146 protein-coding genes, 6 tRNA genes, 1 rRNA gene, 2 pseudogenes and 1 riboswitch (1 of these 156 only partly in view) are annotated in these 162,220 nt (G+C 73.2%); of the genes and pseudogenes, 69 read left to right on the top strand and 86 right to left on the bottom strand.

Features of this window, described 5'->3' with window-relative positions:
• From ACIP37_RS03865 to ACIP37_RS03855, 3 genes and pseudogenes are all read right to left on the bottom strand, one after another.
• Positions 1–92: ribosomal RNA gene (locus ACIP37_RS03865) — 16S ribosomal RNA — on the bottom strand; the annotation flags it as partial.
• A gap of 630 nt (positions 93–722) precedes the next feature.
• Positions 723–2,009 (bottom strand): annotated as a pseudogene (locus tag ACIP37_RS03860) (PP2C family protein-serine/threonine phosphatase); the annotation flags it as partial.
• Positions 2,010–2,177: 168 nt separating this feature from the next.
• A complete protein-coding gene (locus ACIP37_RS03855; protein WP_380380867.1) occupies positions 2,178–3,515 on the bottom strand; it encodes an NAD(P)/FAD-dependent oxidoreductase in 1,338 nt (445 codons plus the stop codon).
• A gap of 573 nt (positions 3,516–4,088) precedes the next feature.
• Here ACIP37_RS03855 and ACIP37_RS03850 point away from each other — a divergent pair.
• On the top strand, positions 4,089–4,952 hold the full coding sequence (locus ACIP37_RS03850) for a TetR/AcrR family transcriptional regulator (RefSeq protein WP_400804564.1): 864 nt from the start codon (positions 4,089–4,091) through the stop codon (positions 4,950–4,952).
• A 338-nt stretch (positions 4,953–5,290) separates the two neighbouring features.
• Entirely contained in the window at positions 5,291–7,594 is a 2,304-nt protein-coding gene (locus ACIP37_RS03845; protein ID WP_363581315.1) for a sigma-70 family RNA polymerase sigma factor, read from the top strand.
• Positions 7,595–7,669: 75 nt separating this feature from the next.
• Here the strand turns inward: ACIP37_RS03845 and ACIP37_RS03840 are convergent, their stop codons facing one another.
• The 3 genes from ACIP37_RS03840 to ACIP37_RS03830 form a co-directional block, all read right to left on the bottom strand.
• Positions 7,670–8,374 (bottom strand): DsbA family oxidoreductase, encoded by a 705-nt coding sequence (locus ACIP37_RS03840; RefSeq protein WP_363581317.1) that lies wholly within the window; start codon positions 8,372–8,374, stop codon positions 7,670–7,672.
• A 144-nt stretch (positions 8,375–8,518) separates the two neighbouring features.
• Positions 8,519–9,043, bottom strand: coding sequence for a universal stress protein (locus ACIP37_RS03835; RefSeq protein WP_400804560.1), 525 nt, complete (start codon positions 9,041–9,043; stop codon positions 8,519–8,521).
• 93 nt (positions 9,044–9,136) lie between these two features.
• Positions 9,137–11,287, bottom strand: coding sequence for an asparagine synthase-related protein (locus ACIP37_RS03830; RefSeq protein WP_400804557.1), 2,151 nt, complete (start codon positions 11,285–11,287; stop codon positions 9,137–9,139).
• Between the two features lie 741 nt (positions 11,288–12,028).
• On the opposite strand from ACIP37_RS03830, the gene ACIP37_RS03825 reads away from it, so the two are divergent.
• From ACIP37_RS03825 to ACIP37_RS03800, 6 genes are all read left to right on the top strand, one after another.
• Positions 12,029–13,456 carry a hypothetical protein gene (locus tag ACIP37_RS03825; RefSeq protein WP_063348294.1) on the top strand — a complete coding sequence of 476 codons (1,428 nt, stop codon included), beginning with the start codon at positions 12,029–12,031 and terminating at the stop codon, positions 13,454–13,456.
• A 157-nt stretch (positions 13,457–13,613) separates the two neighbouring features.
• Complete coding sequence (lhgO, locus tag ACIP37_RS03820; RefSeq protein ID WP_400804554.1) at positions 13,614–14,849, top strand: L-2-hydroxyglutarate oxidase; 1,236 nt, start codon at positions 13,614–13,616, stop codon at positions 14,847–14,849.
• Between the two features lie 55 nt (positions 14,850–14,904).
• Entirely contained in the window at positions 14,905–15,735 is an 831-nt protein-coding gene (gene trmB, locus ACIP37_RS03815; RefSeq protein WP_363581325.1) for a tRNA (guanosine(46)-N7)-methyltransferase TrmB, read from the top strand.
• A gap of 116 nt (positions 15,736–15,851) precedes the next feature.
• Positions 15,852–17,141 (top strand): PrsW family intramembrane metalloprotease, encoded by a 1,290-nt coding sequence (locus ACIP37_RS03810; RefSeq protein ID WP_400804550.1) that lies wholly within the window; start codon positions 15,852–15,854, stop codon positions 17,139–17,141.
• Between the two features lie 50 nt (positions 17,142–17,191).
• A tRNA-Met gene (locus ACIP37_RS03805) sits at positions 17,192–17,265 on the top strand.
• A gap of 586 nt (positions 17,266–17,851) precedes the next feature.
• Positions 17,852–19,030 carry a hypothetical protein gene (locus tag ACIP37_RS03800; protein ID WP_400804547.1) on the top strand — a complete coding sequence of 393 codons (1,179 nt, stop codon included), beginning with the start codon at positions 17,852–17,854 and terminating at the stop codon, positions 19,028–19,030.
• Here the strand turns inward: ACIP37_RS03800 and ACIP37_RS03795 are convergent.
• The 4 genes from ACIP37_RS03795 to ACIP37_RS03780 form a co-directional block, all read right to left on the bottom strand.
• Positions 19,027–19,488 (bottom strand): GNAT family N-acetyltransferase, encoded by a 462-nt coding sequence (locus ACIP37_RS03795; RefSeq protein ID WP_400804544.1) that lies wholly within the window; start codon positions 19,486–19,488, stop codon positions 19,027–19,029. The genes ACIP37_RS03800 and ACIP37_RS03795 overlap by 4 nt on opposite strands.
• Positions 19,489–19,524: 36 nt before the next feature.
• Positions 19,525–20,277 carry a hypothetical protein gene (locus ACIP37_RS03790; RefSeq protein ID WP_400804541.1) on the bottom strand — a complete coding sequence of 251 codons (753 nt, stop codon included), beginning with the start codon at positions 20,275–20,277 and terminating at the stop codon, positions 19,525–19,527.
• A 102-nt stretch (positions 20,278–20,379) separates the two neighbouring features.
• The gene (locus tag ACIP37_RS03785; protein WP_363581335.1) at positions 20,380–21,120 is read right to left on the bottom strand and encodes a sensor domain-containing protein; all 741 of its coding nucleotides are present in this window, start codon (positions 21,118–21,120) and stop codon (positions 20,380–20,382) included.
• 178 nt (positions 21,121–21,298) lie between these two features.
• On the bottom strand, positions 21,299–21,871 hold the full coding sequence (locus ACIP37_RS03780) for a GNAT family N-acetyltransferase (protein ID WP_400804538.1): 573 nt from the start codon (positions 21,869–21,871) through the stop codon (positions 21,299–21,301).
• A 42-nt stretch (positions 21,872–21,913) separates the two neighbouring features.
• On the opposite strand from ACIP37_RS03780, the gene ACIP37_RS03775 reads away from it, so the two are divergent.
• Positions 21,914–22,876: a hypothetical protein gene (locus tag ACIP37_RS03775; protein ID WP_400804535.1), complete on the top strand. Its 963-nt coding sequence runs from the start codon at positions 21,914–21,916 to the stop codon at positions 22,874–22,876.
• 113 nt (positions 22,877–22,989) lie between these two features.
• On the opposite strand, the gene ACIP37_RS03770 is transcribed toward ACIP37_RS03775, so the two are convergent.
• Entirely contained in the window at positions 22,990–23,823 is an 834-nt protein-coding gene (locus ACIP37_RS03770) for a M23 family metallopeptidase (protein ID WP_400804532.1), read from the bottom strand.
• Between the two features lie 12 nt (positions 23,824–23,835).
• Positions 23,836–23,994, bottom strand: a riboswitch (cyclic di-AMP (ydaO/yuaA leader).
• A 345-nt stretch (positions 23,995–24,339) separates the two neighbouring features.
• Between ACIP37_RS03770 and ACIP37_RS03765 the strand changes: the two genes are divergently transcribed.
• From ACIP37_RS03765 to ACIP37_RS03715, 11 genes are all read left to right on the top strand, one after another.
• Entirely contained in the window at positions 24,340–25,167 is an 828-nt protein-coding gene (locus tag ACIP37_RS03765; RefSeq protein WP_400804529.1) for an alpha/beta fold hydrolase, read from the top strand.
• Positions 25,168–25,242: 75 nt separating this feature from the next.
• Positions 25,243–25,812, top strand: coding sequence for a TetR-like C-terminal domain-containing protein (locus ACIP37_RS03760; protein ID WP_363581345.1), 570 nt, complete (start codon positions 25,243–25,245; stop codon positions 25,810–25,812).
• A 184-nt stretch (positions 25,813–25,996) separates the two neighbouring features.
• Complete coding sequence (locus ACIP37_RS03755) at positions 25,997–27,163, top strand: PP2C family protein-serine/threonine phosphatase (RefSeq protein WP_400804525.1); 1,167 nt, start codon at positions 25,997–25,999, stop codon at positions 27,161–27,163.
• 82 nt (positions 27,164–27,245) lie between these two features.
• Positions 27,246–29,519: a SpoIIE family protein phosphatase gene (locus ACIP37_RS03750; RefSeq protein WP_400804522.1), complete on the top strand. Its 2,274-nt coding sequence runs from the start codon at positions 27,246–27,248 to the stop codon at positions 29,517–29,519.
• A 233-nt stretch (positions 29,520–29,752) separates the two neighbouring features.
• Positions 29,753–31,021: a sensor histidine kinase gene (locus ACIP37_RS03745; protein WP_400327519.1), complete on the top strand. Its 1,269-nt coding sequence runs from the start codon at positions 29,753–29,755 to the stop codon at positions 31,019–31,021.
• On the top strand, positions 31,005–31,418 hold the full coding sequence (locus tag ACIP37_RS03740) for a roadblock/LC7 domain-containing protein (RefSeq protein ID WP_363581351.1): 414 nt from the start codon (positions 31,005–31,007) through the stop codon (positions 31,416–31,418). Before ACIP37_RS03745 ends, ACIP37_RS03740 begins: the two co-directional genes overlap by 17 nt.
• The gene (locus ACIP37_RS03735) at positions 31,415–31,762 is read left to right on the top strand and encodes a DUF742 domain-containing protein (protein WP_350880532.1); all 348 of its coding nucleotides are present in this window, start codon (positions 31,415–31,417) and stop codon (positions 31,760–31,762) included. Before ACIP37_RS03740 ends, ACIP37_RS03735 begins: the two co-directional genes overlap by 4 nt.
• Entirely contained in the window at positions 31,740–32,375 is a 636-nt protein-coding gene (locus ACIP37_RS03730) for a GTP-binding protein (RefSeq protein WP_400327462.1), read from the top strand. Before ACIP37_RS03735 ends, ACIP37_RS03730 begins: the two co-directional genes overlap by 23 nt.
• Positions 32,372–33,820, top strand: coding sequence for a cytochrome P450 (locus tag ACIP37_RS03725; RefSeq protein WP_363581353.1), 1,449 nt, complete (start codon positions 32,372–32,374; stop codon positions 33,818–33,820). The genes ACIP37_RS03730 and ACIP37_RS03725 overlap by 4 nt, the downstream gene beginning before the upstream one ends.
• Positions 33,784–34,890 (top strand): cytochrome P450, encoded by a 1,107-nt coding sequence (locus ACIP37_RS03720; protein WP_363581355.1) that lies wholly within the window; start codon positions 33,784–33,786, stop codon positions 34,888–34,890. The genes ACIP37_RS03725 and ACIP37_RS03720 overlap by 37 nt, the downstream gene beginning before the upstream one ends.
• A 43-nt stretch (positions 34,891–34,933) precedes the next feature.
• A complete protein-coding gene (locus ACIP37_RS03715) occupies positions 34,934–35,191 on the top strand; it encodes a hypothetical protein (RefSeq protein WP_400804517.1) in 258 nt (85 codons plus the stop codon).
• A 155-nt stretch (positions 35,192–35,346) separates the two neighbouring features.
• On the opposite strand, the gene ACIP37_RS03710 is transcribed toward ACIP37_RS03715, so the two are convergent.
• Both ACIP37_RS03710 and ACIP37_RS03705 read right to left on the bottom strand, forming a co-directional pair.
• Positions 35,347–36,171, bottom strand: a complete 825-nt coding sequence (locus tag ACIP37_RS03710) for an isocitrate lyase/phosphoenolpyruvate mutase family protein (protein WP_400804515.1) — start codon at positions 36,169–36,171, stop codon at positions 35,347–35,349.
• Positions 36,172–36,191: 20 nt separating this feature from the next.
• The gene (locus ACIP37_RS03705; protein WP_363621266.1) at positions 36,192–36,677 is read right to left on the bottom strand and encodes a carboxymuconolactone decarboxylase family protein; all 486 of its coding nucleotides are present in this window, start codon (positions 36,675–36,677) and stop codon (positions 36,192–36,194) included.
• Between the two features lie 242 nt (positions 36,678–36,919).
• On the opposite strand from ACIP37_RS03705, the gene ACIP37_RS03700 reads away from it, so the two are divergent.
• From ACIP37_RS03700 to ACIP37_RS03690, 3 genes are all read left to right on the top strand, one after another.
• Positions 36,920–37,732: an NRDE family protein gene (locus ACIP37_RS03700; RefSeq protein ID WP_400804511.1), complete on the top strand. Its 813-nt coding sequence runs from the start codon at positions 36,920–36,922 to the stop codon at positions 37,730–37,732.
• Between the two features lie 145 nt (positions 37,733–37,877).
• Complete coding sequence (locus ACIP37_RS03695) at positions 37,878–38,798, top strand: undecaprenyl-diphosphate phosphatase (protein WP_363581363.1); 921 nt, start codon at positions 37,878–37,880, stop codon at positions 38,796–38,798.
• Between the two features lie 51 nt (positions 38,799–38,849).
• Entirely contained in the window at positions 38,850–40,277 is a 1,428-nt protein-coding gene (locus ACIP37_RS03690; protein WP_363581365.1) for a PLP-dependent aminotransferase family protein, read from the top strand.
• Between the two features lie 22 nt (positions 40,278–40,299).
• On the opposite strand, the gene ACIP37_RS03685 is transcribed toward ACIP37_RS03690, so the two are convergent.
• The 8 genes from ACIP37_RS03685 to ACIP37_RS03650 form a co-directional block, all read right to left on the bottom strand.
• Positions 40,300–40,497: a DUF6126 family protein gene (locus tag ACIP37_RS03685; RefSeq protein ID WP_363581367.1), complete on the bottom strand. Its 198-nt coding sequence runs from the start codon at positions 40,495–40,497 to the stop codon at positions 40,300–40,302.
• Positions 40,498–40,529: 32 nt separating this feature from the next.
• Positions 40,530–41,162: an XRE family transcriptional regulator gene (locus tag ACIP37_RS03680; protein WP_363581369.1), complete on the bottom strand. Its 633-nt coding sequence runs from the start codon at positions 41,160–41,162 to the stop codon at positions 40,530–40,532.
• Between the two features lie 83 nt (positions 41,163–41,245).
• Entirely contained in the window at positions 41,246–42,979 is a 1,734-nt protein-coding gene (locus tag ACIP37_RS03675) for a pyruvate dehydrogenase (protein ID WP_363581371.1), read from the bottom strand.
• A gap of 110 nt (positions 42,980–43,089) precedes the next feature.
• Complete coding sequence (locus ACIP37_RS03670) at positions 43,090–45,495, bottom strand: glycosyl hydrolase family 65 protein (protein WP_363628074.1); 2,406 nt, start codon at positions 45,493–45,495, stop codon at positions 43,090–43,092.
• Between the two features lie 22 nt (positions 45,496–45,517).
• Positions 45,518–46,264, bottom strand: a complete 747-nt coding sequence (locus ACIP37_RS03665) for a beta-phosphoglucomutase family hydrolase (RefSeq protein WP_363628073.1) — start codon at positions 46,262–46,264, stop codon at positions 45,518–45,520.
• 151 nt (positions 46,265–46,415) lie between these two features.
• Complete coding sequence (locus ACIP37_RS03660; protein WP_363581377.1) at positions 46,416–47,216, bottom strand: VOC family protein; 801 nt, start codon at positions 47,214–47,216, stop codon at positions 46,416–46,418.
• 237 nt (positions 47,217–47,453) lie between these two features.
• Positions 47,454–47,903: an SRPBCC domain-containing protein gene (locus ACIP37_RS03655; RefSeq protein WP_363581379.1), complete on the bottom strand. Its 450-nt coding sequence runs from the start codon at positions 47,901–47,903 to the stop codon at positions 47,454–47,456.
• 198 nt (positions 47,904–48,101) lie between these two features.
• Positions 48,102–49,850: an LCP family protein gene (locus tag ACIP37_RS03650; RefSeq protein WP_363628072.1), complete on the bottom strand. Its 1,749-nt coding sequence runs from the start codon at positions 49,848–49,850 to the stop codon at positions 48,102–48,104.
• A gap of 465 nt (positions 49,851–50,315) precedes the next feature.
• Between ACIP37_RS03650 and ACIP37_RS03645 the strand changes: the two genes are divergently transcribed.
• Entirely contained in the window at positions 50,316–51,398 is a 1,083-nt protein-coding gene (locus ACIP37_RS03645; RefSeq protein ID WP_400804504.1) for a fatty acid desaturase family protein, read from the top strand.
• A gap of 129 nt (positions 51,399–51,527) precedes the next feature.
• Here the strand turns inward: ACIP37_RS03645 and ACIP37_RS03640 are convergent.
• Together ACIP37_RS03640 and ACIP37_RS03635 are read right to left on the bottom strand one after the other, a co-directional pair.
• Positions 51,528–51,600, bottom strand: a tRNA-Lys gene (locus ACIP37_RS03640).
• Between the two features lie 37 nt (positions 51,601–51,637).
• Positions 51,638–52,399 carry a DNA polymerase beta superfamily protein gene (locus ACIP37_RS03635; RefSeq protein WP_400804502.1) on the bottom strand — a complete coding sequence of 254 codons (762 nt, stop codon included), beginning with the start codon at positions 52,397–52,399 and terminating at the stop codon, positions 51,638–51,640.
• A 163-nt stretch (positions 52,400–52,562) separates the two neighbouring features.
• On the opposite strand from ACIP37_RS03635, the gene ACIP37_RS03630 reads away from it, so the two are divergent.
• Both ACIP37_RS03630 and ACIP37_RS03625 read left to right on the top strand, forming a co-directional pair.
• Positions 52,563–53,327, top strand: coding sequence for an SDR family oxidoreductase (locus ACIP37_RS03630; RefSeq protein ID WP_400804499.1), 765 nt, complete (start codon positions 52,563–52,565; stop codon positions 53,325–53,327).
• 55 nt (positions 53,328–53,382) lie between these two features.
• Complete coding sequence (locus ACIP37_RS03625; protein ID WP_400804497.1) at positions 53,383–54,078, top strand: tyrosine-protein phosphatase; 696 nt, start codon at positions 53,383–53,385, stop codon at positions 54,076–54,078.
• Between the two features lie 17 nt (positions 54,079–54,095).
• Here the strand turns inward: ACIP37_RS03625 and ACIP37_RS03620 are convergent, their stop codons facing one another.
• A complete protein-coding gene (locus ACIP37_RS03620; RefSeq protein ID WP_400804588.1) occupies positions 54,096–54,620 on the bottom strand; it encodes an RICIN domain-containing protein in 525 nt (174 codons plus the stop codon).
• A gap of 125 nt (positions 54,621–54,745) precedes the next feature.
• On the opposite strand from ACIP37_RS03620, the gene ACIP37_RS03615 reads away from it, so the two are divergent.
• A complete protein-coding gene (locus ACIP37_RS03615) occupies positions 54,746–55,081 on the top strand; it encodes a hypothetical protein (RefSeq protein WP_063348325.1) in 336 nt (111 codons plus the stop codon).
• A gap of 79 nt (positions 55,082–55,160) precedes the next feature.
• Here ACIP37_RS03615 and ACIP37_RS03610 read toward each other — a convergent pair whose 3' ends face one another.
• The 6 genes from ACIP37_RS03610 to crcB (ACIP37_RS03585) all read right to left on the bottom strand — a co-directional run bounded on the left by ACIP37_RS03610 (position 55,161) and on the right by crcB (ACIP37_RS03585) (position 60,831).
• Positions 55,161–56,027 carry a TIGR02452 family protein gene (locus tag ACIP37_RS03610; RefSeq protein WP_400804494.1) on the bottom strand — a complete coding sequence of 289 codons (867 nt, stop codon included), beginning with the start codon at positions 56,025–56,027 and terminating at the stop codon, positions 55,161–55,163.
• Between the two features lie 203 nt (positions 56,028–56,230).
• Positions 56,231–58,573, bottom strand: coding sequence for a DEAD/DEAH box helicase (locus ACIP37_RS03605; RefSeq protein WP_400804492.1), 2,343 nt, complete (start codon positions 58,571–58,573; stop codon positions 56,231–56,233).
• A gap of 196 nt (positions 58,574–58,769) precedes the next feature.
• Positions 58,770–59,201, bottom strand: coding sequence for a hypothetical protein (locus ACIP37_RS03600; RefSeq protein WP_400804490.1), 432 nt, complete (start codon positions 59,199–59,201; stop codon positions 58,770–58,772).
• Between the two features lie 420 nt (positions 59,202–59,621).
• Positions 59,622–59,996: a fluoride efflux transporter CrcB gene (gene crcB, locus ACIP37_RS03595; protein WP_400804488.1), complete on the bottom strand. Its 375-nt coding sequence runs from the start codon at positions 59,994–59,996 to the stop codon at positions 59,622–59,624.
• Positions 59,993–60,343: a DUF190 domain-containing protein gene (locus tag ACIP37_RS03590; protein WP_363581399.1), complete on the bottom strand. Its 351-nt coding sequence runs from the start codon at positions 60,341–60,343 to the stop codon at positions 59,993–59,995. Before ACIP37_RS03590 ends, crcB (ACIP37_RS03595) begins: the two co-directional genes overlap by 4 nt.
• The gene (gene crcB, locus ACIP37_RS03585) at positions 60,340–60,831 is read right to left on the bottom strand and encodes a fluoride efflux transporter CrcB (RefSeq protein WP_400804486.1); all 492 of its coding nucleotides are present in this window, start codon (positions 60,829–60,831) and stop codon (positions 60,340–60,342) included. Before crcB (ACIP37_RS03585) ends, ACIP37_RS03590 begins: the two co-directional genes overlap by 4 nt.
• A 70-nt stretch (positions 60,832–60,901) precedes the next feature.
• Here crcB (ACIP37_RS03585) and ACIP37_RS03580 point away from each other — a divergent pair, with 70 nt between their 5' ends.
• From ACIP37_RS03580 to ACIP37_RS03560, 5 genes are all read left to right on the top strand, one after another.
• Positions 60,902–61,243: a metallopeptidase family protein gene (locus ACIP37_RS03580; protein WP_350880588.1), complete on the top strand. Its 342-nt coding sequence runs from the start codon at positions 60,902–60,904 to the stop codon at positions 61,241–61,243.
• A 126-nt stretch (positions 61,244–61,369) separates the two neighbouring features.
• Positions 61,370–61,442: transfer RNA gene (locus ACIP37_RS03575), tRNA-Glu, on the top strand.
• A gap of 55 nt (positions 61,443–61,497) precedes the next feature.
• Positions 61,498–61,571, top strand: a tRNA-Asp gene (locus tag ACIP37_RS03570).
• Positions 61,572–61,598: 27 nt separating this feature from the next.
• A tRNA-Phe gene (locus ACIP37_RS03565) sits at positions 61,599–61,672 on the top strand.
• Positions 61,673–61,787: 115 nt separating this feature from the next.
• Positions 61,788–62,333, top strand: a complete 546-nt coding sequence (locus tag ACIP37_RS03560; protein ID WP_400804484.1) for a Uma2 family endonuclease — start codon at positions 61,788–61,790, stop codon at positions 62,331–62,333.
• A gap of 91 nt (positions 62,334–62,424) precedes the next feature.
• On the opposite strand, the gene ACIP37_RS03555 is transcribed toward ACIP37_RS03560, so the two are convergent.
• Positions 62,425–63,405 (bottom strand): hypothetical protein, encoded by a 981-nt coding sequence (locus ACIP37_RS03555; protein WP_400804481.1) that lies wholly within the window; start codon positions 63,403–63,405, stop codon positions 62,425–62,427.
• The gene (locus ACIP37_RS03550; protein WP_363376868.1) at positions 63,402–63,932 is read right to left on the bottom strand and encodes a SigE family RNA polymerase sigma factor; all 531 of its coding nucleotides are present in this window, start codon (positions 63,930–63,932) and stop codon (positions 63,402–63,404) included. Before ACIP37_RS03550 ends, ACIP37_RS03555 begins: the two co-directional genes overlap by 4 nt.
• 187 nt (positions 63,933–64,119) lie before the next feature.
• On the opposite strand from ACIP37_RS03550, the gene hrpA reads away from it, so the two are divergent.
• On the top strand, positions 64,120–68,106 hold the full coding sequence (hrpA, locus tag ACIP37_RS03545) for an ATP-dependent RNA helicase HrpA (RefSeq protein WP_363581407.1): 3,987 nt from the start codon (positions 64,120–64,122) through the stop codon (positions 68,104–68,106).
• 118 nt (positions 68,107–68,224) lie between these two features.
• Positions 68,225–68,298: transfer RNA gene (locus ACIP37_RS03540), tRNA-Asp, on the top strand.
• Between the two features lie 358 nt (positions 68,299–68,656).
• Here the strand turns inward: ACIP37_RS03540 and bldC are convergent.
• Both bldC and ACIP37_RS03530 read right to left on the bottom strand, forming a co-directional pair.
• On the bottom strand, positions 68,657–68,863 hold the full coding sequence (gene bldC / locus ACIP37_RS03535; RefSeq protein ID WP_014137253.1) for a developmental transcriptional regulator BldC: 207 nt from the start codon (positions 68,861–68,863) through the stop codon (positions 68,657–68,659).
• A 485-nt stretch (positions 68,864–69,348) separates the two neighbouring features.
• Entirely contained in the window at positions 69,349–70,245 is an 897-nt protein-coding gene (locus ACIP37_RS03530) for a hypothetical protein (protein WP_400843181.1), read from the bottom strand.
• 199 nt (positions 70,246–70,444) lie between these two features.
• Between ACIP37_RS03530 and ACIP37_RS03525 the strand changes: the two genes are divergently transcribed.
• A complete protein-coding gene (locus ACIP37_RS03525; RefSeq protein WP_363581411.1) occupies positions 70,445–71,602 on the top strand; it encodes a Glu/Leu/Phe/Val dehydrogenase dimerization domain-containing protein in 1,158 nt (385 codons plus the stop codon).
• Between the two features lie 416 nt (positions 71,603–72,018).
• Positions 72,019–72,276 carry a DUF3073 domain-containing protein gene (locus tag ACIP37_RS03520; protein ID WP_063348338.1) on the top strand — a complete coding sequence of 86 codons (258 nt, stop codon included), beginning with the start codon at positions 72,019–72,021 and terminating at the stop codon, positions 72,274–72,276.
• Between the two features lie 162 nt (positions 72,277–72,438).
• On the opposite strand, the gene purM is transcribed toward ACIP37_RS03520, so the two are convergent.
• The 3 genes from purM to ACIP37_RS03505 all read right to left on the bottom strand — a co-directional run bounded on the left by purM (position 72,439) and on the right by ACIP37_RS03505 (position 76,284).
• Positions 72,439–73,524: a phosphoribosylformylglycinamidine cyclo-ligase gene (gene purM / locus ACIP37_RS03515; protein ID WP_400804477.1), complete on the bottom strand. Its 1,086-nt coding sequence runs from the start codon at positions 73,522–73,524 to the stop codon at positions 72,439–72,441.
• 79 nt (positions 73,525–73,603) lie between these two features.
• The gene (purF, locus tag ACIP37_RS03510) at positions 73,604–75,187 is read right to left on the bottom strand and encodes an amidophosphoribosyltransferase (protein ID WP_350880611.1); all 1,584 of its coding nucleotides are present in this window, start codon (positions 75,185–75,187) and stop codon (positions 73,604–73,606) included.
• Positions 75,188–75,429: 242 nt separating this feature from the next.
• Positions 75,430–76,284: a diacylglycerol kinase gene (locus tag ACIP37_RS03505; RefSeq protein WP_363581415.1), complete on the bottom strand. Its 855-nt coding sequence runs from the start codon at positions 76,282–76,284 to the stop codon at positions 75,430–75,432.
• 126 nt (positions 76,285–76,410) lie between these two features.
• Here ACIP37_RS03505 and ACIP37_RS03500 point away from each other — a divergent pair, with 126 nt between their 5' ends.
• From ACIP37_RS03500 to ACIP37_RS03490, 3 genes are all read left to right on the top strand, one after another.
• A complete protein-coding gene (locus ACIP37_RS03500; RefSeq protein ID WP_363581417.1) occupies positions 76,411–77,694 on the top strand; it encodes an adenylosuccinate synthase in 1,284 nt (427 codons plus the stop codon).
• Between the two features lie 123 nt (positions 77,695–77,817).
• A complete protein-coding gene (locus ACIP37_RS03495) occupies positions 77,818–78,447 on the top strand; it encodes a GNAT family N-acetyltransferase (protein WP_400804473.1) in 630 nt (209 codons plus the stop codon).
• A gap of 60 nt (positions 78,448–78,507) precedes the next feature.
• Positions 78,508–78,708, top strand: coding sequence for a DUF397 domain-containing protein (locus ACIP37_RS03490; protein ID WP_350880617.1), 201 nt, complete (start codon positions 78,508–78,510; stop codon positions 78,706–78,708).
• 50 nt (positions 78,709–78,758) lie between these two features.
• Here ACIP37_RS03490 and ACIP37_RS03485 read toward each other — a convergent pair whose 3' ends face one another.
• On the bottom strand, positions 78,759–78,917 hold the full coding sequence (locus tag ACIP37_RS03485; RefSeq protein ID WP_350880619.1) for a hypothetical protein: 159 nt from the start codon (positions 78,915–78,917) through the stop codon (positions 78,759–78,761).
• A 309-nt stretch (positions 78,918–79,226) separates the two neighbouring features.
• Here ACIP37_RS03485 and ACIP37_RS03480 point away from each other — a divergent pair, with 309 nt between their 5' ends.
• From ACIP37_RS03480 to ACIP37_RS03465, 4 genes are all read left to right on the top strand, one after another.
• Positions 79,227–80,078 carry a helix-turn-helix transcriptional regulator gene (locus ACIP37_RS03480; RefSeq protein ID WP_363628065.1) on the top strand — a complete coding sequence of 284 codons (852 nt, stop codon included), beginning with the start codon at positions 79,227–79,229 and terminating at the stop codon, positions 80,076–80,078.
• Positions 80,075–80,275 (top strand): DUF397 domain-containing protein, encoded by a 201-nt coding sequence (locus ACIP37_RS03475; RefSeq protein ID WP_063348346.1) that lies wholly within the window; start codon positions 80,075–80,077, stop codon positions 80,273–80,275. The genes ACIP37_RS03480 and ACIP37_RS03475 overlap by 4 nt, the downstream gene beginning before the upstream one ends.
• Before the next feature lie 207 nt (positions 80,276–80,482).
• The gene (gene metG / locus ACIP37_RS03470; RefSeq protein WP_400804469.1) at positions 80,483–82,216 is read left to right on the top strand and encodes a methionine--tRNA ligase; all 1,734 of its coding nucleotides are present in this window, start codon (positions 80,483–80,485) and stop codon (positions 82,214–82,216) included.
• A gap of 183 nt (positions 82,217–82,399) precedes the next feature.
• Positions 82,400–82,711, top strand: a complete 312-nt coding sequence (locus ACIP37_RS03465; RefSeq protein WP_063348348.1) for a helix-turn-helix transcriptional regulator — start codon at positions 82,400–82,402, stop codon at positions 82,709–82,711.
• Positions 82,712–82,770: 59 nt separating this feature from the next.
• On the opposite strand, the gene ACIP37_RS03460 is transcribed toward ACIP37_RS03465, so the two are convergent.
• Together ACIP37_RS03460 and ACIP37_RS03455 are read right to left on the bottom strand one after the other, a co-directional pair.
• A complete protein-coding gene (locus ACIP37_RS03460) occupies positions 82,771–83,679 on the bottom strand; it encodes a class I SAM-dependent methyltransferase (protein WP_363581425.1) in 909 nt (302 codons plus the stop codon).
• Positions 83,680–83,863: 184 nt separating this feature from the next.
• On the bottom strand, positions 83,864–84,862 hold the full coding sequence (locus tag ACIP37_RS03455; RefSeq protein ID WP_400804466.1) for an NAD(P)/FAD-dependent oxidoreductase: 999 nt from the start codon (positions 84,860–84,862) through the stop codon (positions 83,864–83,866).
• 225 nt (positions 84,863–85,087) lie between these two features.
• On the opposite strand from ACIP37_RS03455, the gene ACIP37_RS03450 reads away from it, so the two are divergent.
• The 3 genes from ACIP37_RS03450 to ACIP37_RS03440 are packed head-to-tail and all read left to right on the top strand — an operon-like array spanning position 85,088 to position 86,879.
• Entirely contained in the window at positions 85,088–86,143 is a 1,056-nt protein-coding gene (locus ACIP37_RS03450; RefSeq protein ID WP_363621211.1) for an aldo/keto reductase, read from the top strand.
• A 59-nt stretch (positions 86,144–86,202) separates the two neighbouring features.
• On the top strand, positions 86,203–86,478 hold the full coding sequence (locus tag ACIP37_RS03445; protein ID WP_350880629.1) for a PhdYeFM domain-containing protein: 276 nt from the start codon (positions 86,203–86,205) through the stop codon (positions 86,476–86,478).
• Entirely contained in the window at positions 86,475–86,879 is a 405-nt protein-coding gene (locus ACIP37_RS03440; protein ID WP_363581432.1) for a PIN domain-containing protein, read from the top strand. The genes ACIP37_RS03445 and ACIP37_RS03440 overlap by 4 nt, the downstream gene beginning before the upstream one ends.
• 75 nt (positions 86,880–86,954) lie before the next feature.
• Here the strand turns inward: ACIP37_RS03440 and ACIP37_RS03435 are convergent, their stop codons facing one another.
• The 3 genes from ACIP37_RS03435 to ACIP37_RS03425 all read right to left on the bottom strand — a co-directional run bounded on the left by ACIP37_RS03435 (position 86,955) and on the right by ACIP37_RS03425 (position 88,696).
• A complete protein-coding gene (locus tag ACIP37_RS03435; protein ID WP_363581434.1) occupies positions 86,955–87,524 on the bottom strand; it encodes a GNAT family N-acetyltransferase in 570 nt (189 codons plus the stop codon).
• Between the two features lie 138 nt (positions 87,525–87,662).
• Entirely contained in the window at positions 87,663–88,085 is a 423-nt protein-coding gene (locus ACIP37_RS03430) for a DUF350 domain-containing protein (RefSeq protein WP_400327416.1), read from the bottom strand.
• Between the two features lie 122 nt (positions 88,086–88,207).
• The gene (locus tag ACIP37_RS03425; protein WP_363581438.1) at positions 88,208–88,696 is read right to left on the bottom strand and encodes an LURP-one-related family protein; all 489 of its coding nucleotides are present in this window, start codon (positions 88,694–88,696) and stop codon (positions 88,208–88,210) included.
• 91 nt (positions 88,697–88,787) lie between these two features.
• Here ACIP37_RS03425 and ACIP37_RS03420 point away from each other — a divergent pair, with 91 nt between their 5' ends.
• Entirely contained in the window at positions 88,788–89,297 is a 510-nt protein-coding gene (locus tag ACIP37_RS03420; RefSeq protein WP_400843177.1) for a GNAT family N-acetyltransferase, read from the top strand.
• Between the two features lie 22 nt (positions 89,298–89,319).
• Here ACIP37_RS03420 and ACIP37_RS03415 read toward each other — a convergent pair whose 3' ends face one another.
• Positions 89,320–89,577 (bottom strand): hypothetical protein, encoded by a 258-nt coding sequence (locus ACIP37_RS03415; RefSeq protein WP_363621201.1) that lies wholly within the window; start codon positions 89,575–89,577, stop codon positions 89,320–89,322.
• Between the two features lie 123 nt (positions 89,578–89,700).
• Between ACIP37_RS03415 and ACIP37_RS03410 the strand changes: the two genes are divergently transcribed.
• Complete coding sequence (locus ACIP37_RS03410; RefSeq protein WP_400804461.1) at positions 89,701–91,530, top strand: NHL domain-containing thioredoxin family protein; 1,830 nt, start codon at positions 89,701–89,703, stop codon at positions 91,528–91,530.
• A gap of 66 nt (positions 91,531–91,596) precedes the next feature.
• Here the strand turns inward: ACIP37_RS03410 and ACIP37_RS03405 are convergent, their stop codons facing one another.
• Together ACIP37_RS03405 and ACIP37_RS03400 are read right to left on the bottom strand one after the other, a co-directional pair.
• On the bottom strand, positions 91,597–92,907 hold the full coding sequence (locus ACIP37_RS03405; protein WP_363581446.1) for a M18 family aminopeptidase: 1,311 nt from the start codon (positions 92,905–92,907) through the stop codon (positions 91,597–91,599).
• Between the two features lie 399 nt (positions 92,908–93,306).
• Positions 93,307–95,136 (bottom strand): acyl-CoA dehydrogenase, encoded by a 1,830-nt coding sequence (locus tag ACIP37_RS03400; protein WP_363581448.1) that lies wholly within the window; start codon positions 95,134–95,136, stop codon positions 93,307–93,309.
• Positions 95,137–95,350: 214 nt separating this feature from the next.
• Here ACIP37_RS03400 and ACIP37_RS03395 point away from each other — a divergent pair, with 214 nt between their 5' ends.
• Together ACIP37_RS03395 and ACIP37_RS03390 are read left to right on the top strand one after the other, a co-directional pair.
• Positions 95,351–95,854 carry an SseB family protein gene (locus ACIP37_RS03395; protein ID WP_063348360.1) on the top strand — a complete coding sequence of 168 codons (504 nt, stop codon included), beginning with the start codon at positions 95,351–95,353 and terminating at the stop codon, positions 95,852–95,854.
• Positions 95,855–95,980: 126 nt separating this feature from the next.
• On the top strand, positions 95,981–96,931 hold the full coding sequence (locus ACIP37_RS03390) for a pirin family protein (RefSeq protein ID WP_400327410.1): 951 nt from the start codon (positions 95,981–95,983) through the stop codon (positions 96,929–96,931).
• A 104-nt stretch (positions 96,932–97,035) separates the two neighbouring features.
• Here ACIP37_RS03390 and ACIP37_RS03385 read toward each other — a convergent pair whose 3' ends face one another.
• From ACIP37_RS03385 to ACIP37_RS03375, 3 genes are all read right to left on the bottom strand, one after another.
• Positions 97,036–97,857, bottom strand: coding sequence for an integrase (locus ACIP37_RS03385; RefSeq protein WP_363581452.1), 822 nt, complete (start codon positions 97,855–97,857; stop codon positions 97,036–97,038).
• Positions 97,858–98,213: 356 nt separating this feature from the next.
• A complete protein-coding gene (locus ACIP37_RS03380) occupies positions 98,214–98,834 on the bottom strand; it encodes a TIGR03086 family metal-binding protein (RefSeq protein WP_363581454.1) in 621 nt (206 codons plus the stop codon).
• Entirely contained in the window at positions 98,831–99,697 is an 867-nt protein-coding gene (locus ACIP37_RS03375) for an alpha/beta hydrolase (RefSeq protein WP_400804456.1), read from the bottom strand. The genes ACIP37_RS03380 and ACIP37_RS03375 overlap by 4 nt, the downstream gene beginning before the upstream one ends.
• A 174-nt stretch (positions 99,698–99,871) precedes the next feature.
• Here ACIP37_RS03375 and ACIP37_RS03370 point away from each other — a divergent pair, with 174 nt between their 5' ends.
• Positions 99,872–100,513: a TetR/AcrR family transcriptional regulator gene (locus ACIP37_RS03370; protein ID WP_363581458.1), complete on the top strand. Its 642-nt coding sequence runs from the start codon at positions 99,872–99,874 to the stop codon at positions 100,511–100,513.
• A gap of 7 nt (positions 100,514–100,520) precedes the next feature.
• Here ACIP37_RS03370 and ACIP37_RS03365 read toward each other — a convergent pair whose 3' ends face one another.
• Positions 100,521–101,849 (bottom strand): amidase, encoded by a 1,329-nt coding sequence (locus ACIP37_RS03365; protein WP_363628060.1) that lies wholly within the window; start codon positions 101,847–101,849, stop codon positions 100,521–100,523.
• A gap of 30 nt (positions 101,850–101,879) precedes the next feature.
• Positions 101,880–102,110: a hypothetical protein gene (locus ACIP37_RS03360; RefSeq protein ID WP_350880659.1), complete on the bottom strand. Its 231-nt coding sequence runs from the start codon at positions 102,108–102,110 to the stop codon at positions 101,880–101,882.
• Positions 102,111–102,318: 208 nt separating this feature from the next.
• Here ACIP37_RS03360 and ACIP37_RS03355 point away from each other — a divergent pair, with 208 nt between their 5' ends.
• Positions 102,319–103,302, top strand: coding sequence for an LAETG motif-containing sortase-dependent surface protein (locus ACIP37_RS03355; RefSeq protein ID WP_363628059.1), 984 nt, complete (start codon positions 102,319–102,321; stop codon positions 103,300–103,302).
• A 90-nt stretch (positions 103,303–103,392) separates the two neighbouring features.
• On the opposite strand, the gene ACIP37_RS03350 is transcribed toward ACIP37_RS03355, so the two are convergent.
• Positions 103,393–104,031, bottom strand: coding sequence for an ATP-binding protein (locus ACIP37_RS03350; RefSeq protein WP_400804451.1), 639 nt, complete (start codon positions 104,029–104,031; stop codon positions 103,393–103,395).
• Between the two features lie 229 nt (positions 104,032–104,260).
• Here ACIP37_RS03350 and ACIP37_RS03345 point away from each other — a divergent pair, with 229 nt between their 5' ends.
• From ACIP37_RS03345 to ACIP37_RS03295, 11 genes are all read left to right on the top strand, one after another.
• Complete coding sequence (locus ACIP37_RS03345) at positions 104,261–105,091, top strand: hypothetical protein (protein WP_363581468.1); 831 nt, start codon at positions 104,261–104,263, stop codon at positions 105,089–105,091.
• A gap of 206 nt (positions 105,092–105,297) precedes the next feature.
• Positions 105,298–106,053: a YcnI family protein gene (locus ACIP37_RS03340; protein ID WP_400804448.1), complete on the top strand. Its 756-nt coding sequence runs from the start codon at positions 105,298–105,300 to the stop codon at positions 106,051–106,053.
• 79 nt (positions 106,054–106,132) lie between these two features.
• On the top strand, positions 106,133–106,801 hold the full coding sequence (locus tag ACIP37_RS03335) for an SCO family protein (protein ID WP_363581472.1): 669 nt from the start codon (positions 106,133–106,135) through the stop codon (positions 106,799–106,801).
• Complete coding sequence (locus ACIP37_RS03330) at positions 106,798–107,319, top strand: copper chaperone PCu(A)C (RefSeq protein WP_363581474.1); 522 nt, start codon at positions 106,798–106,800, stop codon at positions 107,317–107,319. The genes ACIP37_RS03335 and ACIP37_RS03330 overlap by 4 nt, the downstream gene beginning before the upstream one ends.
• 13 nt (positions 107,320–107,332) lie before the next feature.
• Positions 107,333–109,357, top strand: a complete 2,025-nt coding sequence (locus ACIP37_RS03325; protein WP_363581476.1) for a FixH family protein — start codon at positions 107,333–107,335, stop codon at positions 109,355–109,357.
• A 5-nt stretch (positions 109,358–109,362) separates the two neighbouring features.
• The gene (gene efeB, locus ACIP37_RS03320) at positions 109,363–110,700 is read left to right on the top strand and encodes an iron uptake transporter deferrochelatase/peroxidase subunit (RefSeq protein ID WP_363628056.1); all 1,338 of its coding nucleotides are present in this window, start codon (positions 109,363–109,365) and stop codon (positions 110,698–110,700) included.
• 125 nt (positions 110,701–110,825) lie between these two features.
• On the top strand, positions 110,826–111,761 hold the full coding sequence (pheA, locus tag ACIP37_RS03315) for a prephenate dehydratase (RefSeq protein ID WP_363581480.1): 936 nt from the start codon (positions 110,826–110,828) through the stop codon (positions 111,759–111,761).
• A 537-nt stretch (positions 111,762–112,298) separates the two neighbouring features.
• The gene (gene serS, locus ACIP37_RS03310) at positions 112,299–113,573 is read left to right on the top strand and encodes a serine--tRNA ligase (protein ID WP_363581482.1); all 1,275 of its coding nucleotides are present in this window, start codon (positions 112,299–112,301) and stop codon (positions 113,571–113,573) included.
• 47 nt (positions 113,574–113,620) lie between these two features.
• A complete protein-coding gene (locus ACIP37_RS03305; protein ID WP_363581484.1) occupies positions 113,621–114,496 on the top strand; it encodes an HAD family hydrolase in 876 nt (291 codons plus the stop codon).
• Between the two features lie 143 nt (positions 114,497–114,639).
• The gene (locus ACIP37_RS03300; protein WP_063351236.1) at positions 114,640–115,371 is read left to right on the top strand and encodes a FadR/GntR family transcriptional regulator; all 732 of its coding nucleotides are present in this window, start codon (positions 114,640–114,642) and stop codon (positions 115,369–115,371) included.
• 66 nt (positions 115,372–115,437) lie between these two features.
• On the top strand, positions 115,438–116,733 hold the full coding sequence (locus ACIP37_RS03295; protein ID WP_400804442.1) for a CynX/NimT family MFS transporter: 1,296 nt from the start codon (positions 115,438–115,440) through the stop codon (positions 116,731–116,733).
• A 48-nt stretch (positions 116,734–116,781) separates the two neighbouring features.
• On the opposite strand, the gene ACIP37_RS03290 is transcribed toward ACIP37_RS03295, so the two are convergent.
• The 4 genes from ACIP37_RS03290 to ACIP37_RS03275 all read right to left on the bottom strand — a co-directional run bounded on the left by ACIP37_RS03290 (position 116,782) and on the right by ACIP37_RS03275 (position 120,441).
• The gene (locus ACIP37_RS03290) at positions 116,782–117,501 is read right to left on the bottom strand and encodes an ABC transporter permease (protein WP_063348377.1); all 720 of its coding nucleotides are present in this window, start codon (positions 117,499–117,501) and stop codon (positions 116,782–116,784) included.
• A 148-nt stretch (positions 117,502–117,649) separates the two neighbouring features.
• A complete protein-coding gene (locus ACIP37_RS03285; RefSeq protein WP_363621121.1) occupies positions 117,650–118,567 on the bottom strand; it encodes an ABC transporter ATP-binding protein in 918 nt (305 codons plus the stop codon).
• Between the two features lie 25 nt (positions 118,568–118,592).
• Positions 118,593–119,495: an ABC transporter permease gene (locus ACIP37_RS03280; RefSeq protein WP_400804438.1), complete on the bottom strand. Its 903-nt coding sequence runs from the start codon at positions 119,493–119,495 to the stop codon at positions 118,593–118,595.
• Positions 119,479–120,441 carry an ABC transporter ATP-binding protein gene (locus tag ACIP37_RS03275; RefSeq protein WP_363581494.1) on the bottom strand — a complete coding sequence of 321 codons (963 nt, stop codon included), beginning with the start codon at positions 120,439–120,441 and terminating at the stop codon, positions 119,479–119,481. Before ACIP37_RS03275 ends, ACIP37_RS03280 begins: the two co-directional genes overlap by 17 nt.
• 355 nt (positions 120,442–120,796) lie before the next feature.
• Between ACIP37_RS03275 and ACIP37_RS03270 the strand changes: the two are divergent.
• Positions 120,797–121,000: pseudogene (locus ACIP37_RS03270) on the top strand (LLM class flavin-dependent oxidoreductase); the annotation flags it as partial.
• A gap of 76 nt (positions 121,001–121,076) precedes the next feature.
• Here the strand turns inward: ACIP37_RS03270 and ACIP37_RS03265 are convergent.
• Genes ACIP37_RS03265 through ACIP37_RS03250 form a run of 4 tightly spaced genes read right to left on the bottom strand, consistent with a single transcriptional unit; the run spans position 121,077 to position 122,830 of the window.
• Positions 121,077–121,538, bottom strand: coding sequence for a DUF5615 family PIN-like protein (locus tag ACIP37_RS03265; RefSeq protein ID WP_363581496.1), 462 nt, complete (start codon positions 121,536–121,538; stop codon positions 121,077–121,079).
• Positions 121,535–122,182, bottom strand: a complete 648-nt coding sequence (locus ACIP37_RS03260) for a DUF433 domain-containing protein (RefSeq protein ID WP_363581498.1) — start codon at positions 122,180–122,182, stop codon at positions 121,535–121,537. The genes ACIP37_RS03265 and ACIP37_RS03260 overlap by 4 nt, the downstream gene beginning before the upstream one ends.
• A gap of 59 nt (positions 122,183–122,241) precedes the next feature.
• Positions 122,242–122,466: a hypothetical protein gene (locus ACIP37_RS03255; RefSeq protein ID WP_363581500.1), complete on the bottom strand. Its 225-nt coding sequence runs from the start codon at positions 122,464–122,466 to the stop codon at positions 122,242–122,244.
• Between the two features lie 52 nt (positions 122,467–122,518).
• Positions 122,519–122,830: a hypothetical protein gene (locus ACIP37_RS03250; RefSeq protein WP_363581502.1), complete on the bottom strand. Its 312-nt coding sequence runs from the start codon at positions 122,828–122,830 to the stop codon at positions 122,519–122,521.
• Between the two features lie 86 nt (positions 122,831–122,916).
• On the opposite strand from ACIP37_RS03250, the gene ACIP37_RS03245 reads away from it, so the two are divergent.
• Positions 122,917–123,804 (top strand): LLM class flavin-dependent oxidoreductase, encoded by an 888-nt coding sequence (locus tag ACIP37_RS03245; RefSeq protein ID WP_400804433.1) that lies wholly within the window; start codon positions 122,917–122,919, stop codon positions 123,802–123,804.
• Positions 123,805–124,232: 428 nt separating this feature from the next.
• A complete protein-coding gene (locus ACIP37_RS03240; RefSeq protein WP_363581506.1) occupies positions 124,233–125,483 on the top strand; it encodes a hypothetical protein in 1,251 nt (416 codons plus the stop codon).
• 70 nt (positions 125,484–125,553) lie between these two features.
• Here ACIP37_RS03240 and ACIP37_RS03235 read toward each other — a convergent pair whose 3' ends face one another.
• The 3 genes from ACIP37_RS03235 to ACIP37_RS03225 all read right to left on the bottom strand — a co-directional run bounded on the left by ACIP37_RS03235 (position 125,554) and on the right by ACIP37_RS03225 (position 128,556).
• Positions 125,554–126,579, bottom strand: coding sequence for a hypothetical protein (locus ACIP37_RS03235; RefSeq protein WP_363581508.1), 1,026 nt, complete (start codon positions 126,577–126,579; stop codon positions 125,554–125,556).
• Positions 126,576–128,045: a phenylacetate--CoA ligase family protein gene (locus ACIP37_RS03230; RefSeq protein ID WP_400804428.1), complete on the bottom strand. Its 1,470-nt coding sequence runs from the start codon at positions 128,043–128,045 to the stop codon at positions 126,576–126,578. Before ACIP37_RS03230 ends, ACIP37_RS03235 begins: the two co-directional genes overlap by 4 nt.
• Positions 128,046–128,331: 286 nt before the next feature.
• The gene (locus ACIP37_RS03225; RefSeq protein WP_363581512.1) at positions 128,332–128,556 is read right to left on the bottom strand and encodes a hypothetical protein; all 225 of its coding nucleotides are present in this window, start codon (positions 128,554–128,556) and stop codon (positions 128,332–128,334) included.
• A gap of 199 nt (positions 128,557–128,755) precedes the next feature.
• On the opposite strand from ACIP37_RS03225, the gene ACIP37_RS03220 reads away from it, so the two are divergent.
• Complete coding sequence (locus tag ACIP37_RS03220; RefSeq protein ID WP_363581514.1) at positions 128,756–129,601, top strand: HAD family hydrolase; 846 nt, start codon at positions 128,756–128,758, stop codon at positions 129,599–129,601.
• 32 nt (positions 129,602–129,633) lie between these two features.
• On the opposite strand, the gene ACIP37_RS03215 is transcribed toward ACIP37_RS03220, so the two are convergent.
• The 20 genes from ACIP37_RS03215 to ACIP37_RS03120 form a co-directional block, all read right to left on the bottom strand.
• A complete protein-coding gene (locus tag ACIP37_RS03215; RefSeq protein WP_363581516.1) occupies positions 129,634–130,524 on the bottom strand; it encodes a phosphate ABC transporter ATP-binding protein in 891 nt (296 codons plus the stop codon).
• 38 nt (positions 130,525–130,562) lie between these two features.
• A complete protein-coding gene (locus tag ACIP37_RS03210) occupies positions 130,563–131,474 on the bottom strand; it encodes a sortase domain-bontaining protein (RefSeq protein ID WP_363581518.1) in 912 nt (303 codons plus the stop codon).
• Complete coding sequence (locus ACIP37_RS03205; protein ID WP_363581520.1) at positions 131,471–133,336, bottom strand: substrate-binding domain-containing protein; 1,866 nt, start codon at positions 133,334–133,336, stop codon at positions 131,471–131,473. The genes ACIP37_RS03210 and ACIP37_RS03205 overlap by 4 nt, the downstream gene beginning before the upstream one ends.
• 38 nt (positions 133,337–133,374) lie before the next feature.
• Positions 133,375–134,670, bottom strand: a complete 1,296-nt coding sequence (gene pstA, locus ACIP37_RS03200) for a phosphate ABC transporter permease PstA (protein WP_363581522.1) — start codon at positions 134,668–134,670, stop codon at positions 133,375–133,377.
• Between the two features lie 43 nt (positions 134,671–134,713).
• On the bottom strand, positions 134,714–135,745 hold the full coding sequence (gene pstC / locus ACIP37_RS03195; RefSeq protein WP_350876910.1) for a phosphate ABC transporter permease subunit PstC: 1,032 nt from the start codon (positions 135,743–135,745) through the stop codon (positions 134,714–134,716).
• Positions 135,746–136,120: 375 nt separating this feature from the next.
• Positions 136,121–138,700: a hypothetical protein gene (locus ACIP37_RS03190; RefSeq protein ID WP_400804420.1), complete on the bottom strand. Its 2,580-nt coding sequence runs from the start codon at positions 138,698–138,700 to the stop codon at positions 136,121–136,123.
• A 312-nt stretch (positions 138,701–139,012) separates the two neighbouring features.
• Positions 139,013–139,597: a hypothetical protein gene (locus tag ACIP37_RS03185; protein ID WP_363628043.1), complete on the bottom strand. Its 585-nt coding sequence runs from the start codon at positions 139,595–139,597 to the stop codon at positions 139,013–139,015.
• Positions 139,598–139,823: 226 nt separating this feature from the next.
• Positions 139,824–140,864, bottom strand: coding sequence for a PstS family phosphate ABC transporter substrate-binding protein (locus tag ACIP37_RS03180; protein ID WP_400804416.1), 1,041 nt, complete (start codon positions 140,862–140,864; stop codon positions 139,824–139,826).
• Between the two features lie 321 nt (positions 140,865–141,185).
• The gene (locus tag ACIP37_RS03175; protein WP_363581528.1) at positions 141,186–141,590 is read right to left on the bottom strand and encodes a hypothetical protein; all 405 of its coding nucleotides are present in this window, start codon (positions 141,588–141,590) and stop codon (positions 141,186–141,188) included.
• Entirely contained in the window at positions 141,580–142,011 is a 432-nt protein-coding gene (locus ACIP37_RS03170) for a hypothetical protein (RefSeq protein ID WP_400804413.1), read from the bottom strand. Before ACIP37_RS03170 ends, ACIP37_RS03175 begins: the two co-directional genes overlap by 11 nt.
• 276 nt (positions 142,012–142,287) lie before the next feature.
• A complete protein-coding gene (locus ACIP37_RS03165; protein WP_400804410.1) occupies positions 142,288–144,096 on the bottom strand; it encodes a GAF domain-containing protein in 1,809 nt (602 codons plus the stop codon).
• Positions 144,097–144,212: 116 nt separating this feature from the next.
• Positions 144,213–147,734: a thiol reductant ABC exporter subunit CydD gene (gene cydD / locus ACIP37_RS03160; protein ID WP_400804407.1), complete on the bottom strand. Its 3,522-nt coding sequence runs from the start codon at positions 147,732–147,734 to the stop codon at positions 144,213–144,215.
• Between the two features lie 4 nt (positions 147,735–147,738).
• Entirely contained in the window at positions 147,739–148,764 is a 1,026-nt protein-coding gene (gene cydB / locus ACIP37_RS03155; protein ID WP_363581534.1) for a cytochrome d ubiquinol oxidase subunit II, read from the bottom strand.
• Between the two features lie 19 nt (positions 148,765–148,783).
• A complete protein-coding gene (locus tag ACIP37_RS03150; protein ID WP_363581536.1) occupies positions 148,784–150,328 on the bottom strand; it encodes a cytochrome ubiquinol oxidase subunit I in 1,545 nt (514 codons plus the stop codon).
• Positions 150,329–150,783: 455 nt separating this feature from the next.
• Positions 150,784–152,160, bottom strand: coding sequence for an oxygenase MpaB family protein (locus ACIP37_RS03145; RefSeq protein ID WP_400804402.1), 1,377 nt, complete (start codon positions 152,158–152,160; stop codon positions 150,784–150,786).
• Positions 152,153–152,731 carry a Uma2 family endonuclease gene (locus ACIP37_RS03140; RefSeq protein ID WP_363581540.1) on the bottom strand — a complete coding sequence of 193 codons (579 nt, stop codon included), beginning with the start codon at positions 152,729–152,731 and terminating at the stop codon, positions 152,153–152,155. Before ACIP37_RS03140 ends, ACIP37_RS03145 begins: the two co-directional genes overlap by 8 nt.
• Before the next feature lie 207 nt (positions 152,732–152,938).
• Positions 152,939–153,916, bottom strand: coding sequence for an LAETG motif-containing sortase-dependent surface protein (locus tag ACIP37_RS03135; RefSeq protein WP_400804399.1), 978 nt, complete (start codon positions 153,914–153,916; stop codon positions 152,939–152,941).
• A 174-nt stretch (positions 153,917–154,090) separates the two neighbouring features.
• Complete coding sequence (locus tag ACIP37_RS03130) at positions 154,091–155,701, bottom strand: HAMP domain-containing sensor histidine kinase (protein WP_363628039.1); 1,611 nt, start codon at positions 155,699–155,701, stop codon at positions 154,091–154,093.
• A gap of 12 nt (positions 155,702–155,713) precedes the next feature.
• The gene (locus ACIP37_RS03125; protein WP_244293403.1) at positions 155,714–156,502 is read right to left on the bottom strand and encodes a response regulator transcription factor; all 789 of its coding nucleotides are present in this window, start codon (positions 156,500–156,502) and stop codon (positions 155,714–155,716) included.
• Positions 156,503–156,752: 250 nt separating this feature from the next.
• Positions 156,753–157,226 (bottom strand): carboxymuconolactone decarboxylase family protein, encoded by a 474-nt coding sequence (locus ACIP37_RS03120; protein ID WP_363581546.1) that lies wholly within the window; start codon positions 157,224–157,226, stop codon positions 156,753–156,755.
• Positions 157,227–157,368: 142 nt separating this feature from the next.
• On the opposite strand from ACIP37_RS03120, the gene ACIP37_RS03115 reads away from it, so the two are divergent.
• The gene (locus tag ACIP37_RS03115; RefSeq protein WP_400804393.1) at positions 157,369–158,292 is read left to right on the top strand and encodes an RNA polymerase sigma-70 factor; all 924 of its coding nucleotides are present in this window, start codon (positions 157,369–157,371) and stop codon (positions 158,290–158,292) included.
• A 120-nt stretch (positions 158,293–158,412) separates the two neighbouring features.
• On the opposite strand, the gene ACIP37_RS03110 is transcribed toward ACIP37_RS03115, so the two are convergent.
• The 3 genes from ACIP37_RS03110 to ACIP37_RS03100 all read right to left on the bottom strand — a co-directional run bounded on the left by ACIP37_RS03110 (position 158,413) and on the right by ACIP37_RS03100 (position 160,150).
• Positions 158,413–158,865, bottom strand: a complete 453-nt coding sequence (locus tag ACIP37_RS03110) for an NUDIX domain-containing protein (RefSeq protein WP_363581550.1) — start codon at positions 158,863–158,865, stop codon at positions 158,413–158,415.
• Positions 158,866–159,047: 182 nt separating this feature from the next.
• Positions 159,048–159,881: a helix-turn-helix transcriptional regulator gene (locus ACIP37_RS03105; RefSeq protein WP_363581552.1), complete on the bottom strand. Its 834-nt coding sequence runs from the start codon at positions 159,879–159,881 to the stop codon at positions 159,048–159,050.
• On the bottom strand, positions 159,878–160,150 hold the full coding sequence (locus tag ACIP37_RS03100) for a DUF6879 family protein (RefSeq protein WP_363581554.1): 273 nt from the start codon (positions 160,148–160,150) through the stop codon (positions 159,878–159,880). The genes ACIP37_RS03105 and ACIP37_RS03100 overlap by 4 nt, the downstream gene beginning before the upstream one ends.
• A 654-nt stretch (positions 160,151–160,804) precedes the next feature.
• On the opposite strand from ACIP37_RS03100, the gene ACIP37_RS03095 reads away from it, so the two are divergent.
• Positions 160,805–162,220 carry the 5' portion of a transglycosylase domain-containing protein gene (locus ACIP37_RS03095; RefSeq protein ID WP_363581556.1) on the top strand. The gene runs 744 nt beyond the window's last position, so 1,416 of the gene's 2,160 nt are visible here — the first part of the coding sequence; it begins with the start codon at positions 160,805–160,807; its stop codon lies beyond the right edge, outside the window.

The raw sequence follows: 162,220 nt of genomic DNA, 5'->3' as shown, positions 1-162,220 counted from the left end.
CTGATCCACCCCGAAGGGCTTCACCGTTCGACTTGCATGTGTTAAGCACGCCGCCAGCGTTCGTCCTGAGCCAGGATCAAACTCTCCGTGAATGTCTACCCGCAATCGGGCGGCACCCGCGTTGAGCGGCACGGCAACCACCGGAATAGGGTGATCCCGCGCACTGCGTCCTCGCTAGTGTTTTACTTCAAAAGGAATCTCCAACCCCAGAAGATTCTGAGGCCGGGGATGTCAACATATCTGGCGTTGACTTTTGGCACGCTGTTGAGTTCTCAAGGAACGGACACTTCCTTCGGACCGCCTTCCAGCGGGCCCTCCGGGCGCTTCGTTCTTTCGTGTTCCCAGCTTACCAGATGTTTTCCGCTCCGTTTCCGGCGCTTCGTTCATCCAACTCGCTGGTGTCTTCTGCGGCTTGACGCCCCGTCCGACGTTTCAAACTCTAGCCGATCCCTGCTCCGAAAAGCGAATCGACCGCAATCCAATAAAACGAACAAGCCGAATAGGAACCAAGCCGCGACAAGACGCGACCCAGCCCGAACCGGGAAGTGGTGTTTCGAAAGGATTGGCTACGGCGGGACCGTCCGCGCAAATGCGTGTCCGGTGCTCCCTGCCAGGCAGCTCGAAGAACACTAGACCTCGGGCAAGGCCGAGTCAAGCGCCGGTTCCGCCTCGGTGGCGCTCTCTTCGGCCACCTCTTCCTCCGCCTTCTCCTCCGCCTCCTCCGCCGGCAGGTGGAAGGCCAGGACGGCGACGTCGTCGTCGTGCTCGGAGGTCACGCCCATCGCCCGCAGGAGGCGGGCGCAGATCACCTCCGGGGCCCCGACCGCGCCGGTGAGGGTGCGGGCGAGGAGGTCGAGACCCTCGTCGATGTCCTCGTCGCGGCGTTCGACCAGGCCGTCCGTATAGAGGACGCCGGTGGTCCCGGGCAGCAGGCGCAGGGTGTGCGAGACGTGGAGGCCGTCGCCGGTACCGAGCGGCGGGCCGTTCTGCTCCTCGCTGCGCAGGACCGTCCCGTCGGGGCAGCGCAGCAGCATGGGGAGGTGCCCGGCGGAGGCGTAGGAGAGGGTGCGGCGCTGCGGATCCCAGACGGCGTACGTGCAGGTGGCGATCTGGTTGGCGTCGATCTCCATGGCGAGGCCGTCGAGCAGGCGCATCACCTCGTGCGGGGGCAGGTCGAGCCGGGCGTAGGCGCGGACGGCGGTGCGCAGCTGGCCCATGACGGCGGCGGCGCGCAGGCCGCGCCCCATCACGTCGCCGATGACCAGGGCGGTTCGGCCGCCGTCGATGGCGATGACGTCGTACCAGTCGCCGCCGACGGCGGCCTCGGCGCCGCCGGGCTGGTAGGTGGCGGCGACCCTCAGGTCGGCCGGCTGGTCGAGCTTCTGCGGGAGGAGGCTGCGCTGGAGGGTGACGGCGGCCTCGCGCTGGCGGCGTTCGGCTTCGCGGAGCCGGGCGGCGGCGAGGACCTGGTCGGTGACCTCGGCGGCGAAGATCAGGACGCCGGCGGGCGGTCCCTCGGTGGGGGTGTCCCCGGTGTCCCCGGTGTCGCCGGGGCCGAGCGGGACGCAGGAGACGTTGTAGTAGCGGTTGCCGGTGAGGCCGAGGATGCAGCGGGCCTTGACGCTGCGCGGGCGGCCGCCGCGGATGACCTGGTCCATCAGGGCCAGGACGCCCATGGTGCCGAGTTCGGGGAGGGCTTCTCCGGCGGGCAGGCCGGTGGTGCGGTCTCCGAAGAGTTCGCGGTAGGCGCGGTTCGCGTAGCCGAGCTGGTGGAGCGGGCCGTAGGTGACGGCCACCGGGGCGGGGATCCGGTTGAGGACCTCGCGCAGGTTCTGGGGTTTGTGCAGGTCGAGGAGTTCGGCGGCGGTGGCCAGGTTGGTGGGGTCGCGGGGGCCGGGGACGACGACGCCGTCGGCGGAGGGCGCGCCCTCGTCGGTGCCGGCCCCGGTCGGCGGGGCGGCACGCCAAGGGACTCCGGTGAGCCGGGCGCTCCAGCGCATGAGGTTCAAACGACGGCCGCTTCCTCGATTTCCAGGCATATCATCACTTTTTGTGTGCGCATCAGCACACGGGGTAATGACTAGGTTGGGCTGATCCTGTCAGGCAAGGGCCCGATTCCGGAAGTCGCCCGCCCGGCGTGGCCGCCCGTTCCGCCCCGGCGCGGGGCACCGGGGCGCTCACCGCGGGGCGTCCGGACCGCCGTCGGGCCGCGGCCCGGACCCGGCCTCGAACTCCGGACGCGGATGCTCCGCCGCCCCCAGCGAGACCACCTCGCGGGAGAACAGCCCGCCCAGCACCCAGTCCATCAGCACCCGCACCCGGCGCTCCGCGCTCGGCAGGCGCCGCAGGTGCCGGGCCCGGTGCAGCCACCAGGCCCGCCGCCCGGTGATCCGGCGGCCGCGCCGGGTGTGGGCGACGGCCCGGCGCAGGCCCAGCGAGGTCGAGCAGGCGGCGTGGCCCGGCCGGTACTCGGCGAGGCCCGGGGCGTGCGGTCCGGCGTCCAGGGCGACCGCGATGTTCCGGGCGAGCAGCTCGGCCTGGGCGAAGGCGTGCTGGGCGTTGGGCGCGCAGGGCGCCCCGTCCGCGTCGGGGTCCGGTACGGCGGCGCAGTCTCCGGCCGCCCAGACGCCGGGCAGCGCGCGTCCGTCCGGGCCGACGGCTTGCAGGGTGGCGAGGCAGCGGACCCGGCCGAGGGTGTCCAGCGGCAGGTCGGTGTCGCGCAGCAGCGGGGCCGGCCGCACCCCGGCCGTCCAGACCAGGGTGCGGGCACCGAAGCGGCTGCCGTCGGACAGGGCGACGACCCGGTCCGCGGCGGACGCCAGGGTGGTGCGCAACCGGATGTCGACGCCGCGTTCGCGGAGCTGGCCGAGGGTGTGCTCGGCCAGCTCCGGCGACTCCTCGGCCAGGATCCGGTCGGTGGCCTCGACCAGGACCCAGCGCAGGTCCTCGGGGCGGACGTTGTGGTAGCCGCGCACCGCGGTCCGGGCCATGTCCTCCAGTTCGGCGAGCGCGCCGACGCCCGCGTACCCGGCGCCGACGAAGACGAAGGTGAGCGCGGCCTGGCGCAGGGCCGGGTCGCGGGTGGCGGAGGCGAGGTCGAGCTGTTCCAGGACGTGGTTGCGCAGGCCCACGGCCTCGCCGACGGTGGAGAAGCCGCGGCCGTGTTCGGCCAGGCCGGGCACCGGCGCCGTCCGGGAGACCGAGCCGGGCGCCACCACCAGGACGTCGTAGGGGAGTTCGATCGGCGCGGCGGCCTCTCCGGGTCCCGCGGCGTCGGCGAAGGCGCGGCGGGCGGCGTGTTCGATCCGGGTGATCCGGGCGGTCAGCACCCGGCAGTCCGGCAGGGCCCGGCGGAGCGGGACGACCACGTGCCGGGGGTCGATCGAGCCAGCCGCGACCTCGGCCAGCAGCGGGTGGTAGGTGAAGTAGGCCTGGGGCTCGACGACGGTGATCTCGACCTCGCCGCGTCGCAGCCGTTCCCGCAGGCCGCGCTGGAGGTGCAGCGCGGTGGCCATCCCGGCGCAGCCTCCGCCGGCGATCAGGATTCTGATGGTGCACCTCCTGCCGATTGGCGCTTCCTCCCGGCCCCGCGGCCGGGGGTGTCCCCCCTCGCGCCCCCCTATGAAGGACCGGCAGGGGCGGTCTTGTCCACAGTCCGTACCGCGCCGGATGTGACGGGAGTCGACGGGTGGGGCCAGTTGTGCTGCCCGGGCGACTTTCTGACGGACTTTCGGCCGCGAACGGGCGTGAACTATGGTCGGATTGTGTGCCGGAGCGGTTACCGCCATGACAATCGGCGGCGACGCACCGTGGAGCGGCCACTACGGCCAGTTCCAGCGTTGGCTCGAGAACCCGACTGCGGGACAGTCATCCGGGGAAGGGTAGTTCCCGGACAAGGCCCCGGACGGTGCCGACGCGCCGAGCCGGACGCGAGCCGGCCCGGAGGCACGAACCGTGGTCACGAAACGGGACGGGCGGCAACGAGCGATGGGTCATCAGGTCATTTCTGACGGGCTGAGCTGCACCGGGGGGTGCAGGGGCGGGCGACGACAGGGTCCGGGTTCGGGCGCCTGCGGGGGAGAGTTGGGATGATGGAGCAGGAGCAGGTGTTGGGGCGAACGGGAACACCGCACGCCGGCCAGGGCATGGTGCCGGAACAGCGCGGCCCGGTGGACCTGCCACCGGAGGTCGGGGCCGCCTATCCGGGCGTCCCCTACCGGGTGGAGCCACCACCGGCCACCGTGCACGTCCCCGGGGCCCGACTACGGGTGGACGCCCGGCGGAATCTGGAGAGCGTGCTGCGGGCCGCCCGCGAGGTGTTCGGCGAGTTCGGCTACGGCGCGCCGATGGAGGAGGTCGCACGCCGGGCCGGGGTCGGCGTCGGGACGGTCTACCGGCGCTTCCCGAGCAAGGAGGTGCTGGTCCAGCGGATCGCCGCCGAGGAGGTGGCCTGGCTGACCGCGCAGGCGCGGGAGTCGCTGTACGGCGGCGGCGGCGCCTGGGAGTCGCTGGCCGGTTACCTGGCCCGGGCGGTCAGCACCGGCGCCGGGCGGCTGCTGCCGCCGGAGGCGTTCCGGTACGCGGAGGAGCTGGGCCGGGTGCCCGAGCAGCGGGTGCCCGAGCCGGCCGCCGTCCGGTTCGACCTGCGCGGCGAGGACGCGCAGAACGGTGCGGCCGTCGAGCCGTCGGCGGCCGACGCCGATCCCCGGCTGCTGCTGCAACTGCTGGCCGCCCTGGTCGCCCGGGTCGGCGCGGCCGGCGAACTGCGGCCGGGCGTCACGGTGTCGGACGTCGTGCTGGTGCTGACCGCCTCGGTGCCGGTGCACGCGGCCCGCACCGCGCCGACCACGGCCGGCTTCTCGGCCGGGGTGCAGCAGGCGGAGGGGCAGCCGACCGCCGGCCCCTCGGACCGGCTGCTGGAGATCCTGCTGGACGGCCTGCGGGCACGCTGACGCGCCACCACGGGTGCGGCCCCCGCAGGTGGCGGGGACGGGAGTTGGACGGGAGACCGGCGCGCGGACCAGTCACGCGCGCCGGGTGCGGGCGGTACGCAACCACCCGCCCTGTGCTGGCCGAACACATCCGCGACGGCTCCTCGGAAGAGTGGGTCCCGGCCGGTCCGGCTACCGCCCATCTCTGCGCTATGCCATCCTTTGCCCGTGGTTGGAGCCAATGTCCCGATGCGCGCCCTTCGCGCGCCCTCGGCGCCGTACAGCGCGGAACCGTGCGCCCACGCGCTCCCGCGCGCCCTGCCACACTGCGGGGGCTGTCGTGGAATCTGGGGTCCGTTGTGAGCGCCGAGGAACAGAACGACTACGGGTACGGCCTCGACTTCGGCCCGTCCGGAGGCTTGACCGGGGGACTGGCCGACGGCTCGTCCGGCAGCACGTCCAGCACGTCCAGTACGTCCGAAGGCCCCGCCACGGCCTCCGGCGGCCCGGCCCAAGTACCCGGCGCCGCACCGGGTTCGGCCACCGGCCCGACCACCGGACACGTGCCCGACCAGGCGGGCATGCCCAGCCGCGAGTCCCTCTCCGCCTCCGCCGCCGCGCTGCCACCCGGACGGGTGCCCGGCCAGGCCCCGGCCGGCCGGGGCGGCGTCGCCCCCGAGGCGTTCGTCGGCGCCGGCCGCCCCGCCCGCCCCACCGTGCCCGCCCCCGCCGACCCGGTCGACGGCGAGCGCCCGGCCTCCGACGCCGAGTTGACCGCCCGGGTCCGGGCCGGCGACGACACCGCGTACGAGGAGATCTACCGCCGGCACGCCGACTCGGTGCGCCGCTACGCCCGCACCTGCTGCCGGGACAGCTTCACCGCGGAAGACCTCGCCGGCGAGGTCTTCGCCCGCACCCTGCAAGCCCTGAGGGCGGGCAAGGGCCCGGAGTTCGCCGTCCGCGCCTACCTGCTGACCGCCGTCCGGAACGTCGCCGCCGCCTGGACCCGCAGCGAGCGGCGCGAGCAACTCGTCGACGACTTCAGCGTGTTCGCCCAGACCTCGGCCGCCGTCGTCGACCTCGACCTGGCCGACCCCGGCGCCGATGCCTGGGCGATGGCCATGGCCGACCAGCGCATGGTCATGCAGGCCTACGCCGAACTGCCCGAGGACGACCGGGTGGTGCTCTGGCACACCGAGGTCGAGCGGGAGTCCCCGAAGACCGTCGCCGTGATGCTCGGCAAGACCGCCAACGCCACCGCCGTCCAGGCCCACCGGGCCCGCGACCGGCTCGCCGCCGCCTTCCTCCAGGCGCACGTCTCCGGCAGCCAGGACCGCACCTGCGAGGCGTACGCCAACCGGCTCGGCGCGTACGCGCGCGGATCGCTGCGCAAGCGGGCCTCGGCGGAGGTCGGACGGCACCTCCAGGGGTGCGACCGCTGCACGGCCGCCTGCCTCGAACTCACCGAGATCAACACCGGCCTGCGCGCGCTGCTGCCCGGCGGCGTGCTCGTCTGGATCGGGGTCGGCGGGTTCGGCGCCGCCGCGGCGGCCGTCGGCGGAGCCGCCGCGGTCGGCGGTGCGGCTGCGGGCACCGCGGCGGCCACCTCCGGAACCGCGGGAGCCGGTTCGGGTGCGGGTGCAGCGGGTGCGGGCGCCGGTGCGGCCTCCGGCGGAGGCGGGGCCGGAGCCGGCGCCGCGGCCGGCGAGGGCCTGGGCACCGCTGCCAAGGCCGGGATCGCCGCCGCCGTCGCGGTGGCCGCAGCCGCCGTCGCCGCGTACGCGCTCACCGGCTCGCCCGAACCCAAGCCCCCCACGGCCGCGCCTCCCGCCGCCGGCGCCCCCGCCACCCCCCGGCCGCAGGCCCCCGCACCCGGGCCGCCCGCGCCCGCCGACCCGGCGCCCAGCAGCACCGCGGCCGCCCCGGCACCGTCCGAGCCGAGCCCGAGCCCGAGCGCGACGCCGGTCACCCGGTCGACGCCCGCCCCGGCAGCCGCCCAGACCACGACGAAGGCCGCGTCGCCGGTCACGCCGAGCTCGACGACGCCCAAGCGGACCCCCACGCCGCCGCCGGCCCCGGACGTCCCCGCCGTGCCGACGCCCAGCGTGCCGCCGCTGCCCACGCCCGAGCCGCCGGTCATCCCCGTCGTGCCCACGCCCACCGTGCCGCCGCTGCCCACCCCGACGGTCACCCCGCCCTCGCCGCCCGCGCCCACCGACTTCTGGGCCGACTCACTGCCCGTGGTCAAGCCCGGCAACAACCGGGTGCCGCCGCCCGGCCCCAGCATCCGGCAGAAGGGCAGCGACTGGTTCTGGCAGCACGACAGCGCCTGGATCGGCGGCGAACGCCACGGGCACGCCATCACCGTGCACGCCCCGGCGACCACCCTGATCGACCTCAACCGCAGCTGCACGTCCTTCGACGCGGTCGCCGGAGTCGACGACGCCACGCTCTCGCCGGGCGGCGTGGTCTTCTCCGTCCAGGGCGGCGACGGCGGCACCCTGTGGCGCTCCCTCCCGCTCGCCGCGGGGGACGACGCGGTACCGGTGCACGTGCCGCTGGCCGGGCAGAAGTCGATCCGGCTGGTGGTCACCCCGGTGCACGGGATCTGGTCGGCGCTCAACGTGGCGGACTGGGCCGAGGCCCGCTTCAGGTGTTCCTGAAACGGGCCTCGGCGGGGGCTGCGTGGGGTGGGACCCACACGGGGTGGGGCTTGTACGGGGTGGGCCTGTGCGGGGTCAGATCGCGCAGGAGCCGTCCGCGCAGGCCTCCCCCGCCGGGGCGACCTGCACCGGCGCCGGGCGGGTCTCGCCGATCTCGGCGGCGACCTGCTCCAGCACCTTGCGGAAGGTCTCGGCGTCCTGGCCGCCCTGCACCGCCCACTTGCCCTCGAACACGAAGGTCGGCACGGCGGTGATGCCCAGCTCCCGGGCCTCGGCCAGCTGCGCGCTCACCTCGGTGGCGCCCTCGTCGCCCGCCAGGTAGGCGGTCACCCGCGCCCGGTCCAGGCCGGCTGCCACGGCGACGTCGGTCAGCGCGGCGCGGTCGCCGACGTCGACACCGTCGGTGAAGTGCGCCTTCAGCAGCTCCTCCTTCAGCCGCCCCTGGACGGCCGCGCCGTACTCGGTCTCGGCGAGGTGCAGCAGGCGGTGGCCCAGGAAGGTGTTGGCGTGCAGCGCGGCGTCGAAGTCGTACGTGATGCCCTCGGCGCGGCCCAGCTCGGCCACCCGTGCGTCCATCGCCACCGACTGCGGGCCGTAGCGCTCGGCCAGCCACGCGCGGTGCGGGCTCGCCGTCGCCGGCGCGTCCGGGACCAGCTGGTACGGCCGGTAGACCACCTCGACGCCCTCCTTGCCGGCGAAGCCCTCCAGGGCCTGCTCGAAACGGCGCTTACCGATGTAGCACCACGGGCAGGCGATGTCGGACCAGATCTCGACCTTCATGAGGGGACTCCAGGGGTGGGGCGGGGACGGGTATCGGGATAGGTGAACGATGAACCATCTCGGTACATTCCCGGCACCCCGGTCAGCTTCCCTGGTCAGCGACGCCCTGACCCGGGCTGGTCAGCACCCCGACCCCGCCCCGGATCAGCCTTCCGCGGGCGCCGGAACCACCAGCACCGGGCACGCCGCGTGGTGCACCGCCGCCGAACTCACCGAACCCAGTAGCAACCGCGCGAACCCCCCGTTCCCCCGCGTGCCGAGCACCAGCGTGTGCTGCCGGGTCGAGGCCTCCAGCAGCACCTCGATCACGTTCCCCAGCACCACGTGCAGCGACATCTCCCCCGCGTACGGCCGGGAACGCTGCCCCTGCACGGCCACCACCGCCCGGCGCAGCCCGTCCGCCATGCTCTCCACCAGCGTCTCGACGCTCTCCTGCACCAGCTCCGCCATCCCCGGCGGGTAGCCGGCCGGCGCCGGGTTCACCACGGCCAGCACGTACAGCGGTAGCCCGAACGACTCCGCCTCGGTCATCGCCCGGTCCAGCGCCCACAGCGACCCGTCCGACCCGTCGCAGGCCGCCAGTACCCCCGGCGGGCGCCCCGTCGGCGGCCGTCCCGACACCGACAGCACAACGGGAACGGACTGCTCCGGGCTCACGCTGGCCACCATGGCTCTCCTCACCGACGGACTCATTGCCCGCCATCATCACCTGCCCCGGCTCCCGGACCCCGCCGCCCGGCCGGGCGCGGCGCCCGGAGGGGGTCAGGAGGGCCGGACGGGGCCGAGGGCCGGGGGTTGGGCCAGGGGAAGGCCGGTCCAGCAGGCTCCGTGGCGGCGGGCGCGGACGCGGCGGAGCCAGAGTTCGGTGGAGACCAGGTCGGCGAGGCCCGCCAGGGCGGCCGGGGAGAGGGGGGTAGCGGGGTCGGCGAGGCCGGCGCGGACGGCGGGGAGGTCGATGAGGCCGGCTTCGGCGAGGAGGGGGGCGTCGAAGAGTTCGGCGAGGCCGTCGGCGGCGAGGCGCAGGCCGGCCCGGGCGGGGGCGGTGCGGTCGGGGCGGGGGCCGCGGCCCCAGTCGGGGGGCAGGTCGGTGCGGCCGGCGCCGGTGAGGACGGCGTGCAGGAGGGCGTGCCGGGCTCCGGGTTGGAGGCGGACGTCGTCGGGGAGCAGGCGGGCGGCGCGGACCACCTGGTTGTCGAGGAACGGCGCGTGCAGCCGCTGGCCGGGCTGTTCGGCGGCGTGGACGAGGGTGCGGTAGGAGCGCGCGTGCCGGTAGAGGGCGTGCCGGGCACGGTGTGCGCCCGGGCGTTCGTCGGGCGCCGGTCTGCGCGCTGCCACTCGCAGCCGGAGGGCGACGGAGGAGAGCGCCTCGTCGGAGAGCCAGCGGGCGGCCGGGCCGGGGACGCACCAGGCGAGGTCGCCGACCGAACGGTCGCCCGCCGTACGGCCGCCGCCCGGGAGGTGGCGGGCCGTCAACTTGGCGGCGGCGTCGTCCAGCGCCTCGGCGTACCGGACCCGGGAGAGCCGGTGGGCGGCCCGGACCACGGTGAGCGGGGTGCGCAGCGCACCGGCCAGGACGCCGACGACGGCCCGGTCGGCACCGGCCAGCGCGGCGACCGGGGGCAGCAGTTCGCGCGGGCGGCCGGCCCGGATGAGGTCGGCGAGCCGGGCCGGGTGGCCGTCGAGGACCTGGCGGGCACCGTAGCCGGTGAGGTGGTCGGTGCCGCCGGCGTCGAAGCGGGCCTCGGCACGGGCGGCGGCGACGAGTTCGGGCCCGGGCTCGTCGGTGAGCCGGCCGGGCGGTGCGTCGGCGTGCAGTCCGGCGTACGGGAGGGTGTCGGGGCCGGGGTGGAGCACGGTGTGCCGCAGCCGGGGGGTGTCGGGGGCGAGCGCGAGGGTGGTGGGGGGTTCGGTCTCGCCGAGCGTGACGGCGGCCAACTGTTCCGGGGTGGAGGGTTCTTGGGCGGCGACGCGGGCCCAGGAGCCCTTGACCGCGCCGTTCCTGGCCCCGGCGCCGACGGCCGGCAGGCGCTCCGGGCCCGTGCTCGCGGGCACCGGCGGCAGCGGTACGGCGGCGGCGAGCAGGGCGACGGTGGCGGAGGCGGTGCCGTAGGAGAGGTCGACGCCGAGCCGGGCGCGGCCGGCCGGGCCCCGCGCGGTGGCGGGCGCGGTGGTGCGGACCCGGGAGCGGACGGACTCCAGCAGCGCGCGGGTGAGTTCGCGGACGGCGGGCGCCTCGTCGCGCGGCTGCTCCCGGACGGCGGGGTCGTCGTAGGCGGAGAGGTAGGGGTGGCCACTGCGGATGGCGAGCACGTGGCCGGGCGGCACCCGCTGGACGCCCAGGTACGGGGTTCCGGCGCCGAGGGCCTCGGGCGATTCGGGGCAGGCGAGCCGGGCGGCGAGGTGTCCGGTGTCCAGCGGGGCGCCGACCAGGTCGGCGAGCGGGAGTGCGGCGGTGGCGTACGCGGTGCCGCCGGCCCAGGGGGTGTGGAAGACCGGCTGGGCGCCGGCCAGGTCGGTGAGCAGCAGGGTGGAGCGGGTGCCGGTGCGCAGGACGGCGGTGTAGCTGCCGGGCCAGGCGGTGAGGTGGCGGACGGCGCCGCCGCGGGCGGCGGCGAGGCCGGCTGCGAGTTCCGCGTCGGTGGCGCCGCAGTGGCCGAGGACGGCGAGGCGCAGGGTGGCGGGGGTGTCCTCGACGGGGTCGGGGGCGGTGGGGCCGGTGGTGACCGTGGCGGGGGCGCCGGGGCGGAGGGTGGCGAGGCGGATCTCCTCGGGGCGCCAGTCCCCGACGGCCCAGAGCGGGTTGGGTCCGGTCCACAGGGGGCGCGCGGCGATCGGTGCGACCGTACCGAGTGCCTCGTGCGCTGGTGCGCCCGCCCGGGGCGTGCCCGTGCTCCAGCCCGTCAGCCACCGCATCGCGCCTCCACCGGACGAGGACCTGCACCCGTACGGCGCTTCCGCCGCCGGGCGGCTCCTCGCCGGTCCGCGGTGTGCCGTGGCGGCCGCCCCGGGTACCGGCGCGCCGTCAGGAGACATCGTGCCACCGGTTGGCGCTCCCGTGGCCCGTGTTGCCGGTTCCGGTTCCGCCGGTGGTCCCGGTGCGGGGCGGTTCCGGCCCCGGCGGCGATCCCGTTGCGGGCAACGGGTGTTGACGTGTTCGCGTGGTCCGCGGGGCGGGCCGGGCCTTCCCCTCCCCGGCCCGGACCGCCCCCCGTGCCGCCTTTGGCATGGGCATCGCGAGATGGCCGAAAGGCGTCGCCCAGCCCGGGAGGGCATCCGCATGCCCTCCCGGACTCAGCCGCCGCCCGCGGGGATTGAGGCGGCGGCATCCCCCGGCCCGCCGGGTCCTCGACGGCGGGCCGACCCACGACCACCAGCGAATCGCCGACCAGCCGGTCGAGCCAGGGGGCACGGCCGGGCGCACGTGAACACAGGACCGGAGCACGACGCTCCGGCGCGCGGCACCCCCGGCCCGATCCGAGTGGTCCGGACCAACCCCGGCGAGGAGCCGGCGCCGCACCGCCGGGTGCACGATCCCGCCATCCGGAATGCGGCCTCTTAACCGTCGGAACGCGTCCGACTACTCTAGGTACAGCAGCTACGGCCCGGTGCCGCCCGGGCCCCGAGCACAAGGCCGCAGGAGGTGCCGCCGCCACCATGACCGTCAGCCCACGAGGACCGAACGAACGGCTCGGCACGCTCCTGACCCTCGCCCAGATCAGCAACGCCGGACTGGCCCGCCGGGTCAACGACCTGGGCGCCCAGCGCGGGCTGACCCTGCGGTACGACAAGACCTCGGTGGCCCGCTGGGTCAGCAAGGGCATGGTCCCGCAGGGTCCCGTCCCGCACCTGATCGCCACCGCGATCGGCGGCAAGCTCGGCCGCCCGGTGCCGCTGGAGGAGATCGGCCTCGGCGACACCGACCCGGCCCCCGAACTCGGCCTGGCCTTCCCCCGCGACGTCGCCGAGGCGGTCCGCTCCGCCACCGACCTGTGGCGGGTCGACCTCGACCTGCGCCGCGGCCCCGGCGGCGGCCGCTGGAGCGACAGCCTGGCCGGCACCTTCTCGGTCGCCGCCTACGCGACGCCGGTGTCCCGCTGGCTGATCACCCCGGCGGACGGTTCGGTCGCCCGGGAGGCGCCGCGCGCGCCCAGTGAGGCGTCCTCCTACCGGGTCGGCCACTCGGACGCCGCCAAGCTCCGCGAGGCCGCCCAGGAGGCCCGCCGCTGGGACTCCAAGTACGGCGGCGGGGACTGGCGCTCGTCGATGGTGCCGGAGTGCCTGCGGGTGGAGGCGGCCCCGCTGCTGCTGGCCTCGTACAGCGACACCGTCGGCCGGGCGCTGTTCGGCGCGACCGCCGAACTGACCAGGCTGGCCGGGTGGATGGCCTTCGACACCGGGCAGCACGAGGCCGCCCAGCGCTACTACATCCAGGCCCTGCGGCTCGCCCGGGCCGCCGCCGACGTGCCGCTCGGCGGCTACGTGCTCGCCTCGATGAGCCTCCAGGCCGGCTACCGGGGCTTCGCCGAGGAGGCGGTGGACCTCGCCCAGGCCGCCCTGGAGCGCAACCGGGGCCTGGCCACCGCCCGGACGATGAGCTTCTTCCACCTGGTGGAGGCCCGGGCCCAGGCCAAGGCCCGCAACGCGGCGGCGTGCGCGACGGCGCTCGGCGCGGCGGAGAGCGCACTCGAACGGGCCCGCGCCGGGGATCCCGATCCGGCGTGGATCGACTTCTACGCCTACGACCGGCTCGCCGCCGACGCCGCCGAGTGCTTCCGCGACCTCGGAGTACCCTCCAAGGTCCGCCAGTTCACCCGCGAGGCACTGGCCAAGCCCACCGAGGGCTTCGTCCGCTCGCACGGACTGCGACTGGTGGTCTCGGCGATGGCCGAGGCCGAGGCCGGCAACCTGGACGCCGCGGTCGCCGCCGGCGAGCGCGCCGTCGAGGTGGCCGGCCGGATCTCCTCCCAGCGCAGCCGGGAGTACGTGGTGGAGATGCTGCGCCGCCTGGAGCCCTTCCAGGGCGAGCGCCGTGTCCGGGAGCTGACCGAACGGGCCCGCGCGGTCCTGGTCGCCCCGGCGTGACCGGGGGCGTGCCCGGCGGCAGTTGAGGTGCACCGGCGGGAGGGGCCCGGGCGCCCAGGTACGGCACCGCCACCTGGGCCCGGGCGCCCTCGACCGGTCCCGCCCGGCGTGGCAGCATCGGCGGCGGGGGAGCCGGGCGGACTGCGAGGAGCGGGCGGTGGCGTACGACTTCGACGTGCTGGTGGTGGGCGGCGGGATCGTCGGCCTCGCCACCGCGTACGCGCTGACCCGGGCCCGGCCGGGGCTGCGGCTCGCGGTGCTGGAGAAGGAGCCCGGCTTCGCCGCCCACCAGACCGGGCGCAACAGCGGGGTGATCCACAGCGGCGTCTACTACCGGCCGGGCTCGTACAAGGCCCGGTACGCGGTGGCGGGCGCCGCCGAGCTGGTGGCGTTCTGCCGCGAGCAGGGCGTCCCGCACGAGGTCACCGGCAAGCTGATCGTGGCCACCGGCACGGAGGAGCTGCCCCGGCTGGCGGCGCTGGCCGAGCGCGGGCGGGCGAACGGCATCCCCGTCACCGAGGTGGACCGGGCCGGGATCGCCCGGTACGAGCCGCAGGTCACCGGGGTGGCGGGGCTGCACGTCGGCACGACCGGCGTCTGCGACTTCCCGGCCGTCGCCACCGCCTACGCCCGGCTGGCCCGGGAGGCGGGTGCGGAGCTCCGGCTCGGCTGCGAGCTGCGGGCGGTGGCCCGACGGGCGGACGGCGTGACGGTGCAGACCTCCACCGGGGAGCTGCGCTGCCAGGTGCTGGTGAACTGCGCCGGGCTGCACAGCGACCGGATCGCCCGGCTGGCCGGGGACGAGCCCGGGGTGCGGATCGTGCCGTTCCGCGGCGAGTACTACGAACTGGCCGAGGGGCGACGGGACTTGGTGCGTGGCCTGGTCTACCCGGTGCCCGACCCGGCCTTCCCGTTCCTCGGCGTGCACCTCACCCGGGGCGTCCACGGGGACGTGCACGTCGGCCCGAACGCGGTGCCCGCGCTGGCCCGCGAGGGCTACGACTGGCGCACCGTGCGCCCGCGCGACCTGGCCGGAACACTGGCCTTCCCCGGCGCCTGGCGGATCGCCCGGCGGCACTGGCGCCAGGAGGTGGGCGAGTTGCACCGCTCGCTGTCGAAGCGGACGTTCACCGCCGCCGTGCGGCGGCTGCTGCCCGCCGTCGCCCCCGAGGACCTGGTACCGGCCGGCGCCGGGGTCCGGGCCCAGGCCGTGGCCCGGGACGGCTCGCTGCTGGACGACTTCGCCTTCGCCGGTTTCGACCCGGCCGACCCGCGCTCCCCGCGCCGCGCGGTGCACGTGCTGAACGCCCCCTCCCCCGCCGCCACGGCCTCGCTGCCGATCGGCCGCGAGGTGGCCCGCCGGGCGCTGGCGGCACTGGAGGCCGGCGGATGAGCCCGGTCACAGCACCTTCGGGAGGGGCCCGGGGGCCCCGTAGACTCGGGGAACTGTGACTGCCACCGCCCCGATCCCCCAGCCCTCGCCGTCCGCCCGGTTGTCCGCCGCACCGGCCGGCTACCCCGCGCCGATGTACCCGCACAAGGCCACCGAGGCCCAGCACCGCGAGCGGCGCATCCGCAGCTTCCAGCCGCGCCGGGGCCGGATGACCAACGCCCAGGCGGGCGCCCTGGACCGGGGCTGGGAGGCGTACGGCATACCGATCGACGGCAGCCCGCTCGACCTGCGGGAGCTGTTCGGCGAGCTGCCGGTCACCCTGGAGATCGGCTTCGGCATGGGCGAGACCACGGCCGCCATGGCCGCCGCCGACCCGGCCATGGGCATCCTCGCCGCCGACGTCCACACCCCCGGCCACGGCAACCTGCTCGGCCTGCTGGAGCGCGACGGCTCGCGGAACGTGCGGCCGGCCGCCGGCGACGCCGTGATCCTGCTGCGCGACATGCTGGCGGACGCCTCGCTGGCCGGCCTGCGGGTCTACTTCGCCGACCCGTGGCCCAAGCCCAAGCACCACAAGCGCCGGCTGGTCCAGCCGTCCTTCCTGGAGCTCGTGCTGCCCCGGCTCGCCCCCGGCGCCCTGGTGCACTGCGCGACCGACTGGGAGCCGTACGCGGAGCAGATGCTGGCCGTGCTGTCCGCCTCGCCGGAGCTGGAGAACCTGCACCCCGAGGGTGACGGCAGCGGCTGGCTGGAGCCCGCGGACCACCCGGACGGCAGCATCCCCGGCTACGCGCCGAGGCCGGACTGGCGCCCGGTCACCAAGTTCGAACGGGCCGGGCTGGCCAAGGGGCACGTCGTCCACGACCTGCTGTTCCGCCGCCGCTGAGCCGCCGTCGGCCGTTCGAACAGGCCACCGCGCGATGACCGGGGGGCCGTTCCCCGGACGGACGGTTCGTCCCGAGTCCTCCCGACGGGCGGGTGCGGTGGCCTACCCTGTGCCGCATGGGCAGCCCGGCCGGCGGCGGGTCCCGGGCCACCGTCCAGGCCGCCGCTGACGCACCGGAGACGGTCCCGCGCACCGGCGACACCCGGACCATCCCGGGGCCCCGGAGGCGCCGGGCCCACCGCCTCGCGCCCTGGGCCGGCGCCGCGTCACCGCCGCCGGCCGGAGCCGTCGCACCGCCCCGGCGCGGCCGCTCGGTGGCGGTCTCCTCCGTCACCGCCACCGCCGTACTGACCCTGGCCGGCTGCGGGGTGCTGATCCTGCACCTGGTCCAGCGGCAGACCGGCACCGTCGGGCTGCTGGTCGGCGTCGGCCTGGCGATGGTGCCGCTGCCGTTCGTGCTCGGCGCCCTGGCCTGGCTCAACCTGACCGCCCGGGTGCCGCTGCGGCACACCGTGTTCTGCCTCGCCTGGGGCGCCTGCGCGGCCACCACCGTCGCCATCGTGGCCAACAACTGGACCGCCAGCTACCTGACCTCGCACCAGGGACCGCTCGGCGAACTGCTGGGCGCCGGCATCGCCACCCCGCTGATCGAGGAGACCGCCAAGGCCACCGCCCTGCTGGTGCTGCTGCTGCCGCTCGGCCAGCGGCTGCGCTGCCACGGCCGCCGCACCGGCCGCCCCTGCGCGCCACTGCTGCACCGGCTGCCGGCCCCCCGGCTCCCCCGGACGTACGCCCGCCGCCCGGCCGGTCCGCACGCCCGGGGCCGGCTGCGGCTGCGCCCGTACCTGCGCCCGCTGCCGTACCTGCGCCCGGCCCCGCCCTCCGGCGGCGGCCCGCACCGCCGCTCCCGGCCCCGCACCCTGGCGGCCGGGGTGGTGCTCGGCGGGATGACCGCCTGCGGCTTCGCCTTCACCGAGAACGCCCTCTACCTGGGCCGGGCGTTCACCACCGACCAGCGGCAGCGGCTGGACAGCATCGGCCTCGGCGATCCGCCCAGCCTGCGCGACTTCGACGGCACCGTGCAGACCTTCGTGCTGCGCGCCCTGCTCTCCCCCTTCGCGCACCCGCTGTTCACCGCGCTCACCGGGATCGGCCTGGCCGTCGCCCTGACCACCGGGCGGCGCTGGCTGGCCCGGCTGGCCGCGCCGACCGGGCTGCTGCTGGCGATGGCGCTGCACGGCACCTGGAACGCCGCCGCCGACCTCGGCACGGACGGCTTCCTGGCGGTGTACGGGGCACTGATGGTGCCCTGCTTCGCCGCGCTGGTCTGCTTCGCGGCCTGGGCCAGGTCCCGGGCGTCCCGGCACGCCGCCCGGCGCGGCAGGCGCTCTGCCGGGGTGGTCTGAAGAACCGATTTCCCATCTCGGCGACTTCCCCGTATTGTTGTGTTCACCGACGCGGGGTGGAGCAGCTCGGTAGCTCGCTGGGCTCATAACCCAGAGGTCGCAGGTTCAAATCCTGTCCCCGCTACTCAGTAGCAACGAAGGGCCCGGAGGATTCGTCCTCCGGGCCCTTCGCGTTCCCCGGCACGGCGAAGGAACGTTCTGCCGCGAAGCCGCAACGGACCTGGGCCCCCGTCAGCGGAGACCGCCCGAACGACGGCCGCCGGGCGGGCCGCCCGCCGGGCCGCCGATAAATCCGTTGCCCTCCGGCCGGTGGGCTGCCTATCGTGGCGGCACACTGAAGGGAGGTGATCCTGAATTGAGTTCCATCAGGATGCGTGAGGTGGCTGCTCGCTAGAGCCGCCCCTGCCTGCGCGGGGTGAGGCCTGAGGCCTCCGGCAGGCGAAATCCATAGCAGTCACCCGGCCCGCAGGCCCACCGGTACATCCCCGGTGCCTCGGCGCCAGGCCAGTGCACGGGCCGGCGCGGAGGAGCAGCCTGCGGGCTGTCTGCGTTCTCCACCGCTCTCCGGTGTCTTCCGCCGCTCTTCGCCGTCACCCGCGCCCCGTCCGGGGCGCCCCCGCGTCGTACCCGGGTCGTTCCCGTGGTGGGGCCGCGGCGCTAGAGTCGGCGCGGGTTCCGGAGCGGAGCGGCGCAGGCACAGGGGGTAGGCGATGGCGAAGGCCCGGCGGCGGAGCGGCACGACGACCCTGCGGACGGCCCGGTGGGCCGCGACCGGGGTGCTGGCCGGGACGGGCCTGCTCGGGCTGCTGCTCTTCTCGCTCGGCCGGGAGCAGGCCTGGCAGGCGTTCGGCGGCGGGCTGGTGGTGGCCGGGGCCTCGACGGTGCTCGGCGGCGCGCTCGGCTTCCTGTTCGGGGTGCCCCGGGTACGCAGCGGCAGCGGCGAGCCGCAGGGCTCGTACGCCCCGAACACCAACCTGGAGCAGGTGTCCGACTGGCTGACCAAGGTGCTGCTGGGCGTCGGGCTGACCCAGCTCGGCTCGCTCGGCGAGCGGCTGCACCAGCTCGGCACCGCGCTGGCCCCCGCACTGGGCGGGGAGGACGCCGCGGTGCCGTTCGCGGCGGCACTGGTGCTGTACTTCGTGGTCTTCGGCTTCCTGGCCGGCTGGCTGGTGACCAGGCTCGCGCTGCCGCAGGTGCTGACCGACGCCGACCAGGCCCTGGACCTCTTCCTCGCCGGGCAGGACCGCGACCGGCGGGGCGACAAGGTGGGTGCCGACGACCTGCGGGTCCGGGCGATGCAGCAGCTCGGGCTGCTGGGGGGCAGCGCGGAGCAGTCGGCCGCGCTCGCCGCGCAGCTGCCGCCCGCCTCCTCGCCCTCGTCCGGGCCGGAGGGCGTGGTGGCCGAGGTCCGCTCGACGGCGCGGCGCTCGGCGCTGACCGCCGACCAGGTGCGGGCCCTGTACGCGGACGGCTCCGAGGGCCGCCGGATCCAGGCGCTCGCGCTGATGCAGGGCGACCCGTCGCTGGCCGACCTGCCGAGCCTGCTGGACGCGATCGAGCGTCCACGCTCCGGCTTCGAGCAGTACCACGCGCTGCTGGCCGCCCGGGGCCTGCTCTCCCGGCTGCCCGGCGCCGAGGCGCAGCGGCTGCGGGACGCGGTGGCCGGGCAGTTGGTGCTGCCGGAGGGGATCCCGTACGGGTCGGACCGCAGCTGGCTGGCGGAGAAGATACTGTCCCGGCTGGAGGCGACGGCCTTCGTCCCGACGCAGCCGGCCCGACCCGCCGAGCCTGACCACCCGGGACAGCCGGGACAGCCGGTCCCACCCGCTCAGCCCGCTCAGCCAGCTCGGCCCGTCCAGTCGGCTCCGTCGGCGGGCGACCCCAGCTAGCTGCCGAACTCCTTGACGGTGAAGCGCAGTTCGGGCTGCTCCCAGGGCGTCTTGACCTGCGGCGGGCGGGTGCCCGTGCGCTCGGCGCCCACCTGGAGGTAGAAGCCCTCGGCGGGCGGGTGGGACACCACCTTGACCGAGGCGATCCCGGCGGCCCGGGCGCGCTCCAGCATGTCCGCGATCAGCTTCCGCCCGATGCCGAGCCCCTGGGCCTCGTCGGCGACGAACATGAGGTCCAGTTCGGCCGGTTCGCGGATCAGGCCGTAGAAGCCGAGCAGCCGGTCGGTGGTCGGGTCCGAGGCCAGGAACACCTCGTGCCGGGCGATGTACTCGGGGGTGACCCGGTAGCCGTCGATCATCGCCGAGTAGTGGCCGCGGTAGGCGGTGGAGGCCTGTATCAGCTCGGTGAGCCGGTCGGCGTCGGCCGCCCCGGCACGCCTGACGGTCGTCTCGTTCATGCGGGCGAGTATAGGGGCGCTGACCAGGAGAGACCATTACTTTTCGGCAGCAGACCGGCGGCGGCGGTCGGCGGCCCGCAGGACCAGGACCCGGCGGGTGCGGCCGTCCGCGGCGCGGGGGAAGCGGCGGATCTCGCTGGCGACATGGCGCTCGCCGAGCGCGTACCGCAGCGGGTCGAGGTGGGCGCAGCGGAGGCCGTGGCCGTCGTGCAGCGGCTGGACGCGGACCTCGCCGTCCGGGGAGGTCACCCGGACGAGTTCCACCAGGGCGTCCAACTGCCTTTCGGGGCCGAACAGTTCGGGGTAGGCGAAGAGCAGGTAGCCGCTCAGGGTGAGCGCGAAGGCGCCGTCCGCGAACGGCAGTCGGGGCAGCGCGGCGGCCACGTACTGCTGCGGGTGCGCGGCCGAGTCGGCGGCGAACAGGCGGCGGGCGCGGTCCCAGCTGCGCAGGTAGCGGTCCGGTCGGCAGGAGCGCGGTGACGGGTACAGGTGCGGACGGGCGGCCATCGCGGTGGCCATCGACGCCCGGGCCGCCAGCGCGTGGGCCGCGACCTCGGGTGCGGGGAGCGCGTACGCCGGGTCGGCGGCGATCACCCGGCAGCCGAGCCGACGCGCCTCGGCGGCCAGGCCGGCCGCACCGCCCGGACAGTCCAGCACCGGGCCCGGCAGCGCGGCGAGCTGGGCCCGGGTGAGGTCGAACAGGTCGCAGTACTCGTCCAGCGGGCGGGAGGTGACCAGGATGTCCCGGCCCAGGGCGCCCGGGTCGGCGGGGGTGTGTGCGGCGGCCACCCGGCCATCCCAACACGGGCCGGCCCCACCCGCATCCGGAGCACGTCCGGGTGTGGGCGGGGCCGGGGAGGCGGGCGGGGCAGGCGGGGAGGGCCGCGGGGTTCAGCGGCCGAGCAGGCCCTGGGCGGCGGCCCGGTTCACGTTGGTCAGGCCGCGGACCAGCTGGGCGGTGAGGATGATGAGCAGCACCCCGACCAGCGAGAGGCCGGCGATCTGCCAGGCCCCCTCGATGTAGTAGACGTGCTGGACGTTGTCGCTGTCGTAGAAGTCGAAGATCCGGTACCCGCGCCAGGAGGTGAAGGCCGGAAAGACCCAGTGGTAGAGCGGGTACAGCGCCATCGCCCAGCCGAGCAGCAGGAACACCAGCGACAGGACGAAGCTGAGGACCGCCCACGGGAACATCACCACCTGGTAGAACGCGGCCTTCCACCCGGCCGGGTCCGCCAGCCGCGCGGTGATCGCCCCCCAGGTGCCCGGGCGGGTCTGGCGCACCGGCGCCGGGGCGGGCACGTCCAGGGCCAGCATGCCGCGCACCCGGGCCCGCTCCATCCGGCCCATGCCGCGGGCGACGGTGGTCAGGAGGGCGAGGACGGGTAGGCCGAGGACGGTGACGAAGGTGCCGATCCCCATGCAGAACAGCACGATCGAGACGGAGAAGCCGATGACCGACAGCGGCAGGCCGGTGAGCGTGTAGCCGATCTCGCGGTAGTAGTGCCCGGAGAACGGCGCCCGCCAGACGGCCGGCGGCTCCTCGGTCCGGTGGGCCCGAGCGGGACGCGGGTCGTCGCCGTAACCACCGAGGACGTCCCACTCGCGGTCCTGCGTGCTTCGGCTGATGCTCATGTCCCGGCCCCGGTCCCTCGTTCTCGACTGCTGATGGCATCAGTCTGGTCGAACGGCGGGCCGGGGAGGATCCGGAGGCCTGGCGGATCGGGGGTGGGGTTAACCCCCCGGGCCTGACCCGGCAGGCCTGCCCCCAGGTCCGCGTCGGACGTCCACGTCGGACGTCCACGCCGGGCCGTCAGCCGGTCGCGCCGCTCCACTCGTCGGCGAGCAGCGAGTACAGGTACGAGTCGGACCAGGCGCCACCCTTGTAGAGGTCGTGCCGGACCCGCCCCTCCAACTGGAACCCGAGCCGGAGGAGCACCTTGGCCGAGGCGCCGTTGTCCACGTCGACCCGGGCCGCCAGCCGGTGCACGCCGAGGGCCTCGAAGGAGAGCTCGCAGAGCAGGCCGGCGATCTCGCCCGCGTAGCCGCGGCCCCAGACGTCGCGGCCCAGCACGTAGCCGAGGTGGGCGGAGCGGTGCTTGCCGAGGGTGAGGGAGGCGTGGGCGATCGGCACGGCGTCCACCGGGTCCTCGGCGTCGTCGCGCCGGGTGACGGCCAGCCGGTAGGTGTCCCGTTCCGGCGCCATCGCCTCCTCCAGGTAGAGCTCGATCTGGTCGGCGCAGGTTTCACGGTCGCGCGGCTCGAAGGGGAGGTAGCGGGTGACCTCCGGGTCGCTGAACAGCCCGTACAGCGCGTCCACGTCGCCGGCGGTGTGGTGATACTCGCGGATGGCCAGCCGGGGGCCGGTGAGTCGTACGGGGACCATGGCAGCCGACCCTACCCCCGGCCAGCGGTTACCGTTCGAGCTATGAACGACGAAGACCTGCGGCTCGCCCCGCGCACCAGGGCCTCCGACCTGCTCGCCTGGGCGGCGGAAGAGGACCGCGCCCCGGTGGCCGAAGCGCCGCTGCGCGCGGTGCTGGCCCTGCTGGAGCTGGGCGAGGGCAGGATGCACGACGGCTGGCCCGAACTGACCTCGAACGCGGTGGAGCACCTGCTGTACGAGCGGCTCTACCTGTACGTCCAACCCGAACCGGAGGCGGACCCGCTGGCGTACGGCGCCGCCGTCCGGCTGCTGACCGACCACCAGCGGGCCGCCAAGCGGCTCAACGCCAAGCGCCAGGAGCGGCTGCACGCCGAGGCCGAGTGGCAGGGCGAGGTCGCGGCCGGGCTGCTGCGCCGCGCCGACCTGGTGACCTGGCCCCGGCTGTACGCGCTGCTGCTGCACGCGTACGGGGCGGACGTCGCGGATCCGGAGGCGGTGCGGGAGTGGCTGACCGGCTTCCGGGAGCTGGCGCAGGAGGAGCGGCTGGCCGTGTTCGCCGCACTGGCGCAGACCGGCTGGCTGGACGAGGTGGACGAGCAGGGCTGGAGCCCGACCCGGGTGATCTCGGTCGGCATGGCCACCGACGGCGCGCGCCGGCTGCTGGAGCAGGGCCTGATGCGGCGCAGCTACCGCAACCTGGCCGAGCTGACCGCGCTGGGCCGGCCGATGCCGGACGAACTGGCCGGGGACTTCGGGGCGTTCGAGGAGGCGGCGGTGGAGGCCGCGCTCGACCTGTACGGGGAGTGGACGGTGCCCGGGCTGCCGCGACTGCTGGTGGAGGAGTTCCCGGACCTCGCGCCGGAGCCGGGGCAGGAGGAGATCGACGCGTACCTGGCCGGGCTGGCGCAGGAGGAGTTCGACGCCCGCCTGGAGGGGCTGGCGGGGCCGGCGCAGGAGGAGTTCGACGCGCACCCGGCGGAGCCGGCAGACCCGGCGCAGGAGTGACGCGGCGAAGCCCCGGCCGCGGTGCCTTCTGGTTCCGGCGGCCGGGGCTTCGCGGGTGCGTCAGGGGTTGAGGCCGCGCTTCTGGTTCCGGCGGCCGGGGCTTCGCGGGTGCGTCAGGGGTTGAGGCCGCGCTGCTGGAACCAGGTCTCCGGGTCGACGGGGGCGCCGCCACCGGGGCGGACCTCCACGTGCAGGTGCGCGCCGGTGACGTTGCCGGTGGCGCCGACCTTGCCGATCTGCTGGCCGGAGCCGACCTTGCCGGAGCCCTTGATGATCGAGGAGAGGTGGCAGTACCAGATCTCGGTGCCGTCGGGCAGGGTCTCGACGATCCGGTAGCCGTACGAGCCGGACCAGCCGGCCGAGGTGATGGTGCCCTGGCCGACCGCGTAGACGGGGGTCCCGGTGTCCGCGGCGAAGTCCAGGCCGGTGTGCAGGTGGGCCCAGTAGCGGGCGCTCTGGCCGTAGTGGGCGGTGAGGTGGTAGTCGCGCACCGGCAGGGTGAGGGCGGCGGCCTTGGCCCGCTCGGCCTCCTCGGCGGCCCGCTTGGCCTCGGCCTCCTTCGCGGCGGCCTTGGCCTCCGCCTCCTTCGCGGCCTGGACGCGGGCGTCCTCCTCGGCGGCGGTGCGCTGGCTGTCGGCCTGCAGCTGGATGCGGGCGGCGAGCGCGAGGCCGGGGTCGGCGGAGAGGGCGACCGGGGTCTCGTCCGGGGTCTCGATGGCGGGGGCGGCGGCCGGGGTGGCGGAGGCGAAGCCGGTGGCGCCCAGGGTGGCGGCGACGGCGGTGACGCCGAGCAGCGGGGAGGCCCCACGGACCTGACGCGGCATCCGGTGCCGGTTGGTCTCGGCCTCCGGGCCCGCGTACTCGGGGCCGTCCGGGCCGGGGTGGTCGAGGAGCCGGGTACCTGCTGCGAGGCCGGCCGGGTGTGCCGGAGTGTGCGTCGACGCCACGGAGGCGCGCTCCTTTCCTTCCTTCGCGCCTACCGGGTTAGCTGACGGGTTCGGAGCAGGAAGGTCTCCTACGGCCGGGCCGGAGCCCCGCCGATTCACCCCAAGGAACGTGGTTCCCCGGCTCCCTGACCTGCCCGGAGGCCGGTCGGCGGGATTAGGCGACGGCGCACGGTGCCGTCTGGGTACGGCGTTGACGACCGCGCTGCGTTATCAAACGTTAATCCTAGGAGGCCCTGATTCCAAGCCGTTCGCCCGGGACGACCGGAGACAGGCGGGGCACTCCGGGGCACGACGGGCGTTTTGTTCCCCTTGGACACCCCTGCACCCCCTTGAGCACCGTTGACGCCACCTCACGTGATCGGACGTCAACGAACGACCCTTCATCCGCGCACCCCCCGCCGGCCTCCCCCGCTCCGCAGGGCGCGAGGGCTTGACGGCTAAGGCTATTAGCCTTAGCTTTATGGCTATCGGCGGCAGCACCGAAGCCCCGCACCGGCAACCCTCCGGAGGCCCACCATGAACGCCACCAGCGCCCCCACCACCCAGTACCTCGACGTCACCGGCGGCCGCCTCGCCTACGACGACACCCGACAGGGCGACGGCGCCCCCGTCGTGCTGCTCCCCGGAATGCTCGACACCCGCGCCGCCTACCGGCACCTCCGCCCGCTGCTGGCCGCCGCCGGCCGCCGGGTCATCACCATGGACCTGCGCGGCTTCGGGGAATCCTCGATCATCTGGGACGACTACTCCCCCGCCGCCATCGCCACCGACGTCCTCGCCCTGCTCGACCACCTCGGCATCGACCGCGCCGTCCTGGTCGGCAACTCCTACACCGGCGCGACGGTCGTCAAGGCCGCCGGCGACGCCCCCGAGCGGGTCGCCGGCATCGCCCTGATCGACGCCTTCATCGAGAACCCCCCGCCCGGCGCCCTCATGCGCGGCGCCCTCCGCGTCATGGGCTTCCTGACCGTCCACTCGCCCGCCTTCTGGGGCCTCTACCACCGCAAGCTGGCCTACCCGGGCGCCAAGCCCGCCGACTTCGACCCGTACGTGGCCGGACTCGTCGCCGCCATGCGCACCCCCGGCCGCAAGACCGCCACCCGCGGACACGTCAGCGGGGACTCCGCGCCCGTCGGCTGGACCGCGGCCGTGCGCTGCCCCTCGCTCGTCATCATGGGCAGCAAGGACCCCGACTTCCCCGAGCCGGAAGCCGTCGCCGACCGGCAGGCCATCGCGCTCAACGCGCGGAAGGTCATGATCGACGGATCCGGGCACTACCCGATGGCCGACAACCCGCAGGCCACCGCCGACGCCCTGCTGCCCTTCCTCGCCGAACTCGCCTGAGCCCCGCCCGCCCACGTCAGCCCCGCCACGCCACGCCACGCCACGTACGCCTTCCACCGACGGAGAGCCCACACCATGCCCCGAGTAGGACTCACCCCCGAGCAGGTCGTCGACCACGCCATCGCCCTCATCGACGAGCAGGGCGCCGACGCCCTCACCCTGGCCGCCGTCGCCGCCCGGGCCGGGGTCGCCACCCCGTCGCTGTACAAGCACGTCAGCGGCGGCCTCGCCGAACTGCGGCGGCTCATCGCCGTCCGGGTCACCGAGGAACTCGCCGACCGGCTCGCCGAGGCCGCCGTCGGCCGCAGCGGCGACGACGCCGTCGACACCGTCCTGCGCGCCTACCACGCGTACGCCACCGAGTACCCGCACCGCTACAACGCCCTCCCGCAGGCCCCGCAGCCGGACGACGACCTCACCCGCGCGGCCGGACGGCTCGTCGGGGTGATCATCGCCGTCCTGCGGGAGTACGGCCTCGACGGCGCGGAGGCGATCCACGCCGCCCGCACCGTCCGCTCCGTCGCCCACGGCTTCGCCTCCCTCTCCATCGGCGGCGGCTTCCAGCTCGCCGAAGACCTGGCCACCACCCAGAGCCGCCTCATCACCCTCCTCACCACCGGGCTCCGCACCTGGCCCACCCCCTGAGACGCCGACCACCGCACCGGCCGCGGCACGACCCACCCGGTCTCCCACGACGACGGAACGGCCGGCGCACCGGGTGAGGCGTGCGCGAGAAGTCGGACCCGCCGACTTCCCGTGCGGCGGGCAGGCAGCGGGCCTGGGGGTGGTAGGGCCGGACGGGTTAGTGTGGCCGGGCTGACTGGTGGTCATGACAGGGACCGCCGACCCCTTGGCGGAGGTCCACGTGCCCGCACCGATAGCGAGGGCGCGGCGGTGGTACCTGCGGCTGCTGGACGGGAACGCCCGGGCCGCGCGGTACGCGCTGGGGGTGCTGCTCGGGGTGACCGCGGTGCTGAGCGTGCTGCCGATCGTGCTGCCGTACAGCTGGCCGCCGTCGGCGCTGGTGCTGCCGCTGGTGGTCGGCGGGCTGCTGTTGCGACGCGGGCAGCTGCTGGTGCTGGTGTGCGCGGCGCTGGCCGGCGGGGTGCTGGGGGCGGTGGTGCGGGATCCGCTCGGGGTGCGGATCGGGGTGACGCTGGTACTGGCCGCGACCGCGGTGACGGTGCTGGCCGCGAACCGGTTCCGGCACCGGCTGGGTCTGCGCGGGACCCAGGGCGATTCGATGCTGCTGGAGCTGGCCGAGCACACCCGGACGCTGGCCCGGCTTCCGGAGCGGCTGCTCGACTGGCACTTCGACAGTGCGCTGGCGCCGGCCGGCGACACCTCGTTCTCGGGTGACTTCCTGCTGTGCGCACACCGCCCCGAGGAGGATCTGCTGGAGCTGCTGCTGGTGGACGTGTCGGGCAAGGGCAGCCGGGCGGCGGCCCGCTCGACGCACCTGTCGGGCGCGTTCGCGATGCTGCTGGGGCGGGTGCCGCCGGAGGCGTTCCTGCCGGCGGCCAACGACCACCTGGTGCGGATGGGCTGGGAGGACGACTTCGCGACGGCGGTGCACCTCGCGCTGCGCCCGGCGACGGGCGACTACCTGCTGTTCAACGCAGGCCATCCGGCGCCCGCGCAGTTCCGCCGGGCGGACGGCGGCGGCTGGGCGCGGTCGGGGCACGGCGGCCCGGCGCTGGGGCTGGTGTCGGGCGCGCTGTATCCGGCGGTGTCGGGGCGGCTGCGGCGGGGCGATTCGCTGCTGCTGTTCAGTGACGGCCTGGTGGAGGTGCCGGGTCGGGATCTGGACGAGGGGGTGGGTCGGCTGCTGGCGGCGGCCGAGCCCGTGGTGCGGCCGTGGCGGACGCAGCAGCAGCTCACCCGGGGTGCGGCGGAGCGGCTGGTCCGGACGGTGGCACGGGACGCGGCGGACGACCGGACGCTGGTGCTGGTGCGCCGTCTGGGTCACCATTCACCCGCTTCAGCACCCGCTTGAGAAATAAGGTATTAAGAATTAAGTGCCCGTTCGGGCACCCAGAGGGCACCCACCCCCCGAGAGCGGAAAGGCCGGGTATCCGATGGACCTGAGCTCTCCGTGGGTTCCCCCCTCCGAGGACGAGAGCCGGACGCCGCGCAGCAGTCCCACCGCCCGCAGCCCCATGCGCTGCGTGCGCTTACTGCTCGGCTGCACCAGCGCCACCGAACTGCTCGGCACCGTCCTCGCCGAGGGGCCGGGGTGGATCACCGGCGAGGGTTCCGCGCTCTACCTGCTGGATTCCGCCGGGATGCTCCGACTGACCGCCTCGCACGGGCTGCCGGACTGGGCCCACGAGCGCTACAGCACCGTCGATCCGGCCAGTGACCTCCCCGCCGCGATGGCCCTGCGGTTACGCCGCCCCTACCTGCTCAGTCCCGAGCACACCAGCGTCGACTACCCGAACAAGAACGTCGGCATGGGCACCGGCATGGTCGCCGTGATCGCCCTGCCGATGGTCGTCGACGAGCGGCCGGTCGGCGTCCTCGCCCTCGCGCTGGCCCACCGGGGCACCGTCCCCCGCCGCGACCTGGACGTCCTGGAGACCATCGGCGAGGCCTGCGCCCACCGGCTGTCCCACCTGCTCGACCACGCGGACGCCCGGATACCCCAGGATCCGGCCGGGGCACCGCCGGACGGGGCCGGGAGCCTCCCCGCCGGGCTGGCCCACCCGATGCTGTCGCTCGCCGTCCGGGCGGCCGGGCACGGTGCCTTCGAGCGCGATCTGGTCACCGGCGAGAGCTACTGGGACGCCGCGGCGTTCCGGGTCACCGGCCAGCCCGCCACCGCCGACGGCTCCGCTCCGGAGCTGGACCGGATCGTCCACCCGGAGGACCTGCCGGACGTGCAGGCCGCGCTCGCCGAGTCGCTCACCACCGGCGGGTGGTACCGGATCGGGTACCGGGTGCTGCGCGGGGGCGGCAAGGTGGCGCGGATCGAGGAGACCGGCGAGGTGATGCTGGACGTCCACGGCCGGCCGGTCCGGGTCGCCGGGCTGCTGTCCGACCGGGACCAGGGCCGGGCCCAGGGCCAGGACCGGGACCAGCGCCGGGAACACCCCCGGGAGCAGGCCGAGGAGCAGGCCACCCCAGGCGGGGCCCGGACGGCACTGCTGCTCGCGCTCACCCGGTCGCTGTCGCGGGCGGTGACCGTCCGGGACGTCACCACCGCCGTCACCGACGTCGCCCGCCCGGCGTTCGGCGCCGCCAGCATCGTCCTGGATCTGGTGGACGAGGGCCGGCTGCTGCCCGTCTCGCACACCGTGTACGGCGGGCCGAGGCGCACCGAGCTGACCCGGCTGGCGGACCTCTCCGAGAACGTGATGCAGCACGCGCTGACCCGCTCGGCCCCGCTGTTCAGCGAGCCCGACGCGGGCCGGGGCCGGCACGGCCCGCTCACCCCGGCCTCCTGGGCGGTACTGCCGCTGGTCGCCTCCGGGCGGCAGGTGGGCTCCTGCCTGATCACGTTCTCCGCCGAGCGGGCGTTCGGCCGGGAGGACCGCACCCTGTACTCGGCCTTCGCCGGGATCCTGGCGCAGTCCCTGGAGCGGGCCCGGCTGTACGACACCCACCACCACCGCGCCACCGAGCTGCAGCGCGCGATGCTGCCGCGCACCCTGCCCCGGCTGCCCGGGATCGCCAGCGCCGCCCGCTACCTGCCGAGCACCGAGGGCATGCAGATCGGCGGCGACTGGTACGACCTGCTGAGGCTGCCGGACGGCCGGATCGGGCTGGTGATCGGCGACGTCCAGGGCCACAACGCGGAGGCGACGGCGGTGATGGGCCAGCTGCGCAGCGGCCTGCGGGCGTACGCGACGGACGGGCACGATCCGGCCGCCACGCTGGCCCGGACCAGCCGGCTGCTGACCGAGCTGGACACCGACCTGTTCGCGACCTGCCTCTTCCTGGCCCTGGACCCGGCCGACGGCGCGCTGACCGCGGCCCGGGCCGGGCATCCCGCGCCGGTGCGGATCGCGGACGCCGGGGCCGTCGAGCTCGACCTGCCGGGCGGGCCGCCGCTGGGCGTGGACCCGGGGCAGCCGTACCCGCTGACGGCCGGTCGGCTGGCGGTCGGCGAGACGCTGCTGGTGTACACCGACGGGCTGGTCGAGGACCGCGAGGAGGACTACGACGAGTCGGTGCAGCGGATGCTCGGCGGGCTGGAGCTGTGGGCCCGGCAGACCGGCCCGACCCGGGCCGGCGCGGCGCCCGCGCTGGAGCGGCTGGCCGACCTGCTCACGCTGAACGTGACCGAGCGGCGGTCCCGGCCGGACGACGTGGCGCTGTTGCTCCTGCACCGGACGTCGCCCCTTCCGTAACACCGTGCGCACGTTCCCCACACATCCCAGGACGTGACTCGGCCATCTCCCGCCCGGCCCGGACGACGCGCCGCAGGCGCCCCACCGGGGACGAACCTCCTCGGGCCGCCCGGATCGCGTTCGAACGGCGCCGGTTTGACGCCGTATTGACTGGATATTGACGAGATCTGGTCACTTGGCGAGATCCGTTCACACCTTCGTAGGATCATCACCCTAGAATTCGCGGCGTGACGATGACTCAGTGGTGCGCAACGGCAACCGGCGTACTCGCCGCCCTCGCCCTCGTGGCCACCGCCCGGTACCGCGCCGTGTCCGTCACCCAGCGCCGCCGCGCCGACCGGCTGCGGCGCGACCTCGCCCGGCTCCAGGAGCAGCTCGGCGCCGAACTCTCCCGCCGCGGCGCCGACCTGGCCGCCGTCCAGCAGGAGCAGGAACTCACCGCCTCCACCCAGCGGGCCTTCCTCAGCGTCGCCCGCCGCATCCTCGTCATGGCCCACGACCAGCAGGCCCTGCTCGACGAGATGGAACGCACCCACGACGACCCGGCGCTGCTGGAGGGCCTGCTCAAGGCCGACCACGCCGCCGCCCAACAGGCCAGGCTGGCCCAGACCCTGGCCGTGCTGTGCGGCGCGCGGGCCGGCCGCCACTGGCCCGAGCCGGTCTCGCTGGAGGACGTCGTGCGCGGCGCCCAGTCCCGCATCCTGCCGTTCCAGCGGGTGGTGGTCCGCAGCCGGATCGAGACCGCGGTGGTCGGCGCCGCCGCCGAGGCGCTGATCCACGCCGTCGCCGAGCTGCTGGACAACGCCACCCGCTACTCCCCGCCCAGCACCCAGGTGTTCGTCACCCTGATGCCGGTGCACAACGGAGCCGTCATCGAGATCGACGACGGTGGCGTCGGCATGCCGGAACAGGCCGTCGCCAAGGCCGCCGCCGCCCTCGCCGGCGGCACCAGCCTGGAGGTCTCCCGGCTCGGCGAGGTGCCGCAACTGGGCCTCGCCGCGGTCGGCCGGCTGGCCGAGCAGTACGGCTTCCGGGTCACCCTCAGCTCGGCGCCCTCGCCGTACGGCGGCGTCCGCGTCGTCGTGATGCTGCCGAACGCCCTGCTCACCGAACCGCTGCCGCCCACCGTCCCCGGCCTCGGACCGGACGACCGGGCGTTCAGCACCGACCTCCGGCCGACCGGACACCCCGCCGGACACCCCCTGGTGGAGACCCCGCCGGCCGGCCGACCCCCCGCGGCCGCCGACACCCCGCCGCCGCTGCCCCGCCGGAGCCACCGACGCGACCGCGCCGCCCGCCCCGCCCAGCACGCCTCTCCCGCGCCGCCGCCCGCCCCGCCGTACCGCTCGGCCCGGGACGCGCAGGCGTTCATGGCGATGTTCCAGGCCGGCACCGCCAGCGGCCGATCGGCCGCCCGGGCCCAGGCCCAGCCCGACCCTTCCCTGCCCGCTTCCCCCCGACTTCCCCAGCGCTCCGGAGAGTTCCATGACCACCACCCCTGATCTCGGCTGGATGCTCGCCGACATCGTCAACGTCCCGCAGGTCCAGCACGCCGTCGTCGTCTCCAACGACGGCCTGGAGATCGGCCGCAGCGCGAACATCGCGCGCGAGGACGCCGAACGGCTCGCCGCCGCCTGCTCCGGACTCCAGTCGCTGGCCCGCGGCGTCGCGACCGGGTTCGGCGGACCGGGCAGCGCCACCCGCCAGATCATCATCGAGTACGGCGGCGGCTACCTGTTCATCGTCGCCGCCGGGGTCGGCGCGCACCTGGCCGTGGTGACCAGCGACGCCGTGGACGCCGGCCTGGTCGCCTACCAGATGCAGGTCCTGGTCGAACGGATCGGCAGCCACCTCACCAGCCCGCCGCGGGTCGACCACGCGGCGGGGGGACACCGGTGAGCGGGCCGGTCCGGCCCTACGTCATCACCGGTGGCCGCAGCCGGTCCACCCGGGCCGAGCTGGCCATCGAGAGCCTGGTCAGCGCGTTACCCGAGCCGCCGGAGCTCCCCGACCACGCCCTGCTCAACCGCGAGCACCGGCGCATCCTCGCGCTCTGCCACAGCCTGCTGTCGATCGCCGAGGTGGCGGCCCACCTGGGGCTGCCGCTCGGCGTCGTCAAGGTGCTGGTCGGCGACCTCTGGGACCTCGGCGCCGTCCAGGTCCTCCCGCCCGTCCCGCAGGCCGAACGCCTGCCCGCAACCCTTCTGGAAGAGGTGCTCGTTGGCCTCCGCCAACTCCGCTGAAGCCCCCGGGGCCACCGCCGACCTGCCCGCCGAGCCGCGGTACCTGCCGTCCTCGGTCCAGGGCGCGGTGAAGATCCTGGTCACCGGCCCGTTCGGGGTCGGCAAGACCACGCTGGTCGGCTCGCTCAGCGAGATCACTCCGCTGCGCACCGAGGAGACGATGACCGCCGCCAGCAGCGGCATCGACGACCTCACCGGGCGCGGCGACAAGACCACCACCACGGTCGCACTCGACTTCGGCCGGATCACGCTCAACCCGCGGCTCGCGCTGTACCTGTTCGGCACGCCCGGGCAGCGGCGGTTCTGGCCGCTCTGGGACGACCTGTCACGCGGCGCGCTCGGCGCCATCGCCATGGTCGACCTGCGCCGCCCGGACGAGAGCTTCGACGTGCTCGGCCGCCTGGAGGAGCAGCGCATCCCGTTCGCCGTGGCGGTCAACACCTTCTCGGACACGCCGAGTTACCCCGAGGAGGAGCTGCGCTCCGCCCTCGACCTGCTGCCGGAGGTACCGATCCTGCACTGCGACGCCCGCGACCGGCGGCAGTCCTACGACCTGCTGATCGACTTCGTCGACCACCTGCACCGCAGCTCGATCCTGGAGCTCCAGGGATGACCGCGCCCGAACCCGGCACCGCCTCCCCCGGCTGCCCGGTCCCGCACGGCGGCAGCCTGCCCACCGGCATCCCGCTGACCCCGCTGTACGGCCACGCCGTCGCCGAGGACCCGCACGGCCTGTACGCCCGGCTGCGCCAGCGCTACGGCCCGGTGGCGCCGATCGAGCTGGAGCCCGGGGTCGAGGCCTGGCTCGTCCTCGGCTACGCCGAACTGCTCGAACTCACCCGCAACGAGGCACTGTTCTCCAAGGACTCGCGCCGCTGGCGGGTGCCCGCCGAGGGCCGGCTGTCCCCCGACTCCCGGCTGCTGCCGATGACCTCCTGGCGGCCCACCCTGCTCAACCTGGACGGCGCCGAGCACCAGCGGCTGCGCTCCGCCGTGTCGGACACCCTCTCCCAGATCGACCACCGCCAGCTGCGCGAGACCACCGAGGCCTGCGCCAACGACCTCATCGACAGCTGGGGCCCGGACGGCACCGCCGACCTGATCGCCCAGTACGCCCGCCCGCTGCCGCTGCTGGTCTTCACCCAGCTGGTCGGCCTGCCCCGCGAGGCCGGGCCCCACCTGGTCGAGCTGATCAGCCACTTCGTGGACAGCGGCCCCAAGTCGGTGCGCGCCAACGCCGAGTTCCAGGCGATCCTGGTCGACCTGGTCCGGCGGCGCCGCACCGCCCCCAGCGCCGACCTCACCTCCTGGCTGCTCGCCCACCCGGCCGCGCTCACCGACGAGGAGGCCGTGCACCACCTGGTGGTGATGCTGGTCGCGGGCAACGAGACCAGCATCAACTGGACCGGCAACACGCTGCGGCTGCTGCTCACCGACCGCCGGTTCCGGGCCACCCTCACCGGCGGGCGGCTCACCGTCTCCGACGCGCTGGAGGAGGTGCTCTGGCGCGACCCGCCGACGCAGAACTTCCCCGGCCGCTGGGCCACCGGCGACACCGTCCTCGGCGGCCAGTACATCAGCGCCGGCGACATGCTCGTCCTCGGCCTGGCCGCGGCCAACGCCGACCCGGCCGCCCAGGGCGTCGCCTCCGCCGCCCAGGGCTCGCTCGGCGGCAACCGGGCCCACCTCGCCTGGGGCGCCGGACGGCACGTCTGCCCGGCCCAGCACCCGGCCCGGATCATCGTCGAGACCGCCGTCGAGACCCTGCTGCACCGCCTGCCCGATCTCCAACTCGCCGTGCCGTCCGGCGACCTGGGATGGCGCCCGTCCCCGTGGTCACGGGCCCTGCTCGGCCTGCCGGTGCTGTACAGCGCCTTCACCCCGCCCCGCCCGCCAGCCCCCGAGAGGCCCGCATGGACACCGCCGTCGACCCCCGACCCGAGCCCGTCAGACTCGACCCCTTCGGACGCGACCAGCACCAGGAGAACGCCCGCCTCCGGGCGGCCGGCCCCGCGGTCCTGGTGGAGCTCCCTGGCGGGGTGGTGGTCTGGGCGATAACCCACCACGACACCCTCCAGGCGCTGCTCGCCGACCACCGGGTGGGCAAGAACGCCCAGCTGTGGACGACCTTCCGGGAGGGCCGGCTGCCCCAGGGCTGGCCACTGCTCAACTTCGTCACCGTGCCCGGCATGGTCACCGCCGACGGCGACGACCACCGACGGCTGCGCGGCCTGGTCAGCCAGGCCTTCACCCCGCGCCGAATAGCCGACCTGGCGCCCGCGATCGAGGCCCGCACCGTCTCGCTGCTCGACCGGGTCGCCGAGCTGGACGGCGCGTTCGACCTGCGCGAGCACTTCGCCTACCCGCTGCCGATGCAGGTGATCGGCGAACTGCTCGGACTGGCGCTGGACGAGCAGGACAGGCTGCACGAGCTCTCCGACACCCTGGTCTCCAGCTCGGCCACCCCGGCGGCGGCCGCCGCCGCGCAGCAGGCCCTGTACGCGCTGCTGGGCTCCGTGGTGGCGGCCAAGCGGGCCGCGCCCGGCGACGACCTCACCACCGACCTGATCGCCGCCCGCGAGGCCGGGGACCGGCTCAGCGAGGCCGAGCTGGTCGGCACCCTGCTGCTGATGCTGGTCGCCGGGCACGAGACCACGCTCAACCTGATCACCAACGCCGTCCGGGCCCTGCTCGCCCACCCCGACCAGCTGCGGCTGGTGCTCTCCGGCGAGCAGCCGTGGTCGGCGGTCATCGAGGAGACGCTGCGCTACGACTCGCCGGTCGGCCAGTTCCCGCTGCGCTACGCGACCGAGGACATCGAGGTCGGTGACGTGGTGATCCGGCGCGGCGAGGCGCTGCTCGCCTCCTACGCGGCGGCCGGCCGCGACGCCGGGCACCACCCGGACGCCGACCGCTTCGACGTCACCCGCCGGCCCAACCGGCACCTGTCGCTCGGCCACGGCCCGCACTTCTGCCTCGGTTCCGGGCTGGCCCGGCTGGAGGCCGAGACCGCGCTGCGGCACCTGTTCGAGCGGTTCCCCGGGCTGGCCCTCGCCGAGGGCGACGCGCCGGAGCCGATCGGCTCCTTCATCAGCAACAGCGTGCGAACCCTGCGGGTGACGGTCTGAGCCGTCCGGTTACCTGAAGGCGGCCCGGGTCGTTCGGCAGTGCATGAAGAAACTCGCCACCCTGGCCGCCCTCACCATGGCGGGCCTCGCGCTCGCCGCCCCGGCGGCGTCCGCCACCACCCAGACCGCGAGCTCCCCGGACGCCACCGGGGGCCTCACCGACGGTCTCAACCTCTCCCCGGCCGACCTCGCCATCCACGCCGCCGGCCGGCTGCCGGTGGTCGGCCACGCCGCCCAGGAGGTGGAGGCCGTCGGCACCAACCAGATGACCCACCCGGGGCTCAGCGGTCAGATCGGCTGACCCGGATCGGCTGACCACGCCCACCGGGCACCGCCCCGGTTGCCGCCGCCCCCCGTCGGCGGCAGCCGGGGCTTCGCCGTACCCGGGCCCGCCCGGCGCCGTCCAGCCCGCGCCGCCGGGCCCGCTCAGCGCTGGACGGACCGCGAGAAGCCCGCTCAGAAGAGGCCGTTCAGCTCCTGGTAGGTCAGCCCGCCCTCCAGGGCGGTGTAGGTGCCGCTCGCGTACACCTCCGCGGCGGCCCGGCGCACCGCCGCGTACGCCACCTCGGCCAGCCCGGGGCCGAGGCTGACCCGGGCCACGCCCAGCTTCGCCAGCTCCGGGACGGACGGCGCGCCCGGCCCCGCCAGCACGTTCAGCGGCACCGGGACGGCCGCGGCCAGCGCGGCGATCGTCTCCCGGTCCGCGACACCGGGCACGAACACGCCGTCCGCGCCCGCCTCGACGTAGGCCCGCAGCCGGCGCACCGCGTCGTCCAGCCGGCCCTCCGGCGCGCCGATCCCGTGCAGGAACACGTCGGTGCGCGCGTTGACGAAGGCGGGCACGCCCGCCGCGTCCGCCGCCGCCCGGGCCGCCGCGATCCGCTCGGCGGCCTCGGCCGCCGGCCGGCCCTCGTCCTCCAGGTTGACGCCGACCGCGCCGGTGGCCAGCAGCGCGGCGACGGACTCGCCGACGCCGGCGGCGGTCCGCGCGAAGCCGCTCTCCAGGTCGGCGGTGACCGGCAGGTCCACCGCGCGGACCACCTGCGCCGTCCGTACGAGGACCTGTTCGAGGTCGGCGCCGCCGCCGTCCCGGCTGCCGAGCGACCAGGAGACGCTCGCACTGGCCGTCGCCACCGCCCGCGCTCCGGCGGCGGCGACCAGACGGGCGCTCGCCGCGTCCCACACGTTGGCGAGCACCAGCGGCTCGCCCGGCCGGTGCAGCTCCCGGAGCAGCCGGGCCTTCTCCTGCTGGACGTCCACCATGTCCGCCATATCCGTCATGTCCGCCATGTTCCCGGGCCTCACTTGGCGGCCGGGCTGAGCCGGGAGGCCACCCCGATCCGGTTCCAGGCGTTGATGGTGACGATCAGCGCGATCAACTGGGCCAGCTCGGTCTCGTCGAACCGGGCGGCGGCCTCGGCGTAGACCGCGTCCGGGACGTGTCCCTGGGTCAGCAGGGTGATCGACTCGGTGAGGGCCAGCGCGGCCCGCTCCCGGGCGGTGAACCAGGGGGTCTCGCGCCAGGCCGGGAGGGAGAGCAGCCGGTGGTCCTGCTCGCCGCCCTTCAGGGCGTCGGTGCTGTGCATGTCGATGCAGAAGGCGCAGCCGTTGATCATCGAGGCGTGCACCTTGACCAGCTCGGCGAGCGTGTGGTCGATGCCCTTCCGGGCAGCGCGGTCCACCGCGATCATGGCCTGGTAGAAGTCGGGGGCCAGGCTGTGCAGCGCGAGGCGCTGGGCGGGGGCCGGGACGGGCGCTTCGGTCGGCTGGTGCTCGTTCGTCGTCATGACCGCCAGCCTAGGGACCTGGTGGACCCGTTTCCTGGTGCATTCGAACCACAGAATCCTGGGCCACTTCGCGTGCGCCCGGCCGTGGGGCGAGTGTGGCACGGCGGCGGCCGAAAGGGGAGGGCCCGGGGGAACCTCCGGGCGCGGACGCGCACTCCCGGCGCGCGAACGGGAGTGCGAGGATCGACCGCGGGGGCGCCACCACGCGTGCCCCCGCCGGGCGAGGTCAGGGGGCCGCGATCGTGTGTACGGCGTTCGTCAGCATCGAACCGGGGGCGGCCGTGCCGGTGCTGCTCCTCTCCGTCCGGGACGAGTACCTCGGGCGCGACTGGCTGCCGCCGGACCACCACTGGCCGGACCGGCCGGCCCTGGTCGGCGGACTCGACCTCGCCGCCGGCGGCACCTGGCTGGCCGTCGACCCCGGGCGGCGGACCGCCGCCTGCCTACTGAACGGCTTCGGGCCGCTCGCCCCCACCGACACCCGGCTCTCCCGTGGCGAACTGCCGCTCACCGCCGTCCGGGACGGCGGGATCGGCCACCTCGACCTCGCCCCGTACGACCCGTTCCACCTCGTCCTGGTCCGGCCCGACGGCGCCCGGGTCGCCAGCTGGGGCGGCGGCCGGCTGGAGGAGCGCGAACTGCCGGTCGGCCTCAGCGTGGTGCTCAACGACGGGCTGGAGGGCACGGCCGCCAACCGGACCGCCTCCGAGCGGATCCGCGCGCTGATGGCCGCCCGCGCCGACCGCTTCCGGGTCCGCCTCGCCGCCGCGCCCCGGCCGGAGCCGACCGGCGACGGGCCCGCCGAACGGGCCTGGGGCGACTGGCTGCCGATCGTCGCGGGCGACGGCCTGCCGCTGGACGACGACGCGGCGCTGATCCAGCGGCGGGACTTCGGCGACGGGCGGATCTGGGGGTCCTCCTCGATCTCGCTGCTCGCGCTCGGGCCGGACGGGCCGCGCTACGACTTCGCCCCCGCGCCGGTGCCCGCCGGCGGCGGGGCGTGGCGGCGGGTGCCGCTCGGCGGAGGCGGGTCGGCGGCGCGGTCCGGCGACTGACCGGCGTGACCGGCGGCTGACCGGCGGCGGTGGCGCCCAGACGTCCGCTCGATGAACTTCTGGCGGCGGGGCTGCCGGGCGTCTACATGCCCGTAGTAGCTTCGCGGGGCTCCCCCGGATCCAGACCCCCGAGCGAAGGTGCGCGATGTCCACCCTGACCTACCCGGAAGCGATAGGCGTCGGCCTGCTGCAGGGTGTGACGGAACTCTTCCCGGTCTCCAGCCTGGGCCACAGCATCCTGCTCCCCGCCCTGATCGGCGGGAAGATCCAGCGGGACCTCGACATGACCGCCGAGGGCTCCTCCTACCTCGCCGTCCTGGTCGGCCTGCACCTGGCCACCGCGTTCGCGCTGGTGGTGTTCTTCCGCAAGGACTGGGTCCGGGTGATCGGCGGCTTCTTCAGCTCGATCCGCCGCCGCCGGGTCGAGAGCCGGGACGAGAAGCTCGCCTGGCTGCTGATCATCTCCACCATCCCGGTCGGGGTGGCGGGCCTCGCCCTGGAGAAGGCGCTGCGCAACGCGCTCGGCAAGCCCGTCCCGGCCGCCGTCTTCCTGGCCCTCAACGGGCTGGTGCTGCTCGGTGCCGAACGGCTCAAGCGCGGCGGCACCGGCCGCCGGCGGGCCGGGCACGCCGCCCCGCCCACCGAGGAACCGGGCCTCGACCCGGCGATCGCCTCAGACCACCGCCTCGCCCGGCTCGGCTTCGTCCAGGGCGCCTGGATCGGCGCCGCCCAGATCCTCGCGCTCTTCCCCGGTATCAGCCGCTCCGGTGTCACCATGAGCGCCGGCATCCTGCGCGGCCTGCACCACGAGGACGCCGCCCGCTTCTCCTTCCTGCTCGCGACCCCGGTCATCCTGGCCGCCTCCGTGCTGAAGGTGCCGGAGCTGTTCAAGCCGGAGAACTCCGCCGTCCTCGGCCCGGTCGTCGCCGGCAGCATCGCCGCCTTCGTCGCCGGCTACGTCTCGGTGCGCTTCCTCACCAAGTACTTCGAGACCCGCAGCCTGACGCCGTTCGCGCTCTACTGCTTCCTCGCCGGCGTCGGCAGCGCGGTCTACCTGTCGGTCTGATCCGCCACCGACTCGCGGTCGAGGATGCCGGGCCGCGCGATAATCGGGCCCGTGAGCAGCTCCTGGACCTCCTTCGGCGGCGACTTGCACCTGGACCTCACCGAGCGGCGCGCCGCCGGGGCCGGGCTGCGGGCCGCTCTGGAGGACGCGCTGCGCGAGGCCGTCCAGGACGGGCGGCTCGTGCCCGGCACCCGGCTGCCGTCCTCGCGGGCCCTCGGCGAGGACCTCGGGATCGCCCGGAACACCGTGGTCGAGGCGTACGGGCAGCTCACCGCGGAGGGCTGGCTCACCTCCCGGCAGGGCTCCGGCACCACCGTCGCCCGGCGGGCCGCGCCCGGCCGGAGCCGGCGGGTGGCCCGGCCCGCGGCGGGGCGGCGGGCCGTCCGGCACGACCTGATGGCCGGGCGGCCCGACCTCTCGCTCTTCCCCCGCACCGCCTGGCTCGCCGCCGCCCGCCGGGCCCTCGCCACCGCGCCGCACGAGGCCTTCGGCTACGGCAGCCCGTTCGGCCGGATCGAGCTGCGACGGGCGCTCACCGACTACCTGGCGCGGGTCCGCGGCGTCCGCACCGACCCCGACCACCTGCTGATCTGCACCGGTGTCTCCCAGGGCCTGGGCCTGCTCTGCGCCGCCCTGCGGGAGCGCGGGGACCGCGCCCTCGCGGTCGAGGAGTACGGGCTGCCGCCGCAGCACGCCGTCGCCCGGGCGGCGGGGCTGGCCACCGTCCCGGTGCCGCTGGACGGGGCGGGCGCCCGGGTCGAGCGGCTGGACGGCCGGTGCGGGGCCGTCCTGCTCACCCCCGCGCACCAGTTCCCCACCGGTGCGCCGCTGGCCGCCGACCGGCGGGCCGCCGCGGTGCGCTGGGCGCGCGAGCGGGACGGGTACGTCGTCGAGGACGACTACGACGGCGAGTTCCGCTACGACCGGCAGCCGGTCGGCGCGATGCAGGCGCTCGACCCGGAGCGGGTGGTGTACGCCGGGACGGCCGCCAAGAGCCTCGCGCCGGGCCTGCGGCTGGCCTGGCTGGCCCTGCCCGACGCGCTGGTCGAGCCGGTGGCCCGGTTGAAGACGCTGGCCGACACGATGTCCCCGGTGCTCGACCAGCTGACCCTCGCCGAGCTGATCACCTCCGGGACGTACGACCGGCACGTCCGCCGCTGCCGGCTGCACTACCGGCGCCGGCGGGACCGGCTGGTCGCCGCGCTCGCCGAGCACGCCCCGCGCGTGCGGGTCACCGGGATCGCCGCCGGGCTGCACGCCGTTCTCCAACTGCCGCCCGGTTCCGCGTCCGAGGCTGAGCTGCTGGCCCGGGCCGAGGCCGCCGGCCTGGCCCTCGAAGGGCTGTCCTGGCACCTCGCCGACCGGTCGGCCGCCGCCCCGGACGCCGCTCCCGCTCTGGTGATCGGCTACGCGTCCCCGCCCGAGCACGCCTTCCCGGCCGCGCTGGACGCCCTCTGCGAACTGCTGCGCGAGCGGTGAGGGCCGCGACCACCCCGGTGAACTACTTGTTGCGGTTGCCCAGTTCGAACAGCAGCATGATGAAGCCGGCGAAGGCGTGGATGCCGGCGGTGTAGATCACCAGGCGGATCCCGACCCGGCGGTTGGCCGAGATGCCGGCGTCGACGGTCAGCGGGGCGGGGGTCGGAGCGGCCGGGGCGGTGGCCGCGGCGGCCTTCTCGGGGCTGGTGGGATCGGCCATGAGGGATCTCCTCCAAGGGTTCTGACGTTGGGTCAGTGGGTTGCCGCGGGGCCGCCGAGGCAGAGTTCGCCGCCGGGGCTCTGCAGCAGGGTGTGGACGAAGAGCAGTTCGACGCCGTCCGGTGCGTCGGCGGCGATGCAGTGCGGGGTGAGCGAGTCGAAGTGGGCGGAGTCGCCGACGTCGAGGCGGTGGACGCGGTCGCCGAGGGTCAGCTTGAGCCGGCCCTGCAGGACGTACAGCCACTCCTCGCCGGGGTGGACCCGGACCACCGTGTCCTGCACGCCCGGGGGCACGTGGACGCGCAGCGCCTGCATCGCCCGGCCGGGGGCGCCGGCCCGGCGGTAGCCCCAGCCCCCGGCGCGGCCGGGTTCGATGGCGCCGCCGCGCACGACCGGGTCGGGTTCGGCCATGGTCTCGCCGAGCAGGCCGGAGACGGAGGTGCCGTAGGCGCGGGCGAGGCCGAGCAGGACGGGGAGGGAGGGCTGGCGGCGGCCGGTCTCCAGCCGGGACAGATAGGCTGGGGAGAGCCCGACCCGGGCGGAGGCCACTTCGAGGGTCAGGCGGCTGCTGAGCCGGTGTTCCCGGAGGCGGGCGGCGAGGCCGGCCACTTCCTGGTCGTCGAGCCGGTCTCCCGGGGCGGCGTCCCCGGTCGGGCTGGTGGTCATGTGACCAGTGGACACCCGCCGTGCCGCTCGGGCAAGATTTTTGCCTCAGAGGCAAGAGGCCCGGATCGGATCCCCGTTCTCGGCTAGGGCCGCGGGATGTTGCGCAGGTTGCTGCGGGCCAGGTCGATCATGCGTCCGACCCCGCCGGAGAGCACCGTCCGCCCGGCCGCCAGCGCGAAGCCCTTCAGCTGGGCGGCCGTGATGTACGGCGGGATGGACAGCGCGTTGGGGTCGGTGACCACGTCCACCAGGGCGGGGCCGGGCCGTTCCAGCGCCTCCGCCAGCACCTCCCGGACCCTCGCCGGCTCGGTGACCCGCTTGGCCGGGATGCCCGTCGCCCGCGCGATCCCCGCGTAGTCGACGTCCCCGTTGTCGATCTCGTACTCCGGGTAGCCCGAGACCAGCATCTCCAGCTTGATCATGCCGAGCGCCCCGTTGTTGAAGACGACGGTCTTCACCGGCAGCCGGTGCTTGGCCACCGTCAGCAGTTCGCCGAGCAGCATGCCGATCCCGCCGTCGCCGGCCATCGCGATCACCTGGCGCCCGGGGCAGGCCAGTTGGGCGCCGATGGCGTGCGGCAGGGCGTTGGCCATCGAGCCGTGCAGGAAGGAGCCGATCACCCGGCGGCGGCCGTTCGGCTGGAGGTAGCGGGCGGCCCAGACGTTGTTCATGCCGGTGTCCACAGTGAACACCGCGTCGTCGGCGGCCACCTCGTCGAGCACCGAGGCGACGTACTCGGGGTGGATCGGCAGGTGCTTCTCGATGTCCCGGGTGTAGGCGCCGACCACGTCCTCCAGCGAGCGGCAGTGCTTGCGCAGCATCTCGTCGAGGAAGGCGCGGTCGCGCTTGGCGTCCAACAGCGGCAGGACGGCCCGCAGGGTGGCGGCGACATCGCCGTGGACGGCCAGTTCGAGCGCGGTGCGGCGGCCCAGCCGGGTGGCGTCGTGGTCGACCTGGACGGTGTGCGCCTGCGGCAGGAAGGAGTCGTACGGGAAGTCGGTGCCGAGCAGCAGCACCAGGTCGGCGGAGTGCAGCGCCTCGTGGCAGGCGCCGTAGCCGAGCAGGCCGCTCATGCCGACGTCGTACGGATTGTCGTACTGGATCCACTCCTTGCCGCGCAGGGAGTGCCCGACCGGCGCGTTCAGGGCCCGGGCCGCCTCCATCACCTCGCCGTGCGCCCCGCGCACCCCCGCGCCGCAGAACAGGGCGACCTTGCGGGCCGCGTTGAGCAGCCGGGCCAGCTCCTGCACCTGGGACCACGGCGGCGCGGCGACGGCCTGCTCGGTGAGGAAGTGGCTGGTCCCGGTGGGTCCGGCGGCGGGGAGCGCGGCGACGTCCCCGGGGAAGGCCAGCACCGAGACGCCGTGCGAGCCGAGCGCGTGCTGGATGGCGATCCGCATCAGCCGGGGCAGCTGCGCGGGGGTGGAGAGCATCTCGCACCAGGTGCTGCAGTCGGTGAACACCCGCTCGGGGTGGGTCTCCTGGAAGAAGCCGGTGCCGATCTGCCCGGACGGGATGTGCGAGGCGAGCGCCAGCACCGGCAGGCCGCTGCGCTGGGCGTCGTACAGGCCCTGGACGAGGTGGGTGTTGCCGGGCCCGCAGGAGCCTGCGCAGACCGCGAGCCGACCGCTGAGCTCGGCCTCGGCGGCCGCCGCGAAGGCGCCCGCCTCCTCGTTGCGCACGTGCACCCAGCTGATGCCGTCGGTCCGCCGGATCGCGTCCACGACCGGGTTGAGGCTGTCTCCGACCACGCCGTAGACCCGCTCGACCCCGGCCTGCCGGAGCACCTCCACCATCTGTTCGGCCACGCTCGCCACGGGTGCTCTCCAATCACCGGCCGCCGGCTGCCGCAGGACACCTGCACCCTCCGACGGCCGGGCCCGCCCCGCACCCGGAGCGGGCCCGAACAGGTGACCGGTCGGCGCGGCTACTCCGCCGCCAAGTGGTCCTGCTGCCCGAGCTTGCCGCTGACCAGGCCCGCCTGCGCCTGCCGCCGGGCGGGCTCGCGGCCGGGCGGCTGGCCGCACCGCTCCTGGGCCGGCGGCGCGGTGGTCGGCAGGGTGACCGGCTCCCCGGCCTTCACCTGCACCGGCTCGCCGTCGTGCCACAGGTGCAGCACCTCGCCGCGGCGCAGCGCGTACGTCGTCCCCTCGTGGGTGATCTGGACGCCCAGCAACTGCCCGCGGACCATCAGCGAGAACCCGAGCCTCATCAGCCCGCCCGGCAGCCGGGGCCGGAAGGACAGCGACTCGCTGTGGTCGCGCAGCCCCCCGAAGCCCGCCACCAAGGCGATGCAGGCACCCGCGAGCGAGGCCATGTGCAGGCCGTCGCGGGTGTTGCCGCCGAGGTCGTGCAGGTCCATCAGCGCCGCCTCGGCCGTGTAGTCGTACGCGAGGTCGAGCTGGCCGACCTCGGCGGCGATCACCGCCTGGGTGCACGCGGAGAGCGAGGAGTCGCGGACGGTGAGCCGCTCGTAGTAGGCGAAGTTGCGGACCTTCTGCTCGTCGGTGAACGCGTCGCCGCGGACCTGCATGGCGAGCACCAGGTCGGCCTGCTTGACCACCTGCTTGCGGTACAGGTCGAAGTACGGGTAGTGCAGCAGCAGCGGGTACTTCTCGGGCGGGGTGTGCTCGAAGTCCCAGACCTGGTGGTGGGTGAAGCCGTCGGCCTGCGGGTGCACGCCGAGGTCCTCGTCGTACGGGATGTACATCGCGGCCGCGGCGTCCCGCCAGGCGGCGGTCTCCTCGGTGTCGACGCCGAGTTCGGCGGCCTCGTGCGGGTGGCGGGCGGCGGCCTCGGCGGCGGCGCGCAGGTTCGTCTGCGCCATCAGGTTGGTGAACACGTTGTTGTCGGCGACGGCGCTGTACTCGTCCGGGCCGGTGACGCCTTCGATGCGGAACTTCCCCGAGACGTCGTGGTGGCCGAGCGAGCGCCACATCCGGGCGGTCTCCACCAGCAGTTCGAGCCCGTACGCGCGCTCGAACTCGGCGTCCCCGGTGGCCCGGACGTAGCGGGCGACGGCGGCGGCGATGTCGGCGCCGATGTGGAAGGCGGCGGTACCGGCCGGCCAGTACCCGGAGCACTCCTCGCCGCGGATGGTCCGCCAGGGGAACACCGCTCCGGCCAGGCCGAGTTGGGCGGCCCGTTCGCGGGCCAGCGGCAGCGTGGTGTGCCGCCAGCGCAGGGCCTGGTTGACGGCCCCGGGCAGGCAGTAGGTGAGCACCGGGAGGACGAAGGTCTCGGTGTCCCAGAAGCTGTGCCCGTCGTAGCCGGGGCCAGTCAACCCCTTGGCGGGGATGGCCCGTTCCTCGCTGCGGGCGCCGGCCTGGAGGACGTGGAAGACGGCGAACCGGACGGCCTGCTGGAGTTCGACGTCGCCTTCGATCTCGACGTCACTGGTCTCCCAGAACTCCTTGAGGTAGGCGGCCTGTTCGGCGGCCAGACCGTCCCAGCCGGTGTACCGGGCGGCGGTCAGCGCGGCCTCCACCTGGTCCCGGACGGCGGGCTGCGAGCGCGTCCCCGACCAGCCGTAGGCCATCAACTTGACCAGCCGCAGCCGCTGTCCGGGCCGGAGCACGGTGGTGACGCTGATCCGGCAGTGGTCGGCCTCGGCCTCGGCGACGGTTTCGAGCTCCTCCGGGCCCTCGATCACGTGGTCCATCCCGGCGGCGACCCGGATCGCGCTGTAGCGGGTGCGGTGCACCAGGACGGCCTTGGTGTCGCTCGCGTGGTGCACCTCGGGCTGCAGCGGCGCCTCCAGGACGGCGGAGGCCCGAGGATCGCCCTCGGGGCCGCCGGGCAGCTGCTCGTTGGCGACCAGCTCGGACTGGAGCACGATCCGCACCGGTCCGTCCACCGCCTCGACGCTGTAGTCGACCGCGGCGATCGCGCGCTGGGTGAGCGAGACCAGCCGGGAGGAGCGCACCCGGATGGTCCGGCCGGCCGGGGAGGTCCACTCGGCCTCGCGGTGCAGTATCCCCTCCCGGAAGTCCAACCAGCGCTTGTGGCGGACGAGTTCGCCGTAGCGCAGGTCGAAGGGCTCGTCGTCGACCAGCAGCCGGATGATCTTGCCGTTGGTCACGTTGATGACGCTCTGGCTGGACTCCGGGTAGCCGTAGCCGCCCTCGCCGTACGGCAGCGGGCGGAGCTCGAAGACACCGTTCAGGTAGGTGCCGGGGAGGCCGTGCGGCTCGCCCTCGTCCAGGTTGGCGCGCAGGCCGATGTGGCCGTTGGAGAGCGCGAACAGCGACTCGGCGCGGGCCATCGCGGTCAGGTCCAGGCCCTGCTCGGCGATCAGCCAGGGGTCGACGGAGAAGTTGTCCAAGCCACTCATGCGACTGCCTCACTCCGCTCACTCATGCCCGCTCCTCCAGCAGTTCGGCGAGGTCGTCGACGACCACGGTCGCGCCGTCCCGGCGCAGTTCGGCGGCCTGCCCGGTGCGGTTGACCCCGACCACGGCCCCGAAGCCGCCCGCACGGCCGGAGGCCACCCCGGCGAGCGCGTCCTCGAAGACGGCGGCGTGCGCGGGCTCGACGCCCAGCGTGCGGGCGGCGTACAGGTAGGTGTCGGGGGCGGGTTTGCCGGGCAGGCCCTCGCGCTGGGCGACGACGCCGTCCACGATCACGTCGAACAGCCCCTCGATGCCCGCCGCCCGCAGCACGTCCCGGCAGTTGGCGCTGGAGGACACCACGGCGCTGGGCAGCCCGAGCGCGCGCAACCGGTGCACGTACGCGACCGAGCCGTCGTACGGCTGGACGCCCTGCTCGCGGATCAACCGCAGGACGGTGTCGTTCTTGGCCCGGCTGATCCCGTGCACGGTACGGGTGTTGGGCGGATCGGCGTCGGTGCCCTCGGGCAGGTCGACGCCCCGGCTGCGCAGGAACGCCCGGGTGCCGTCCAGTCTCGGACGGCCGTCCACGTAGGTGTCGTAGTCGGTGACGGCGCCGAAGGGGACGAACTGCCCGCCGGTGCGGGCGGCTTCGGCGCGCAGGAAGGAGTCGAAGGTGTCCTTCCAGGCCGCGGCGTGCACCTTGGCGGTCTGGGTGAGGACCCCGTCGAGGTCGAAGAGGAAAGCGCGGATGTCGTCCGGTAGCCCCAGCATGGGTGCAGTCTTACCCGGGAACGCGGGGAAGCCGCCCATTTCCCGGCGGCGCGTCGCGGGAAGGGCGGCTTCCGGTTGCCCGGGTGCTCGTGGGTGGCCAGGTGGGCTCGTGGGTGCCCGGCGCTGTCACGGCGAGGGGTGCCCGGCGCTGTTACGGCGAGTCGGGCATCTGCGCCTCGGCGGCCTCCGCCACCGCGAACACCGCGCCCTGCGGGTCCTGGACGACCGCCATCCGGCCGGACTGCATGTCGAACGGCGGCTGGATCACCGAGCCGCCCGCCTTGACCAGGGCGTCCACGGTGGAGTCGGTGTCGTCCACCGAGAAGTAGGCCATCCAGTGCGAGGGCGTGCCCGCCCCCAGGTACCCGGGGATCGGCTGCATGCCGCCCACCGTACGGTCGCCGGCGTTGAGCGAGAAGTACCCCTCCATGCCCTGGATGGTCGCCGGGCGCAGCCCGAGCGCCGGGAGGTAGAAGCGGCCGGCCGCTTCGGTGTCGGCGGTGTTGAGCTCGTTCCAGACCAGTGCGCCGGGCTCGTTGACCACGCCCGCGCCGATGAAGTCCATCGCCTGCCAGACGCCGAACACCGCGCCGGTCGGGTCGGCGGCGACCAGCATCCGGCCGATCACGCCGACGTCCATCGCCGGGTAGAGGATCGTGCCGCCGTGCTCGGCGATGGCAGCCCCGCTCACGTCGGCGTCGTCCGAGGCCAGGTAGGTGGTCCAGGCGACGGGCGGCAGCGGCTGGCCCTCGGGCGCGGACCGCGCCATGATCCCGGCGACCGGTCGGTCGTTGAGCATGCACACGGCGTAGCCGCCGAACTCGGCCGGGCCGACCTCGCCCTGCCAGCCGAACAGGTCGCGGTAGAAGTCGAGCGCGGCCTGCTGGTCGCTCGCCATCAGGTCGATCCAGCACGGGGTGCCGGGCTTGTACGGAGCGGTGACTACGGGCATTGCTGGGCCTCCCGAAGGCAGTGGTCGTCGGGGCGGGCGGGTCCCGGCCGCCCGGTGCCGGGCTGCCGGTGCCGGCCGTCGGCGCGAACGGCGGGTACACCGCCCACCATCGGCCCGGCGCCGCGATCCCGCCACCGGACGGCGCCCTGGCGGGCGATCGGACGGGCCCGGGGCCCGTTCAGCCGCCGGCGGGCCGTTCACGCGGCGTCGTGGCGCTCATGCCGTCGCGGGGGCCGTTCACGCGGCGTCGTGCCGCTGGGCCGTGACGAAGTACGGCTGCACCTTGCCGCTCTGCACGTAGTCCTTGAGCCGGACCAGCAGTTCGGCCCAGGTGCCGGCGACCAGCGGGACGCCGTCCTCGCTGCCCGGCTGCCAGCCGCCGTGCCGGAACAGCAACCGGGTGCGGCCGGGCTCGTCGGGCTGGTCGGCGAGGTCCCAGCTGATCCAGGTGCCGGCCCAGTGCGGCGGGAAGGCCCCGGCGTTGGCCCACACCACCCGGTCCAGGTCGGCCCGCTCGCGGCGCAGCCGGAACGGCTCGGGGACGCCGGGGAAGTCGAACAGCAGGACGTCGCCCTCCCGGTCCACGCCGGTGGTCCACCAGCTGGTCAGCCCGCCGTGCGTGTTGAGCGCGGCGAGGACGACGGCCCGGGGTGCGGCGATGTCGAACTGGAGGGCGATCTCGGGCATGGGGTCCGCCTTTCGGTGCGCGCCCCCCTCGTCCGTGGGCCGGGTCCGGTGTGCCCGGGTCCGGTGCGTCGGGCCCCCGTCCCTCAGGTCGCCCGTGCCGGGCGCCCCCCGGTTTCTCCGGCCACCATGGCACGACCCCCGGGCCCGCGCGCCCTGGACGGCGCCGGCCCGGGGGTCGCCCCCACGGCTCGGGTGCGGTCAGCCGCCGCTGCCGTAGGAGGTGTTCGCGCAGATGTCGTCGTCCGCCGAGCGGGCGTCGTTGGTGACGGTGGTGGGCAGCGGCGCCGGGGGCGCCGGGGTGCCGTTCGCGGCCGCGCCGCCCGTCCCGGTGGCCGGGCCGGTGGGCCCGCCGCCGTTGGCCGCGGAGAAGTCCTTGCCGACGATCAGGGTCACGCCCGCCGAGTTGCCGGCCTCGACGCTGGCGCCCGGGAACAGCGCGGCGACCTTGTCGGCGTTCGCCTTCTGCCCGGAGCCGTACTCGATCATGGTGGTCTTGTACTTGGTGCTCGCCGCCTGGCCCGCCGTGGTGGCGGCGAACTTGGCGGCCTTCAGCTGCGCGGTCGCCTTGCCGGCCAGGCCGTTCTCGGTCGTCCCGTTGTAGACCGCCACCTTGATCGACGAGTTGCCGGCGTCCGCGACCGGCGCGGCGGGCGCGCTGGGCGCGGCCGACTGCGGCGCGGCCGGTGCGCTCGGGCTGGCGGCGGCGTCCGGCTGCTGGCCGGTGGCGTTCTGCCCGTCGATGGTCTGGTCGGCCTTGAGGGTCTCCCAGAGCTTGTTGGCGTCCGGCTGGACCAGGTCGAGGTCCTTGTCCTGGGTGCGGTAACGCCAGGGCGCCGTCACGAACTTGAGGTCGTGCATGTCGATGTTCTTGAGCGACAGCCCGAAGGAGAGCAGCTTGTCCGCGGAGGCCAGCCCCGGGTCGACCACCAGCGACTTGGTCGCGGCGTCGGCCAGCGGCAGCAGGTTGGTGGGGCTCAGCCCGTCCTTCTTGACCTTGCTCGCGAGCGAGCTGAGGAAGGCCTGCTGGCGCTTCATCCGGCCGATGTCGGAGCCGTCGCCGATGCCGTGCCGCAGCCGCACGTAGTCCAGCGCCTGCTGGCCCTGCACGGTCTGCTTGCCCTGCGGCAGGACGAGGTCGCCCTTCCTGTGCAGGTTGGGGTTGACGTCGCCCTCGTAGATGGCCTTCGGCAGGCAGACGTCGACGCCGTTCACGGCCTTGGTCATCGCGGAGAAGCCGTTGAAGTCGACCACGATGGTGTGGTCGACCCGGATCCCGGTGAGCTTCTCCACCGTGTTCTGGGCGCAGGCCGGGTTGCCGCCGTCGCTGCCGCCGACCGAGAAGGCCGCGTTGAACAGGTCGCTGGACGACCCCTTGGTCCACTTGCCGTTGGGCAGTTTGCAGGGCGGGATCGGGACCTTCGCGTTGCGCGGGATCGAGATGCCCACGGCGTGCTTGTGGTCGGCGTAGACGTGCAGCAGGATCGTGGTGTCCGAGCGGGCGCCGCCGTCCGCGCTACCGCCGCCGAGGTCGGAGTTGTTGCTGCCGCGGCTGTCCGAGCCGATCAGCAGCACGTTGACCGGCTTGTTGCCGTCCGCGTCGGCCTGCGCCTCCGGCGGGCGGTCGGTTGCTATCGCGTCGCCGTCGAAGGACTTGATGTTGGCGTTCAGCTTGAAGTAGATCGCCCCGCCGGCGCCCGCGATCAGCACCAGCACGCCGGCCGCCGACCAGGCGACGATCTTCTTCACGTTCTTCTTGGGCTTGCGGCTGTTGCGCGCCGCCGCCCGGCCGCCGCCGGCCGCCGCCTCCGGCCTGCCGCCGTCCTTGCCCGCGCCCCGACCGCCGTCCTTGCCCGCGTCCTTGCCGCCGTCCTTGCCACCGCGGCCACCGCCCTTGCCCTGGGCGGCGCGCCGGGCCTCCGCCCGGCCCCCGGTACGCGGCGGAGGCACGGACCCATCGCTCCCCGTCGTGAGCGCGCCGGGTGCGTTCTCGCCCCGAGCCGGGCCCTCGCCCCACTGACCTGACATGCGCGTACCTTTCACCGACGGAAGCGACGCCCCGGACGATCTGGCGCACCGCACACAGGGAGACGGTCGGGACCGTTCCCAGGTTGCACATACGAACATCGGTACAAACCGATGAACGTGGCTTCCGATCATATTTAGGCCCGACGCGATCACCGACCTCCGGTCCACCACCAACCCCGGCCACCACGGCGCAAGCTCGCCACAGAACGCCCGAAACCAGCCGATTACGACGTGACCTACGCCACCTCTCCCCGCCCCTGCGGCACCATCAGGCACCACGCGCCGCACGTCCGCGGCCACCCAGGACGGTCCGGGGGTTTTCCTCACCCCGCCCCAGGGGGATGCCCCCGTTTCTCAAGGCCCGTTCGCTAGACCAGACTCAGCACCATGACCACCGACACCGCGGGGACGCCGACCGCGAAAACCCGGCCGCAGCCGCCCGCCGGACCACCGGACACCGCCCCGCCCGGAACCGGCGGGAGCGACTTCGCCCAACTGAGCCGCCGGATCACCGCCGAGGGCCTGCTCGACCGACGCCCGGTCTACTACACCGTCCGCGCGGGCCTCGTCCTCGCCGCGTTCCTCGGCGGCTGGTGGGCCATGTTCGCCCTCGGCGACACCTGGCTCCAGCTCGGACTGGCCGCCGCCATGTCCATCATCTTCGCCCAACTGGGATTAATGGCACATGACCTGGCGCACCGTCAGGTGTTCACCGGGCGCCGCGCCGGCGAGATCGGCGGCCGCATCGTCGCCAACCTCCTGATGGGCATGAGCTACGGCTGGTGGATGAACAAGCACACCCGCCACCACGCCAACCCCAACCACGAGGAGCGGGACCCGGACGTCTCCCCCGACCTCGTCGTCTGGTCCCAGGACCAGGCCAGGAGGGCCAGCGGAATCGCCCGCTTCATCGGCCGCCGCCAGGCGTTCCTCTTCTTCCCGCTGCTCCTGCTCGAAGGCCTCAACCTCAGCTACAACAGCTTCCGCGCGCTGCGCAGCCCGATCATGAAGCGCCCCTACCTGGAGGGCTTCCTGCTGGTCGCCCACTTCGCCGCCTACCTCGGGCTGGTCTTCGCCGCCCTCCCGGTCGGCAAGGCCTTCGCCTTCCTCGCCGTCCACCAGGCCCTGCTCGGCGTCTACTTGGGCTGCGTCTTCGCCCCCAACCACAAGGGCATGCTGATGGTGACGCCCGGCATGCGGCTCGACTTCCTCCGCCGCCAGGTCCTCACCTCCCGCAACGTCCGCGGCGGCTACTTCATCGACGCCCTGATGGGCGGCCTCAACTACCAGGTCGAGCACCACCTCTTCCCCAGCATGCCCACCCCGGCCCTGCGCCGCGCCGCCGTCCTCACCCGCGACTTCTGCGCCGAGAAGGAGATCACCTACTACGAGACCGGCCTCTTCCGCTCGTACCGCGAGATCCTCACCCACCTCCACCAGACCGGCGCCCCGATCCGCGCCGCGGCCTGATCCGCCCCACGACCCACACCGCACCGCGGCACCCCGGCTACTCGACCAGCCGGGGTGCCGCAGTGCGTTCACCGGCGGCGGACATGCAAAAGGCCAGGTCAGAGGGTGTCTGACCTGGCCTCAGTTCGGTGGGCCACCAGGGGCTCGAACCCTGAACCTACGGATTAAAAGTCCGCAGCTCTGCCAATTGAGCTAGTGGCCCGCGGCCCTCGTCCCGGTTGGGGAGGGCCACCGTGATCCTACCCGGTGGGGCGCAGGGCTCCGCCAGTGGATTGCGCGGGCGCGCCGGGGGCGGGGGGCGGAGCGTAGTGGGCGGCACGGACGCGGCGGAGCCAGGATTCGGCGGGGCGCGGGTCGGGGGCGGCGGGGAGGACGCCGGGGCGGGCGAGGCGGTCGGCGGCGTCGGCGAGCAGGGATTCGGCGACGGCGGGGCGGTCGGCGATGCGTTCGCCGAGGTCGCGGACGTGTCCGGGGTCGGTGAGGCGGACCAGGTTGTGGCCGGTCTTGTGCAGCCGGACGGCCTGTTCGACCAGCCGGACCAGATGCCGGGCGTGCTTGGCGGCCCGGCGGCGGGTGGCCGGGTCGGTCGTGTCGCGGGTCAGCAGTTTGCGGAACTGCTGCTCTGCGTAACCGAGATAGGCCTTCCGGACGCCCGATTCACTGAGGAAGCTCGAGCGGATCTCGACCAGTTCGGCACCGAGCGGAGTGCGGATCTCGTACAGGTCGTCCGGCAGCCAGACGAGCTCGGAGGCGGTCGGATTGCAGGACAGCGCCAGGCGGCACCACTTGGCGGCCTCGTGCAGGGTGACGTCGGGCCCGGTGGTGACGTGCGACTCGGCCGGGCGGTGCAGGCCGTGCAGTTCCTCGGTGGGGGCGGCGTACAGGCCGAGCCGGTCGACGTCGGAGCCGGCGTGGGCGAAGCCGTACGCGGTGGAGCCGACCACCCCGGCGAGCAGGACGGTGCCGGGGACGGCAGGTGCGGGTGCGGGTGCGTCGGACATCGCCGGTCTCCTCTCTCGACTCTCTCGACGCCTCACGACCTGGCAGTCGGCAGGGCTGCGGTGGCGGCGCCGCTACCGCATCCTCGCCGGTCCGGGCCGCGCCGGGCGAACGATTTCCGCTCCGGGGCCCGCCCCGGCCGGTCCGCCGGGTAGCGTACCGAGCATGTCGACCACCACCTCCGACGACGGCGTCCTGATCGTCACCGGCGCCGGCCGCGGCATCGGCGCCGCCACCGCCCTGCTCGCCGCCCGGCGCGGCTACCGGGTCTGCGTCAACTACCGCACGGACGAGGCCTCGGCCACCGCCGTGGTGGACGCCGTCCGGGCCGAGGGCGGCACCGCGCTCGCCGTCCGGGCCGACGTCACCCGCACCGCCGAGGTGGAGCGGCTGTTCACCACCGTGGACGCCGAACTCGGGCTGCTCACCGGCCTGGTGAACAACGCCGGCACGCTGGAGAAGCAGTGCCGGCTGGAGGACATCGACGAGGACCGGCTGAACCGGATCTGGGCCGCCAACATCACCGGCCCGTTCCTGTGCGCGGCCCAGGCCGTGCACCGGATGTCCACCCGGCACGGCGGCCGCGGCGGTGCCATCGTCAACGTGTCCTCGGCCGCCTCGCGGCTCGGCTCGCCCAACGAGTACGTCGACTACGCGGCCGCCAAGGGCGCCGTCGACTCGATGACCCGCGGCCTCGCCCTGGAGGTCGCCGCCGAGGGGATCCGGGTCAACGCCGTCCGCCCCGGCCTGATCCACACCGACATCCACGCCCTCGGCGGCGAGCCCGGCCGGGTCGACCGGGTCGCCCCCGGGCTGCCGATGCGGCGCGGCGGACGGGCGGAGGAGGTCGCCGAGGCGATCCTCTTCCTGCTCTCCCCCGCCGCCTCGTACACCACCAACGCCTTCCTGGACGTCTCCGGCGGGCGCTGAAAGGTTCCCTCCGGTTTCCTTCCGCCGGCCCGCCCCCCGCCCGTACCGTGGGGCCATGACCGATGCCTTCATCGACATCCCCGGTGTGCGCAACTTCCGTGACGCGGGCGGGATCGGCGCCCTGCGGCGGGGCGTGCTCTACCGCTCCGGCTCCTTCCACACCCTCACCGAAGAGGGCGCCCGGCGCCTCAAGGCCCTCGGCCTGCGCACCGTCCTCGACCTGCGCAGTCCGGTCGAGCTGGAGGTCTGGCCCGACCTGCGGCACGGCCTCGACCACGAGGCCCTCAACCTCCCGACCCTGCCCGCCAACCGTGAGGACATCGACCAGCCCTGGCCCGAGGACCAGGCGGCGCTCTACCCCTTCATGGCCCGGACCGCCGGCCCGTCCCTCGCCGCCGTCGTCCGCCGCCTCGCCGCCCCCGGCGCGCTGCCCGCCCTCGTGCACTGCGCCGTCGGCAAGGACCGCACCGGCCTGACCATCGCCGTCCTGCAGTCCCTGCTCGGCGCCTCGGAGGCCGACGTCACCGCCGACTTCCTGCTCTCCAACGTCGGCCTCGGCCTCGACCGGGGTCCCACCCCCTACGTCGACGAGACCGGCACCGAACGCGTCTCCCGCCCCGTCACCGCCGAACTCCTCGCCTCCGCCCTGGGCTGGATCCACACCCAGTACTCCTCCGTCCCCGCCTACCTCCGCGCCCACGGCGTCACCGACGAGGAACTGACCGCCCTGCGCGCCAACCTGTCGGCCTGACCGGCCCGGGGACGCACCTACTCCTGGCGTTCGAAGCGCCACCACTGGGCGGGCGAGTCGGTGTCCTCCCACTGGTGGACGGTGGGGTCGGGGGGTGCGGCGGCGGTGAGGGGCTTGCCGCTGATGAAGCTGGTGATGGTGTAGGTGCCGGGGGCGTCCACGTGGGCTTCGAGGAGCCATTCCTGGGCGCCGAAGGCGTTGGCGGACCACTGCTGGATGGGGACGCCGTCGTCGGTGGAGGCGCCGGTGACGTCGAGGCGCTTGCCGCTGGCGGCGTTCTCCAGGTGGCAGAGGGCGCCGCCCGGGTGGACGGCGGTGAGCTGCCAGAGCTGGGCGTCGGAACCGTCGTCCGCGCCCTGGCGGACGCGGGCGCCGCTGCGCCGGCTGCCGTCGGCGACTTCGAGCAGCAGGCCGCTGTCGACGTTGCGGATCCGGTAGCGGCCGTCGGTGATCGCGGTGTCAGTCACGCTCGCAGTCTGCCACCGGGGGCTGACAGGCCTCGGAGTCGAGGACGGCGGGGAGGACGGCGGAGCGGACGGCAGGGAAGACGGCAGGGAGGACGGCGGCCTGCTGGAGGCCGGAGGCCCGGACCGGCGCGCGGGGCGGGCGGGCTATGGTCGGAAGCCGGAACAGGAAGTCAGGACAACCTCTACGAGTGGAGTCGACGATGGCGAAGGTCCCCAACGTGCTCTCGGCCGCCGCGCCCGCCGCGCTGACCGCGGCGAGCGGCCTGGTGGGCGGTTACGGCGTCGCCCGCTGGAGCGGCCGGCGCGAACTGGGCGGCGCCGTGCTGGCGGTGGCCGGTGCCGGGGCGGCCGCGCAGTGGCACCGCAGCTCGGGCGCGGCCACCGCGGCGGCGCTGACCGGTCTGTACGTGGCGGCGTTCGGCGGTTCGCATCCGCTGGCGAAGAAGATCGGCGCCTGGCCGTCGGTCTTCGCCGTCACCGGTGTGGTCGCGGCGGCCTCTACGGCCGCGACGGCGCTGGCCGCCCGCAAGCGGTAGCAGCACCCGGCGCGAGCCGCGCGCCGGCCCGCTCACCGGCCTCGGCAGCGACACTCGGCAGCGACACCCGGCGGCGGCCTCAGCGCACCGCCGCGCCGGGCTGCGCCGCCCCGCCGAACCGCGCCTCGAACGCGGCCCGGTTCGCCGAGACCGGTGAGCGGTCCCAGACCGCGAACACCACCCGTTCGAAGGCCGCCCCGTACCGGGAGAGCGCGCCCTCGAAGGCCTCGGCGACCTGGGCCGGGTCGTTGCGGAACACCCCGCAGCCCCAGGCCCCGAGCACCAGCGTGCGGACCTCGTGCCGGGCCGCCGCCGCGAGCACCCGGACGGCCCGCTCGGCGAGCACGCCCCGGACGTCCACGTCGGCCGAACGCCGTTCCAGCTGGCCCGCGTTGGGCGCGGGCGAGGTCAGGAAGGTGACCGGGTACGGCCGCGCCAGCAGGTCCCCGCCCCGGCCGCGAATCACCGGAACGTCGGGCGAGACGATCACCCGGTGGCTGTACCGGAGGTCGGTGGAGGCGCGGTGCGCCTCGTAGTAGTCCGGCGCCTCCAGCAGGCAGGTGTAGAGCAGCGCGCTGCGGCACAGGTCCTCCTCCTGGGCGCGGGCGCCGCGCAGGTAGCCGCCGCCGGGGTTGCGCGCGGAGGCGAAGTTGAGCACCCCGACCGGGCCCGCCCCGCCCTCGACCAGGCGCCGGGCGGCCTCGATGCTGCCTTCGGCCGTCACCTCCACCGCCCCGACGGGCCCACCGGGCCCACCCGGCCCGGGCCCCGGGCCCCCGCCCCTCAGCAGCGCGTCCAGCGCCGGCGGCGCGTACGACACCGTGCCGGCCCTGGCAGCCGCCAACTGCTCCCCCACCGTGACGAGTTCGCCACCGGCCGCCCGGTAGCTCCCCCGCTCGGCGATCTCCTCGTTCACCCGGGCCACGTCGTGCAGTCTGCTGCTCATGTCCGGGACGCTACGGGACTTCCGCCGGGCCGCGCCACAGGTTATTCTCAGCCGCAGAACAACGCCTCGGGGGCGCGAGGGGTACCGGGGGAGGTACCGGGGGCATCGGGGGAACGCGACGGGCCCGCTCCAGTGCATGGAGCGGGCCCGTCGTGTGTGTTCAGGTGTTCAGCTACCGGTGGTCAACCACCGGCCGTACGGCGTCAGTTCTTCCAGCGCGGCTTGCGGTCGTCGCGGTTGAAGCCACCGGAACGGTCGCGGTCGAAGCCACCCGAGCGGGCGCCGCCACGGTCGTCACGGTCACGGCCGAAGCCACCACCGGAGGCCTGCGGACGGCCGCCGGAGCGGTGGTCGTCACGACGCGCGAACGGACGGTTGTTGCTGCCGGCGCGCTCGTCGCGGTCCCGGCCGAAGGACGGGCGGTCACCGAAGGTGCGGGCCGGGCGGTCGCCGAAGGAACGGCCGCCGCGGTCGTCGCGGTCACGGTTGAAGCCACCGGAACGGTCGCGGTCGAAGCCACCACCGGTGCGGGCCGGACGGTCACCGAAGGAACGGCCACCACGGTCGTCACGGTCACGGTTGAAACCGCCCGAGCGGGCGCCGCGGTCGTCGCGGTCACCGAAGGAACGGCCACCACGGTCGTCACGGTCACGGTTGAAGCCACCGGAACGGGCGCCGCGGTCGTCGCGGTCACCGAAGGAACGGCCACCACGGTCGTCACGGTCACGGTTGAAGCCACCGGAACGGCCACCACGGTCATCGCGGTTGAAGCCACCGGAACGGGCGCCGCGGTCGTCACGGTCACCGAAGGAACGGCCACCACGGTCGTCACGGTCACGGTTGAAGCCACCGGAACGGCCACCACGGTCATCGCGGTCACGGTCACGGCCGAAGGCCGGACGCTCGGTGCGCGCCTCGCGGTACGACGGCGTGCGCTCCTCGGCCTGCGGCGCGGCGGCCGGAGCCGGCGCCTCGGTGGCCGGGGTCTCCGCAGCGGCCTCGTCGCCCGCCTCGGCGGCCGGGGCCTCGTCCTCGATGCCCAGCTCGGCCCGCTCGCGGGCGGCCCGCGCGGCCAGGCGGTCGGCCTCCTCGCGCAGCTCGGTGGTGCGGCGCTGCGCGCGCTCCAGCTGGCGGGTCATGTCGGCAAGCTCGCGCTCGGCGGCACCGGCGATGCCGGCCGCGCTCTCGGCCTGGACCTCGATCAGCGAACGGGCGCCGGTGATCTTGGCGACCTCGGCGTCGAAGGCGTGGTCGAGGATGTGGCGCGAGGCGTCGACGCCCGCGTCCTCCATCAGGCGGAAGACGCCGCGGCGCTGGTGCGGCAGCACCAGGGTGACGACGGCGCCGGAGCGCCCGGCCCGGGCGGTGCGGCCGGAGCGGTGCAGGTAGTCCTTGTGGTCGCCGGCCGGGTCCACGTTGAGGACCAGGTCGATGCCGTCGACGTGGATGCCGCGGGCGGCGACGTCGGTGGCGACGACGACGTTGACGTAGCCGTCCTTGAAGTCGCCGAGGACGCGGGTACGGGCGCCCTGGGTCATCCCGCCGTGCAGCGCGTCGGCCTTCACGCCGGCCTCGATGAGCTGCTCGGCGACGCGGTCGGCGCCCATCTGGGTGCGGACGAAGATGATCGTGCGGCCCTTGCGGGCGGCGATCGCGTTGGTGATCGGCGCCTTGTCCTTGGGCTTCACCACGAGGATGTGGTGGGTCATGGTGGTGACCGCGCCGGCCGACGGGTCGACCTCGTGGGTGACCGGGTTCTTCAGGTAGCGCTTGACCAGAGTGTCGATCTCGTTCTCCAGGGTGGCGGAGAACAGCAGGCGCTGGCCACCGGCCGGCACCTGGTCGAGGATCTCGGTGACCTCGGGCAGGAAGCCCATGTCGGCCATCTGGTCGGCCTCGTCGAGCACGACGGTCCGGACGTCGGCCAGCTTGGCGCTGCCGCGGTTCAGCAGGTCGCGCAGACGGCCGGGGGTGGCGACCAGGACGTCGACGCCGCGCTCCAGCGCGTAGATCTGGTTCGACATCGAGGTGCCGCCGCAGACGACCTTGAGCTTGAGGCCGAGCACCGAGCCGAACGGCTCCAGGGCGTCGGCCACCTGCATGGCCAGCTCGCGGGTCGGGACGAGGATCAGGCCGCGCGGGTGCTTGGGCTTGGTGCGCTCGCCGTCGGCGAGGCGGGTCAGCAGCGGCAGGCCGAAGCTGAGGGTCTTGCCGGAGCCGGTGCGGCCACGGCCCAGCACGTCCTTGCCGGCCAGGGCGTCCGGGATGGTCGCGGCCTGGATCGGGAACGGGGTGGTGACACCGCGCTTGGCGAGGGCGCGCACGACGTCGTCGTGCAGGCCCAGGTCGCCGAAGGTGATGGTGGGCTCGGCGGCCTCGACGGCCTCCTCGGCCTCGACGGCGTCGGCGTTCAGCTCGACGTCGGCGTCGGCGTCGGTGGGCTCGACGGCCTCGACGGCGTCGGTGAGGGTGTCGGCGGTGTCGGTGACATCGGCGGCGGCCTCGCTCGCGGGCATGGCGAAGCGGGCGTCGTCAACGAGAGACATGTAAAACCTTCCGGAAGTGGCACGCGCCAAAGTCCGGGGGTTCTGTTTCACAACCGCCTCTATGCGGTCAGCCACGGATCGCCGGAACGCGCCAAGGGCGCCAGATGGGAATAGGGCGCCAGTCAAATGAATCAAACGAACGATCTACCACCATAGACGAACCTCGGGATCAGAGGCAAATGCCCTGGCCAGACCGCTAATGCCCACCCGCATGCGGGCTCGGGGCCGAGGAACCGGAGTTGCCGGCCGAGGGCTCCGTGGTCGGTGGGACGGTCGCGGCGGGTGAGCTGTGCTCGGGCTCGGGGGACGTCGAGGGGTGGCTGCTCGGCGTGGCCGACGGCGTGCCCGCCGTGCCGCCGGAGCGGCCCTCACCGGTGCCGCCCGCCCCGCCCGCGCCCCCGGTGCCCGCCGCACCACCGGTACCGGCCGACGCACCGCCGCCCGGCCGGGGCGCGGGGCTGGCACTCACGCCCCCCGCCGAACCGTTCGCGCCGGTGCCGGCCGGCGCGGCGTCCACGGCGGGCGCCCCCGGCACCGGGACCACGCCGGCGGCCGCGCCGTTCGCGCCGGGTGCCACCTCGCCCGCCGCCGCAGCCGTCACCCCGGCCGGCGCGTTCTCGCTCTGCAAGCCCCCCGAACGCTCCGGGCGCCCGGACGCACTCCCCGGATGCGCGCCGCTCGGCGAGGCCGACGGCCCGCTCGTCACCCCCGGCTTGCCCGCCGGACCGGCCTGCCCGACCGGCGCCACCCCGTGCTTCACCTCCGCCTCAGGACCGACCGACATGCACCCCGTCAACCCCAGCCCGGCCACCGCCAGCACCGAAGCCGTACGCACCACCGCCCGAACCGCCCGCACCGAAGCCACCGAGCTCCCTCTCCACCGCCCCACCCGGGCCGCCCACTGCTCGCGCGGCCGCTTTTCGGTGCCCAACGCGCGCCCGCCCCGACGGGACACGGGCAGCGCGCCAGGAAGCGTCCGGGCCGCATCCGCCACAGCCCGCCGAACCGGCAGGCGAGCAGACCGGCAGACGGGCAGGCCGGCAGACGCTCAGCCCCAGAACGCCGAGGCCAGCCCCGCCCCCGCGTACACCGCGGCCAGCCCCGCCACCACGCTGCCCGCCACGTTCGCCAGCGCGTACCGCCCCGCCCCGGCCTCGACCAGCCGCAGCGTCTCGTACGAGAAGGTCGAGTACGTGGTCAGCGCCCCGCACAGCCCCGTCCCCAGCAGCACCTGGACGTGCGGGGACGCGGCCCCCGCCGCCACCGCCCCGGTCACCAGGCCGAGCACCAGGCAGCCGGCCACGTTCACCGCGAACGTCCCCCAGGGGAACACCGAGTCGTGCCGGGCCTGCACGGCCCGGTCGGTCAGGTACCGCAGCGGCGCGCCGACCACCGCGCCCGCCACCACCAGCAGCCAGTTCACCCCGAAGCCTCTTCCCGCCCCACGTACCTGACCACTTCGCAGCGGTCCAGCAGCACCAGACCCTCCGCCACCAGCCCGTCCAACTGCGGCAGGAACGCCCGCACCCGCTCCTCCTCGTCCACGATCACCACCGCCACCGGCAGGTCCTCGCTCAGCGACAGCAGCCGCGCCGTGTGCACCAGCGACGACGCCCCGAACCCCTCGATCCCCCGGAACACGCTCGCCCCGGCCAGCCCCGCCGCCCGCGCCCGGTGCACGATCTCGCTGTACAGCGGCCGGTGGTGCCAGCGGTCGTTCTCCCCCACCAGCACGGTCAGCCGCAGCGCCGGCCCGCTCAACCTGCTCACTGCACGCCCCCGCGGGCGATCAGACGGCGCGTCAGCGCGGCCGCCGCCCACACCGCGCCGAGCGCGCCCAGCAGCGTCAGCCCCAGGTACGCCAGCCCGAGCCCGAGCCGCCCCTCCTCCACCAGCCGCCGGATGTCCACCGCGTACGTCGAGAAGGTGGTGAAGCCGCCCAGCACCCCGGTGCCGAAGAACGGCCGCAGCAACGGGTGCGCCGGACGCCCCTCGGTGATCACCACCAGGAACACCCCGATCACCGCGCACCCGACCACGTTGATCAGCAGCGTCGTCCACGGGAACGCCGCCGGCCCGTTCGCCCAGGCCAGCCCGGCGCCGTACCGGGCCACCGCCCCGATCGCCCCGCCCACCGCGATCACCGCCACGGCCGGCCCCTGCCCGCGCCACACCGGCGGCCGTCTCCGGGTGGCCGTCCCGTCGCCCACCGGCCGGGTCCGCGCCGGGCCGTCCACCGTGCCGTCCGAGGTCGCCATAACCCCATCAAACACCGGCTTCCGCCGTCTGGCACAGCGTCACTCCAGACCCGACAATGAACCGGTGGAGATGACCCGGGAAGAGTTCGAGACGCTGGTCAGCGACGCCCTCGACCAGATTCCCCCGCAGCTCGCGGCCATGATGGACAACGTCGCCGTCTTCGTCGAGGACGAGCCCGACCCCGCCGACCCGGAACTCCTCGGCCTCTACGAGGGCACCCCGCTCACCGAACGCGGCGAGTGGTACGCGGGCGTCCTGCCCGACCGGATCCTCATCTACCGCGGCCCCACCCTCCGGCACTGCGAGACCCACGACCAGGTCGTCGCCGAAGTCCGCACCACGGTCATCCACGAGGTCGCCCACCACTTCGGCTTCGACGACCACGAACTCGACGAACTCGGCTGGTCCTGACCCCCGCCCCGGGCGGCCCTCGGACGGCCCCCACCCACCCGGCCGAAACCCGTTTTGGCGATCCGCCCTGCATCCCATATGCTTCTCGACGTCCCCGAACGCTGGAAACAGCGGGACAGGCCGCAAGCCCTCATCGTCTAGTGGCCCAGGACGCCGCCCTTTCAAGGCGGTAGCACGGGTTCGAATCCCGTTGGGGGCACGCAGTACCGTAGTAAAAAGCAGTGCCGCAAGACCTTAGTGGGAAACCACTACAAGGTCCCGTGGAGCAGTTGGTTAGCTCGCCACCCTGTCAAGGTGGAGGTCGCGGGTTCAAGTCCCGTCGGGATCGCTCGTCTCGCAAGAGACGGTGTAGTACGGCCAGGTAGCTCAGTTGGTACGAGCGTCCGCCTGAAAAGCGGAAGGTCGCCGGTTCGACCCCGGCCCTGGCCACAGATCGGAAGCCCCGCAGCGTGATCGCTGCGGGGCTTCCGCCGTCCCGGGGGTCGGACGCCGACTACGCTGGCTGCCGGATACCGGTGGATTCGGTTCGGGAGGCGTCGCACTCATGGCCCCGGAACACTTCGAGCTCCTGGAAGAAGCCCGCAGGAGCCTGCCCGACGGCTTCAAGGTGGAGCTCTCCGGCGACACCATCACCATGATGGTGAGCCCCTCGGGGATCCACCAGCGCAACCTGCTGGTGGTGCGCCGGCAGTTCGACGCCCACACCCCGGCCGGGCTGCTGCCGAGCGAGAACACCGATCTGGTCTCGCCCAACGTCGGCAAGAGCCGCAATCCCGACCTGACGTACCTTCCGGACGACGCGCTGGCCACCACCGACAACCAGGTGCCCGCCGAGCTGGCCGCGATCGCGGTCGAGCTGGTCTCGCCCTCCAACCCCGAGAACGACTGGGTCGGGAAGGTGCGGGACTACCCGCTGATGGGGATCCCGCTGTACCTCCTGGTCGACGCGCGGGAGAAGACCGTCACCCTCTTCAGCAGGCCGGACGGCACCCGGTACCACCGGCGCGAGGACATCGCGTTCGGCGAGACGCTGCGCGTTCCGGAGCCCTTCGGGTTCGAGCTGGTCACTGGCGACCTGCTGCCCTACTGATCCCGGGCGGCTCCCCCTCGGGCGGGCTGACCCGAGGGGGAGGTGGGCCGGTCGCGCGGGCGGCGCCGAGGCCGCACAGCGCCGGGCGGGTTCAGTAGGAGCGGAACCAGCTGGCGTCGGTGCCCAGCACGGAGCCGTCCGCCGCGTAGTACGTGAACGTGCGGGCCTGGGCGCCCGGCTTCTTGGCGATCGCGTACCAGTGCGTCGGGGAGTCGCCGAGGGCGACCGGCACCGACGCGCTGACGCCGCCGGTGTCCCAGGTGACCACGACCTTCGCGACCTGGGGCCGGACCCCGGCGATCACCACCGGTGAGGCGCCCAGCTCCCCGCCCTTGAGCCCGAGCATCGTCCCCCCTCCGGAGGTGGCCCGGTCGATGATCGCCCCGTCCGGCGTCCCCGGGGCGGGGGTGTCGTGCATCGCGTCGTCGACCTGGCGCTGCCCGTCCACGGTGGCGTAGAGGTTCACCAGGTCCACGTCCGGGTGCCAGCTCCGGTCGATGTCCGCCCGGGTGGTCTCCGGCAGTTGCGGGATGGCCGCGTGCCGGTCCGCCCAGATCAGCCGGGCCTGGCGGAGGGCGTCCTCCTTGGTGGCGGCCGCCGGCCAGAACGCGGCCCACGCCTGCCACTGCCTGCCGTTCGTGGTGCCCTGGCCGACCACGACCCGGACCGGGGTGAACGGATCCCGCGCGGGAGCGGTCGGTGTCGTGGCGGTGCCCGCGGTGCCTACGGTGCCTGCGGCGGCCTCGGCGGTGGTGACGGTCCGGGCGTCCGCCACCACCGCCCCCGCGTCGGCCGCGTCTCCCGGCCCCCGCCCGAGCCCGAGCCCGCCGAGTGCCGTCCCCCCGACGACGGCCGCCGCGACCAGCGCCGCCACCGCCCCGCTGGTCAGCAGCCGCCGGCGCCGCAGCCGGCGCCGCCCCCCGGCAACCAGCCGGTCGTACGGGACGGCCCCGATCTCGACGCTTCCGGCCAGCTCGCCCAGGACCCGCGCCGCCGAGGCCTCGGACCCCGCCCCGGCCCTGTCCTCGCCGTCCACGTTCCCCATGGCCCCCACGTTGCCCTCGTTGCTCATCTTCCGCCTCCGATGCTCGCCAGCCCGTTGAGTGAGGAGGCCTCCCGCAGCTTGGCCAGGCCCCTGGCCGCCTGGCTCTTCACCGTCCCGACCGAGCAGCCCATCGCCGCGGCGGTCTGGGTCTCGGTGAGGTCCTCCCAGTACCGCAGCACGACGGCCTGCCGCTGCCGGGGCGGCAGCGTGCCGAGGGCCGTGAGCAGCGCCGCCCGTTCGTCCAGCCGCGCGTAGCCGTCGGGGCCCTCGGGTGCGGCCCGGTCGGGGACGGCGGTGACCAGTTCCTCGGCCGCTCGGCGGCGGAACCGGCGGGCGTGCTCGTTGATCAGGATCCGGCGCACGTAGGCGTGCGGGTCGTCGGCCGCCCGGACCCGGCTCCAGGCGACGTACGCCCGCTCCAGGGCCTGCTGGACCAGGTCCTCGGCGGTGTGCCGGTCCCCCGCGAGCAGGTACGCCGTCCTGAGCAGCCGCGTCCACGCGCTGCCGGTGAACGCGCGGAACTCCTCGTCCCTCGCGGTCTTCTGGGCTCCCATGAGCACCTCCTCAACCCCCAGAGCCCGAAACCGCCGCGAATCGTTGCCTGGCCCGGCCCGAAGCCGCCCGGCCCGACGTCACCGGCACCCGGACCCGCCGTTCGCGCTCGGCCGCCGGGGGCTGTGACACTGGAGAGGCTCGAAAACCGAGGTGCGCGCCGCCGTGCCTCCTTGCGAACCTAGAGGGATGCCCGCAGTGAGTTCTCCCGCAGTCCAGTCCGCCCCCGCACCCGCCGAGGGTTCCGGTATCGGTGAGCTGGCCGCCCGCCTGCCCGAGCTGACCCTGCGCGACCAGGTGCGGATCGGGCGCCGACTGGAGGGGGCCCGTCGGGTCCGCAAGCCCGAGGCCCGGCAGAAGGTCGCCGCCCAGATCGCCGCCGACATCGACCGCGCCGAGCTGCTGGTCGAGCAGCGCCGCGGTGCCGTCCCGCCGATCAGCTATCCCGCCGAGCTGCCGGTCAGCCAGAAGAAGGACGAGATCCTGGCGGCCATCCGGGACCACCAGGTGGTGATCGTCGCGGGTGAGACCGGCTCCGGCAAGACCACCCAGATCCCGAAGATCTGTCTGGAGCTGGGCCGCGGCGTGCGCGGTCTGGTCGGCCACACCCAGCCGCGCCGGATCGCCGCCCGTACGGTCGCCGAGCGGGTCGCGGAGGAGCTGCGCAGCCCGCTGGGCGAGGCGGTCGGCTGGAAGGTCCGGTTCACCGACCAGGTCGGCCAGGACACCCTGGTCAAGCTGATGACGGACGGCATCCTGCTCGCGGAGATCCAGACCGACCGCGAACTGCTCCAGTACGACACCCTGATCATCGACGAGGCGCACGAACGCAGCCTCAACATCGACTTCATCCTCGGCTACGTCAAGCAGCTGCTCCCGCGCCGCCCGGACCTCAAGGTCGTGATCACCTCCGCGACCATCGACCCGCAGCGCTTCGCCCGGCACTTCGACGACGCCCCGATCATCGAGGTCTCCGGCCGCACCTACCCGGTGGAGGTCCGCTACCGCCCGCTCGTCGACGACCTGGACGAGGACGACGACGCGACGGACGCCGACCGCGACCGGGACCAGATCCAGGCGATCTGCGAAGCGGCCCAGGAGCTCCAGGCCGAGGGCCCGGGCGACATCCTGGTCTTCCTCTCCGGCGAGCGCGAGATCCGCGACACCGCCGATGCCCTGGACAAGCTGAAACTCAAGTCCACCGAGGTCCTGCCGCTGTACGCCCGGCTGAGCTCGGCCGAGCAGCACCGGGTGTTCCAGCGCTCCGGCAGCCGCCGGATCGTCCTCGCCACCAACGTCGCCGAGACCAGCCTCACCGTCCCCGGCATCAAGTACGTGATCGACCCGGGCACCGCCCGGATCTCCCGCTACAGCCACCGCACCAAGGTGCAGCGGCTGCCGATCGAGGCGATCAGCCAGGCCAGCGCCAACCAGCGCAAGGGCCGCTGCGGCCGCACCTCCGACGGCATCTGCATCCGGCTGTACTCGGAGGAGGACTTCCTCTCCCGCCCCGAGTTCACCGACGCCGAGATCCTGCGCACCAACCTGGCCTCGGTGATCCTGCAGATGACGGCGGCGGGCCTCGGCGACATCGCCGCCTTCCCGTTCCTGGACCCGCCGGACTCCCGCAACATCAAGGACGGCGTGCACCTGCTGCACGAGCTGGGCGCGCTGGACCCGGACGAGAAGGACCCGCGCAAGCGCCTCACCGCGCTCGGCCGCCAGCTGGCCCAGCTCCCGGTGGACCCGCGGATGGCCCGGATGGTGCTGGAGGCCGACAAGAACGGCTGCGTGCGCGACGTGATGGTGATCGCCGCCGCGCTGTCCATCCAGGACCCGCGCGAGCGCCCCGCCGAGAAGCGCCAGGCCGCCGACGAGCGGCACCGCCGGTTCAACTCGGAGACCTCCGACTTCCTGTCCTACCTGGCGATGTGGCGCTACGTCCGGGAGCAGCAGCGCGAGCTGTCCTCCTCGGCCTTCCGCCGGATGTGCAAGGCGGAGTTCCTCAACTACCTGCGGATACGGGAGTGGCAGGACATCTACACCCAGCTGCGCACGGTCGCCAAGCAGTTGGGCGTCACCATCGAGGAGCCGCACGAGGACGCCGAGCCGGACGCCGACCGGATCCACCAGTCGCTGCTGGCCGGCCTGCTCTCCCACATCGGCCTGTTCGACGTGGAGAAGCGCGAGTACGGCGGCGCGCGCGGCGCCCGGTTCGCGGTGTTCCCGGGCTCGGGCCTGTTCAAGAAGCCGCCGCGCTGGGTGATGTCGGCCGAGCTGGTGGAGACGTCCCGGCTGTGGGCGCGGATCAACGCCAAGATCGAGCCGGAGTGGGTGGAGCCGCTGGCCGGCCACCTGATCAAGCGGACGTACAGCGAGCCGCACTGGGAGAAGAAGGCCGGAGCCGTCCTGGCGTACGAGCGGGTGACGCTCTACGGGATGCCGGTCGTCGCCCAGCGCAAGGTCAACTACGGCCGGATCGACCCGGAGCTGTGCCGCGAGCTGTTCATCCGCAACGCGCTGGTCGAGGGCGACTGGGAGACCCACCACCGGTTCTTCGCCGAGAACCGCAAGCTGCTCGGCGAGGTCGAGGAGCTGGAGAACCGGGCCCGGCGCCGGGACATCATGGTCGACGACCAGACCCTGTTCGAGTTCTACGACGCCCGGCTGCCGGAGGACGTGGTCTCCACCCGGCACTTCGACTCCTGGTGGAAGAAGGCCCGGCACGAGCAGCCGGACCTGCTCAACTTCGAGAAGTCGATGCTGATCAACGACTCCGCGGACGGCGTCACGGAGGCCGACTACCCGGACCACTGGCAGCAGGGCAAGCTGCGCTTCCAGCTGACCTACCAGTTCGAACCGGGCAGCGACGCGGACGGCGTGACCGTCCACATCCCGCTGCCGGTGCTCAACCAGGTCACCGCGGAGGGCTTCGACTGGCAGATCCCGGGCCTGCGGACGGAGCTGGTCACCGCGTACATCAAGTCGCTGCCGAAGGCGATCCGGCGCAACTTCGTGCCGGCGCCGGACTTCGCGAAGGCGGCGCTGCGCGCGGTGGAGGACCGCCAGGAGCCGCTGCTGCCGTCCCTGGAGCACGCCCTCAAGCGCCTGACGGCCATCACCGTGCCGCCGGAGGCCTGGGACGACGAGCGGGTGCCGGACCACCTCAAGGTGACCTTCCGGGTGGTGGACGGCCGCCGCAAGCTCGCCGAGTCCAAGGACCTGGAGGAGCTGCGGCTGCGACTCAAGCCGAAGCTCAAGGAGACGCTGTCCTCGGCGGCCTCCGGCCAGGGCATCGAGCAGGGCGGGCTGACCGCCTGGCCGGGCGGCCTGCCCGTGCTCCAGCGCACCTTCGAGCAGCGCTCGCGCGGCCACTCGCTGCGCGCCTACCCGGCCCTGGTGGACGAGGGGGCGTCGGTCGGCGTGAAGCTGTTCGACACCCCGCAGGCGCAGACGCGGTCGATGTGGGAGGGCACCCGCCGGCTGCTGATGCTGACCACCACCTCCCCGGCCAAGTCGATCCAGGGCCGGCTGGGCAACCAGGCGAAGCTGGCGCTCTCGCACAACCCGCACGGCTCGGTGAACGCCCTCTTCGAGGACGTGGTGGCCTGTGCGACGGACCGGCTGATGACCCTGGCCGGCGGACCGGCCTGGGACGAGGCGGCCTTCGGCACGCTGCACGACAAGGTGCGGGCGGACCTGTACGACCTGTCCGCGGACACCACGCTGAAGACGGCCACCGCACTGATCGCCTTCCACAAGGCCTCGACCCGGCTGAAGTCGGTGAGCAGCCCGGTGCTGCTGAACGCGGTGAACGACATCCGGCTGCACCTGGCCTCCCTGGTGCACCCGGGCTTCGTCACGGACACCGGCTGGCAGCGGCTGCCGGACCTCAAGCGCTACCTGCTGGCGGTGGACCGCCGGCTGGAGGCGCTGCCCAACCACCCGCAGCGGGACGCCCAGCAGTTGCTGAAGGTCCAGCAGGTGCAGCGGGAGTACGGGGAGCTGCTGGCGGCGGTGCCGGCCGGTCGGCAGCCGTCCGCGGAGGTGCTGGCGATCCGCTGGATGATCGAGGAGTTGCGGGTCAGCTTCTTCGCCCAGTCGCTGGGCACGCCGAGCCCGGTGTCGGAGAAGCGGATCACCAAGGCGATGGAGGCCGCCAGGGCCACGCTCTGAGCTGGGCGGCGGCCTCCTCGGGGGCCCTCAGGTGCCAGTTCGACCTGGGGGCCCACCATGGGCTACGATCTGTCTTGTTCGCAGCGCGGCAAGCGAGTGAACGAGATCAGAAAACTCTGGTCCCGTGGAGCAGTTGGTTAGCTCGCCACCCTGTCAAGGTGGAGGTCGCGGGTTCAAGTCCCGTCGGGATCGCCGCAGTGCGAGAGGCCCGGAACCGTCAGGTTCCGGGCCTCTCGCTTTTGGGCGTCCGGTGTCTATCCCGGACCAGGTCCAGACCACAAGTGACAGACGGTGTGACGGTCGTCACTTATCTTTTCCCGAGAACACCCCCGCACCACCCCCACCAAGACCTCACTAATTTAATATGTAAAATTGTACAGCCATTAACTGTAAATCCCCCCCGCATCATGCGCATCGAATCGTTATCCGGAGTTCAGCATTCCGTACGTTGTGCCGAGTACCCGGGCACCGCGAGCGGGCATGGCAAAGGGGCCGCTTACCGGACCCGGCGGAGTCCGGTAAGCGGCCCCTTTAAAGAGCCTTCGGCCTATCAGGCCTCAGTGCGCTGAGCGGGAATCCCGGCCAGCAGAGCGCGCACCTCCGCCTCGCGGTAACGGCGGTGACCGCCGAGCGTGCGAATGGACGTCAGCTTGCCCGCCTTGGCCCAACGAGTGACCGTCTTCGGGTCCACGCGGAACATGGTGGCGACCTCTGCCGGCGTCAGCAGGGGCTCAGCATCAGGGGTACGAGCGGTCATGAGCGGCCTCCTCGGGAGAACCGAACCAGGGCGGTTCTATCCTTCAAATTCTGCACCTTGGCCCGCGATGCCCGAAATGGCATAGACGGGCCGAGTCGGTTATAGGACGAACGGCTTGTCCTGGTGTCTACAACTACACCATCCGTCCAGCCCTATCGACCAAACCGCCAAAATTGACCCCTCACGGGTTCAAGAGCGACGGATGGCGATGGACCACCCCATAACGGGCAGTCACGCGGCCGTGACGCCTGGTTACGAGGGGACCAGACCCCCTGTTTCCCCGCAAAGCACGCATCGACTCCAGAACCACCCAAAAGCGGGCATGCCCGCGTGAAGTTGGGCTGGTTGTCCCATTTTTGCACATAGGGGTAAGTTCGCGTCAACGGTGAGTAGTGTCACGTTCGACAGCTATTGACCCGAACCAGGACCTTGGTCATCCAGCTCGGGCCATAGGACTCTTACAGTCATACACGGGTGGTCGGACGTCAGTTCGCGTACCGCAGCGCCAGCACCCTCCGCCAGCGCGCCGTCAGTTCCCCGTACGCGCGCAGCGCCTCCGCGGTGTCCCCCGCCCGCAGCGCGCGGAGCCCCTCCTCCAGCTCCCCCGCCGAACGGTCCGCCAACAGCCGCTCCGGCCCCAGCAAATGCACCAGCCCCCCGTAGTCCAGCTCCACCAGCGAGCGCGGATGGAATTCCTCCAGCCACCGCCCGATCTGTTCCGCCCCCCGGACCAGTTCCCCGTCCGGCACCTCTTCACGCAGCGCCCGGAAGGCCCGGGCCACCCGGCGGCGCGCCTGCGCCATCGGCACCAGGTAGAACAGCGCCGCCGCCCGCCCCGGCTTGCCCCGCTCCTGCGCCGGCACGAAACAGCGGTCCTCGTCCCCGAACGGCAGGAACCAGCGCACCGGCACCTCCCACCGGCTGGTCAGGATCCACGGCCGGGCGTCCGGATGGCCGGCCCGCCAGCGCTCCCGGTCCGCCTCCGCCGCCGCCCGGGCCACCGGCGGCACCGCGGTGTCCAGCAGCGCCACCGGCGCGGCCGCCCGCAGCTCCTCCAGCGCCTGCCAGCTGCGCAGCCTGGTCGCCCACGGGCAGACGTACAGCACGCCGTCCACCACCCGCAGGTAGGCCCGCCCGCTCTCCCGCTCGGGCAGCGCCCGGGGCGTCCGGGCGGCCAGCTCCGCCAGCGCCTCCCGCTGCTCCTCCAGGACGGCCGCGGCCACCGGCTGCGCCGCCTCGACGGCGTCCGGACCGCGCTCCGCCGCGTAGGCCTGCCAGCGCGCCCGCTCGGACTCCGAGTAGGCGGCCAGCGGCTCGTAGACCCGCAGGTGGGCGGCGTAGGGCGGCAGTACCGAGGTGCGCACGACGGTCACGTCCTGCATGGTCGCACGCGCCGACCGGCCCCGGGAGGGCGCGCCCCCGAACCCCTTCGCGCCCGCACCGCGCACCCCCGGCGTCCCATTCCCCGGACCGCGGGGACAAGCTCGGACAAGAGGGCGGATCGGCGACGCTCCCGCGACTACGCTTCGCCCTAGGCGCCCGCACCACAGCAGGCGGGCCTTCGATACTGGAGTCACCACAGTGACCGACGTACAGACATCCGCCACGCACCCCGCACCCGGAGTGCTCAGCAGGATCTTCCGCACCGAGCAGGACGGCGCCCCCGGCGACGGCCACGAGCAGGTCGTCCTCTGCCACGACCGCAGCTCCGGGCTCAAGGCGATCATCGCCATCCACTCCACCGCGCTGGGCCCGGCCCTCGGCGGCACCCGCTTCTTCCCGTACGCCTCCGAGGAGGCGGCCCTGGAGGACGCGCTCAACCTGTCCCGCGGCATGTCCTACAAGAACGCGCTGGCCGGGCTCGACCTCGGCGGCGGCAAGGCCGTCATCATCGGCGACCCCACCAAGGACAAGAACGAGGCGATGCTCCGCGCCTACGGCCGCTTCGTGGAGTCCCTGCGCGGCCGCTACATCACCGCCTGCGACGTGGGCACCTACGTGCAGGACATGGACGTCATCGCGCGCGAGACGCAGTTCGTGACGGGCCGCTCGCCCGAGCACGGCGGCGCCGGCGACTCGTCCATCCTGACCGCCTTCGGCGTCTTCCAGGGCATGCGCGCCACCGCCCAGGCCCGCTGGGGCCAGCCGACCCTGCGCGGGAAGCGGGTCGGCGTCGCGGGCGTCGGCAAGGTCGGCCACTACCTGGTCGGCCACCTCGTCGCGGACGGCGCCACCGTCGTCATCACCGACGTCTCCGAGACCGCCGTGAACCGCGTCCGCGCGGCCCACCCGGAGGTGGAGGTCGTCGCCGACACCGCCGCCCTGCTGCAGGCCCGGCTGGACGTCTACGCCCCCTGCGCCCTGGGCGGCGCGCTGACCGACGACACGGTGGCCGCGCTCGGCGAGTCCGGCACCACGGTCGTCTGCGGCGCGGCCAACAACCAGCTGGCCCACCCGGGCGTCGAGAAGGACCTCGCGGACCGCGGCATCCTCTACGCGCCGGACTACCTGGTGAACTCCGGCGGCGTGATCCAGGTCGCCGACGAGATCGAGGGCTTCAACTTCGACCGGGCCAAGAACAAGGCCACCAGGATCTTCGACACCACCCTGGAGATCTTCACCCGGGCCGCCTCCGACGGCGTCCCGCCGGCGGTCGCCGCCGACCGCCTGGCCGAGAAGCGGATGCGCGAGATCAGCGCGCTGCGCACGGTCCTGCTGCCGGGCGCCCGCCGGGCCTGATCCGGCGCCCCCGGAACCTCGGACGCGCGGGGGGCGGCCGCACCCCCGTGACCCGCCCCCGGGCGGGAGGGGCCCAGCCGTCCCCCGCGCATCACGATGTGGAACCGGATTCTCACTTCTGCGCCCGATCGGGTGATCCAAGGTCCCCCTTGGGGGGATAATCGGTCCTGGAACGACGGACCTCAGACACCTCCGGACAGCGCGCAAACCGCCGCAAAACCTCCCCTGACCTGGGAAGACCTGGTCTCGGGTGCGGTCGGTGCGCGCCACGTCACACCGACGACGTACCGTCCAGCGGCGGAAACAGGTACCGTTAATGCTCCAAGGGACGGTCCTCCCATTCGGGCAGGCCGGTCCTGATCATGAACACGTGTCAGACTCGGGGCCGTGAGCCCCATCGTTGAGGGGGTCGACCCATGGGGCGCGGCCGGGCCAAGGCCAAGCAGACGAAGGTCGCCCGCGAGCTGAAGTACAACAGCGGCGGGTTTGACGCTAACCGTCTGTCCAACGAGCTGGGCGCATCGCCGTCCACCGCTCCGATCGACCCGGAGCCGATCGAGGAGGAGGAGGACGACGACCCGTATGCCGAGTACGCCGCCCGCTATGCCGACCTCGACGACGAGGACGACACCGAGCCGGGCACCGGGCCGTCGCAGGCCTCTCGCCGCTCGTAGCCAGTAGTTTCGCCGACCGGCCCAGGCGCCCAGCGCGCCAGGCCGGTCTTCGGCGTTCCCGCGTACCGGATGGTTACCGGGTGGTCGCCGCCCCCCGGGTGGCTGGACGACGAGAGGGCCCCTCCGGTGCGCCGGAGGGGCCCTCTCGTCGTCCAGCCGGGCTCAGCCCGCGGTGAAGCCCTCGTAGGCGTTGTAGAGCGCCGCGCCGGCCTCGTGCTCGCCGGTGCGCTCGACGATGTCGCCGAGCAGCCAGGCCTCGACGCCGCGGTCCTCCAGGATCGCCAGCACGGCGTCCACCGAGGACGGCGGGACGACCGCGACCATGCCGACGCCCATGTTGAGCGTCTTCTCGATCTCCAGGGTGGCCACCTTGCCGACCTGGGCGACGGTCTGGAAGACCGGCAGCGGGGTCCAGGTGCCGCGGTCCAGGCGGGCGTGCAGGCCCTCCGGGACGACCCGGGCCAGGTTGGCCGCCAGGCCGCCGCCGGTGACGTGCGAGAAGGCGTGGATCTCGGTGGCGCGGGTGAGCGCCAGGCAGTCCAGCGAGTAGATCCGGGTCGGCTCCAGCAGCTCCTCGCCGAGCGTGCGGCCGAACTCCTCGACCTTGCGGTCCAGCCTCCAGCCGGCCTCGTTCAGCAGCACGTGGCGCACCAGCGAGTAGCCGTTGGAGTGCAGGCCCGAGGCCGCCATCGCGATCACCACGTCGCCGGCCCGCACGCGGTCGGCGCCGAGCAGCGCGTCGGCCTCGACCACGCCGGTGCCGGCGCCCGCGACGTCGTACTCGTCCGGGCCGAGCAGGCCCGGGTGCTCGGCGGTCTCGCCGCCGACCAGGGCGCAGCCGGCCAGCGCGCAGCCCTCGGCGATGCCCTTGACGATCGCGGCGACCCGCTCCGGCACGACCTTGCCGACGCAGATGTAGTCGGTCATGAACAGCGGCTCGGCGCCGCACACGACCAGGTCGTCGACGACCATGCCGACCAGGTCGTGGCCGATGGTGTCGTGCTTGTCCATGGCGGCCGCGATGGCCACCTTGGTCCCCACGCCGTCGGTGGCCGAAGCCAGCAGCGGCCGCTCGTAGCGCTTGAAGGCGGACGCGTCGAAGAGGCCGGCGAAGCCGCCGAGACCGCCGACCACCTCGGGGCGGTTCGCCTTCTTCACCCACTGCTTCATGAGCTCGACGGCGCGGTCGCCCGCCTCGATGTCGACGCCGGCTGCGGCGTAGGTGGCGCCGTTCTGGTTGCTGGTCACTACGGTGCGGCCCTCTCGGGTCTGGTGGGGGCTGGAACAGCGGTGGGGCCCCGTTTCGCGGGACCCCACCGTGGATTCGTTACGGGCGGCGCAGCGCGTCGGCCGCGCCCGCCCCGCCGAGCAGCGACTGGACGCCGTCCAGGTCGCTGCCGCTGGTCGGCTTGCCGCGCACGGCCGGCGGCTGCTGGCTGCCCTTGATCTCGGCCTCCAGCAGGAGCTTGCCGAGCAGTGCCGGGTCCGGCAGCTCCATCGGGTACTCGCCGTCGAAGCAGGCCCGGCAGAGCCTGTCCTTGGGCTGCTTGGTGGCCTCGATCATGCCGTCGATCGAGATGTAGGAGAGCGAGTCCGCGCCGAGCGTGCGGCCGATCTCCTCGACGGTCATCCCGTTGGCGATCAGCTCCGCCCGGGTGGCGAAGTCGATGCCGAAGAAGCACGGCCACTTCACCGGCGGCGAGGAGATCCGGATGTGCACCTCGGCGGCGCCGGCCTCGCGCAGCATCCGCACCAGCGCGCGCTGGGTGTTGCCGCGGACGATCGAGTCGTCGACGACCACCAGGCGCTTGCCCGCGATGACCTCGCGCAGCGGGTTGAGCTTGAGCCGGATGCCGAGCTGACGGATGGTCTGGCTGGGCTGGATGAAGGTGCGGCCCACGTAGGCGTTCTTCACCAGGCCGGAGCCGTACGGGATGCCGCTGGCCTCGGCGTAGCCGATCGCGGCGGGGGTGCCGGACTCCGGCGTCGCTATCACCAGGTCGGCCTCGACGGGCGCCTCCTTCGCCAGGCGGCGGCCCATCTCCACGCGGGAGAGGTGCACGTTGCGCCCGGCGATGCTGGTGTCGGGGCGGGCCAGGTAGACGTACTCGAACACGCAGCCCTTGGGCTTCGCCTCGGCGAAGCGGGAGCTGCGCATGCCGTTCTCGTCGACGGCGATCAGCTCGCCGGGCTCGACCTCGCGGATGAACGAGGCGCCGCAGATGTCCAGCGCCGCCGTCTCGGAGGCGACCACCCAGCCGCGCTCCAGCCGACCGAGCACCAGCGGGCGGATGCCCTGCGGGTCGCGGGCGGCGTAGAGGGTGTGCTCGTCCATGAAGACGAGCGAGAACGCGCCCTTGACCTTGGGCAGCACGACCTTGGCCGTCTCCTCGATGGAGAGGTCCGGGTGGCCGGCGAGCAGCGCGGTCACCAGGTCGGTGTCGTTGGTCGCGGCGCTCCGCCCGGAGCGGGAGACGTGCTCCTCACCGGGCAGTTCGGCGACCATCGCCGCCAGTTCGGCGGTGTTCACCAGGTTTCCGTTGTGCCCGAGGGCCAGCGAACCGTGTACGGTCGCGCGGAAGGTCGGCTGGGCGTTCTCCCAGACCGAGGACCCGGTGGTCGAGTAGCGGGCGTGTCCGACGGCGATATGCCCGTGCAACGACCCCAGGGAGGCCTCGTCGAAGACCTGGGACACGAGCCCCATGTCCTTGAAGACGAGAATCTGGGAGCCGTTGCTCACTGCGATGCCCGCGGATTCCTGACCGCGGTGCTGCAGGGCGTAAAGGCCGAAGAACGTGAGCTTGGCGACCTCCTCGCCGGGAGCCCAGACACCGAAGACGCCGCAAGCGTCCTGGGGGCCTTTCTCACCGGGAAGAAGATCGTGGTTGAGTCTTCCGTCACCACGTGGCACGTCTTCGAGTCTAGGGCAGCGGGCACGGGCTTCCGGAACCCGGGCGGCCGGGATTGTCTGACGATCGGCCGGTAACGCGCGTAGACAAAACCCCTTACCGGGTGGGGATTTCGGGTGGGGGGAATTCCGGCCGGAGGCGGTTGGCCTTGTGGTTCGCGCCTGTTGGGGCGTTCCGTGTGCGGAGGGCCGGGAGTCGGGGCGACGGCGAAAGTGAGCCTGCTCACCCGGGGTTCACCCCGGCGTCACGCGGCGGGCAGCAACAGGCCCCAGGCGCCCGGGTGGACCGTCCAGGTGCGGGCGCGGACCGGACCGACGGGGTGGCCGTCCGCCTCGTAGCCGAAGCCGCGCCCGACCACCGAGACGCTCTCCGCCCGGGCGCGCACCAGGGCGCCGGGCGCGCGGATCACCACCTCCAGCACGCCGGCGGCGTCCGCCTCGACGCCCGGCAGGGTCAGCTGGACCAGCCGCACCGGCCGGTGCACGTCGGCGAGCAGCCGGCCGTCGGCCTCGACCCGGACCCGGGGGTTGTGCTCGGCGGAGGACCGGCCGTCCGCCGCGAGTGCGTTCGCCTGCTCGGCCGCAGCCAGTTTCGCCCATAGCGAACGCCAACCACCCGTACGGCCGGCCGGACGCCGCGTCCCGGCACCGGTGATCCGCACCCCTCCCAGCGCCACCCCGCCGCCGTCGTCCACCAGCAGGTCGAGCTTGCGCGCCGCACCCGACAGCACCGCTCGCGCGGCCCGGACCGGCTCGCCCGGCACCCCGAGCGCGCGGGCCGCGACCAGCTCCTCCGACCGGCCGACCGGAACCATGCCCACCGGATCCGCGCCCAGCTCACGCTGGCGGTACAGGGCTTGGAGCACCCGCTGCAACGCCAGGTCGGAACCGATCACGACCGGGCGTCGACGACCCCGGTGCGAAAGCACCCGGTCGAGTTCGGACGGGCTCTCCGGATAGACCACCTTGACGTCCGCGCCTCCGCAGAGCACGTCCTTCGCGATCCGCACCGACTCGCCGTCGGTCTGCCGGGCCGCCGGGTCGAGGAGCAGCAGGAGCGGCTCGGGGCCGCCGGTTGCGGGCGTGGACAGGGACGACACGACCGGTCCTTCCTCAGGTAATCTCTCGGTGCAAGAGCCCCTTGCGCTACTGCGCCAGGGGCTTCGTCTATCTCGGGGCAGACTGCGGCCTACGCAGGATGCCCCAACCGGAAGGGGTGTACGCCTGTGCCGGCACTCGTGCTCGTTGGCGCTCAGTGGGGGGACGAGGGCAAGGGGAAGGCCACCGACCTCCTCGGCGGCTCCGTCGACTACGTCGTCCGCTACCAGGGCGGCAACAACGCCGGTCACACGGTGGTCATCGGCGACCAGAAGTACGCCCTGCACCTGCTCCCCTCCGGCATCCTCAGCCCTAACGTGACGCCGGTCATCGGCAACGGCGTCGTCATCGACCCGGGCGTGCTGCTCTCCGAGCTGAGCGGCCTCAACGACCGTGGCATCGACACCTCCAAGCTGCTGATCTCGGGCAACGCCCACCTGATCACGCCGTACCACCGCACCCTGGACAAGGTCACCGAGCGCTTCCTCGGCAAGCGCCGGATCGGCACCACCGGCCGCGGCATCGGCCCGACCTACGCGGACAAGATCAACCGCGTCGGCATCCGGGTCCAGGACCTGTTCGACGAGTCGATCCTGCGCCAGAAGATCGAGGCGGCGCTGCACGACAAGAACCAGATCCTGGTCAAGCTGTACAACCGCCGCGCCATCCCGGCCGAGCTGGTCGTCGAGGAGTACCTCGGCTACGCGGACAAGATCAAGCCCTTCCTCGCCGACACCACCCTCGTCCTGGACCAGGCGCTCAAGGCGAACAAGGTCGTCCTGCTGGAGGGCGGCCAGGGCACCCTGCTCGACGTCGACCACGGCACGTACCCCTTCGTGACCTCGTCGAACCCGACCTCGGGTGGCGCCTGCACCGGCGCCGGCATCGGCCCGACCAAGATCGACCGGGTCATCGGCATCCTCAAGGCCTACACCACCCGCGTCGGCTCCGGCCCGTTCCCGACCGAGCTGCTGGACGAGGACGGCGAGGCGCTGCGCCGCATCGGCGGCGAGCGCGGTGTCACCACCGGCCGTGACCGTCGCTGCGGCTGGTTCGACGCGGTCATCGCGCGCTACGCGACCCGGGTCAACGGCCTCACCGACTTCTTCCTCACCAAGCTCGACGTGCTCACCGGCTGGGAGCAGATCCCGGTCTGCGTCGCGTACGAGATCGACGGCAAGCGGGTCGAGGAACTCCCGTACAACCAGTCCGACTTCCACCACGCCAAGCCGATCTACGAGACGCTGCCGGGCTGGACCGAGGACATCAGCAAGGCCAAGACCTTCGCCGAGCTGCCGAAGAACGCGCAGGCGTACGTGAAGGCGCTGGAGGAGATGTCCGGCGCGCCGATCTCCGCCATCGGCGTCGGCCCGGGCCGCGACGAGACGATCCAGATCAACTCGTTCATCTGAGCCTGATCCGGTCGAGGGCCCCGCGGGACGTCCCGCGGGGCCCTTCTCTTTGCCCGCTCCGCCAATTTTGCACTAGTGCAGAAGTTCATTGCATCTAGTGCAGCATGGCGCTACCTTTCCGGCATGACCGCACAGCCGCCCACGCCCGTGACCCTCACCGGCCGCCACGTCCGCCTGGAGCCCCTCGGCCGCCACCACCTGCCCGACCTGTGGGCCGGCGTCGGCCCCGACCCGGAGGTCTGGCGCTGGATCCCCTCCCTCCCGCCCGCGACCGAGGAGGAACTGGGCACGATCCTCGACGCCCGGCTCGCCGAGGTGGCGGCCGGGTCGGCGGTGAAGTTCGCCGTGATCGACCTCCCCAGCGGCCGGGCCGTCGGCATCACCGGCTACTACGACGTCAGGCTCGTCGACGAGGTCGTCGAGATCGGCGGCACCTGGTACGCCCGCTCGGTCTGGCGCACGCCCGTCAACACCGAGGCCAAGCTGCTGCTGCTCTCGCACGCCTTCGACGACCTGGGCATGGGCCGGGTCTACTGGAAGACGGACGCGCTCAACGAGCGCTCCCGCAAGGCGATCCTCCGCCTCGGCGCCCGGTACGAGGGCGTCCACCGCCGCGAGAAGCGGCGCGCCACCGGCGTGTGGCGCGACACCGCCTACTTCTCGATGCTCGCCGACGAGTGGCCCGCCGCCCGGATCCGCCTCGTCGAGCGCCTTTCGCGCGGTGCCCAACCCTCCGTGCGCCCCCGTTCCTGAACGGCCCCCCGGGAGTTGTCCAGGGTGCCAGGCAGGAACCGCGATGGGAGTAGGAAACCGATGACCCAGCAGTGGCAGAAGTCCACCAGCAGCACCCGGGACGGCGGCGACTCCGTGGAGGTGTCCGTCAACGAACGGGGACTGATCGAGGTCCGCGAATCCGAGAGCCCCGACGCGATCATCGTCACCACCCCGCAGAAGTTCGCGCTCTGGATCGAGGGCGTGAAGCGCGGCGAATTCGACCACTTCGGCGACGGCTGACCGCACCCTCCGGTGGCCCCCTCCCGGCGGGGGGCCACCGCTGCCGCGCGCTATTTCTTCTCGACGGCGGCGGAGGAATGGCGGACGACGAACTCGCGTTTTACGGAACGCGGTTCGCGGGGTTGGGCGTTGACCAGCCAGACCAGCCAGCCGACGAATAGCACGGCGAGCAGGAGGGCGGACAAACCGGCGACGAGCAGGCCGTTCACCGGGTGGCGGGAATGCGGTGGGCGGGGGTGAGAAGCAGCGGAAGCGGCATGACAGTCTCCGGTCGGTGATGTCGAGCGTGCCGACCATGCATCTGGTGTGTATTTACGGCTGATTGGCGGCTGTTTAGGCCACAACAAGTCAGTGACTGACGCGGGAACGACCATAGGGTCGAGGTGCAAGACTTGCTACCGAGCGGGAGAACGTTCACTCCATCGTGGGGTATCCCCCATTTCAGTAGCTAGGGCCGGGTGAGCACGGCACACTTCACCGGAAGCATCGACCCGAGCCGCGATCCGGAGAAGAGAGTCATGCCACCCCGCTTGTCGCCGACCGTGCGTCAGCAGCGCCTTGGCATCGAGCTGCGCAAGATGCGCGAACGCGTGGGCGTGACGCCCAAGAGCCTGGCCGCCACCCTGGGCACCGACCTGCCCAAGATCTCGCAGATGGAGAACGGGAAGTCCGGCATCAGCGCCGAACGGCTCCGGCTCTGGGCCCGCACCTGCCACTGCGCCGACGGCCCCTACCTCGACGCGCTGCTCGCGATGACGCAGGACCGGCGCAAGTACTGGTGGGACGGCTACCGCGGCCGGCTGCCCGGCGGGCTCATCGACATCGCGGAGATGGAGCACCACGCCGAGTCGCTGGCCATCCTGCACACCACCTTCATCCCCGGACTGCTGCAGACCTCGGCGTACGCCTCCGCGGTGTTCGCCCGGGTCCGGCCGCCGATGCCCCAGCCGGACGCCGACGCCCGCACCGCGTTCCGGATCCAGCGCCAGCGGCTGTTCACCGAACGTCCGAAGCCGTACGCCGCGTACATCCACGAATCCGCGCTGCGCATGCAGTTCGGCGGGGCGGTGGTGCTGCGCGACCAGCTGCTCGGCGTGCTGGAGGATTCCGAGCGGCCCGGGGTGGAGATCCGGACCATCCCGTTCAGCGTCGACACCTTTCCCGGGTCCGGAGAGAGCCTCTACCTCGCCCGCGGGCCCGTTCCCGAGCTCGACACCGTGCAGATCGACCTCTCGAACGGGCCGAAGTTCGTGCACACCGACACCGAACTGCAGACGTACCGACAGATCAAGGAGGAGACCGCCGCGGTCGCCCTCGGGCCGGCCGAGTCCCGGGACTTCATCCGGGCCTTACTGAAAGACTTCTCATGACTGAGTGGCGGAAGTCCTCGTCCAGCGGCGAGAGCAACGAGTGCGTCGAGATCAGAGCCGCCGACGGTCTGGTGGAGATCCGCGAGTCGGACCGCCCCGAGATCGTCGTCCGGACCACGCCGCGCAAGTGGGCCGCGTTCGTCCGCGGGGTGAAGGCCGGGGAGTTCGACCGGTACAGCGACTCCGTCGGGCCCTGAGCCACACCCGCCCCCGAGCAGCACCCGCCCCTGAGCAGCACCGCCCTTGAACCGCACCCACCCCTGAGCCCACCCCTGAGCCCGCCCCTGAGCCGCACCGTCCTCCCGGCCCGGCGGCGGTAGGCTTGGCAGCCCACAGTGGACCCCTGCGCCTGGCACAGCACTCCGGGTGGGGTGCGCGTGCGGGAGAAATCGGAGCATCCGAGGATGGCTCGGCACCTGGTCACCAGCGCCCTTCCGTACATCAACGGGATCAAGCACCTGGGCAACATGGTCGGGTCGATGCTCCCGGCGGACGTCTACTCCCGCTACCTGCGCCAGCGCGGCCACGAGGTGCTCTACATCTGCGCGACCGACGAGCACGGCACGCCCGCCGAACTGGCCGCGCAGGAGGCCGGGCTGCCCGTCGCCGAGTTCTGCGCCCAGGCGCACGACGCGCAGAAGGCGGTGTACGACGGCTTCGGGCTGTCCTTCGACCACTTCGGCCGCAGCTCCTCCCCGCAGAACCGCGAGATCACCCAGGAGATCGCCCGCGAACTCCAGCGCAACGGCTTCATCGAGGAGCGCGCGATCCGGCAGGTGTACTCCAACGCCGACGGCCGCTTCCTGCCGGACCGCTACATCGTCGGCACCTGCCCGCACTGCGGCTACGACAAGGCGCGCGGCGACCAGTGCGAGAACTGCACCCGGGTACTGGACCCGACCGACCTGCTGGAGCCGCGTTCGGCGATCAGCGGCAGCTCCGACCTGGAGGTCCGGGAGACCAGGCACCTGTTCCTGCTCCAGTCGGAGCTGACCGACGAGGTCGAGCAGTGGATCGCCGCCCACGGCGACGACTGGCCGGTGCTGGCCTCCTCGATCGCCCGCAAGTGGCTCACCGAGGGCCTCCAGGACCGCGCGATCACCCGCGACCTGGAGTGGGGCGTCCCGGTGCCGGCCGACGTCTGGCCGGGGCTGGCGGCCGAGGGCAAGGTGTTCTACGTCTGGTTCGACGCCCCGATCGAGTACATCGGCGCCACCAAGGAGTGGGCGGACGCGGCCCCGGCCGGGCAGGCCCGGGACTGGAAGTCCTGGTGGTACGAGGCCGACCACAGCGTCCGGTACACCGAGTTCATGGCCAAGGACAACGTCCCGTTCCACACCGTGATGTTCCCGGCCACGATCCTCGGCTCGCGCCGACCGTGGAAGAAGGTCGACTACGTCAAGGCCTTCAACTGGCTGACGTACTACGGCGGGAAGTTCTCCACCAGCCAGAAGCGCGGCATCTTCACCGACGTCGCCCTGGAACTGCTGCCGGCCGACTACTGGCGCTACTTCCTGATGGCGCACGCCCCCGAGTCGGACGACTCCAGCTTCACCTGGGACCTCTTCGCTTCCGTCGTCAACAAGGACCTCGCCGACACCCTCGGCAACTTCGTCAACCGGGTGCTCACCTTCAGCCGCAAGCGCTTCGGCGACGCCGTCCCGGCCGGCCACGCGCCCGGCGAGGCCGAACAGCGCCTCGGCGAGCAGATCGCCGCCCTGCTGGCCGAGTACGAGGCCCAGCTGGACGGGCTCAACTTCCGCAAGGCCGCGCAGGCTCTGCGCGCGCTGTGGAGCGCTGGCAACGCGTACCTGGACGAGAAGGCGCCCTGGCTCCAGGTGAAGACCGACCCGGACGCGGCGGCGCTGACCCTGCGCACCGCGATGAACCTGATCCAGCTGTACGCGGTGGTCTCCGAGCCGTTCATCCCGACCGCGGCGGCGGCGATGCGCGGCGCCTTCGCCCTGCCCGAGGACGCTCCGGCGGCCGGCCTGTCCTGGGTCGGCCCGGAGCAGGCGCGGGCACTGGACCTGGTGCCGGCCGGGACGGCGTTCACCGTGCCGCCGGTGCTGTTCGCCAAGATCACCGACGAGGACCTGACCGCCTGGACCACCCGCTTCGGCGGCCAGGAGGGCTGAGCCCCGGCGGGCGGCCCGGGGCCCGGGCCGCCCGCCACCCGGCTTACACCGAGGGAAATCTGACGCGCCATCACCGATGGTTCGTCCAGGTCATCGGCACCCCACCGGGCGGCACCGCACTGCCCCACTGACCGGCGTCGGCTCGCCGAGGCCCTGCTGTCACACGCCGGTACGCTTCCAGCCATGGATGTTGACCTGGTCACCGCCCTGCGGGCGATCGCCAACCCGACGCGCCTGCAACTGCTGGCATGGTTGCGCGAACCCGAACGCCACTTCCCCCTGGAGGAAGCGGTCGCCGACCCGCGCGAGGTCGGCGTCTGCGTCAGCCACATCCAGGCCAAGGCCGGCCTCGCCCAGTCCACCGTCTCCGCCTACCTCGCCGAACTCCAGCGCGCCGGCCTCGTCCGCGCCACCCGCATCGGCAAGTGGACCCACTACCGCCGCGACGAGGCCCGCATCGCCGCCCTCATCACCGCTCTCGGCCACACCCTGTAGGCCCCTGCCTGCAGGCCCCTGCCTGTAGGCCTCTGCTGCGGCCGGGGCGGTTGCGGCCGTCAGCCGGCCTTGCGGGCGGTGTGGACGGTCATGGCCGAGAGGAAGAAGGCGTCCGGGCGGTTCAGGATGCCGGTGGGGGTGTCCTCGGCGAGGAGGGCGTCGAGGGTGGTGCGGTCCTCCGGGGCGAGGTTGTCGGCGAGCTGGTCGCGCAGACGGGCGAGTTGGGTGTGGAGGTGCTCGCGGGCGGGGCGGGCGAGCGGGGCCGGGTGGTCGATCAGGAAGGTGCGGGTGCCGCTGGGGGTCAGGCCGGAGCGGGTGAGCATGGCCGGCCAGTCCTCCACCTCTTCGATGGCGCCGGGCAGTTCGGCGCGCATGGTGCTGAAGCCGTCCTCGTGCACGGCGTCGAGCCGGGCCTGGAAGCCGGGCCGGCCGAGGCCGAAGTCGCGCGGCAGGTAGCGCAGCGGCAGGCCGCGTTCGGCGACGGCCAGCAGGCCGCCGGGCCGGAGCGTCGCGGCGAGGGAGGTCAGGGCGGCCTGCTGGTCGCCGAGGTGGTGGATCGCGTTGCCGGACCAGATCAGGTCGGCCTCGCCGAGCTTGCCGAACTCGGCGGGCAGGTCGGCCTGCTGGGTGCTCAGACGGCCGCCGGAGCGGGCTCGGGCGCGCTCCAGCAGGGCGGCCGACTGGTCGACGGCGACCGTCTCGGCCTCGGGGAAGGCGTCCGCGAGCAGTCCGGCGATCACCCCGGGCCCGCTGCCGACGTCGAGGACCCGCCGCACCCCGCCGGGCTCGGCGTGCAGGGACCGCAGCCACTGCGCGGCCCCGGTGATGGCGGGGGCGCGCAGTTCGGCCTCCCGCTCCAGGTGGGCGGCGAGGGCGTCCCAGTCGAAGTCGGCGGCGGGGACGTCGCCGTGGTGGTGCCCGTGCTGGTGGCCCTGGCCGTGCTGGTGCTGGTGCTGGTGTTCGGACATCATGGGTTCTCCGATCGCGGATGACGGAAGGTCGGACGGGTGACGCCGGTCGAACGGGTGACGCCGGTCGAACGGGTGACGCCGGTCGAACGGGTGACGCCGGTCGAACGGGTGACGCCGGTCGAACGGGTGACGCGGGCGGATGGGTGACGCCGGACGAAGGTGCCGGGGGAGCTTCCCCCGTTCAGGCGGGAACGGCGGCGCCGGACGCGCGGTGTTCGGCGACCGCCTGTCCGATCTCCTCCGCGACGAGGTCGTGGTCGAGGTCGAACGCCGCCGCAGCGCCCATCCCGGCGGCGACGACGGCCTGCGCCCGCGGGTCGGCGACGTTGCCGACCGCCCAGACGCCGGGGACGCTGGTGCGGCCGGCCCGGTCGGTGGTGACCCAGCCGTTCTCGTCCCGGGCGCATTCCAGGCCGAACAGCAGCGCGTCCCGGGGCACCGGCTGCGGGAAGACGAACACGGCCTCGCGCGGCACCACCCGGCCGTCGGCGAGTTCCACGCCGCGCAGCCGGTCGGCGTCCGTCACCAGCTGGGTGATCCGGCCTTCGACGACCCGGACGCCGCGGGCGGCGAGCCGCTCCCGCTCGGCCCCGGTCGGCGTGAGGGTGTGCGTGATCAGGACGACGTCCGCGGACCACTGCCGGAGCAGCAGCGTCTGGTCGACCGCGCCCGGGCCGGTACCGAGCACGCCGAGCGGGCGGTCGCGGACCTCGTAGCCGTGGCAGTACGGGCAGTGCAGCACGTCGCGGCCCCAGCGTTCGAGCAGGCCCGGGAGCTCCGGGAGCCCGTCGCGCAGACCCGTGGCGACGACCACCCGGCGTGCGTGCAGCACGGGGCCGCCCGCCAGGTGGACGGCGAAGCCCGTCCCCGCGCCTTCGGCGTCCGCGACGCCCTCGACGTGGTCGGCCCGGGCGTCGATCAGGTCGACCCCGTAGCCGGCGACCTCCGCCCGGCCGACCTCCAGCAGCACCGCCGGGGGCATGCCGTCCCGGCTCAGGTACCCGTGCATGTGGGCGGCGGGGGCGTTGCGCGGCTGGCCCGCGTCCACCACCGCCACCCGGCGCCGGGCCCGGCCCAGCACCAGCGCGGCGCTCAGCCCGGCCACACCCGCGCCGACCACCACCGCGTCGTAGTCGTCCCGGGGGGCCGTCGGCCCTGCCGTCCTCATCGTGTCGCCCATGGCGCTCACCTCCACCGCCAGGCTGCGACCGGACCGGCCGTATCGGCAAGCTTTGTTGCCGTTTCCGCAAACGACGCACCCCGACCGGCCACCGCCCGCCCGCTCCGCGCCACGGGCCCGGACTCCCCCCGGTGGACGGGGATCCGGACCGACCCTTGCCATGGAGTGCACTCCAACTCCTAGCCTCTGACGCACCACCGACCCACCACCAGGGGGAGCAGCACCATGCGATACCGCGTCCTCGGCGGCACCGGCATCGAAGTGAGCACCTACTGCCTCGGCACGATGATGCTCGGCTCCGTCGGCAACCCCGACCACGACGACTGCGCCCGGATCATCAACACCGCGCTCGACCGGGGCATCAACTTCGTGGACACCGCCGACATGTACTCGGCCGGCGAGTCCGAGGAGATCGTCGGCAGGACGCTGGCCGCCCGCGGCGACCGCGACGAGATCGTGCTCGCCACCAAGGGGCACTTCCCGATGGGCGAGGGCCGCGGCCGCGGCGGCAACTCCCGGCGCTGGATCCTCCGGGCGGTCGAGGACAGCCTGCGCCGGCTGCGCACCGACCGGATCGACCTCTACCAGATCCACCGGCCGGACCACACCACCGACGTCGAGGAGACCCTGTCCGTCCTCGGCGACCTCGTCCGGTCCGGCAAGATCCGCGCCTTCGGCTGCTCCACCTTCCCCGCCGAACAGATCGTCGACGCGCACCACGTCGCCGAACGCCGCGCCCTGCCGCGCTTCCGCACCGAGCAGCCGCCGTACTCGCTGCTCGCCCGCGGCGTGGAGCGCGACGTGCTGCCCGTCGTCCAGCGGCTCGGCATGGGCGCACTGACCTGGGGCCCGCTCGCCTCCGGCTTCCTCACCGGCCGCTACCGCAAGGACCGCCCGGCCGACCTGACCACCGGCCGCCCGACCATCAACCCGGGCCGCTTCGACCCGACGCTGCCCACCACCGCGGCCAAGCTGGAGGCCGTCGAGGCCTTCACCGCCCTCGCCGGGGATCTCGGCCGCACCCTCCCCGAACTGGCCGTGGCCTTCCCGCTGGCGCACCCCGCTGTCACCTCGGTGATCCTCGGCCCGCGCACCCACGACCAGCTGGAGGCTGCCCTCAAGGGCGCCGACCTGGTCCTCGACGACGCCACCCTGGACCGCATCGACGCCATCGTCCCGCCCGGCACCGACGTCTACCACCCCGACGGCGTCTGGCAGCCCCCGTCCGTCACCACCCCCGCCCTCCGCCGCCGCCCCACCGCGGACCGACCGGCCGGATAGCCGAACCGGTCTCCCCCGCCAGTGCGACACGGTGCATTACGGCGCGATACACTTGCCCCATGAAGACCATCACGCAGCGCGAACTCGCAGCGCGGTCCAAGGCCGTGCTCGACGATGTCGAAGCCGGCGAGATCTACCACATCACTCGCAACGGCACCGAGATCGCCGAAGTCCGGCCGATCAGCAGTCGCCGCCGATTCGTCCCCGTCGAGGAACTCCAGCGAAAGTGGCGGAACGCGCCGACGGTCGACGCGACGCAGATGCGCGCGGAAGCCGACGCCTTCTACGGCGATGAGGACCGGATCGGCGGCGACGACCCGTGGGAGCGGAAGTGACCGAGCGACGCCGACGCGGACTGCTCGACACCTGCGTCGTGATCGATCTGCCGCAGATCGATCCACAGCTCCTGCCGGCCGATGCCGCGCTGTCGTCCATCGTGCTGGCCGAACTCGCCCAGGGCGTCGCCATGGCCAAGGACCCGGTGCAGATGATGGCCAGGGCCCAGCGACTCGCGGACGTGGAGGCGGAGTTCGCCGCCCTCCCCTTCGACCGCGAGGCAGCTCGGCGGTTCGGCACCCTGGTCGCCCTCACGATCCAGGCCAGGCGGGACCCCCGCCCTCGCCGCATGGACCTGATGATCGCGGCGACCGCGGCCGCCCACGGCCTGCCGCTCTACACGCGGAACGCGGGCGACTTCGTCGGCCTGGAGCAGGGCGTCGACGTCATCCCCGTGTGACGAACGGCCCCGCTCCAGTGGTGCCGTCGCCACTTCCGGACGGGTCGCCGCCACCGGCCGCCCGCGGGGAGCCGGCTACTCCCTCGGGGCGGCGAAGCAGTGGACCACGACCGTGCGGTCGGCGGCCCACTGCTGTTCGCCGCTGCCGAGCCAGGTCCAGCCGAGGCGGCGGTAGCAGGCGTTCGCCGGGGCCGCGGTGGCGAGGACGTCGAGGACGGGGTGGAGGCCGAGCGCCCGCGCGTGCGCCACGGCGGACGCCACCAGCTGTGCGCCGATCCGGTGGCCGCGCGCCGTGGGGGCGACGTAGAGCCGGCCGATCACGGCGGTGAGTTCCGGGCGGCCACCGGTGCGGCGGCTCCACAGGCCGGGGGCGACGTCCCCGGGGGCACTGCGGGAGAGGCCCACGTGGCCGGCCGGGCGGCCGTCCAGTTCGGCGACCCAGGCGGCGAGCAGGCCCCCGGGGGTGAGCCAGGCGGCGGGGCGGTCGGGCCAGTCGGCGGGGTAGCCGTCGGTGGCGTGGACGTCGCCGAGCACCCGGACGCAGTCGGCGAGGTCGGTGACGCGGCGCCGTCGGACGGACACCCCTGCCCCGGCCTGCCGCGAGCCGGACGCGACGACGTTGGCGCGTTCTTCAAGGTCAGCCATGCCGGTACGTTACCGGCCGGGCCCCACCGCCGCAGCAGGTCGGCGACCCCGGCCGGATCCTCGCCGCCACCGCCGGCCGTCGGCCGACGCTCCATCAGCCGAACGCGGCCGGGCGCGCCCAGGCGCTCGGGCGGGCCGTCAGGCGATCGCGGCCGACACCACCGCCGCGACCGCGATGTTGCAGCTGGCCGAGACCCAGACCGCCGGGTGCGGCTCCGGCTCGACCAGGATCGCGCCGAGCCTGCCGGGCGTCAGCAGGTCCACCGCCCAGAAGGCGACGGCCATCAGCACCAGCCCGAGCAGGCCGTAGCAGGCGGTCGAGACCAGGCCCTTGGCGAAGTCCGCGTAGGTGTACATGATCGCGGTGAAGACGATGCCGCCGATGCCGAGCAGCGCGGAGCTGAGCAGCACGGCGGCGTTGCGGTTGCGCTCGACCCAGATCTGGTGGCCGAGCCTGCCGGGCGTCAACAGGTCCACCAGGCCGACGCCGAGGAGCAGCAGCACCACCCCGAGGGCCCCGTAGGCCGCTGCCGCGCCGAGCCCGTGCAGGATGTCGTCCATCGTGGTCCCAGCCCCCGGTCCGCTCGCCGATCCCCGACCGGCCTGGTCAAGGGTTGGCAAAAGATACCCCACCGGGGCGGGCGGCGGACCGGGGAAGCAGGACCCCTGACGTCAGTGGGGGATCAGTGCTCCTCGTGCACCAGGTGGTCGACGCAGGCGGCGATCGCGAGCAGCAGGCCGGTGTCGGCGCCGTCGGCGATCTCCACGCCGTAGGTGTCCCGGATCCGGAACCACTTGCGGGAGATCCGGGCGAGGTCGTCGCCGTGGTGGTTCTCGATCCGGTAGTCCTTGTCGATCAGGTTGCCGTGGATCTTCAGCTCGCCGCCGGACGCCAGCTCCACCAGGTACTTGTCGCGGAACGGGGTGAACAGCTTCTCCCGGACGGTCGCGATCACCTCGCCGTCGGCGTCCTCGATCTTCATCGCGTCGCGGACGGTGAACGCCTTCTCCTTCACCACCGCGACCACCCGCCCGTGCGCGTCCTTCAGCTCGAAGGTGTGCCGCAGCCGCAACACCTTGCCGTCCACCAGGTACGCCTTGTGGCCCCGGTCGTCCTCGATCCAGTAGTCGTCTCCGACCGCGAACAGCTTCTCCCTGACCAGGTACCGCACAGCGGCCTCCTCCGTGTCGACGTGACCCCCATTCGACCCGATCCCCCCACCCGCCGGGAAGCACCGCCACACACGGGCGTTCAATGGCGGCATGCGTCCCCACCCCGCCGCCCCGCTGCACAGCGAGCGCCTCGACCTCCTCCCGATCGGCCCCGAGCACGCCGAGGAGCTGGCCGCCGCCCTCGCCGACCCCGCCCTGCACGCCTTCACCGGCGGCTCCCCGGCCACCGCCGACGACCTGCGCGTCCGCTACGCCCGGCTCGCCGCCGGCTCCCCCGACCCCGCCGAGACCTGGGGCAACTGGGCGCTGCGGCTGCGCGCCGACGGCCGCCTCACCGGCTACGTCCAGACCACCGTCCGCCCCGGGGCCGCCGAGCTCGCCTGGGTGGTCGGCACCCCCTGGCAGGGCCGCGGCCTGGCCACCGAGGCCGCCCGCGCCCTGCTCTCCCACCTCGCCGCCACCGGCGTCAGCACCGTCACCGCCCACATCCACCCCGACCACCACGCCTCCGCCGCCGTCGCCCGGGCCCTCGGCCTCACCCCCACCGGCAAGCAGCAGGACGGCGAGACCCGCTGGCAGGCGGAGCTCCCCCGGCCCTGACCCGGACCCGGCCCTGGCGCCCTCAGTCCTCCTCGCCCGGCGCCGGATGCGGGTTGATGGCCTGCCCGTCGATCGGCTGCCCCCAGTCGTCGTCGCCCTCGGCCCCCACGCAGTACCCGGAGCCCTCCACCCACCCCCCGGCGTCCTGGCACTGCTCCGCGGTGACGTCACGCGGACCGGGCCGGGCGGCCGCCGCCGCCGAGGCGGCGCCGGCACCGGTGGCGAGCAGGACAGCGGTCGCGACCGTCAGGGCCGACCGGAGCAGGGGTGAGGTGATCATGCGGCCAACGACAGCACGACCCCCGGCCCCCACCCCGCCGACACGCCCACCACCCCCGACCGCGCCCCCACCACGACCGCCGCCCCGGAATGCCGCCCGACCACGATGCGGTTGGATACAGGCATGGCATCTCGTGCACGTGTACGCGCCCCCGAGCTGGTCGGGGCAGGCGGTTGGCTGAACACCGGTGGCAAGGAGCTGACGCTCGCCGACTTCCGGGGCAAGATCACCGTCCTGGACTTCTGGACGTTCTGCTGCATCAACTGTCTGCACGTCCTGGACGAGCTTCGGGAGTTGGAGGAGAAGCACCGGGACACCGTGGTGATCGTCGGGGTGCACTCGCCGAAGTTCGTGCACGAGGCGGACCACCAGGCCGTGGTGGACGCGGTCGCCCGGTACGAGGTGCACCACCCGGTGCTGGACGATCCGGCGCTGGCGACGTGGAAGCAGTACGCCGTGCGGGCCTGGCCGACGCTGGTGGTGATCGACCCGGAGGGGTACGTGGTCGCCCAGCACGCGGGCGAGGGCCACGCGCACGCGATCGCGCGGCTGGTGGAGGAGTTGGAGGCCGAGCACGCGGCGAAGGGCACGCTGCGCCGCGGCGACGGCCCGTACGTGGCGCCGGAGCCGACCGCGGGGGACCTCAAGTTCCCGGGCAAGGCGGTCCGGCTGCCCGACGGGCACTTCCTGGTCGCCGACTCCGGCCACCACTCGCTGGTGGAGCTGGCCGAGGACGGCGAGACGGTGATCCGCCGGATCGGCGACGGGCAGCGCGGCCTGGTGGACGGCACCAGCCCCCGGTTCAGCGAGCCGCAGGGGCTGGCACTGCTGCCGGAGGGCTCGGACTACGACGTGATCGTGGCCGACACCGTCAACCACGCGCTGCGCGGGGTGCGGCTGGCGGACGGCTCCGTGACCACGCTGGCGGGCACCGGCCGCCAGTGGTGGCAGGGTTCGGCGACCGAGGGCCCGGCCCGCGAGGTGGACCTCTCCTCGCCCTGGGACGTCGCCTGGTTCGACGGCCGGGTGTGGATCGCGATGGCCGGCGTGCACCAGCTGTGGGCGTACGACCCGGCCGCCGACACGGTCGGCGTCGCGGCCGGCACCACCAACGAGGGCCTGGTGGACGGGCCCGTCGGTGAGGCCTGGTTCGCCCAGCCGTCCGGTCTGGCGGTCTCGGCGGACGGCGAGCGGCTGTGGGTGGCCGACTCGGAGACCTCCTCGATCCGTTGGCTCAGCCGATCGGAGGGGGCACGTGGAACCGGGACGGTCCACACCGCCGTCGGCACCGGCCTCTTCGACTTCGGCCACCGGGACGGCCCGGCCGCGCAGGCGCTGCTCCAGCACCCGCTGGGCGTCACCGTGCTGCCGGACGGCTCGGTGGCGGTCAGCGACACCTACAACCACGCGCTGCGCCGCTTCGACCCGGCGAGCGGCGAGGTCACCACGCTGGCCACCGACCTGCGCGAGCCGTCCGGCGCGGTCCTGGTGGACGGGGACATCGTGGTCGTCGAGTCGGCCCGGCACCGGCTGACCAGGCTGCGGCTGCCGGAGGAGGCGGTGCGGGTCGAGTCGGTCGCGCACCGCACCCGGCGGGCGGCCACCGAGGTCGCGCCGGGCGCGCTCCGGCTGGACGTGGTGTTCTCGGCGCCGAGCGGCCAGAAGCTGGACGAGCGGTACGGCCCGTCCACCCGACTGCTGGTCAGCGCGACCCCGCCCGAGCTGCTGGTCTCCGGAGCGGGCGCGGACAGCGACCTGTCGCGCGAGCTGGTCCTCTCCGAGGAGGTCGCCGAGGGCGTGCTGCACGTCTCGGCGATGGCCGCGTCCTGCGACGACGATCCGGAGATCGAGTTCCCGGCCTGCCACGTGCACCAGCAGGACTGGGGCGTGCCGGTGAAGCTGGTCGCCGACGGCGCGCGCCGGCTGCCGCTGGTGCTCGCCGGCCTGGAGTAGCCCGTCCGGCGTGGAAGGGGCCCGGCGGAGCGTACTCCGCCGGGCCCCTTCGCCGTTGAGGGGGGATCAGCCCTCCAGGAACGCCTTGATCGCGCTGGCCAGCAGGTACGGGTCCTCGGCGCCGCACAGTTCGCGCGCCGAGTGCATGGACAGCGCCGCGATGCCGCAGTCCACCGTCTTGATGCCGAGGCGCGCCGCGGTGATCGGGCCGATGGTGGTGCCGCAGGGCATCGCGTTGTTGGACACGAAGGACTGCCACGGCACGCCGGCCTTCTCGCAGGCGGCCGCGAACACCGCCCGGCCGACGCCGTCGGTCGCGTAGCGGTTGTTGACGTTGACCTTGAGGATCGGCCCGCCGTTCGGCAGCGGGTGGTGGCCCGGCTCGTGCCGCTCGGCGTAGTTCGGGTGGACGGCGTGACCCATGTCCGAGGAGAGGCAGATCGTCCCGGCCAGCGCCCGGGCGCGGTCCTCCGGGGTGCCGCCGCGCGCGTGGACGGTGCGGTCGAGGACGTTGCCGAGCAGCGGGCTCTGCGCGCCGGTGTCCGACTCGCTGCCGGTCTCCTCGTGGTCGAAGGCGGCCAGCACCGGGATGTACGGCAGGTCGGCGGCGTCCTCGGCGGAGGCGACGGCGGCCAGCGCGGCGGTGGCGGCGTGGACGGACAGCAGGTTGTCCAGGCGCGGGCCGGCCAGCAGCTCGCGGTCGCGGCCCAGGTAGGCGGCCGGCTGGACATCGTGCGTCATCAGGTCCCAGCCGGCCACGTCGGCGGCGTCCACGCCCGCGCGCTCGGCGACGTACGAGATCAGCGAGCCCTCGTCGACCGGGCCGAGGCCCCAGATCGGGGTGAGGTGGCGCTGCTTGTCGAGCTTCATGCCGTCGTTGACCTGGCGGTCCAGGTGGATCGCGAGCTGCGGCACCCGCAGCAGCGGCTCGTCCAGCTGGACGAGCCGCGAGCTGCCGTCCTTCAGCGCGAGGCGGCCGGAGAGCCCGAGGTCACGGTCCAGCCAGGTGTTCAGCGGGACACCGCCGTAGATCTCCACGGCGACCTGGCGCCAGCCGGCCGAGCCGGTGTCCGGCACCGGCTTGACCCGCAGGTTCGGCGAGTCGGTGTGGGTACCGACCACCCGGAACGGGGTCTCGGGGCGGGCGCTCTCCGGCAGGTACCAGGCGATCAGGGCGCCGCCCCGGATCAGGTAACGGCCGCCGGCGGCGCCGTCCCAGACGTCGGTCTCGGCGACCTGCCGGAAGCCTGCCTTCTCCAGCCGCTCGGCGGCGCTCGCGACCGCGTGGTACGGGGACGGCGAGGTGCCGAGGAACGCGATCAGATCGTCGCTGTGCGTCCGGTCGAAGAATGCCTGGCGGGCGGCGGCGGTCGACATACTGCTCCTGAGTCGAGGGAGGGCTGAAGCCGGATGGGGAGTCGGCTTCGCACCTTGAGCATATGCCCGTACACGGACAGGGAATTCGGAACCTCCCAACGGATGCAGAACGAGGACACAACCGTGAAGTGACGCCGCGCCGAACTCCGTACACCCAGAGATCCGCGCCGGTCGCGGACGGTCATCGCCATGCCGGGCCCGGCGCCTGAGGCCCCCGAACAACGGGTGCGAAACGGGCGAACTCGGCGACGGGTGCGGGGCGGACGGGCCGCAACGTCGAAGGGCCCGGCGGGAGCCGGGCCCTTCGACGTGAGGGTGCTGTCAGGCGGTCGGAGAGGTGTCACGCCCCTCGCGGCGCCCCTGGGGGCACCGCGGCGGGTGACGGGTGGGGCGAGGGCCTCAGAAGGCCTCCTCCGCCAGGTCCATGATCTCGTTGTCGATGCCCTCGGCGATCAGCCGCTGCGGGGCGACGGTCGGCAGGACGTTCTTGGCGAAGAAGCGGGCCGCCGCGACCTTGCCCTGGTAGAACGGGACGTCCTTCTCCGAGGCGCCGGCCTCCAGCTTGGCCAGCGCCACCGCGGCCTGACGCAGCAGCAGCCAGCCGACGACGACGTCGCCGGAGACGAGCAGCAGGCGGGTGGTGTTGAGGCCCACCTTGTACATGTTCTTGACGTCCTGCTCGACCGAGGTGAGGTCGGCCAGCAGCTTGCCCACGATGGCGTCCAGATCGCCGACGGCCTTGGCGAGCAGCTCGCGCTCGGCGGCCAGGGCGTCGCCGCCCTCGGCCGCGCCGAGGAACTTCTGGATCTGCTCGGACAGCGCGGTGAGCGCCTGGCCGCCGTCCTTGACGATCTTGCGGAAGAAGAAGTCCTGGCCCTGGATCGCGGTGGTGCCCTCGTAGAGGGTGTCGATCTTGGCGTCCCGGATGTACTGCTCGATCGGGTACTCCTGCAAGTAGCCGGAGCCACCGAAGGTCTGCAGGGACTGGGCGAGCTGCTCGTAGGACTTCTCGGAGCCGTAGCCCTTGACGATCGGCAGCAGCAGGTCGTTGAGGCGCTCGGCGGCCTCGTCGCGCTCGCCGCGCAGGCCGGCGGCCACCATGTCGTCCTGGACGGACGCGGTGAACAGGACCAGCGCGCGCATGCCCTCGGCGTAGGCCTTCTGGGTGAGCAGCGAGCGGCGCACGTCCGGGTGGTGGGTGATGGTGACGCGGGGGGCGGTCTTGTCCAGGAACTGCGAGATGTCGGCGCCCTGCACGCGCTCCTTGGCGTACTCCAGGGCGTTCAGGTAGCCGGTGGAGAGGGTGGCGATGGCCTTCGTGCCGACCATCATCCGGGCGAACTCGATGATCTTGAACATCTGGCGGATGCCGTCGACCTTCTCGCCGAGCAGCCAGCCCTTGGCCGGGTGCTTGGCGCCGAAGGTCATCTCGCAGGTGTTCGAGGCCTTGAGGCCCATCTTGTGCTCGACGTTGGTGGCGTAGGCGCCGTTGCGCTCGCCCAGCTCGCCCGTCTCCCAGTCGAAGTCGAACTTGGGGACGATGTACAGGCCCAGGCCCTTGGTGCCGGGCTTGCCGCCCTCGGGGCGCGCCAGCACCAGGTGGATGATGTTCTCGGACATGTCGTGCTCGCCCGAGGTGATGAAGCGCTTCACACCCTCGATGTGCCAGGAGCCGTCCTCCTGCTTGATCGCCTTGGTGCGGCCGGCGCCCACGTCCGAGCCCGCGTCGGGCTCGGTGAGGACCATGGTGGCGCCCCAGAGGCGGTCGGTCATCCGCTGGGCGACCTTCTTCTGCTCCTCGGTGCCCTCGTCGTGGACGACGCCGGCGAAGGCGGGGCCGGAGGAGTACATCCAGATGGCCGGGTTGGAGCCCAGGACCTGCTCGGCGTAGGCCCAGATCAGGGAGGACGGGGTGACCTGGCCGCCGATCGCCTCCGGGATGCCCAGACGCCACCACTCGGCGTCCATGTAGGTCTGGTAGCTCTTCCTGAAGGTGGCCGGGACCGGCGCGGTGTTGGTCTCGGGGTCGAAGACCGGCGGGTTGCGGTCGGTGTCGGTGAAGGACGCGGCGAGGTCGTTCTCGGCGAGGCGCGAGATCTCGCTCAGGATGTTCTTCGCGGTCTCGACGTCCATGTCCGCGAACGGTCCGGAGCCGTAGACCTGCTCGCGACCGAACACCTCGAAGAGGTTGAACTCCACGTCCCGCAGGTTGGACTTGTAGTGACCCATGGCCGTTTTCTCCGGTTCGTCGCTTCCGGGAGACCGCCGCGTTCGGGCGCCCCGTACCCACCAGTACGCATCATGATGCTACCCAGCGGTAACTTGGGCAAGCCCCTGGCGGTGAATCCGCTATGAACGTGGTCACGTCCCACAAGTCGGGACGACCAGTCCTTGTCAGGATCGACGCCCGCACGGGCGGGTGCGCTCCCGATAGCCTGTCCGTGTGTACGGATATGACCAGAACGCATACCCGGGCGACCCCTACCAGCAGCAGGCGGGTCCGCAGCCGGGCATGAACGGCATGCCCGGCCCCGACGCCTACGGCGCGCAGTCGCAGGCGTCCCAGCAGTCCCTCTACCCCGAACCCTCCCCGCCGTCGCTGGCGGACGCCGTCCGGGCGTTCACCACGGGCTCGATGGCGGTCGAGGACTTCCAGGCCATCTTCATCACCTCGAAGGTGCACTGCCCGCGCGGCGAGCGGCCCGGCTTCCTGGCGCTGCACAACACGCCGACGCCGGTGATCCCGATGTTCAGCTCGCTGAAGGAGCTGCGCCGCTACGCCGGCAAGGACTCCAAGCACTTCACCGTCACCGGCGCCGAGGTCCTGGACCTGCTGCCGACCGGCTACGGCTTCGCGCTGGACATGGAGGGCGAGCACCGGATGGTGTTCGACGCCAAGGCGGTCGAGCAGATGGTCGACTTCACCATGCGCCGCATGTACGGCTGACCCATCCTGGAGGAGGAGCCCCGCGCTCCTTCGTCGCTATATGGTTCAACTTTCAACTTGCTTGTTGTTGAGAATTGAACTAACCTCGTGGACGTAGGCCAGAGGAACCCCCCGAAGGAGGCCGACATGCCCGCCGTGACCGTCGACAACCCGCTGACCCTGCCGCGCGTCGCCACCCCGGACCCCGCCGCCACCAGCGCCCGGCCGGTCCTCACCGTCGCGACCGCACCCGAGGGCTTCGAAGGCGAGGGCTTCCCGGTCCGCCGCGCCTTCGCCAAGATCAACACCAAGTACCTCGACCCGTTCATCATGATGGACCAGATGGGCGAGGTGGAGTACGCCGCCGGCGAGCCCAAGGGCACGCCCTGGCACCCGCACCGCGGCTTCGAGACGGTCACCTACCTGATCGACGGCGAGTTCATCCACAAGGACTCGCACGGCGGCGGCGGCCACCTCGGCGGCGGCGACACCCAGTGGATGACGGCCGGCTCGGGCATCCTGCACATCGAGACCCCGCCGGAGTCGCTGGTGGCCACCGGCGGCCTGTTCCACGGCATCCAGCTGTGGGTCAACCTCCCGGCCTCCGACAAGATGGCCGCCCCGCGCTACCAGGACATCCACGGCGGCCACGTCAAGCTGCTCTCCACCCCGGACGGCGGCGCGGTCCTGCGGCTGATCGCGGGCGAGCTGGACGGCCACCGGGGCCCGGGCGTCACCCACACGCCGATAACCCTGCTGCACGCCAGCATCACCCCGGGCGCGCAGGTCACCCTGCCGTGGCGGCCGGACTTCAACGCTCTCGCCTACGTCCTCAACGGCGACGGCACCGTCGGCGCCGAGGGCCGCCCGGTCCACACCGGGCAGGCGGCCGTGTTCGGCGAGGGCGACACCATCACCATCACCGCCGACCCCAAGCAGGACTCCCGCCACCCCAACCTGGACGTGATCCTGCTCGGCGGGCAGCCGATCCGCGAACCGGTCGCCTGGTACGGGCCGTTCGTGATGAACAGCCACCGCGAACTGGAGCAGGCCATGCGGGACTTCCAGTCCGGCCGGTTCGGCCACCCGATCGACTGACGGCACCATCCCGGGCGGCCGCACCGCCCTCGGTGACGGCATCAGCTCGGTGACGGCACCAGCTCGGTGACCGCACCGCCCCCGGCGCCTCGGCCGTCTACGCGCTACAGCAGCGCGTAGACGGCCGAGGCGTCGTCGTGCGCCTTGCCGCGCGGCCAGCGCTCGCAGGCGGCGTCCGCCCGCTCGACCTCGCGGACCTGCGCGATCAGTTCGCCCGGACCGGACTCGGCGAGCAGCCGCAGCGCGTCCGCCCAACTCCCCAGCCCGAAGCGCTCGGTGAAGCGCGAGGCGCCGTCGGTGAGCGCGGCCAGCGCGTGCAGCCGCTCCAGCCGGACGAAGCCGGTCTCCGCGTGCCCGGCCGCCTTCGGGCTGGCCGCGGCGATCCACGGACCGTTGCCCCGGTTGCGGGCGGACCGGACGGCCAGCGCGTACTCCAGATGCAGCGCGGCCCGCTCGGCCGAGCCGGGGACGGTCGCCCAGACCTGCCGGCGCAGTTCCTCCCCACCGGGGAAGCGCTGGTTGTCCCCGATCACCTTCGGCGGTCCGTCCTTGTACTCCAGCACCAGCAGCGAGTCGCCGAGCACCAGGTACTCCAGCGACTCGCCGTGCCGGCGGGCCGCCACCACCATGGCCGCGGGGGTGTTGGGGTGGCCCAGGTCGCAGCGGCCGCCGTGCAGCGCGGCCGTCTCCACGATGGCGTCGGCCAGGCACTCGGCGATCGAGCGGTCCACCCGGTCGGTGAGCCGGGCGAGCAGGTGCACGCCCAACCGGCGGACGTACCAGGCGGTTCCGTGCCGGCACCCGGACTCCAGGCCGGCCGGCGAACTCGCACCGTCCAGCAGTACCAGCGCCTCCGGCGAGGCCGCCGCGAAGTCCTCGCTCTCGCGGTCCGGCCGCCGTGCTTCCCCTGCGAGCTGTAGCTGCATCCCGACAGTGTGGCCGCCGCCCCCGGCCCGCGCCCAGACCCCTGCGCCGGTGTGGCGCGGGCCGGTCCCCGCCGCCCGGTGGCAGCCGGGGCAATCCGGTCATACCGTCGAATAGCGACCGGACAATTCGGCCAATCAGGGCCTGTCAGGTTTGGGATCACCTTCGGGTGTCCGGGCGGCCCGGGACTGACGAGGAGCAGGAGATGTTCTGGGAGTTCATCGTGCTAGTGGCCGCCTCGACCGGCTTTCCGACCGCCGCGCTGCTCTTCCTGATCGGCGGGCCGCGCTTCCCCGACGAACAGCGCGGCGGCCGGCACGCCTGACGCCAGGCCTGCGCCCGCCCGCACCCGAAAGCTTCAGGCCTTCCAGGCCGGGTCACGCCCGAGCAGGGCCAGCGCGCGGTCGAACCGGCCGCCCGCCGCACCCGGTTCGAGGCGCGGCGCGAACGCCTTGCCCGGCACCCGGTTCTCCGGCGCGGCCGGGACGGCCCCGGCGACCGCCAGCAGGGTCGCCGCCAGCGCCTCGTCGCCGTCCACGACGGCGGTGAACGGGGCCTGGACACCGAGCGCGGCCGCGACGTCCCAGCCGTGCACCAGGGTGTCGAGCAGGTGGAAGCCGACCGCGTGCGCCAGCGGGAAGGGGCCGCCGTGCTGGATCTCCGGCAGCCAGACCTCGCGCCCGGCCGCCACGGCCTCGCGGAACGCCTCGGTGAGCTCGGCGCCCGTGCGGCGGAAGGCGCCCGCCGGGTCGTCGCCGACCGGGGCGTCGGCCCAGAGCGCGAGGTCGGGCCCGGCGCCGCGGGCGGCCGCGGCGAAGCCCTGGTGCTGGCCGACGATGTGCTCCATCAGCCGGCGCAGCGTCCAGCCCGCGCACGGGCTCGGCAGCTCCAGCTGGTCCGACCGCAGACCGTCCACCACTTCGGCGGCCAACTCCAGGGACCGGGCGTGCAGTTCGACGAGCTCTCCGGCACGGCTCATGCGGCGCTGACCTCCTGACCGGCCGACAGGAAGCCGATCGCGTTGTCGATGACGGTGGGCTCGGCGACGATCCGGCGGTGGCCGAGCCCTCGGGTGACCAGTAGTTCCAGCCGGTCACCGTACGCGGCTTTCAGGCGCCGCGCGTGCGATATTCCGACCACGTCGTCGCCCTCGTCGTGCGCCACCAGGATCGGCGGCGACACCTCCTCGGGCCGGTGCGCGGCGTCGAAGCGCCGCCACGGGTCCTCGGTGCCGGCGAACAGCTCGTGCTCGATCCGGTGCCGCAGGTCCCGCTCGATCACCGGGCCGAGGCCGAGCCCGGCGCAGAACGCGCCCGGCAGGTAGGCGAATTCGCTGACCCCGGCGAGCGCGACCAGCCGCCCGGCCCGGACCCCCTCGCGCAGCGCCAGGAACGCCCCGGCCACGCCCAGCGAGTGCGCCACGATCGCCTCGAACCCGCCGTAGCCGTCCTGGAGTTGCCCGGCGATGGCGCGGTACTCCAGCACCGTGGTGGCCCGGCCGCCGGAGTCGCCGTGGCCTGGCGCGTCGAAGGCGACCGGGCTCAGCCCGAGCGCGCGCAGCCGGGGCACGTAGGGGGCGAAGCGCGAGGCGCGGGAGCGCCAGCCGTGCATCAGCAGCACCGGCCGGGCGCCGTCGCCCCAGCGGTAGACGACGACGTCCTTGCCGTTCACGGTGATCCGCTCGACGGCGGCCTGCCGGTGGGTCTCCCGCTCGGCGGGGCGGACGGCGCTGCGCCGCAGCGGACGCTGGAACAGCTCGTACGTGGCGCGGCCGGCCAGCCGGGGCGCCAGGTGCGAGGTGGTGTTGAGGGCGGTGCGAACCAGTGCGAGGGCCGGGTCCATGCGGTCTCCCTGTCGGTGCGGACGGGCGTGCCGGGGTGCGGGGCCGTACTGGGCCCGGATATTAGCACGACCGTTCGTGCAGTTTCATGGGCGGGAAGTCCGCCGCCCGCCCCCGGGCTACCCTGGCGGCACGCACCGCGACGGCGACGGCGACGACGAGAACTGAGGTGGCCGATGGCCGGGTCGACCACGGACGGACGGGTCCTGCGCGGCGAGGAGACCCGCCGGGCGGTGCTGCACCGCGCCGTCGCGATCGCCTCCGTCGAAGGCCTCGGCGCGCTCTCCATCGGTCGCCTCGCCACCGACCTCGGGCTCAGCAAGAGCGGCGTGTTCGCCGGCTTCGGCTCCAAGGAGGAGCTCCAGCTCGCCACCGTCCGCGCCGCCCGCCGCATCTTCGCCGACGCCGTCGTCGCCCCGGTCGCCGACACCCCGCCCGGCCTCGCCCGGGCCCGCGCCCTCTGCGAGAGCTGGCTCGCCTACTCCCGGGCCCGGGTCTTCCCCGGCGGCTGCTTCTTCTACGAGGTCACCGCCGAGTTCGACGCCCGCCCCGGCGCCGTCCGGGACGCCCTCGCCGACTGCGCCCGCGAGTGGCGCCAGGTGATCGCCGACGCCCTCGCCGAGGCCCGCGCCACCGGCGGCCTGCGGCCCGGCACCGACCTCGACGACCTCGCCTTCGCCCTGATCGCCCTCCTGGAGACGGCCAACTCGCAGGCCGTGCTGCACGACGAGGACACCCCCTACCAGCGGGCCGGCCGCCTCCTGCTGCGCCTGCTGCGCGCCGAGGCCACCGACCCGGCCGACCCGGCGCTCGCCTAGCAGGCTCCTAGGCTTTTCCGCCCAGCGCCCCTTCCAGGAAAGCCGCCTGGGCCAGCAGCCGCTCGTCGCCGCCCGCCGCGCCCACCACCTGGAGGCCCAGCGGCAACCCCTCCGCCGTCCGTCCGGCCGGCAGGCTCAGCGCGGGCAGGCCCAGGTAGCTCCACGGCAGCGACATCACCGCGTCCCCGGTGGTGTGCAGGCCCTCCGGCGCCCCGCCGGTCGCCGACGGCGCCAGCCACAGGTCCACTCCGACCTCGGCGGTCGCCCGGGCGACCCGCTCGCGCAACCGCTCCCGGGCCTGGAGCGCGGCCGCCCGGTCCTCTGCCGCGACGCCCTGGCCGACCCGGATGCTCGCCGCCGTCTCCGGCCGGTACAGGCCGCCGAACCGGGCGAACCAGTCGGCGTGGCCGCGGGCCAGCTCGAAGCGGTTGATCGTCTGCAATTGCCGGGTGATCCCGGCGAAGTCCGGGAACAGCGGCACCCGGCGCACCGTCAGGCCAGCCTGCGCCAGGCGCTCCAGGCTCTCCTCGAAGACGCGCAGCGCCGCCGGCTCGGCCCGCTCCAGGTACGCGCCGTCCGGGACCCCGAGCACCGGCCGGCCCCCGGCCGCCGGCCCGCCGCGCCAGTCGTCGCCCCGCCAGTCGTCGCAGAGCAGTGCAGCCGCCAGGGCCGCCCCGGCCAGGTCGGCCGTGAACACCCCCAGGGTGTCGAAGCTCGGCGCGTTCGGGATCACCCCGGCCATCGGGATCCGCCCGTACGTGGGCCGGAAGCCCACCACCCCGCAGTACGCGGCCGGCCGGATCACCGATCCCACCGTCTGGGTGCCGACCGCCAGCGGCACCAGCCCCGCCGCGACCGCCGCCGCCGACCCGCTGCTGGAGCCGCCCGGGGTGTGCCCGGGATGGTGCGGGTTGCGGGTCGGTCCTGGCGCGCTCGCCGCGAACTCGGCGGTCACCGTCTTGCCGGCGACCAGCGCCCCGGCCGCCCGCAGCCGGTCCACCACCACGGCCTGCGGCCCCGCCAGGACCCCCGGCGGCAGCGCCGAACCGCCGTGCGTGGGCAGCCCGTCCACGTGCACGATGTCCTTGACCCCCACCGTCACCCCGTACAGCGGCGGCCGCCCGGCCGGCTCGGGGTACCGCGCGGCCAGCGCCCGCGCCTGCGCGCGCAGCCGCTCGTGCCGCCCCGGCTCCGGGACGAACGCGTGGATCAACGGATCCACCCGCTCGACCAGCCCGCAGAACCGGTCGACGTGCTCGGACAGGCCCGGTACGCCGGACCGCAGCCCGGCGGCCTCACGGGTCAACGACCGTGGCCGGGCGAGGGGTTGCTCCATGCCGATCACGGTAGACCACCCGTTGGCGCGCTACTGGTGTTCGGCCGACAGGTACGGCGTCTCGCGCAGGTAGTACGCCCCGCAGGTGTGGCAGCACAGCTCCGGCGTCTTGCCCCAGTCCACCGGTTCCCGCACCTGCGCGCCCGGGTCGAGCTCCCGGCCGCACATCGCCACGCTCTCCGCCCCCCGGACCATGTGCCACAACCGCACCCCGCCGGTCGCACCCCCGGCCCCGTACTCGGCTCGCATCTGGTGCTTCATGCGGCCATCGTCCGGCCCCCCGGTCACCCCGGCAACCGGTGGCCGAACGGGCGTGCTGGGCAGCATCGATCACTTAGCGCCAAATCCGATCGAAACCAGCCACCCGCAACCGGTAGGGTTCGCGGGCGCGACCAGCGCCGACGGCCCTGCCGGAGGTCTCAAGTCGCCCGAAATCAACCCCATTTACCCCAATCTGGAGCTTCTCAACGTGCGCTCTTCTCGCCTTCTGGCCGCGTCCGCGCTGATGGCGCTCTCCTTCGGCACCACGGTCGGCGCCGTCAGCGCGAGTGCGGTCGGAGTCCCCTCCTCTCCGCCCCCCACCTCCAGCACGGCCACCCCGAGCGCCCCCGCGCCGAGCACCCCCGCGCCGAGCACCCCGGCCCCGAGCACCACCCCGAGCGCCCCCGCCACGGCGACTCCGAGCACCACCCCCAGCCACACCGCGACGGCCACCCCCACCAACCGGCCGTCCACCCTGCCGATGCCGACCCCGACCAACAGCATGCGATGCCACGGCGGCGTCTACCAGAGCCCGCTGCTCAAGGTCACCGGCTCCGGCCTGTACGGCACCACCCTGGTCAAGGGCGGACCGGCCGCCGAGCTGAGCGTGACCTGGCAGAACAACAGCGGCGTCGATCTGCCCGTCGTCCACAACTCGCTCTACGTCACCGACGAGTTCGACGGGGACTACCCCGTCCAGTGGAGCACCGAGTTCTTCGACGTGCAGCTGAACACCGGCTCCGGCTGGAAGCCCGCAAAGCTCGACGACCGCGACCTCCAGTCGCCGGACATCAAGCTGGCCAAGGGCGAGAAGATCACCTACCAGGTCCGGATCGCCGCCACCGCCAAGGCCCCGGTCGGGAACTACGGCGCCAACTACGACGCCGGCTCCGACGCGTTCGACAACGACAAGGTGCCCACCCCGGCCAACGACAAGCCGAACGCCTGCACCCAGTTCTACAACCCCTTCGAGGGCAAGTTCCGGGTCGCCGAGGCCGGTGGCGCCAGCAGCACCCCCGCGGCCGCCGGCCACGGTTCGGCCTCCGCCTCGCCGTCGGCGGGCCCGCACCTGGCCGAGACCGGCGCCGACTCCAACACCCTGCCGATCGCCCTCGGCGGCGCCGCCGTCCTGGCGGCCGGCGCCGGCACCGTGTTCGTCCTGCGCCGCCGCAAGGCCGGCGCGCACAGCTGACCCCTGCACCCGGGTGAACGCCGGGGGCGCGGACCGTGGTCCGCGCCCCCGGCGTTCGTCGTATCAGTCCGTCGTCATCGGTTCGCCGTGTCAGGACGCTGCCCGCAACAAGGCGCCGTCCTGCCACTTGAGGATCTTGTCGAAGCTCACGATGGCGCCCCGGAGCGGGTGGTTGCGGAGCTGGACGTGGTCGGTGAGGGCGTGGATGAGGAAGAGGCCCCGGCCGGATTCGGCGGTGAGGTCCGGGAGGGTGTCGAGGTCCACGGGGCGCAGCGTGGGCGCCGTGGGGCGGGCGGGGAGGACGTGGGTGTCGTAGGGGTGGCCGTCGCGCCGGGGCTGGTGGGCGGTGAGGACGCGGGCCGGGACGGTGGCGCGGCCGCGGCGGGGGCGGCGGTGCGCGGCCGGGCGGGGCGGCGGCGGGGGGACGGGGCGGCGGCGCAGCGCCGGGGCGGGGGTGCCGACGGGGCCGGGCAGGCCGGGGCCGGAGTCGGTGACCTCGATCCGCAGGCGGTCGCCGCTGATCGAGGCGGTGACCTGGAAGCCGCCGTCGGGCCGCCCGCAGGCGCCGTGCTCGACGGCGTTGGCGCAGGCCTCGCTGAGGGCGACGCCGAGGTCGTGGGCGATCTGCGGGTCGACGCCCGCCGTCGCCATGGCACCGAGCAGGATGCGCCGGGCCAGCGGGACGCTGGCCGGGTCGCGCTTGAGGTGCAGAGTCCACCAGATGTCCACGGGAGGTCCCTCCTGGCTGCGGCTCCACATACAACTAGGTATCTCCGGGCGATTCGGCGGTGAACCGTGCCCGGGGCCCGCTGCCGCCCGTTCGGCGGATGGACTGAGGCCGTGGATTGTGCCGAGTGGCGCACTCGCCGGCCTGCACGCCGCTGCCGAACGGGGCATTCGTAGGGATTTCCCACCCTGCCCACGCGGGCGAGGTAGGCGGTGAGATGATGTCTCGGCCATGACTGCCCTCCCCGCCGCCCCGCTCCCGGGCGCCCTCGCACCGGATGCGCCGGTGGGGGCCGCCGCCTGGGACCTGCGGCTTGCCCGGGCCGTCCCGTTCGCCCTGGTGTGCACGTTGATAGCGGCTGCCGGGCACGCCCTGGCGGGTGGCGGGAACGTGCCGCCGGCCGCGTTGGCGACGGGCTTCGCCGCGGTGCTGGTGCTCGCGGTGGCCTGCGGTGGGCGGGAACGTTCGCTGACGGCCATCGCCGGTGCGCTGGGCGCGGGGCAGCTCGGGCTGCACTGCCTGTTCCACAGCTTCAACGGCCACGCCGCGATCGGCGGCATGGCCGGCATGCACCACGGCGGCTCCGGTCCGCTGACCCTGCCGACCGTGGCGGGCCGGCTGATCTGCAACGAGGCGCGCCCCGGCACGCTGGCCGGCCTGCCGGGGAGCCCGACCGCCGAGCAGCTGGTCTCCTCGGCGGGCCTGGACCCGAACGCGTACGCCGTCGCCCCGTGGTGGCAGGGCGGCGTGTTCGGGATGACGCCGTCGATGCTGGCCGGGCACCTGGCCGCCGCGCTGGTCGCGGGCTGGTGGCTGCGGCGCGGTGAGGCGGCGCTGTGGCGGCTGGTGCGGGTGACCGCGTCGGCGGCCCGGGAGCACTGGGCGGCGCCGCTGCGGTCGGCGCTGGTGCTGGTGGCGGCGCTGCTGCGCGGCCTGTTCGGCGCGGCCGGTCCGGCCCGCCGGTTCGGCGTCCGGGGCGGGGAGAGTCCGCTTCCGGCGGGTGCCGCGCTGCGGCACAGCGTGGTGCGGCGCGGTCCGCCGCTCGGGGCCTTCGCGTACTGATCCGGCTCCTGGCGCCCCGTTCGTGTCGGGCCCCGGTCGTGCGCAGCGTCCCGGGCCGGTCCCGCGTGTCCCCGACACGCCGACGGCCCCCGGTTCCGCCCCCACACGTCCCCAGCACGTCCCCACGCGCGGCCCCGCCGAGGCACGGTCTTCCCGTCGCCCGGACGCGGGCCGGTCCGCCGAGCTCCGATCGGAGACACCGCATCATGCGTTCCCTTCCCACCCGCCGTCTCGCCGCCGTCGCCCTCACCGCCGCCGCCTCCGTGGTGGCGCTGGCCGGTCCCGCGTTCGCGCACGTCACCGTGAACCCGGGTGCGGCCGCCCAGGGCGGCTACACGGCCGTCGACTTCCGGGTGCCGAACGAGAGCGACGCCGCCAGCACGGTGAAGCTGGAGGTCAACCTCCCGCTGGACCACCCGCTGGCCTCCGTCCGCACCCTGCCGCTGCCGGGCTGGACCGCGACCGTCGAGAAGGCGAAGCTCGACAAGCCGATCAAGGTGCACGGCAGCGACGTCAACGAGGCCGTCTCCAAGATCACCTGGACCGCCGACGCCGGCACCAAGATCGCCCCCGGTCAGTTCCAGGAGTTCCGGGTCTCGATCGGCCCGCTGCCGTCCGACGCCGACAGCATGGTCTTCAAGACCCTGCAGACCTACGACAACGGCGACATCGTCCGCTGGATCGACGAGTCCAAGGACGGCCAGCCCGAGCCGGCCCACCCGGCCCCCGTCCTGAAGCTCACCAAGGCCGCCGCCGGTGAGGACGCCCACGGCGGCGTCACCGCCTCCCCCTCCGCGGGCGCCCACGGCGACAGCTCCGACCACGCCGCGGCCCCGGCCGGCGCCAAGTCCAGCGACTCCACCGCCCGGGTGCTCGGCGTGGTCGGCATCGTGGTCGGCGTGATCGGCACCGCCGTCGGCGTGCTCGGCCTGCGCCGCCGGAGCAGCGGCTCCGCCTCCTGACCCACCCCGCCGGCGGGGCCGTACCCACGCCCCGGGTACGGTCCCGCCGGCGGTCCCACCCCGCACGATCGGATCTCCCATGCTCCGCACCACCCGCACCACCCGCCTGGCCGGCGCGGCCGCCGTCGCGCTCGCCGCCGCCCTGACGCTGACCGCCTGCGGCTCCTCCGGGGGCGGCTCGACCGCCGCCAAGGTCGTCCAGCAGAAGTCCGACTCGCCGTACCAGGGCACGGTGCTCACCAAGAACTTCGAGAAGCCCGACCTCCAGCTGACCGACACCTCCGGCCAGCCGTACGACCTGCGGCAGCAGACCAACGGCAAGACCACGCTGCTGTTCTTCGGCTACACCAGCTGCCCGGACGTCTGCCCGACCACCATGGGCGACATCGGCGTCGCGATGAAGGCGCTCCCGGCCGAGGAGCGGCAGAAGGTCAACGTCGTCTTCGTCTCCACCGACCCGCAGCGCGACACCCCCAAGGTGCTGCGCACCTGGCTGGACTCGATGGGCAGCGACTTCATAGGCCTGACCGGCGACCTGGCCAAGGTGAAGACGGCCGCCAGGTCGCTCGGCATCATGATCGAGGACCCGGTGGTCAACGCGGACGGCACCGTCACCTCGACCCACGGCGCGCAGGTGCTGGCCTTCCTCCCCTCGGACGACAAGGCGCACGTGCTCTACCTGAGCGGCACCGAGGAGAAGACCTACGAGCACGACCTGCCGCTGCTCGCCAAGGGGGTCGCGGCATGAAGGCCTCGACCGGCCACGCCCCGGCCGGCCGCGCGACCCTCGGCTTCCGACGGACGGCGCTCACGGGCGCGGTACTGGCGACGGCCCTGGGCGGCGGCGCCATCCTGGTCGCCTGCGGGGCAGGCGGTCAGGGCGGTGCCGGCGGCGGGGCGGCGAAGCTGAGCGTCGCCGACTCCTACATCCCGCTGCCCCCGGCCGGCGGGATGGCCGCCGGCTACCTGACCGTCCGCAACGACGGCGGGCAGGACCAGCTGGTCAAGGTGAGCAGCCCGGGCGCCGAGTCCGTCACCATGCACCGCTCGACCCCGTCGAGCATGGAGCAGGTCCCGAGCCTGGACGTGCCCGCGCACGGCGCGTTGGAGTTCGCCCGCGGCGGCACCCACCTGATGATCATGGGATGGCAGAAGGCCCCCGCCCTCGGCGACGAGCTGGAGCTCGACCTGACCTTCGCCAAGTCCGGCACCCTGTCGGTCAAGGTGCCGGTCAAGGAGCTCACCTACCGCCCCGGCCAGAGTTAAGGGGACCGCCAGCATGGAGAAGGCCGCCCACCGCCGCATCGCCGGACTGCTCGGGACGCTCGGCGCGCTGCTCGCGCTGATGCTCGCCGGCGCCGGACCGGCCGCCGCGCACGCCACCCTGGAGTCCACCGACCCGCACCAGAACTCGGTGGTCGCCACCGCCCCGCAGGCGGTCACGCTGACCTTCAGCGAGTCCGTGTCGCTGTCCAGCGACTCGGTGCGGGTGCTCGACCCGGCCGGCAAGGCGGTGGACACCGGCAACCCCGGGCACGCCGACGGCAAGGCGGACACCGCCCGGGTCGGACTGAACAGCGGGCTCGCCAACGGCACGTACACCGTCGCCTGGCGGGCCGTCTCGGAGGACTCGCACCCGATCGGCGGCGCGTTCACCTTCTCCATCGGCGCGCCCTCGGACACCTCGGTGTCCGCCACCGCGCTCCAGGGCGCCAAGGCCGACGGCCTGGTCTCCGCCCTCTACGGCACCGGGCGCACCGTCGCGTACGCGGCGTTCGCGCTGCTCGCCGGCGTCGCCGCGTTCGTGCTGATCTGCTGGCCGGAGGGCGCCGCCCGGCGCCGGATGCAGCGGCTGCTGATGACCGGCTGGGCGGCGCTGCTGGCCTCCACCGTCGCGGTGCTGATGCTGCGCGGCCCGTACGAGCGCGGTTCGGGGATCGGCAAGGCCCTCGACCTGTCGCTGGTGCGCGCCACCCTGGACGAGCGGATCGGCACCGCGCTGGCCGCCCGGCTGCTGCTGCTCGCGGCGAGCGGGGTGTTCCTGTCGCTGCTGGTCGGCCAGTTGGGGCAGCCGGCCCGGCCGGCGGTGCGGCCCGGCGGCGCCGGGAGCACGGGGAGCACGGGGAGCGCCGGAGGCGCGAGCGACGAGGAGGCCGAGGAGGCCGAGCTGCGGGAGCTGGAGCAGCGCGCCGCCGAGCGGCCTCAGCGCGAGGCCCGGCTGGGCCTCGGCGTCGCCGGGCTGGTGCTCTCGATCGCCCTGGCGGCGACCTGGGTCGGCGCCGACCACGCCTCGGTCGGCATCCAGGTCTGGCTGTCGCTGCCGCTCGGCATGCTGCACCTGATCGCGATGGCGCTCTGGCTGGGCGGCCTGGCCGCGTTGCTGGTCGCGCTGCGCGAGGGTGTCGGCGCGCAGGTCGTCGACCGCTTCTCGAAGGTCGCCTTCGGCTCGGTCGCGGTGCTGGCCGCCACCGGCGTCTACCAGTCCTGGCGCGGCCTCGGCAGCTGGGGCGCGCTGACCGGCACCGAGTACGGGCGGCTGCTGCTGGTGAAGACCGGCTGCGTGGCCGTGATGCTCGGCGCCGCCTGGTTCTCCCGCACCTGGCTGGCCCGGCTGCGCGCGGCCCCGGCCGAGGCGGCGGAGGTCGAGCCGGCCGCTGTGCCGGAGCCGGTCGGCGTCGCCGCCGCGCACTCCGAGGACCCGCTCCGGCAGGCCCAGCTGGCCCGCCAGCAGGCGGCCCGGGAGAGCGCCGGGCGCGAGCGCGGACTGACCCCGACCCGGGCCGGGCTGCGCCGCTCGGTGCTGGTCGAGGCACTGGTCGCGGTGGCGGTGCTGGTGGTCACCACGATGCTCACCAACTCCCCGCCCGGGCGGGTGGCGAGCGAGGTCAAGGCCGGTGCCGCCGCACCCGCCGCCGGACCGGCCGCCGGGGGCGCGCCCGCCCCGCAGACCGAGCCGGGCCGCACCGTGGAGCTCAAGCTCCCGTACGACACCAAGGGCCGCACCCCGAACGCCAAGGGGACGGCGACCGTCACCCTCAACCCGGCCCGGACCGGTCCGAACGAGGTGCACCTCGCGCTGACCGGCGCGGACGGGCAGCCGGTGGACGTCCCCGAGGTGCAGCTCGCCTTCACCCTGCCGGACCGCGACCTCGGCCCGCTGCCGGTGGCGCTCACCCCGGAGGGCACCGGCCGCTGGAGCGGCACCGCGCAGCTGCCGCTGGCCGGCACCTGGGTGGTGTCGGTGCAGATCCGCTCCTCCGACATCGACCAGACCACCCCGACCCAGCAGTTCAAGATCGGCTGACCGCGATGGAGCACACCTCGACGGACCGCACCACGGCGGACCGGGCCACGACGGACCGGGCCACGGTGCCGAGGCCCGCAGCACAGGGTGCTCAGGCGCCCGGCCGCGCCGGCTTCACCCGGCGGGCCCTGCTCGGCACCGCCGGCGCCGGGCTGCTGGCCGGCGCCGGAGCCGGCGCCGCCGGGGCGGTCGCCCTGGACCGCCACCCCGGCGCGGCGCCCGCCGCCGGGCCGGGCGGCGCGCTCGGCGCGGCCCGGGTGCCGTTCCACGGCGAGCACCAGGCCGGCATCCTCGAACCCCAGCAGGCCCGGGTCCAGCTGGCCGCCTTCGACCTGGCCGAGGGCGTCGGCCGGGACGGGCTGCGCGCCCTGCTCCAGCGCTGGACGAAGACCGCCGAGCGGCTGACCGCCGGGGAGCCGGCCGAGGACGCCGACAACCAGGTGGCGCTGGACGCCGGCCCCTGCTCGCTCACCCTCACCGTCGGCTTCGGCGCCGCCCTGTTCGACAAGGCCGGGCTGGCCGACCGCCGCCCGCAGGCGCTCGAACCGCTGCCGCCCTTCCCCGCCGACGCGCTCGACCCCGCACGTGGCGACGGCGACCTGTTCGTCCAGATCGGCGCCGACGACGCCCTGGTGGCCGTGCACGCGCTGCGGGTGCTGCAACGCCAGGCGGCCGGCACGGCGGCGCTGCGCTGGCAGTCGGCCGGCTTCGCCCGTACGCCCGGTGCCACCGCGCGCCCGATGACCGGCCGCAACCTGATGGGCCAGATCGACGGCACCAACAACCCCCGGCCGGGCGAGGACGGCTTCGCCGCCAAGGTGTTCTGCACCGCCGGGCCGGACCGGCCGGCCTGGCTCGCCGGCGGCTCGTACCTGGTGTTCCGGCGGATCCGGATGCTGCTGGACAACTGGGAGGCGCTGCCGACCGACCGGCAGGAGCGGGTGATCGGGCGGCGCAAGTCGGACGGCGCGCCGCTCGGCGCACCCGCCGGGGCCGGCGAGCGCACCCCCGTCGACCTGGCCGCGCAGGGCCCGGACGGCGCGCTGGCGATCCCCGCCGACGCGCACGTCCGGGTGGCCGCCCCGGCCGCCAACGGCGGGGCGGCGATGCTGCGGCGCGGGTTCTCGTACCACGACGGCCTGCTGCCCGACGGCTCGCCGGACGCCGGGCTGCTCTTCCTCGCCTTCCAGGCCGACCCGCGCAAGGGCTTCACCCCGGTGCAGCGCAAGCTGGCCCGGGGGGACGGCCTCTCCCGCTTCCTGCGGCACGAGGCCAGCGGCCTGTACGCGGTGCCGCCGGGCGTCCCGGCCGGCGGCTACCTCGGCCAGCAGCTCTTCGAGTAGCACGCCCCCGGCGGTCTCCGGTCCCGGCCACTGAAACGCTTTCCTGGCCGACGGGCGGAGTCGTTATGGTGACTTCTTCGGCAACACCCCTGCCCCGGTTCCCCCCTGTTTCCCACGGAGGCGTCATGTCGGCCACCCGCTACACCTACCTCGGTCCGGCCGGCACCTTCACCGAGGCTGCGCTGCGCACCCTGCCCGAGGCCGCGACCCGGGAGCTGGTGCCGCTGGCCTCGGTACCGCTGGTGCTGGACGCGGTGCGCGGCGGGGACGCCTCCGGGGCGTTCGTCCCGATCGAGAACTCGGTCGAGGGCGCCGTCACCGCGACCAATGACGAACTCGCCGCCGGTGCACCGCTGATGATCTACCGTGAGGTGCTGCTGCCGATCTCCTTCGCGCTGCTGGTGCGGCCGGGCACCGACCTGGCGGGGGTCAAGACGGTGACCAGCCACCCGGTGGCCCAGGCGCAGGTGCGCCGCTGGCTGGCGGCCAACCTGCCGGACGCGCAGTGGGAGTCGGCCGCCTCCAACGCGGACGGCGCCCGGCTGGTCGCCGAGGGCCGCTACGACGGGGCGTTCGCGGGCGAGTTCGCGGCGCCGATCTACGGCCTGGACCCGCTGGTCAAGGACATCGCGGACGCGCAGACCGCGACCACCCGGTTCGTCCTGGTCGGCCGCCCGGGCCGGGTCTCCTCGCCGACCGGCGCGGACAAGACCTCGATGGTGGTCTGGCTGCCGGACGACCACCCGGGCGCGCTGCTGGAGCTGCTCCAGGAGTTCGCGGTGCGCGGGGTCAACCTGATGCGGATCGAGTCGCGGCCGACCGGCGAGGGCATCGGCAACTACTGCTTCCTGATCGACTGCGAGGGGCACCTGTCCGAGCGCCGGGTGGCGGAGGCCCTGATGGGGCTGAAGCGGATCAGCCCGCAGGTGCGGTTCCTCGGCTCCTATCCGCGCGCCGACCGGCAGGTCTCCACGCACCGGCGGCCGGGGACCTCGGACGACGATTTCACGGCCGCCGCCGACTGGCTCTCCCGGTGCCTCGACGGGCGCGGCGACATCTGATCCACGCGAGGGCATCGTGACGACATCTGATCGATGCCCTTTGTCTTTCCGCCCTTTTCCGATCGCTTTCTCCCGGCCGGGCGGAAGGGGGCGGGTGACCGCACCCGTCGTCCACAGGGGCCCGCGGCGCCGGAACCCGCCATCCACAGGGGCGGGGACTATCCACAGCCGAAAGTTATCCACAGGCCTGGGGATGAGTCGACAAACCGGTATAGCCACTGCAGGTTTCGGTCGGATCATTGGTTAGCGGCGTAGAGATGACTAATCGGACCAGAGTCACCCGTGTGCCAGCAAATCACCCGTCCGAGTGCTTCAATTCCCTCACCCGAGAAGGTCAAATGAGGTTTGAAACCTCAATTCCCTGGCTTCGGTGATCGGAGGGCCAACCTCCCCTTCAATCCACAGGCACCGCCCGGATCCTGTGGATAACCCCGGCCCCGCCCGTTCCCCACAGAAGTTATCCACAGGATCCGGGCGGTTATCCCCAGGGGAAAACCCGTACCGGTGGATGAGCCTCCGCCCGGTACGCTTGGGCCTGTGATTGACCTTCGCCTGCTTCGTGAGGACCCTGACCGAGTGCGCGCCTCGCAGCGCGTCCGTGGCGAGGACGTCGACCTGGTCGACGCCCTCCTCTCCGCCGACGAACGGCGCCGGTCCTCGGGCAGTCGCTTCGACGAACTGCGCAGCGAGCAGCGGACGCTCGGCAAGCAGGTCGCCCAGGCCAAGGGCGAGGAGAAGGCCGCCCTGCTGCAGCGCACCAAGGAGCTGGCCGCCGAGGTCAAGGCCGCGGACGCCGAGCAGGGCGCGGCCAAGGAGGAGGCCGATCGCCTGCTCCGCTCGCTGGCGAACCTCATCGACCCGGCCGCCCCGGTCGGCGGCGAGGAGGACTTCGTCACCCTGGAGGAGATCGGCACCCCGCGCGACTTCGCCGCCGAGGGCTTCGAGCCGCGCGACCACGTCGAGCTCGGCCAGATCCTGGGCGCGATCGACACCGAGCGCGGTGCCAAGGTCGCCGGCGCCCGCTCCTACTACCTGACCGGCGTCGGCGCGCTGCTGGAGCTCGCCCTGGTCAACATGGCCATCGCCCAGGCCACCGCGGCCGGCTTCATCCCGATGATCACCCCGACCCTGGTCCGGCCCGCCGCCATGGACGGCACCGGCTTCCTCGGCCAGGCCGCCGAGAACGTGTACCACCTCGCCGAGGACGACCGGTACCTGGTCGGCACCAGCGAGGTCCCGCTCGCCGCGTACCACATGGACGAGATCCTCGACGCCGAGAAGCTGCCGCTGCGCTACGCCGGCTACTCGTCCTGCTTCCGCCGCGAGGCCGGCACCTACGGCAAGGACACCCGCGGCATCATCCGCGTCCACCAGTTCGAGAAGGTGGAGATGTTCGTCTACACCACTCCCGAGGACGCCGAGAACGAGCACCGCCGCCTGCTCCAGTGGGAGAAGGACTTCCTCAACGCGCTGGAGCTGCCCTACCGGGTGATCGACGTCGCCTCCGGCGACCTCGGCGCCTCGGCCGCGCGCAAGTTCGACATCGAGGCCTGGATCCCGACCCAGGGCAAGTACCGCGAGGTCACCTCGACCTCCAACACCACCGAGTACCAGGCCCGCCGGCTCGCCATCCGGATGCGCGAGGAGGGCAAGACCCGCCCGCTGGCCACCCTGAACGGCACCCTGGTCGCCGTCCCGCGCACCATCGTGGCGATCCTGGAGAACCACCAGCAGGCCGACGGCTCGGTGGTCGTGCCCGAGGCACTGCGGCCGTTCCTCGGCGGGCGGACCGTCCTCGAACCGGTCAAGTAGCACCGCGCCACCCGCACCACCCGCAACTCCCGGGAGACGTACGGCCCATGAGCACCACCAGCCCCAGCCCCGTCTCCCCCAACGGTGAGCGCCCGAGCGGTGAGCGCCCGAGCGGTGGCGACCTGCCCTACCGGCTGGTCGCCACCGACCTCGACGGCACCCTGCTGACCAGCACGGAAACCGTCTCCGAGCGCACCCGCGCCGCCCTGGCCACGGCCACCGGCGCGGGCGCGCTGCACATCGTCGTCACCGGCCGCTCCGCCGCCTGGGCCCGCCCGGTCTTCGACGAGATCGGCTACACCGGGATAGCCGTCTGCGGCCAGGGCGCCCAGGTGTACGACGCCGGCGCGCACCGGCTGCTCACCTCCCTCACCCTGGACCGCCGGCTCGCCGCGCTCGCCATCGCCAAGATCGAGGCCGAGACCGGCCCGCTGGCCGTCGCCGCCAACCAGGACGGCCTGGACGGCCAGGTGCTGGCCGGCCCCGGCTACGAGCTGCTGATCGGCTCCGACCTCCCGGTCGTCCGGGTCGACCGCGACCAGCTGCTCGACGCCCCGGTCAGCAAGCTCTACATCCAGCACCCCGGCCTGACCGACGACGCGCTCGCCGAGGCCGCCCGCCGCGTCGCCGGGGACCTGGTCGGCGTCGTGATGGCCGGCGCCGGAGTGGTCGAACTGCTGCCGCTGGGCCTGTCCAAGGCCACCGGGCTGGCCGTCGCCGCCCGCCGCCTGGGCGTCCGCGGGGCCGACACCATCGCCTTCGGCGACATGCCCAACGACGTACCGATGTTCGGCTGGGCGGCCCGCGGCGTGGCGATGGCCAACGCCCACGAGGAACTGCTCGCCGTCGCCGACGAGGTCACCGCGAGCAACGACGAGGACGGCGTCGCCGTCGTCCTGGAACAGCTCTACCCGGGCGTCTAGGCCCTCCTCCTCCTCCCGACCTCGCCGTAGTGTTCGGCGGGGGTTCACCTCCAGTTGTAGGATGACCGGGCAAGCGGTTGTAGGATGACCGATGACCGGCGTTGACCAGCGACACGGTGACCGACAACGAAGGGAGTACCGGCATGACCAACGACGGCAACAGCCTCCAGGCGGCCGGACGGCGCTCCCTGGTGGACACCGCGATCGACCAGCTGCGCGAACAACTGGCCGGCGGCGTCTGGCCGGTGGGATCGCAGATCCCCACCGAGCACGAACTCGCCGAGCGGCTCCAGGTCGGCCGGAACACCGTCCGGGAGGCGATCCGGGTGCTGGTGCACGCCGGCATGCTGGTCTCCCGCCAGGGCGAGGGGACGTTCGTCCGCTCCACCAGCGACCCGGCCGCCGTCCTGCGCGGCGTCCAGCGCTCGGGCATCCGGGACGTCCTGGAGGTCCGGGCCGCGCTGGAGACCGAGGCCGCCCGGCTGGCCGCGCTGCGGCACACCCGCGAGGACGTCGAGCGGATGCGGGCCGCGCTGGCCCGCGAGGCCGAGGTGATCGCCTCGCACGCCGAGCGGACCGACCGCGAGGCCACCGTCGAGCACGACCTGGAGTTCCACACCGCCATCGTCGAGGCCGCGCACAACCCGGCGCTCACCGAGGTCTACCGCTACTTCGGTGCCTCCGTGCGCGAGTCGATGACCTCGGCCTTCGGCGACCACGACATGCCCGAGGTGGCCGTGGCCACCCACGCGGCGCTGGTCGACGCGATCGAGAGCGGCGACCCGGACCGTGCCGAGGCCGCGTGTCGTGCGCTGCTCGCCGAGCCGACCGCGGCCGTCGAGCAGCTCCTCGCGGCCATCGCGGCCCGGAAGTGACGTAGGCACCCGCCTCCCTTCCGTCCTCCGCGCCCTCTCGCACATTCACGAAAGAACAGCACACCCATGGCCGTCACCCGTGCCCAGCAGCCGGTTGCCACCACGTCCCTCCCGCTTCCCGTCCGCACCCGGCTGGCCCACCCCGCGCTGCTGCTGACCGGCATCCTGCTGGTCGCGCTGAACATGCGCGCCTGCCTGGCGGCGGTGTCGCCGATGGTCGGCGAGATCCAGCGGACCTTCGGACTCTCCGCCACCGCGAGCGGACTGATCACCACCGTGCCGGTGCTGTTCCAGGGCGTCGGCGCCCCGCTCACGCCCCGGCTGACCCGGCGGTTCGGCACCGAACGGGTGGTGCTGGGCGCGGTCCTGGTGCTGGGCGCGGGCGTGCTGCTGCGGGTGCTGCCCTCGGTGGCGGCGCTGTACGCGGGCTGCGTGGTGATCGGCGTGGCCATCGCGGTGCTGAACGTGTCGATGCCGGGCCTGGTGAAGCGGGAGTTCCCGGACCGGGCGGCGGCGATGACCGGCGTCTACTCGACCACCATGCTGGTCGGCGCGACCCTGGCGGCCGGTCTGTCGGTGCCGCTGGAGCACGCCCTCGGCGGCGGCTGGCAGGCCTCGCTGGGCACCTGGTCGCTGCTCGCGCTGATCGCCGCGGTGGCCTGGCTGCCGCAGGTGCTGCGCTCCCGGCAGGAGCGGGCGGCGGCGTCCGGGGCAGCGGCGTCCGGGGCAGCGGCCCCTGCCGGTCCTGCGGCCGGTCGTGTGGCCGGTCGTGTGGCCGAGAAGCCGATCGAGGGCATCTGGCGCTCGCCGATGGCCTGGCAGATCAGCCTCTTCATGGGCATCTCGTCGCTGCTGGTGTACACCCTGGTCGCCTGGATGCCGACCATCCTGGCCGACCACGGCATGGACCGCGGCGAGGCCGGCCTGGTCTTCGCCTTCTCCAACCTGGTGCAGGTCGCGGGCGCCTTCCTGGTGCCGCTGCTGGCCGGCCGGATGACCCGCCAGCGCGGGCTGGCGGTGGTCATGGCCGGGCTGAACGGCCTCGGCATCGCCCTGCTGCTGATCGCGCCGGTGTCCGGCGCCTGGGTGTCGGCGACCATCCTGGGCGTCGCCCAGGGCGGTTCGCTGGGCCTGGGCCTGGCCTTCATCGTGCTGCGCACCGGCAGCGCGGCCGGCGCCGCCCAGCTGGGCGGGATGTCGCAGGCGGTCGGCTACCTGGTCGCGGCGGCGGGCCCGGTCGGCGCCGGCGCGCTGCACCAGCTCACCGGCGGCTGGACGGCCACCCTGGTGCTGATGCTGGTGCTGGCCACCGTGGTCGGCGCGGCCGGCTGGGGCGCGGGCCGCAACCGGACGCTCGGCTAGCACCTCCGCTCGGGCCGACCCCGACTGCCCCGGGTCGGCCCCGTCCGGCTACTCCTCGGCGGCCAGGGTCAGTCCGGCCAGCTTCACCGAGGCCAGCACCGTCGCCGCCACGGTGACCGCCAGCAGCAGCGGGACGGCCACCCCGAGCGAGACGTCGGCGCCGATCGCGGCGTCCCCGGCGACCGCCTCGGCCACCGACCGGCCCCACTGCTGGACGCTCAGCGTCCGGGCGCCCGACACGAAGTTGCCGATCAGCGACTCCCAGACCAGCGCGTACCCCAGTCCGGCCACCACCGCGTGCCGGGTGACCACGCCGAGCAGCAGGAACAGCGCGCTGTACGCCGCCCCGGCGACCAGCACGGCCACGGTGTAGCCGAGCGCGATGCCGTCCCTGGTGCCGATCAGCAGCAGGCCGCAGAGCAGCGTCGGGAGGGCGGCGAACACCCAGGTGGTGCCGATCGCGACGACCAGCTTGGTGGTGACGATCTTCCACCGCGGCAGCGGCTTGGCCAGCAGGTAGACGATCGAGCCGTCGTCGATCTCGGTGGCGATCACGCCGGTGCCGACGACCAGGCCGAGGATCGGCACCAGGGTGCCGAGGCCGAGCTGCCCGAGGATCTTGACGGTGAGGTCGTGCTCGTTCCCGCTGGCGGTGCCGCTCGCGACGGCCGAGATGACCAGCAGCAGGGCGGGGACCACCAGCAGCAGGAGGCCGCGGCGGCGGCCCAGCAGGCCGCGCAGGGTCAGCCTGGCGACGGTCGGGTTCATGGTCGGTCGGCCCTTTCCTGGGTCCGGTACGGGAGTTCGGTGGCTCGGACGCCGGGCCTCGCGCGGACGCCGGGCCTCACGCGGACGCCGGGCCTCACGCGGACGCCGGGCCTCACGCGGACGCCGGGCCTCACGCGGATGCCCGGCCTCACGCGGACACCAGGTAGGAGAAGACGCTCTCCAGCGACTCGTCCGCCGGCGAGACGGTGTACAGCCGGATGTCCGCCTCGCGGGCGACCCGGGGCAGCAGGGTGGTGAAGCCCTGGAAGTTCACCGCCTCGATCCGCAGCGCCCGTTCCCGCGCGTCCACCTCGACACCGGTCGTGGAGCCGTCGGCGATCAGCGCGGCGGCCAGCCGACGGTCGTCGCTGGAGCGGACCAGGTAGCGGTGCGGCCGGTCGGTCATCAGCCGGCGGATCTTCCGGAAGTCGCCCGAGGCGGCGTGCCGGCCGGCCACCACGACCTCGATGTGCCGGGCCAGTTGCTCGACCTCCTCCAGGATGTGGGAGGAGAACAGCACCGTCCGGCCGTCCGCGCCGAACCGGCGCAGCAGCTCCATCAGCTGGAGCCGCTGGCGCGGGTCCATGCCGTTGAACGGCTCGTCGAGCAGCAGCACGGCCGGGTCGTGGACCAGCGCGGAGGCCATCTTGACCCGCTGCTTCATGCCCTTGGAGTACGTCCCGGTGCGGCGGTCCTTGGCGTAGGCCATCTCCACCAGGTCCAGGGCGCGCCGGGCGGCGGCGCCCGGGTCGGCGAGACCGTGCAGTTCGGCGTTGGCGAGCACGAACTCCCAGCCGGTCAGGTAGTCGTACATCGACTCCCGCTCCGGGACCAGGCCGATCTGCCGGTACACCTGCTGGTTGCGCCAGATCGGCGCGCCGTCCAGGGTGACCGCCCCGCTGGAGGGCGAGAGGAAGCCGCTCATCATGTGGATGAGGGTCGACTTGCCCGCGCCGTTCGGACCGAGCAGGCCGGTGATGCCTGGGCCGATCGTCATACTGATGTCGTTGACGGCGACCACGTTCCCGAACCAGCGGGAGACCTTGTCGATGGTGATGGTGGCCATGACGCCTCTCAAACTCCTCGGTTCATCAGACGCTGCGGTAGCGGCGCAGCAGCAGCCCGTACGAGCCGGACACCATCGCGAGGACGGCGGCGGTGAAGACGACCACGCCGAGCCCGCCGGGCGCGTGCATCCGGCCGTCCATCCCGCCGACGTCGAAGAGCTGGTTGGTCAGGCTCTCCACCAGGTCGTTCGGCGACAGCAGCGCGATCCACTGGACGGAGTCCGGGACGGTGAGCTCGGTGGCGGTGCCGATCCGGGTCAGGATCGCCACCACGGCCGTGCTGATCGCCAGGTAGCCCATGATCCCGGCCACCCCGAAGCCGCGGCGCGGGGTCGCGGCGGCGACCACCAGCGCCACCGAGGTCGGCACCAGGGAGTACAGCAGGGCGGCGACCAGGCCGGACAGGAAGTGCCCGGTGTTGTGCCCGAAGTCCAGCCCGCCGAGCAGCGCCCCGATGTAGAGGACCAGCAACGGCGCCGCCATCAGCAGGAACTGGGCGCTGACCATGGCGGCGAACTTGGCCCGGACGTAGTCGGCGCGGGTGATCGGGCGGGAGAAGTACAGCGGGACGGTGTGGTGCCGGAGATCCCGGGAGAACAGCACCGGCGCCTGCGAGGCCAGGAAGATCGACACGACCAGCACGAACGAGGACAGGTACCGCGGGTAGTCCAGCGGCAGCTCCTTCGCGCTGGTGGCGAGCGCGATCGCCACCATGACCACGGCCGGCATCGTGACCACGCCGAGCACCAGCATCGGCAGCACCTTGGACTTGCCGGAGCGCCCGAGCCCGTACGCGGCGCGCAGGCTCTGGGTGAACAGCGAGCGGGTGGCGTAGGCCCGGCCGAGCCGGGGCCCGGTGTAGCCGCGGTAGCCGATGTCGTGGATGACGCCGGTGTCGGCGGACCTGGTGTCAGGAGGCAGCGACATCGTCCGTCCCTCCCCTGTTCTCGTCGGTGAAGAGTTCGGCGACCCGGTGGCGACGCTGCTCCAGCCGGACCAGGCCGAGACCCAGTCCGGCGACGGTGTCGCGGATGGTGTCGTAGGTGTCGTCGCCGGCCAGCCGGACCAGCAGCAGGTGCGAACCCTCCGGCTGGACGGACAGCCCGGCGGCGGCCAGCCGTTCGCGGACGGCGTCGCCCGGCTCCGGGACGGCGTCCTGCGGGTGGTCCGTCACCTCGACCGCCAGGACGGCCGTCGCCTCGGTGAAGGAGGCGGTGGAGGAGGAGCGCAGCAGCTTGCCGCCGTCGATCACGACCAGGTGGTCGCAGGTGCGCTCCAGCTCGCCGAGCAGGTGGGTGGTGACCAGCACCGAGATCCCGAAGTCGGTGTGCACCCGGCGGATCAGGCCCAGCATCTCGTCCCGGCCGGCCGGGTCGAGGCCGTTGGTCGGCTCGTCCAGCAGCACCAGCTTCGGGTCGTGCACCAGCGCCTGGGCGAGCTTGACCCGCTGCTTCATGCCGGTCGAGTACCCGCCCATCGGCCGGTACCGCTCCTCGTACAGGCCGACGTGCCGCAGGGTGTCCGCGGTGCGCTCACGGGCGGCGGTGGCCGGCAGCCCCGCCATCCGCGCCATGTGCACCACGAACTCGGTCGCCGACACGTCGGGTGGCAGGCAGTCGTGTTCGGGCATGTAGCCGACCCGTTCGCGGATCTCCGGGCCCCGGGTGGCGACGTCCAGGCCGAGGACCTCGCCGCGGCCGGACGTCGCCGGGGCGAGGCCGAGCAGGATCTTGATGAGGGTGGACTTGCCCGCCCCGTTGGCCCCGACCAGCCCGACCACCCCGGGCCGCACCTCGACGGTGAGCTGGTCGAGGGCGGTGACCCGGGGGAACCTCTTGGTGAGGCCGTCCGTCTTGATGACAGCAGTGGACACCTGCTCAACGTAACGGGCCTACGCGCCAAGGGCTATGAGCTGGAATGACGAGCCCGTCTGCTGCTGCGGTATGACGCCGCGGAGGATCTCCCCTAAGGGGCGGAGCACCTCCCCCTCAGGGTCAGGACGTCCTCGTCGCCCGTGCGAGGCCGGCAACGGGGAATCCGGCGCGAGGTCCGACTCGGAAACGCCACCGGAGTCGCCGTGCCCGCGGTACCGGCCGCTTCCGATGCTCTCCGGGTCGACGTCCTCGATGTGGACGGCCTGGCCCATGCCTGACCTGTCGCACCCGCCTCGACGACCCGGCCGGGAGACGCGAAGGCCGCGCGGCCGTTCCGACGCATAGGTCGACACCATGCGACTGAGTACCGTGATCCTCCCCATCCACCGGTGGAGCGAGGGGCAGAAGATCTGGCGGCGGGCCGAGGAGCTCGGGTTCCATGCCGCGTACACCTATGACCACCTGTCGTGGCGGTCGTTCCGCGACGAGCCGTGGTTCGGATCGATCCCGACACTGACCGCGGCGGCCACCGCGACCGAGCGCCTGCGGCTCGGGACGCCGTGACATCAGTCAATCCTTCTTCATGCATCACACGCTGACCTGCGATGTTCCGCTGGTTCAGCCCCTGATGCCACTACCCCTGTGAGTCGGCGGGCCAGAACTTGGGCGGGGCGCTGGCAGGATCCACGATCCGCAAGCGGCTCTGCTGGGACGGGTCGACCGCATTCAGCGAGATCAGGCGCTGACTGTCTGCCTGGTCGAGTTCAGCCAAGGCATGGGGCAGGCCGGCGCACACGGTGGCGATAGCTGCACCGAGACCCACCAACCCGCCGTGCTTGTGATTCTGGCGGTACTCGATGCGATGCAGGCCCGACTCGGCGATGGCGACTACCTCGAGTGGACGGCTCAGTTGCTTCGTGTCATTCGTGACAACGATCTGAAAGCCGTCCGCTGCCGCACGCGCATAGAGGTCGACGTCCCTGGTTCCCGCCCACCCGCTGAGTTCGGCCACGTGCTCGACAACGTGGTGCTTCAGGAGCAGCCGCACGATCCGTGCCATGGGAAGCGGCACATTCTCGTCGAGCAGCAGCTTCAAGACGCTGCCTGCCGGATTTCCGCATCCTCGTAACTGTCGACATAGTCGGCGAAGTCCGCTGCGTCGCGCGCTGCCTCTGCTGTGACGCCCGGGTAGTAGTCGCCGATCTGCTCAGGTGGCACGCCGTCCCGTAGGAGAGCAGCAACCTCTGTCGCCGGGATACGTGTCCCCTCGACGACCGGCTCGCCGCCTCGCACAGCAGGGTCAATAGACACGTGCGGCCGGGGTTCAAGGAGGTCCGGGATTCGCCGACCACCACGGTAGAAAGGCGCAAGCACGTCCACCATGTCGTGAATGACGACATTGCCCTTGCTCCGCACAAGGTCCACTGCGTGGTCCGGGTCTGCCAGGTAGATCGTGTCACCGCCCGCGACCAGCCGGTAGGCCGAGAGGTGTTCCCCTTCGTCGAGGCCCTCGCGCAACGTGCTCAGCGCCCGCCTGATCTTCTGGAGGGATGCCTCCTCGCGAAGACGGACACAGACTCGGAGAGCGACCACGTCGCGAAAGGAGTAGAGGATCGGACGAGACGTCGAGATCTCCGGCACCAGGACAGCGCCGCGCTCGCCGGTGGCCCGCCGCCAGTGCGACAGCTGCCGCAGAGTCGCACCGGACAACGCGGCAGCCAGTTTGGGCTCGTACGACATGCGGCACCTCCTTGGCTCCAGACGACAATCCGACGCTACTTCATCGTCCCGTACGGGCATCAGGCTCGCCAGCATTTCACCCGGATGAGGCCGCCGAGACGCGCCGCGCCCTCGTCCAGCCGCCGCTCAGGGCCCGCCGCCTCCAGAAGGGCGGGAGTCAACCACCGATCGAAGCGCGCGCTCTGCGCGAAGGCGACCGACTCCCCCTTCAACTCGGCACTGCGCTCGATGAGATCGGTGAGCGAGCACTCGCCGTGATCCGTATCCCGAACGGCGATCGCCATGTCCTGCTTTCTCTGCAGGTGAGTTCCGAAGTGATGTGTGAGCTGCTTGGCGTCAGCCGGTCCAGTGGCGGTAAGCCTCGATCCACTCGGCGCCGTCCGGGGCAGGTGTCGGCATCGGCAGCTCCAGGATCCCGATCTCCTGTCGAACACGGCCGCGAAAGCACAGTGCGACGATCCGGCCATCCTGAGTGAGGTCGACGCCGCGCACAGTCACCTCCACTCCGAGAACCGTCGTGCCGAACGGCACCGCGAGGTTCTCCTCCAGCATGGTGAACAGACCGGTCAGCTGCTCGTCCTCGCCGTAGGCGTCGACGGTGGCCTCATCGATCATGGCCTCAAGCTCGGTCCTGCCCAATGCACCCATGGCACTACGCTAGCGGCTACGCATGTGTCGTCACTGCGGGTTGCTCGCAACCTCACCTGCCGGAGCACACGCGTAGGGTCGAGGGCATGCGCTTGAGTACCGTGATCCTCCCCATCCACCGGTGGAGCGAGGGGCAGAAGATCTGGCGGCGGGCCGAGGAGCTCGGGTTCCATGCCGCGTACACCTATGACCACCTGTCGTGGCGGTCGTTCCGCGACGAGCCGTGGTTCGGATCGATCCCGACACTGACCGCGGCGGCCACCGCGACCGAGCGCCTGCGGCTCGGGACGCTCGTGACATCGCCGAACTTCCGCCACCCCGTGACACTGGCGAAGGAGCTGATCACGCTGGACGACGTGTCCGGCGGGCGGGTCACACTGGGCATCGGCGCCGGCGGTACTGGCTTCGACGCGACGGCGATGGGCCAGGAGGCATGGTCGCCGAAGGAGCGGGCGGACCGCTTCGGCGAGTTCCTGCCGCTGCTGGACGAGCTGCTGCGCACCGACGCCACGACGCGCGAGGGCACGTACTACTCGGCGGTCGAGGCGCGGAACGTCCCCGGCTGCGTGCAGACCCCCCGGGTGCCGTTCTACGTCGCCGCGACCGGCCCGCGCGGGCTGCGGCTGGCGGCCGAGTACGGGCAGGGCTGGGTGACGTACGGCGACCCGAAGGGCCCCGCGGACGTGCCGGTCGAGCAGGCGCCCGGCGTGATCGCCGCGCAGATCGCGAAGCTGACGGCCGCCTGCGAGGCACAGGGCCGGGACGCCGGCGAGCTGGAGAAGGTGCTGCTCCAGGGCTCGACCGCCGAGAAGCCTCTGCAGTCGCTGGGCGCCTTCGTGGACTGGGCCGGCACCTACCGCGACCTGGGCATCACCGAGTTGGTGATCCACTGGCCCGTCCCGGACTCGATCTTCGAGAACGACCTCGCCGTCTTCGAGAGGATCGCCACCGAGGGCCTCGCCCAGCTGGCCTGATCAAGGATTCGCTTCCCGTGGTTCGCGCCGCCGACCCACGCGAAGCAACCAGTCCGCCGGCGGCCGACGGGCCGTTGGCGGACTAGCGGCGACACTCAGCCGTCTCGGCCCTGGGCGACCACGCACTCCGTTCCGTCGGGCGTCGCGCCGACGCCCGGCGTCGGCCCACTCGGTCGGCCTTCTTGTTGCCGGGATCACGGTACCCAGACGCGTGCCGTCGACCCTGCGTGTTCACTCCGGCAGGTGAGGTTTCGAGCGACCCTCGGCGACGGCGCCCTCACGACCGCTACCGTGGCGCCATGGGTGCAGCGGGCAGGGCGGGCCGAGCTTTTGGCCGTGCTGGATGAGGGCCACCGTCGATGCCCACGGCGAGAGCCGAGCAACTCGCACATCACTACTTCGGAACCGGCTTGTGGGGAGAGCAGGACATGGCGATCGCCGTTCGAGGCGCGGATCACGGCGAGCGCTCGCTCACCGACCTGATCGAGCGCTGTGCCGAGTTGAAGGGGGAGCTGGTCGCCTTCGCGCAGAGTGCGCGCTTCGACCGGTGGTTGACTCCCCTGCTGCTGGAGGCGGCCGGGCCCGAACGGCTGCTGGACGAGGGTGAGGCGGTCCGGATCACCGACCACTTCATCCTGCGCTTCCGCCTGCCGGACGGTTCGACGGTGGTGGACCGGTTCGTCGGTGGGCGGCGGGACCTGGACGGGATCGACCGGGAGATGCTGCTCGGCTGGCGGGACCCGGTCGAGGGGATCTTCGAGATCCGCCGCAAGGACGGGGATGCCCTCGTCCTGCTGAACCTGATCGACGACCTGGAGTACCGCACGTACTCGAACGCCGGACGGGCTGCTTTCCGGGGAGTGACGAAGGGAGGGTTCCTCCACGCCTGCCTGGTGCCGGTCTTCTCGGCCGACGGGACGTGGCTGATCTCCGGGGCGATGTCGTTCTACCCCAGGTCCAGCGCCACCGAGATCGCCCGGGCCGCACTCCAACTGGCCACCAGCCACCCCGAACTGGTCTTCCGCAACCCCGAGAAGATCGAGCAGGGATGGGAGTCGATGCGGGCGGACCGGGACGCGTTCGTCGAGTTCTTCGGCGGCGACGAACTGGTCCTTCCGCCCGCCGAAACCGAGGAACGGCTCAACGCCTACTACCGACACCGGCAGGAGGACACCGCCGCCGGGCGTCCCGACCGCGCCCGGGGCAGGCGGCTCCCGGGCCTCGACTTTCCGGCTTTCGAGCTGCCGCGGGACCTTGCGGACGCGGACACCATCGGAGTCATCTACGACGAGGTCGACGGGCTCAACTTCTACGCGGACTACGGGCTGTTGCGGGAGCTCTTCGCCGACCCCTCCCTCACGGGTCGCAAACCGCACCAGGACCTGCTGCGCACGTACCTGCGCGAGCAGTCGATCACGCCACTGCCGATCCGGCGACTGGCCGCCGCCCACCCGGAGACCGCCGACTCGGTGTTCCGGAAGCTGCTGCGGAAACCCGGGTTCGCCTGGAGCGAGCACGGCGAGGAACTGTTGCGCCGACGCAAGCCCTGGTACTACGCGCAGGAGCCCCGGCCCGGCGTCTCCGTCGTCGGCGAGCGCCTCGGCGAACTGGCGGCCGGCGGGCGACGGCAGCGGTTCACCAGCGCACGGCGCGTGCCGGGCCAACCCCATCGCCCCTAGCCACGAACGCCGAGAACGCCGTGGCCGCCGTGGCCGCCGTGGCCGCTGCCGTCAGAAGGCCGACGCCCGGTCAGAGCTGGCGCACGACGGGGAGGGTGGCCGTGCCGCGCTGGCGGGCGTCGCGGCGGGCGAGGCCGGGGGAGTTGCCGGTGCCGAGGATCCGGCCGTCGGCGATCGCGATCCAGGTGCCCGGTGCCAGCCCGGTGGGCGGGGTGAGGGACAGGGCCGACGTCACGGCGTGGTCCGGCTGGAGGCGGTCGGGGCGTGGGGCCGGCGACGCGGTGCCGGCGCGCCAGCGGGCCGTCGTCCGCTCGCCGCCCAGCCGGCGCGACCACACCACGTGCTGCACCACGATCAGGGGGCCGAGCACGGTCAGCAGGGGGAAGCCCGCCGTCAGCGCGCCCAGGGCGAACAGCGCGCTGACCGCGCTGGTCACGACCACTCCGACGACCGCCGCCAGCAACGCGGCCGTCCGCCCGAACGCCTTGGCGGCGACCAGGGGGAACAGCACGAGGAGCAGCAGGTCGCCGAGGCCCACGGCGACCGGCGGGCTGCCGCCCGTCAGGACGAGCATCGGGGCGAACGGCCTTCCCTGGACCTGGGTGACGAAGTTCGCGGTGACCTGCGTCAGGGTGGTCGCGACCAGGTCGTAGCAGGACAGGACGGCGGCCAGGCCGGCCGCGTGCGCCGATCGCATTCCGCTCTGCGTCCACAGGTTGGCCACGCCCACCACCGCGACGGCGAGCATCACGTCGGTGCAGGCGCGCACCGCGACGGGGTGGCCGCTGCACGCCGCCGTGGCTCCGGCGGCCACGAGCGCGAGGCCCCAGGCCCAGCGGCCGGAGCAGACCGGCGCCAGGGTGAACTGCACCGCCAGGCAGAGCACCAGGCCGAACAGCGCCGAGACGACCACGCCCGGCAGCTCGAGGTAGAGCAGCGGGGCCAGCACGACGCCGACGCACAGGACGGCGATGTCGCCGGAGGTGTAGACGCCCACCGGAGGCCTGGGCATCCGCACGCGGACCAGGTACCCCCCGGCCGCGGCCATCAGCAGGGCCACGCAGCAGCTCAGGGCGATGAGGGGGATCGCGTTCATGCGCCGCTCCCGGCCCGGACGCCGACCGGACGGGCCGACTCGAAGGTGTGTTCCCGCAGGTCCGCGCGGACCGGACTGGACGGCGGCAGTTTCGACCGGTCGTCGTGGAGCACGATGCCGGCCAGCGGCAGCCCCGCCGCCGACGCCCGCTCCTCCAGCCTGCGGCGCAGTGTCGCCGCGGGCAGCGCCCGGACCAGGAGGTGCAGCAGCGCACCGCCGTCCGGCTCCTCGGTCAGCGTGTACCTGGCCGGCAGCGGCACGTCCGGCTCCCCCTCGACCAGGTCGAGGACGTCCCTGGTCGGCACGGAGGCGCTGAGCGGCCCCGACCAGCGGCCCAGGACGGCGGACGTGGCCGGCAGGTGCGCCCACTCGCACCCCGTCCCGCCGACGGGCAGCCGGACCAGGTCGCCGGTGGCGTACCGCAGCAGCAGGGTGCACTCCCGGTAGGGCACGAAGGGGGTGTGCACCAGCATCCCGACCTCCCCCGGCGCGGTCGGCTCCCAGGTCTGCGGGTCGAGCACCTCCAGGTGCCCGAACTCGGTGGTGTGGTGCAGATGCCCCTGGGAGCACGGCGTGCCGCCCGAGGGGAGCGTCTCCGTCATCAGGTAGGACGTGGACAACGGTGCCCCGAACGCCGCTTCGGCCCGCTCCCGCAGGGGGGCCGACAGCACCTCGCCGCCCACCCCGATGCTCTCCAGCCCGAAGTCCGCGGACCGCCACCCGCCCTGTTCGGCCTCCTGCACGAGCGCGGAGAGGTACGACGCGGAGGCGGTGAGGTGGGTGATCTGCGGGGCCTTGCCGGGCAGGCCGAGCGGTGCGGCGAGGCGTTCCAGGGCGAGCGCGGGGTCGATCGTCCCGAACTGGACGAACGAGGCGCCGACCCGGGTGGTGGACTCCTCGGCGACGACCAGTGGCAGGGTGGCCCTGGAGCAGCCCGCGTAGGCCACGGTGTGCCGGGGGCGCAGCCCGAGGGTCAGGGCCGCCGAGATGGTGCTGAGGGCGATCGTGGTCTCCAACTCGGCCCGGGAGTACCAGACCGCGGTCGGGGTGCCGCTGGTGCCGGTGGTCAGCGCCATCAGGGCGGGCGTGGCGGCGGCGGAGACGAACGCGGCGGGCAGGCCGCGCAGGGCCGCCTTCGGGGTGACGGGCACCCGCGACCAGGTCTCCGTGTCGAGCGTCTCGGGGTCGATCTCGAGGTCGTCGAAGGTCCGCCGGTAGTAGGCCGTGTGGCGGACGGCGGCGCGCGCGGTGGCCCGCAGGCTCCGCCGGGTGACCGTGCGCCGCACCTCCGGGTCGACCTGACCGGCCTGCCCCGGCAGCAGCGCCGAGTCCGCGCCCGGTTCGCCGAACTCGGCGAGCGTGCGGACCATGTCGTCGGCGATCCGCCCGAGGTCCTTGGGGCGGATCCTGCGGTTGAGCAGGATCGATGCGCCGTACCGGAGTTGACTCACCGCAGTGCCGAACACGAGACCTCCTGGAACCTGGGCCGGGGATGCTCACCCCGGCCCAGGCCGGGACGACTCGGTCAGGCCATGTGCGCGAACATGGCGGCGGTGAGGGTGCTCAGGGCGTACTTGAAGTAGTGCTTGACCATGTCAAGACCTCCTGGTGGGGCTGGCCGGCGCGGCCGAGCACGCCCCGATGACGTGCTCCGGTGCCGGCGGGTGGGGAGTGCAGTTTAGGGAATCGAACAAGCCTCGACCAGGGGTGAGACGGCATCAAATTCCTTGCCCCGAACGGGCGGTGCCGCAGCTACGGGTGCGGGCGGGTGCGCTGGGCCGGGAGGCGGGGCTCGGGGGCGCGGCGGGCGATCTCGGCGAGGGTGTGGAAGAGGACGTCGCCGAGCAGGACCGGCTCGCGGGAGGCGTCCGGGGAAGCGCCCGAGGAGACGTCCGGGGAGACGTCCCGGGAGGCGTCCGGGGAGGCGGCGGGCGGGATGGTCGGGGGAGGCTCGTCTCGGAGCTGGCGAGTGGGCATGGCTCTTCCTGCCGACGGGGTGGCCGTGCACACTCCTGCCCGTCGCGCCCCGGGGACACCCCGGCCGGCGGGCGAATAGGCCGGAAACGGAGCCTCGGGGGCCGAAAGGGGGCCGAAAGCCACAGGTCCGGCGGGTCGGCGGCGCCGTCCTGCGGGTCCGCGACGAGGTCCGTCCTCGCCGGTGACCGGTGCGGCACCGATGGGCGAAGATGGACCGGTGACCGAAGCCCGTACCGCCCCCCGCCTCATCGCCACCGACCTGGACGGCACCCTGCTGTGCGCCGGCGGCACCGTCAGCGAACGCACCGCCGCGGCCCTGGCGGCCGCGGAGGCGGCCGGGGTGCAGGTGGTGTTCGTCACCGGGCGTCCGCCGCGCTGGATGCAGCAGGTGAGCGCGCACATCGGCGGCCACGGGGTGGCGATCTGCTCGAACGGCGGCGCGGTGGTGGACGTGCGGCGCGGCGAGCTGCTGGAGTCGTTCCCGCTGCCGGTGGAGACCACCCTGGCGGTGGTCGAGGTGCTGCGCGCCAAGCTGCCCGGCACCGCGTTCGCCTTCGAGTACCCGGACGGGTGGGCCCGCGAGCCCGAGTACGCGGTGCCGATGTGGGGCGACGACCTGGAGCACGCGGTCGGCCCGGCGGAGAAGCTGCTGGGCGCCGGCGGGCCGGTCCGGGGCCTGTTCAAGCTGCTGGCCAAGCACCCCGACCTCGACCCGGACGCGTTCCTCACCCGGGCCCGGGAGGCGGCCGGGCACCTGGCCGAGATCACCCGCTCGGCGCCGATCCCGCTGCTGGAGATCAGCGCGCCCGGCGTCACCAAGGCCAGCACGCTGGCCCGTTGGTGCGCCGGGCACGGGATCGACCGGAGCGAGGTGGTGGCCTTCGGCGACATGCCGAACGACCTGGAGATGCTGGACTGGGCCGGCACCGCGTACGCCGTCGCCAACGCGCACCCGCAGGTGCTGGCGGCGGTGCCGCTGCACACCGTGAGCAACGAGCAGGACGGCGTCGCGGCGGTGCTGGAGGAGCTGCTGCGGCTCCCCTGAAGGCGTGCCGCCCGGGCCCTGGACAACAGGACCTAGCCGAAGCGGCCGTTCACGTAGTCGGAGGTCCGCTGGTCGCGCGGGTTGCCGAAGACCTGAGCGGTCGGCCCGGCCTCCACGATCCGGCCCGGGGTGTCGTGGGTGGCCAGGAAGAAGGCGCAGGTCTGCGAGACGCGCTGGGCCTGCTGCATGTTGTGGGTGACGATCACGATGGTGAGCCGCCCGCGCAGTTCGGCGATGGTCTCCTCGACCCTCCGGGTGGAGGTCGGGTCGAGCGCGGAGCACGGCTCGTCCATCAGCAGGATGTCCGGCGAGACCGCCAACGACCGTGCGATGCACAGGCGTTGCTGCTGCCCGCCGGAGAGCGCGCCGCCCGGGGTGTGCAGCCGGGTGGAGACCTCGTCCCAGAGCCCGGCGCGGCGCAGGCTGGTCTCCACCAGGTCCCGGCGCTCCTCCTTGGAGACCTTGATCCCGGCCAGCTTCAGGCCGCTGGCGACGTTGTCCTGGATGGACATCGCCGGAAACGGGTTGGGCCGCTGGAACACCATGCCGATCCGGCGCCGCACCTCGGCGGGGCGCCGGCCGGGACGGTAGACGTCGTCGCCCTCCAGCAGCACCTCGCCGGCGAGCGCGGCGCCGCGCACCATCTCGTGCATCCGGTTGAGGATCCGCAGGTAGGTGGACTTGCCGCAGCCGGACGGGCCGATCAGCGCGGTGACCTCGCCGGCCGGCATCGCCAGCGAGACCCGCTCCAGCACCTTGCGGGCGCCGAACCACGCGGAGACCTCCCTGGTCTCCAGCCCGGCCAGCGGCTCGCCGCCCGGGTGCGGGGCCGGCGGCAGCGGCGGGAGGGTGAGGGTGTCGGCGGCCGGGTCGGTCGCCGGGGCGTCCGCCGTGCCCAGGCCGGTGGTCGGGGTGTCGGTCATCGGTGCATCCGTCATCGGTACGGCCTTCCGGGCGCGCTTCAGTAGAGGTTGGGCAGCAGGGCCGCGGCGTTCTCGTAGACCGCCCAGAGCAGCGCGCCGAGCACCGGCGCGAGGCTCAGGTAGGCCGCCGAGGCCCGCCAGTACCGGGCCAGCAGGAGCGCGCCGAGCACCGCGCCCAGCAGCCCGAGCGACCACAGCTGCAGCGTGGCCAGCGCGCCCTTGTCGGCGGCCAGCGCCTTGTCGTACGGGACGGTCCTGGGCCGGCCGCCGGGGTTCTGCTCGGGGTCGCCGTCCAGCCGGGCGCCGACCATCACGGTCGAGCCGGGGATCCAGTCCGAGTCCCCGGTGACCAGGACGAGCCGGTTGCGGGCCGGGTCGGTGATCGGGTGGTCGCCGTCGCCGTACACGTTGACGGTGTAGGTGAACTTGCCCTGCCCGGTGGTGGCCTCGATCTTGTCGCCGACCCGGAGCCCGGACAGTTCGGCGAAGGACGCGCCGAAGGTGGCGCCGCGGCCGAACAGCACCGCGACGCCGCCCTGGCCGGGCAGGGCGGTGTCCCGGCGGTGGCCGGGCCCGCGCATGAGGTCCCGGCCGGTGGTGCCCTCGACCACGACGGCCTGGTGCAGGCCGATCGCCGGGATGTCCAGCAGGGCCACCGGGGCGCCGTCGGCGGCGGCCCCGGTGGGGGCGACGGCCCGGGCGAGCTGGTCCCGGAAGGTCTTGTACGCGGTGGACTGGAAGTGCCGTTCCTGGACGTGCGAGAGCGTGAACAGGTAGCCGACGAAGCCCAGCACCAGCGCGGCCAGCAGGCTGGCCACCCGGGCGCCCTGGAGGAGGCGGCGCCGCGCGGGGGCGGCGGCGGGCCCGGTCGCGGGGGTCGCGGCGGGCGGGCCCGCGGGCGTGGCCGGCCGCGCGGGGGCGGCCGGCTTCTCCAGCACCGGGGCGGTCACGAGGCGCCGTCCGAGGACTTGCGCCGGCGCAGCAGCCGTCGGCCGAGCAGCGGCGGGACGAGCACCACGGCGAGCAGTTCGAGGGCGGTGAGCGTGCTCAGCGTCCAGTCCTCGGGCTTGCCGGCCACCTCGACCACGTTCGCCGCGACCTCGGTGCTGCCGCCGCGGCCGCGGGCGACCACCTGGCCGGTCTGCGGGTCGACCACGTCCTCGGTGCCCGGGTCGCCCGGTGCGGCGCCGTCCGCGTTCGGGTCCGTGCCGGCCGCGCCGTCGGCCGCCGCGGCGCCGTCCCCGGTGCCGCCGGTGCCCGCGGCGCCACCGCCCGTGCCGCCGGCGCCGCCGGCCGCACCACCGCTCGTTCCGCTGCCGGTCCGGCCCGTGCCGCCGCCGCTGCCGCCGCCCGTGCCACCGGTACCGCCGCCGCCACCGGTACCGCCGGCCGCGCCGCCGCCACTGCCGCCGCTGCTGGAACCGCCGGCGCCCGAGCCGGTCTTGACCGCCTGGCCGCCCTGCACGGTGCAGTCCAGCGGAGCGCCCTGCTTGTCGCAGGGGCTGGGCTGCGGCGCGTTCTTGAGGACGGTCAGCTCACCGGTGGAGTTGAAGGTCGGGTTGGCGCAGTTGGACAGGGTGTCCGGGTCGACCGGGCTGGCGTTGCCGGGGATGCTCCTGGTCTGCAGCAGGCCGCCCTTGACCAGGCCGCGCGGGATCGGCGAGTAGCCGAGGCCGTCCGCCTCGCCCTGGCCCTCGCACAGCACGTAGGCGAGGAAGCGGCTGAGGGCACTGCCCTTGTCGTTGTTGAAGCGGGGCGGCGGGGGCAGCGCGGCCCCGGAGCGCGGCACGATCACGTAGCTGTAGCTGGAGATCGGGTAGGAGCGCGGGTCGTCCATGGTGTAGACGCCGTCGAGGTTCTGCTGCAGGTAGTTCGGGTCGGACACCGGGGTGTTGTCGTCGACGCCGCGGATCTTCGCCGCGGTGAGCGCCACGGCGACGTTGGAGGCGGTCGGCAGCGAGTAGTAGCCGGCCTGGTTGAGCACCTTCACGACCGGCCAGTTGCTGCGCTTGGCGAAGGCGTACTCGTCGTAGCCGATGGTGCCGAGGCCGGAGGAGGCCTTGATGTAGCCGGCGACGACGTCCGAGCCGTTCTGGGCGACCATCCGGCCGGACGGCGGGAAGAACTCGGTGTAGTCACCGCAGGAGACGCCGTTGACGGAGGAGCAGTACGCGTCCCACTGGTCCTTGTGGGTGTGCTCCATCCAGCGGGTGAACTGCGCGGTGGCGCCGGAGCCGTCCGAGCGGACCACCGGGGTGATCGGCAGGTTGGGCAGCGTCTTGCCGTAGTCGGCGGTGATCTTCGGGTCGTTCCAGTTGGTGATCTTGTTGGTGAAGATGTCGACGACGGTCTGCGGCGAGAGCCGCAGGTCGCGGACCTGCTTGCCGCCGACCACCAGGTTGTACATGAAGGTGGTGCCGCCGGCGGTGATCGGCACGTACGAGAAGCCGTAGGTCGGCTGCTCCGCGCTGCCCTGGCCGTTGCGGCGGCCCGCGTCGTTCACGCCGGCGTCGGGCGTGGTGCGGAACGGCACGTCGGAGGCGGTGAAGTCGTTCTGCCCGAGGGTCCAGGAGTTGCGGCCGGCCGCCGAGCCGACCGGGTTGAAGCTGATCTGGATGCCCTGCGACCCGACGTCCTGGCGCCACTGGTCGATGGCCGGACCGGCCCAGCTGGACCCGTCCGCGCTCAGCGCGACGCTCGCCGCGAAGGCCCGGGAGCCCGGCCCCAGCATCGGCGCGGCCGCGAGCAGCAACAGGGACATCAGCAGGGCGAGCGCGCGGGCCACGGGGCGGCCGGCAGCCTCCCACGACATGGGGACTCCTCTGGGACGGAGGGTGGTTGGGTGGGTCATCAGCTGTTCCCGGGGAGTGGGACGGCGGTGGCCGGCGCATGGGCGGACGCGGTCCGCGCCAGCGCCGGACGGACGGTGTCGGACGGCCGGGCGGCTCGTGCGGCGGCCTCGGCGCGCCGCGCCTCCAGGTCGATCCGGCGCTTCTGCCGCCTGGTCAGCTCGCCCGGCTTGCGGCCGCCGAGCACGCGCGCGGTGACGAAGAGGATCAGCACCAGGACCATCAGGGTCAGTCCGGCCGCGAAGGCGCGGGCGACCATCTCGGGGTAGGGCTGCTTGACGTAGTTCCAGATGTACAGCGGCAGCGACACCTGGTGCTCGTGGAGCGGGTCGGCGTTGAACTGCGAGGTGAAGCCCGAGGTCAGCAGGACCGGCGAGGTCTCGCCGACGCCGCGCGCCATGCCGAGCACCACCGCCGTCACCAGACCGGGCCGGGCGGTGGGAAGGACCACGTTCCACACCGTGCGCCACTGGCTGCCGCCGAGCGCGTACGAGGCCTCCCGCAGGGTGCCGGGCACCAGCCGGATGACCACCTCGGCGGCCCGGGTGACGATCGGCATCATCATCACGGTCAGCGCCAGCGAGGCCGCGAAGCCGCTCTTCTCGAAGCCGAAGGTGATGATGAAGACGCCGAGGATGAACAGGCCGGCCACGATGGAGGGCAGCGCGGTCATCGCCTCGACCAGCGTCCGCACCGGGCGCGCCAGCCGGCCGCCGACCTCGGACATGAAGATCGCCGCCGCGATGCCCAGTGGCACCGCGAACAGCGTTGCCAGGCCCAGCTGTTCGAGCGAGCCGACGATCGCGTTGAGCGCGCCGCCGGAGGTGATCGGGGAGAGCGCGGCGGTCCGCTCCATCGACTCGGTGAAGAAGTTGAGGTGCTGGGCCGCCTCGAAGCCGCGGCTGGCCACGTAGCCGATCTGGTCGACGATCAGCGCGACCACCAGCAGCCCGGAGCTCCAGGAGGCCACCGACACCAGCCGGTCGCGCACCATCAGCCTGCCCCACTGGAGCCGGCCGAGCGCGAAGTAGCCCGCCAGGAACAGGAGGTACCAGCAGACCAGGAAGCCGAACGCGCCGCTGAACGGCAGCACCCGCTCGTACAGCGCCCAGTTCAGCGCCAGCGAGCCGACCAGTGAGCCGGCCACGGTGAACACGTCCTCGCGGGTCACCCCGCCGAGCCGCACCTTGGTCTGGGAGCGCGGTGGCGCGGCCTCGGCGGGTGCCTCGGCGGAGCCGGAGGGCGTCGGACCTCCGGGCCCGGACGCGGCGACCGGTGGCAGGTCGAGCGTGGTCATCGGGTCGTCCCTTCGACGCGGTGGGTCATGTCGGTACGCCGCCTCAGTCCGCGGTGGAGGCCCCGGAGCGGGACCGGTTGATCACGAAGCCGGCCGCCACGTTGACCAGCAGGGTCAGCGCGAACAGCACCAGGCCGGCTGCCATCAGCGCGGAGAGCGAGAGCGCGTCCGACTCGCCGAAGCGCAGCGCGATGAGCGCCGAGATCGAGTTGGCGCCGTTCTCCAGGATGTGCGTGATGGTCTTGAAGCTCGGCGAGACGATCAGCGCGACCGCGATCGTCTCCCCCATCGCCCGGCCGAAGCCCAGCATGATCGCGCCGATCACCCCGCCCTTGCCGAACGGCAGGACCACCGCGCGCACCATCCCCCAACGGGTCGAGCCCAGCGCGTACGCGCCCTCCCGCTCGCCCTGCGGGGCCTGGGAGAACACCTCCCGGCTGAGCGAGGTCACGATCGGGATGATCATCAACGCGACGACCACGCCCGCGATGAAGGTGGAGGAGGTGTAGGAGGTGCCGATGTCGCCGGTGCGCACCTTGAGGAAGGGGATCGTGTCGCCGAGGTGGTTGGTCAGCCAGCGGACGAAGCCGATGATGCGCGGCTGGAGGAAGAACAGCCCCCACAGGCCGTAGATGATGCTGGGGATCGCCGCCATCAGGTCGATCAGCGAGATCAGCGCCGCCCGCAACCGGACCGGCGCGTACTCGGAGATGAAGATCGCGGTGAAGAGGGCGACCGGGACGGCGATCACCAGGGCGATGACGGCGATCAGCAGGCCGTTCGGCAGGACGGCCGCGATGCCGAAGTTGTGCGCGGCGGTCTGCCACTTCTGCTCGGTCAGGAAGGACCAGCCGACCGCGCGCAGCGCGTCCGTGCCCCGCAGGATCAGGAAGAACGCGATCATCCCCATGATCGCGAAGACTGAGAGCCCGGCGACCCGCAGCACCCCGCGGAACACCCGGTCGCCCGGGGTCGCGGGGGCGGTGATGGTGCGCGGGACGTCCCGGTCGGGCCCGTGGCCGGGTTGGCCTGGCACCCCGGCGTACGGTGCCGCGGGCTCGGCGGCGGATGTCATGGTCTGCTCTCCGTGCTCGGGTGCGGGGGACGGATCCGGTGCGTACCCATTCGGCCAGCCACAGGTGGCCGGATCGGGTCGTGCGTGTGTACGAGGGCCCAACGCGGCAACTCGGTGGCGGAGTTGGGAACTCCGAATGGCCGGACCGGACCGGCGAATGACATGTCCGTGCTGGGGCTTCTCACCCAAGTCCTTTGATGTGAAAGGTATTTGCCTTCGATCACGCGCGGCCGAAGCATTGGCCGATTCCACCCCAGACGCAACACGCTTTGACTCCAAGCGACTTCAGCCATGCGAAAACGACTCGGCGGGGCCGAAACGGCGGCCCCGCCGAGTCGTGCTTCGGTGATTCTGTTGTGTCCCCGCGTCAGACCGTCACGGGCGGCGGCGCAACCGCGACCAGCCCTTCCGCACCTCCGCCAGCGCCCGCGCCCCGGCGGGCGTCCCGCCCAGGAAGAGGACCGCCGGACCGCCGACCAGCAGCACCAGGCCGCCGATCAGCGCGACGGGCAGCAGCAGCCGCGCGGCGCCGGAACGGTCGGGCGCCGGAGTACCGGCCGCGACGGGCGCGGCGGACAGCGGCTTGCCGGGCGTGCTGGGCGTCGCGCCGGGCTTGGCACCGGCACCCGCACCCGCCGCCGCTCCGCCCGCCGCAGTTCCACCGGCCGCCGTTCCCGCTCCACCGGACGCGGAGCCCGCACCGGTGCCGGACAGGCCACCGGTGGAGGACCCGCCGGACCCGCCGGACGCCTGGTCCCCGGTCTCGCCGGAGGCCGCGGCCCCGCTCCCGCCGGACGCTCCGCCCTCACCGACCTGGGTGACCGGGGCGACGCCCTGCCCGCCCCCCGTACCGGAGGCCGGCGTCGAACCGTCGCCGCCGGTCGCGGGCGGGTTCGGCGGGGCGGCCTGGTTGCCGGGCAGCTTGGCGTCCTGCGCCTCCAGGTGGCCGATCGCGTCCCCGGCCTGGGTCCGCTGGGCGGCGGTCAGGGCGAGGAAGCCGGGGGCGAGGTGGCCGGGCTCGTACCCGTAGACCTGGCCGGTGGTGGTCACCGCGCGCATGAACTTGGTCATCGCGGCCACCTTGCCGGCCGCGACGTCCTTGGTCGGGAGCATCGCGTACTGCACGGCGGTCAGCGGGTAGGCCTTCTGGTCACGCGCGAGGGCCGAGTCGGACGCGCCGTACGGCAGGGACTGCACGCCGGTGGCCTGGTCGACGGTCATGTCGGCGACGGCCGCCTGGAAGCCCGGGCCGTCCGGTGAGACGAAACCGCCGGCCGGGTTGAGCAGTTGGGCCTCGGGCAGCGAGTAGGCCTTCGCCTCACCGGTGTCCATGATCGCGAACAGCGTCCGCTTCCCGATCTTGAGCGGCGGGCACAGGTCGTGCGAGCCGTCCGACTTCGTGTCCCCGTTGACGCAGTTGGGCTGGTTCCACAGCACCTTGCGCACCACGTCGTTCAGCCCGGTCGAGATCGGGTTCCACTCGAACTGCTTCCAGTTGCGCTTGGCATCCTCCTTCGCGTCCGGGATCCCCGAGGAGTCCTGCCGGACGAGGGAGTCGGTCGGGTAGCCGGAGAAGGCCGGGCGCAGGTAGAAGCTGTCCACGTGCATGCCCCACGGGTCGGACTCGCCGTCCAGGAAGCGCACCGCGTCGGGGTCGGAGGCGATCCACGACGTCAGCTGGTACGTCATGTCCGCCGTCCCGCCGAACACCGTCGGGGTGGTGTTGTTCGAGAGGCACCCCGTGGGCCAGGAGACCGTGCCGTCCGAGGGCAGCGGGTTCAGCTTCTGGAACTCCGGGTCGTCGAAGATGCAGATCGGGTTGCCCTTCACCGACGGGATCGCGGCGCCGGGCGAGGCGTAGGACTGCGTGAGCAGCTTGGCCAGCAACCGCGCGTTGAGCTTCATGCTCCTGATCTGCCGACCGGTGTTCGGGTCGTCCACGACGAACACCACGGAGATCCCCGAGGTCGCGATCGGCGCGTACACGTACGGGCGCGGTGGCGGCGCCTGGGTGTCCGGCCGGGACGCCAGCGCCATGTCGCCGCCGCCCGACAGGAAGTCCGTGCGGGCCTGGGCGTCGCCGTTCGCGAAGCCGTACGTGAGCGACATCGGCTCGGTGCCCTGGCACAGCCCGGCCTGCCACTGCGCCATCGCCCGCTTGGCCGGTTCGAGTCCGGCCACCCTGAAGGCCGCGTGCTGGTCCGGACAGGCCGCCGCCGTGGGGGCGAACTCCAACGGCACCACCGTGCGGCGCTCCCAGGAGCACTGCTCGGACGTCTTCATGTTCGTGTAGCGGTTGATGGTGCCGTTGAGCTTCAGGTCGGACGCCATGCCGAAGTCCAGGTCCAGGCTGTGGTTGTCGCAGCCGAGGACGCCCTTGCGGGTCTTGTCCGCCCAGGCGATGGAGTCGCCACCGTAGTTGGGCTCGACGACCAGCGAACACGGGTGCTTGTCGTCACAGCCCAGGGTGGGGCTCTGGTCGGCCGTGTAGAGCTCGATGTCCGCGAAGCCCGAACCGTCCGGGCCCGTGACCGAGACGACCATGTTCGACGGGTAGTCGGGGAAGGTCGTCCCCGGTGCGGGCGTCTTCTGCTGGAAGCCCGCCGCCGCGTCGGCGTTGTACAGGGTGCTGTCGTAGCAGTCGGTGACCTTGGGGTCGGTGCCCCGGCACTGGTACACCCGCACCTGGTAGAAGGGCTGCTCGCTGCGCGGTGCCGGCCCGTTCAGCCAGGGATCGCCGTTGGCGTCCGAGGTCGGGGTGAACCCCTTCCAGCCGACGTGGACCACCTGGTTGACCAGGTTCCTGGTCTGCACGACGCTCACACTGCCCTCGGGGCCGTACACGCCCTCGTTCGGCTGCCACACCTTGGGCCCCGGCACCGTGACGGCGGAGTCCTCCGCCACGGCCTGCGGCAGCGCCCCCAGGCCGATCGGCAGCACGCCGACAGCGACCACCGACGACCACACCATCGCGAGAGCGGGCAGTCGGCGGCGCCACCGGCCCAAAGGTCTCCGGTCGGGCGGTCGGACTCTCATGGCGGGTACCTCCGTGCGATTGCGCGCCGCCGGGAGACGCGGCGCAGGGGATCAGGCATCGAGCGGCCAACGATTCCGGTACCCGTCCATTCGGCCAGCCGCAGATGGCCGGATCCGGTCGCGCGCGTGTACGAGACCACAACGCGGCACCTCGGTAGCGGAGTTGACGCCTCCACGGAAAAACAGGCCCGCGCCTGTCGGCACGGGCCTGGACCAACCGGTGGGCGATGCTCAGCCGTTGACGGTCAGCGCGAAGGAACCGACCGCCTGACCGTTCGTGAAGAAGGCGGTGTTCAGCTTGCTGTCGAGGAACTGCGCACCTGCGGCGTCCACGGTGAGGGCGGAGGCGGTCAGCGACTGCGTGGTACCGCTCTGCTCGGTCCGCTGGAGGCCGGCCGGCTTGAACAGCAGGACCGGGTCGGTGGCGCCGTCCGGCACGCCGGTGAGGCGCCAGTCGTCGGCGCTGAACGCGAGCTGCTTGAAGAGCACGCTCTTGCCGGTGAAGACGTCGACGAACAGCAGGCTGCCGCCGAGCGTCGCGTTGCCGTAGTAGCCGCGCAGGTTGACGCTGCCGCCGGTCACCGGGAGGCTCGTCGCCAGGCCCGCGGTGGTGTTGTAGGAGACGCTGGCGTTCGGCAGCGGAACGATGAACACACCGTTTCTCGCCGCGGCCTGGAGGAAGGTGTTGTTCTCGGTCACCACGGCGCTGCCGGTGGGGACGGGAGCGGCGTCGGCCGCGGCCACGCCGCCGAAGGCGGTGACGGCGAGGACGACCGCGACGCCGCCGGCGAGGAACCGACCGGTGGTACGGGACATGCTGGTCTCCTTGGGAGAGGAAGGTTTCGCGCTGAGGGTGAGGGTGGCGGCACCGCGGCCACGGTCGGCAGCAGGTGGACGTGGTGGTCGGGGGCCGACTCGGTCATCAGCCGGCCCGTTCCCTTCGAGACGTCCCGCCGGTGGGCCGGCGGCCACGGGCGCGAAGCCCGTGGCCGCCGGATGGTGCGGGGTGGATCAGGTGCGGGGTGAGTCAGGTGAGGGTGGATCAGGTGAGGGTGGCGACACCGCAGGCCGGGGTGGCCAGGAAGCCGTAGCTCGCCAGGTCGGCGGCGGCGACCGGGTCGGTGCAGATCCAGCCGTTGGAGCCGAAGATGGCCTGGAGCGCCTGGCCGTGCGCGTCGGTCGCCGTCCACTCGGTGTCGCGGATCACGTTGTAGACCACGCGGCCGAAGGAGGAGTTGGCGAACTTGGTGTTGATCACGTTGTTGGTGACCGGGGTCAGGGTGGCGCCGTTGACCACGATGTTGCGCAGGGTCAGGCTGCCGGGGGCGTCGGTCGCCGTGCCGTGGCCGCCGACGGTCTGGCCGAGGTAGTGGGCGACGGAGTAGGGGAAGACGACGTTCGGGTCGGTCAGGTTGGCGTCGGTGCCCTCGTTCTCCTCCGGGCCGGTGGTGACGCAGGCGCCGGGGGTGGTCACGCCGATCGCACCCAGGAAGAAGGAGCGCGTGCCGGAGTCGGCCTGCGGCAGGAACGGCTTGATGGTGGCGTTCGGCAGGCTCGCGCTGATCTGGTTCCAGTTGGTGGTGGTGCAGTTGTAGATCGCGGTCAGCTGCGCGGAGGTCAGCTGCGCCGGGGCGTTGCCGTTGCTCGGGGCGGACCAGGTGACGGCGTCCTTGGCGAGCGCGACGAAGTCCAGGCCGTGGGCGTCGGTGGCCGCCGGGCCGCGCGAGGAGCGGGCGAAGTCCACGGTCGCGCCGGTGTTGGCGACCAGGGCCTTGATGCCGGCGCCGGAGCCGTTCGGGCGGGCGATCGAGGTGGCGCCGGTCTTGGTGGTGATCGGCGAGGTGCCGGTCGCGTCCCAGCTGTACAGGCGCGGCGCGGTGGAACCGGCGCCCAGGGAGGCGTTGTAGTCGGCCGAGAACTGGTTCAGCAGGACCTGGATGGTGTCCGAGCCGACACCCACGATGTCCTGGGCGGCCGGGGTGACACCGGCGGCCGGGTCGGCGATGGCCGAGCCCGAGGCGACGGTGGCGAGGGAGGTCGCCAGGGCGGCAACGGTGAGCAGCTTGGCAGCGGTCTTACGCATGTTTCTCTTCCTCCGGTGGGAGAGACGTCCATCGCGTGAACCCGTGCTCTGGTTGGGAGCCCGGGGCCGGTGGCCGCGTCCGCTGCGGCCGCTCCGGCAGTGCAGATCCTGTCCGGCCCGGAGGTTCCGCCGGAAGGGAGGTCGAGGGCGGGTCGGGATTGTCGACTCATCGGTTCGACGAGGTTTAGCGACTGGTCAGCATGGGCGCGGCGGAGGGGAAAGGGGGTGGTCGGAGGCCGGTGACGTTCTTCTCCAGGTGGCGACTCGGGGTGTTGCCGGAAACCTGCGCTTCACCGGAACTGCACGTGGGCCCCGGCCGCCTCACAGCGGCCAGCGGCCGTCCCGACCGCCCCGCCGCAACTCCTGCCCCACCCACTGGAGTCCGGACAGGAAGCCCTCGGCGCCGGCCTGGCACTGGTCGCGCCGCAGGTAGCCGCGGGCGCTGCGTGCCACCGGCGCGGGCTCGACCGCCGCCCGCCGGGTGCTGCGCGCCGGCAGGTAGGCGGACCACACCCACTGCCGGCCCTCGGACTGGGCCACCGAACATCGAAGGGCCGCCCGCTCGATCAGCAACACCCGGACCGCCTCGGCGAGTTCCTCCTCGCTGCGGTAGGTGCGCACGCCCACGCCGAGCGGCCGCCCGTTGGCGGCGCGCAGCGCCCAGCCCAGGCAGCGTTCGGGTGCGGGGACGATCAGCAGACGGGGGCCGCGCCCCTCAGCGGCCATCGGGGCGTCTCAACGAGACGGTGTTCCGGGGAAGTTCACGGCCCGGAAGATCACGAACCGGCCGCTCCCTGGCAGGCCGCTCACGAACGGCTTGGTCGCGAACGGCTTGGTCGCGAACGGGCCGGTCACGCGCGGGCCGGTCACGCGCGGGCAGCTCCCGCACGGGCAGGTCCCGCGCGGGCTGTTTGGCCAGCAGCACGACGAAGCGCCGGAAGGCGTTCTGGCAGGTCGCGTACCGCTCGTACGCGCGGCTGGAGCGCACCTCGGGCAGGCTGCGCGACCCGGGGACGACCCAGATCCAGCCGATGCCGTCCCGGACGTGGGTGATCCGCGCGGTGAGTTCGGCGGCCCCGACGCGTAATCCGTCGAAGCCGCGCTCGGCCTCGCCGGGCGTCTCGAACATGGCGGCGGTGATGGCCACCACCCGGCCGTTCGGCGCCTTCAGCTGCCAGCGGTACCGCCCGTCCGGGGCGCGCTCCGTCCTGAACCCGCCTCGACTTGCCCCTGCTGCGGTGTTCCCGCGGCCAGACGCGTCCACTGCTCCCCCCGTCCGGTTACCCCTCCGAGACCGGTGCAAAGCTATGTGTGCACACGGACCCACGGAAAGCCCAGAACGTTCACAACTTGCGCTGTTGGTCGGGAAGTTCTCCCTCGTTTAACTTTCACCGGCCAACTGCCGAGGAGGATCGGGCCGGGCTCAGAGCCGGGCCGTCCAGCGGACCATGGTGCCCTTCCCGTACGGTCCGGTCTCGTGCCAGGCGGCGCCGCCGAGCGCCTCGGCCCGCCGGGTCAGGTTGAGCAGGCCGCTGCGGCGCCCGCCCGCCGGGATGCCGACGCCGTCGTCGGTCACCGTCAGCAGCACGCCCGGGCGCCCGCCCCGGTCCAGCGACTCCGGGTCGCCGCTCACCGGCCGGCCGGTGTCGTCCAGGTGGGCGGTCGCGTCGATCTCGACGCCGACCCGGGAGGCCCGCGCGTGCCGGGCCGTGTTGGAGAGCATCTCCCTGAGCGCGGCGAGCAGTTGACGGCCGTTCTTCTCCTCGACCAGGCTCTCCACCGGCCCGACGAAGCTCACCGAGGGTTTGAAGCCGAGCGCCGCCGCGGCCTGGCTGGCCTCCCGCAGCACCCGGGTGCGCAGGGTGTCCGGCGCGTCGCCGTGGTTGTCGTGCTGGAGGGCGTAGATGGTGGTGCGGACCTCCTGGATGGTGGCGTCCAGCTCGTCCACCGCCTTGCCGATGCCGACCTTCACCTCGGGCACCACGGACCGCCGGGCCGCGCTCTCCAGCATCATCCCGGTGGCGAACAGCCGCTGGATCACCAGGTCGTGCAGGTCGCGGGCGATCCGGTCGCGGTCCTGGAAGACGGCCAGGCGCTGCTGGTCGCGCTGGCCCTCGGCGAGCCGCAGGGCCAGCGCGGCCTGCGAGGCGAAGGTCTCGGCGAGCTGCTTCTCGGTGTCGGTGAACGGCAGGGCGCCGCGCGGGCGCCAGACGCAGAGTCCGCCGAGCACCCGCCCGGCGGCGACCATCGGGACGGCCATCGACGGGCCGAAGGCGCGGGCGAGCCGGATCTCCACGGTCGGGTCGCTGGACATGTCGTCCAGGTGGACGCTCTCCCCGGCGAGCAGCCGGGCCGCGAAGCTCTCCCTGGGCAGCAGCTCGCCCCGGACGAACTCGGCGGCCTCGCCGGAGGCGTGGGCGACCCGCATCTGCCCGTCGCCGTCCTCCGTCGGTTCGGTCGGGAGCAGGATCATGCCGAGCGCGGCGTCCGCCAGCTCCCGGACCTGCTCGGCCGCGACGGTGAGCGCGGTCTCGGCCTGGTCGGTGGAGAGCAGCGCCGTGGTGACGGCGGAGGCGCCGGCGATCCAGCGTTCCCGGCGCCGCCCCTCCTCGTACAGCCGGGAGTTCTCGATGGCGACGCCGGCCGCCGCGGCGAGCGCGTGCACCACCTGTTCGTCCTCGGGGGTGAAGGCGCCGCCGCCCTTCTTCTCGGTGAGGTAGAGGTTGCCGAAGACCTCGTCGCGGACCCGGATCGGCTCGCCGAGGAAGGTCTTCATCTCCGGGTGGTGCGGCGGGAATCCGGAGGAGCGCGGGTCGGCGCCGAGGTCGGCGAGCCGCAGCGGCTCGGGGCGGTCGATCAGCGCGCCGAGGATGCCGCGGCCGGCGGGCAGGTCGCCGATCTCGGCGGCGGTCTCGTCGTCGACGCCGACGTGGATGAAGTCGGCCAGGCCGGTGCGGCCGGGGGCGATCACGCCGAGGGCCGCGTACCGGGCGTCGACGAGTTCGGCGGCGCCGGTGGCGATCCGGTGCAGGGTGGCGTGCAGGTCGAGCCCGGCGCCGATGGAGACCACCGCCTCCAGCAGCCGCTGCATCCGGTCGGTGACCGCGGCGGCCGACTGCAGGCGCTCCGCGACCTCGGTGACCAGGGTGTCCAGCCCGAGCGAGGCGATCTCCGGCACCCGATGGGGTGTCGGCTCGGGCGCGGCGACGGAGGGCTCTGGCGTGGGGTCCATGCAGAAAGCCTAGTTTGTACGCTTTTCATCCGAAGGACGGCGCGACTCGGGAACCGCGCCCTGCCCGGGCCCGACGAGCGGCCCCGACCAGGCTGAACGGGCGGCCCCGACCGGGTCTAACGGGCGGCCCCGACCGGTTCCAGCAGCCCGTCCGCCTCCCGCTCCCGCCGCCACATGGTGTGCAGCCGCCCGTCCCGGTCCGCGATCAGCTCCGACCAGCGGCCGCGCTCGGCGACCCGGCCGCCGTCCAGCACCAGCACCTCGTCGACGGTGGTGTCGTCCAGTCCGGCCAGCCGGTGGGTGATCAGCACGGTGGTGCGGCCCTCGGTGGCGGCCAGCAGGTCGGTGGTGAGCGCGTCGGCGGTGGGCAGGTCGAGGTGTTCGGCGGGCTCGTCCAGGACGAGCACCGGGAAGTCGGCGAGCAGGGCCCGGGCCAGTGCGAGCCGCTGCCGCTGGCCGCCGGAGAGCCGGGCGCCGTGCTCGCCGACCATGGTGTCCAGGCCGTCGGGCAGGGTCAGCGTCCAGTCCAGCAACCGGGCGGCGGCGAGCGCGGCGCGCAGGTCGTCCTCGGTGGCGCCCGGCCGGGCCAGCCGCAGGTTCTCCCGCAGCGAGCTGTCGAAGACGTGGGCGTCCTGGGCGCACAGTCCGATCACCCGGCGGACGTCCTCGCCCGCGAGCGCACGGCTGTCCACAGCCTGTGGACGGCCGTCAGCGAAGGTGACGCCGCCCGCGCTCGGCTCCAGGAACCGCAGCAGCGCCTGGGCCAGCGTGGTCTTGCCGGAGCCGGACGGGCCGACCACGGCGATCCGGCGGCCGGCCGCGAGGTCGAGGTCGACGCCGGTGAGCGCGTCCACGGCCTGCCCGGGGTGCCGGACGGTCAGTCCGCGCGCGGCGACCGGCAGCGGCTGTTCGGGCAGCGCGGCGGGCGCGGCCGGCTCCGGGACGGCGGCCTCGGCCTCCAGCACCTCGTCCAGCCGGGCCCGCGCGGCCCGGCTGCGCTGGCGCGCCTGGACGGCCAGCGGCATCCCGGTGACGGCCTCGAACGCGGCCAGCGGGGTGAGCACGACCACGGCCAGGCAGACCGGCGCCAGCGCGCCGCCGTGCACCCCCTGGACGCCGACGGCCGCCGCGGCGGTCACGGTCAGCCCGGTGAGCAGCGCGATCAGCCCGGTGCCGAGCGCGGTGGTGGCCGCCGAGCGGGCGGCCAGCCGGGTGAGCGCGGCATCGGCGCCGTGGACGGCCGCGAGCCGGCCGGGCAGCGCGCCGGCCACGGTGAGTTCGGCGGTGCCGGTGAAGGCGTCGACGACGGTGGTGGCGAGCCGCCCGCGCTCCGGGGCCTGCCGCCGTTCGGCACCGGCCGACCAGCGGGCGGCCAGGGCGGGCACCACCGCGCCCGCGAGCAGCAGCCCGACCCCGAGCACGACCCCGGCGGCGGGCAGGAAGGCGCCCATCGCCGCCGCCGCGGCCAGCGAGACCACGCCCGCCACGGCGGCCGGCAGCCGCCAGCGCAGGTGGTGGTCCTGGACCGCGTCGACGTCGGCGACCAGCCGGGAGAGCAGGTCGCCGCGCCGGAAGGCGGGCAGCCCGGCCGGGGCGAGCGCGGTGAGCCGCCGGTAGACGGCGGCCCGCAGGGTGCCGAGGGTGCGCAGCACGGCGTCGTGCGAGACCAGCCGCTCGGCGTAGCGGAAGACGCTGCGGCCGATGCCGAAGGCCCGTACCGAGGTGACGGCCATCATCAGGTAGAGCACCGGCGGCATCTCGGAGGCCCGGGAGATCAGGTAGCCGGAGGTGGCCATCAGCGCGACGGCGCAGCCGAGGGCGAGCGCGCCGAGCAGGACGGACAGCGCCAGCCTCGGGGTGGCGGCGGCTTCGGGCTCGTCCTGTGCCGTGGCGGGGGCGGGTGTCGGCCGCCCGCTGTGCGCGGGCCGCTCGACCGGAGCGGAGGCCGCAGCGGAGGACGTAGCCGCGGCCGGGCCGGCGGCCGGGGCGGGCGCCCCCGCCAGCCGGACCCGGTGGTCGGCGACGGCCAGCAGCGCCGGCCGGTGGGCGACGATCAGCACGGTGCGTGCCGGGTCCTCGGCGAGCGTCCGGACGGCGTCCACGACGGCGGCCTCGGAGGCGCCGTCCAGGTTGGCGGTCGGCTCGTCGAGGAGGACCAGCGGCCGGTCGTCGGCGAGCAGGACCCGGGCGAGCGCGAGCCGCTGGCGCTGCCCGGCGGAGAGCCCGGCGCCGTCCTCGCCGAGCGGGGCGTCCAGCCTGGTCACGAAGTCGAGCGCGTGCGCGGCCCCCAGCGCCGTCCACAGCTGCTCGTCGGTGGCCTCCGGGCGGTAGAGCCGCAGGTTGTCGGCGACCGTCCCGGCGAACAGGTGCGGGTGCTGCGGCACCCAGGCGATCTGCCGCCGCCAGCTCGCCGGTTCCAGTGCGGCCAGGTCGTGGGTCCGCCCGTCGGCGGTGATCCGGACGGTGCCGGCGTCCGGGGCGACGAGGCCGAGCAGGACGGCGAGCAGGGTGGACTTGCCGGCCCCGCTCGGGCCAGTGAGGGCGGTGGTGGTGCCCGGGCGCAGGGTCAGCGCGGCGCCGTCCAGCGCGGGCTCGGTCCGCCCGGGGTGGCGTACGACCAGGTCGGAGACGGCGACGACGGCCCCGGTGAGGGCGGGTGCGGGCACCGTGCCGGCGGCGGGCAGCGGGGTCTCCAGCACCTGGAAGATCTCGTCGGCGGCGGTCAGGCCCTCCACGCTGGAGTGGTAGAGCGCGCCGACCTGGCGGATCGGGAAGTACACCTCGGGGGCGAGGATCAGGATCAGCAACCCGGTCTCCAGGTCGAGCGTGCCGTCCACCAGCCGGAAGCCGACGGTGACCGCGACCAGCGCGACCGACAGGGTGGAGAGCAGCTCCAGCGCGAAGGAGGAGATGAAGGCGATCCGCAGGGTGCGCAGGGTGGCGCGGCGGTAGTCGGCGGTGATCCGGGCGATGGTGGCGGCCTGGGCGCGGGCCCGGTTGAACACCTTGAGGGTGGGCAGTCCGGCCACCACGTCGAGGAAGTGGTGCGAGAGCCGGGCCAGGGTGCTCCACTGCCGGTCCATCCGGCTCTGGGTGGCCATCCCGATCAGCACCATGAACAGCGGGATCAGCGGGAGCGTCCCGGCGATGATCGCGGCCGAGGTGAAGTCGGCGCCGACGATCCGCAGCAGCACGATCACCGGGACGACGACGGCGAGCGCCAGCTGCGGCAGGTAGCGGGCGAAGTAGTCGTCCAGCGCGTCGACGCCGCGGGTGGCGAGGGTGGTGAGTTCGCCGGTGCGCCGGCCCGCCAGGTAGGCCGGGCCGAGCGCGGTGGCGTGGTCGAGCAGCCGGCGCCGCAGGGTGGACTTCACCCGGGCGACGGACCGGTGCGCGGTGAGTTCGGTGAGCCAGCCGACCAGCCCGCGCCCGACGGCCGTCAGGGCGAGCAGCAGCAGCGGCGTGGTCAGTTCGCCGAGGGTCGCCTGGCGCTGGAAGGCGCGGACGACGATCTCGGCGATCAGACTCGCCTGGGCGACCACCAGGGCCGCGCCCGCCCCGCCGAGGAGCACGGATCCGGCGAGGAAGGCACGGGTGGTGCGGGCGTACCCGAGGAGTCGGGGGTCGACCGGCTTCACGGCGTCAGGCCTGGTCGAGCGCGGCGGCCGGGTCGTGCCCGGGGATGTGCTGGACGCCGATGCGCTTGCGGAACACCCAGTACGTCCAGCCCTGGTAGAGCAGCACGAGCGGGGTGAACACCGCGGCCACGATGGTCATCAGCTTCAGCGTGTACGGCGAGGAGGCCGCGTTGGCGACGGTCAGGCTCCAGCCGTCGTTCAGGGTGGAGGGCATGACGTCCGGGAAGAGCGCCAGGAAGAGCATCGCGACGGCGGCCACGATGGTCGCCCCGGAGAGGATGAACGCCCAGCCCTCGCGGCCGAGTTGGTTGGCCGCCAGCGCTCCGACCAGCGCCAGCACCGCGATGACCAGGGCGGCCAGGCTGCGGCCGTTGCCGTTGTCGGCCTGCGTCCAGAGCAGGAAGGCCAGCGCCAGCACCGCCGCCACCACGCCCACCCGCAGGGCGGTGGCCCGCGCCCGGTCGCGGATGTCGCCGACCGTCTTGAGCGCCGCGAACACCGCGCCGTGGAAGGTGAACAGGCTGAGCGTCACCAGGCCGCCGAGGATGGCGTACGGGTTGAGCAGGTCCCAGAAGGTGCCGACGTAGTTCTTCTGCGCGTCGATGTCGACGCCGCGCACGATGTTGGCGAAGGCCACGCCCCACAGGAAGGCCGGGAGCAGCGAGGTCCAGAAGATGGCCTCCTCCCAGTTGCGCTGCCAGCGCGCGTCGTCGCGCTTGGCCCGGTACTCGAAGGCCACGCCGCGCACGATGAGGCAGACCAGGATGATCAGCAGCGGGATGTAGAAGCCGCTGAACAGGGTCGCGTACCAGTCCGGGAAGGCCGCGAAGGTGGCGCCGCCGGCGGTCAGCAGCCAGACCTCGTTGCCGTCCCAGACCGGGCCGATGGTGTTGATCAGGACGCGCCGTTCGGCGGTGTTGCGGGCGAGCGGCTTGGTGAGGATGCCGATCCCGAAGTCGAAGCCCTCCAGGAAGAAGTAGCCGATCCACAGGACCGCGATCAGTACGAACCAGACGTCGTGGAGTTGCATGTCAGATCCCCTGTGGTCCTCAGTAGGCGAAGGCGAGAGGCTTGTCGGCGTCGTCGTCCGAGGACGGTCCGCGCAGGGTCGGGTCCTTGGCGGGGGGCTGCTCGGTCACCACCGGGCCGGCCTTGGCGTACTTCACCAGCAGCCGCACCTCGACGACGGCGAGGATCGCGTACAGCAGGGTGAAGGTGGTGAGGGCGCCGATCTGGGTGCCGACGCTCACGTTGGGGGAGACCGCGTTCGCCGTGGTCATCAGGCCGAAGACGGCCCACGGCTGGCGGCCCATCTCGGTGAAGATCCAGCCGAAGCTGTTGGCGATCAGCGGGAAGCCCATGGTCAGGATGCCGATCCGCCAGCTCCACTTGGTGAGGAACGGACCCATCTCCCGTCCCGGGGTGAGCATCAGCCGGGGCACCTCGGTCTCGCCGGTGCGGAACTCGGGGCGCAGGAACTTCTTGCGCCGGGTGGTCCAGAGCCCGATCAGGCCGGCCACGAAGGAGGTCATCCCGAAACCGATCATGAGGCGGAAACCCCAGTAGGTGACGAAGATGCTCGGGATGTAGTCCTTGGGGTCGCCGCCGTACTTGGCGGCCTCGGCGGCCGCGGTGTCGTTGATGCCGGGGACGGAGGAGTTGAAGTCGCTGTGGGCGAGGAAGGAGAGTATCCCGGGGATCTCCAGCTCGACCGAGTTGTGGCCCTTGCTGACGTCGCCGACCGCGAAGATCGAGAACGGCGCGGGCGACTGGGTGTCCCACAGGGCCTCGGCGGCGGCCATCTTCATCGGCTGCTGCTCGAACATGACCTTGGCGAGCGAGTCGCCGCTGAGCGCGGTGCCGGCGCCGAAGACCACGGCGAGGACCAGGCCGAGCCGCAGCGAAGTGCGCATCACGGCGGTCTTCTTGGGGTCGGCGCTCTCCGGCTTGCGCTTGGCCTTCCAGAGGTGGAAGGAGGCGATGCCGACCATGAAGGCCGCGCCGGTGAGGAAGGCGGCGGTCAGGGTGTGCGCCACCACGGTGAGGGTGGTGTTCTGGAACAGCACCTTGGCGATGTCGGTGAGCTGGGCCTTGCCGGTGGCCGGGTCGATCGAGTAGCCGACCGGGTGCTGCATCCAGGAGTTGGCCGCCAGGATGAAGTAGGCGGAGAGCACGGTGCCCAGGGCGACCATCCACATGCAGGCGCAGTGGATCTTCTTCGGCAGCTTGTCCCAGCCGAAGATCCACAGGCCGATGAAGGTGGACTCGAAGAAGAAGGCGATCAGCGCCTCCATCGCGAGCGGGGCGCCGAAGACGTCGCCGACGAAACGGGAGTAGTCGGACCAGTTCATGCCGAACTGGAATTCCTGGACGATGCCGGTGACCACGCCCATCGCGATGTTGATCAGGAAGAGCTTCCCCCAGAACTTGGTGGCGTGGAAGTACTTCTCCTTGTTCGTCCTCACCCAGGCGGTCTCCAGCCCGGCCACGATGGCGGCGAGGCTGATGGTGAGCGGGACGAAGAGGAAGTGGTAAACGGTGGTGATGCCGAATTGCCATCGCGCGATGGTCTCGTGAGCGATTGCCAGCTCCACGTCGCCCTCTCTCCAACCGACCGGCCCTGTTGAAGGGCATGTTTCGGACAAACTTCATCTATAGCTGTAGACCGCTGCCCAACCACGCAAGCTTGTCCGCTTGTGAACGTGAACACGTTCACAAGGAGCAGTATCCATCATCCTTACGAAGGAATCGCAGGCGGGGTGTGGTTGACACCTTCGGAACGGTGTGTAGCCGTACGTAGCGGGGCGTGGCCGTGTGTGGCCGTGCGGCGGCGGTGCAGTGGTGAACGCAGTGGCGGTGGGGACAGTCTGCGGAGCCGTCCACGGCCCTGACAACGAACGGCCGGGCAGCCGGCGGAGCGGTCTTGGCCGATCCGTCGCTTGACACGACGGCGCCCACGCCGTCGCGGACGGCGTGGGCGCCTGAAGGGACCAGCGGCCCCTGGTCCTGTCCTCGTTTCTCCGCTACGCCCTTCGGCTACGTCCGGCCATTACGCCCGGCCGAGGAGCTGGGTGCCGGGGGTGGAGTCGGCGCGGGCGGTGAAGAACTCGGTGAAACCGTGCAGGAACTCCTCCACGGTGATCCGGCCGTCCCCGTCCACGTCCAACTGGCGGAACCCGTGCGAGAGTTCGGCCGGATGGACGCGCGGTCCACCGAACACCGCCCGGTACTCGTCCGCCTCCAGGAAGCCGCTGCCGTCGGTGTCGGCGGCGGTGAACACGGCCCGCAGCGCGGGCAGCAGCCCCTGCTCCAGATAGGCCGGATCCCGGTCGCAGCCCGCGACGGTGGCCGCCACGAACTCCTCCCGGCTCACCTTGCCGTCGCCGTTCGCGTCCATCGCCGCGCGCAGCTGCTCCCACCAGCCGTCGAAGGCCTGGTACACCCGCGCCTCGGCGGCCTCGTCCAACTCCAGCTGCCAGCACACGTTGTGCGCCATCGCCCGCAGGTCGTGGACGGTGAGGAAGCCGTCGCCGGTCTGGTCCAGCACCTCGCGGAAGAACCGGTCCACCCGGGACCCGCGCGCGTCCCGGCGCGGCGGACGCCACCGGGACGGGGCACCGCCCTGCCCCGGGGAGCGGTAGCGCAGCCGGTCCGACAGCAGCGGGACGACCGCGCCGGCGCCCCGGTGCAGCAGCCAGGACAGCAGCGCGGCCCGCCGCGTCCGCACCAGCCCGAACCGCTCCCGCACCGCCGGCGGCAGATCCGCCACCGTCAGCGCCGTGATCGCCCGCGCCACCACCGCCCGCAGCACCCGCCACCCGGCGTCGCCGAGGAACCACAGCCGCCGCGGCCGCGGCGCCCCGCGCAGCATGTCCTCCAGCAGGTAGCGGGCCGCCTCGGTGAGCTCCAGCCGCTCGCGCGCCGCCCGGGCGAAGTACGCGGGCAACTCGGCCGCACTGCGGGGAAGTTCACCCTCAGGCAGCCCGAAGGCCGCCACCGACCCGGTGAACTCCTGGTACGCCGCCTCCAGTTGACCGGCGTCGTATGGATCCCCGCCCAGCCGCCGCATCGCGACCACGCACTCGAACAGCGTCAGCAGCACCCACGCCCGGGTCGCCGCGTCCTCGGCGTCGTACGCCCGCCCGTCCGGCGCCGTCCCACGGATCCGCTTGTGCGCCCGGTCCAGCCGCGCGACCTCCCGCCGCAGCGCCTCCCCGTCCTGGTAGAACAGCCGCCGCCCGCTCCCCAGCGTGTGCTCCACCCGCCGCCACGGATGCGCCTGGTACGTCGAGTGCTCGGCCATCCCGGCCCCCACCACCGGATCCGCCGCCTGCAGCACCAGCAGCCGCCACGCGACCAGCGCGATCCGCCACTCGGACAGGTCCCGCCGGAACGACACCCCGGGATCAACCACGGGATCAGCCACGGCGCTCACCGGTGACCTCCGGCCCGATCACGAACCCCTTGGCGGGGCCCTCGGGGATCACGGCCTCCTCGCCGTACGGGATCCGGGTCGAGGACGCGTACGCACGGCGTTCGGGGTCGGGGCGGGAAAGTACGGTCACGGTACCGCCGTGACCGTAGTCATCGATGACCACGTACACCGGAATGTCCGCGGAAGCGTAGGCGCGCGGCTTGAATTCCTGGTCACGGCGTTCGTAGCAGTCGGGCCACACGACCTCGGCGACAAGGGGGATCCCGGACGCCAGAAGCCCCACACCCTCCGGGTGTTCGATCGCCTTCGTGTCGTCCGGTGCCACGGCGAAGTCAGGTTTCATCGCCTTCAAACCGGCGATCACATAACGGCCCTGCGTCGCCGTGTACCCCGTCCCGCGCAGGTGCTTCGTCAGCGCCTTCCTGAGGCCACCTCCCACCGCCGCATGGCGGAGGTCACCGATGACCGAGATGGTGATGCTGTCATCTCCGATCTCTGCGCGTGCGATCTTCGGGACGGCCATGGCCTTCCAGGCCTTCCATAACCTCTGATCAGGGTCCATAGCGATCTCCCGGTGCGTGAGTGAGCACCTGGACCGTCGCACAGGACCGGGGGGCCGGTCGGGTGAACGGCGGGGGTTCACCCGATCGGGGCGTTTCGGGGCCGGGAAACGCGAAACCGCAGGGCGGGCCGGGAGGGGGCCTGCCCTGCGGTTCGGGGGTGCTGTGGGGTTCGCGCCCTCCTCCCGAGCGGGCGCGAACCGGGTGGATCAGGAGGAGGAGCGGGCCGGCTTGCGGCGGGAGACGTAGAGGGCCGCGGCACCCAGGCTGAGGGCCAGGCCGGAACCCAGCGCCAGGTACGGGGTGGCCGGGTTGGAACCGGTCTCGGCGAGCTCGGTGGTCGAACCGGTCGTCGCCTTGGCCGGGGCGGCGGTCGTCGACCTGGCCTGGCTGCTCGCGGTGGTCGCCTTGGTGCCGGCACCGGTGCCGTTGTTGGTGGTGGTGGTCGCGGTGGTGTCCGAGACCGGGGTGACGGCGGCGGACTGCTGGGCCGGCTGCTCCGCCGGGGCCGGGGCGGGCTGCTCGACCGGCTTCTCGCTCGGCTTGTCGGCGGGCTTGTCGGCCGGCTTGTCGACCGGCTTGTCGACCGGCTTCTCGGCGGCGGCCTTGGCCTCGGCGAGGGCCTTGTCCGCGGTGGCCTGGGCGGCGGCCGCGGTCTTGGTGGCCTCCTGCAGCACGCCGAGCTTGCGCATCGCCGCGACCTTGGCGTCGTCCAGCGCCGTGCCGGCGGCGGTCACGGCGGCCTTGGCCTTGGTGTCCGCGTCGGTGGCGGCGTTGGCGGCGTCGAACGCCGCCAGCATCCGCACCCTGGCCGCTTCCAGTTCCTCCGGCTTCGCGGAGCGGTACGCGGCCGAGGCCTCCACGGCTTCGTTGTAGGTCTTCTCGTGGGCCGCGGCGGCCGTCTTGGCGGCGGCCTGGGCCTCCTGGAGCTTGCCGAGGTAGGGCTGCGGGTTGTTCATGAAGGCCGTGGTCTCGGCCTGCCCGGCGGCCTCGGCGGCGACGGCGGCCTGGTGGGCCTTGGCCGCGGCGGCGGCGGCCTTCTCCAGCTCCGCGATCGAGCCGGTGTCGTTCCGGGTCTGCGCCGTCGAAGCCGACTCCGCGAAGGCGGGTGCCGCGGAGAGCATGGCTGCGGGCGAGATCACGGCGGCGACGAGGGCGGCCGAGACCAGCGTACGGCGGAGTTTCACAATGACCCCTTTCGGGTCGGAAAGAAAGCAAAAGCCGTGTGCCGGGCTGTTCTTGACGACCCGACGGCGTTGATCATAGGCACACGGATTCTTTACGCTCCATGCCGCGTTCCGGCAATGAAAACGGCCCGCCATTGCTTGGTCGGCAAGGGAATTGACGTGTCGACAATGCCGTCAGGAAGTCCGGTCACCGTTGGTGGGCAGTTCGACCCGGAACGTGGCGCCGGCGCCGGGGGCGGTGTCCAGGGTGAGGGTGCCGCCGTGCGCGTGGGTGAGCGCGGTGGCGATGGCGAGGCCGAGTCCGGCGCCGCCGCCGCCGTGCCGGCTGCGGGAGGCGTCGACCCGGTAGAAGCGGTCGAAGACCCGCTGGGCCTGGCCGTCGGTGAGCCCCGGCCCGGCGTCGGCGACCTCCAGCAGGCAGACGCCGCCCGCGCCGCCGACCCCGATCCGCACGGGGGTGCCGGGCGGGGTGTGCTTGACCGCGTTGCCGACCAGGTTGGTGACCACCTGGCGCAGCCGGGCCTCGTCGCCGAGGACGGGGGCCGCGCCGGGGGCGCCGGTGCCGGACGGGCCGGTGAGGGAGACGGGCCGGGTCGGGTCGAGGGCGGTGAGGTCGTGCAGCGCGTCCGCGGCGAGGGTGCGCAGGTCCATCGGGGCGAGGTCGAGCGGGCGTTCCTCGTCGAGCCGGGCGAGCACCAGCAGGTCCTCGACCAGGGCTCCCATCCGGACGGCCTCGCTCTCGATCCGGGTCATGGTCCGCTTGACGTCCCCGTCGGTGGGCAGCGCGCCCATCCGGTAGAGCTCGGTGAAGCCGCGGATCCCGGCGAGCGGGGTGCGCAGTTCGTGCGAGGCGTCGGCGACGAACCTCCGCATCCGGGCCTCGGATTCGGCGCGGGCGGCGAAGGCGGCCTCGATCTGGGTGAGCATGCCGTTGAGCGCGATGGAGAGCCGCCCGACCTCGGTGCCGGGGGAGAGTTCCGGCATCCGGTGGGAGAGTTCGCCGTCGGCGATCCGGGCGGCGCCGGCCTCGATCCGGCGCAGTGGCCGCAGCCCGGCCCGGACGGCGAAGAAGCCGAGCGCGGCGATCAGCAGCAGGACGGCGCCGCCGATCGCGAGGAAGGAGCTGCGCAGCTTGCCGACGGTGGCGTCGATGTCCGCGCGGGAGACGGCCACCATGACGTAGGTCGCGGTGACGGCGGGCGAGGCGTAGTCGCTGGGGCTGGCGGCGGCCGGGGCCCGGGGGGTCTGGATCGGCAGCACGAGCACCCGCCAGTTGTAGTGGCCGCGCTGGTCGGGCAGGTCGAAGGGGACGTCGGGCTCGGTGCGGGTCGGGTCGAGGCCGGCGAGTTGGGGCGCCGGGTCGCTGTCGGAGACGGGCTGGCGCATGACGGCCTGCACCTTGCCGTCCGAGGAGAGGTACTGGACCAGGTACTGGCTGGGCAGGGTGCTGCGTTTGCCGGTGACGGCGGGGCGCCCGGCCTCCGGGGTGCCGACCCGTACCGGGCCCTTGTGGGACAGCGGCAGCCCGTACCGCTGGAGCTGCTCGTCGAGTTGATCGACCAGCTGCACCCGGACGGTGCCGAGCACGACGGCGTCGCTGACCGCCAGCCCGGTGGTGACCAGCACCAGCGCGAGCACCAGCAGCCGGGCGCGCAGGGACAGCCGGGACAGCCCGGTCAGCCTCGACAGCCGGGAGAACAGCCGGGAGAACGGCCGCCGGAGCAGGGGCAGCCGGGAGAGCCGCCGCCGGAACACCGACAGCCGGGTGGAGAGCCGGGCGGGCACGGAGCGGACCGGTCAGCCCTGCGGGGGGCGGCGCAGCGCGTAGCCGATGCCGCGCACGGTGTGGATCAGCTTGGGGCCGTGGGCCGGGCCGGAGTCGAGCTTGCGGCGCAGGTAGGAGATGTACGACTCGACGATGGAGAGGTCGCCGCCGAAGTCGTAGGCCCAGACGTGGTCGAGGATCTGCGCCTTGGAGACCACCCGGCCGACGTTGGCCATCAGGTAGTGCAGCAGCTTGAACTCGGTCGGGGAGAGCGCGACGGGGGTGCCGGCCCGGGTGACCTCGTGGGCGACCGGGTCGAGGCTGAGGTCGGCGACGATGAGCCGGCCGTCCTCGGCGGGCCCGCCGGAGCGGCGCAGGATGGCGCGGATCCGGGCGATCAGCTCCTCCAGGCTGAACGGCTTGGTGACGTAGTCGTCGGCGCCCGCGGCGAGGCCCTGGACCTTGTCGCCGACGCCGTCCTTGGCGGTGAGGAAGAGTACCGGGAGGTGGTCGCCGGGGTGGCCGTGCACGGGCCCGGCGATCTGGCCGCGGTTGGTCCGCTCGCGCAGCTTCTCGACGACGGTGAAGCCGTCGAGGTCCGGGAGCATCACGTCGAGGACGACGAGGTCGGGGCGTTCGACGGCTATCAGGTCGAGGGCCTCGGTGCCGCTGGCGGCGGAGGCGACCCGGAAACCGGAGAAGCGCAGCGAGGCGGCGAGCAGCTCGCGGATGTTGGGTTCGTCGTCGACGACGAGGAGGAAGGCCTCGCCAGGGCCGCCGGCCACCGCGGACCCGCCTGGTGTGGTGACTGTGCCTTGCACGGGGCTTTCGCCTCCTGGTCGGACGATGGCATTCGGCATGAGGCTAGCCCCCGGAGGCTATGCGGCATCGATGAATGTTGGATTAACACCTTATCGGTCGGTTTTTGAAGCACAAGGCCCCCAGCACAGGCTGGGTGGTATGCGCACGGACGGTAACGCCCCGGAAGCACCGACGGCCGAGAACCCGACGGCCGGGAACCCGACGCCCGCGGCCGGGGAGACCACTCCCCGACCGCGGAAGGGGCTCCGGTCAGGCGTGCTGACCGGGCCGGTAGCCGCCGGCGGGCATCCGGGTGATGACGTTGCCGCGGTTGAAGGCGTTGATGATCGCGATGAGGGACACCAGGGCCGCGAGCTGCTCCTCGTCGTAGTGCTGCGCGGCGTTCGCCCAGGCCTCGTCCGTGACCCCGCCGGCCGCGTCGGCCAGGCGGGTGCCCTGCTCCGCCAGCTCCAGGGCGGCGCGCTCGGCGTCGGTGAACACCGTCGCCTCCCGCCAGGCCGCGACCAGGTTGAGGCGGGTCGCCTCCTCCCCGCCGTGCACGGCGTCCTTGAAGTGCATGTCGACGCAGAAGCCGCAGCCGTTGATCTGGCTGGCGCGCAGCTTCACCAACTCCTGCGTCGCGAACGGCAGAGTCGACTCCACGATCACCTTGTTGGCCGCGATGAGGTGCTTGAGGAACTTGGACATGGTCTGGCTGGCGAAGGGGTTCAGGCGGGCTTCCATCGTGTGCTCCCTTGTCGTTGTCCGCTGGTGCCCTCTGAGACAGGGCACCCCGGCGGGCCGTGACAGGTACGGATGTGATCTGCGTCACTGCCACCTGGGCGCCGTTGGATACCCTGCTCGGCGAACCGAGGGAGGGGTTCCAGTGCCGGAATCAGCCATCACCACGGACGCGACCGGATACCGGCCGCTGCTGTTCTCCATCGCCTACGGGATGACGGGCTCCGTGGGCGACGCCGAGGACATCGTCCAGGCCGCCTTCCTCGGTCTGACCCGGGCCGACCAGGCCGGGACCACGATCACCAACCTCAAGGCGTACCTGACCACGTCGGTGACCAGGCTGGGCATCAACCACCTGACGTCGGCCCGGGTCCGCCGGGAGACGTACGTGGGCGAGTGGCTGCCCGAGCCCGTCGTGGTCACCGCCGACCGCCCGGGGCCGGCCGAACACGCCGAGCTGGCCGACGCGTTGTCGATGGCGTTCCTCGTCCTGCTGGAGGCCCTCTCCCCGACCGAGCGGGCGGTGTTCATGCTCCGCGAGGCCTTCGGGTACGGCTACCCGGAGATCGCCGACGCCGTCGGCAAGTCCGAGGCCAACTGCCGCCAGATCCTCACCCGCGCCCGCAAGCGCCTCGCCCCCTCCGCCCAGGCCGTCGACACCCGGGCGCGCAAGGCGGAGGCCGACGAACTCGCCCGCAGGTTCTTCGAAGCCACCGAAGGCGGCGACCTGGACGCCCTGCTCCGACTCCTCTCCCCCGACGTCGTCTTCCACGGCGACGGCGGCGGCAAGGCCCGCGCCCTCGGCAAGGCCCTCACCGGCCTGCGCCGCGTCGCCCAGCTCCTCATAGGCGGCCTCCGCCGCAACCGCAAACTCGGCGTCACGCTGACGCCCGCCACCGTCAACGGCCGCCCGGGCGCCGTCCTCCACGACGCCTCCGGCCGCGTCGCCAGCGTCCTCGAACTCCACATCGCCGACGGCACCATCCAGGCCGTCCACGCCGTCTCCAACCCCGACAAGATCACCCACCTCGGCCCGGTCTCCGACATCGGCCTGGTGAAGCCGAGATGACCTGCCGTCACCCATGAGGCCCGGCTGCTTCGGATCAAGCGTCAATGCCCTTGACGTACTCCTCGAAAGGCACCGATTCAGCGACGGCGATCCCCTCTGCCGTGAGCGAGCGACCAAGGGTCAAAAGCGCTGACGGTCGATCAGTTGTCGGTGTGACTCCTGCAGTCCCTCGGGAAGATCGTCCGGCGAGAACCATCGAGCCTCCAGAATCTCGAACGAGGCCACCTCGATCCGGCCACTGACGTACAGTGCCTCGTAGGCGACTTCGACCCGCAGTTGGTAACCGCTCTTCAGGTGCGCCAGCTCGCAGACCTTCACCGTGAGCCCGGTCTCCTCCCGGACCTCGCGCACGACGGTGTCCTCGAAGGTCTCCTTCGCGTTCGCGTAGCCAGTCGGCAGCCCCCACTGCCGGCCCTCCGGCCACATGCGGTGCTTCAGCAGCAGCACCCGGCCGTCCTGGTCACGGACGATGCCCGTCACGCCGACCATGAACTTCGAGTGCCACAACCACAGCACCCGCCACTGCATCGGCCCCCGAATGATCCGCCAGAGCCGCGCACCGATCTTCTTCATGGGTTCGCCCCTTCATCGGTCGGGCCACTCTCACGCTTCTCGCGCAGTCGACCCACGATCCCGCACGCCACGCCATCGACGCCAACTCTGCGATTTGTCAGATTAATTCGAGGACATCGCGCATCGGGGCTGCCGCCTCACCCGTGGCGGGCGAGCACCAACATATAGGGCGGCAAGGCGCGCTAGAAGGCGATTTCCTGTTCCCTCAAGAACTCGTCCCTGATGCTCTCGATCAGGCTGCGCATCTCGTCACCGGGCAAGGCCACGCCCACGAACCCGTCGAACTTTCGAACATAGACCTCAACGTCGCGAGGGTTAGTGACTACCACCTCGGCATGGACGGTTTCGACCGTGACCATGCGGTCATCCCGGATGACGAAGGAGTGTGCCGGCACGTCGGACTGCGGTGCAGCGAGAGGCACAATTCGAATATCCACATGCGGCAGGCGGGATACGGAGACGATACGGTCCAACTGTCCGGCCATCATTGCGGGCGGGACCAGTCGCCACCGGAGAACAGGCTCGGTGATGACGAATCGCAGCGTCTTGGTGGTGTCGTAGAGGGATTGCTGCCTTGCAAGGCGTGCTGCGATCACCCTCGACAACTGCTCTTCGGTGAGGCCCCTTCTCGCGAACACGGCACGCACGTACTCCGGGGTTTGCAGCAGCCCGGGAACCAGGGAAGGCTGGAACAGGCGAAGAAGCTTGGTCGAGTCGTCCAACGCTTTGATCTGCTGCTGCTTGCGGTGGTAGCCCAGACGCCGGATCAGACGCCACGCTGTCGCCTCCGTGGCCTCCGCCCGCGCAGCACCCATGTACTCGGCCTTGACGTCATCGGACACGCCTATAGCCGTGAGGATGCGGTCCACGTCCACGACGGTGGGTGACACCTTGCCGGTCTCGATCTTGCTCAACTTGCTCGCAGACATGACAGCGCTGCGGGCCACGGCCTTGGCTTCTTTGCCTGAAGCCTGCCGAAGTTCCCGCAGCGCCGACCCGAGCCGTGTTCTGTTCACTCGCCGTACTGGTCCCACCATTCCGCGAACGGCACGGACCGCGCCATCACCGTGTCACGGTACGCCCTGAACTCATCGATCCGACCGCCGTCGAGGAATTCACTTCCGAGATACTTGCCGTTCCCGTCATAGCTCATCGCAGCCACGGTCTCGTCATCGAACAGCCAGAAGTCCGGAGCCTCCGGGACCGGGTTCCCCTGATCAGTCAGGTCCAGAGTTGGACAATCACCCTCGTCACAGGAACCCGCAAGCCTTGTCAGCTCCACCATTGCCCCCTCGATCGCTCGCCACCCCCACGATGCTCCCGAGGCAACCACGACACGGCAAGAGGTTCGCGTTTCCGATACTGGAAACCGCCCAACTTCGAACAGGTGATCAGAAGTTCATCGACCGCACGCCTGTCCGGCGGCAGCCCCTCGCGCGGGTGGGCGCGAGGGGGAGGCGGCTTCGGCGCAGGAAGTCGGCTTGGCCGACTTCCTGCGCCGGGGCGCGGGCAGCGCCGTGACGTACCGCCGGCGACTGGGTGCGGGGCGCGCAGGGGTGCCGTCGGTGGGGCTGGGTGGGGGCGGATCGCACGAGTCGGCGTCGGGGCTCACCGGGCGTAGGCAACCTTTCGGCCCGTTCGCGGCATCTAAGTGGTGTCAGGGCCGCGAGAGGGGAGGGCGCGGTAGGCGGGAGCCACGGGTGCCGCAGGCGTGGTCCGTGGTGTGTCGCTGGGGGGGCTGGATTAGTTAAAGGCGGCCTGTATTTCTATTGCGCCAATTTGGTGCGTATGCGATTTGACGCGCCGCGGTCGACTTCCGCTAGCTGTTGCACAGCCGTGACAGCCTTGAGCGAAAAAACGTTCGATCCGCAGAGTGCGTGAGGACTAGCATTCCGGGATGGAATCGAATCTCCCTCCGATATTGAATTCCTCCGACAGTGTGGCTCTCCCCCCGCCCCGCAGGACGCCGCTCCGGCTGGCCCGCTTCGGTGCGATCTTCCTGGCGGCGAGCGTGGTGTCCGGTGTGCTGCTGGCTGGCCTCGCCCTGCCCGCCGCCGGCGGTTTCGGGCTGACCGCCAAGGGCACGGCGGAGGGCTTCGAGGACATCCCCAGTGACTTCAAGACTCCGCCGCTCACCCAGGCGACGCAGATCTTCGACGCCAAGGGCGGCCTGATCGCCAAGGTGTACGAGCGCGACCGCACGGTCATCACCCCTGAGCAGATGTCGCCGTTCATGCGACAGGCTCAAGTCGACATCGAGGACGCCCGGTTCTACGAGCACGGCGCCGTCGACCTCAAGGGCGTGCTCCGCGCGATCAGCAAGAACGCCGAGAGCGGCACCGCCTCGCAGGGTGCCTCGACGCTGACCCAGCAGTACGTGAAGAACGTCAACGTCGAGAAGGCGGGCGAGGACCAGGCCGCGGTACAGGAAGCGCAGCGCAAGACCCTGGGTCGCAAGATCCAGGAGCTCAAGGTCGCGATCAAGCTGGAGGAGGACCTGTCGAAGGACCAGATCCTCACCAACTACCTCAACATCACGTACTACGGGAACGGCGCCTACGGCGTGGAGGCCGCCTCCCAGCGCTACTTCAGCAAGAGCAACAAGGACCTGACCATCGCCGAGGCCGCCATGCTGGCCGGGCTGGTGCAGAACCCCTCCCAGTACGACCCGAAGCTGCACCCGGTGGCCGCGCAGAAACGGCGGGACACGGTCATCGACAAGATGCTGGAGAACAAGCACATCACCGCGGACCAGGCCAAGGAGGCGAAGGCCGCCCCGCTGGGTCTCAACTTCAAGGACCCGCAGAACGGTTGCATCACCGCCACCGCCCAGGGCGGCATGGGCTTCTTCTGCGACTACGTCCGGCACGTGGTCAAGCAGGACCCGGCGTTCGGCCAGAGCGCCGCCGACCGCAAGAAGTTCTGGGACACCGGCGGCCTGAACATCTACACCACGCTGGACCCGGACAAGCAGGCTGCCGCCCAGAACGCCGTGACCTCCAACGTGAAGATCACCGACAGCGTCTCGGCCGCCGCCACCATGGTCGAGCCGGGCACCGGCAAGATCCTCGCCATGGCCCAGACCCGCCCGTACGGCCTGGACGCCAACAAGAACCAGACCGTCGTCAACCTCAACGTCGACGCGGCGATGGGCGGCGGCAACGGCTTCCAGCCCGGCTCCACGTTCAAGCCGGTCGTCGCGGCCGCCGCCCTGGAGGCCGGCCTGCCGGCGACCCAGGAGTACTCGGCCCCGAACAAGCTCGAGTACCCGACGATGAAGACCTGCGAGGGCACCTGGAAGAACCAGGGCCGGCCCAAGACGGTGGTGCCCAACGAAAGCGAGAACGAGAAGGGC

Origin of the sequence: Kitasatospora sp. NPDC088861 (assembly GCF_044750105.1) — a bacterium.
Classification (GTDB): domain Bacteria; phylum Actinomycetota; class Actinomycetes; order Streptomycetales; family Streptomycetaceae; genus Kitasatospora.
The sequence above is the reverse complement of the archived record's forward strand: the minus strand, read 5'-3'. Positions and strand labels throughout refer to the sequence as shown.

Bases quoted from the DNA above. Each gene is read 5' to 3' on its own strand.
- ACIP37_RS03855 (WP_380380867.1), bottom strand. From the start codon at position 3,515: ATGGCCACCGCGCTGCACCTCCAGCGCGGCCTGCGGGAACGGCTGCGA.
- ACIP37_RS03850 (WP_400804564.1), top strand. From the start codon at position 4,089: ATGATGGAGCAGGAGCAGGTGTTGGGGCGAACGGGAACACCGCACGCC.
- ACIP37_RS03840 (WP_363581317.1), bottom strand. From the start codon at position 8,374: ATGAAGGTCGAGATCTGGTCCGACATCGCCTGCCCGTGGTGCTACATC.
- ACIP37_RS03835 (WP_400804560.1), bottom strand. From the start codon at position 9,043: ATGGTGGCCAGCGTGAGCCCGGAGCAGTCCGTTCCCGTTGTGCTGTCG.
- ACIP37_RS03830 (WP_400804557.1), bottom strand. From the start codon at position 11,287: ATGCGGTGGCTGACGGGCTGGAGCACGGGCACGCCCCGGGCGGGCGCA.
- ACIP37_RS03825 (WP_063348294.1), top strand. From the start codon at position 12,029: ATGACCGTCAGCCCACGAGGACCGAACGAACGGCTCGGCACGCTCCTG.
- ACIP37_RS03810 (WP_400804550.1), top strand. From the start codon at position 15,852: ATGGGCAGCCCGGCCGGCGGCGGGTCCCGGGCCACCGTCCAGGCCGCC.
- ACIP37_RS03800 (WP_400804547.1), top strand. From the start codon at position 17,852: ATGGCGAAGGCCCGGCGGCGGAGCGGCACGACGACCCTGCGGACGGCC.
- ACIP37_RS03795 (WP_400804544.1), bottom strand. From the start codon at position 19,488: ATGAACGAGACGACCGTCAGGCGTGCCGGGGCGGCCGACGCCGACCGG.
- ACIP37_RS03785 (WP_363581335.1), bottom strand. From the start codon at position 21,120: ATGAGCATCAGCCGAAGCACGCAGGACCGCGAGTGGGACGTCCTCGGT.
- ACIP37_RS03780 (WP_400804538.1), bottom strand. From the start codon at position 21,871: ATGGTCCCCGTACGACTCACCGGCCCCCGGCTGGCCATCCGCGAGTAT.
- ACIP37_RS03775 (WP_400804535.1), top strand. From the start codon at position 21,914: ATGAACGACGAAGACCTGCGGCTCGCCCCGCGCACCAGGGCCTCCGAC.
- ACIP37_RS03765 (WP_400804529.1), top strand. From the start codon at position 24,340: ATGAACGCCACCAGCGCCCCCACCACCCAGTACCTCGACGTCACCGGC.
- ACIP37_RS03760 (WP_363581345.1), top strand. From the start codon at position 25,243: ATGCCCCGAGTAGGACTCACCCCCGAGCAGGTCGTCGACCACGCCATC.
- ACIP37_RS03755 (WP_400804525.1), top strand. From the start codon at position 25,997: ATGACAGGGACCGCCGACCCCTTGGCGGAGGTCCACGTGCCCGCACCG.
- ACIP37_RS03750 (WP_400804522.1), top strand. From the start codon at position 27,246: ATGGACCTGAGCTCTCCGTGGGTTCCCCCCTCCGAGGACGAGAGCCGG.
- ACIP37_RS03745 (WP_400327519.1), top strand. From the start codon at position 29,753: ATGACTCAGTGGTGCGCAACGGCAACCGGCGTACTCGCCGCCCTCGCC.
- ACIP37_RS03740 (WP_363581351.1), top strand. From the start codon at position 31,005: ATGACCACCACCCCTGATCTCGGCTGGATGCTCGCCGACATCGTCAAC.
- ACIP37_RS03725 (WP_363581353.1), top strand. From the start codon at position 32,372: ATGACCGCGCCCGAACCCGGCACCGCCTCCCCCGGCTGCCCGGTCCCG.
- ACIP37_RS03715 (WP_400804517.1), top strand. From the start codon at position 34,934: ATGAAGAAACTCGCCACCCTGGCCGCCCTCACCATGGCGGGCCTCGCG.
- ACIP37_RS03710 (WP_400804515.1), bottom strand. From the start codon at position 36,171: ATGACGGATATGGCGGACATGGTGGACGTCCAGCAGGAGAAGGCCCGG.
- ACIP37_RS03705 (WP_363621266.1), bottom strand. From the start codon at position 36,677: ATGACGACGAACGAGCACCAGCCGACCGAAGCGCCCGTCCCGGCCCCC.
- ACIP37_RS03695 (WP_363581363.1), top strand. From the start codon at position 37,878: ATGTCCACCCTGACCTACCCGGAAGCGATAGGCGTCGGCCTGCTGCAG.
- ACIP37_RS03685 (WP_363581367.1), bottom strand. From the start codon at position 40,497: ATGGCCGATCCCACCAGCCCCGAGAAGGCCGCCGCGGCCACCGCCCCG.
- ACIP37_RS03680 (WP_363581369.1), bottom strand. From the start codon at position 41,162: ATGACCACCAGCCCGACCGGGGACGCCGCCCCGGGAGACCGGCTCGAC.
- ACIP37_RS03670 (WP_363628074.1), bottom strand. From the start codon at position 45,495: ATGAGTGGCTTGGACAACTTCTCCGTCGACCCCTGGCTGATCGCCGAG.
- ACIP37_RS03665 (WP_363628073.1), bottom strand. From the start codon at position 46,264: ATGCTGGGGCTACCGGACGACATCCGCGCTTTCCTCTTCGACCTCGAC.
- ACIP37_RS03660 (WP_363581377.1), bottom strand. From the start codon at position 47,216: ATGCCCGTAGTCACCGCTCCGTACAAGCCCGGCACCCCGTGCTGGATC.
- ACIP37_RS03655 (WP_363581379.1), bottom strand. From the start codon at position 47,903: ATGCCCGAGATCGCCCTCCAGTTCGACATCGCCGCACCCCGGGCCGTC.
- ACIP37_RS03645 (WP_400804504.1), top strand. From the start codon at position 50,316: ATGACCACCGACACCGCGGGGACGCCGACCGCGAAAACCCGGCCGCAG.
- ACIP37_RS03635 (WP_400804502.1), bottom strand. From the start codon at position 52,399: ATGTCCGACGCACCCGCACCCGCACCTGCCGTCCCCGGCACCGTCCTG.
- ACIP37_RS03630 (WP_400804499.1), top strand. From the start codon at position 52,563: ATGTCGACCACCACCTCCGACGACGGCGTCCTGATCGTCACCGGCGCC.
- ACIP37_RS03625 (WP_400804497.1), top strand. From the start codon at position 53,383: ATGACCGATGCCTTCATCGACATCCCCGGTGTGCGCAACTTCCGTGAC.
- ACIP37_RS03615 (WP_063348325.1), top strand. From the start codon at position 54,746: ATGGCGAAGGTCCCCAACGTGCTCTCGGCCGCCGCGCCCGCCGCGCTG.
- ACIP37_RS03610 (WP_400804494.1), bottom strand. From the start codon at position 56,027: ATGAGCAGCAGACTGCACGACGTGGCCCGGGTGAACGAGGAGATCGCC.
- ACIP37_RS03605 (WP_400804492.1), bottom strand. From the start codon at position 58,573: ATGTCTCTCGTTGACGACGCCCGCTTCGCCATGCCCGCGAGCGAGGCC.
- crcB (WP_400804486.1), bottom strand. From the start codon at position 60,831: ATGGCGACCTCGGACGGCACGGTGGACGGCCCGGCGCGGACCCGGCCG.
- ACIP37_RS03580 (WP_350880588.1), top strand. From the start codon at position 60,902: ATGACCCGGGAAGAGTTCGAGACGCTGGTCAGCGACGCCCTCGACCAG.
- ACIP37_RS03560 (WP_400804484.1), top strand. From the start codon at position 61,788: ATGGCCCCGGAACACTTCGAGCTCCTGGAAGAAGCCCGCAGGAGCCTG.
- ACIP37_RS03555 (WP_400804481.1), bottom strand. From the start codon at position 63,405: ATGAGCAACGAGGGCAACGTGGGGGCCATGGGGAACGTGGACGGCGAG.
- ACIP37_RS03550 (WP_363376868.1), bottom strand. From the start codon at position 63,932: ATGGGAGCCCAGAAGACCGCGAGGGACGAGGAGTTCCGCGCGTTCACC.
- hrpA (WP_363581407.1), top strand. From the start codon at position 64,120: ATGCCCGCAGTGAGTTCTCCCGCAGTCCAGTCCGCCCCCGCACCCGCC.
- bldC (WP_014137253.1), bottom strand. From the start codon at position 68,863: ATGACCGCTCGTACCCCTGATGCTGAGCCCCTGCTGACGCCGGCAGAG.
- ACIP37_RS03530 (WP_400843181.1), bottom strand. From the start codon at position 70,245: ATGCAGGACGTGACCGTCGTGCGCACCTCGGTACTGCCGCCCTACGCC.
- ACIP37_RS03520 (WP_063348338.1), top strand. From the start codon at position 72,019: ATGGGGCGCGGCCGGGCCAAGGCCAAGCAGACGAAGGTCGCCCGCGAG.
- ACIP37_RS03495 (WP_400804473.1), top strand. From the start codon at position 77,818: ATGACCGCACAGCCGCCCACGCCCGTGACCCTCACCGGCCGCCACGTC.
- ACIP37_RS03490 (WP_350880617.1), top strand. From the start codon at position 78,508: ATGACCCAGCAGTGGCAGAAGTCCACCAGCAGCACCCGGGACGGCGGC.
- ACIP37_RS03480 (WP_363628065.1), top strand. From the start codon at position 79,227: ATGCCACCCCGCTTGTCGCCGACCGTGCGTCAGCAGCGCCTTGGCATC.
- ACIP37_RS03475 (WP_063348346.1), top strand. From the start codon at position 80,075: ATGACTGAGTGGCGGAAGTCCTCGTCCAGCGGCGAGAGCAACGAGTGC.
- metG (WP_400804469.1), top strand. From the start codon at position 80,483: ATGGCTCGGCACCTGGTCACCAGCGCCCTTCCGTACATCAACGGGATC.
- ACIP37_RS03465 (WP_063348348.1), top strand. From the start codon at position 82,400: ATGGATGTTGACCTGGTCACCGCCCTGCGGGCGATCGCCAACCCGACG.
- ACIP37_RS03460 (WP_363581425.1), bottom strand. From the start codon at position 83,679: ATGTCCGAACACCAGCACCAGCACCAGCACGGCCAGGGCCACCAGCAC.
- ACIP37_RS03455 (WP_400804466.1), bottom strand. From the start codon at position 84,862: ATGGGCGACACGATGAGGACGGCAGGGCCGACGGCCCCCCGGGACGAC.
- ACIP37_RS03450 (WP_363621211.1), top strand. From the start codon at position 85,088: ATGCGATACCGCGTCCTCGGCGGCACCGGCATCGAAGTGAGCACCTAC.
- ACIP37_RS03445 (WP_350880629.1), top strand. From the start codon at position 86,203: ATGAAGACCATCACGCAGCGCGAACTCGCAGCGCGGTCCAAGGCCGTG.
- ACIP37_RS03435 (WP_363581434.1), bottom strand. From the start codon at position 87,524: ATGGCTGACCTTGAAGAACGCGCCAACGTCGTCGCGTCCGGCTCGCGG.
- ACIP37_RS03430 (WP_400327416.1), bottom strand. From the start codon at position 88,085: ATGGACGACATCCTGCACGGGCTCGGCGCGGCAGCGGCCTACGGGGCC.
- ACIP37_RS03420 (WP_400843177.1), top strand. From the start codon at position 88,788: ATGCGTCCCCACCCCGCCGCCCCGCTGCACAGCGAGCGCCTCGACCTC.
- ACIP37_RS03415 (WP_363621201.1), bottom strand. From the start codon at position 89,577: ATGATCACCTCACCCCTGCTCCGGTCGGCCCTGACGGTCGCGACCGCT.
- ACIP37_RS03410 (WP_400804461.1), top strand. From the start codon at position 89,701: ATGGCATCTCGTGCACGTGTACGCGCCCCCGAGCTGGTCGGGGCAGGC.
- ACIP37_RS03405 (WP_363581446.1), bottom strand. From the start codon at position 92,907: ATGTCGACCGCCGCCGCCCGCCAGGCATTCTTCGACCGGACGCACAGC.
- ACIP37_RS03400 (WP_363581448.1), bottom strand. From the start codon at position 95,136: ATGGGTCACTACAAGTCCAACCTGCGGGACGTGGAGTTCAACCTCTTC.
- ACIP37_RS03390 (WP_400327410.1), top strand. From the start codon at position 95,981: ATGCCCGCCGTGACCGTCGACAACCCGCTGACCCTGCCGCGCGTCGCC.
- ACIP37_RS03385 (WP_363581452.1), bottom strand. From the start codon at position 97,857: ATGCAGCTACAGCTCGCAGGGGAAGCACGGCGGCCGGACCGCGAGAGC.
- ACIP37_RS03380 (WP_363581454.1), bottom strand. From the start codon at position 98,834: ATGAGCCGTGCCGGAGAGCTCGTCGAACTGCACGCCCGGTCCCTGGAG.
- ACIP37_RS03375 (WP_400804456.1), bottom strand. From the start codon at position 99,697: ATGGACCCGGCCCTCGCACTGGTTCGCACCGCCCTCAACACCACCTCG.
- ACIP37_RS03370 (WP_363581458.1), top strand. From the start codon at position 99,872: ATGGCCGGGTCGACCACGGACGGACGGGTCCTGCGCGGCGAGGAGACC.
- ACIP37_RS03365 (WP_363628060.1), bottom strand. From the start codon at position 101,849: ATGGAGCAACCCCTCGCCCGGCCACGGTCGTTGACCCGTGAGGCCGCC.
- ACIP37_RS03360 (WP_350880659.1), bottom strand. From the start codon at position 102,110: ATGAAGCACCAGATGCGAGCCGAGTACGGGGCCGGGGGTGCGACCGGC.
- ACIP37_RS03345 (WP_363581468.1), top strand. From the start codon at position 104,261: ATGACTGCCCTCCCCGCCGCCCCGCTCCCGGGCGCCCTCGCACCGGAT.
- ACIP37_RS03340 (WP_400804448.1), top strand. From the start codon at position 105,298: ATGCGTTCCCTTCCCACCCGCCGTCTCGCCGCCGTCGCCCTCACCGCC.
- ACIP37_RS03335 (WP_363581472.1), top strand. From the start codon at position 106,133: ATGCTCCGCACCACCCGCACCACCCGCCTGGCCGGCGCGGCCGCCGTC.
- ACIP37_RS03330 (WP_363581474.1), top strand. From the start codon at position 106,798: ATGAAGGCCTCGACCGGCCACGCCCCGGCCGGCCGCGCGACCCTCGGC.
- ACIP37_RS03325 (WP_363581476.1), top strand. From the start codon at position 107,333: ATGGAGAAGGCCGCCCACCGCCGCATCGCCGGACTGCTCGGGACGCTC.
- efeB (WP_363628056.1), top strand. From the start codon at position 109,363: ATGGAGCACACCTCGACGGACCGCACCACGGCGGACCGGGCCACGACG.
- pheA (WP_363581480.1), top strand. From the start codon at position 110,826: ATGTCGGCCACCCGCTACACCTACCTCGGTCCGGCCGGCACCTTCACC.
- ACIP37_RS03305 (WP_363581484.1), top strand. From the start codon at position 113,621: ATGAGCACCACCAGCCCCAGCCCCGTCTCCCCCAACGGTGAGCGCCCG.
- ACIP37_RS03300 (WP_063351236.1), top strand. From the start codon at position 114,640: ATGACCAACGACGGCAACAGCCTCCAGGCGGCCGGACGGCGCTCCCTG.
- ACIP37_RS03295 (WP_400804442.1), top strand. From the start codon at position 115,438: ATGGCCGTCACCCGTGCCCAGCAGCCGGTTGCCACCACGTCCCTCCCG.
- ACIP37_RS03290 (WP_063348377.1), bottom strand. From the start codon at position 117,501: ATGAACCCGACCGTCGCCAGGCTGACCCTGCGCGGCCTGCTGGGCCGC.
- ACIP37_RS03285 (WP_363621121.1), bottom strand. From the start codon at position 118,567: ATGGCCACCATCACCATCGACAAGGTCTCCCGCTGGTTCGGGAACGTG.
- ACIP37_RS03280 (WP_400804438.1), bottom strand. From the start codon at position 119,495: ATGTCGCTGCCTCCTGACACCAGGTCCGCCGACACCGGCGTCATCCAC.
- ACIP37_RS03260 (WP_363581498.1), bottom strand. From the start codon at position 122,182: ATGTCGTACGAGCCCAAACTGGCTGCCGCGTTGTCCGGTGCGACTCTG.
- ACIP37_RS03255 (WP_363581500.1), bottom strand. From the start codon at position 122,466: ATGGCGATCGCCGTTCGGGATACGGATCACGGCGAGTGCTCGCTCACC.
- ACIP37_RS03250 (WP_363581502.1), bottom strand. From the start codon at position 122,830: ATGGGTGCATTGGGCAGGACCGAGCTTGAGGCCATGATCGATGAGGCC.
- ACIP37_RS03245 (WP_400804433.1), top strand. From the start codon at position 122,917: ATGCGCTTGAGTACCGTGATCCTCCCCATCCACCGGTGGAGCGAGGGG.
- ACIP37_RS03240 (WP_363581506.1), top strand. From the start codon at position 124,233: ATGGCGATCGCCGTTCGAGGCGCGGATCACGGCGAGCGCTCGCTCACC.
- ACIP37_RS03235 (WP_363581508.1), bottom strand. From the start codon at position 126,579: ATGAACGCGATCCCCCTCATCGCCCTGAGCTGCTGCGTGGCCCTGCTG.
- ACIP37_RS03225 (WP_363581512.1), bottom strand. From the start codon at position 128,556: ATGCCCACTCGCCAGCTCCGAGACGAGCCTCCCCCGACCATCCCGCCC.
- ACIP37_RS03220 (WP_363581514.1), top strand. From the start codon at position 128,756: ATGGGCGAAGATGGACCGGTGACCGAAGCCCGTACCGCCCCCCGCCTC.
- ACIP37_RS03215 (WP_363581516.1), bottom strand. From the start codon at position 130,524: ATGACCGACACCCCGACCACCGGCCTGGGCACGGCGGACGCCCCGGCG.
- ACIP37_RS03205 (WP_363581520.1), bottom strand. From the start codon at position 133,336: ATGTCGTGGGAGGCTGCCGGCCGCCCCGTGGCCCGCGCGCTCGCCCTG.
- pstA (WP_363581522.1), bottom strand. From the start codon at position 134,670: ATGACCACGCTCGACCTGCCACCGGTCGCCGCGTCCGGGCCCGGAGGT.
- pstC (WP_350876910.1), bottom strand. From the start codon at position 135,745: ATGACATCCGCCGCCGAGCCCGCGGCACCGTACGCCGGGGTGCCAGGC.
- ACIP37_RS03185 (WP_363628043.1), bottom strand. From the start codon at position 139,597: ATGTCCCGTACCACCGGTCGGTTCCTCGCCGGCGGCGTCGCGGTCGTC.
- ACIP37_RS03180 (WP_400804416.1), bottom strand. From the start codon at position 140,864: ATGCGTAAGACCGCTGCCAAGCTGCTCACCGTTGCCGCCCTGGCGACC.
- ACIP37_RS03175 (WP_363581528.1), bottom strand. From the start codon at position 141,590: ATGGCCGCTGAGGGGCGCGGCCCCCGTCTGCTGATCGTCCCCGCACCC.
- ACIP37_RS03165 (WP_400804410.1), bottom strand. From the start codon at position 144,096: ATGGACCCCACGCCAGAGCCCTCCGTCGCCGCGCCCGAGCCGACACCC.
- cydB (WP_363581534.1), bottom strand. From the start codon at position 148,764: ATGCAACTCCACGACGTCTGGTTCGTACTGATCGCGGTCCTGTGGATC.
- ACIP37_RS03140 (WP_363581540.1), bottom strand. From the start codon at position 152,731: ATGGACCCTGATCAGAGGTTATGGAAGGCCTGGAAGGCCATGGCCGTC.
- ACIP37_RS03120 (WP_363581546.1), bottom strand. From the start codon at position 157,226: ATGGAAGCCCGCCTGAACCCCTTCGCCAGCCAGACCATGTCCAAGTTC.
- ACIP37_RS03110 (WP_363581550.1), bottom strand. From the start codon at position 158,865: ATGAAGAAGATCGGTGCGCGGCTCTGGCGGATCATTCGGGGGCCGATG.
- ACIP37_RS03100 (WP_363581554.1), bottom strand. From the start codon at position 160,150: ATGGTGGAGCTGACAAGGCTTGCGGGTTCCTGTGACGAGGGTGATTGT.